This is a genomic window from Thalassospira sp. ER-Se-21-Dark (genome assembly GCF_017922435.1).
Classification (GTDB): domain Bacteria; phylum Pseudomonadota; class Alphaproteobacteria; order Rhodospirillales; family Thalassospiraceae; genus Thalassospira.
The window spans coordinates 518,194-748,879 of the sequence record NZ_VDEZ01000001.1 but is presented as its reverse complement, the minus strand read 5'-3'; the positions used below and the strand labels follow the sequence as shown (position 1 = coordinate 748,879).

Annotated in this window: 213 protein-coding genes, 3 tRNA genes and 1 riboswitch (2 of these 217 running past the window's edge); of the genes, 118 read left to right on the top strand and 98 right to left on the bottom strand. The window is 54.9% G+C overall.

Translation table 11 applies throughout. The annotated features are described in order from the left end of the window. The 3 genes in view from lysA to argH are tightly spaced (each overlapping or abutting the next) and all read right to left on the bottom strand, a layout consistent with a single transcriptional unit that may run on beyond the window. Positions 1–632: the 5' portion of a diaminopimelate decarboxylase gene (gene lysA, locus FHI25_RS03295; protein ID WP_008889158.1), read on the bottom strand. Its footprint begins 640 nt before the window's first position; the window shows 632 of its 1,272 coding nt (coding positions 1–632); it begins with the start codon at positions 630–632; its stop codon lies off the left edge, out of view. After that, entirely contained in the window at positions 629–775 is a 147-nt protein-coding gene (locus tag FHI25_RS03290; RefSeq protein ID WP_210515083.1) for a lipoprotein, read from the bottom strand. The genes lysA and FHI25_RS03290 overlap by 4 nt, the downstream gene beginning before the upstream one ends. Beyond that, positions 772–2,187 (bottom strand): argininosuccinate lyase, encoded by a 1,416-nt coding sequence (gene argH, locus FHI25_RS03285; RefSeq protein ID WP_210515080.1) that lies wholly within the window; start codon positions 2,185–2,187, stop codon positions 772–774. Before argH ends, FHI25_RS03290 begins: the two co-directional genes overlap by 4 nt. A 31-nt stretch (positions 2,188–2,218) precedes the next feature. Between argH and FHI25_RS03280 the strand changes: the two genes are divergently transcribed. After that, on the top strand, positions 2,219–2,779 hold the full coding sequence (locus FHI25_RS03280) for a TlpA disulfide reductase family protein (RefSeq protein ID WP_210515077.1): 561 nt from the start codon (positions 2,219–2,221) through the stop codon (positions 2,777–2,779). A 17-nt stretch (positions 2,780–2,796) separates the two neighbouring features. On the opposite strand, the gene rbsK is transcribed toward FHI25_RS03280, so the two are convergent. The 8 genes from rbsK to FHI25_RS03240 form a co-directional block, all read right to left on the bottom strand. After that, complete coding sequence (gene rbsK, locus FHI25_RS03275; RefSeq protein WP_210515074.1) at positions 2,797–3,720, bottom strand: ribokinase; 924 nt, start codon at positions 3,718–3,720, stop codon at positions 2,797–2,799. A 149-nt stretch (positions 3,721–3,869) separates the two neighbouring features. Beyond that, a complete protein-coding gene (xylB, locus tag FHI25_RS03270) occupies positions 3,870–5,336 on the bottom strand; it encodes a xylulokinase (protein ID WP_210515071.1) in 1,467 nt (488 codons plus the stop codon). 160 nt (positions 5,337–5,496) lie between these two features. Further along, positions 5,497–6,384, bottom strand: coding sequence for a 3-hydroxybutyryl-CoA dehydrogenase (locus FHI25_RS03265; protein WP_064779860.1), 888 nt, complete (start codon positions 6,382–6,384; stop codon positions 5,497–5,499). Between the two features lie 68 nt (positions 6,385–6,452). Then, complete coding sequence (locus tag FHI25_RS03260; protein WP_210515068.1) at positions 6,453–7,388, bottom strand: FAD-binding protein; 936 nt, start codon at positions 7,386–7,388, stop codon at positions 6,453–6,455. A gap of 15 nt (positions 7,389–7,403) precedes the next feature. Continuing rightward, the gene (locus FHI25_RS03255; protein WP_008889166.1) at positions 7,404–8,153 is read right to left on the bottom strand and encodes an electron transfer flavoprotein subunit beta/FixA family protein; all 750 of its coding nucleotides are present in this window, start codon (positions 8,151–8,153) and stop codon (positions 7,404–7,406) included. Positions 8,154–8,405: 252 nt separating this feature from the next. Beyond that, positions 8,406–8,978, bottom strand: a complete 573-nt coding sequence (locus FHI25_RS03250) for a cob(I)yrinic acid a,c-diamide adenosyltransferase (RefSeq protein WP_063088544.1) — start codon at positions 8,976–8,978, stop codon at positions 8,406–8,408. A 46-nt stretch (positions 8,979–9,024) separates the two neighbouring features. Beyond that, positions 9,025–9,219 (bottom strand): twin transmembrane helix small protein, encoded by a 195-nt coding sequence (locus FHI25_RS03245; RefSeq protein WP_008889168.1) that lies wholly within the window; start codon positions 9,217–9,219, stop codon positions 9,025–9,027. A 105-nt stretch (positions 9,220–9,324) separates the two neighbouring features. Then, on the bottom strand, positions 9,325–11,271 hold the full coding sequence (locus FHI25_RS03240) for a sigma 54-interacting transcriptional regulator (RefSeq protein WP_210515065.1): 1,947 nt from the start codon (positions 11,269–11,271) through the stop codon (positions 9,325–9,327). A 211-nt stretch (positions 11,272–11,482) separates the two neighbouring features. On the opposite strand from FHI25_RS03240, the gene FHI25_RS03235 reads away from it, so the two are divergent. The 7 genes from FHI25_RS03235 to FHI25_RS03205 all read left to right on the top strand — a co-directional run bounded on the left by FHI25_RS03235 (position 11,483) and on the right by FHI25_RS03205 (position 18,843). Continuing rightward, positions 11,483–12,949, top strand: coding sequence for a CmpA/NrtA family ABC transporter substrate-binding protein (locus FHI25_RS03235; RefSeq protein ID WP_210515062.1), 1,467 nt, complete (start codon positions 11,483–11,485; stop codon positions 12,947–12,949). Between the two features lies 1 nt (position 12,950). Then, positions 12,951–13,781, top strand: coding sequence for a nitrate ABC transporter permease (gene ntrB, locus FHI25_RS03230; protein WP_008889171.1), 831 nt, complete (start codon positions 12,951–12,953; stop codon positions 13,779–13,781). An 11-nt stretch (positions 13,782–13,792) separates the two neighbouring features. After that, positions 13,793–14,701 carry an ABC transporter ATP-binding protein gene (locus FHI25_RS03225; RefSeq protein WP_210515059.1) on the top strand — a complete coding sequence of 303 codons (909 nt, stop codon included), beginning with the start codon at positions 13,793–13,795 and terminating at the stop codon, positions 14,699–14,701. Between the two features lie 37 nt (positions 14,702–14,738). Further along, a complete protein-coding gene (gene cynS / locus FHI25_RS03220) occupies positions 14,739–15,179 on the top strand; it encodes a cyanase (RefSeq protein WP_008889173.1) in 441 nt (146 codons plus the stop codon). A gap of 214 nt (positions 15,180–15,393) precedes the next feature. After that, positions 15,394–16,098, top strand: a complete 705-nt coding sequence (locus FHI25_RS03215; RefSeq protein ID WP_210515056.1) for a glutathione S-transferase N-terminal domain-containing protein — start codon at positions 15,394–15,396, stop codon at positions 16,096–16,098. Positions 16,099–16,201: 103 nt separating this feature from the next. Beyond that, the gene (locus FHI25_RS03210) at positions 16,202–17,368 is read left to right on the top strand and encodes an adenosylhomocysteinase (protein WP_210515053.1); all 1,167 of its coding nucleotides are present in this window, start codon (positions 16,202–16,204) and stop codon (positions 17,366–17,368) included. A 137-nt stretch (positions 17,369–17,505) separates the two neighbouring features. Continuing rightward, the gene (locus FHI25_RS03205; RefSeq protein WP_210515050.1) at positions 17,506–18,843 is read left to right on the top strand and encodes a ferric reductase-like transmembrane domain-containing protein; all 1,338 of its coding nucleotides are present in this window, start codon (positions 17,506–17,508) and stop codon (positions 18,841–18,843) included. Between the two features lie 95 nt (positions 18,844–18,938). On the opposite strand, the gene FHI25_RS03200 is transcribed toward FHI25_RS03205, so the two are convergent. The 3 genes from FHI25_RS03200 to ccrA all read right to left on the bottom strand — a co-directional run bounded on the left by FHI25_RS03200 (position 18,939) and on the right by ccrA (position 24,376). Further along, positions 18,939–21,029: a methyl-accepting chemotaxis protein gene (locus tag FHI25_RS03200; protein WP_210515047.1), complete on the bottom strand. Its 2,091-nt coding sequence runs from the start codon at positions 21,027–21,029 to the stop codon at positions 18,939–18,941. A 237-nt stretch (positions 21,030–21,266) separates the two neighbouring features. Further along, positions 21,267–22,934: an acyl-CoA dehydrogenase family protein gene (locus tag FHI25_RS03195; protein WP_008889178.1), complete on the bottom strand. Its 1,668-nt coding sequence runs from the start codon at positions 22,932–22,934 to the stop codon at positions 21,267–21,269. Between the two features lie 161 nt (positions 22,935–23,095). Further along, the gene (ccrA, locus tag FHI25_RS03190; RefSeq protein WP_063088554.1) at positions 23,096–24,376 is read right to left on the bottom strand and encodes a crotonyl-CoA carboxylase/reductase; all 1,281 of its coding nucleotides are present in this window, start codon (positions 24,374–24,376) and stop codon (positions 23,096–23,098) included. Positions 24,377–24,667: 291 nt separating this feature from the next. Here ccrA and FHI25_RS03185 point away from each other — a divergent pair, with 291 nt between their 5' ends. Further along, positions 24,668–26,725 (top strand): protein meaA, encoded by a 2,058-nt coding sequence (locus FHI25_RS03185; protein WP_210515044.1) that lies wholly within the window; start codon positions 24,668–24,670, stop codon positions 26,723–26,725. 15 nt (positions 26,726–26,740) lie between these two features. Here FHI25_RS03185 and FHI25_RS03180 read toward each other — a convergent pair whose 3' ends face one another. Then, positions 26,741–27,361 (bottom strand): TetR/AcrR family transcriptional regulator, encoded by a 621-nt coding sequence (locus FHI25_RS03180; RefSeq protein ID WP_210515042.1) that lies wholly within the window; start codon positions 27,359–27,361, stop codon positions 26,741–26,743. A 105-nt stretch (positions 27,362–27,466) separates the two neighbouring features. Here FHI25_RS03180 and FHI25_RS03175 point away from each other — a divergent pair, with 105 nt between their 5' ends. Further along, complete coding sequence (locus FHI25_RS03175) at positions 27,467–28,207, top strand: SDR family oxidoreductase (protein WP_210515040.1); 741 nt, start codon at positions 27,467–27,469, stop codon at positions 28,205–28,207. Between the two features lie 85 nt (positions 28,208–28,292). Here FHI25_RS03175 and FHI25_RS03170 read toward each other — a convergent pair whose 3' ends face one another. From FHI25_RS03170 to ispH, 4 genes are all read right to left on the bottom strand, one after another. Next, positions 28,293–30,653 carry an EAL domain-containing protein gene (locus tag FHI25_RS03170; protein WP_008889181.1) on the bottom strand — a complete coding sequence of 787 codons (2,361 nt, stop codon included), beginning with the start codon at positions 30,651–30,653 and terminating at the stop codon, positions 28,293–28,295. A 268-nt stretch (positions 30,654–30,921) separates the two neighbouring features. Next, a complete protein-coding gene (gene rnhA, locus FHI25_RS03165; protein ID WP_008889182.1) occupies positions 30,922–31,371 on the bottom strand; it encodes a ribonuclease HI in 450 nt (149 codons plus the stop codon). Between the two features lie 25 nt (positions 31,372–31,396). Further along, entirely contained in the window at positions 31,397–32,365 is a 969-nt protein-coding gene (locus FHI25_RS03160; protein WP_008889183.1) for a homoserine kinase, read from the bottom strand. A 45-nt stretch (positions 32,366–32,410) separates the two neighbouring features. Continuing rightward, entirely contained in the window at positions 32,411–33,358 is a 948-nt protein-coding gene (ispH, locus tag FHI25_RS03155) for a 4-hydroxy-3-methylbut-2-enyl diphosphate reductase (protein WP_008889184.1), read from the bottom strand. Between the two features lie 256 nt (positions 33,359–33,614). On the opposite strand from ispH, the gene FHI25_RS03150 reads away from it, so the two are divergent. The 7 genes from FHI25_RS03150 (at position 33,615) to FHI25_RS03120 (ending at position 40,684) form a co-directional block, all read left to right on the top strand. Next, positions 33,615–34,172: a hypothetical protein gene (locus tag FHI25_RS03150; RefSeq protein ID WP_063088556.1), complete on the top strand. Its 558-nt coding sequence runs from the start codon at positions 33,615–33,617 to the stop codon at positions 34,170–34,172. Between the two features lie 103 nt (positions 34,173–34,275). Next, a riboswitch (glycine riboswitch) is annotated at positions 34,276–34,374 on the top strand. Positions 34,375–34,544: 170 nt separating this feature from the next. Further along, complete coding sequence (gene gcvT / locus FHI25_RS03145) at positions 34,545–35,657, top strand: glycine cleavage system aminomethyltransferase GcvT (RefSeq protein ID WP_210515037.1); 1,113 nt, start codon at positions 34,545–34,547, stop codon at positions 35,655–35,657. A gap of 74 nt (positions 35,658–35,731) precedes the next feature. Beyond that, positions 35,732–36,103 carry a glycine cleavage system protein GcvH gene (gene gcvH / locus FHI25_RS03140; RefSeq protein ID WP_008889187.1) on the top strand — a complete coding sequence of 124 codons (372 nt, stop codon included), beginning with the start codon at positions 35,732–35,734 and terminating at the stop codon, positions 36,101–36,103. Positions 36,104–36,106: 3 nt separating this feature from the next. Further along, positions 36,107–37,462: an aminomethyl-transferring glycine dehydrogenase subunit GcvPA gene (gene gcvPA, locus FHI25_RS03135; RefSeq protein ID WP_210515033.1), complete on the top strand. Its 1,356-nt coding sequence runs from the start codon at positions 36,107–36,109 to the stop codon at positions 37,460–37,462. Further along, positions 37,459–38,955 carry an aminomethyl-transferring glycine dehydrogenase subunit GcvPB gene (gcvPB, locus tag FHI25_RS03130; protein WP_008889189.1) on the top strand — a complete coding sequence of 499 codons (1,497 nt, stop codon included), beginning with the start codon at positions 37,459–37,461 and terminating at the stop codon, positions 38,953–38,955. Before gcvPA ends, gcvPB begins: the two co-directional genes overlap by 4 nt. 202 nt (positions 38,956–39,157) lie before the next feature. Continuing rightward, positions 39,158–40,069, top strand: coding sequence for a protein phosphatase CheZ (locus FHI25_RS03125; RefSeq protein ID WP_210515030.1), 912 nt, complete (start codon positions 39,158–39,160; stop codon positions 40,067–40,069). Between the two features lie 210 nt (positions 40,070–40,279). Continuing rightward, positions 40,280–40,684 (top strand): hypothetical protein, encoded by a 405-nt coding sequence (locus FHI25_RS03120; protein ID WP_040822685.1) that lies wholly within the window; start codon positions 40,280–40,282, stop codon positions 40,682–40,684. 89 nt (positions 40,685–40,773) lie between these two features. On the opposite strand, the gene FHI25_RS03115 is transcribed toward FHI25_RS03120, so the two are convergent. Further along, positions 40,774–41,253: a peroxiredoxin gene (locus tag FHI25_RS03115; protein WP_008889192.1), complete on the bottom strand. Its 480-nt coding sequence runs from the start codon at positions 41,251–41,253 to the stop codon at positions 40,774–40,776. 222 nt (positions 41,254–41,475) lie between these two features. Further along, positions 41,476–43,683, bottom strand: coding sequence for a protein-disulfide reductase DsbD domain-containing protein (locus FHI25_RS03110; protein ID WP_210515028.1), 2,208 nt, complete (start codon positions 43,681–43,683; stop codon positions 41,476–41,478). A gap of 320 nt (positions 43,684–44,003) precedes the next feature. Here FHI25_RS03110 and FHI25_RS03105 point away from each other — a divergent pair, with 320 nt between their 5' ends. After that, positions 44,004–44,582, top strand: a complete 579-nt coding sequence (locus FHI25_RS03105; RefSeq protein WP_008889194.1) for a YqgE/AlgH family protein — start codon at positions 44,004–44,006, stop codon at positions 44,580–44,582. 88 nt (positions 44,583–44,670) lie between these two features. On the opposite strand, the gene FHI25_RS03100 is transcribed toward FHI25_RS03105, so the two are convergent. Further along, positions 44,671–45,456, bottom strand: a complete 786-nt coding sequence (locus FHI25_RS03100; RefSeq protein ID WP_064779841.1) for a hypothetical protein — start codon at positions 45,454–45,456, stop codon at positions 44,671–44,673. 829 nt (positions 45,457–46,285) lie between these two features. Between FHI25_RS03100 and coxB the strand changes: the two genes are divergently transcribed. From coxB to FHI25_RS03030, 14 genes are all read left to right on the top strand, one after another. Continuing rightward, positions 46,286–47,137: a cytochrome c oxidase subunit II gene (gene coxB, locus FHI25_RS03095; RefSeq protein ID WP_197146036.1), complete on the top strand. Its 852-nt coding sequence runs from the start codon at positions 46,286–46,288 to the stop codon at positions 47,135–47,137. 11 nt (positions 47,138–47,148) lie between these two features. Then, a complete protein-coding gene (gene ctaD, locus FHI25_RS03090; protein WP_197146035.1) occupies positions 47,149–48,732 on the top strand; it encodes a cytochrome c oxidase subunit I in 1,584 nt (527 codons plus the stop codon). An 80-nt stretch (positions 48,733–48,812) separates the two neighbouring features. Next, a complete protein-coding gene (cyoE, locus tag FHI25_RS03085; protein ID WP_210515025.1) occupies positions 48,813–49,739 on the top strand; it encodes a heme o synthase in 927 nt (308 codons plus the stop codon). Next, positions 49,736–49,876, top strand: a complete 141-nt coding sequence (locus tag FHI25_RS03080) for a hypothetical protein (protein ID WP_157097699.1) — start codon at positions 49,736–49,738, stop codon at positions 49,874–49,876. The genes cyoE and FHI25_RS03080 overlap by 4 nt, the downstream gene beginning before the upstream one ends. Before the next feature lie 6 nt (positions 49,877–49,882). Then, positions 49,883–50,473, top strand: coding sequence for a cytochrome c oxidase assembly protein (locus FHI25_RS03075; protein WP_197146033.1), 591 nt, complete (start codon positions 49,883–49,885; stop codon positions 50,471–50,473). Between the two features lie 85 nt (positions 50,474–50,558). Beyond that, positions 50,559–51,359 carry a cytochrome c oxidase subunit 3 gene (locus FHI25_RS03070; protein ID WP_210515022.1) on the top strand — a complete coding sequence of 267 codons (801 nt, stop codon included), beginning with the start codon at positions 50,559–50,561 and terminating at the stop codon, positions 51,357–51,359. 104 nt (positions 51,360–51,463) lie between these two features. Then, entirely contained in the window at positions 51,464–51,751 is a 288-nt protein-coding gene (locus FHI25_RS03065; protein ID WP_349237958.1) for a DUF983 domain-containing protein, read from the top strand. A gap of 6 nt (positions 51,752–51,757) precedes the next feature. Next, positions 51,758–52,489 carry an SURF1 family protein gene (locus FHI25_RS03060; protein WP_210515016.1) on the top strand — a complete coding sequence of 244 codons (732 nt, stop codon included), beginning with the start codon at positions 51,758–51,760 and terminating at the stop codon, positions 52,487–52,489. A gap of 65 nt (positions 52,490–52,554) precedes the next feature. Then, a complete protein-coding gene (locus FHI25_RS03055) occupies positions 52,555–54,042 on the top strand; it encodes a carboxypeptidase M32 (RefSeq protein ID WP_210515013.1) in 1,488 nt (495 codons plus the stop codon). Between the two features lie 115 nt (positions 54,043–54,157). Continuing rightward, entirely contained in the window at positions 54,158–54,577 is a 420-nt protein-coding gene (locus FHI25_RS03050; RefSeq protein ID WP_063088567.1) for a cyclic nucleotide-binding domain-containing protein, read from the top strand. Between the two features lie 186 nt (positions 54,578–54,763). After that, positions 54,764–56,161, top strand: a complete 1,398-nt coding sequence (thrC, locus tag FHI25_RS03045; RefSeq protein ID WP_210515010.1) for a threonine synthase — start codon at positions 54,764–54,766, stop codon at positions 56,159–56,161. A 47-nt stretch (positions 56,162–56,208) separates the two neighbouring features. Continuing rightward, positions 56,209–57,468, top strand: coding sequence for a pitrilysin family protein (locus tag FHI25_RS03040; protein WP_008889206.1), 1,260 nt, complete (start codon positions 56,209–56,211; stop codon positions 57,466–57,468). A 119-nt stretch (positions 57,469–57,587) separates the two neighbouring features. Further along, a complete protein-coding gene (locus tag FHI25_RS03035; RefSeq protein WP_210515008.1) occupies positions 57,588–58,508 on the top strand; it encodes an ROK family protein in 921 nt (306 codons plus the stop codon). Positions 58,509–58,684: 176 nt separating this feature from the next. Further along, on the top strand, positions 58,685–59,656 hold the full coding sequence (locus FHI25_RS03030; protein WP_210515006.1) for a sensor domain-containing diguanylate cyclase: 972 nt from the start codon (positions 58,685–58,687) through the stop codon (positions 59,654–59,656). A 95-nt stretch (positions 59,657–59,751) separates the two neighbouring features. On the opposite strand, the gene FHI25_RS03025 is transcribed toward FHI25_RS03030, so the two are convergent. The 7 genes from FHI25_RS03025 to FHI25_RS02995 form a co-directional block, all read right to left on the bottom strand. After that, positions 59,752–59,826: transfer RNA gene (locus FHI25_RS03025), tRNA-Gln, on the bottom strand. 78 nt (positions 59,827–59,904) lie between these two features. Beyond that, complete coding sequence (locus FHI25_RS03020; protein WP_210515003.1) at positions 59,905–60,834, bottom strand: 4-(cytidine 5'-diphospho)-2-C-methyl-D-erythritol kinase; 930 nt, start codon at positions 60,832–60,834, stop codon at positions 59,905–59,907. Positions 60,835–60,855: 21 nt separating this feature from the next. Continuing rightward, positions 60,856–62,571, bottom strand: coding sequence for a tetratricopeptide repeat protein (locus FHI25_RS03015; RefSeq protein WP_210515000.1), 1,716 nt, complete (start codon positions 62,569–62,571; stop codon positions 60,856–60,858). 182 nt (positions 62,572–62,753) lie between these two features. Further along, positions 62,754–63,941, bottom strand: a complete 1,188-nt coding sequence (locus FHI25_RS03010) for a M20 aminoacylase family protein (RefSeq protein ID WP_210514997.1) — start codon at positions 63,939–63,941, stop codon at positions 62,754–62,756. A gap of 96 nt (positions 63,942–64,037) precedes the next feature. Beyond that, positions 64,038–64,526: a hypothetical protein gene (locus FHI25_RS03005; RefSeq protein WP_008889212.1), complete on the bottom strand. Its 489-nt coding sequence runs from the start codon at positions 64,524–64,526 to the stop codon at positions 64,038–64,040. Between the two features lie 2 nt (positions 64,527–64,528). Further along, the gene (locus FHI25_RS03000) at positions 64,529–65,359 is read right to left on the bottom strand and encodes a DUF3100 domain-containing protein (protein WP_008889213.1); all 831 of its coding nucleotides are present in this window, start codon (positions 65,357–65,359) and stop codon (positions 64,529–64,531) included. Positions 65,360–65,589: 230 nt separating this feature from the next. Beyond that, complete coding sequence (locus FHI25_RS02995) at positions 65,590–66,519, bottom strand: LysR family transcriptional regulator (protein ID WP_210514994.1); 930 nt, start codon at positions 66,517–66,519, stop codon at positions 65,590–65,592. Between the two features lie 220 nt (positions 66,520–66,739). Here FHI25_RS02995 and FHI25_RS02990 point away from each other — a divergent pair, with 220 nt between their 5' ends. Next, complete coding sequence (locus FHI25_RS02990; RefSeq protein WP_210514992.1) at positions 66,740–67,654, top strand: NAD(P)-dependent oxidoreductase; 915 nt, start codon at positions 66,740–66,742, stop codon at positions 67,652–67,654. A 2-nt stretch (positions 67,655–67,656) separates the two neighbouring features. After that, a complete protein-coding gene (locus tag FHI25_RS02985; protein WP_246878872.1) occupies positions 67,657–69,192 on the top strand; it encodes an aldehyde dehydrogenase family protein in 1,536 nt (511 codons plus the stop codon). 103 nt (positions 69,193–69,295) lie between these two features. On the opposite strand, the gene FHI25_RS02980 is transcribed toward FHI25_RS02985, so the two are convergent. Beyond that, entirely contained in the window at positions 69,296–70,933 is a 1,638-nt protein-coding gene (locus FHI25_RS02980) for an electron transfer flavoprotein-ubiquinone oxidoreductase (RefSeq protein ID WP_210514986.1), read from the bottom strand. A 273-nt stretch (positions 70,934–71,206) separates the two neighbouring features. Between FHI25_RS02980 and FHI25_RS02975 the strand changes: the two genes are divergently transcribed. From FHI25_RS02975 to FHI25_RS02965, 3 genes are all read left to right on the top strand, one after another. Beyond that, positions 71,207–72,097, top strand: a complete 891-nt coding sequence (locus FHI25_RS02975) for a uracil-DNA glycosylase (protein WP_210514984.1) — start codon at positions 71,207–71,209, stop codon at positions 72,095–72,097. Between the two features lie 232 nt (positions 72,098–72,329). Beyond that, positions 72,330–74,183, top strand: coding sequence for a lytic transglycosylase domain-containing protein (locus FHI25_RS02970; protein ID WP_210514981.1), 1,854 nt, complete (start codon positions 72,330–72,332; stop codon positions 74,181–74,183). A gap of 15 nt (positions 74,184–74,198) precedes the next feature. Further along, complete coding sequence (locus FHI25_RS02965) at positions 74,199–74,486, top strand: hypothetical protein (protein ID WP_210514978.1); 288 nt, start codon at positions 74,199–74,201, stop codon at positions 74,484–74,486. A 14-nt stretch (positions 74,487–74,500) separates the two neighbouring features. Here FHI25_RS02965 and FHI25_RS02960 read toward each other — a convergent pair whose 3' ends face one another. The 10 genes from FHI25_RS02960 to FHI25_RS02915 form a co-directional block, all read right to left on the bottom strand. Then, a complete protein-coding gene (locus tag FHI25_RS02960; RefSeq protein WP_210514975.1) occupies positions 74,501–75,217 on the bottom strand; it encodes a cytochrome C biogenesis protein CcmI in 717 nt (238 codons plus the stop codon). A 46-nt stretch (positions 75,218–75,263) separates the two neighbouring features. Further along, positions 75,264–75,764, bottom strand: a complete 501-nt coding sequence (locus tag FHI25_RS02955; protein WP_063088581.1) for a cytochrome c-type biogenesis protein — start codon at positions 75,762–75,764, stop codon at positions 75,264–75,266. Continuing rightward, the gene (locus tag FHI25_RS02950) at positions 75,761–76,297 is read right to left on the bottom strand and encodes a DsbE family thiol:disulfide interchange protein (RefSeq protein ID WP_210514973.1); all 537 of its coding nucleotides are present in this window, start codon (positions 76,295–76,297) and stop codon (positions 75,761–75,763) included. Before FHI25_RS02950 ends, FHI25_RS02955 begins: the two co-directional genes overlap by 4 nt. Then, on the bottom strand, positions 76,294–78,363 hold the full coding sequence (locus FHI25_RS02945) for a cytochrome c-type biogenesis CcmF C-terminal domain-containing protein (RefSeq protein ID WP_210514971.1): 2,070 nt from the start codon (positions 78,361–78,363) through the stop codon (positions 76,294–76,296). The genes FHI25_RS02950 and FHI25_RS02945 overlap by 4 nt, the downstream gene beginning before the upstream one ends. 132 nt (positions 78,364–78,495) lie before the next feature. Beyond that, a complete protein-coding gene (gene ccmE, locus FHI25_RS02940; RefSeq protein WP_008889225.1) occupies positions 78,496–78,984 on the bottom strand; it encodes a cytochrome c maturation protein CcmE in 489 nt (162 codons plus the stop codon). A gap of 13 nt (positions 78,985–78,997) precedes the next feature. Beyond that, on the bottom strand, positions 78,998–79,195 hold the full coding sequence (gene ccmD, locus FHI25_RS02935) for a heme exporter protein CcmD (protein WP_210514969.1): 198 nt from the start codon (positions 79,193–79,195) through the stop codon (positions 78,998–79,000). Next, on the bottom strand, positions 79,192–79,980 hold the full coding sequence (locus FHI25_RS02930; protein ID WP_210514967.1) for a heme ABC transporter permease: 789 nt from the start codon (positions 79,978–79,980) through the stop codon (positions 79,192–79,194). Before FHI25_RS02930 ends, ccmD begins: the two co-directional genes overlap by 4 nt. 60 nt (positions 79,981–80,040) lie before the next feature. Then, positions 80,041–80,706, bottom strand: a complete 666-nt coding sequence (ccmB, locus tag FHI25_RS02925) for a heme exporter protein CcmB (RefSeq protein WP_210514964.1) — start codon at positions 80,704–80,706, stop codon at positions 80,041–80,043. Further along, positions 80,703–81,416 (bottom strand): heme ABC exporter ATP-binding protein CcmA, encoded by a 714-nt coding sequence (ccmA, locus tag FHI25_RS02920; RefSeq protein WP_210514961.1) that lies wholly within the window; start codon positions 81,414–81,416, stop codon positions 80,703–80,705. The genes ccmB and ccmA overlap by 4 nt, the downstream gene beginning before the upstream one ends. Before the next feature lie 139 nt (positions 81,417–81,555). Next, the gene (locus tag FHI25_RS02915) at positions 81,556–82,308 is read right to left on the bottom strand and encodes a DUF1223 domain-containing protein (protein ID WP_246878871.1); all 753 of its coding nucleotides are present in this window, start codon (positions 82,306–82,308) and stop codon (positions 81,556–81,558) included. A 279-nt stretch (positions 82,309–82,587) separates the two neighbouring features. Here FHI25_RS02915 and FHI25_RS02910 point away from each other — a divergent pair, with 279 nt between their 5' ends. Next, a complete protein-coding gene (locus FHI25_RS02910) occupies positions 82,588–83,928 on the top strand; it encodes a sodium-dependent transporter (RefSeq protein ID WP_064780021.1) in 1,341 nt (446 codons plus the stop codon). An 80-nt stretch (positions 83,929–84,008) separates the two neighbouring features. Here FHI25_RS02910 and FHI25_RS02905 read toward each other — a convergent pair whose 3' ends face one another. Together FHI25_RS02905 and acnA are read right to left on the bottom strand one after the other, a co-directional pair. Continuing rightward, positions 84,009–86,555: an EAL domain-containing protein gene (locus FHI25_RS02905; protein WP_210514955.1), complete on the bottom strand. Its 2,547-nt coding sequence runs from the start codon at positions 86,553–86,555 to the stop codon at positions 84,009–84,011. Positions 86,556–86,771: 216 nt separating this feature from the next. Continuing rightward, positions 86,772–89,459 carry an aconitate hydratase AcnA gene (gene acnA, locus FHI25_RS02900; protein ID WP_063088588.1) on the bottom strand — a complete coding sequence of 896 codons (2,688 nt, stop codon included), beginning with the start codon at positions 89,457–89,459 and terminating at the stop codon, positions 86,772–86,774. An 820-nt stretch (positions 89,460–90,279) separates the two neighbouring features. Here acnA and FHI25_RS02895 point away from each other — a divergent pair. The 7 genes from FHI25_RS02895 (at position 90,280) to FHI25_RS02865 (ending at position 98,668) form a co-directional block, all read left to right on the top strand. After that, complete coding sequence (locus FHI25_RS02895) at positions 90,280–91,089, top strand: ABC transporter ATP-binding protein (protein ID WP_040822694.1); 810 nt, start codon at positions 90,280–90,282, stop codon at positions 91,087–91,089. A gap of 2 nt (positions 91,090–91,091) precedes the next feature. Then, positions 91,092–93,041 carry a long-chain fatty acid--CoA ligase gene (locus FHI25_RS02890; RefSeq protein WP_210514953.1) on the top strand — a complete coding sequence of 650 codons (1,950 nt, stop codon included), beginning with the start codon at positions 91,092–91,094 and terminating at the stop codon, positions 93,039–93,041. Positions 93,042–93,101: 60 nt separating this feature from the next. Then, the gene (locus FHI25_RS02885) at positions 93,102–93,995 is read left to right on the top strand and encodes a branched-chain amino acid ABC transporter permease (protein WP_210514950.1); all 894 of its coding nucleotides are present in this window, start codon (positions 93,102–93,104) and stop codon (positions 93,993–93,995) included. 19 nt (positions 93,996–94,014) lie between these two features. Continuing rightward, complete coding sequence (locus FHI25_RS02880; RefSeq protein WP_008889238.1) at positions 94,015–95,088, top strand: branched-chain amino acid ABC transporter permease; 1,074 nt, start codon at positions 94,015–94,017, stop codon at positions 95,086–95,088. Between the two features lie 106 nt (positions 95,089–95,194). Next, positions 95,195–96,439: an ABC transporter substrate-binding protein gene (locus FHI25_RS02875; protein ID WP_064779813.1), complete on the top strand. Its 1,245-nt coding sequence runs from the start codon at positions 95,195–95,197 to the stop codon at positions 96,437–96,439. Between the two features lie 152 nt (positions 96,440–96,591). Then, a complete protein-coding gene (locus FHI25_RS02870) occupies positions 96,592–97,374 on the top strand; it encodes an ABC transporter ATP-binding protein (RefSeq protein WP_008889240.1) in 783 nt (260 codons plus the stop codon). Positions 97,375–97,432: 58 nt separating this feature from the next. Further along, complete coding sequence (locus tag FHI25_RS02865; RefSeq protein WP_210514948.1) at positions 97,433–98,668, top strand: AMP-binding protein; 1,236 nt, start codon at positions 97,433–97,435, stop codon at positions 98,666–98,668. Positions 98,669–98,747: 79 nt separating this feature from the next. On the opposite strand, the gene FHI25_RS02860 is transcribed toward FHI25_RS02865, so the two are convergent. Next, positions 98,748–100,022 (bottom strand): permease, encoded by a 1,275-nt coding sequence (locus tag FHI25_RS02860; RefSeq protein WP_210514945.1) that lies wholly within the window; start codon positions 100,020–100,022, stop codon positions 98,748–98,750. Positions 100,023–100,154: 132 nt separating this feature from the next. Here FHI25_RS02860 and FHI25_RS02855 point away from each other — a divergent pair, with 132 nt between their 5' ends. The 8 genes from FHI25_RS02855 (at position 100,155) to FHI25_RS02820 (ending at position 108,252) form a co-directional block, all read left to right on the top strand. After that, entirely contained in the window at positions 100,155–101,360 is a 1,206-nt protein-coding gene (locus FHI25_RS02855) for an MFS transporter (protein ID WP_210514942.1), read from the top strand. A 180-nt stretch (positions 101,361–101,540) separates the two neighbouring features. Continuing rightward, the gene (locus FHI25_RS02850) at positions 101,541–104,414 is read left to right on the top strand and encodes a monovalent cation/H+ antiporter subunit A (RefSeq protein ID WP_210514939.1); all 2,874 of its coding nucleotides are present in this window, start codon (positions 101,541–101,543) and stop codon (positions 104,412–104,414) included. A gap of 1 nt (position 104,415) precedes the next feature. After that, positions 104,416–104,772, top strand: coding sequence for a Na+/H+ antiporter subunit C (locus FHI25_RS02845; protein WP_064779809.1), 357 nt, complete (start codon positions 104,416–104,418; stop codon positions 104,770–104,772). Next, a complete protein-coding gene (locus tag FHI25_RS02840; RefSeq protein ID WP_210514936.1) occupies positions 104,772–106,304 on the top strand; it encodes a monovalent cation/H+ antiporter subunit D in 1,533 nt (510 codons plus the stop codon). Before FHI25_RS02845 ends, FHI25_RS02840 begins: the two co-directional genes overlap by 1 nt. A 17-nt stretch (positions 106,305–106,321) precedes the next feature. Further along, complete coding sequence (locus tag FHI25_RS02835; RefSeq protein WP_210514933.1) at positions 106,322–106,813, top strand: Na+/H+ antiporter subunit E; 492 nt, start codon at positions 106,322–106,324, stop codon at positions 106,811–106,813. Continuing rightward, complete coding sequence (locus FHI25_RS02830; protein WP_063088598.1) at positions 106,810–107,079, top strand: K+/H+ antiporter subunit F; 270 nt, start codon at positions 106,810–106,812, stop codon at positions 107,077–107,079. The genes FHI25_RS02835 and FHI25_RS02830 overlap by 4 nt, the downstream gene beginning before the upstream one ends. A gap of 12 nt (positions 107,080–107,091) precedes the next feature. Further along, positions 107,092–107,496 carry a Na+/H+ antiporter subunit G gene (locus FHI25_RS02825; protein WP_064779806.1) on the top strand — a complete coding sequence of 135 codons (405 nt, stop codon included), beginning with the start codon at positions 107,092–107,094 and terminating at the stop codon, positions 107,494–107,496. Positions 107,497–107,628: 132 nt separating this feature from the next. Then, positions 107,629–108,252 (top strand): ribonuclease HII, encoded by a 624-nt coding sequence (locus FHI25_RS02820; RefSeq protein ID WP_210514930.1) that lies wholly within the window; start codon positions 107,629–107,631, stop codon positions 108,250–108,252. Positions 108,253–108,275: 23 nt separating this feature from the next. On the opposite strand, the gene FHI25_RS02815 is transcribed toward FHI25_RS02820, so the two are convergent. After that, positions 108,276–109,058, bottom strand: coding sequence for an acyl-ACP thioesterase domain-containing protein (locus FHI25_RS02815; protein WP_210514927.1), 783 nt, complete (start codon positions 109,056–109,058; stop codon positions 108,276–108,278). Positions 109,059–109,191: 133 nt separating this feature from the next. On the opposite strand from FHI25_RS02815, the gene FHI25_RS02810 reads away from it, so the two are divergent. Continuing rightward, positions 109,192–109,797 (top strand): TetR/AcrR family transcriptional regulator, encoded by a 606-nt coding sequence (locus FHI25_RS02810; RefSeq protein ID WP_210514925.1) that lies wholly within the window; start codon positions 109,192–109,194, stop codon positions 109,795–109,797. Between the two features lie 36 nt (positions 109,798–109,833). Here FHI25_RS02810 and arfB read toward each other — a convergent pair whose 3' ends face one another. After that, complete coding sequence (arfB, locus tag FHI25_RS02805) at positions 109,834–110,250, bottom strand: alternative ribosome rescue aminoacyl-tRNA hydrolase ArfB (protein ID WP_210514922.1); 417 nt, start codon at positions 110,248–110,250, stop codon at positions 109,834–109,836. A gap of 149 nt (positions 110,251–110,399) precedes the next feature. On the opposite strand from arfB, the gene FHI25_RS02800 reads away from it, so the two are divergent. After that, positions 110,400–110,804, top strand: a complete 405-nt coding sequence (locus tag FHI25_RS02800) for a YbaN family protein (RefSeq protein WP_210514919.1) — start codon at positions 110,400–110,402, stop codon at positions 110,802–110,804. Between the two features lie 21 nt (positions 110,805–110,825). On the opposite strand, the gene FHI25_RS02795 is transcribed toward FHI25_RS02800, so the two are convergent. The 5 genes from FHI25_RS02795 to FHI25_RS02775 all read right to left on the bottom strand — a co-directional run bounded on the left by FHI25_RS02795 (position 110,826) and on the right by FHI25_RS02775 (position 116,366). Continuing rightward, complete coding sequence (locus FHI25_RS02795) at positions 110,826–111,209, bottom strand: MerR family DNA-binding transcriptional regulator (RefSeq protein WP_064779803.1); 384 nt, start codon at positions 111,207–111,209, stop codon at positions 110,826–110,828. 38 nt (positions 111,210–111,247) lie between these two features. Beyond that, on the bottom strand, positions 111,248–112,867 hold the full coding sequence (locus tag FHI25_RS02790) for an ATP-binding protein (RefSeq protein WP_210514916.1): 1,620 nt from the start codon (positions 112,865–112,867) through the stop codon (positions 111,248–111,250). Positions 112,868–112,881: 14 nt separating this feature from the next. Then, positions 112,882–113,505 (bottom strand): chemotaxis protein CheC, encoded by a 624-nt coding sequence (locus FHI25_RS02785; protein WP_210514913.1) that lies wholly within the window; start codon positions 113,503–113,505, stop codon positions 112,882–112,884. Continuing rightward, the gene (locus FHI25_RS02780) at positions 113,502–113,876 is read right to left on the bottom strand and encodes a response regulator (protein ID WP_246878870.1); all 375 of its coding nucleotides are present in this window, start codon (positions 113,874–113,876) and stop codon (positions 113,502–113,504) included. The genes FHI25_RS02785 and FHI25_RS02780 overlap by 4 nt, the downstream gene beginning before the upstream one ends. Before the next feature lie 63 nt (positions 113,877–113,939). Beyond that, positions 113,940–116,366, bottom strand: coding sequence for an EAL domain-containing protein (locus FHI25_RS02775; RefSeq protein WP_246878869.1), 2,427 nt, complete (start codon positions 116,364–116,366; stop codon positions 113,940–113,942). A 646-nt stretch (positions 116,367–117,012) separates the two neighbouring features. Between FHI25_RS02775 and fdxA the strand changes: the two genes are divergently transcribed. The 3 genes from fdxA (at position 117,013) to FHI25_RS02760 (ending at position 119,054) form a co-directional block, all read left to right on the top strand. After that, positions 117,013–117,348 (top strand): ferredoxin FdxA, encoded by a 336-nt coding sequence (gene fdxA / locus FHI25_RS02770; protein ID WP_007090191.1) that lies wholly within the window; start codon positions 117,013–117,015, stop codon positions 117,346–117,348. Positions 117,349–117,657: 309 nt separating this feature from the next. Further along, positions 117,658–118,158 carry a CarD family transcriptional regulator gene (locus FHI25_RS02765; protein ID WP_008889261.1) on the top strand — a complete coding sequence of 167 codons (501 nt, stop codon included), beginning with the start codon at positions 117,658–117,660 and terminating at the stop codon, positions 118,156–118,158. A gap of 92 nt (positions 118,159–118,250) precedes the next feature. Continuing rightward, a complete protein-coding gene (locus FHI25_RS02760) occupies positions 118,251–119,054 on the top strand; it encodes a hypothetical protein (protein ID WP_210514906.1) in 804 nt (267 codons plus the stop codon). Between the two features lie 100 nt (positions 119,055–119,154). Here the strand turns inward: FHI25_RS02760 and FHI25_RS02755 are convergent, their stop codons facing one another. Next, positions 119,155–120,633, bottom strand: a complete 1,479-nt coding sequence (locus FHI25_RS02755) for a M48 family metalloprotease (RefSeq protein WP_210514905.1) — start codon at positions 120,631–120,633, stop codon at positions 119,155–119,157. A 181-nt stretch (positions 120,634–120,814) separates the two neighbouring features. Between FHI25_RS02755 and FHI25_RS02750 the strand changes: the two genes are divergently transcribed. The 4 genes from FHI25_RS02750 (at position 120,815) to FHI25_RS02735 (ending at position 123,551) form a co-directional block, all read left to right on the top strand. Further along, on the top strand, positions 120,815–121,636 hold the full coding sequence (locus tag FHI25_RS02750; RefSeq protein WP_210514902.1) for a hypothetical protein: 822 nt from the start codon (positions 120,815–120,817) through the stop codon (positions 121,634–121,636). Positions 121,637–121,745: 109 nt separating this feature from the next. After that, complete coding sequence (gene pip / locus FHI25_RS02745; RefSeq protein WP_210514899.1) at positions 121,746–122,702, top strand: prolyl aminopeptidase; 957 nt, start codon at positions 121,746–121,748, stop codon at positions 122,700–122,702. Positions 122,703–122,790: 88 nt separating this feature from the next. Then, entirely contained in the window at positions 122,791–123,315 is a 525-nt protein-coding gene (locus tag FHI25_RS02740) for an acyloxyacyl hydrolase (protein ID WP_064779796.1), read from the top strand. Between the two features lie 159 nt (positions 123,316–123,474). Further along, a tRNA-Arg gene (locus FHI25_RS02735) sits at positions 123,475–123,551 on the top strand. 213 nt (positions 123,552–123,764) lie between these two features. On the opposite strand, the gene FHI25_RS02730 is transcribed toward FHI25_RS02735, so the two are convergent. Next, a complete protein-coding gene (locus FHI25_RS02730) occupies positions 123,765–124,757 on the bottom strand; it encodes an MBL fold metallo-hydrolase (RefSeq protein WP_246878868.1) in 993 nt (330 codons plus the stop codon). 174 nt (positions 124,758–124,931) lie between these two features. Here FHI25_RS02730 and FHI25_RS02725 point away from each other — a divergent pair, with 174 nt between their 5' ends. Continuing rightward, complete coding sequence (locus tag FHI25_RS02725; protein ID WP_210514897.1) at positions 124,932–125,837, top strand: LysR family transcriptional regulator; 906 nt, start codon at positions 124,932–124,934, stop codon at positions 125,835–125,837. Here the strand turns inward: FHI25_RS02725 and FHI25_RS02720 are convergent. Next, the gene (locus tag FHI25_RS02720; protein ID WP_210514894.1) at positions 125,830–126,249 is read right to left on the bottom strand and encodes a cupin domain-containing protein; all 420 of its coding nucleotides are present in this window, start codon (positions 126,247–126,249) and stop codon (positions 125,830–125,832) included. The genes FHI25_RS02725 and FHI25_RS02720 overlap by 8 nt on opposite strands. Positions 126,250–126,702: 453 nt before the next feature. Between FHI25_RS02720 and FHI25_RS02715 the strand changes: the two genes are divergently transcribed. From FHI25_RS02715 to FHI25_RS02705, 3 genes are all read left to right on the top strand, one after another. Continuing rightward, on the top strand, positions 126,703–127,596 hold the full coding sequence (locus tag FHI25_RS02715; protein ID WP_349237956.1) for a homogentisate 1,2-dioxygenase: 894 nt from the start codon (positions 126,703–126,705) through the stop codon (positions 127,594–127,596). A 244-nt stretch (positions 127,597–127,840) separates the two neighbouring features. Continuing rightward, complete coding sequence (locus tag FHI25_RS02710) at positions 127,841–129,007, top strand: hypothetical protein (protein WP_246878867.1); 1,167 nt, start codon at positions 127,841–127,843, stop codon at positions 129,005–129,007. Then, positions 129,004–130,455: a hypothetical protein gene (locus FHI25_RS02705; protein ID WP_210514887.1), complete on the top strand. Its 1,452-nt coding sequence runs from the start codon at positions 129,004–129,006 to the stop codon at positions 130,453–130,455. Before FHI25_RS02710 ends, FHI25_RS02705 begins: the two co-directional genes overlap by 4 nt. Here FHI25_RS02705 and gcvA read toward each other — a convergent pair whose 3' ends face one another. Then, a complete protein-coding gene (gcvA, locus tag FHI25_RS02700) occupies positions 130,456–131,388 on the bottom strand; it encodes a transcriptional regulator GcvA (RefSeq protein WP_210514884.1) in 933 nt (310 codons plus the stop codon). A 199-nt stretch (positions 131,389–131,587) separates the two neighbouring features. Here gcvA and FHI25_RS02695 point away from each other — a divergent pair, with 199 nt between their 5' ends. From FHI25_RS02695 to FHI25_RS02665, 7 genes are all read left to right on the top strand, one after another. Beyond that, complete coding sequence (locus FHI25_RS02695; RefSeq protein ID WP_210514881.1) at positions 131,588–132,778, top strand: acyl-CoA dehydrogenase; 1,191 nt, start codon at positions 131,588–131,590, stop codon at positions 132,776–132,778. A gap of 90 nt (positions 132,779–132,868) precedes the next feature. Then, the gene (locus FHI25_RS02690) at positions 132,869–134,092 is read left to right on the top strand and encodes a CaiB/BaiF CoA-transferase family protein (protein WP_210514878.1); all 1,224 of its coding nucleotides are present in this window, start codon (positions 132,869–132,871) and stop codon (positions 134,090–134,092) included. Positions 134,093–134,342: 250 nt separating this feature from the next. After that, complete coding sequence (locus FHI25_RS02685) at positions 134,343–135,437, top strand: ABC transporter ATP-binding protein (RefSeq protein ID WP_210514875.1); 1,095 nt, start codon at positions 134,343–134,345, stop codon at positions 135,435–135,437. A 2-nt stretch (positions 135,438–135,439) separates the two neighbouring features. Further along, positions 135,440–136,330, top strand: a complete 891-nt coding sequence (locus FHI25_RS02680) for an ABC transporter permease (protein ID WP_210514872.1) — start codon at positions 135,440–135,442, stop codon at positions 136,328–136,330. Beyond that, positions 136,327–137,121, top strand: coding sequence for an ABC transporter permease (locus tag FHI25_RS02675; protein ID WP_063088623.1), 795 nt, complete (start codon positions 136,327–136,329; stop codon positions 137,119–137,121). The genes FHI25_RS02680 and FHI25_RS02675 overlap by 4 nt, the downstream gene beginning before the upstream one ends. A 92-nt stretch (positions 137,122–137,213) precedes the next feature. Beyond that, positions 137,214–138,254 carry an extracellular solute-binding protein gene (locus FHI25_RS02670; protein WP_064787450.1) on the top strand — a complete coding sequence of 347 codons (1,041 nt, stop codon included), beginning with the start codon at positions 137,214–137,216 and terminating at the stop codon, positions 138,252–138,254. Positions 138,255–138,354: 100 nt separating this feature from the next. Then, on the top strand, positions 138,355–139,287 hold the full coding sequence (locus FHI25_RS02665) for a nitrilase-related carbon-nitrogen hydrolase (RefSeq protein ID WP_210514867.1): 933 nt from the start codon (positions 138,355–138,357) through the stop codon (positions 139,285–139,287). A 69-nt stretch (positions 139,288–139,356) separates the two neighbouring features. Here the strand turns inward: FHI25_RS02665 and pncA are convergent, their stop codons facing one another. Continuing rightward, positions 139,357–139,992, bottom strand: a complete 636-nt coding sequence (gene pncA / locus FHI25_RS02660; protein WP_210516437.1) for a bifunctional nicotinamidase/pyrazinamidase — start codon at positions 139,990–139,992, stop codon at positions 139,357–139,359. Positions 139,993–140,316: 324 nt separating this feature from the next. Between pncA and FHI25_RS02655 the strand changes: the two genes are divergently transcribed. Beyond that, a complete protein-coding gene (locus FHI25_RS02655) occupies positions 140,317–141,210 on the top strand; it encodes a 2-dehydropantoate 2-reductase (protein ID WP_210514864.1) in 894 nt (297 codons plus the stop codon). 7 nt (positions 141,211–141,217) lie between these two features. Here FHI25_RS02655 and FHI25_RS02650 read toward each other — a convergent pair whose 3' ends face one another. Both FHI25_RS02650 and FHI25_RS02645 read right to left on the bottom strand, forming a co-directional pair. Further along, on the bottom strand, positions 141,218–142,159 hold the full coding sequence (locus FHI25_RS02650; RefSeq protein WP_210514861.1) for a DMT family transporter: 942 nt from the start codon (positions 142,157–142,159) through the stop codon (positions 141,218–141,220). A 136-nt stretch (positions 142,160–142,295) separates the two neighbouring features. Then, the gene (locus tag FHI25_RS02645; protein WP_210514858.1) at positions 142,296–143,333 is read right to left on the bottom strand and encodes an AraC family transcriptional regulator; all 1,038 of its coding nucleotides are present in this window, start codon (positions 143,331–143,333) and stop codon (positions 142,296–142,298) included. 420 nt (positions 143,334–143,753) lie between these two features. Between FHI25_RS02645 and FHI25_RS02640 the strand changes: the two genes are divergently transcribed. Together FHI25_RS02640 and FHI25_RS02635 are read left to right on the top strand one after the other, a co-directional pair. After that, positions 143,754–144,314, top strand: a complete 561-nt coding sequence (locus tag FHI25_RS02640) for a hypothetical protein (RefSeq protein WP_210514855.1) — start codon at positions 143,754–143,756, stop codon at positions 144,312–144,314. Positions 144,315–144,460: 146 nt separating this feature from the next. Further along, positions 144,461–145,279: a hypothetical protein gene (locus FHI25_RS02635; RefSeq protein WP_210514852.1), complete on the top strand. Its 819-nt coding sequence runs from the start codon at positions 144,461–144,463 to the stop codon at positions 145,277–145,279. Between the two features lie 11 nt (positions 145,280–145,290). Here the strand turns inward: FHI25_RS02635 and FHI25_RS02630 are convergent, their stop codons facing one another. Then, complete coding sequence (locus tag FHI25_RS02630) at positions 145,291–146,091, bottom strand: helix-turn-helix transcriptional regulator (protein WP_210514849.1); 801 nt, start codon at positions 146,089–146,091, stop codon at positions 145,291–145,293. Positions 146,092–146,246: 155 nt separating this feature from the next. Between FHI25_RS02630 and FHI25_RS02625 the strand changes: the two genes are divergently transcribed. Together FHI25_RS02625 and FHI25_RS02620 are read left to right on the top strand one after the other, a co-directional pair. Continuing rightward, the gene (locus tag FHI25_RS02625) at positions 146,247–147,527 is read left to right on the top strand and encodes an MFS transporter (RefSeq protein WP_210514846.1); all 1,281 of its coding nucleotides are present in this window, start codon (positions 146,247–146,249) and stop codon (positions 147,525–147,527) included. Between the two features lie 153 nt (positions 147,528–147,680). Next, positions 147,681–149,642: a bifunctional 2',3'-cyclic-nucleotide 2'-phosphodiesterase/3'-nucleotidase gene (locus FHI25_RS02620; RefSeq protein WP_210514843.1), complete on the top strand. Its 1,962-nt coding sequence runs from the start codon at positions 147,681–147,683 to the stop codon at positions 149,640–149,642. 98 nt (positions 149,643–149,740) lie between these two features. Here the strand turns inward: FHI25_RS02620 and FHI25_RS02615 are convergent, their stop codons facing one another. Further along, positions 149,741–150,181, bottom strand: a complete 441-nt coding sequence (locus tag FHI25_RS02615) for a GcrA family cell cycle regulator (RefSeq protein ID WP_063088632.1) — start codon at positions 150,179–150,181, stop codon at positions 149,741–149,743. 199 nt (positions 150,182–150,380) lie between these two features. On the opposite strand from FHI25_RS02615, the gene FHI25_RS02610 reads away from it, so the two are divergent. The 3 genes from FHI25_RS02610 (at position 150,381) to FHI25_RS02600 (ending at position 152,225) form a co-directional block, all read left to right on the top strand. Continuing rightward, positions 150,381–151,040 carry an NnrU family protein gene (locus tag FHI25_RS02610; protein WP_210514840.1) on the top strand — a complete coding sequence of 220 codons (660 nt, stop codon included), beginning with the start codon at positions 150,381–150,383 and terminating at the stop codon, positions 151,038–151,040. A 126-nt stretch (positions 151,041–151,166) separates the two neighbouring features. After that, positions 151,167–151,628, top strand: a complete 462-nt coding sequence (locus FHI25_RS02605) for a methylmalonyl-CoA mutase (RefSeq protein WP_210514837.1) — start codon at positions 151,167–151,169, stop codon at positions 151,626–151,628. Positions 151,629–151,742: 114 nt separating this feature from the next. Next, the gene (locus FHI25_RS02600; RefSeq protein WP_210514834.1) at positions 151,743–152,225 is read left to right on the top strand and encodes a hypothetical protein; all 483 of its coding nucleotides are present in this window, start codon (positions 151,743–151,745) and stop codon (positions 152,223–152,225) included. An 81-nt stretch (positions 152,226–152,306) separates the two neighbouring features. Here the strand turns inward: FHI25_RS02600 and FHI25_RS02595 are convergent, their stop codons facing one another. The 5 genes from FHI25_RS02595 to FHI25_RS02580 form a co-directional block, all read right to left on the bottom strand. Continuing rightward, positions 152,307–153,170 (bottom strand): DUF4743 domain-containing protein, encoded by an 864-nt coding sequence (locus FHI25_RS02595; protein WP_210514831.1) that lies wholly within the window; start codon positions 153,168–153,170, stop codon positions 152,307–152,309. 59 nt (positions 153,171–153,229) lie between these two features. Further along, positions 153,230–153,556: a hypothetical protein gene (locus FHI25_RS02590; RefSeq protein WP_210514828.1), complete on the bottom strand. Its 327-nt coding sequence runs from the start codon at positions 153,554–153,556 to the stop codon at positions 153,230–153,232. Positions 153,557–153,750: 194 nt separating this feature from the next. Continuing rightward, complete coding sequence (locus FHI25_RS20710) at positions 153,751–153,873, bottom strand: hypothetical protein (RefSeq protein ID WP_255356118.1); 123 nt, start codon at positions 153,871–153,873, stop codon at positions 153,751–153,753. 218 nt (positions 153,874–154,091) lie between these two features. Next, positions 154,092–156,527: an EAL domain-containing protein gene (locus FHI25_RS02585; RefSeq protein WP_210514825.1), complete on the bottom strand. Its 2,436-nt coding sequence runs from the start codon at positions 156,525–156,527 to the stop codon at positions 154,092–154,094. A gap of 127 nt (positions 156,528–156,654) precedes the next feature. After that, a complete protein-coding gene (locus FHI25_RS02580) occupies positions 156,655–157,683 on the bottom strand; it encodes a M23 family metallopeptidase (RefSeq protein WP_210514822.1) in 1,029 nt (342 codons plus the stop codon). A gap of 175 nt (positions 157,684–157,858) precedes the next feature. On the opposite strand from FHI25_RS02580, the gene FHI25_RS02575 reads away from it, so the two are divergent. Then, positions 157,859–158,650 carry a sterol desaturase family protein gene (locus FHI25_RS02575; RefSeq protein WP_210514819.1) on the top strand — a complete coding sequence of 264 codons (792 nt, stop codon included), beginning with the start codon at positions 157,859–157,861 and terminating at the stop codon, positions 158,648–158,650. Here the strand turns inward: FHI25_RS02575 and FHI25_RS02570 are convergent, their stop codons facing one another. Beyond that, complete coding sequence (locus FHI25_RS02570) at positions 158,651–159,442, bottom strand: class I SAM-dependent methyltransferase (RefSeq protein WP_063089007.1); 792 nt, start codon at positions 159,440–159,442, stop codon at positions 158,651–158,653. It abuts the gene before it with no gap. 506 nt (positions 159,443–159,948) lie between these two features. Between FHI25_RS02570 and FHI25_RS02565 the strand changes: the two genes are divergently transcribed. The 9 genes from FHI25_RS02565 to FHI25_RS02525 all read left to right on the top strand — a co-directional run bounded on the left by FHI25_RS02565 (position 159,949) and on the right by FHI25_RS02525 (position 171,127). Further along, positions 159,949–160,386 carry a MaoC family dehydratase gene (locus tag FHI25_RS02565; RefSeq protein WP_210514816.1) on the top strand — a complete coding sequence of 146 codons (438 nt, stop codon included), beginning with the start codon at positions 159,949–159,951 and terminating at the stop codon, positions 160,384–160,386. A gap of 130 nt (positions 160,387–160,516) precedes the next feature. Continuing rightward, entirely contained in the window at positions 160,517–161,473 is a 957-nt protein-coding gene (locus FHI25_RS02560; RefSeq protein ID WP_210514813.1) for a bifunctional riboflavin kinase/FAD synthetase, read from the top strand. Positions 161,474–161,582: 109 nt separating this feature from the next. Then, a complete protein-coding gene (gene ileS / locus FHI25_RS02555) occupies positions 161,583–164,420 on the top strand; it encodes an isoleucine--tRNA ligase (protein ID WP_210514810.1) in 2,838 nt (945 codons plus the stop codon). Positions 164,421–164,485: 65 nt separating this feature from the next. Continuing rightward, complete coding sequence (lspA, locus tag FHI25_RS02550) at positions 164,486–164,959, top strand: signal peptidase II (protein WP_063088642.1); 474 nt, start codon at positions 164,486–164,488, stop codon at positions 164,957–164,959. A gap of 50 nt (positions 164,960–165,009) precedes the next feature. Beyond that, positions 165,010–165,591, top strand: coding sequence for a DUF3035 domain-containing protein (locus FHI25_RS02545; protein WP_063088643.1), 582 nt, complete (start codon positions 165,010–165,012; stop codon positions 165,589–165,591). Between the two features lie 206 nt (positions 165,592–165,797). Beyond that, on the top strand, positions 165,798–167,192 hold the full coding sequence (locus tag FHI25_RS02540; RefSeq protein WP_246878865.1) for a pitrilysin family protein: 1,395 nt from the start codon (positions 165,798–165,800) through the stop codon (positions 167,190–167,192). A 1-nt stretch (position 167,193) separates the two neighbouring features. Next, positions 167,194–168,525: a pitrilysin family protein gene (locus FHI25_RS02535; RefSeq protein ID WP_210514804.1), complete on the top strand. Its 1,332-nt coding sequence runs from the start codon at positions 167,194–167,196 to the stop codon at positions 168,523–168,525. A 116-nt stretch (positions 168,526–168,641) separates the two neighbouring features. Continuing rightward, the gene (mutL, locus tag FHI25_RS02530; RefSeq protein ID WP_210514801.1) at positions 168,642–170,603 is read left to right on the top strand and encodes a DNA mismatch repair endonuclease MutL; all 1,962 of its coding nucleotides are present in this window, start codon (positions 168,642–168,644) and stop codon (positions 170,601–170,603) included. 8 nt (positions 170,604–170,611) lie between these two features. Further along, positions 170,612–171,127 (top strand): GNAT family N-acetyltransferase, encoded by a 516-nt coding sequence (locus FHI25_RS02525; RefSeq protein WP_210514799.1) that lies wholly within the window; start codon positions 170,612–170,614, stop codon positions 171,125–171,127. Here the strand turns inward: FHI25_RS02525 and FHI25_RS02520 are convergent. The 4 genes from FHI25_RS02520 to FHI25_RS02505 form a co-directional block, all read right to left on the bottom strand. Then, positions 171,124–172,500 (bottom strand): pentapeptide repeat-containing protein, encoded by a 1,377-nt coding sequence (locus FHI25_RS02520; protein WP_210514797.1) that lies wholly within the window; start codon positions 172,498–172,500, stop codon positions 171,124–171,126. The genes FHI25_RS02525 and FHI25_RS02520 overlap by 4 nt on opposite strands. A 61-nt stretch (positions 172,501–172,561) precedes the next feature. Next, entirely contained in the window at positions 172,562–173,497 is a 936-nt protein-coding gene (locus FHI25_RS02515) for an OmpA family protein (RefSeq protein WP_210514795.1), read from the bottom strand. A 44-nt stretch (positions 173,498–173,541) separates the two neighbouring features. Next, positions 173,542–174,312: a MotA/TolQ/ExbB proton channel family protein gene (locus tag FHI25_RS02510; RefSeq protein WP_210514792.1), complete on the bottom strand. Its 771-nt coding sequence runs from the start codon at positions 174,310–174,312 to the stop codon at positions 173,542–173,544. 495 nt (positions 174,313–174,807) lie between these two features. Continuing rightward, entirely contained in the window at positions 174,808–175,659 is an 852-nt protein-coding gene (locus tag FHI25_RS02505) for a GNAT family N-acetyltransferase (protein ID WP_246878864.1), read from the bottom strand. 187 nt (positions 175,660–175,846) lie between these two features. Here FHI25_RS02505 and FHI25_RS02500 point away from each other — a divergent pair, with 187 nt between their 5' ends. Then, complete coding sequence (locus FHI25_RS02500) at positions 175,847–176,914, top strand: siderophore-interacting protein (RefSeq protein WP_210514787.1); 1,068 nt, start codon at positions 175,847–175,849, stop codon at positions 176,912–176,914. Positions 176,915–176,967: 53 nt separating this feature from the next. Here FHI25_RS02500 and FHI25_RS02495 read toward each other — a convergent pair whose 3' ends face one another. The 4 genes from FHI25_RS02495 to FHI25_RS02480 are packed head-to-tail and all read right to left on the bottom strand — an operon-like array spanning position 176,968 to position 180,980. Beyond that, positions 176,968–177,918: a metal ABC transporter permease gene (locus tag FHI25_RS02495; protein ID WP_210514784.1), complete on the bottom strand. Its 951-nt coding sequence runs from the start codon at positions 177,916–177,918 to the stop codon at positions 176,968–176,970. Next, entirely contained in the window at positions 177,915–179,144 is a 1,230-nt protein-coding gene (locus tag FHI25_RS02490) for a metal ABC transporter permease (RefSeq protein WP_210514781.1), read from the bottom strand. The genes FHI25_RS02495 and FHI25_RS02490 overlap by 4 nt, the downstream gene beginning before the upstream one ends. Positions 179,145–179,149: 5 nt before the next feature. Further along, positions 179,150–179,950: a metal ABC transporter ATP-binding protein gene (locus FHI25_RS02485; RefSeq protein ID WP_246878863.1), complete on the bottom strand. Its 801-nt coding sequence runs from the start codon at positions 179,948–179,950 to the stop codon at positions 179,150–179,152. A gap of 55 nt (positions 179,951–180,005) precedes the next feature. Next, positions 180,006–180,980, bottom strand: a complete 975-nt coding sequence (locus FHI25_RS02480) for a zinc ABC transporter substrate-binding protein (RefSeq protein WP_210514778.1) — start codon at positions 180,978–180,980, stop codon at positions 180,006–180,008. A gap of 141 nt (positions 180,981–181,121) precedes the next feature. Here FHI25_RS02480 and mntR point away from each other — a divergent pair, with 141 nt between their 5' ends. Both mntR and FHI25_RS02470 read left to right on the top strand, forming a co-directional pair. Then, positions 181,122–181,562: a manganese-binding transcriptional regulator MntR gene (gene mntR / locus FHI25_RS02475; RefSeq protein ID WP_210514775.1), complete on the top strand. Its 441-nt coding sequence runs from the start codon at positions 181,122–181,124 to the stop codon at positions 181,560–181,562. A 469-nt stretch (positions 181,563–182,031) separates the two neighbouring features. After that, entirely contained in the window at positions 182,032–182,856 is an 825-nt protein-coding gene (locus FHI25_RS02470) for an NAD(P)-dependent oxidoreductase (protein WP_210514772.1), read from the top strand. 546 nt (positions 182,857–183,402) lie between these two features. Here the strand turns inward: FHI25_RS02470 and FHI25_RS02465 are convergent. Continuing rightward, positions 183,403–183,492: transfer RNA gene (locus FHI25_RS02465), tRNA-Ser, on the bottom strand. A 316-nt stretch (positions 183,493–183,808) separates the two neighbouring features. Between FHI25_RS02465 and rplU the strand changes: the two genes are divergently transcribed. The 4 genes from rplU to proB all read left to right on the top strand — a co-directional run bounded on the left by rplU (position 183,809) and on the right by proB (position 186,742). Beyond that, a complete protein-coding gene (gene rplU, locus FHI25_RS02460; protein ID WP_008889408.1) occupies positions 183,809–184,120 on the top strand; it encodes a 50S ribosomal protein L21 in 312 nt (103 codons plus the stop codon). 35 nt (positions 184,121–184,155) lie between these two features. Further along, positions 184,156–184,416, top strand: a complete 261-nt coding sequence (rpmA, locus tag FHI25_RS02455) for a 50S ribosomal protein L27 (RefSeq protein ID WP_008889409.1) — start codon at positions 184,156–184,158, stop codon at positions 184,414–184,416. Positions 184,417–184,583: 167 nt separating this feature from the next. Then, complete coding sequence (gene obgE / locus FHI25_RS02450) at positions 184,584–185,621, top strand: GTPase ObgE (protein WP_210514769.1); 1,038 nt, start codon at positions 184,584–184,586, stop codon at positions 185,619–185,621. Continuing rightward, positions 185,618–186,742 carry a glutamate 5-kinase gene (proB, locus tag FHI25_RS02445; protein ID WP_210514766.1) on the top strand — a complete coding sequence of 375 codons (1,125 nt, stop codon included), beginning with the start codon at positions 185,618–185,620 and terminating at the stop codon, positions 186,740–186,742. Before obgE ends, proB begins: the two co-directional genes overlap by 4 nt. A 234-nt stretch (positions 186,743–186,976) precedes the next feature. Here the strand turns inward: proB and FHI25_RS02440 are convergent, their stop codons facing one another. The 4 genes from FHI25_RS02440 to phaR form a co-directional block, all read right to left on the bottom strand. Beyond that, positions 186,977–187,687, bottom strand: a complete 711-nt coding sequence (locus FHI25_RS02440) for a YiiX/YebB-like N1pC/P60 family cysteine hydrolase (protein WP_210514764.1) — start codon at positions 187,685–187,687, stop codon at positions 186,977–186,979. Positions 187,688–187,860: 173 nt separating this feature from the next. After that, complete coding sequence (locus tag FHI25_RS02435; protein ID WP_062956477.1) at positions 187,861–188,256, bottom strand: helix-turn-helix transcriptional regulator; 396 nt, start codon at positions 188,254–188,256, stop codon at positions 187,861–187,863. A 168-nt stretch (positions 188,257–188,424) separates the two neighbouring features. Beyond that, complete coding sequence (locus tag FHI25_RS02430) at positions 188,425–188,781, bottom strand: hypothetical protein (protein WP_008889413.1); 357 nt, start codon at positions 188,779–188,781, stop codon at positions 188,425–188,427. Positions 188,782–189,063: 282 nt separating this feature from the next. Then, positions 189,064–189,681 (bottom strand): polyhydroxyalkanoate synthesis repressor PhaR, encoded by a 618-nt coding sequence (gene phaR / locus FHI25_RS02425; protein ID WP_210514762.1) that lies wholly within the window; start codon positions 189,679–189,681, stop codon positions 189,064–189,066. Positions 189,682–190,020: 339 nt separating this feature from the next. On the opposite strand from phaR, the gene FHI25_RS02420 reads away from it, so the two are divergent. Continuing rightward, entirely contained in the window at positions 190,021–190,833 is an 813-nt protein-coding gene (locus tag FHI25_RS02420) for a hypothetical protein (RefSeq protein ID WP_210514760.1), read from the top strand. Next, positions 190,730–191,917, top strand: coding sequence for an alpha/beta fold hydrolase (locus FHI25_RS02415; protein ID WP_081579273.1), 1,188 nt, complete (start codon positions 190,730–190,732; stop codon positions 191,915–191,917). Before FHI25_RS02420 ends, FHI25_RS02415 begins: the two co-directional genes overlap by 104 nt. Positions 191,918–191,932: 15 nt before the next feature. On the opposite strand, the gene FHI25_RS02410 is transcribed toward FHI25_RS02415, so the two are convergent. Then, positions 191,933–192,910, bottom strand: coding sequence for a nucleoside recognition domain-containing protein (locus FHI25_RS02410; protein ID WP_210514757.1), 978 nt, complete (start codon positions 192,908–192,910; stop codon positions 191,933–191,935). Between the two features lie 173 nt (positions 192,911–193,083). Here FHI25_RS02410 and FHI25_RS02405 point away from each other — a divergent pair, with 173 nt between their 5' ends. From FHI25_RS02405 to FHI25_RS02365, 9 genes are all read left to right on the top strand, one after another. Then, on the top strand, positions 193,084–193,545 hold the full coding sequence (locus FHI25_RS02405; RefSeq protein ID WP_064780005.1) for an Lrp/AsnC family transcriptional regulator: 462 nt from the start codon (positions 193,084–193,086) through the stop codon (positions 193,543–193,545). Positions 193,546–193,680: 135 nt separating this feature from the next. Then, the gene (locus FHI25_RS02400) at positions 193,681–193,962 is read left to right on the top strand and encodes a hypothetical protein (RefSeq protein ID WP_210514754.1); all 282 of its coding nucleotides are present in this window, start codon (positions 193,681–193,683) and stop codon (positions 193,960–193,962) included. Positions 193,963–194,093: 131 nt separating this feature from the next. Continuing rightward, on the top strand, positions 194,094–195,605 hold the full coding sequence (locus FHI25_RS02395; RefSeq protein WP_210514751.1) for a multicopper oxidase family protein: 1,512 nt from the start codon (positions 194,094–194,096) through the stop codon (positions 195,603–195,605). A 41-nt stretch (positions 195,606–195,646) separates the two neighbouring features. Then, positions 195,647–196,087 (top strand): DUF411 domain-containing protein, encoded by a 441-nt coding sequence (locus tag FHI25_RS02390; protein ID WP_210514747.1) that lies wholly within the window; start codon positions 195,647–195,649, stop codon positions 196,085–196,087. 312 nt (positions 196,088–196,399) lie between these two features. Next, the gene (locus FHI25_RS02385; RefSeq protein ID WP_120224322.1) at positions 196,400–197,572 is read left to right on the top strand and encodes an acetyl-CoA C-acetyltransferase; all 1,173 of its coding nucleotides are present in this window, start codon (positions 196,400–196,402) and stop codon (positions 197,570–197,572) included. Positions 197,573–197,819: 247 nt separating this feature from the next. Next, positions 197,820–198,542, top strand: coding sequence for an acetoacetyl-CoA reductase (gene phbB / locus FHI25_RS02380; RefSeq protein ID WP_210514744.1), 723 nt, complete (start codon positions 197,820–197,822; stop codon positions 198,540–198,542). Positions 198,543–198,818: 276 nt separating this feature from the next. After that, complete coding sequence (locus tag FHI25_RS02375) at positions 198,819–200,258, top strand: mannose-1-phosphate guanylyltransferase/mannose-6-phosphate isomerase (protein ID WP_246878862.1); 1,440 nt, start codon at positions 198,819–198,821, stop codon at positions 200,256–200,258. 6 nt (positions 200,259–200,264) lie between these two features. Then, positions 200,265–201,386, top strand: a complete 1,122-nt coding sequence (gene gmd / locus FHI25_RS02370; protein ID WP_210514741.1) for a GDP-mannose 4,6-dehydratase — start codon at positions 200,265–200,267, stop codon at positions 201,384–201,386. A gap of 3 nt (positions 201,387–201,389) precedes the next feature. Continuing rightward, positions 201,390–202,349 (top strand): GDP-L-fucose synthase, encoded by a 960-nt coding sequence (locus FHI25_RS02365; protein WP_210514738.1) that lies wholly within the window; start codon positions 201,390–201,392, stop codon positions 202,347–202,349. Between the two features lie 85 nt (positions 202,350–202,434). Here FHI25_RS02365 and FHI25_RS02360 read toward each other — a convergent pair whose 3' ends face one another. Further along, on the bottom strand, positions 202,435–203,028 hold the full coding sequence (locus FHI25_RS02360; RefSeq protein WP_210514735.1) for a cysteine hydrolase family protein: 594 nt from the start codon (positions 203,026–203,028) through the stop codon (positions 202,435–202,437). A gap of 115 nt (positions 203,029–203,143) precedes the next feature. Here FHI25_RS02360 and FHI25_RS02355 point away from each other — a divergent pair, with 115 nt between their 5' ends. Beyond that, the gene (locus FHI25_RS02355) at positions 203,144–204,028 is read left to right on the top strand and encodes a LysR family transcriptional regulator (protein WP_210514730.1); all 885 of its coding nucleotides are present in this window, start codon (positions 203,144–203,146) and stop codon (positions 204,026–204,028) included. On the opposite strand, the gene FHI25_RS02350 is transcribed toward FHI25_RS02355, so the two are convergent. The 4 genes from FHI25_RS02350 to FHI25_RS02335 all read right to left on the bottom strand — a co-directional run bounded on the left by FHI25_RS02350 (position 204,012) and on the right by FHI25_RS02335 (position 207,762). After that, on the bottom strand, positions 204,012–204,644 hold the full coding sequence (locus tag FHI25_RS02350; protein WP_210514726.1) for a nucleoside triphosphate hydrolase: 633 nt from the start codon (positions 204,642–204,644) through the stop codon (positions 204,012–204,014). The two genes, FHI25_RS02355 and FHI25_RS02350, sit on opposite strands and share 17 nt — an antisense overlap. A 34-nt stretch (positions 204,645–204,678) precedes the next feature. After that, a complete protein-coding gene (locus tag FHI25_RS02345; RefSeq protein ID WP_064787394.1) occupies positions 204,679–205,473 on the bottom strand; it encodes an ATP-binding cassette domain-containing protein in 795 nt (264 codons plus the stop codon). Then, entirely contained in the window at positions 205,470–206,552 is a 1,083-nt protein-coding gene (locus tag FHI25_RS02340; protein ID WP_210514720.1) for an ABC transporter permease, read from the bottom strand. The genes FHI25_RS02345 and FHI25_RS02340 overlap by 4 nt, the downstream gene beginning before the upstream one ends. A gap of 181 nt (positions 206,553–206,733) precedes the next feature. Further along, complete coding sequence (locus FHI25_RS02335) at positions 206,734–207,762, bottom strand: sugar ABC transporter substrate-binding protein (protein ID WP_210514716.1); 1,029 nt, start codon at positions 207,760–207,762, stop codon at positions 206,734–206,736. Between the two features lie 226 nt (positions 207,763–207,988). Between FHI25_RS02335 and FHI25_RS02330 the strand changes: the two genes are divergently transcribed. Then, complete coding sequence (locus FHI25_RS02330; RefSeq protein WP_210514710.1) at positions 207,989–209,236, top strand: ROK family transcriptional regulator; 1,248 nt, start codon at positions 207,989–207,991, stop codon at positions 209,234–209,236. Between the two features lie 12 nt (positions 209,237–209,248). Here the strand turns inward: FHI25_RS02330 and gloB are convergent, their stop codons facing one another. After that, on the bottom strand, positions 209,249–210,019 hold the full coding sequence (gloB, locus tag FHI25_RS02325) for a hydroxyacylglutathione hydrolase (RefSeq protein ID WP_210514703.1): 771 nt from the start codon (positions 210,017–210,019) through the stop codon (positions 209,249–209,251). 165 nt (positions 210,020–210,184) lie between these two features. Then, positions 210,185–211,105: a LysR substrate-binding domain-containing protein gene (locus FHI25_RS02320; RefSeq protein ID WP_210514697.1), complete on the bottom strand. Its 921-nt coding sequence runs from the start codon at positions 211,103–211,105 to the stop codon at positions 210,185–210,187. 130 nt (positions 211,106–211,235) lie between these two features. Here FHI25_RS02320 and FHI25_RS02315 point away from each other — a divergent pair, with 130 nt between their 5' ends. The 3 genes from FHI25_RS02315 to FHI25_RS02305 all read left to right on the top strand — a co-directional run bounded on the left by FHI25_RS02315 (position 211,236) and on the right by FHI25_RS02305 (position 213,836). Beyond that, positions 211,236–211,970 carry a glutathione S-transferase C-terminal domain-containing protein gene (locus FHI25_RS02315; protein WP_210514694.1) on the top strand — a complete coding sequence of 245 codons (735 nt, stop codon included), beginning with the start codon at positions 211,236–211,238 and terminating at the stop codon, positions 211,968–211,970. Positions 211,971–212,089: 119 nt separating this feature from the next. Next, complete coding sequence (locus FHI25_RS02310; protein ID WP_210514692.1) at positions 212,090–212,920, top strand: class I SAM-dependent methyltransferase; 831 nt, start codon at positions 212,090–212,092, stop codon at positions 212,918–212,920. A 76-nt stretch (positions 212,921–212,996) separates the two neighbouring features. Further along, positions 212,997–213,836 carry a transporter substrate-binding domain-containing protein gene (locus FHI25_RS02305; protein WP_210514689.1) on the top strand — a complete coding sequence of 280 codons (840 nt, stop codon included), beginning with the start codon at positions 212,997–212,999 and terminating at the stop codon, positions 213,834–213,836. 97 nt (positions 213,837–213,933) lie between these two features. Here the strand turns inward: FHI25_RS02305 and FHI25_RS02300 are convergent, their stop codons facing one another. The 5 genes from FHI25_RS02300 to petA form a co-directional block, all read right to left on the bottom strand. After that, complete coding sequence (locus FHI25_RS02300) at positions 213,934–214,728, bottom strand: hypothetical protein (RefSeq protein ID WP_210514687.1); 795 nt, start codon at positions 214,726–214,728, stop codon at positions 213,934–213,936. Next, entirely contained in the window at positions 214,721–216,091 is a 1,371-nt protein-coding gene (locus FHI25_RS02295; protein WP_210514684.1) for a DNA cytosine methyltransferase, read from the bottom strand. Before FHI25_RS02295 ends, FHI25_RS02300 begins: the two co-directional genes overlap by 8 nt. 227 nt (positions 216,092–216,318) lie before the next feature. After that, on the bottom strand, positions 216,319–217,095 hold the full coding sequence (locus tag FHI25_RS02290; protein ID WP_210514682.1) for a cytochrome c1: 777 nt from the start codon (positions 217,093–217,095) through the stop codon (positions 216,319–216,321). After that, complete coding sequence (locus FHI25_RS02285; protein ID WP_063088700.1) at positions 217,088–218,356, bottom strand: cytochrome b N-terminal domain-containing protein; 1,269 nt, start codon at positions 218,354–218,356, stop codon at positions 217,088–217,090. Before FHI25_RS02285 ends, FHI25_RS02290 begins: the two co-directional genes overlap by 8 nt. An 11-nt stretch (positions 218,357–218,367) precedes the next feature. Then, positions 218,368–218,919 (bottom strand): ubiquinol-cytochrome c reductase iron-sulfur subunit, encoded by a 552-nt coding sequence (gene petA, locus FHI25_RS02280; protein WP_210514680.1) that lies wholly within the window; start codon positions 218,917–218,919, stop codon positions 218,368–218,370. Positions 218,920–219,311: 392 nt separating this feature from the next. On the opposite strand from petA, the gene FHI25_RS02275 reads away from it, so the two are divergent. Both FHI25_RS02275 and hemF read left to right on the top strand, forming a co-directional pair. Then, complete coding sequence (locus FHI25_RS02275) at positions 219,312–219,791, top strand: tRNA (cytidine(34)-2'-O)-methyltransferase (RefSeq protein WP_210514677.1); 480 nt, start codon at positions 219,312–219,314, stop codon at positions 219,789–219,791. 50 nt (positions 219,792–219,841) lie between these two features. Next, complete coding sequence (hemF, locus tag FHI25_RS02270; RefSeq protein ID WP_246878861.1) at positions 219,842–220,720, top strand: oxygen-dependent coproporphyrinogen oxidase; 879 nt, start codon at positions 219,842–219,844, stop codon at positions 220,718–220,720. 64 nt (positions 220,721–220,784) lie between these two features. Here the strand turns inward: hemF and FHI25_RS02265 are convergent, their stop codons facing one another. From FHI25_RS02265 to FHI25_RS02250, 4 genes are all read right to left on the bottom strand, one after another. Beyond that, entirely contained in the window at positions 220,785–221,093 is a 309-nt protein-coding gene (locus tag FHI25_RS02265) for a type II toxin-antitoxin system RelE/ParE family toxin (RefSeq protein WP_210514671.1), read from the bottom strand. Next, on the bottom strand, positions 221,090–221,341 hold the full coding sequence (locus FHI25_RS02260; protein WP_210514668.1) for an antitoxin: 252 nt from the start codon (positions 221,339–221,341) through the stop codon (positions 221,090–221,092). Before FHI25_RS02260 ends, FHI25_RS02265 begins: the two co-directional genes overlap by 4 nt. Positions 221,342–221,449: 108 nt before the next feature. Beyond that, positions 221,450–222,403, bottom strand: coding sequence for an agmatinase (gene speB, locus FHI25_RS02255; protein WP_210514666.1), 954 nt, complete (start codon positions 222,401–222,403; stop codon positions 221,450–221,452). A 96-nt stretch (positions 222,404–222,499) separates the two neighbouring features. Continuing rightward, complete coding sequence (locus tag FHI25_RS02250) at positions 222,500–223,384, bottom strand: LysR substrate-binding domain-containing protein (RefSeq protein WP_210514663.1); 885 nt, start codon at positions 223,382–223,384, stop codon at positions 222,500–222,502. A 247-nt stretch (positions 223,385–223,631) separates the two neighbouring features. Between FHI25_RS02250 and betC the strand changes: the two genes are divergently transcribed. Together betC and FHI25_RS02240 are read left to right on the top strand one after the other, a co-directional pair. Beyond that, positions 223,632–225,146 (top strand): choline-sulfatase, encoded by a 1,515-nt coding sequence (gene betC, locus FHI25_RS02245; protein ID WP_210514660.1) that lies wholly within the window; start codon positions 223,632–223,634, stop codon positions 225,144–225,146. 488 nt (positions 225,147–225,634) lie between these two features. Then, on the top strand, positions 225,635–227,284 hold the full coding sequence (locus FHI25_RS02240) for a BCCT family transporter (RefSeq protein WP_210514657.1): 1,650 nt from the start codon (positions 225,635–225,637) through the stop codon (positions 227,282–227,284). Positions 227,285–227,384: 100 nt separating this feature from the next. On the opposite strand, the gene FHI25_RS02235 is transcribed toward FHI25_RS02240, so the two are convergent. The 3 genes from FHI25_RS02235 to FHI25_RS02225 all read right to left on the bottom strand — a co-directional run. Continuing rightward, positions 227,385–227,945 carry a type 1 glutamine amidotransferase domain-containing protein gene (locus FHI25_RS02235; protein WP_210514654.1) on the bottom strand — a complete coding sequence of 187 codons (561 nt, stop codon included), beginning with the start codon at positions 227,943–227,945 and terminating at the stop codon, positions 227,385–227,387. Positions 227,946–228,505: 560 nt separating this feature from the next. After that, a complete protein-coding gene (locus tag FHI25_RS02230) occupies positions 228,506–229,453 on the bottom strand; it encodes a hypothetical protein (protein WP_210514651.1) in 948 nt (315 codons plus the stop codon). Positions 229,454–229,648: 195 nt separating this feature from the next. Beyond that, positions 229,649–230,686, bottom strand: the 3' portion of a protein-coding gene (locus tag FHI25_RS02225; RefSeq protein ID WP_282597570.1) for an aminotransferase class III-fold pyridoxal phosphate-dependent enzyme. Its footprint extends 336 nt past the window's final position; 1,038 of the gene's 1,374 nt are visible here — the last part of the coding sequence; its start codon lies beyond the right edge, outside the window; it ends in the stop codon at positions 229,649–229,651.

Genomic DNA, 230,686 nt, shown 5'->3' with positions numbered 1-230,686 from the left:
CGGAAGGGGGCGAGGTCGGTCAGCTGGGAGCCGATATGCATGGCGATCCCGGTAACCTCGATGCCATCCATGGCAGCAGCTTCCCGGTAAACCTCGATCGCGCGGGTCCAGTCGATGCCGAATTTGTTTTCGGCCTTGCCGGTTGCGATCTTTTCGTGGGTTTTGGCATCGACATGCGGATTAACACGCAGCGCAATGCGCGCCTTTTTGCCCATGTCGATGGCAACACGGTTCAGCTCAACCAGTTCCGGGATGCTTTCGACATTGATCTGGGCAATGTCGGCGTCAAGGGCTTCGCGCATCTCGGCATCGGCCTTGCCAACACCGGAAAAGATGATCTTTGCCGGGGGCATGCCCGCCCGAAGCGCACGGCGCATTTCACCAACCGAAACAACGTCCGCACCCGCCCCAAGATTGGCGAGCGTTTTCAAGACGGCCTGATTGGAGTTTGCCTTAACGGCAAAGCACACGGTGGCATCAAGGCCGTCAAATGCGTCGGCATAGACTTTGTAATGGCGTTCCAGGGTCGCGGTCGAATAGCAAAAGAACGGGGTTCCGACCTTGTCAGCCATTTCCCGGATCGAGACGCCTTCGGCATAAAGTTCGCCGTTGATATATTCAAAATGGTTCATTGGGCCGGGTAATCCCTTGGATATTCATAACCTTTGTCGGTCGGCGGTTCGAGCGGGCCTTTTTTGCCACAGGCCGCAACGGAAAGCCCCAACATGACGGCCAGCGCAACAATGGTGCTGCGTTTCAACAGGTTGCTGTTCATTTGAGGAACCTTTCCTTTGCCGCGGCAACCGATTCCTTGACCCGGACCGGGGCGGTGCCACCAAAGCTTTGGCGGGCGGCAACCGATGCCTCGACTGTCAGCACATCATACACCGCATTGGTGATCTTGGGTTCGATGCCTTGCAGGTCTTCAAGCGACAGCTGATCAAGATCACAGCCTTTGGTTTCGGCAAGCTTCACGGTCGCGCCAACAACGTGATGGGCATCACGGAACGGCATACCAAGTTCGGCAACCAGCCAGTCGGCAAGGTCGGTGGCGGTTGTGTAACCCGCACCGGCAGCGGCGCGCATATTGTCGGCAAACACCTTCATGTCGGCAATCATGCCGGTCATGGCGGCAACGCACAGACCAAGATGGTCATGGGCCTGGAAGACCGGTTCCTTGTCTTCCTGCATGTCCTTGGAATAGGCCAGCGGCAGACCCTTCATCGACAGCATCAAGCCATTATAGCAGCCGACGATACGCCCGATTTTGGAGCGGATCAGTTCGGCCGCATCCGGGTTGCGTTTTTGCGGCATGATCGAAGAGCCGGTCGAAAACTTGTCGGACATGCCGATAAAGCGGAACTGGGCCGAGCACCAGATGACCATTTCTTCGGCCAGGCGCGACAGATGCATGGCGGCAATCGATGCGGCATTAAGATATTCAAGCGCAAAGTCACGATCCGATACCGCATCGAGCGAGTTCGCTGTCGGGCGATCAAAGCCCAGCGCACTTGCCGTCATGTGACGATCAATCGGGTAGGGTGTGCCAGCAAGGGCCGCAGAGCCCAGCGGGTTTTCGTTGATACGGGTGCGGCAATCGGCAACACGCCCGCGATCACGGCCAAACATTTCGACATAAGCCAGAAGATGATGACCAAAGGTGACCGGCTGGGCGGCCTGCAGGTGGGTGAAGCCCGGCATGATGGTTTCTGCGTGGGTTTCAGCCTGTGCAATCAGGGCTTCCTGAAGGCCTTTGAGGCCGACCTCAAGATCGCCGAGTGCAACGTCACGGACCCAGAGTTTGAAGTCGGTCGCGACCTGATCATTGCGTGAACGTGCGGTATGCAGGCGACCGGCAGCCGGGCCGATCAGTTCACGCAGGCGGCTTTCGACATTCATGTGGATGTCTTCAAGGGCAGCGGAGAATTTGAATTCGCCGCTCTCGATTTCTTGAAGAATCTGGTCTAGACCGTTGGTGATCTTTTCGCCATCTTCAGCAGGAATGATGTTCTGCTTGACCAGCATGGCGCAGTGGGCCTTGGAGCCCTGAATGTCCTGGGCGTAGAGGCGTTTGTCAAAGCCGATGGAAGCGTTGATTTCTTCCATGATGGCTGACGGGCCTGCTTCGAAGCGGCCGCCCCAAAGGGAGTTTGCGTTTTTCTGGTCAGTGGCGTTTTGATCGGTCATCGTGATCCGCAGTCTTGGAAAGGTGGGTGTTGTGAAAGCATTGCTTCGTTACGTAAAACTTGGCGTGATTGTCGCCATCTCGGGCATTTATGCAACCCCTGCCTTTGCTGATACGCAATTCCCGCAAGAACTTTCAAAGATGGTCATGCCATCGGATGGGGGTTCTTTGCCCGAAGATCTGGCGTTTGTCGATGAAAATGGCAATGAGGTCGCCTTTAACAGCCTGAAAGGACAGGTTGTTCTGGTCAATCTGTGGGCGACCTGGTGTGTGCCATGCGTCAAGGAAATGCCCGAACTTGATCGCCTGGCGGTCGAAATGGCCGATAAGCCGTTCCGTGTTCTCGCACTTAGTCAGGACCGTGGCGGGGCGGATGCGGTGCGCGAATTCTTTGAAACCAATGGAATCGAGAACCTAGATATCGTTCTTGATCCGCGTGGGGCGATTGCGCGTCAGATGGGGGCACGCGGCCTTCCGACCAGTTTTGTCTATGACGCCAACGGTGATTTGCGCGGCAAGCTTGAAGGCATTGCGCGCTGGGACGCGCCAGAGGTCATCACCTATTTCGATCAGTTGATTGATCAGACGTCCTGAGCGCAAGTGACACGGTCTTAGGCGTTGCCCTCGATCAGGGACAGAACATCGGCAAGGCGGGGTGCGGCCTCGGCAGCGCCATTGTTGGTGGTGGAAAGCGCGCCGGTGGCACAGGCAAAGCGCACGGCATCCTTGAGCGGCTGACCACCATGCAGGGCGACAGCCAGCCCGGCATTGAAGCAATCGCCTGCGCCCACCGTATCAACCGTGTTGACCTCAAAGCCCGGAACCATGCCGGTTTGCCCGCCCGATGAATAGAACGCACCATCTCCGCCCATTTTGATGATGACGGTTTCCGGGCCCATGTCATGCAGCTTGATGCTGGCGCTACTGGCGGTGGCTTCATCCACCGGATCAATACCGGTAAGGGCCAAGCATTCGCTTTGGTTCGGGGTGACGATATGGGTCAGGGCCAGCAAATCGCGCATGACGACCAGATCGGCGACCGGGGCCGGGTCAAGAATGACCTTTGCATTGCCTTCGCGGGCGTATTTGATCGCGCAGTCGATGGCCACCACCGGACATTCAAGCTGCAACAGAAGATAGTCGCAGTTGCGCAGCAGTTCCTGTTTTTCATGAAGGTCGTTTCGGGTCATGGTCATGTTGGCGCCACCCACAACCGTGATCATGTTTTCACCCGCCTCATCAATCGAGATCAGGGCAATGCCGGTTTGTGCTTCGTCGGCGACGATCAGGTTGGTGGTATCCAACCCCTCGGTGGCAAGGGTTTCGATCAGTTGTTTGCCCAGCATGTCATCGCCGACCTTGGAGATGAACACAGGCGAAACACCAAGTCGGGCGACGGCAAGTGCCTGATTGCATCCTTTGCCGCCCGGTCCGGTCTTGTACGCCCGGGAGGAAACCGTTTGTCCCCGAACAGGAAGCTTCGCCACACGGGCCGCAAAATCAAAGTTCGAGCTTCCAACAACTGCAATCGTCATAATCGTCCGCGTTTATAAATGAATTCCACTAAGTTAATGTTGTTCTCAGATCAGGGGTTTAAAGGGCGATGTCGCCAAAATCTATCGAGATCATCAAATTGTTATGGATCCGCATTGCAGCCGGTCTGTCTGATCAGGCGATCAGACGGTCAGTCAGGGGTGAATTCGTCTGACAAGGCAGCGTAAATGCGCTGGAATTTGGCAAAGCGCGGCTGGTAGGCATCATGGCGGGTTAGATCAGGTTCAATCACTTCTTCGATTGCGGGTTTGACGCAAACGTCTGCAACCGGTTCGCCGGTCAGGGCCAGACGGGCCAGACGGGCGGCACCAAAGGCCGGGCCCTTGGTCGCGCCCTCATAGCGGGCAAGTGGTTTGCCAAGGATGTCGGCAATCATCTTGATCCAGTAGCGACTGCGGGCACCGCCGCCGATCACGCCGGGCAGGTCGCACTTGGTTCCGGCCTTGTGCAGGCGGGACTTGGCATCGCGGAGGGCAAAGCCGACCCCTTCGAGCACGGACTGAACCAAGGTTTCGCGGTCTGTATCGCTGCCCAGACCAAAGAATACGCCCCGGGCATGCGGATTGTTGTGCGGGGTGCGCTCCCCGTTGAGGTAGGGCAGGAACAGGATATCAGACGGGGCGTCGTGTTGTGCCTCTACCCGGTTGAGCAATGCGGTAATGTCGGTCTCGCCCAGAAGGTCGGCCGCCCATTTCAGGCAACTTGCCCCGTTAAGCAGGACCGCCATCTGGAACCAGTGGTTCGGGATGGCATGGGCAAAGCTGTGCAGGAGTTCTTCGGGCTTGGGACGGTATTTGTCAGAGGCGACAAAGATCTGTGACGAGGTGCCCAGCGAAATGAAGCCATCGCCATGGGAAACTGCCCCGACCCCGATGCCACCGGTCGCCGCATCACCACCACCCCCGGCAATGATGACGTCGTCCCGCATGCCCCAACGGTCGGCCAGTGTTGCGCGCAGCGTACCGGTGATGTCCGATCCTTCGACCAGATGTGGCAGTTGATCGCGGGTTAAACCGCAAGCTTTGATCGCGCTTTGGTTCCAGCTTCGGCTTTGTTCATCAAGCCAGAGCGTGCCCGCGGCATCAGACATTTCGGTGGCCTTGTCGCCTGAGAGGCAAAAGCGGATGTAATCCTTGGGCAGCAGGATGGTTTTGATTTTGGCAAAGACATCCGGTTCGTGTTTTTGTAGCCAGATCAGTTTGGGTGCGGTCATGCCCGACATGGTGGCGACACCCGCGCGCTGGCCCAGGTCGGGCAGGGCGGCATCAAGTTCGGCGCATTCGCGGGTGGCGCGGCCATCATTCCACAGGATCGCCGGGCGGAGTGGCTTGTCATCCGCGCCCAGCAATGTCGCGCCATGCATCTGACCCGACAGGCCGATTGCACGGGTTGCGGCGATTGCCGACGGGGTTTGGCGGTGCAAGTCATCGATGGCGCGCAGGGTTGCGTCCCACCAGTCGGTGGGGTTTTGTTCGCTCCAGAACGGTTTGGGGCTGGATACGCGTAAAGGGACATCAGCCTCGGCAAGGGTGACCGAGTTTTCGTCAATCAGTAGTGCCTTGACTGCCGATGTGCCGACATCAATTCCGAGATACATGTTCGGACGGCCTCCAGAACCGTTTGATTTTTCCCGACATCATGATTGTGCGGGTTAGAGCAATCACCATTCCAGATGGTTGAAGCACGGAATGCAACAAAAAAAGCCGCTGCGGGGCAGCGGCTTTGATGTCGTAACGCCAGTCCTGGCGTGCAACCGCTTAGCGGGTCGGGGTCGGTTCGTCGCCGCTATAGTCATAGAAGCCACGGCCAGCCTTGCGGCCAAGCCATCCGGCTTCGACATATTTGACCAGAAGCGGGCACGGGCGATACTTGGTATCGGCTAGGCCATCATGCAGGACATGCATGATCGACAGGCAGGTATCGAGACCAATAAAGTCTGCCAGCTGCAGCGGGCCCATCGGATGGTTCGCACCCAGACGCATCGCGGTATCGATGGATTCGACATTCCCCACACCTTCGTAAAGGGTGTAGATCGCCTCGTTGATCATCGGAAGCAGGATGCGGTTGACGATAAAGGCCGGGAAGTCTTCGGCACTTGCCGTGTCCTTGCCGAGCTTTTTGGTCAGTTCATGAATGGTGCGATAGGTGGTTTCGTCCGTGGCAATACCACGGATCAGTTCGACCAGTTTCATCAGCGGCACCGGGTTCATGAAGTGCATGCCCATGAACTTTGCCGGGCGGTCGGTATAGGACGCCAGACGGGTGACCGAAATCGAAGAAGTGTTGGTCGCGATGATCGCTTCCGGGCCGAGCACCGGGCACAGAGCCTTGAAGATCTGTTTCTTGATCTCTTCGTTCTCGGTGGCCGCTTCGATGACCAGGTCACAGTCAGACAGGAAGGTATATTCCGTTCCGGTTGAGATCAGTTTCAGTGCCGCATCTTTTTGCGCTGCGGTAATGATCTCCTTTTTGACCTGACGGTCCATGTTCTTTTCCATCACGCCGATGGCCTTATCAAGGGCATCTTGCGAGATGTCGAGAATTCGGACGTCGTAACCGGCCAGTGCGATCACATGCGCAATACCATTGCCCATCTGACCGGCGCCGATTACGCCAATGGTTTTGATATCTTCCAACGAAGCCATTTGTTCCCCACTCGTCCCCAAGGGTCAAAACAAGAGTATGCGTTGCCTTGACCCTAAAGGGGATCAGATTATTTGTCGAGTTCGCTCGCCAGAGCGGGAAGGGCCTCGAACAGGTCACCGACAAGTCCGTAATCCGCTACCGAGAAGATCGGCGCCTCTTCGTCCTTGTTGATCGCGACAATGACCTTACTGTCCTTCATGCCGGCAAGGTGCTGAATAGCACCCGAAATGCCTACAGCAATGTATAGCTGCGGTGCAACAACTTTGCCGGTCTGGCCGACCTGCCAGTCGTTGGGGGCATAGCCCGCATCAACCGCAGCGCGAGAAGCGCCAATTGCAGCGCCGAGTTTGTCGGCAATCGGTTCGATCAGGTGGAAGTTTTCACCCGAACCCATGCCACGACCGCCAGAGATGACGATGCTTGCAGCGGTGAGTTCCGGACGTTCCGACTCGGTCAGTTCCTGACCAACGAAGGTCGATTTGCCGGCATCGGATGCAACAGCAACGTCTTCGATGGATGCAGAACCGCCTTCGGCGGCGACAGGATCAAAGCCGGTGGTACGGACAGTGATCAGTTTCAGGTTGTCGGTCGACTGCACGGTTGCCATGGCGTTACCGGCATAGATCGGACGCACAAAGGTATCGGCATCGACAACATCGGTGATGTCGGAAATCTGTGCGACGTCTTTTTTGGCAGCAACGCGCGGCATGAAGTTTTTGCCCGACGAAGAAGCCGAGGTGAGAATGTGGCTATAATCGCCCGCCAGTTCACCAACCAGACCCGCCATGTTTTCCGCAAGGAAATGGCCATAGGCTGCGTTGTCTGCGAGGAGAACCTTGGAGACACCTTCGACCTTGGCAGCGGCTTCGGCAACGGCCTTGCAGCCTTCGCCCGCGACCAGAACAGTGATGTCGCCACCGATTTTCTGAGCAGCAGCAACGGTGTTAAGCGTGCCACCCTTCAGTTCGGTATTGTCGTGTTCGGCAATAACAAGAATGCTCATTTGATGGGTCCCCGCTTAGATTACTTTTGCTTCGTTGCGGAGCTTGTCGACAAGCTCTGCGACGTCGGCAACTTTGACACCTGCCTGACGTGCTTCCGGTTCGGAAACTTTCAGGGTTTTCAGGCGCGGCGCGGTATCAACACCAAGGTCGGCCGGGCTCAGGGTGTCGAGCGGCTTTTTCTTGGCTTTCATGATGTTCGGCAGCGACGCATAACGCGGCTCGTTGAGGCGCAGGTCAGTGGTAACGATTGCCGGAAGATCAATCTTGATGGTTTCAAGACCACCGTCGATTTCACGCGTGACATCAAGCTTGCCGTCAGCAACGACAACCTTGGACGCGAAGGTGCCCTGCGGCCAATCCAGCAGCGCGGCCAGCATCTGACCGGTCTGGTTGGCATCATCGTCAATTGCCTGTTTGCCGAGAATCACGAGATCCGGGCTTTCCTTGGCAACGACTTCTTTCAGAAGCTTTGCAACAGCCAGCGGCTGGAGTTCGTCCTCGGTTTCAACCAGAATGCCGCGATCGGCACCCATGGCGAGGGCGGTGCGCAGGGTTTCCTGGCACTGTTTAACGCCGAGCGACACAGCAACCACTTCGGTGGCGGTGCCCGCTTCCTTGAGGCGGATGGCCTCTTCAACGGCGATTTCGTCAAACGGGTTCATGGACATCTTAACGTTGTTCAACTCAACGCCAGACTGGTCCTGTTTGACACGGATCTTGACGTTGTAATCCACAACGCGCTTAACGGCGACAAGAACCTTCATGACAGACCTGTTCGTTTTTGTTGTCGAAACTGCGGGTTTGCTCCCTGCCAAGGCAGTTTGCGTTGGCCCGCATGGTAATGTTTTCCCCGCGACGCACAATAGGTAGTGCTACGCAGGTTGTCAATTTACGTAAAGGTGTTGACGTTAACGACAACTACTTCACGAAAATCTTGATGCCCTTCGCCGTCTTGATACGGCAAAAATCCGCAAGGGAACAAGGATTTTGTCCGATAATCTTGTTATCACGTCAGTTTATCGGGTTAGCCCAGGCTTCCAGAGAACATCATCCTTGCCGCCATTGTTGGCGTGGCGGGCGAGAACAAACATGTGGTCAGACAGCCGGTTGATATAGCGCACGGCCTCGGGATTGATCGTCTCGATCCCGGCCAGTTCGACAATAAGGCGTTCGGCCCGGCGCGAAACCGTGCGCGCGACATGCAGTTGTGCCGAAAGCGCACTGCCACCGGGCAGAACGAATGATTTCAGCGGATCAAGGGCTTCGTTGATCTGATCGATCTCGGCCTCAAGGCGTTCGGTTTGCTTGGCGGTAATGCGAAGGGCGGGCCGTTCGGGGTTATCGTCGCTGCCATCGCCCGGCGTGCACAGATCAGCCCCAAGATCAAAAAGATCGTTCTGGATTCGGGCCAGCATCTCATCGACGTCGCCATCGGCATGCAGGCGGGCGACACCAATCACGGCATTGGTTTCATCAACGGTGCCATAGGCCTCTACGCGCACATCATTTTTGGCAACGCGCGTGCCATTGCCCAGGGCGGTTTTGCCCTTGTCACCGGATTTTGTATAGATACGAGTCAGTTGAACCATGTGCCGTCCGTAATCCTGGTTTGTGTGTTCAAGGCGTATGCCTGGCTTAGGAACCGACCGCCATCAGCGACAGAATGAAAAGCAGCAACAGGGCCAGGCCCTGCAAAAGGACGCGCATTTGCATCAGTTTGTTCTGTTTGCGTGCATCCTTGCCGCGTGCCATCGAAACGATGCCCATGATCAGGACCCCGGCGACAGCTGCCATCGCAAGCAAAACACCAATCTGTAAAAAACCAGCCATTCCTGTTTCTTCCCTGTTTCTGCCTGCTGACTTATACCGCGCCCGGCGGAGACATGCTGCGCCAAACGGACGCAACAGGCAACCAGACGATGGCAATTTTGGCAATTAGTCGATGGTTTCGTTTGCCGCAAAGCTGCGACGGTCGATTTTGAATTTCTTGATACGCGATGCCAGCGTGGTTGGTTTGATATCCAGAAGCGCCGCCGCACCATTTTCCCCAAACACCTTGCCCTTGGTCATGGTCAGTGCATGGATGATGTTTTCATATTCGGTCTGGCGCAGCTCACCCCGGGTCAGTACGGTTTTTTCCGGTTTGCTGTCGGGTTCTGTCGCAGGGGTTGCTAATTTGCGGCTGTCGCGCCCGCCCTGTTCGGGCAGATCGAAATGTAATTTGCCGTCGTGGGCGAGGATGGCTGCGCGTTCGATGACGTTTTCCAGTTCGCGCGCATTCCCCGGCCAGCCATAGTTTTGCAGGGCGCGGACTTGGCCCTTGGTGAGTGTTGGCTGCGCGATATTAAGACGCTGACAGATATTGCGCAGGAAGTGCGATGCCAGCGGTGGGATGTCGTCGGGCCGTTCGCGCAAGGGGCGGCATTCGATGGGGAAAACGTTGAGGCGGAAATACAGGTCTTCACGGAAGCGTCCCTGACGGACTTCTTCCTTAAGATCGCGGTTGGTCGCGGCAATCAGTCGGACATTGACCTCGCGCGTGCGCTCTTCGCCAATGCGCTCGAACTTCTGATCCTGTAAAACACGCAACAACTTGCCTTGAAGCTCCAGCGGGATTTCCCCGACCTCATCCAAAAACAGCGTGCCGCCATCGGCCAGTTCAAACCGTCCGACACGATCGCGCACAGCCCCGGTAAAGGCGCCGCGGACATGGCCGAAAAACTCGCTTTCAAACAGTTCGTGCGGGATTGCCGCACAGTTTACACGCACCAGAACGCGATCGGATCGCGCGCTGGCCTGATGAATGGCGCGTGCAATCAGTTCCTTGCCCGTGCCAGATTCACCGGTGATCAGAACGTTGGCGTCGGTCGGCGCAACAAGGTCGATCTGTTTGAGTGCACCCTGAATGGCATCGGACTGGCCGATGATTTCATGGTGGTTGTTGGTTGAAAGGATTTCTTCCTGCAGATAGGCGTTTTCAAGCTCCAACCGTTCACGCAGGCGATCAACCTCGGCCAAGGCGGCATGCAGCTTTTCCTCGGCGATTTTACGTTCGGTGATGTCACGGAAAACAATCACCGCCCCGATCACCAGCCCATGGTCACGGATCGGGGTGGAGGTATATTCCACCCGGATCGGTTTGCCGTCGCTGCGCCAGAAGACCTCGTCATCGACCCGCCTGACGATGCCTTCGCGAAAGGCGTTGTAAATCGGGCATTGTTCGGCGTGATACGGGTCGCCATTGACGTGCGAATGGTGGATGATCGAATGGATTTCGCGGCCAACCAACTCCTCGGCCGTCCAGCCCAGCATGCGCTCGGCCGCCGGATTGACGAATGTCGTGATCCCGTCGCTGTTAACCCCGTAAATGCCTTCGCCAGCCGCACCCAGGATCAGCTGGTTTTCGCGTTCCATTTCGCGGAAAAACCGTTCGGCACGGCGCCATTCGGCGATGCCTTCGCGCAGGTAATCATCGGCCTCCGAGTCCACATCGCGGCGATGGCGGGCATCAAGGTCCGAAATCGTCACGGTCAGATAGTCTTCGCCGTCCAGAATGAGCGACCGGGCTTCGTGTTCAAGTTTCAGTTCGGTGCCGTCGGGACGGGTCAGGTCCAGCCCGCGGGTCCAGGCAAATCCGTGATAAAAGGCGGCCTCGCTAAACACGACCAGACTGGGCACCTGGCCTTTGTGCAGCGCACTCATCGAGGTGGCCAGAAGCTCTTCGATGCTGCGCCCCAACAGGTTGGCAGCAGCCTGATTGGCAAAGACAATCCGGTCGGATTTGGGGTGAATCAGCAAGGTTGGATGGGTGTGGGCGAGCAATGCCTGCAAATGCAGGTTTTCAATCATCACCGGTAGGGGATTGATTTCACTGATCCTCATTACACACTCCTACGAAATATCGTAATATTTACTACGATATTTCGTGAATTACGATTTTTCGTATGTGGTTAGCGTCTCACTCAAAGGCGCAAGAGTCCAGCGTTTTCAACGAAAAATGACGCATCGCACAAAATGGCACGCCCGTTGCTGTAGAGACTGTGAACATCTGGTGCTGCCTTTCTGGCGGCGTAACAACACAGGGGGTGATCACATGTCAGTCAAAAGTCTGGGCAATCCATTTAGTGGCGATACCGATCTGCGTCACAGCAAATCATGCGGCTGTGATGTTTGTTCGTCAAAAGATGGGCATACACATGCATCACATAAAGACCATGACCATGGCGTAAAACACGATTTGGCCAGCATGCCGGCCCATAGTGATATGGGCGATATGGATGCCAAAACGCCGGAAAGCAGCGAAGAAATGCTTGATCGTGCCATCGACAGCGCAATTGTGCGTTCGGTGTTTGGTCATAACGACATTTCGCGTCGTTCGTTTGCCAAAATGGTCGGTGGCAGCACCATGATGGCAGCCCTTGCCTCGGTCCTGCCAATCGACAAGGTCAAGGCCGCCATTCTTGATGATCTGGGCACGCCGGAAAAATCCAAGCTTAATATCGGCTTTGTGCCGATCACCTGCGCAACGCCGATCATCATGGCCCAGCCGATGGGCTTTTATGAGAAATACGGCCTTGATGTTGATGTCATCAAGACCGCCGGTTGGGCAGTTGCGCGTGACAAGTCATTGAACAATGAATATGACGCGTCGCACATGCTGACCCCGATGCCGCTGGCGATTTCGATGGGGGCGGGTTCGACCGCAACGCCGTTCCTGATGCCGGCCGTTGAAAACATCAATGGTCAGGCGATTGTCCTGCATAACGATCACCTTGATAAACGTGATCCCAAGCAGTGGAAGGGCTTCAAGTTCGGTGTGCCGTTCGAATATTCGATGCACAACTTCCTGCTGCGCTATTACGTCGCCGAGCATGGCCTGGACCCGGATAAAGACATCCAGATCCGTGTCGTTCCGCCGCCCGAGATGGTCGCAAATCTGCGTGCCGGTAACCTTGATGGTTATCTGTCACCGGATCCGTTTAACCAGCGTGCGGTTTGGGAAAAGATCGGCTTCCTGCACACGCTGACCAAGGATATCTGGGAAGGCCATCCGTGCTGTGCATTCGCATGTTCCAAGGCGTTCTCCGAAGAACTTCCGAATACCTATGGCGCACTTCTTAAGTCCATCGTGGATGCGACCCAGTACGCCGCCAAGGCGGAAAACCGCAAGGAAATCTCGGCTGCCATCGCACCGGCGAACTATTTGAACCAGCCGGTTCCGGTGATTGAGCAGGTCCTGACCGGTCGTTATGCCGACGGTCTGGGCGAAGTGAAAAACGTGCCGGACCGCATCGATTTCGATCCGTTCCCATGGCACTCGATGGGGGTCTGGATACTGACCCAGATGAAACGCTGGGGCTATATCGAGGGCGATGTCGATTACAAGAAGATCGCCGAAGAAGTCTATGTCGCGAGCGATTGCGCCAAGATCATGAAAGAGCTTGGCTATGAAGCGCCGACCGAGACTTACAAAAGCTATACCATCATGGGCAAGACGTTCGATCCCGATCAGCCTGAAGCCTATGTCAACAGCTTTGCCATCGGCAAAGGGGTAAGCTGATATGCTGGCATCGCTCAATGCCAGGGCGTTGGTGTTGTCACTTGTACTTCTGGCGGTCTTCCTTGGTCTTTGGGAGGCCGCCAGCCCAAAACAACAACTCGCTGGCGAACTTACGGAATATGAACTTCTGATGGGCGGGGCAGAGCCAAAGGCCGCTGTGCCGCCCCCCTCGGACGTGATCGCCAAGGCATGGGAGGAGCTCAGCAACCCGTTCTATGACGCCGGTCCCAACGACAAGGGCATTGGTATCCAGATCGGCTATTCGCTTTATCGCGTGCTGAGCGGTTATTTCCTTGCGGCGGCAATTGCCATTCCGGTCGGGTTCCTGATCGGGATGTCGCCCCTGATGTACAAGGCGCTTGATCCGTTTATTCAGGTCCTTCGCCCGATTTCCCCACTGGCATGGATGCCGCTTGCGCTGTTTGTCATTCAGGACAGTCAGGCATCGGCGATCTTTGTGATCTTTATCTGTTCGATCTGGCCGATGTTGATCAACACAGCCTTTGGTGTGGCCGGGGTTCGCAAGGACTGGGTCAATGTGGCGCGCACCCATGAACTTGGACCATTGAAAACCGCCTGGATCGTCATCCTTCCGGCTGCGGCCCCGACCATCCTGACCGGCATGCGGATTTCGATTGGCATTGCATGGCTTGTGATTGTGGCTGCCGAGATGCTCGTCGGTGGGACGGGGATTGGCTACTACGTCTGGAACGAATGGAACAACCTTGATCTGACCAGCGTGGTGTTCTCGATCCTGATGATCGGTGTTGTCGGGATGTTGCTTGATACCGCCTTCGCCTATTGCGCACGTCTCGTGCAGTACCAGGAATAAGGAGACCTGATATGTCGACACCATTCCTGAGTTTGCAAAACCTGACCAAACGTTTTCAGGCGCCAAAGGGCGGTGAAGCCCTGACGGTGTTTGAAAACGTCAATCTGGGGATCGAGAAGGGGGAGTTTGTTTGCATCATCGGCCATTCCGGCTGTGGCAAATCGACAATCCTGAACATTCTGGCTGGTCTTGATGAACCGACCAAAGGGGCGGTCATCATGAATGGCAAGGAGGTCTCCGGTCCCAGCCTTGATCGCGGGATCGTGTTTCAGAACTATTCCCTGCTGCCATGGTTATCAGCGCTCAAGAACGTCACCTTTGCCGTTCAGGCGCGCTATAAATCCTGGAGCAAGAAACAGGTTCACGACCATTCGATGAAGTATCTGGAAATGGTCGGGCTGGCTGGCGGGGCGGAGCTTCGCAAGCCATCGCAATTGTCGGGCGGCATGCGTCAGCGTGTGTCAATCGCGCGCGCCTTTGCGATCCAGCCGGAATTGTTGCTTTTGGATGAGCCGTTCGGGGCCCTTGATGCCCTGACACGTGGTAGCATTCAGGATGAATTGATCCGCATCTGGTCAGGGTCGGACCAGACGGTCTTTATGATCACCCATGATGTGGATGAAGCCATCCTGTTGGCGGATCGTATTTTGCTGATGACCAACGGGCCTTATGCCCGTGTCGCAGAATCGGTTCAGGTCGATATCCCGCGCCCACGCGAACGCGCCAACATCATTCACCATTCCGACTATTACGACATCCGAAACCACCTGGTCGAATTCCTTGCCACCCGCTCCAAGGCACTTGCCGGCAAGCAGGAGGAAGGCACGCCAAGCGAGCCATCCATCGTGCGTTTTGGCGCACATGGGGTGGTTTCAGATCCCAAAGACAACCGCAAGCCGGCCACCAGCCCGGTGGAATAAATCACCTGCACGTTGATTACTTAGAAGGAGAAAAGCTGTGAAAAAAGCAGATGTCAAAGAAATGATCATCGAAGCCAAAAAGGCCAAAGGCCTTGGCTGGGAAGAGGTCGCCAGCAAGATCGGCATGTCGCCGGTATGGACGACTTCGGTTTGTTTTGGCATGAATTCCGCGCCAAAGGACAAGGCCGACATGCTGGTTGCCCTGTTTGACCTGCCGCCCGAAGCATCGGCTGTCATGCAGGAATGCCCGATGAAAATCTGGGATCAGGCGGTGCCGACCGATCCTGCAATCTATCGCCTATATGAAATCGTCGGTGTGTACGGCGAAACCATCAAGGAAATCATCCACGAGAAATTCGGCGATGGCATCATGAGCGCGATCGACTACGAAATGTATATCGAACGCAAGGAAGACCCGAAGGGCGACCGCGTTGTCATTACCCTTGATGGTAAATTCCTGAAATACCGCGCCTGGTAAATCAAGCCAATCGGTGGTTCGCAGTCACCTGGTACGAGCAGTCGCAGAAGACGAAACCGGCCTGTTTTAAGCAGGCCGGTTTTGTTTTTTGCAAGGTTCCAAAGCAGCGAGCACCGGACTGGAAACAATAAGTTGCCAGATTGCCGGTGGCGCATCTTCCATGATCGTCTAAATGTTATGGTCAACACTATAACGATTTCAAAAGGGCTTTATCATGGCTGATCTGTCGAGCTTCGAGATTACCAAACGCTGGCCTGCGCAAAATCCGGACATTATCCAGCTTTATTCCCTGCCGACGCCCAACGGGGTGAAGGTTTCGATCATGCTGGAAGAAACCGGGCTGGACTATGAGCCGCATCTAATCAATATCGGCGAAGATGAAACCTGGACGCTGGAATTTCTGTCGCTGAACCCGAATGGCAAAATCCCGGCAATCATTGATCCGCATGGACCGAATGGCAAACCGCTTGGTCTGTTTGAATCGGGTGCGATCATTCAGTATCTGGCGGAAAAGACCGGCAAGTTATTGCCTGTCGATCCGGCCAAGCGGATCGAGGCGATCCAGTGGGTTTATTTCCAGATGGGCGGGCTTGGCCCGATGTTTGGTCAGCTTGGCTTCTTCCACAAATTTGCCGGCAAGGAGATCGAAGACAAGCGTCCGCTGGATCGGTATCGCAAGGAATCAAAGCGGCTTCTGGGCGTGCTTGAAACCCGCCTTGATGGCCGTGACTGGATCATGGGCGATGAATACAGCATTGCCGACATTGCGTCGCTTGGCTGGGTGCGCAACCTGATCGGTTTCTATGACGCGGGTAGTCTTGTTGATTATCACGAGTTCAAAAACGTTCCGGCGTGGCTGGAGCGTGGCCTTGATCGCCCGGCCGTTCAGCGCGGACTGAACATCCCGGCCCGCGATTAATCGCCGTTGATTTTGACCGGACGGAGACAAATGCTTTTCATCCGGTCAGGCTGGCCTTAATTAGGGGATGATCCATTGTCCCACGAAGTTAAGAGACCAATTCATGACCAGCCGCATCAAGGACGCCGCCCTTGCCCAACAAATCACCGACGAAACTCTTGCCTGGCGCGAGGTGATTTGCCCGGTGACGGCGAAATACGGGAACTATGTCGCCAAGCGCGATCTGCGCGACAAAACCATCGTCAGTTTCCAGCACGTTCTTGAAGACACCATTCCCACCTTGCTGCCGTTTGTGAAGGCCGGGGCCAAGGTCAAGGTTGGCGCCTGTAATCCCGATAGTACTGACGATGCGGCCGCCGCCTACCTTGCCGCCCATGGGGTGGAGGTCCATGCCTTTTCGGGCATGACGCCTGATGAATATGCCCAAAGCATCGATATTCTGTCGTCCGAGCCCGCAGACATCATTGCCGATATGGGCGGGGAACTGATTGAGGCGTTCGTGAAGAAGGGCCACAAGGTCGATGGTGCGCTTGAAGCCACCACGACCGGCGTGCATCGCGTTGAGAAGCTCGATTATTCCTTCCCGGTGTTTAACTGGAACGATATCGCGATCAAGGATCGTCTGCATAACCGCCACCATGTGGCACAGGAAATGTGGCCGGTCTTTTCGAATGTGACGGGGCTGGCACTTTATGGGCGTACGGTTCTTGTGATCGGGTTTGGCCCGGTCGGGCGTGGTGTGGCTGAACGGGCGCGCAATCTTGGTGCGGTGGTGTCGGTCGCCGAACGCGACCCGGTCCGCGCCCTTGAGGCGCAGCATCATGGCTGCCGGGTTGTCAGCCTTGAAGATGGCCTGAAAGAAAACGCGATCATTGTGACCGCCACCGGCCTTTCGGGCATTCTGGGTGCTGCACAGATCAAGCAGTGCCGTCGCGGCGCGATCCTGGTCAATGTCGGGCATTCCAATACCGAGATTGACGTCAAATGGCTCGATACCCAGACGCGCACGAAAATGCGCCGTCATATCGAACGGTTCGAGCTTGATAACAGCCGCGAGGTGTATCTTCTCAATCGGGGGAGCTTGTTGAACCTTGCACCCGGTATGGGGGGATCGGGCAAGGATCTGTTTGATCCGTTCTCGGCCATTCTGATCCGCGGGATCGACTGGCTGGCATCGGGCGGGGCGACGTCGTTCAAGCCGGGCTTTTATGCCTATCCGGAAGATGTCGAACGCGAAATCGCCCAAGCGATCCTGCAATCGCACAGCTGATCTATTTCGCTGAACTGACGAATCGCAACGAACCAAAAGGTGCGGTCTGGTAACCTTAATGAATTGATGTCGGGGTGCGTGCAAACCTTTGCGCTCAATCGCCCACGGCATCACTCATTAGCGGATGGAGGCCGGTCATGAGAACGATTTCAAAGGTCTTTGTTGCCTTTATTCTGTTGATGACCGGTATCTGGCTGGCTTCAAACCCCGATCTTTTTGCGGCATCCAGTTTTATCAGCCTTCGCCATTTTATGGTTCAGTATTCGGGCTTCCTTGCGATCAGCATGATGAGCCTGATCTTGTTGTTGTCGGTTCGGCCTGTGTGGCTGACGCGACGCTTGGGCGGGCTTGATAAGGCATATCGGCTGCACAAGTGGCTTGGCATTGCTGTGCTTGTCGTAGCGACCCTGCACTGGGCCTGGCGGATGGCGCCGAAATGGGGTGTTGCGCTTGGCCTTCTGGAACGGGGGCTGCGTGGGTCAAGGCCGGATGGGACGGGCCTGCATTGGGCGCAATCGCTGTTTAATGAGCAGCGCGGGCTGGCGGAAACCGTTGGGGAGTGGGCGTTCTATATTGCCGTTGCCTTGATCCTGATCGCGTTGATCAAACGCATCCCGTATCGCTGGTTTGCCAAGACCCACACGGTTCTGGCAGTGGTCTATCTTGTGCTGGTTTATCACAGCATCGTTTTGCTTGATTTCGCCAATTGGGCGACACCGGTCGGCTATGTTCTGGCGGTGATGTTGATGGTCGGCGCGGTGTCATCCATCATTGTTCTGTTTGGCCAAATCGGGGCAGGGCGCCGATCCGCCGGCGAGGTGATCGAGGTTGATTATCTTCCGGAAATGAAATCGCTTCAGATCGCGATCAGATCGGATGGCGGGTGGAAAGGCCATCTTGCCGGGCAGTTCGCCTTTGTCCGGTTTGGCAATAGCAAGGAAGCGCATCCGTTTACCATTGCGTCTGCCTGGCGCGACGGGGTTCCGGGCCTGAGCATTATCGCCAAAAAACTGGGCGACTATACCAGCACGCTTTACGAAACATTGAAGCCGGGCGACCGGGTGGCGCTTGAGGGGCCTTATGGCACCTTTGTTCTGGATCGGGAAAAACGCCATCAGATCTGGATTTCCGGTGGGATCGGACTGACGCCGTTTGTTGCCTGGCTTGAAGATCTGGTGGCCAATCCGGCAAAGCTTGAGATCGATTTTTATCAGGCTGCGCCGCATTGCGATCCCGAACTGATGGCGCGGATCAACGACCTGGCCGGGCGTGCCGGTGTTCGGTTGCGTGAATGGCGTGATGCGCGCGACGGCTTTCTGACCGGCGAGAAAATCCGTTCTGATGTGCCCCATTGGCAAGAAGCCCAAGTCTGGTTCTGTGGACCGCGCCAATTTGGCGAAGATGTCAAAAACGATCTGGTGGCAGCCGGATTGCACAGCTACGCCTTCCATCAGGAGCTGTTTGATTTCAGATAGGGAAAACAGAGTTTGGCGTTGAATAGAGTGCGGGCGGTCCGTGATGGAACCGCCCGCTTTTCGCTTGCTCGTTATCCAGATTGGTTTGGCAGTGCCTAGGATTTGTAACCGATCCGAAGGTTGCCCCACTGTTCGCCATTGACCATGATCGGCACGTCGCATTCCTTCATGAAGACGACGGTGTTGCCCATGTCACGGAAATAGGTCTGCAGCAGGTGGGGCTTGGTGTTGCGCCCGGCCATCAGACCGGCACGGTCATCAAAGATGCGCCGGTTGCGGCAGTTGCCCATGTTCCAGGCGGGTTCGCCCGGTCGTTGCGGTTGGCTGTAGACCTTGTTGTGGGTCGGCAGATAGCCGTTGGTATCCACACCGGCGGCAAAGACGATATGTTCGTCCTTTGCAAGAATGGCTTCTTGCAGCGGGGTGAAGTTGCGGTCGGTAAAGGGCACATACGGCGTCATGAACTGCTTGGGATCGGTGCCGTCAATCGGCTCGTAGCGGGTGTTGAACAGATCATCGTGGGTGAATTCGTGACTGCGCAAACCGCCTTCAAGAACCTTGCCCAACTCGCCGGCCAGTTGCTTGCCGAGATCGGCAATCTTGGCGTCATGTTCGTGGGTTTTCTTAAGCAGTCCCAAAATGACCTTGGTTGCTTCGTCGTCGATTTCGGTGAACTGGATGTGGGTTCCGAGTGTTGAGTACGCTTTGACCGTCCCCTTGAGCCGGGTGCCATCGGTCATCGTAATCGTGATTGCTTTGTTGCGGTCATCTTCGCTGGCATCAATACGGGCAAGCAGGCCGGCAAGCGACATGTCCGCCGTCACACCTTGGCGCACATCACCATTGCCAAAGTCGACCTTGATATCAACCGCAATCGGAACCCGTTCTTCGTGACGGCGATTGGTGTTGTCCGCGCTGCGCAGAACCATGCGGAAGCGCGTTTCCATCTCGTTGATATCATTGCGGATATTCGAAGACAGAATGCGAAGGTTTTCCGCCGTCTGGCTGGCATTGTGCGACTTGTGGCTCGCCAGTTCGATGTCGCCGGAAATCCCCTGCATGTGGGTGGAGACTTCCTGCGCACTTGTCGAGATTTCGGCAATGGCTGCTGTTTGTTGTTCGACCGATGCCGAGATATCGCTTGAAAGCTGGCTGACTTCGTCAATCGCGCCGCCGATGCCCTCAATCGCGGTGACCGCCTCGGATGTGGCACCCTGAATCGCGGTAATCTGGGCGTTGATATCAAGGATGGCTTTTTCGGTCTGGGTGGCGAGGTTCTTGACCTCGTTGGCGACCACGGCAAAACCCTTGCCAGCGTCGCCGGCGCGTGCGGCCTCGATCGTGGCGTTGAGTGCCAGCATCTTGGTCTGATCAGAAATGCGTTTGACGATATCAACAACCTTGCCAATCTCGGTCGCGGTTTCCGACAGGCTGCCCATGGTGGTGGATGTTTCCTGGGCGCGGGTGACGGCCTGACTGGCAATGTCATTGGTTTTATGAATACGTTCGGCAATTTCGTGGCTGGATGCCTGCAACTCCTCGGTCGCGGATGCCACGGTGGCGACATTGCTGCTGGCGACTTCGGTGGTGGCAGTGATGCGTTCGACCAGTTGGGAAAGCTCGCTGGCATCACTTTCCATGGCCTGCGCCACGTCATTGGTGCGCCCGGCCTGGAAGCCGACCTCGGAAATGATGTTGTCGGTTTCACGTTCGATGATTTCCGACATCGACTGGATTTCAGAGGCCGAACGCTGGTTGGCCAAAACAGTCTGGCGCGCCGATATCAGGCTGCCCATATCCGCCATCAGCAGGCATCGCGCCGCATCAGCCGCCTCAGTGCCGCCCTTGGACCGCGCGGCAAGCGTTGCGCAAAGTGCTGAAACCTTGTGGTAGGCCAGTACAATATGATCAGGAGCCAGTCCTATGACCGCATTGGCCAGAACGTGCTCATTAAAGCATTGGTTGAATGCATCAGAGCTGTTTGCGTTGATCAGCGTTGCAAAATGTCGGGACAGTTCGGCAACATGATGTTGCGGATCACTAGGCCCAGCACTGCTTTGACCGATCCCCAAAAGTTCGGTGACCAGATTTTCTGCAAGCTGTTCTCCATGTTGCGCAAACAATTCCGTGGCGGCATTTATACGCGCATAGATTGTACTTTCTGGCATTGCAGAGCTGTGATTCATTTGCCATTCTCTCCCTTATTCCCGGCGGACCTTTTAGCCCGATTTTTTTCACAGACTTTCAGTGGTCTGCGTGTGCTTTTGGGGAGTGTATCACTACTGGTAAGTCCAAAATATATCATACTTTAGGTTGATATGGAAAAAGGCCCGCCAGTGTCGGCGGGCCAAGTTTGCCCTCGTTGTTCACGGGGGCCACGGTTCGAATGAGAATTTTATCAGTATTTCAGAATGTTATGTCGTTCACCGGGTCAGAATGCCGCGCGTGACCACCTGTGCCTGAATTTCGGCAGCCCCTTCGAAAATGTTCAGAATGCGCGCATCACACAGCACGCGGCTGATCTGATATTCAAGCGCATAGCCGTTGCCGCCGTGAATCTGCAGGGCGTTATCGGCATTCGACCATGCGACGCGCGCGCCCAGAAGCTTGGCCATGCCGGCCTCGATATCGCAGCGGATATCCTGATCCTTTTCAAAGGCCGAGAAATAGGTCAGCTGGCGCGCGATCATGGTTTCAACCACCATCCATGCGACTTTGCCGTATACGCGCGGGAAGGCGTAAAGCGGCTTGGAAAACTGGATGCGATCCTTGGCATAGCGCATGCCGATCTCAAGCGCGTTCTGGGCGACGCCGACAGCACGGGCTGCGGTCTGAATACGGGCCGACTCAAAGGTCGCCATCAATTGTTTGAAGCCCTGGCCTTCTTCGCCACCCAAAAGGTTCTCGGTCGGGACTTCGAACCCGTCAAAGGACAGTTCGTATTCCTTCATGCCGCGGTAGCCAAGAACCTCGATCTCGCCACCTGACATGCCGTCGGCCGGGAACGGGTTTTCATCGGTGCCACGCGGTTTTTCGGCCAGCAGCATCGACAAGCCACGATAACCGGACTCGTCGGGGTTGGTGCGGGTCAGAAGCGTCATCAGATCAGACCGTGCGGCATGGGTGATCCATGTCTTGTTGCCAGTGACCTTATAGGTATCGCCATCTTTCACCGCACGCGTGCGCAGGTGGGCCAGATCCGATCCATTGTTGGGTTCGGTAAAAACCGCAGTTGGCAGGATTTCACCCGATGCCAGTTTGGGCAAGTAGTGTTCCTTTTGCGCGTCGGTCCCGCCAAGGCGGATCAGTTCGGCGGCAATTTCAGAACGTGTCCCAAGTGACCCGACACCGATATAGCCACGCGACAGTTCCTCGGTGACAACGCACATCGCGGTTTTGCCCATGCCAAGGCCACCGAATTCTTCGGGGATGGTCAGGCCGAACACGCCGAGTTCAGACATTTCATTGACGATTTCAATCGGGATCAGCTCGTCACGTTCGTGCCAGCCATGAGCATGCGGCGATACCTTTTCCTCAACAAAGCGGCGGAATTGATCGCGCACCATATCAAGGGTTTCGTCTTCAAGACCGGTTTCGCCAAAGCGACCGGTATCAAGGCTGTCTTCGATTTCAGCGGCAATCGCCCGGCGCGCGGCATCGGAATTGCCACCACGTGCAAGGGTCGCAACCGATGGGTTGGCAGCAAGGGATGCAATCAGGTCATCAGAAACGCCAAGGGTCGAAAGACGGATGATTTCACCCTGTGACATCGGAATGCCACCGATGATCTGGGCCAGATATTCCCCAAACGCCGATTGCAGGATCAGTTGTTCGAGATTGCCGAACTTGCCCTGATCCTTAAGGCGGTTTGCCCATGCCTTCATCTGCCCAAGGGCGGTGACATAGGTGGTGAACCAGGCAAAGCCGTGTGCGGCAAACTGGTTGTCATCAAAGGCATCGGCATTGACCCGGCCATCGACCGTTACAGCAGTCCGCAGCGCATATTCGGCCGCATCATAAACCGGGCTGAGTGCCGCAAGGGCGTCATCGCACAAACGTTCGAGGTCAGGCAAAAGGGCGTTGTTCGTCATTCTTCGGGTCCTCGGATCAGGTCCTCGTCGTGCAATCCTGTGGGGCGATTGCGCGGATCAGTTATGAATGCATCAAAGCATAAAGGGTGGTGGCACCCCATGCGCAGATCGGGCGAGAATGCGCGCGGGGTGCCAGCTATCAGTCGAAGATTAATGTGGGACTAGCCTTCGACTGCTTCTTCAAGGGTGCGCATTCCCGGGCGCTTTGCCTGCACCAGAACGGCCATGTTGCCGGGTTTGTGTTCGTTGCGCATCATCTTCATGTGGGCGCGCGGGATATCTTCCCAACTGAACACTTCAGACATGCTCGGATCCAGACGGCGTTCGATCACGAGCTTGTTGGCTTGTGCCGCCTGTTTCAGGTTGGCAAAGTGGCTGCCCTGAATACGCTTCTGGCGCATCCAGACAAAGCGCGCATCAAAGGTCAGGTTAAAGCCGGTGGTGCCGGCACAGAACACAACCATGCCGCCGCGTTTTACAACGTTGCACGATACCGGGAAGGTCTGTTCGCCGGGATGTTCAAAGACGATGTCGACGTCATTGCCCTTGCCGGTGATGTCCCAGATCGCCTTGCCGAATTTGCGGACTTCTTTCATATAGTCGCCAAATTCCGGACCGTTGACGGTGGGAAGCTGTCCCCAGCAATTGAAATCCTTGCGGTTGATCACGGCCTTGGCACCCAGTCCCAGAACAAAGTCGCGCTTTGTTTCATCGGAAATGACGCCAATTGCGTTGGCCCCGGCCGTTGTAATCAGCTGGATCGCCATCGAGCCCAAACCACCCGACGCGCCCCAGACCAGCACATTGTGCCCCGGACGCAGGATGTGCGGGCGATGGCCAAACAGCATGCGATAGGCGGTGGCAAGGGTCAGCGTGTAGCACGCACTTTCTTCCCAGGTCAGATGTTTGGGACGCGGCATGAGCTGCTGTGCCTGAACACAGGTGAACTGGGCGAAGGATCCGTCTGGCGTTTCATAGCCCCAGATACGCTGGGTCGGGGACAGCATCGGATCGCCGCCATTACATTCTTCGTCGTCGCCGTCATCCTGATTGCAGTGAATGACCACTTCGTCGCCGACTTTCCAGCGGGTGACTTTCGATCCAACCGCCCAGACGATGCCCGATGCATCCGATCCGGCAATGTGGAACGGGCAATCATGGACATTAAAGACCGAGATCGGTTTGCCAAGGGATGCCCAGACACCATTATAGTTCACCCCGGCCGCCATCACGAGAACAAGCACTTCATGGCTGTCGGGTTGGGTCACCGGCAAAACTTCGCACTGCATGGCCGTATCGGGTTCGCCATGGCGTTCTTCGCGAATCGCCCATGCATACATATTCTTTGGCACATGGCCCAATGGCGGGATTTCGCCAATTTCATAAAGATCTTTTTCTTCCTGACCGCCACGGAAAGGCAGCACTTCAGCAGACGTATTCATGGCCTTCACTCCTTGTTCGGGGTCGATCCGGTTTGCAGGGTAATTAAATTACCGATGCTGCGTTGCGGTCGACGGATCCTCCAAGCCACGGAATTTATTTTATTTTCCCCGGGCATCTCCCGGTTTCCTGCGGAATTTCAGCAAGGATAACCTGGGTGATATTTGTTTTCGCTTTTATCGCGTTGCACAAATTGTTATATAATTACCCTAGTGATGTCTAGTAGATAATTTAATAACGTTCAGGCGTAATTATCGTAAAGACATTGAGTAATAAAAATACAAGAGGTCGCGATGTCGATGGAAAACAAGCGCAACGCAGCAAAGCCGGAACGCGATCGCCCGTGGCTGATCCGGACCTATGCCGGGCACAGCTCCGCACAGGCATCAAATGCGCTGTATCGTCAGAACCTGGCAAAGGGGCAGACCGGGCTTTCGGTGGCCTTCGATCTGCCCACCCAGACGGGGTATGATTCTGACCATGTTCTGGCGCGTGGCGAAGTCGGCAAGGTTGGCGTTCCGGTTTCCCATCTGGGTGACATGATGACGTTGTTTGACGGCATCCCGCTTGATCAGATGAACACGTCGATGACGATCAACGCGCCAGCCGCCTGGCTTTTGTCACTTTATATTGCGGTGGCCGAAAAGCAGGGTACCGCGCGCGCCAGCCTGCAGGGCACGACCCAGAACGACATCATCAAGGAATACCTGTCGCGCGGGACCTATATCTTCCCGCCGGCACCCAGCCTTAAGCTGATTACCGATGTCGCGGCCTTTACCTATCGCGAGGTTCCGAAATGGAACCCGATGAATGTGTGCTCTTATCATTTGCAGGAAGCCGGGGCGACGGCCGAACAGGAACTGGCCTATGCGCTGGCAACGGCGATTGCGGTTCTGGATGCGGTGCGCGATTCGGGGCAGGTGCCCGAAGAAGACTTTGCCAAGGTGGTCGGGCGCATTTCATTCTTTGTGAATGCGGGGATTCGCTTTGTTACCGAGATTTGCAAGATGCGGGCATTTTGCGAACTTTGGGATGAAATCACGCGCGACCGTTACGGCATCGAAGACGCCAAATATCGCCGGTTCCGCTATGGCGTTCAGGTCAACTCGTTGGGCCTGACCGAACAGCAGCCGGAAAATAACGTCTATCGTATTCTGATCGAGATGCTGGCGGTGGTTCTGTCAAAGAATGCCCGGGCGCGCGCCGTGCAGTTGCCCGCCTGGAACGAGGCCCTTGGTCTGCCGCGTCCGTGGGACCAGCAATGGTCGCTGCGCCTGCAACAGATCATGGCTTATGAAACTGATCTTCTGGAATATGAAGACCTGTTTGACGGCAACCCGGCGATTGAACGCAAGGTCGGCGCGCTTAAGGAAGGCGCGCGGGCAGAACTTGCAAAGATCGATGAGATGGGCGGGGCGATTGCCGCAGTTGATCGCGGCTATATGAAACAGGAACTGGTGCGATCAAACGCGCTGCGTCTGGCCGATATCGAAAGCGGCCTGACAAAGGTGATCGGTGTGAATGCCTTTACTGAAACCGAACCATCGCCGCTGACATCGGGGGAGAAATCGATCCTGACCGTCGATGACATGGCCGAACAGGACCAGATCGAAAAACTTAAAGCCTGGCGGTCGGAGCGCAATCAGGCCGAAGTCGATGCCACGCTGACCGATTTGAAGTCAGCCGCCAGCGAAGGCCGCAACATCATGGAAAGTTCCATCGCCTGTGCCCATGCCGGGGTCACCACCGGCGAGTGGTCGGAAACCCTGCGCGACGTATTTGGCGAATACCGTGCGCCGACCGGGATTACATCGATGATCGTGACCGGGGATGCCGAAAACCTTCAGGATTTGCGCAAACGCGTTGATGAGGTTTCTGACAAGCTTGGCGAACGCATGAAGATGCTGGTCGGTAAGCCGGGTCTGGATGGTCATTCCAACGGGGCCGAACAGATTGCGGTCAAGGCGGGCGAAGCCGGGATCGAGGTTTTGTATGAAGGCATTCGCTGGACGCCAGAGGAACTGGTACGCAATGCCATCGAAGACGGCGCGCATGTCATCGGTCTTTCGATCCTGTCCGGGTCGCATGTGCCGCTGGTGCGTGAAGTGGTCAACGGGCTGCGTGCCCAAGGGGCCGGTCATATCCCGGTCGTTGTCGGCGGGATTATCCCGGAATCTGACATGCTGGTGCTGCGTCAGATGGGCGTTTCGGCGGTCTATACGCCCAAGGATTATCAGTTGGCCAAGGTGATTTCCGAGATTGTTGATCTTGTGGATCGTACATCGGTAGATCACCCACATACCGGTTCAGCCAGAGGCAAATCGGATGTGGCGGGAACCACCATTTATTAACCAGATGAGCTTGCTTTAGCGTCGTGCAAGCGAGGTGCTGGTCAGGTTTGGCCATGTCGTCATTGCGGCATCGGCAACAGCGATCAGCTCCTCGCGGGTCGCGCCATCGCGGGCTTGTATCGACATGCCAATCTGAACGGTCGCGTAATAGGTAGCCATGGTATCGATATTGGCGTTCCTTGGAATGTGGCCGCGTCGTTGACCCTCGGCATAGAGGTTGCGCAAGGTTTTCGTGACCGAGCGGCGATGACTGCAAAGGGTCTGATTGACCGTTGCATGATTTGAGTTTTCCTGCGGTGCGGCCAGTACAACCAGACAGCCATGCGGTGTGTCTTCACGCGTATAGGCATTTGCAGACGCGACCAGAACATGACGTGTTGCGTCTTTTGGATGTTTGAAACGGTCCAGATCAGCCCAGATCAAGGTGCCGTGATGTTTGTTGTAATGGGCGATCACTTCATCAAACAACGCTTCTTTCCCGCCAAAGGCAGCATAGATGCTGGGCGGGTTCAGCTTCATGGCCGCGCTCAGTTCGGCCATGGACGTATTGTCATATCCCCTTTCCCAGAACAGGCCCAGGGCCTTGTCCAGTGCATTGTCCCGGTCAAATGCGGGGGGTCTACCGCGTGTTGCCATGCTCTGTATTCCTGATTTTATAGTGATCATTACATAAATCACTTGACGCAGAAAAACAAGGTTGTCATCAATTATGTAATGATCGTTACATAAAAGGAATTCATGATGCAGAACCTTACAGGAAAAGTTGCTTTCGTCACTGGCGGCGGACGCGGAATTGGAGCGGCCATTTCCAAACGGCTGGCACAGGAAGGCGCCAAAGTTGTGCTTACGTATGTCAGTGCCCCGGACCGGGCTCGTGATGTGGTCAGGGAAATTGAGGCATCGGGCGGCACGGCCGTGGCGATAAAGGCCGACAACCGAAATGCCGATGAGATTGAAGCGGCAATCAATCAGGCGGCCGCCCAATTTGGGCAGATTGATATTCTGGTCAATAATGCAGGGATTATTGAATTCGCACCGATTGACGAATTTAGCATTGAGCAGTTTGACCGCACGGTTGATGTCAATGTCCGCGCGGTTTTCGTGGCGACCAAGGCAGCACTGGCTCATATGCCCGATGGTGGTCGGATCATTACGACCGGCAGTAACCTTGCGCACCGGGTGCCATGGCCGGGACTAAGCCTTTATGCCCTGTCAAAATCGGCGCTTATCGGCTTTACCCGTGGGGTCGCCCGTGATTTGGGGCCGCGCAAGATCACGGTCAATGTCGTTCATCCGGGGCCGACCGAAACCGACATGAACCCGGCAGAAGGCGACATCGCCGATGCTGCGCGCCGTATCATGGCCATCCCCGATTACAGCGATGCCAATGATACAGCCGGGCTTGTCGCATGGCTTGCCGGGCCTGAGGCCAAAGTGGTCACCGGTTCAGAATTCACTGTCGATAGCGGCATGAACGCCTGATCAAACAGTTCTGAATGTATGATATGGGGCGGGCCTTCCTTTCGGAGGCCCGTCTTTTCGCCAATCAAACGATCAGTGGGACACGTCAGGACTTGGCTGAGACAGTTTCCTGTTCGGTGCCATGCCGCTCGTTGACCCAGCTTTCGAAGGTCGAGGCGGGCAATGGTTTGGAGAACAGGAAGCCCTGGATAAAGTCGCAGCCCTTTTCCTGCAGATAGACAAGCTGTTCGACTTCTTCCACGCCCTCGGCAACGACTTCGAGATTGAGGCTGTGGCCCAGGCCGATGACCGCATCGACGATGGCCTTGTCATCGACATCGACATGAATGTCGTTCACGAAGGACCGGTCGATCTTGATCGAGGTGACCGGGAAACGTTTGAGATAGTTCAGCGACGAATAGCCGGTGCCGAAATCATCAATCGCGATCAGAACGCCAAGCTCCTTGAGCTCCTTGAGCGTCGAGACCGCCTTTTCCGGGTTGTTCATCAGAATGGATTCGGTGATTTCAAGTTCCAGCGTGCCATGCGGCAGGGCGGTTTCCTTGACGATCTTGGTCACACTATCAACCAGTTCGGCATCCTGGAACTGTGCCGGGGACAGGTTGACGGCAATCCGAAGATCGGAAAGTGATGAGTCGCGCCAGATGCGTGTCTGACGGCAGGCCTTTTCAAGAACCCATGCCCCCAGTCGATTGATCAGGCCGCATTCCTCGGCAACGGAAATGAATTCGCCCGGCAGGATCAGGCCACGTTCCGGGTGATGCCAGCGTACAAGCGCCTCGGCACCGACGACGCGTTCGGTGCGGCAATCGATTTTCGGCTGATAGTAAAGTTCGAGTTGATCGTGTTCGAGCGCGTTGCGCAGATCTTCCTCGATGGTTTTGCGTTCCTTGACCCGTTCGTGCATCGACGGCAGGAAGAAGCGGTAATTGTTGCGCCCTTCGGCCTTGGCGGCATACATCGCCATGTCGGCGTTCTTGACCAGTTGTTCGGGGTTTTCGCCGTCTTCCGGGAACAGGGTAATGCCGACACTGGCGGTCGAATGCAGGCGGATGCCGCGGCAATCAAATGGCTGGCACAGCTCGTCAATGATGCGCTGGGCAAGGGCGATGGTGTCTTCGATGTTCTGGACGTCGGTCTGGATGATTGCGAATTCATCGCCCCCCAAACGGGCGGCGGTATCGGAATCCCGGATGATGCGCGACAGACGCTGTCCCATTTCCTGGATCATCAGATCGCCGACATCGTGACCGAAGTGGTCGTTGATGTCCTTGAACCGGTCAAGGTCAACAAACAGAACCGTCACGCCGCGCTGGAAACGACGCGCCGATAGCAGCGCCTGACGCAGGCGGTCAAGGAACAGGGTGCGGTTCGGCAGGCTGGTCAGAACGTCATGGACAGCCAAGTGACGCATGCGCGCTTCGGTCTGTTTACGTTCGGTAATATCGGTATAGGTCGCAACGTAACCGCCGCCCGGCATCGGGTTGTGATCAACCTGAATGACGCGGCCATTCGGGCGGGTACGTTCCATGCGATAGGGTTCACGGCGACGGGCAATCGCAACGCGGTCGGAAATCAGGGCCTGAATGCTGACATCGCCATATTCGCCGCGTTCGCCGTTATAGCGCAGGATATCAGAAAGCGGTGTGCCTTCCTTGACCAGATCACGCGGCAGGTTGAGCAATTCGATATAGCGTTCGTTCCAGACCATCAGGTTCAGGTCCTGATCGAACAGACAGATGCCCTGACCGATATTGTGAAGGGTGGCTTCCAGCAGGGCCTGTTTGCGCTGGGCTTCTTCCTGTGCCTGACCTTGAAGGGCGACCATTTCATTGTATTCGCGGATCAGAAGACCGAGTTCGTCCGAGCTGTTCCACTCCACCGGACGGCGCAGTCGGCCGTGCTTGGTCATTCGGATGGAATGCAGCAGTCGGTTGAGAGGTTCCTTGATCGAGCGTTTGTTGGCGATCAGAAGGCTTGCGGCCACGACCGAGATCAGAAGCCCGAACAGGATCATGTCGATCGCAATACGGCGGAACAGCAAATCCTGAACGCGTGCGTCTGTGAAGTAGATGACCAGTTCGCCAACATCATGGCGCACGTTGTTGCGTTCGAAATAGACACGGCGCGAAAGGCGAAGCGTGTCGGTCAGTTCGGATTGCGATACGCCGGTATGGGCAAATTCGGTGCCGTCTGCGCCCAGTGCCTGCACGGCAACGATGTCGCGATCGCGCGCCATGGCATTGAGTGCAGATTCAATATTGTCGACGTCGAGATACCAGAAAGGTGTGGCCAGAACGCGGGCGTTAATGTCGGCGGTCTGTTCGACTTTGCCATTCAGGTCGTCGCGCAGCACCTTGTAGCTGACATAGCCAAAGACGATGAAAAGCGCGAGCGAGAACAGCGAAACAAGCGGCAATGCGATAAACAGCAGCCGACTGCTCAAGGACTTTCGTTGTAAAAACCCGTACGATCCGCGTGACAAGCGTTCTCTCCCTGACACCCACTTTAGGCTAGTCGAATATAATGTACTCGACCTTTGTATGAGTGCCAACACCCCCTTGAATTAGTCTCAAGTCAAACCGCAACTTGATGAAAACGCAAGTTTGATTTCGTTAAACATTCAATTATCTGACACAAGCCAGCAAAGCTATTTATCTTGTAGCGAAGTCCCTCAGCTTCAAGCAATTTTCCCGATAACCGCGAAAAATTCGTTATCGGGGCACGGCTTGGCGGGCCAATTCGTCGCATCTTTCGTTTTCCGGGTGACCGGCGTGACCCTTGACCCAGTGCCACTCGACCTTATGTGGTTCAAGGGCTTGTAGCAAACGTTGCCATAATTCCACATTCTTGACCGGCTTTTTATCGGCGGTTTTCCAGCCACGTTTCTGCCAGCCGAAAATCCATTTGGTAATACCGTCGCGGACATAGCTGCTGTCGGTGTAGATATCGATGACGCAGGGACGTTTCAAGGCTTCCAGCGCGCTAATCGCGGCCATCATTTCCATACGATTGTTGGTGGTTTCCGGATCGCCGCCCGACATTTCCTTTTCGACACCCTTGAAGCGCAAAATAGCGCCCCAGCCACCGGGGCCGGGATTGCCGCTGCACGCGCCGTCTGTGTAAATCTCGACGCGGTTATCGTCACCGTTACTTGAAGTCATATTGTCGTGTTCCCCGCCTTTGTGCCTAATCCAGGCCATAGGCTGTTGCGTTTTCCACACGTTGGTGGAACCGCAATTTGTTGATGTATTCGCGCGGGTTCTTCGGGGTGACAAGTGCATCCTTGGGCGTATTCACCCAGTCATAGAGCCGTGTCAGAAGGAACCGAAGACTTGCGCCGCGCGCCAGAATGGGCAGGGCGGCCTTTTCGACGTCCGAAAGCGGACGGACCTTGCTGTAATGCGACAGAAGGTTTTTGGCCTTGGTTACATTGAAGCTGTTATCGGGCTCAAAGCACCAAGCATTCATGCAAATGGCAACGTCATAGCAAAACAGGTCATTGCACGCGAAATAGAAGTCAATCAGCCCGGAAACGGCTTCCTTGTTTGGAAAGAAGAAGACGTTGTCGGGGAACAGATCCGCATGAATGACCCCCTTGGGCAGGGCGTGCGGCCAGTTTTCCTCTAGAAATGCGAGCTCTTCGCCAATCATCTTACCAAGGCCGGGTTCGACATCGTCGGCATGTTCAGCGCAGCTGTCGAAAAGCGAACGCCATCCCTTGATGCTCAGCGCATTGGGCAGGTGCATTTCGAAGTCCTGACCGGCTGAGTGCAACTCGGCCAGTGCGGCGCCGACCCCCGCACAGTGATGGGGTTGAATGCGCCTGGGCGACATGCCCTGCAGGAAAGACGTGATGGCGGCCGGGCGACCACAAAGGCGTCGCAGGGCAACACCGTCCTTGCCGTGGATCGGGGTCGGGCAATTCAGTCCCTTGGCCGACAAGTGATCCATCAGGCCAAGATAGAAGGGTAGATCATCGGGATTTACCCGCTTCTCATACAGGGTCAGGATATAAGGCGCCTTGGTCGTCTGAAGCAGGAAATTGGTGTTTTCGACGCCTTCTGCGATCCCCTTGAACGACACCACGTCACCGATATCGTATTCGGCCACAAAGCGGGAAATATCTTCGTCTGAAACGTCGGTATAGACGGCCATGAGTTCTATCGTCGTCCTGATCTGAAAATAAGCATGTCCGCAGACCTAGCTGGCAAGCTGACGCGGAAGTTTGAAAGTGACATTTTCGTTGGTCAGCGTGATGGTTTCGACCGTCACGTCAAAGCGTTCCCGACAGGCATCAATGACTTCCTCGACCAGGATTTCGGGCGCGGACGCACCGGCCGTGATGCCAAGGCTTGAAATACCGTCAAGCTTCGACCAGTCGATATCCTTTGCCCGTTCGACCAGAACAGACCGTGTGCAGCCTTCGCGTTTGGCGACTTCGACCAAGCGGTTGGAGTTTGAAGAATTTGGCGCGCCAAGGACCAGAATGGCATCGGCCTTTTCCGCGATCAGTTTGACCGCATGCTGGCGGTTGGTCGTGGCGTAGCAGATGTCTTCCTTTTTCGGCACCGCGATTGACGGGAAACGCCGTTGCAGGATTTCAATGATCTTGGCGGTGTCATCAAGTGACAAGGTCGTCTGGGTCACAAAGGCCAGATTTTCCGGATCGCTGATTTCGATGGTCTCGGCGTCTTCCTCGGTCTCGACCAGGGTCATGCTGCCGGGGGGTAACTGGCCCATCGTGCCGATGACTTCGGGATGACCAGCATGACCAATCAGAAGAATATGTTTGCCATCGGCGTGATGACGTTCGGCCCCGCGATGGACTTTGGAGACCAGCGGGCAGGTCGCATCAAGATATTCAAGTTTGCGGGTTTCGGCCGCCTCGGGCACGGATTTCGGCACCCCATGGGCCGAAAAGATCACCGGCACGCCATCGGGAACGGCATCAAGTTCGTCAACGAAAACGGCACCCATATCGCGCAGGCGATTGACCACGAATTTGTTATGCACGATTTCGTGGCGGACATAGACCGGTGCGCCATATTTTTCGAGTGCCTTTTCGACGATCTCGATGGCGCGATCAACCCCCGCGCAGAAACCGCGCGGATTGGCAAGAACGATCCGAAGGCTGGCTTTGTCAGACATGATACAGGTCCGGCTTTCCCAATTGCGTGCGGGCGTTGCCGACGCATTTTTCAAACATTCACGTTACATAACCTGCCTGATCATGCGGTGCAATGACTCTGGGGTAAATGGTCGGTGCGGGTTGGCCGAATTTTTGACGTTTTACACCGCCCAAGGCCGTTCAAGCGGGTTGTGCCGACATCCGCGACAGAATAGACTGCGCGCGGGCCGGTCGTCGCGATGCGGCCCGAAAACATTTGGTTTGATAGAGGCTTGGATGACAATCGGTAACGGACTTCGGCGCGTTTATGCATTGGGTATGGTCTCGCTTGGTGGATTGCTAAGCGCATGCGGCGGTGGCAACCCGTTCGAAGAACAGCCGGTCCCGGTTTGTCCGGCGGCCTATCTGCCAAAGGATACGGCAAAGCTTGTCCAGTTCAGCGGTGCTGGCCGTGATCTGACCGATGTGATCGTCGAAGCCGAATTTACCGGATACCTTGGTGATTGCGGCTACGACCTTGATGACAAGGAACTTGATGTCATCATCAGCCCGATCATTACCGCCGAGCTTGGACCGGCAGCCCAAAACCGTAACGTTCAATTTAAATATTTCGTCGCCCTGCGTGACCCGAACGGCACCTTCATTCAGAAGTCGGTGTTTGACGTTAATATGGCGTTTGCCGACAATCTGAACATGGCCCGTATCCGTGACGAGCAGGTGACCCTGTCGGTGCCGCTGGACGATGTCTGGACCGGTCCGGATTACGAAATCTATCTTGGTTTCCAGCTGAGCGCGGACCAACTTGAGTATAATCGCCGGTTCGGAACCGATTGATTTTATTCGGGTTTGTTTGTTCGAGACGTGGCAGACCGATCATGCCCGAAAAATAGGGGCTGGTCGGTTTGCGCGGAAACCCGTATAACAGAAACATACCCAAATGATGCACGTGGGAGAGGCCGCAGTCCTTATCGGATGAGCGGACGCCGAAGGAGCAACCACCCCGGAAACTCTCAGGCAACAGGACCGCGTGGAGATGGGACTCTGGAAAGCAGGTGACCTGAATTTCTGATCAGGAACACCTCGCCGAAGATGTAAGCAGACCGGCTTCCTACCCCGGATGTGATTCTTTCAGGCTCCAAAGACAGAGGGGGAATGTGGTTGGCCACTGGTCGGCTATATTTCGCAACGATTGTCTTGGAGAACCTGATGGCGGATCACGAATCCGAACTTCTAAAAACTGCCCTTTATGATTTGCATGTGGAACTCGGTGCCAAAATGGTACCGTTCGCTGGCTATGCCATGCCTGTGCAATATCCGCTTGGTGTGAAGGGCGAACATCTTCATACCCGTGCGAAGGCAGGCCTGTTTGATGTGTCCCATATGGGGCAGGTGCGTTTGACCGGTGAGAACCGAGTGGCGGAGCTTGAAAAGCTTGTGCCCGGTGACATTGCCATCCTCAAACCCGGTCGCACCCGCTATTCCGCATTTACCCAGGACGACGGCACGATCCTTGACGATCTGATGATTACCAATGCGGGCGACAGCCTGTTTCTGGTGATCAATGCAGCCTGCAAGGATGATGATATCGTTCACATGCGTGCCAATCTTGGCGATGGTGTATCGCTTGAAGAAATCGATGACCGGGCGCTTCTGGCATTGCAGGGCCCGGATGCGGCCAAGGTTCTGGCACGTTTTGCACCATCGGTTGCCGATCTGAAATTCATGAGCTTTGCCGAAATCGACATCGCTGGCAGTCCGTGCTTTGTGACCCGTTCGGGTTACACCGGCGAAGATGGCTTTGAGATTTCCGTACCCAACGCCGATGCCGAGGCGCTTGCGCGCAAGCTGCTGGCCGAGGACGAGGTCGAGGCGATTGGCCTTGGCGCACGTGACTCACTGCGCCTCGAAGCGGGCCTTTGCCTGTATGGCAACGACATTGATACCACTACGACCCCGGTTGAAGGGGATCTGAACTGGATCATCAATAAACGTCGCCGGGCCGAGGGTGGCTTCAAGGGCGCGGATGTGATCCTTGATCAACTTGAACACGGTGCGGATCGTAAACGTGTCGGCATCAAGCCCGAAGGCAAGGCACCGGCACGTGAACACACCCAGATTCTGAACGCAGATGGCGAAGACATCGGCGAGATCAAATCGGGCGGGTTTGGCCCGACCGTCGATGGCCCGATTGCCATGGGGTATGTCGCGATTGAATTTGCCGAACCGGGTACCAAGGTCGATCTTATGGTGCGTGGCAAGGCGCGCCCGGCCGAGGTGGTCGAACTTCCGTTCGCGCCGCATCGTTATTTCCGCGGTTGAGAACCAGAATTTATCATAGAGAGAGCGGCGCTACGCTGCATTGGCACTGAATTGATCAACAGGGACAATGGAAGATGACTAAGAAATTTTCGCAGGAACATGAATGGATCGAGCTTGAAGACGGTGTGGCAACCGTTGGCATTACCGATTACGCGCAGCAGTCGCTGGGCGATATCGTGTATGTCGAGCTGCCGGAAGTAGGCAAGAAACTGACCAAGGATGGCGACGCCGCGGTTGTTGAATCGGTCAAGGCCGCCAGCGACGTTTACGCTCCGCTCGATGGTGAAATTGTCGAGGTCAACGAAGAGCTTGATGACAATCCTGCACTGGTCAATGAAGCCCCGGAATCCGATGGCTGGTTCTTTAGAATGACACTGACCGATGAATCCCAGCTTGATGAGCTGATGGATGAAGCAGCCTACAAAGACTTCGTCGAAGGCCTTTAAAACATGCGTTATCTCCCACTGACACGCGCTGATCGTGCTGCGATGCTTGATACCATCGGGGCATCATCGGTTGATGAACTTTACTGTGATGTGCCGGACGGCGCGTTGCTTGACGCACCTGTTGATTTGCCATCCCACCTTGGCGAAATGCAGGTCGAACGCGATATGATGGCCTTGGCCGCCAAAAACATGGGCGCATCGAGCGTGCCCAGTTTCCTGGGTGCGGGTGCCTATCGCCACCATGTGCCGGCGACGGTTGATTACGTGATCCAGCGCGGTGAATTCCTGACCGCCTATACCCCGTATCAACCGGAAATCGCGCAAGGGACACTGCAATACCTGTTTGAATTCCAGACCCAGGTTGCCTCGATCACCGGGATGGATGTTGCCAACGCGTCGATGTGGGATGGTGCGACATCCTGTGCCGAAGCGGTTCTGATGGCCTGCCGCGCGACCCGTCGCAAGAAGGCAGTTCTTTCGGGTGGTCTGCACCCGCATTACCGCGAAGTGACCGAAACTTATTGCCAGTATAGCGACACCGAAGTTGCCGGGCGCGATGGGCATCCGGAACATCAGGCAACTGCCGAAGAACTCAACGATCTGATTGATGATCAGACAGCGTGTGTTGTTGTGCAGTACCCGGACGTGTTTGGCCGCATTCAGGATCACACCCAACTGGCTGATCTTTGCCATGCCAAGGGTGCGCTTCTGGTGGTGGTCTTTACCGAGGCGGTGGCGTTTGGTGCGGTGAAATCACCGGGCAGCTTTGGCGCAGACATCGTTTGCGGCGAAGGCCAGTCGATCGGTAATGCGCTGAACTATGGTGGGCCGTATGTCGGGCTGTTTGCCACCACGCAAAAGCTCGTGCGTCAGATGCCGGGCCGCCTGTGTGGTGAAACGGTCGATCAAGACGGCAAGCGTGGTTTTGTTCTGACGCTGTCGACCCGCGAACAGCATATCCGCCGTGAAAAGGCGACCTCGAACATCTGCACCAACTCGGGCCTGTGTTCACTGGCCTTTACGGTGCATATGAGCCTGCTGGGTGAAGACGGTTATCGCCGTCTGGCGACCTTGAACCATGAAAATGCCTGCAAGGCAGCCGATGCTATTGACGCCGTTGAAGGCGCATCTGTGGTCAATGACAGCTTCTTTAACGAATTCACCGTGAAGCTTTCCAAACCGGCCGCCGAAGTGGTTGAAGCACTGGTTGCCAAGGGCGTCCTTGCCGGTGTGCCGCTGTCGCGCCTGTATCCGAACCGTTCGGATCTGGATAACTACCTGTTGGTTGCGGTTACCGAAACCAACACGGACGAGGATATCGCGGCGCTTGCGTCCGCATTGAAGGAGGCGCTGGCATGACCTTTACAACCCATACCGGCAACCGTGGACTTGTTCTTGAAGAACAGCTGATTTTCGAGCAGGGCCAGCCCGGCCGAACCGGCGTTGATTTGCCGGAACCCAAGGGCACCAAATCGCGCCTTGGCGGCCTTGACCGTGACAGCGACGTTGGTCTTCCGGGCCTGTCCGAGCCGCAAGTCGTGCGTCACTTCACGCGCCTGTCGCAGAAGAACTATGGCATTGATGCCGGTTTCTTCCCGCTTGGTTCGTGCACGATGAAGCATAACCCGCGCCTGAACGAGAAAGTCGCGCGTTTGCCCGGTCTTGCCGATTTGCATCCGATGCAGCCTGAAAGCACCGTACAGGGTGCGCTGGAACTGATTGATCAATGTGCGCATTGGCTTTTGGTCCTGACCGGCATGCCGGCGGTTTCCATGTCCCCGGCAGCGGGTGCACAGGGTGAGCTTTGTGGCATGATGGCCATTCGCGCGGCCCTTGATGCGCGCGGTGAAAACCGTCGTCGCGTTCTGGTGCCGGAATCCGCCCACGGGACCAACCCGGCAACCGCAGCCGCCTGTGGCTTTACGGTTGATTCGATCCCCGCGACCGAAGACGGCCGTGTTGATCTGGCAGCGTTTGAAGCCAAGCTTGGCGACGATGTGGCTGGTATCATGCTGACCAACCCGAATACCTGCGGTCTGTTTGAACGTGACGTGCGCAAGATCGCCGATCTGGTGCATGAAGCGGGCGGGTACTTCTATTGCGATGGTGCGAACTTCAACGCCATTGTCGGTCGGGTGCGCCCGGCAGACCTTGGCATTGATGCGATGCATATCAACCTGCACAAGACGTTCTCGACCCCGCATGGCGGCGGTGGACCGGGTTCAGGACCTGTTGTCTTTTCCGAAGCCCTGGCACCGTTTGCCCCGATCCCTTATGTCGTGAAAAAGGGTGATGGTTTCCATCTGGTCGAAACCGCAGACGAAGAAGACGGCATGAAGCCGTTTGGCCGTCTGAAGGGCTTCCATGGTCAGATGGGCATGTTTATTCGTGCGCTGACCTATATGAAAAGCCATGGTGCAGATGGCCTGCGTCAGGCATCGGGTGATGCGGTTCTGAATGCCAACTATCTGTTGGCGCGTCTTAAGGACAAGCTCAGTGTGGCCTTCCCGGGCTATTGCATGCATGAAGCCCTGTTTGACGACGGCTTCCTGAAAGATACCGGTGTTTCGACACTGGATCTGGCCAAGGCAATCATCGACGAAGGGTTCCACCCGATGACGATGTATTTCCCGCTGGTGGTTCATGGGGCGTTGCTGATCGAACCGACCGAGACCGAAACCAAGGAATCGATTGATCAGTTCTGTGATGCGATTCTGTCGCTTGTGGCCAAGGCCGAGTCGGGCGATGCAGAATTCTTCAAGAATGCACCGTACCTGACCCCGCGCAGACGCCTTGATGAAACGGCGGCTGCACGTAAGCCGGTTTTGCGCTGGAAGCCTGAAACAGCTTGATAACCAACGCAACCTGACCTTTTGGAGCACCCCGGTCTTTTGGCCGGGGTGTTCTTTTTCAAAGACTTGGACTTGAAACCCATTGGACTTGTCGCAATCTGCACCCTTATACTTGCCGTAATAGTAATGAACGCCGTCAAAAAGGTGCGTTTGGGGATTTAGTGATCGGACACATGTCCGTTCCGGAGGGTTAAAGTCAGTTATGTCTCGTCGCGTGCAAAAAGTATTCACTGCCGAACGTCGTCTTAAAGAACGCACCGGTGGTGTGGTTGAGGATTGGTCTGACTCCTTTTTTGACCCGACGCTGGAAAGCGGCATGGGGGCAGGGGAACCGATGCAGGCATCCTTGCCGGCAGCGACAAGTGCCCCGGAAACATCCGGTATTACCCAGGCTGTTCTTGATGAAATCAGAGCTCTGCGTGGTGAAGTTTCGCAACTGCGTCAGGCGGTGGCATCCGGTGGTGTTCCGGCAAGTGATGTCACCACCCCGTTTGCATCAAATGATGCGCCGATGGATGAATTGCCAGAGCCGGTTTCAAGTAACCCAACCCACTCCAATCGCCCGGGGGCGGCAGAGCCCGATCGTGACGATCTGGAACTGATCCGTACCCAGATCGCGGAAATGAACGAGCACATCCACAGGGCAAAGGTTCAGATTGCGTCGCTGCGCCATCCAAAAGCGCAGGATGACCGATTGGTAAGTGCGACCTCGGAACTTGATGCCATCGTCAAGGATACCGAAATGGCGACCCATACCATTCTGGAATCCGCCGAGCAGATTGACGATCTGACCATGACGCTTAAAAACTCGGCGCCGAGCGATTTTGTCGCCGATCATGTCGAACAGATTGCCTTCATCGTGACCAAGATCTTTGAAGCCTGTAACTTCCAGGACATTACCGGCCAGCGCATCAACAAGGTGGTCAGCACGCTTGAGTTCGTTGAAGAGCGCGTCCACAACATGATCTCGATCTGGGGTGAAGATGCGTTTGCCGAATTGCCGGTTCCTGAGGTCGAGGAAGAATCACGGCCCGAGGATGCAGACCTTCTGAATGGTCCGCAGCTCGAAGGGGAAGGCATCAGCCAGGACGATATCGACAAGTTGTTCGAATAATTCGAAAAATGCTTGGTTTTGTGCTGTGATTTAAGGTAGTAGCGTGAGCTATATCTTCTTGGCAAAGAGCGCTTCGGGCGTTTTCGCCCAGTCATTTGTCAATCAAAAGTTTACATATGTAAGGTAAGTTCTTACCTATAAGAATAAGAAGCTATGTTGGGATGCGTGTGACATACGGTTGCACGCGTTTTGGCGTGCTTGGAGGTTAATATGGGATTTTGGTCTCTCGGTGCTATTCGCCAGCCAAAGGCACAAGACATAAAATGGCGAAAAAGCCCACGTGGGGAGTACTACCGCCTGTTCATGATCGACGATATTTCAGAGCTTAGCCTGGATGGGGTCGGTGGCGTTTACTTGCTGTGGCATGGTGGCCTGAAGCCGTCTTGGCTGGTGGCCGGTGCAACAGAAGATCTTGGACACAGTTTTTCTGAACTGATGCGAGATCCGGATATTCGCGAATATGACACCCGTGGCGGGGTCTATATGAGCTGGTCACCGATCAAGGACAGTTTCCGCGAAGGTGTTGTGCATTTCATTGCCAAGCACACCAACCCGACCTTTGAATGCGATTATGACAGCAAGGAAGACCCGATACCGGTTCTGCTTCCGCGCTGATCAGGCACTATTGTTCCCTACATTCAAAGCAAAAAGCTCCGCAAATGATTGCGGAGCTTTAAGCGCTTGTTGCGGGAAACTTTCCGGTTTTAAAGCTTTTTCAGAACAGCTTCGGCACTTGAAACTTCAAACGCGCCCGGTTCTTCGACGGCAATGTCGGTGACTTTGCCGTCTTCGACAATCATGGCGAAACGGTTGGCGCGCTTGCCAAGGCCGCGGCCGGTCAGATCAAGTCCAAGCCCGGTTGCGTCGACAAACGCCAGATCCCCGTCCGAAAGCATGGTGACGTCGTTGGCCTTTTCCGCATCGGCCCATGCCTGAAGGACAAAGGCATCGTTTGATGCAAGGCAGGCAATCTCATCGACACCTTTGGCTTTGATCTCATCGGCTTTGGCGACAAAGCCCGGAAGGTGTTTGGCCGAGCAGGTCGGGGTAAAGGCGCCCGGTACGGCAAACAGGACAACTTTGCGACCTGCGAAGAATTCCTTGGAATTGACGGCTTCCGGACCGTCGCTGGTTGCGCGGAAAAGGGTAACTTCCGGGAGTTCGGAACCGACTGAAATGGTCATGGGTGTCTCCGTTTTTTGGCGCAATCCCGTTGACTGCGCGATGGATCGCATGCCGGAATCAAACACCAAATCTGCTTGGCATTCAATGCTTTCACGCAGAGTTTTTAACAGGTTTCATCTGACTGACTTGAATTGGCAGCAAATTCTCGCCTGTGTGTGCCTTAACGCCTGCACTCTCGCAGGAGCGGAAACAAAACAATACGCGTTCCCAATCAGATGTGATCACTTTGCGGAACTGGCAAGGCTTGCCGAACCGTTTGCATCTTCAAGCGCGCCAAGAACCTCGTCCACACCGAGCAACTCTGAAAGCAGAATGCCATCCGGTGCCCCCGGACCAAATACTGCATTGAACGGAATGCCAAACCGGCCATAAGAGGCAAGGTAATCGGCAATCTTTTGATCCGGACGGGTCCAGTCGGCCTGCATCAGAACAACATCATCCTGCATCAATGCATTTCGGACGTCGGGCTTTTCGAGAACCAGCTTCTTGTTGACCTGACAGGTCACACACCATTCCGCCGTAACATCGATCACGACCGTCTTTCCATCGGCAACCAAACCATCAATGGTTTCAGGTGCAAACGCCTGCCAGACAAGTGTGCCATTGTCCGATGATGCGCTCGGCGACGACGGCGGCTGTGAAAAGCCGGGGGCAAACAGTGCAACAAGGAAACCCAATACGGCCAGCGACGTAAAGGCAAAGCGCGGACGCAGGTTTGATGTGCGTTTGCGGGCCCAGATAAAGGCGCAGCCCGCAATCAGGCCAAGCCCGACAGCAATCGCACCACCCATGCCAATCTGGACCGACAGAATACCCAGAAGCCAGATCGCCGTGCCGATCAGGGCAAGACCCAGAACAACTTTGACACCATTCATCCAGCGACCGGGTTTGGGCAGGATATGGGCCACACGCGGCTGGATGGCGATGGCAAAATACGGTAGCGCCAGTCCGATCCCCAGCAAGGTGAAGATCCAGAAGATATCAAAAACACTGCCCGCCAGCGCAAAACCAACCGCCGTGCCAAGGAACGGGGCAGAGCATGGGGTTGCCAGCAAAGTGGCAAACATGCCGGTCAGGAAGTTGCTGCTGATATGGTGGCCGTGGCTTTCGCTGCGTGTGATGACGTCATTTGCCGCGTTGCCAAGCTGATCCGGGCCGGAAATTTCAAACAGCCCCCACATATTCAGCGCAAACAGGGCGAGAATAATCGTCATAACGGTCAGGAACAGCGGTTGCTGGAACTGAATGCCCCAGCCAATGGTGCCCCCGGCCAGTTTAATGCCGACCAGAACAGCGGCAATCACCCAGAAGGATGTAATGATCCCGGCGGCACTGGCAAGGAAACCGATGCGCACCCGATTGATGTCCTGTTCGCGTGCTTTAAGAGCGGACATGACCTTGATCGACAGGACCGGCAAGACACAGGGCATGACATTCAGGATCAGGCCGCCAAGCAGGGCGAACAATCCAATCATCGCGAAACTCATGCCCGCCGTCGTGCCCGCACTGGATGCTGTGCTTATGGCGGCTTTGCCATCACCGACAACAAGCTTTTGCTCGACCGAAAGCGGACCGGCAATGACGGTGACGGTGACCGGCTGATCTTTCAGTGTCTGGTCTTCGGCCAAGCCCATGACGGTCAGATCGAAATACCGAACATCCTCGTTGCTGCCCGTCGCGGTCGTTTGCGGTTCGGGCAGACCGAAGCCCGCACGCAGGTCGCTTTCAATCAGGATGTCGTCAATGTCGACCCCGGCATCATCAAGACCACGAACACCCAGACGCAGGCTGCGTGCATCGCCCTGATTGATGCTGGAAATACTGGTGACTTCGATGGGAAGGCCAGTGCCACGCAGCGGTACCTTGGAAACAAATTTTTCGATCTGGTGGGCGTGATTGCTGGCGATCGAGGTGCCTGCACCAGCGGCGGCACTTGCCGGGATATCAAGATCAAAGCTGGCAGTTGCCGGAATGCAGATGTCGCTGCACACCAGATAATCGACATCAAGGCGGATCGCGACCGGCTGGGCCGGATCGGGGATCGCAACATCAATCGGCAGAATGATGTGATCCTTGTAGCCGAATGTTTCGAGGCCAAAGATCGAAAAGCGGTGAGGGGCCGGCCAAAGGATGTTTGCGTCGCCGACATTTTCAGACCCGGTCCAGTCAAGTTGCGGCGGGAAACCGGCATCGCCTGCGCTGCGCCAGTAAATCTTCCAGTCGGGTTGCAGTTCGTATTCAAGACCAAGACGGAGTGTCTGTTTGCCGCCGGTTTCGGTTTGCGCACTGATCAGACGGACAGACGTGAAGTCCTCATCGACCCAGTCGGTTGCCATATCCGATGCCGCCAGTGCAACAGAACGTGCACCGATAGATGACAGGCAGATGGCAGTCAAAAGAGCCAAGCGGGTGATAAGGTGGCGGAGCACGTGTTGTTCCTTAAGCACGAAAAACCGATTTGCGCAGTGTTGGCCAAACTTGTGGCACAGAAGAGGCGTAATTCCAGTCCCCGTTCAAATCAAGCCACGACTGTGTGAACGCCCTATCACTAGCACATGCCGGCAGGGGCTTGTCCTGATCCAACGCAAAACGAGACGGATCCATTGCCATGGCAGTGCGTTCCTACCTACATGAGGTATATGGGAATCCGGAATGTCAAACGACAAAAAACACGGTTTTCCGGGTTCTTGATGGAAATGGACAGGTATTCGCGCTAGGCTCTGTGAAACAGGATAAAGAGAGTTGCGACATGGCAGAAGGTATAGGCACGGGTGATTATCTCGGCGGCAAGCTGTTGGTAGCGATGCCGGGCATGCGTGATCCGCGCTTTTCGCAAAGTGTGGTCTATATCTGTGCGCATAATAAAGACGGTGCGATGGGGCTGGTGATCAACCGCCTGATCGACAGCATCACTTTCCCGGAATTGCTTGAACAGCTTGGCATTGCGCGCCCGGCACCGACCATCGAAGACATTCAGGTCCATTTCGGTGGCCCGGTTGAAAGCAGTCGTGGCTTTGTTCTGCACTCGACCGATTTCTCGAACGAGGCGACCCTTCATGTCGATCGTGGCGTGTCAGTGACAGCGACGGTTGATATTCTTGAACAGATTGCCGTCGGCGAAGGTCCGCAAAGCCGCATTCTTGCCCTTGGTTATGCCGGGTGGCGCAGCGGGCAGCTTGAAAGTGAAATCCTTGCCAATGGCTGGCTTCATGTCGATGCCGATGCGGATCTGCTGTTTGATACCGATTGTGAAGACAAGTGGGAACAGGCTTTCTCGCGGCTTGGCTTTGCGCCGGAACTGCTGTCGGGTGAAGCCGGACACGCTTAAAGGCGTTCTATCCCGAGACCTTCAGAACCGGCCAAAAGAAAAGCCTGCCAATCTGGCAGGCTTTTGCATTTCGTGCCGTCGTGATCGATCAATCAAACAGGGCGTCGATTTCTTCCTGTGAGAAGATCTGGTCGACTTCATCCTGGGACACGCGATTGGCATTCTGCGGTGCCTTGGTGACGGTTTTGTCCAGGTTGTCGAGGCCTTTGGGATCTGGCGGCAGATCAAAGTCGCCAAAGTCATCCTCACCCCAGATTTCGATCACGCGGTTCACGCGTTCCTCGATATACTTCATGGTATTGACGACTTTGGTAATCCGCTGTCCGGTCAGATCCTGGAAGTTACAGGATTCAAAGACCTTCACCACCAGTTCGACAATGTCATCGGCCAGCCCTTGTGTGTAGTCATCCGGGGCGGCGGAACGGATATTGTGGGCAACAGCGTCAATCTTTTCGACGGTTTCAAGGATGTTGGCAGTCGCATCCTCGGTGGCGGCAACGACGGAATCAAGTTCACCCTTTACGATATTAAGACGCGTGCCGCTGTCATCTTCGGGCGCAGTATAAAGGGCTGCGATTTCGCGTTTTGTTTCCTGAATGGAATTGGCAAGGGCGCGAACTTCGTTTTTGACCAGGCGCAGCTCGTTGCGGGCGTCGGCCTGTTCGTCATCTTCCGGGTCGATTGCCTTGTTCGCCTTTTTCTGCTCCTCGATCATCACGCGGATGTCGGTAAGCAGTTCAAGCTTGAGATCTTCAATCGCGGTATGCAGGCTCGAAATGTCGGCACCACCGACAGAGCCATTCGCATCAGTCGGCATGTCGGTCGGCAAGGCGACCATGTCGCTCATGGTTTCGAGTTTATTGAGCAACCGCATTTCCGCGGTAAATAGTCTTTTACTTCCTGAGCGTGCCATAGACGAACCTCTGTCTTTGAACCGTCTGCATCGGGCAGCAACCTGACTGGTTGCGGTGCACGGAACATCGGGAATGCATACGTTTTGGTAGAATAGTCCGCAAAGCTGATATATCCAACCGAATTTCTATCCGTGATATTGGGGAAAAGTCCGCTCAATTAAAGGGTTCGGACAGTATTTTTGCATTTGGTTTTTTACCGCCTGCGTTACGCCAGTATCCGAATCGTTGGCAAAATAGATCCTGGATCGGTCTGTTGCGAAAAATTAGCCCGGATCAGGACGCTGTCAGGATGACGTAACGTCATGTTGATCCGGCAATGTGCGGATTGCGTAGGAATTGAAAAGAAATGGCTTTAGCCATTGGTTGAAGTGATTCTAACGAGTTTTGCGCATATATTGCAAAGCAGCATTCGTTGGAAAGGTGAAAATCGGCCATGCGGAATGGCGGTTTTTCTATCCAAGGGTGGGTGTTTAGAACGATTTCAGCCAAAACCACCGCGCTAATTTGATGGATTATCAAATACATTTTTTGTGCAACGCAGCGAGGTTTTTTCTGGAACAGGTGTCGAAGATACGCTATTTGCCTGCGTTACCAATGTACTTTCATGTGCAGGCTATTTAAGAATAAGATATGTCAGAGGAAATGCTCCGGCCCGTTGATTTTTAATCTTTGGTTGAAGCGGTGAAATGTCCCCCGCAGGGCACATGACGCCGGGTCAACAAAAGCAGACGGGGGTGGGGAAGAGTGAGGCATATCGCCTTGAGATGTAATGCGAGGGGGCAGATTCGCATGTCGATCAAGAAGCTATTTCCCATTCTGTTGTTGGGATTGGCGGTACTTACCGGGTTAGACAGTGCAGCGATTGCTGCCGTTGGTCAGCCCGAGCCGTGGCAGCTTGGGCTGCAGGACCCGGTTTCACCGGTGGCTGTTGAAGGCCAGAAATTCTTTAATCTACTGATCTGGTTGATGACGATCATTACCGTGATCGTTTTGTTTTTGCTGCTGTATGTGCTTTTCCGCTTCAGTGCGAAACGCAATCCTGTGCCGTCGAAAACGACCCACCATACCCTTCTTGAAGTGGTCTGGACGGTTGTTCCGGTACTGATCCTCCTTGTTATTGCGATCCCGTCTTTCCGCCTTCTGTATTTTGCAGACCGCGTTGAGGATGCCGATCTTACGCTCAAGATCATTGGCAAGCAGTGGTACTGGACCTACGAATATCCCGACAACGGAAACTTCACCTTTGATTCTTTGATGATCGATGAAGAAACCGCCGTTGCCGAGGGCATGAACCGCCTTCTGGATGTGGATAATCCGGTCGTCTTGCCGGTGGATCAGAATATCCGCCTGATCATGACTTCTGACGACGTGATCCATAACTGGGCCATGCCATCGCTGTTCATCAAGCTTGATGCCGTTCCTGGCCGACTGAACGAAACCTGGACCCGCATTCCAGGCGAGTATGCCGGTACGACATTCTATGGTCAGTGTTCCGAGCTTTGCGGCGTGAACCACGCCTATATGCCGATCGCTGTCAAAGCTGTTACGATGGAAGAATACGAGGCTTGGGTAGCCAAGGCCCAAGAACAGTTCGCATCTGCTGATTTGCCGTCTGCGGTATCAGTGGCATCGGCAGAGTGAGGGAGAGATTGATGGCTCACGCTGACACACATGATCACGATCATACCCCCGGCTTCTTTGCCCGTTGGTTCCTGTCGACCAACCACAAGGATATCGGGACGCTTTATCTTATCTTCTCTGTGATCGCCGGCCTGATCGGTGGCGCGTTCTCGGTCTGGTTCCGTATGGAACTGGCTCAGCCGGGAACGCAGATCATTGAAGATCACCATTTCTTTAACGTGCTCGTGACCGCACACGGCATGATCATGGTGTTCTTTGTTGTCATGCCGGCCATGATTGGCGGTTTTGGCAACTGGTTCGTTCCGATCATGATTGGCGCGCCGGATATGGCGTTCCCGCGTTTGAACAACATTTCGTTCTGGCTGATTGTTCCGGCCTTTATCCTGCTGATGCTTTCTGCCGTGGTTGGCAGTGGTGCCGGGACCGGCTGGACGGTTTACCCGCCGCTTTCGGGCGTGCTGGGGCATCCGGATGCGTCGGTTGACCTAGCGATCTTTGCGCTGCACCTTGCCGGTGCCAGCTCGATCCTTGGTGCGGTGAACTTCATCACCACCATTTTCAACATGCGTGCGCCGGGCATGACCCTGCACAAGATGCCGCTGTTTGCATGGTCGATGCTGGTGACAGCCTTCCTGCTTCTGCTGGCGGTGCCGGTTCTTGGTGGCGCGATCACCATGCTTCTGACCGACCGTAACTTTGGCACGGACTTCTTCAATCCGGCCGGCGGTGGTGACCCGATCCTGTATCAGCACCTGTTCTGGTTCTTCGGTCACCCGGAAGTTTACATCATGATCCTGCCGGGCTTTGGCATCATCAGTCACATCATCTCGACCTTCTCGCGCAAGCCGGTCTTCGGCTATCTCGGGATGGCCTATGCGATGGTGGCAATTGGTGTTGTCGGCTTTATCGTGTGGGCGCACCACATGTACACCGTCGGCATGGATGTTGACACCCGTGCATACTTCACCGCGGCAACGATGGTGATTGCGGTGCCGACCGGGGTTAAGATCTTTTCGTGGATTGCGACCATGTGGGGCGGCTCGATCTCGCTTCGCGCTCCGATGCTTTGGGCGATCGGCTTCATCTTCCTGTTCACTGTGGGCGGTGTGACAGGTGTGATGCTGGCGAACTCGGGCATGGATCTGCCGCTGCATGACACTTACTTTGTTGTGGCGCACTTCCACTACGTGCTGTCGCTTGGTGCGGTCTTCTCGATCTTTGCGGGCTTCTATTACTGGTTCAGCAAAATGTCGGGCTACGAGATTTCCGATCTCGGTGCGAAGATCCACTTCTGGCTGTTCTTCATCGGCGTTAACCTGACCTTCTTCCCGCAGCACTTCCTGGGTCTTGCTGGCATGCCCCGTCGTTATGCCGACTACCCGGATGCGTTTGCAGGCTGGAACATGGTTTCGTCCTATGGCGCTTACATCTCGTTTGCTGCGACCATCTTCTTCCTCGGTGTGGTGGCGCATGCCTTCATCCGTGGCAAGAAGGCCGAAGCAAATCCGTATGGTGAAGGTGCCGATACGCTGGAATGGACTGTGAGCTCTCCGCCGCCGTTCCATACCTTTGACGAACTGCCGCGTATCAAGTAAGTGATCCTGGTTTAAGTCCCCCGCAGACCCCGGTTTGCGGGGGACATCCTACCGCCCCGAAAGAGAAGACCAGAGTTCAAATGACCAAGCAGGCTGCCAACCAGACCATCGCACTCGAAAACGCAGTATCGCTGCCGGTTTCCGATGTGCGCGACTATATCGCATTGCTTAAGCCGGGCGTGATGACCCTTGTGGTTTTCACCGGTGCCGTTGGTCTGTTGATTGCCCCGGGCTCCATTCATCCGTTCCTTGGACTCGTCGCAATCGCCTGTATTGCAGTTGCCAGTGGCGCGGCTGCATCGATTAACATGTGGTACGATCGCGATATCGATATCCACATGAAACGTACCCAGAACCGACCGATCCCGGCCGGGCGGGTGCCCGCAGACGAGGCCTTGTCACTTGGCATTGCCCTGTCGATCGTTTCGGTAACCGTCATGGCGGTTGCTATCAATTTCGCGGCAGCGGCTTTGCTTGCGGCGTCGATTGCGTTTTACGTGTTCGTTTACACCATGTGGCTTAAGCGCAGCACACCACAGAATATCGTCATTGGCGGTGCCGCCGGGGCTTTCCCCCCGATGATCGGCTGGGCGTCGGTGACCGGCGGGATTGATATCAATTCAATCGCGCTGTTCATGATTATCTTTATGTGGACACCGCCGCATTTCTGGGCGCTGGCACTGTTCCGTTGTGGCGATTACGCCAAGGTCGGCGTGCCGATGATGCCGGTGGTCGCCGGTGAAGCCGCGACCAAAAAGCAGATGCTGGTTTATACCATCCTGCTGTTGCCGGTGACGCTTGTGCCGGTTGCGACCGGATTGCTTGGTGTCTTTTACGCCGTGACCGCTGGCCTGACCGGGCTTTGGTTCCTGCGTCATGCGGTTCGTGTTCTGCGCAATGCCGAGGAACGCGCCCCGCACAAGATGTTTGGCTATTCGATCCTGTATCTGTTTGTCCTGTTCGGGGCGATGGTTGCAGACGTCTGGCTTGGCGGGTTGATCGCATGAGTGAGGAACCCAAAATGAACAAGGCGGAACTCGACGCGTTCTATGCCAAGCGCAAAAAGAAGAACTGGGCCTTTCTGGTTATCCTGACCAGCCTGATCGTCCTGTTCTTTGCGATCACGATTTTGAAGATGAGCTAGGAAACCATGGCTGATCAGAAACACACAGATAGTATCAAGGCACGCAACAAGCGGGTTTTGCTGAGCTGTGTTGTCGTCGTTGGCGGCATGATTGGTCTGTCCTATGCATCTGTACCGCTTTATGAACTGTTCTGTCAGGTTACCGGCTTTGGCGGGACGCCGCAGGTGGGCAAAGACACCGGCGTTGAAGTCTCGGAAAAGACCATCAAGGTCCGGTTCAACGCCGATGTGAATTCCGGCTTGCCGTGGCAGTTCAAACCCGAACAGCGTGAAATCACGGTGCGTCTGGGGGAAGATAATCTGGCCCATTACGTGGCCGAAAACATGTCGGTCAAGCCGATCACCGGTCAGGCTGTCTATAATGTGACGCCGCTCAAAGCCGGGCAGTATTTCAGCAAGATCGCATGTTTCTGTTTTGACGAGCAAACCCTTCAACCGGGCGAGCGCGTTGACATGCCGGTCAGTTTCTATGTCGATCCGGCGATTGCCGACGACATCAATACCCAGGACGTGAAGACGATTACCCTGTCATACACTTTCTTCAAATCCGAGGCATCGGTGGAAGCAAATGACGGGAACGAAGATCAGGGAGGCTGACAGAACACGGTTTCGTGGACTGGACGGTCTTTGGTTAACAAAGCGAACTTAGAGTTTCTTTTGTAAGGATTGAGGGGGGCAAGGAATGAGTGATCATGCACAAAAGCATCCGTTCCACCTGGTAGACCCGAGCCCGTGGCCGCTGGTGGCTGCGGCGTCCGCCGGTCTTTTCACCGGTGGTATGGTCATGTTCATGCATTCGGACCGTGCGCCGGCCGACTTCTGGCTGGCGGCGATCGGCATTGCAGGCATTCTGTTTGTGATGTTCCGTTGGTGGAGCAACGTGATCAGCGAATCACACATCTATCATAACAAGGTCGTTCAAATCGGCCTGCGTTACGGGATGTCGCTGTTCATCGCATCCGAGGTGATGTTCTTTGTCGCCTTCTTCTGGGCATTCTTCCACAACGCGTTTGTGATCTTCAGCCCCGGCGTGACCGAATGGCCGCCCGCAGGCGTTGAAGTGCTTGATCCGTGGGATCTGCCGTTCCTGAACACCCTGATCCTGCTGCTGTCAGGTTGCACCCTGACCTGGGCGCATCATGGCATCCTGGAAGGTAAGAAAAAGGACCTTGTTCAGGGTCTGGCACTGACCGTTGGTCTTGGCGTCATCTTCCTGTTCCTGCAGGCATATGAATATAGCCACGCGGCATTTGGCTTCTCTGACAACATCTATTCCTCGACCTTCTACATGGCGACCGGTTTCCATGGTTTCCACGTGTTTGTCGGAACGGTGTTCCTGGCGGTTTGCCTCGTGCGCGCAATCAAGGACGGCTTCAAGCCAGACCATCATTTTGGTCTCGAAGCAGCAGCCTGGTACTGGCACTTCGTTGACGTTGTCTGGCTGTTCCTGTTCTTTGCCGTTTACATCTGGGGTGGCGAATAAGCCCTCGTCAGGTGACACAAAAGATCATGGATGATTATTATCCAAACCTTTCCCCCATTCGTACCGGGTTGGCATGCAAATGCCCCCGCTGCGGTGGGGGAAAGTTGTTTTCGGGCTATTTGACCGTACGTGAAACCTGCGAGATTTGCGGACTGGATTTGCGCGGCCATGATTCCGGTGATGGTCCGGCTGTTTTCATCATCTTTATTCTCGGATTTCTGGTGGTGCCGATGGCGCTATGGGTCGAAATGACCTATATGCCTCCACTCTGGCTGCACGCGGTTGTGTGGGGACCGGTGATCATTGGTTTGACGCTGGTCTTGCTAAGGCCGCTTAAAGGCATCATGGTGGCGCTGCAATACCGCCACCGATCGACATCCGAACAGGACTGACCCTTCATGCCACTTCTTAAAACGCGTCCCAGTCTGGCGATGAAAATTTCCGCCGGACTGTCTCTGATCATTCTTTTGGGGCTTGGTTCCTGGCAGGTTGACAGACTGTTCTGGAAAAAAGACCTGATCGAAATGCGCCAGGCGCAGGCACAAATGCCACCAATTGCCGTGCCGACCGATACCATCCTTGACCCCGATATGGCATTTCGCGCGGCCTATGCCGAAGGTCGTTACCTGAACGATCAGGAAAAATACCTGATGGCGCGCACCCGGCGCGGCAATGTCGGCTTTCAGTTGATCACACCGCTTGAACAGGAAGATGGCCGCATCATTTTGGTCAATCGCGGCTGGGTGCCCCAGGATTACCGCGAACCTGAAACCCGCCCCGACAGCCTGATCGAGGGCCCTGTGCGTGTATCGGGTGTTTTGCGTCTGCCAAGCGAAAAGCACTGGGCACAGCCGGAAAATGACGCGATCCGGAATCAGTGGTTCTATGTTGATGTCAATCACATGGCCGAAGATACCGGTGCTGACCTTGCCAGTCCATATTATCTCGAACTCGATGATACGCCTGTCCCCGGCGGATTGCCGATTGGTGGGCAGGCCAAGGTGGAGTTGCCCAACAACCATCTGGAATATGCCATCACCTGGTATAGCCTGGCACTTACCCTGATCGTGATGTTTGTCCTTTATCACCGCCGCCCGAGCAGCGATGACGAAAAAGACGCGCAAGCCTGATCTTGTCGCCACCAGTTGACTGATATTTTGCGGACAGCAGTCGGACTGCCCGCGCAGGAGTTCCCATGACCGAAGCGTATAAAAAGCTCGAAGCCCGTTTTCACCGCATGAGTGTCCTGTCCGGTATTGGCGGGATGTTGCACTGGGATATGGCTGTGATCATGCCGGACGGCGGTGCAGATGCCCGTTCTGAACAGTTGGCAACGCTGAGTGTTCTGGAGAACGAACTGATCAATGCGCTGGATCTGGGTGATTTGATCAGCAGTGCGGAAAGCGAGCGCCTTGATGATTGGCAACAGGCCAACCTGGCGGAGATGAAGCGCGCATGGGTTCACGGCACGGCGGTGCCCGTCGATCTGGTGGAGAAAATGTCACGTGCGGAAACCCGCTGTGAAGTGGCTTGGCGCAAGGCGCGCGCCGACAACGATTTCAAAGGGCTCCTTCCGCACTTGCAGGAAGTGCTTGATCTGTCGATTGAGGCGGGCAAAGCCAAGGCAGAGGCATTGGGCACCTCGGTATATGATGCGCTGCTGGATCAGTATGATCCGATGATGCGCTCTGATCGGATTGATAGCCTGTTTGCCGAGCTTGAAAGCTTCCTGCCCGATTTTACCGCCGATGTGATCGAACGCCAGAAATCCGAAGACAAGCCGGTTAAACCAACCGGCCCGTTCCCGATTGAAACCCAAAACCGGATTGGCCTTGATCTGATGAAGGCGGTTGGTTTCGATTTTGATCATGGGCGGCTGGATATTTCCCATCATCCGTTCTGTGGCGGCATTCCGGAAGATGTGCGTTTGACCACGCGCTATGACGAGAATGATTTTACCTCCGCCATCATGGGGGTCCTGCACGAAACCGGCCATGCCATGTATGAGCGCGGATTGCCCAACGATTGGCAAAACCAGCCTGTGGGCAAGGCGCGTGGCATGACGATGCATGAAAGCCAGTCGCTTCTGGTGGAAATGCAGGCCTGCCGGTCGGAAGAATTCCTGGCCTATGCCGGACCGGTATTCAAGGAAGCCTTTGGCGGTGACAACGCCGCGTGGGGGGCCGCAAACCTGCATCGCCTTTATACCCGCGTTGAGCCGGGCCTGATCCGTGTTGATGCCGATGAGGTGACCTATCCGGCGCATGTGATCTTCCGCTATCGGTTGGAACGCGCGCTGATCGAAGGCGACATGAAGCTTGCTGATCTGCCTGGCGCCTGGAACGAATTGATGCAAAAACTTCTGGGCATTGTTCCCGAAGATGACCGCAATGGCTGCATGCAGGATATCCACTGGCCATCGGGTGCATGGGGATATTTCCCGACCTATACGTTAGGGGCGATGGCGGCAGCGCAAATCTTTGCCGCGGCCAAGGAATCCAACCCTGAAATACCCAACGCATTGTCGCGTGGTGATTTCGCCCCGTTGATGGGCTGGCTTCGCGCAAACATTCACAGTCAGGCCTCAAGAAAATCCACCGATGCCATCCTTGAGGACGCGACCGGAAAGCCACTTGGCGTGGATGCTTTCAGGACCCATCTTGAGAATAGGTACGGCCAGTAAATTCAATTGAATGGGCCCGGCAATCTGCTAGCATTGATTTATTGATCGGTGATACACGCGGCCATCGATCTTCGGGACAAGAAGTTCCCAAACCTTTCATGGGCTCTGCAAACACATGGGCATAACCGACGGCAACAAGAAGGTGATGGACCGGCAGGTCTTTGCCATCGATCAGGTTATTTTCCGGGAAGGAAAGCCTGGAAACGCTGCCTATGTCGTGCAGGAAGGCAAAGTCGAAATCTTCAAGACGCTGGGCGAAGGCAAAGAGGTTATTCTCGGCTCGATCGAGGCCGGTGGTCTTTTTGGTGAACTCGCGCTTGTCGACAACCAGCCGCGCATGGCCTCTGCCCGGGCGAAAGAACGTACTGTTCTGATCGCGATCAGCCGCCAGACATTTGAAAAGAAAATGTCGGGGTCGGACCGGTTTATCAAAGCCGTTTTGCGAATCCTCCTGGGCAACTACCGCACGGTTGTGCGCCGGGCGGCATTGGCTGAGTCGAAGCTCAAGGAACATGGCATCCCGCTTGACGGTTAGGGTGGGCTGAATGCGGGGTGGGGCCGTGGCTTGCGCGATAATGCGTAAAGCACGGCAGGCTTGCTGGATTGTCCCTTGACTATATCTGCTCAAACCCTCACTAAATCAGGCTTTGGCGTGTTGTTTGGGGGCGATTTGTGCCCAAATGCACGCAACCGATATTCGCCTTATGCAGGAGCAGGTCTAGTGCGCTATGTCAGCACGCGGGGAAGCGCCCCCGTTTTGCCGTTCGATGAAGTTCTTCTTGCCGGTCTGGCCCGTGACGGTGGGCTTTATGTTCCCGAAACCTGGCCGACCTTTTCCAAGGATGACATTCGTGCGCTGCGAACTCTGACTTATGCCGAAGTGGCCTTCAAAGTCATCCAGCCGTTTGTTGCCGGCACTGTTGATGACGACGCCCTTAAGACCATTCTCGAAGACACTTATAGCGGCTTTGATCACGAAGCGGTCGCACCGCTTAAGCAGCTTGGCCCGAATGACTGGGTGATGGAGCTGTTCCATGGCCCGACGCTGGCGTTCAAGGACTATGCGCTTCAGGTGGTTGGTCGCCTGTTTGATCATGTTCTGGCCAAACGCGGCGAGCGGATCACGATTGTGGGGGCGACGTCGGGTGATACCGGGTCGGCCGCGATTGAGGCCTGCCGTGATCGTGAAAATATCGACATCTTCATCCTGCATCCCAAAGGCCGCGTTTCGGAAGTGCAGCGTCGTCAGATGACGACCATCCTGTCGGACAATGTGCACAACGTTGCGGTCGAAGGATCGTTTGATGACTGCCAGGATCTGGTCAAGGCGCTGTTTAATGATCATGGCTTCCGCGATGAAGTTGGCCTGTCGGCGGTGAATTCGATCAACTGGGCGCGCATCATGTGCCAGATCGCCTATTACTTCTGGGCGGGTGTGCAGCTTGGCTCGCCGGAACGCGAAATTTCCTTCTCGGTGCCGTCGGGCAACTTTGGCAATGTTTATGCCGGTTATGCCGCCATGCAGATGGGCCTTCCGATCAAGCAGTTCGTGGTTGGTGCCAATCGCAATGACATCCTTGCCCGCTTCTTTGAAACCGGGACCATGAAGATGGAAGGCGTTGAGCCGTCGCTTAGCCCGTCGATGGATATTCAGGTCAGCTCGAATTTTGAGCGTCTGATGTTTGATCTTTATGATCGTGATGGACTTGCGATTGCCGAGATGCTGACCAAGTTCCGTGAAACCGGTGTTATGGAAATGTCGCAGGGCCAGTTTGGCCGCGCGCGTGAACATTTCGATGGCTATCGACTGGATGACGAAGAAACCAAGGCGGCAATCAAGGATGTGTTGGCAACCAGTGGCGAACTGGTGGACCCGCATTCGGTGATCGGCATCGTGTCAGGCCGCCAGTGCAATCGGGACAAATCGGTGCCGATGGTGGCACTGGCAACTGCACATCCGGCGAAATTCCCGGATGCGGTCAAGCAGGCGTCGGGCATCTACCCGGACTTGCCGCCGCGTCTTTCTGATCTATATGACCGGCCTGAAAAGGTCGAACCAATGTCCAACGATGTGGCGGCCTTGATGGCGCATGTCCGCAAGAACCGGCGTGCAGCCTGAAGACCAGCCATGGTTGGGAAAAGAATGCGAAACAGGAGTAATGCTATATGACAGTCGAGCTCACCCAGCTTGACAATGGAATGATTGTCGCGACTGACCGCCTTGATCATGTGCAGTCGGTTGCTTTGGGCACGTGGGTTGATGTCGGGGCGCGTAACGAGACGCCCGACATTAACGGCATTTCTCATATGCTTGAACATATGGCGTTCAAGGGCACGCGTCGTCGTTCAGCGCTTCAGATTTCCGAAGAAATCGAAGCAGTCGGCGGGCAGATGAATGCCTATACCTCGCGCGAGAACACGGCCTATTATTGCAAGGTCCTGCATGAAGATCAGGAACTGGCGATTGATGTGATTGCCGACATCCTTCAGCATTCCACATTGGATGCAAAGGAACTTGAACGCGAACGTCAGGTCATCCTGCAGGAAATCGGTCAGGCCAATGACACGCCTGATGACATCATTTTCGATTATTTCCAGGAAACCGCCCTGCCAAATCAGGCGCTGGGGCGTTCGATCCTTGGCAGTCCGGAAAATGTATCGTCGCTCAGCCGCGACCATTTGTTTGATTTCATGTCACGCCGGTACAGCCCGAAACGCATGGTGTTTTCGGCATCGGGCAAGGTCGAGCATAACCGCGTTGTCGATATGGTGGCCAAAAAGTTCGACAGCCTTCCGGCCCATGAAGATCACGAGATGGAGCCGCTTAAATACGAAGGCGGCAGCCGGATCGAAAACCGCAAGCTTGAACAGGTGCATGTGATCTTTGGTCTGCCGACCGTGTCCTACACCGATGACAGCTTCTATGATCTGCAGGTGTTCAACACTCTTCTGGGTGGTGGCATGTCATCGCGCCTGTTCCAGGAAATCCGCGAAAAGCGCGGGCTGGTCTATTCGGTCTACAGCTTCTCGTCGCACTATGTCGATGGTGGCTTGTTCTCGATCTATGCCGGAACTGGTGCCAATGACGTTGGCGAATTGATGCCGGTCATGTGTGATGAACTGGTCCGCGCGACCGAGGATCTGACCGAGGAAGAAGTCGCACGTGCACGTGCACAGCTTAAGGCATCTGTGGTCATGGCGATGGAAAGCAATTCCGGTCGCTGTGAAACACTGGCCCGTCAGATCCAGATTTTCGGCCGCCCGCAAAGCATGGAAGAAATCGTTGAAAAGATCGACGGTGTTGATCTTGAGAGCGTGCGTCGTTCGGGCAAGGCATTGCTGGATGGCACACCGACTGTGACGGCCCTTGGTCCGGTCGATCAAATGCCGTCCTACGATGATCTGGCGGCACGCCTGCGTAGCTAGGCTCACGCGATCTTTGACACATTAACGGCATCTGCCTGACCCGGCTGGTGCCGTTTCTTTTTGCGACGTACTCTAGGCTGGTGTATCCCGATAGCAGGACAGTTCGTGGAAAGTTAAGCATGCAATATGCCTTTGACATAGGGGGCTCGAATATCGAGTTCGGTGTTTTTGATGCGGGTGGGGCGATGGTGCTTCATCGCAAGGCATCGACACCGCGTGATGACCGCGATGCCTTTGTCAAAACTCTGGCGGGTTATGTGCATGAGGCCGATGAGCAATATGGTAGATGCCCGGTCGGCATCAGTCTTGCCGGTGGGATGGATCCGCAAACCGGGTCGGTTATTTCTGCCAATATTCCGGCCATCAAGGATTGGCCGCTGGCGGCCGAGCTTTCAGCCATTCTGGACCGTCCTGTTCTGGTCGAAAATGACGCCGATTGTTTTGCCTTGGCCGAGGCAACAACAGGTGCCGCCCAAAACGCACGCACCGTCTTTGCCATAATCCTTGGCACCGGGGTTGGTGGCGGCATTATGTTCGATGGTCAGTTCGTTGGCGGCAACAGCGGTATCCGAGGTGAATGGGGGCATGGCAATGATGTCACCGGTAGCCTCATCAAACATGGCCTGTCGGCGGTTGCCTGCGGCTGTGGGCGCACAGGATGCCTTGATAGCTGGGGCGGGGCGCGCGGGCTTGAACGGATTTACGCGCAACTCCATGATCAGGCACCTGCAAGCCACGACATCACAACTGCATGGCTGGCCAGGGATGACAAGGCAGCACGGGTTATCGACATCTATTGTGATCTGGTTGCCCAAGAATTGGCACTGATGGTCAATGTTCTCGATCCGGATTGTGTCCCGGTGGGCGGCGGATTGGCATCCGAGACGGCCCTGATCGCAGAGATCGACACCCGGGTGCGAAAACGTGCCTTGGGGCGGTATAACGCGCCGCTGGTGGTGCCCGGCGCCCATGCCCGCGATGGCGGCTTGAGGGGAGCAGCCCTGTTGCACCAGATGACAGCACGACTGAAATCCGCATAACCGAGCCGGTCATATCAGAAAAATATTATCCAATCAGAAGAATGGCCTATGCCTTGGTATGCTTACGGTTTAGAATTTGCCGTATGCGATTATCGAACTTAATTGTCGCACTATAACAAGGCTTTATGACTGGCGTTTTCGTGCACGTCGGTGCCAGTCAAAAAATGGGAAATAACATGACCACCGAGTTTGAGACCGATCATCAGGGCGAAATGGCCAAAATGTTCGAACAGCGTGTTGAGGCGATCCTGAAGCTCGGTATTGAGCAGTTCGGTCTGCCAGTCGGCATCTTTAGTGCGATTGGCGAACAGACCTATGAAATTCGACAGGTGTTTCATCCGGAAAATGCCCTGACCCCGGGCATGGAATTCGATCTTGATGAGACATTCTGCAGTCAGGTTATTTCGGCCAGCAAAGTCTTTGCCTTTCATGATGTCAGTGAAAGTGAACTGGGATCGCATCCGGCGGGCGAGAAATTCGGGTTTGCCGCCTATCTTGGCGCACCGATCGTTGTCGAAGGCGAATGCATCGGGACCCTTGCATTTGGCAGCCCGGTACCGGTGAAGGCCTTTACCAAGCATGATATCGATCTGGTGCAGCTTTTTGCCGACTCAATCGGGCAGGCGTTTGCCCACATCCATGATCGCAAGGCACTTGATCAGGCGCGCAAGGATATCAAGCTTTCGGCCAATACCGACCCGCTGACGGGGCTTTACAATCGCCATTACATGGAAGGTATCTTGCGCACGGAGCTTGAACGTTCAAACCGTTATGGCAATGCGGTTGTGATCGGGATGGTCTATTTCGACAATCTCAAGAACCTGAATGAGAAGTTTGGCTATGATGCCGGTGATGCCGCGCTAAAACTGTTTGCCAAGGTGGCATCGGGCATGAAGCGCGAAACCGATGTCATCGCGCGCTGGAGCGACAAGGAATTCATTATCCTGATGCCTGAAACCGGGGCGGCAGGCGCATTGAACTATCTGCAGCGCCTGACAGAGCGCGTTGGTGCCGAGGATTTCGAGGCCGGAAGCGCACACCCGAAACTTACGCTCAGCATCGGACTTGGCATTGCGGAGGCGGGCGATACGCTTGATAAACTGGTGTCGCGCGCCAGCATCGCAATGCACCAGTCAAAGCAGTCCTGAACAGATAATGTGTGGCGGCACGTTCGCGTGCGGCCATGTTCCATTGATCAGGCAAAAGAAAACCGCTTTGAGGAAAACCTCAAAGCGGTTTGTCTTGGCTGGGGCGGTAGGATTCGAACCTACGGTACACGATACCAAAAACCGATGCCTTACCACTTGGCCACGCCCCATCAGCGTGCGTGGCGCGGAAAATAGCGCCCTCATGACAAGAGTGCAACCCTCTATTTGAAGGTTTTTTTATCTCGCGCTCAGTCGGGGAAGGCCGCGCCCATATCTGCCTGCTCGCGGCTCTTTTCCGTCAGGATATGGGTGGGCGAAATCCACCAGTCCGGGTTCTGTGCCGCAATGGCATTTGCCGCACGTTCTGCCTGATCGTTTGTGTCGTAAATTCCGAAACACGTCGCCCCGCTGCCTGACATTCTGGCCAGCAAGCATCCCTCTTCGCGGGCAAGGGCATTTAGCACATCACAAATTTCCGGAAGGATGCCGGTGGCTGGCAGCGTCAGGTCATTGCCGCATTCCGACAATGCATCGGCAAGGGCCGCACCACTTTGAAAGGTCTGCTGGGTATCCCATGCGCCGGTCGGGCTAAACCCCTCGTCCGTCCGGGCCTTGAAGATTTCGGGTGTTGAAACCGCCTTGCCGGGATTGATCAGGACCATCGGGACGGACGGCAGGTCGGGCAGTGCGGTGATTTCTTCGCCAATGCCCGACATCAGACAGGTTCTACCATGCAGGCAAACCGGAACATCTGCCCCGAGTGTTAGCGCCATGCGTGATAAGGTGTCTGCGTCGAGATCAAGTTTCCACATTTCGCACAGCAACCGGATCGCCGCCGCGGCATCAGCCGACCCGCCACCGATGCCCGATGCAATCGGCAACCGCTTATCAAGGATCAGGTCGGCCCCCTGTGTCGTGCCACTTTCAGCCTGGATCATCCGGGCGGCACGCATGACAAGATTGTCGCTGGTGTCTTCAAGGGCAAGGTTGGCAGCCATGGGGCCTGTGATCGAAAGGGTGATGGCGCCATCATCGCGCACCTCACCACTCACCACGTCACCGGATGCGGTAAAGCAGACGAGGCTTTCAAGCAGGTGATAGCCGTCATCGCGTTTGCCGGTGACGTGCAAAAACAGGTTAACCTTGGCAGGTGCCTGCTGGCGATAGGTCGCAGACATGAACGTTTCTTCCCAAATGCGTCAGTTTACGACGGTCGGGGCCACGCTTGGTACCTGACCATTGATCTTGGCTTCAACGGTACTGCGCAGTTCTTCGGTCGGATTGAAGGACAGGGCACGGTGCCACTGGAAACGGGCTTCGTGATAGCGCCCGATCTGCCAATAGGCATCACCCAGATGATCATTGATGGTCGGGTCATCGGGTTTCAGTTCGACCGCCTTTTCAAGCTGTTCGACCGCATCTTCGAACCGGCCAAGCTTGTAGTAAACCCACCCCAGACTGTCGACGATATAGCCATCATCAGGCTGCAATTCGACAGCGCGTTTAAGCATGTCTTCGGCCTGATCGAAATTCATGCCCATATCAACCCAACTATAACCAAGATAGTTGAGCACATAGGGCTGTTCCGGTTCGACTTCGAGGGCCTGAAGGAAATCTGCCTCGGCCTTGGCCCAGTCACCGGCACGTTCGTGGGCAATGCCGCGACGATACAGCAAACGCCAGCCAACCTGTGTCTGGCCGCCAAGCCGTTCAATCGCCTTGTCATAGGCGTCTGCGGCCGGGCCATATTGTTGCTGAATGCGCAGGATGTCGCCAAGCTGGATCAGCGCATCTGGCCGATCACGGCGTTCGTTGACCATGTCCTTGAGGATATCAATCGCCTCGTCCGCGCGACCGATCTGCTCAAGGCTTGAGGCGGTGCGAAGCCGCGCATTCCAGCTGTGCGGGGATGAGCGGGGGATCCCTTTGTAAACCTCAATTGCCGTTTCAAAGCGGTTCTGAATTTCCATCACTTCGCCGACCAGAAGACGGGTAATGTCATCATCGGGACGCAGCGACAGCGAATAGCGCGCCATAAGCAAGGATGGATCAACCGCGTTTTCCTGACTAAGCAGGGTGGCGATATCGAGATAGGCCTCTGCAAGACCCTCTGCCGGGGTCAGCATGGTGGCGATCGGTGGTTCTTTGCGGTCAAGCCGCGCGAGATGGAACGGCATGGCAAGCGATTGCGGATGCCGATCCATATAGCTTTCATACAGAAGGGATGCCTTTTGCACCTGACCTTTACGCTCATAAACAGCGCCAAGGGCCTCGGCAGCGCGAAGCGGCGCGTCGGCCGGATCGCCATAGGCACTGGCAAGCGCGCGTTCGGCGGCATCAAAATCACCAAAATGCGCCAGGATCAGACCGCGATGATACTCCGAAAGCGGGTTAAGCGCGCCATTGCCCTGCATGCCATCAAGGGCGGTCATTGCCGCGTCTTTTTGATCAAGGCCGGTGTAAAGCCAGGCCTTTGCCAGCGGTGCAATCAGGGCATTGATGCCACGTTCCGGAAGGCTTGAGACGATATAAAGCGCATCCTGATAGCGATCTTCGCGAATGGCGGCATCCATCACGGTCAGGGCCGCAAACAGGTCCTGATCGTTTTCGGATTGCAAACTGGTGGCAATATCGACGGCATCGCTGATGCGCCCGTCACTGATCAATGCCAGGAAAGCACGGCGGCGCAGCTCGGCATTGTCGGGGTCAAGTTGATGGGCGCGCAATAGATACTGCGCAGCGTAGTCAGACCGGCTTTCCATCTGGGCGGCCTTGCCAGCCAGGAAATTGCCCGAAAACCCGTTGGATTGCGGATACTCGAAAACGGCATCGTCGCTGTTCTGTGGCATGGTGCCACAGGCCGAAAGCGCAATAGCCGTCATCGGGATGAGGAGATGTAACAATTTACGTTTCAAAGGCTTTTCCTGCGTCCGCAATTCGGGTTCGGCGATGCCAGATCTGGCGCATCGCCATAGTGAATTTCGGGATTAGCCTACTCAGTCGGCAATTATAAGGCAAAGCATTTGCAACAACAGCAAACCGCTATCTTTGAATGCCATCAATGACACGGGAACACGCAGCGCAGGATAATATGTCTTCAGTCCTGCGACAGGGCTTCTTTGACCAGTGCAATCCAATAGCTGACACCGTACGTGATGGCGTCATCATTGAAGTCATATGCGGCGTTATGAAGCAACCGGTCGCCATCCGTCGGGCCGTTGCCGAGCCAGATATAGCAACCCGGTTTGACATTCAGCATGAAGGCAAAATCTTCGCTGGCCATGGACGGTTCAGGATTGGTGTCCACCTGATCTGCGCCGACAATCTTCGATGCCACCGAAAGGGCGATTTCGGATTCTGCCGGGCTGTTGATTGTCGCCGGATAGCGGCGTTGATAATTCACCCGGGCATCGCAGCCCAAGGCCTGTGCGGTGTGTTTGGCTGTTTCGACCAGACGCGCTTCGATAACATCCTGAATATCAGGATCAAATGTGCGCACAGTGCCGCGAATGGTCGCGGTATTGGGGATTACGTTCCAGGTGTCACCACCGAAAATCTGCGTGGGTGAAATCACAGCGCTTTTCAAAGGATTGATTTCGCGTGCAACGATGGTTTGCAGTGCCAGCAGAACCTGACCTGCTGTTGTAATCGGATCATGTCCGAGATGGGGCATGGCCGCGTGGCACCCTTTGCCCTCAATCACGATTTCAAACACGTCGTAGCTTGCCATCATCGGGCCAGCCTTGACAGCCATGGTGCCGATATCGCGGCCCGGCCAGTTATGCATGCCATAAACCGTATCGACCGGATGACTGTCAAACAGGCCTTCGTTGACCATTTCCCGTCCGCCGCCTTCGTTTTCTTCGGCAGGCTGGAAAATGAAATCAACCGTTCCGGCAAAATCCGGGTTTTCAGCAAGTATTTTGGCGGCACCAAGCAGCATGGTCATATGGCCATCATGACCACAGGCATGCATTTTTCCCGGATGTTTTGACGCATAAGGCAAATTGGTTGTTTCATGGATATCAAGCGCATCCATGTCGGCGCGAAGCCCGATCCGCTTTCCCGGCCCTTTGTTGCCATGCAGGGTTGCGACAACGCCTGTCTTGGCGATCCCGGTCTTGACCTCCAAGCCAAAGGATTTCAGCTTTTCTGCAACAAAGGCACTGGTCAGGTTTTCTTCAAATGCGGTTTCAGGGTGAGCATGCAGATGGTGACGCCAACTGATGAATTCATCGACAAGTTCGGTGGCGCGAGGATGAAGGGAGCAAGAAGGGACAGTCATCTGCATACTCGATTTTGGATGATATGTGCGGGCGTGAACCCGGTAACTTAACACCGGGACCACCATGTTTCAGATGGTCCCGGTTACGCGATGTGATCAGATACCCTGAAGTTTCAGGATCGCTTCGGCAACAAGAACCGAACCGGCATAGGTGCCAAGGAATACAAGGCAGGCAACCAGTGCCAGTTTCCAGCCGGAATGTTTGGCAACTTCGATTTCCTTTTTGGCAATCGCAAAGCCGGCATAGGCAAGCGCCGGGGTTGCAAGGGCCAGGAAGTTAACCGACTTGGCCTGTGCGACGATCCATTCCGAACCCGGGGTCCAGGGAAGGGTCGCGACAATGCCGACCAACGAAATCCATGCAACGCTTGGCAGATAGAACGGCGCAAAGCGGGTCAGGATAAGGCCAACCATCGAGATCAAATAGATCACGATCATGCCCATAAATCCGTCCATCAACGGTATCGCCGGTCCGACTGTGTTCATCACCAGTCCGACAAGGCAGACAATGATCAGGACGACGGCATGATCGACAAGGTCAATTTTCGGGCGGGTGGTTTCTTTTGCAACAACGCTATCAGACATGATCAAGCCCCCTTGTTGTCAGCAGCGGCAAGGTCACGCTTACCAGCCGTCGCGTTATAGAGTTTTTCAACGATCGGAAGAGCAATAAACAGTCCGGCATAAAGACCCGTTGCATAGGTCAAAAGGTTGCTCGCCCCGGCAAGTGCAAGGATTTCGTCCTTCATGGAAGGGACAACTTCCGTCAGCGCACCAGTGCAGGCCGCCATCATTGAACCGCTGCCGATCCCGCATGCCATTGCAAGCGCGCGCGGATCAAAAACATCAATGCTGGCAAACAGTGACGCCAGAATGGCGAAAATGAAGGTGCCGAAAAGTGTGCCGATCACATAGACGCCCATGACACCCGCACCTTCCGGGCTTTTAAGCGTGTAACGGTCGGCAATGATGGCAAGGTTCGGTTCACGTGCGATCGAGAAGGTCGCACCAATGGCCTCGCGGCCCATTTTCAGGCCCCAAACCGCAAGCGGGAATGCCAGAACAATCGTGCCGAGGTTCCCGAGTTCCTGCAGCAACAGCGCAGGACCCGCTTCGATGATGGTTTCGATTGCCGGGCCGATGGTGGTTCCGAATTTGGCGATGAACGGCATGATAGCAATGACGATCAGCGGTGAGGCCGCCTTGACTTCTTTTTCACCGATGAACTTGCCAAATTTCGGCATGACATTCGGATTCATAAGGGCTGCCATGATAAAGGCATAAAGCAGCGGCAACAGAAGGATTGCTCCAATTCCCAAAGGAATTTTGCGGATGCCGATCAGCTCGGCGATAGCCCCAATGATGATAACGGCTAAATGGAGCTTCCATAGCCCCATTTGTCCCCGAAGCGCATTCATTTCCCAGTCTCCTTGACAGACAGTGGCGTTTACGACGCAAGGACACCTTTCCCATTATTGCGGGAAACCAAACGCGCCTTGTCATCCCTGTAAAATCCGGCGACGCAAAATTCATCGTTTTGCCATTTTTAGATCCGGAATTTCCGACCGAGAATGGGAACATGCCGATTCATGGGCAAGTGCCATTTTGGGATGCTTCTGTTGCCGAAATGGCAACAGGTCACGCAAGGTTATTCGTGTTCTTCGGGATACCAGGCGGAGCCAAATGCCTCCATCTGATCGCGGATCATGCCTGTAACCGCCCGCACCGCGGCGGTTTTGGGGCGCTCCTTGCGCACCAGCAAGTGTGAAGGAACACGCGCCAGGAAGGGATCGGTCATCGGGATGGCAACGACTTCGCCTCTGCGTAGTTGTCGTGATACCGCAAACGCAGGCAGATAGGTAATACCGCCCCCCGACAGGACAAAGTGAATGGCTACATTGATCGAATCGGCGGTCAGAAAAGCATCCCGCGCCACGCGATTTCCCGGATCGGCATTTGCCAAAAGTTTGGACACCCCGAAATTCTGATCCAGCAAGGCGGCCGGATAATTCAGCGTTTCATTCAGTTTGCAGCTTTGCTTGGAGGCAAGGGCAAATTCCGGCGGGACCAGCACGCAAAGCGGGCTGTGGTTTTCGGCAAGTAATTCAAGCTCTGGCGTGCGCGGCGGGTTGAAAACCAGCCCCAGATCATAGTCATCGCGCAGAATGCCATGGGTGATCTTTTCGGTTCCGGCAACATCGACTTCAAGCCGAATATCGGGGAACTCGTCGCGCAGCGGGCGGATCACGTGATTAACAAGATCGACAACAAAGCCCTCCCCGGTCGCGATGCGCACCGTCCCGGCAATGGCGCCACGGGCGGCGGCCAGATCAACCGCAAATGCTTCGTCGATTTCAATACGCTTGCGTGCATGCGCCGCAACCATATGCCCCGTTTCGGTAAAGATGATCCCGCGTTTGGTGCGTTCCATCAAAAGCGTATTGAGATGCGCCTCAAGGCTTGAGATCTGTCGACTGATCGCCGAGGGGGCAATACGTAAGTTCTCGGCAGCAGTCCGGATCGAGCCGGCTTCGAAAACAGCCAAAAAATAACGGAGAGGTTTGTCATCGATCTTCATATCGGGGCTTCGAATTGTGGGGCGATGTCGTAATCAGAGCATATCTGTTGCTGTTTCGGCAACAACATGTTCCGGCAATTGATCTTGAAACAGCGGTGCTTCCGCCGGAAGTTGATCAGGAAATCAAAACAGAAAAGGGCGGAAAAGGGCGTTCAAAGGCGAAGATTGTCACCTTTGATACAGCGCGTAACGACCCCAAAGCAGCAAAGAGGCAGCAATCGTGACACAAACACACATCAATGACACCGGAACCGTCGGGGTCATTGGGCTTGGAAATATGGGACTTGGTATGGCGCGCACACTTTTGCGCGAGGGCCACGCGGTAACCGGGTTTGACCTTTCCGTCGAACGCCAGGCGGATGCTGCGCGCGATGGTGTGACCATCGTTGCCACCCAGCAGGAACTTTTTAGCGCCTGTGAGACCATCATCCTTTCCTTGCCGACAGCACGCCACGTGCAAACCGTTCTGACCGGGGATAGTGGCCTTGCATCTTGTGGTCTTGCGCCGCGCCTGATCATTGATACGACAACGTCTGAACCCGATGTGACCCGTGAACTTGACGCGGCTTTGCGTGTGATCGGTCATGTGCTGATTGATGCGCCGGTCAGTGGTGGCCCGGCTGGGGCCAATAGTGGGCAATTGACCATGATGGTTGGCGGCGATGATGCCGGTTTTGCCAAGGCGATGCCGATCCTTTCAGTTCTGGGTGGCAAGATTACCCATGTTGGCCCGGTAGGTGCCGGCCACGCAGTCAAAATTATCAACAACATGCTTGTTGCGACCCATCTTTTGACCATGCGCGAAGCAGTCGCACTGGGCAAGGCGGCCGGGGTGGATACCAACTACCTGATCTCCGCACTTAACGCCGGTTCGGGGCGCAGTGCTGTTAGCGAAGTCAATTATCCGAAATGGGTTCTTTCCGGGCAGTTTGATAGTGGTTTTACCATGGGGTTGATGCGCAAGGACATGCGCCTTGCCATGGCCTTGGCATCGCAAAAGGACGTGGCGCTTCCGGTCAGTCAACTGGCGGGACAGATTTGGCAGGACAGTGCGGCGGCGCTCTCCGATGACATGGATTTCAATCGCATCACCGAATTGACTGCAAACACCGAGACCGCCAAGGCAGGAGAATGAAAATGAGCAGCGCAGATACCCTCATGGCCCGTAACTATACCAAGGCCATGGCACCGTTCTTTGCGGATGGTGTTGTTGGCAGTTGGGTCAATGGTGCGATCATGCCGGGCAACGGCGATGATATTGAATTGATCGATCCTGCAACCGGCAAGGCGTTTTTGACCTTTAAGGATGCCGGTGGCGAGGTCGTGGATGCCGCTATGAAGGCGGCGGTTGCCGGACAGCGTGTCTGGTGGGCGATGACGGCAGCCGAACGTGGCCGTATTCTCTGGAAAATCGGTGCCCAGGTCCGCGATCATCTTGAACAACTGGCACTTCTGGAATGCGTTTCTGCCGGTAAGCCGATCCGCGATACGCGGGTCGAGGTGCTTAAAGTCGCCGAGATGTTTGAATATTATGCCGGTTGGGCGGACAAGCTTCATGGCGATGTTATCCCGGTCCCGACCAGCCATCTGAACTATACCCGTCCTGAGCCATATGGCGTTGTTACGCAAATAACGCCCTGGAACGCGCCGATCTTTACGGCAGGTTGGCAGTTGGCCCCGGCCTTGTGTGCGGGCAATGCAGCGGTTCTTAAACCGTCGGAAATGACGCCGCTGACCTCTGTTGCGCTTGGCGTTTTGTCGCAAAAGGCGGGCTTGCCTGATGGGGTGATTTCCGTACTGGCAGGATTGGGCCATATCACGGGTGTTGCGGCGACAACCCACGATGCCACCCGCAAGGTCGTCTTCGTCGGATCGCCCAAAACCGGTTCTGTTATCGCGGCCCAAGCCGCCCAGAATATCGTGCCTTGTGTTCTTGAGCTTGGCGGCAAGTCGGCAAATATCGTGTTCGAAGATGCCGATCTTAAGCGTGCCGTGACTGGCGCGCAGGCCGCGATCTTTAGCGGAGCCGGGCAAAGCTGTGTTGCCGGTTCGCGCCTGTTGGTCCAGCGTTCCGTGCTGGATCAGTTCCAGGAAATGCTGGTTACGGGTGCCAATCATATTCCTGTGGGCGATCCGCTTGATAGCGCAACCCAGATTGGCCCGATCAACAATGATGCCCAGTACCAGACGGTAAATCGCCTGATCGCGGCGGGGCGTGCCGAAGGGGCCGATATTCTTGCAGGTGGTGTCCGCCCGGATGGGGGCGCTTTTGCCGATGGGTATTTCTTGCGTCCGACGGTTCTTGGCAATGTCCGCAACGATATGTCGATTGCGCGTGACGAAATCTTTGGACCGGTCGTTTCGGTCATTCCGTTTGAGGACGAGGCCGAAGCCATTGCCATCGCCAACGACAGCAAATTTGGCCTGGCCGGTGCGGTGTGGACTGGCGCGGTGGATCGCGCGCACCGGGTGGCCGCCAATGTGCGGGCCGGGACGTTCTGGATTAACAGCTATAAGACCATCAATGTCATGTCGCCATTTGGCGGGTTTGGACAGAGTGGCTATGGCCGATCCAGCGGCAAGGAAGGCTTGATGGAATATATGCAGCCCAAAAGTATCTGGACCGAAACCGCAGCAAACCCGCCGGTTGCCTTTGGCTATGCGCCAGAATGATTAAATGATTAAATGATCAAATGACCAAGTGATCAAATCATCAGACTAAATAATAAGGGCCGCAAGAAGCGGCCCTTATTTGTATGAGGAAAGCCAAAAAGGCTTACATGTTCGGGTAGTTAGGTCCGCCGCCACCTTCGGGCACGACCCAGACGATGTTCTGGGTCGGGTCCTTTATGTCGCAGGTTTTGCAATGCACGCAATTCTGCGCGTTGATCTGCAGACGCTTGCCGCCATTGTCTTCGTCTTCGACGAATTCATAGACACCGGCCGGGCAGAAACGTGCCTCTGGCCCGTCATAGACGGCAAGGTTGGTGTTTACCGGAACACTTGCATCTTTCAGCGTCAGGTGGATCGGCTGATCTTCGCTGTGGTTGGTGTTTGACAGGAAGACCGATGACAGCTTGTCGAAGCTGATTTTGCCATCCGGTTTCGGATAGTCGATCTTTGGCATTTCGCTTGCCGGTTTCAGGCAGGCGTGATCCGCATGGTTTTTAAAGGTCCATGGTGCCTTGCCGCCGAACAGATAGGTGTCGACCGCGCTATAGGCCATGCCGCCCCAGAAGCCCCACTTGGCGAAGCTCGGACGGATGTTACGCACCTTGTGCAGTTCCGGATAGACCCAGCTGTCTTTCAGACGCTGCGGGTAGCTGTCCATCTGTGCAGGCGTTTCGTCGGCCGTCAGGGCCTCAAACGCGGCCTCGGCGGCCAGCATGCCGGTCTTCATCGCGGTGTGCGAACCCTTGATTTTCGGCACGTTCATAAAGCCCGCCGAACAGCCGATCAGGCAACCGCCCGGGAAGACAAGATCGGGGATCGACTGGAAACCGCCTTCGTTCAGCGCACGCGCGCCATAGGAAATGCGGCGGCCATTTTCGAAAATCTTGCGGATTTCCGGGTGCGTCTTGAAACGCTGGAATTCATCAAACGGGCTGAGATGCGGGTTTTCGTAATCCAGGCCGATGACAAAACCGACAACCACCTGATTGTTATCAAGGTGATAGAGGAACGACCCGCCGTAGGTGTCCTTATCAAGTGGCCAGCCAACGGTGTGCTGGATCAGGCCTTCCTTGTGGACTTCGGGATCAACTTCCCAAAGTTCCTTGATGCCGATGCCATAGGTTTGCGGATCGGAATTTTTGCGCAGATCAAATTTCTTGATCAGCTGTTCGGACAGCGATCCACGGCACCCTTCGGCAAAGAAGGTGTATTTGGCATGCAGTTCCATACCCGGTTCGTGGTTCGGGCCCGGCGTGCCATCGCGTTGCAGGCCCATATCACCGGTGGCGATACCCTTGACCGATCCGTCTTCGTTAAACAGAACTTCGGCGGCGGCAAAGCCCGGATAAACTTCAACACCAAGGGCCTCTGCCTGTTCGCCAAGCCAGCGGCAGACATTGCCAAGGCTTACGATATAGTTGCCCTTGTTGTGCATTTGCGGCGGGGTCGGCAGCTTTTTAGCGCCAGTTTCGCTGAGCATCATGAACTGGTCTTCGCCAGCCGGCACGTTCAGCGGTGCGCCGCGTTCTTTCCAGTCCGGGAAAAGTTCATTGATCGAGCGCGGCTCCATCACGGCCCCAGAAAGGGTGTGTGCGCCGACCTCGGAACCTTTTTCAACCACACAGACGGTGATTTCTTTTTCCTGTTCCTGGGCGAGTTGCATCAGCTTGATGGCCGCTGACAGACCGGATACACCGGCGCCAACAACGACCACGTCAAATTCCATGGATTCCCGTTCCATTTGGCCTCTCTCCTTTGGCTGGCGACCGTATCGAACTGTTTCCGTTCGTTGGCCGTGAGCCGGTATTCACCGTTCAGAGTCTCGCCCAAGCCCTGAATTCTCTCATAATTCTCTATGAATACAGCTATACCGATCATGGGATCAGTTGACAATCCATAGTCACGAACGGTGTCGCGTTTGTACTCTGGCACAAAGGACCCAAAATCGTATAAGGTCGTCCCAAGCAGCAGCCGCGATCCCGTTCGCGGTGCAACATACATCGCCTTAGTGTAGATGAGCAAACCAATTACAGACTTTGATGTAAATAATCTCGACCCGTTCGAGGCCCTTGTCTGGCAATTTGAAATGGGCGCGGACGAGGCCATTGCCGACGAGCCGCTTGACCGTTTCAAGGCGTCCGAAAGCCTGCGTCAGAACGCGGCCAACCGGCCGGGCTTTGGCGCAAATGCTGGCACCAACCCGCAACGTCCGGCAGGGGCGTCGGCCCGTCCGGCACAGGCTTCTGGCAACGGCCCGGCACCAATCCCTGCTGGCGCGGATGGTGGGTTTTTACTGTCTGACACGCCGCATGAAGCACGCCAGTCCGCACGGGATGCGGCGGCCGCGGCAAACAGTCTTGAGGAACTCAAGGCAGCGATTGAAAAGTTTGAAGGCTGTGCCCTTAAGAAGTCCGCAAGCAATACCGTTTTTGGCACCGGTAATGTCGAGGCCAAGCTGGTGTTGGTCGGAGAAGCGCCCGGTGCCGAAGAGGACCGTCAGGGACTGCCGTTCGTCGGGCCAAGTGGCAAGTTGCTTGATGCCATGTTGCGATCCATCGGCCTGGCGCGTGAAGAAGTTTACATCACCAATATCCTGCCATGGCGGCCACCGGGAAACCGCCAGCCGACCACAGCCGAAGTCGCAGTCTGTGAACCGTTTGTGCGCCGACATCTCGAGCTGATCGGGCCCAAGGTTGTGGTGTGTCTTGGCGGCAGTTCGGCCAAGACCCTGATGGAAGAAGATCGCGGGATCACGCGTTTGCGCGGCACGTGGAAGGAAGTTTCCTTTGCCGATGGCAAAAAGGCCGACCTGACCGCGATGTTCCATCCGGCTTATCTTCTGCGCACGCCGGAACAAAAACGCCTTGCCTGGCGTGATTTGCGCGCGATCGCACAAAAGCTTTAAGGAATTGGCGATAAACTGACTGTATGCATGGGAGATATGCATGCGTTCGGGGTGCGTAATCTGGTGTGGGCCAAGTGCTTGATTCCAGATAAATGATTTCGCGGTTTGGCTGTTTGCTGCTATAAGGGACGCCGTTGCACGAGGGGGAACACCGCAGGCAACGGGTTGCGAGACCAAACTGCTTCGGGATAAACACGCGGCTTGAAAACAAGTCTCGTTGGGGAAACTAATTTTGATCGAAGCAATAAGAACACGCCTGCCGGGTGTCAAAAGCACCTTAAGGCAGGGCCTATTCTTCGCGTTTCTTGGCACCATGACCATCATGGGGGCCACGTCACCTGCTGTTTCCAGCACGCAGGAACAGGCGGCCCTTGGCAGCCCGGTTCTGGATGACGCGCTTTCGACCGTAATCCCCAAGCCACTTTCCGAACGTGACGCCGAACTTTACGAACAGATTTTTGCCGTTCAGGAACAGGGCCGTTGGCAAGATGCCGACCGCCTGATTTCGCGCCTGTCTGATGATGTCCTGATGGGGCACGTGATGGCGCAGCGTTATCTGCATCCGACGGCCTACCGTTCGCGTTACAAGGAACTAAAAGACTGGCTTGCCAGCTATGCCGATCATCCGCAGGCGCCGCGCATCTACAAACTTGCGCTGACACGTCGCGGATCGGCCAATTATCCGAAGAAGCCTGTGGGCAGCTATGTTTCGGGTGCCGGTTATGATTACGAGAACATCACGCCCTATTATCACAAGTCGTCCAAGAAGCTGTCGTCCAAGCAACGTTCACGCATCGCGACCCTGAAAAGTCGTATTCGCCATCGCATCGGCAGTGGCTGGCCGACCGGCGCGCTGGAAGTTCTTGAAAGTGACGAAGCGCAGCGTCTTTTTGATGCCTATGAGCAGGACCACGCCAAGGCGGCAATTGCATCTGGTTACTATTACTTTGGCAAACCGGATCTTGCGTTGAAATATGCCGGTGAAGCGGCAAAGCGTTCGGGCAAGTACCTGCCGCAGGCGCATTGGACGGCGGGCTTGACCGCCTGGCGTCTGGGCAAGATGGATGAATCGCACGCCCATTTCGCAGCGCTGAGCACCAATAAATATGCATCAAGCTGGACCCGGACCGCCGGTGCGTTCTGGGCAGGGCGTATTGATCTGGCCGCAGGCCGGTTCGAAGAGGCCGATGCCATGTTGAACCGTGCGGCGGAGTATCCGCGCTCGTTCTATGGTCAGTTGGCGATGCGCGCCCTTGGCCGTGATGATGTCTTTGACTGGGACAGCCTTGAGCTTGATGAAAACCGTGCCAACAAGCTGAAGCTTGATCCGCATGGGCGTCGTGCACTTTCGCTGTTGCAGATCGGGCAGCGCGATGAAGCCGAACGCGAATTGCGCAAGGCTGCGGCAAAAGATGATGATTCTCTGCGCCGTGCAGTTCTTGCGCTGACCGATACCGCCAACTTTGCATCGCTGACCATGCGCCTTGGCAGCTATATCGCCCAGAAGACAGGTGATGTGTTTGTAAACGCGCTTTATCCGGTCCCGCCGTGGGAGCCGGAAGGTGGTTACGAAGTTGACCGGGCGGTGATTTATGCCTTTATGCGTCAGGAATCAGGTTTCAATACCGACGCCCGCAGTCATGCCGGTGCGCGTGGTTTGATGCAACTGATGCCGGCAACGGCAAGCTATATCGGCAATACCCGTTACCGGGGTGAAAAGCGTGCCGAGCTGTATCAGCCGGAAATCAACCTGTCGCTGGGGCAGAAATACGTTGATCACCTTCTTGAACAGAATGGCGTTGATAACGGCTTCTTGCAATTGATGGCAGCCTATAATGGTGGCATTGGCAATCTTGGTCGCTGGCAGAAGGCGCTTAAGGACAATGTCGATCCGCTGTATTTCATCGAAAGCATTCCGTCGCGTGAAACCCGACTGTTCATCGAACGCGTAATGGCAAACCTTTGGATGTATCGTTCGCGGTTCGGTCAGGAAACGCCGTCGCTTGATCTTCTAGCCGCCGGTGAATGGCCAACCTATCAGCCGCAGGATCAGGAAAATGATCGCGGCCTGACGGCCCAGCGTTAAGCACAATCATCTGCGATGACAGCCAGTAACGGCGACACCCCGCAAAAGCACCCATCAAATGACAAGGACCGTCGCCCCGATCAGGGGACGGTCCTTGATCGTATCAAGATGCCGCCCATGAGTGGCGAAGAAGCGTTGCGACGGTTTAACGAGGGGCAATCATCGGCAAATGGCGCCAAGAATGCGCCGCAGCGGGGCGAACTTGATAATCTTCATCCGATCATCAAGCTGATGGCGCTTGGCGGGACATTGGTTCTGATCGTCGCAGTGTTGCTTGGGGTGCTTTACCTGTTTGCGGCTTAATGCCGTTATCCAGACTAGTCGGCGCTGATTACGGCATCGGCACTGGATTGCAGGGCCTTGATTTCGCTTTCGGTGGCATTGCCAAGCGGGTCGTCCTTGGGTAGGTCGCGGTAAAGGTCGCTAAGCACGCGAAGCGCCTGATCGGATTTACCATTTTGTTTCAGCATCATGCCATAATAGTAGCGTGCCAACAGATGGTTGGGCATTTGCCCCAGGGCATGAAGCACAAGATCGCGTGAAGTACTGTCGATCTGGCCATCCTGGGCGGTAATGCGGGTATCGGCATATTCAATGGCAAGCAACGGATTGTGACCCGAAAGGGCGTAGGCCTGCGCAAAGGCGGCAACGGCGCGCTCAATATTGCCAAGGCGCAGCGATCCACGCGCCAAGGCGACCCAGCCTTGAAGATTGCGCGGGTTTACCTCAAGCGAGACGACAATCTGATTAAGCAAACGCCTGATCTGTTGATCGGTTTTAAAATCCGGGTCGGTGGCGTTGTCGGCAACGGCCGCGGCCGCGGCCAGGTTGCGTTCACCTGCACGGTCTGCATAGGGCCGCGATGGCAGGGTTGGGCTGCCAATGATCGCATAAAGACCCAGTGCCGCGATGACCGGCAGTGAGGCAAACGTCACACGGCGCGCACGCGATCCGTGCCCGTCGGATTTCGGCAGGCTTGCATAGAGTGCAGAACCCGCCAGAACTGCCAGAACCGTCAAGCCAACCCAGATCACGCGAAACCTCCGACCGGTTGACGATATGTCAGGCGATCACGTTTCATCAGGACTTGCCGTCATCATTTGAAGTGCCAAGAAGTTCGTCCAGACGGTCCTGTTCATCTTTTGACAGGGATGCGGATGCAGGGGAACCTTCGCGCTGCTTGCGGCGATAGAATGCAAAGACCGCCAGCAAAGCCAGCACCACCAGAACAGCCGGGCTTGCCCACAGAATATAGGTTTCCGGCTTTAGCGGCGGGTTCAAAAGGACGTAGTCGCCATAACGCGCAACGATATAGTCAATGACCTCTTCGTTGTCGTCGCCGGCAACAAGGCGTTCACGCACCAGCACGCGCAGATCACGCGCCAGTTCGGCATCAGAATCATCAATCGACTGGTTTTGACAGACAAGGCAGCGCAGTTCCTTGCTGATTTCGCGCGCGCGTTCTTCAAGAACCGGGTTGGACAGCATTTCATCGGGGTTGACCGCAAATGCCGGGTTCGATGCAATGACCGGAACCAGAATGGCAAGTGCGCCAAAAACAAGTTTGAAGCGGCTTATCATCCCTTTAACTCCGCGATTTTCGGCAGCAGGACCTTTTCAAGGACTTCGACCGTAACCGGCCCGACATGCTTGTATCTGATTTGGCCGGTGCCATCGATGATGAAGGTTTCCGGAACGCCATAGACACCAAAATCAATGCCGGTCCGGCCCGACAGATCCATGCCGACAGCGGCATAGGGATCGCCAAGTTCGGCCAGCCATTTCACGCCGTCCTCGGGATCCTTTTCCTTGTAATTCAGACCATAGACCGGAACGGCGGCTTCGCGTGACAGGCGTTTGATCAGCGGATGTTCTGCGCGGCACGGGACGCACCAGCTTGCAAAGACGTTCAGAACCGATACCTCGCCCTTGGTCAGATCCGCACGCGACAGGCCCTTGTCCCGGCCCGGCAGCGGCGGCAGCGAGAATTCCGGTGCCGGTTTATCGATCAGGACCGATGGCACAACCGATGCATCCTTGTCGATGTTTAACAAGAACACCCCGGCCAGTGCGGCAAACAAAACCAGCGGAATGACAGCGATCGAAAATCTCATGAAGCGGGAACTCCAGTCTTCTTGAAGCGCAGGATTACGCGCGTGAGGATGCTGAAACATCCACCGATCAACATCAATAACATGCCACCCCAGACCCAGGGCATCATGGGCAAATAATGAACTGTTACCACCCGGCCACCGTCATCATCACGGTCACCGATCGAGACATGCAGATCGCCATCGCGACCATGCCAGATATCGGCTTCACGGGTTTCAACGCCACGGATCGGGTAATAGCGAATTTCAGGGAACAGTTCGGTGACAGGCAGGGAGTGCCGATACAGGATAAAGGTCGCCTGACGGGTGGCATAGTTTTCACCGGCCAGAAGCGAGACACCTTCATATTGCAGGTTATAGGGGCCTGCCTGAATACTTTGTCCGGCACGGGCAGAGACAACAACCTGTTCTTCCCAGATGCTGCTGGCCGATCCACCGGCAATCAGGATTGCAAGGCCGATATGGGAAAGGGTCATGCTGATATAGCGTGGCCCCAGAAGTTGCAGATTGCGATATTTGCTTTCGCCATATTCAGGGTGGCGCCAAAGCCGCGCCCACAGATCACTTAGCGACGCGGTCAGAACCCAACCGGCAAGACCGATACCGATCAGCGGTGCGGGTGACAGATCGATAAAGCGGATGGAAACGAACAGCACCGTGATGAGCGACAGGATGGCTGCAAGCTTCATGCGCCGCCCGATCATCCAGACTTCATCTTGTCGCCAGCGCAGTGCCGGGGCAAAGGCCATCAAAAACAGCAAGGGCAGAACAATCGGGATCAGAGCTTTGACATAGAACGGCGCACCGACCGTGATCGGATCGCCCGTAATCCATTGCAAAACCAGTGGATAAATCGTTCCGATCAGAACGACAGCAGCAACCAGCGATAACATCACGCTGTTGAGGAACATCGCACTTTCGCGCGAAATGACATCAAAACCGCGACCATCGCCCATCTGATCGACAGAGCGCCAAAACAGGTAATAGGCGACCGCAAACACCAGACAAAACGCAACCAGAAGTCCGGTGCTGTCAATTGGCAGAAGCTGTGTTTCGGGCAGGGGCGCAAACAGATCCGATCGGGTCAGGTAAACCCCGAACCATCCCACCGCAAGCGTCGTGATGCCCAGAAAGGCTGTCCAGGCGCGCAGCGTTTCGGTTTTTTCCAGAACGGCCCGGCAATGCAAAAGGGCGGTTGCCAGCAACCATGGCAAAAGAAGGCTGTTTTCCGCCGTGTCCCAGTACCACCAGCCGCCCCATGCCTGCTCGCTGTAGGAGCGATAGGCATTGATCGCAATTGCGGTGCCAAGGCAGACCCACGAAATGATGGTCCAGGATCGCGTGGTTTCGGCAAACCGGCGGTCAATCTTGCGGTCAAGCAACCCGGCCAGTGTCATGGCAAAGATACTGGCAAGCCCCGCCAGACCAAGATAAAGGAACGGTTCGCGCAGGACTTTAAGAAGGTCTTGGCTTTGCGGGTTCATGCCCCGACCATCAAGCGGCGCAACAGTGACACGCAGGAACGGGTCGGCATCAATCAGTGTCACGACACCAAGAATTGCGATCAATGCGCCAAGAACGGAAAGCGCATTACGCGCAAAGCGATCCGTACAGATGGCAGCAGAACTGCGCAGCTGGATGGCAATCAGAAGATTGACCAGTGAAAGGGTCAGAAGCCAGAGCAGCATGGCCCCGCCATCGGGGGTAAAGGCCGCCCCGATGCGATAAAGCAATGGGGTCGATGAGTGACTGACATTCGAGACGATGGGCAGGGTGAAGTCACTGACGATAAAGGCATTGATCAACGCCCCCTCGGCCAGAAGGCCAAGTACCAGAATGACCGCAGGCAAAAGAAACAGACTGGCCGGTTTTACCGCGGCCTGCCCGAAGGTACCGTCATTATCATCGTCATCGGAAAAGGTGGGGCTGCCTGCCGGTGTGGCAGAAGCCCTGTGTGGGGTGAGCATGCGCAACGATGCACGTAGCCAAAGCGGGCTGAACAGAACCGCTTGTCCAATTCCCGTGACCACCATCAGCAGCAGGGCAAAATGTCCTAACTCTGCAAACATGTGCGTCTATGACTTCCCCAATAGTTCCCCTGCGCCCTATTGCCCGATCGGTCGGGTACAGATCAAGGGGCAATGGTCGCGGCTATGTTTTTCTTGCGCGTATGGTCGGGCTTTATGGCGGCAGAATGTGGCTTAATTGCGCATTTGTTCGGCGTTCTTGGCTTCGATTTCTTCCCAATAGCCGCTTTTCTTAAGCGATTCGGCGACTTCGGGGGGCATGTAGTTTTCATCATGCTTGGCCAGAACTTCGGATGCGACAAAAGTGCCATCGCTGTTCATGTGGCCTTCGGCGACGACGCCCTGACCTTCGCGAAACAGATCGGGCAAAATCCCGCGATAGGAAACCGGCACACTTTCGGCCATATCAGTGACGACGAAGGCAATGGTTTGTCCATCATCCTGTTTTGCAACCGACCCTTCAACCACAAGGCCGCCAATCCGCAAACGCTGATCTGGGTCAATCGGTGATTTTTCGGCGATTTCGGTTGGGCTGAAGAAGAACACCACAGAATCTTCAAATGCCGTTAGCATCAGGGCCGCAGCACTGCCAACCGCGAGCAAGATGGCCCCGATGACATACATGCGTTGGCGTTTACGGATTTTTGCGCGGGAAAGTGACACAGTCGTTCTCCGTTCAGGATGCCTGTTGGTTCTTTTTGGTGCGGCGAGGGCGCCGTGATTGCAAAACCGCTTCAAGCTGTTCGCGCTCGATCCGGCTGCTGCGTAAACCGCGTAGCGTTGCTATCAGCAAAACGATCATGGCAAGGGCGGTAACGCCGTAACTTGCCCAGATATAGCCGCCATAGCCGCCCATTGAGAAGAATTCACTCATTGCTTGGCCTCCGCATTGTGACCCGCTTCATAGGCTTGTTCTTTTGCCGATGTCGGGGTTTCGGGATCTTCAAACATGCCTGACAGATGCAGGGCACGAATGCGTCGTTCATTCAGTTCCAGTCGAACCCGCAGGATCAGAACAACGAAGTAATAGCAGGTGAAACCAAGGATCATCAGGGCAAGCGGCAATTGCATGCTCGGATCGACGGCCGGGCCATCCATGCGCACGATCGATGCCGGTTGATGCAGTGTATTCCACCAGTCGACCGAAAATTTGACAATCGGCACATTGACCGCACCGACAAGAGCCAGAGCCGATCCGGCCTTTGATCCGCGTTCCGGATCGTCAAAGGCATTCACCAGCGCCATGTAACCGAGATACAGGAACAACAGGATCAGCATCGATGTCAGACGGGCATCCCAAACCCACCAGGTGCCCCACATCGGTTCGCCCCACAGCGATCCGGTAATCAGGCAAAGGGCGGTAAAGGTCGCGCCAACCGGTGCGGTGGCGCGCGCGCAGATATCCGCCAACGGGTGTTTCCAGATCAGGCTCATCGCGCCACAAATCGCCATGCCGACATAACAAAACAGCCCCATCCATGCGGCCGGGACATGGATATACATGATCCGCACGGTGTGGCCTTGCTGGTAATCAACCGGCGATCCGATCAGGGAAAAATAGAGCCCGGCCGCGATCAGGATCACGGTCAGAGCCGACAGCCACGGCAGGATCGGGGCTGTAAATTTCAAAAACACACTTGGTTTAGCAAAGCGATGCATTTTTCTTATCCTTGGTGCGGAAATCCGCAAAGGGTCATCCCGTCTCGTCGTCTTGTTGTTCTATTCCATGGCCTGGCGTACGGCATGGGCGGTGGCAAAGGGTGCGGCTGCCAATGTCAAAAGCAGGATGGCGGCCATGATCTGTAATTGTGCAGTCGCCGAAATTCCAAGCAGGGCCGCCTCAACTGCACCGGCCCCGAATATCAGTACCGGAATATATAGTGGTAAAACTAGAAGTGATACAAGAACTCCGCCACGTCGCGCGCCAAGTATGAGTGCTGCGCCAATTGCCCCGATAAGGCTCAGTGCCGGTGTGCCAAGCAACATGGCGATCATCAAAGTGACAAAACCGTCCTGATCCATGTTGAGCATCACCGCCATCAGGGGGGCTGCAATAATCAACGGAAGCCCGGTTGTCAGCCAATGCGCAAGCACCTTGCCCAGGATCAGAAGTTCGAGTGACACCGGCGATAGTGTCAGAAGTTCAAGCGTTCCGTCTTCGTAATCGGCCTGAAACACGCGTTCGAGTGACAGCATGGCTGCCAGCAGGGCAGAGACCCAGATCACCCCCGATGCGATACGTGCCAGAATATTGACTTCCGGCCCGACACCGAACGGGAACAGCGTGGTGGTAACGATAAAGAACGCCACGACCATCACGGAATCCGCACCCTGCCGCAGGGCAAGGCGGAGATCGCGTTGCAGGATGGCCACAAAACCGTTCATTGCGCGGCCTCCTGCGATGATGCTGCGCGCTTTGTCGGCGCCATGTCTTCTAGTTCGTCCTGCTCGGCCAGCCATTCGACCATCGGGATGGCAAAATCATCAAGATCGAGAATGGTCGGGTTTTCGACATCAAGGTCGATATGGGTTGAATAGACCACAATGCCACCGCGGCTACGAAATTCGGTGATCAGTTGGGCCAGTTCAGCACAGCTTTCGCGATCCAGCCCGACGGTGGGTTCATCCAGCAACCAAAGATCGCTTTGCCCGATCAGAACGCGGGCAAGGGCGGTGCGTCGTTTCTGGCCACTTGAAAGATACCGACCGGTAACCCGCGCAAGATGATGGATTTGAAGGGCTGTTAACGCCCGGTCAATTGCAGGTTCCAGATCACGAACACCGCGCAATTGACCCCACAAACGCAAATTATCACGCACCGTCAGAACCGGTTTGATCGCATCCTGATGACCCAGATAATGGGTGCGCGCATGATGGGCTGTACGATCCTCTGCGATGTTTTCACCGTTCCAGCGAAGATCGCCAGAACGCGGTGCCACAAGGCCTGCCATCAGGCGTAAAAGGCTTGATTTCCCGGCACCGTTTCGACCACGAAGCATCACGGCATCACCGGACTTGGCCGAAAAGGACAGGCCGCCAAATACCAGTCTTTCGCCGCGGAGGCAGGTCAGATCAGAACCGCTAAAATCAGCCATATAACCCGTTAGATTGTCTGAAATTCATTCTGTAACACGTCATGATATAACGCGTTACAGCGTATTATTCATGCAATAACCGACAATCGGCTGGTTGGCATTGTTTCAAATCAATCCAAACTCACGATCAAACAGGGAATCAGTCGTCGAAACGGACCATGGACGCACCGATGATCGGGCCGCCACGCCCGTTCTGGATCAAGACGGCGATCCCCCCGTCATAGGCGGCTTTCATGGTAAACGGGATTTTTTGCTGACTGGTGCCATCCCATTGGCCAAGGCTGATCATGTCGCGCACGACATTGGCATTCACCAGTCGCTTGCCAGCGTTTTCGCCCGAAAGCACATCGCGCTGATGTTCGCGATCAAAGCCGATCAACCAGATCTGCGAAATCTGTCCCGGGTTTGGTTTGCCAACACCGTGCAAGGAAACAGTGCCCTTTGCCGGAAGCGTGTGATCAATGGTGCTTAGATGGATATCCGCAAGATCGCGTAACGGGGCAACCGTGGTACTGGTGGTTTCGATCTGCTGTCTGGCGGTGGCACGTACCACGTGATCACCATTGATGATGACCTGCGGGGTATAGACATAACGTTCGCGCATGCGATTGGCATAGTCGCGTTGACGTTCGCTGTATCGGGCGTCGGAGAACGGATCTTCCCAACCAAGGTAGTTCCAGTAATCAACATGGTAGGACAGCAACAAAAGATCATCATGCTGATCTGCCATATCGTGCAGGACCTGATCGGCGGGCGGGCACGAGTTGCATCCTTGGGATGTGTAAAGTTCGACGACCGCGCGCGGCAAAACACTTTCAGCAGCCCTTGCGGGTGAAGATACGGTCATGAGCAACAGTGCAAGCGCACTTAAAAGGGGGCGAGGGTTTTTCATGACATTGATCATGCCTGAAAACCACCATCACCGACCAATCACAAGGCCTTGAAATCAGCAGTAGGTGTAAAGTGGAAGATATTTGCGCGTTTGCTTGGATCTTTGAAAGGAGATTTCCAAAGATTGATGCTATGAGCTGCGGACCAATAGGAACCAGTTCTAGGGAGCTGTCCATTGCAAAGGAACAAACGACCTTTGCGTTAAATGAAAAATGCGGAACTGATCTGCTGGTGGGAGCTTAATCTGGCAAGATCGGTCCAATACGAGGTTTGCAAGCGAATGATGAAACGCGAACACTGGGGCTCACGCCTTGGATTTATTCTGGCGGCCGCCGGGTCGGCTGTCGGACTGGGGAACATCTGGAAGTTCCCGTATATGGCTGGTGAGAATGGCGGTGGCGCATTCTTGGTGATCTATCTTGCGCTGGTCTTTACCATCGGTATTTCGGTCATGCTGGCCGAATTCGTGATCGGTCGCATGTCGGAAAAGAACGCGATTGGCGCGTTTGCCAAACTCAAGGGTGGGCTTTGGCCGATCGTTGGTTTGTTTGGTGTTGCTGCCGCCTTCATGATTTTGTCGTTTTATTCGGTGGTTGCCGGCTGGACGCTGTCCTACATGATCAAGGCCGTCACCGGGGCGCTTTCGATCGAAGATCCGGCAGCCCTTGGCGATATCTTTGGCAGCTTCATCAGTGATACGACCTCGCCGTTGATTTTCCATGCGATCTTCATGGCGCTGACCATTTTCGTTGTGCTTTCCGGTGTTGGTGCCGGTATCGAGCGCGCGTCGAAAATCCTGATGCCAGCACTGTTTGCGCTTTTGATCGTTCTGATCGTACGGTCGGTTACGCTTCCGGGCGGCATGGAAGGTGTGGCCTTCCTGCTGTCGCCGGACTTTTCGAAAGTGACCTGGGCAACGGTTTCGGATGCACTATCGCAGGCCTTCTTCTCGTTGTCGCTGGGGATGGGGGCAATGATCACTTATGGCTCCTACCTTGCGAAGAAAGAAAACCTTCCGGGTTCTGCCGGTTGGGTCACCCTGCTGGACTCGGCTGTTGCTGTTCTGGCCGGTCTTCTGGTTCTTCCGGCGGTGTTTGCCTTCGGCTTTGATCCGAGTGCCGGTCCGGGCCTGACCTTTATCACGCTGCCAGCTGTGTTCGCACAGATGCCGTTTGGTTCGTTCTTTGCCTTCCTGTTCTTCCTGCTGTTGGCGATTGCGGCTTTGACCTCTGCGGTTTCGATTCTTGAAGTGGTTGTTGCCTATTTCGTCGATGATCGTGGGATCAATCGCAAAACCGCGGCTGTGGTTCTTGGTTTCGTGATCTTTCTGCTTGGTATTCCGTCGTCGCTTTCGATGGGGGTCATGGCGGATGTCGAAATCCTGTGGGGCAAGAACTTCTTTGACCTGATGGACTTTGTCAGCTCAAGCCTGCTGTTGCCGATTGGCGGTTTGTTGATCTCGTTGTTTGTGGGCTGGATCGTTTGGGGCAAGGCCCAGGAAGAAATCTCAGCACATAACGGAATTGTGCCGGTATGGATCGGTGCGTGGGGCTTGATCGTCAAGTTCGTCGCACCGCTGGCGATTGCCTTTATCCTGCTGAAGGGGCTTGGCGTTTTCTAAGTCAGACTTGCCGATAGGCATATGCGAAAGGGCGGGGGATTTCCCCGCCCTTTTTTTGTCGTTTGCCGTTCGTTTTGGTTCTACAAGGTGGTTTCCTTGGCAAGCTTGGAAACAGATTCTGCGCTCATCGGTTGACCCAGCAGATATCCCTGGATCAAGTCACATCCGGCCTTGCGCAGGACGTCAAGCTGATGCTGGTTTTCGACGCCTTCGGCAACGCAGGTTTTGCCAAGGTTGCGCGCCATGTTGATGATCGTAATTGGCAAGGTTTCACCATCCGGGCCGTCTTCGATGTCCCAGACAAAACTGCGATCAAGCTTGATCACATCAAAGGGCAATGTGCGCAGATAACTCAGGCTTGAAAAGCCGGTCCCGAAATCATCAAGTGCGATGCGCACGCCAAGATCACGCAGGCGCTGTAATTTGGTCCGCATATCGTCGATATTGCGCATGAACAGGCTTTCGGTGACTTCGATTTCCAACCGGTCGGCGGCGACGCCCTTGTCAACGATGATGGCCCGAAGCTGTTCGGCAAAATCCATCGATCCATAGAACTGCTGAACCGAGACATTCACCGCAAGGCGCAGGTTATGTAAGCCTTCCTGACGCCAGGCGACCAATTGCTTGCAGGCGGTGCGAATAACCCAGCGGCCCAACTCGCCGATTACACCCATTTCCTCGGCAATCGGGATGAAGGTCGAGGGCGGAATGGTTTTGCCATCGGCCGTTGTCCAGCGCAGCAAGGCTTCGACACCAGCGATTTCGCCGGTTTTTGCATCAAATTGCGGCTGATAGACAAGATGGAGTTCCTCGTTGTCGATCGCGCGGCGCAAGGCAGTTTCAAGGGCAAGGTCCGCGCCCTTTTGACTGTGCAGATTGACGCTGTAAAGTCCGACCCGGTTACGTCCCTGTTCCTTGGCCTGAACCATTGCCAGTTCGGCACAACGAATGATGTTGCTGGTGTCATTGGCATCTTCGGGGAAGGACGCAATGCCAATACTTGCCGAAAGATAGACGTCTTCGCCCTTGCGGGTCAGATGGGCTTCCCCAAGACGCATCAGAAGACTTTCTGCGATCCCGACGGCTTCCTGTTCGGTGTTCACATTTGGAAGGATCGCGGCGAATTCGTCGGCACCGATGCGGGCGATAACAGCATCCTGACCAAGTTCACGGCTGATGCGGCGTGATACTTCGACCAGCACATCGTCCCCGATGTTATGGCCAAGGGCATTGTTGACGCGCTGGAAGTTGTCGATATCGAGCATCGCAACCGTCAGCGGGCGTCCGACCCGGCGGGCGCGTCCGATATGGAGCGACAAAAGTTCCGAAAACCGGCGGCGGTTTGGCATGCCGGTCAGTTCATCGGTAAAGGCAATCCGCAGGATATCTTCGCGGTTTTTTTCACGTCCACTGATGTCGGTGAAGATCGAAGCGTAGTGTGTGATTGTGCCTTCACCATCCCGAACCGCCATGATCGAAAGCCATTCGGCGTAAATCTCGCCAGACTTGCGCCGGTTCCAGATTTCGCCTTCCCATTTCCCGGTGCGCGCCAAATCCGACCAGAGCTTGGCATAGAAAGCCTTGTTCTGGCGTCCGGACTTCAAAATCGCCGGTGTCTTGCCGATTACTTCTTCGGCCTGATAACCGGTGACGCGCGTGAAGGCCGGATTGACGGCCTCGATCTCGGACTGCGCATTGCAGATCATCACACAGTCCGGGGAATTTTCGATCAGCTTGTTGGCAAGGGCTAGGGACTGGCGCGCCTTGGTAATTTCGCTGCCACCATCTTCCGCCAGATTGCTGAGATGGATCAGATAATCCTGCTCGATAAACTCCAGCAGGTCGGCAAAAGACAAAACCCCGATGGTTTCGCCATGGTGGTTGTGAACGACAAGATGACGGAAATTGTCGCGCATCATCATGGTGCGCGCGTCATCAAGGTTCATATCCTGACGTATGAACGTTACCGGGCGGGTGGCAATGTCGCCTGCGGTCAGGTTTTCATTTTCGTCGGCAAGATGGCGCAAAATGTCGCGTTCGGTAATGATGCCGGTTTGCAGTTCTGTGGGTTGATCATCGGGAAAGCCGGAAATGATCGCGCTGTCACATTTTTCGGAATGCATGCGTTGACGCAATTCCCAGACGCAGACGTCCTTGTGCGCAAATACGGTGGATTGGCGGACAGCATCGGCAACATCGTTGGCGATGAAAGGCTTTCTGTCGCCGACGTGACGGATCAGATCGGTCTGGCTGATGATCCCGACAAGGCAGCCATCCGCATCAATGGTGACAAGATGGCGCACGCCACGATCGCGCATGCGCACGATTGCCGATTGCGGCGTGGCATGGACCGAAATGGTATGCACCGGTTGGGACATACGCGTTGAAACCGGTTCAGAAAGGGCGGCCATGGTTGACGGTGGCAACGATAGCAAATCGTGCTCGGTCAGAATTCCCACAGGCTTGTTGTCCACCACAATAATGACGGAGCTGCTGTTGGCCTTGCGCATTTTGGCCGTGGCGTCGCCGAGGGACGTTTGCGGTGTACAGCTTAAAACTGTTCCGGGGGAAAGTGTGCCGACCGTCAGACCAAACGGGCGTCCATCGGAGGATGTGGGGCGTATCATGCGCGTTTGCTCTGTTCGACTGATCTTTTTCGGTTTTATTCTTAAGGGTGAGACGAAGGCGACATTCCTAGCAGGTTCAGCGTACTTGAGAATTGTTCTGGATCAAGTCAGGGGCGTTCAATTGAACGTCGCCCAGTAAAATTCGGTACAAACAAGAACACCCCACCGGAAAACCGGTGGGGTGTCAATGTGTCAGCCAAAGATTTCAGATTGAAATCAGGCAGCTTTCATCATGTTACGCAGAACGAACTGCAGGATGCCGCCGTTCTGGTAGTAGAGAACTTCGTTCTCTGTATCGATACGGCAGGTAACAACGATTTCCTCGGTGCTGCCATCTTTGCGCGTGATGCGAACCGTGACGTCCTGAAGCGGGTTGATGCCATCACCGATGCCCAGCACGTCAAAGGTTTCCGAACCGTCCAGCTTGTAGGTCGCACGACCTTCGCCGTTCTTGAACTGCAACGGCAGAACGCCCATGCAGACCAGGTTGGTACGGTGGATACGCTCGAAGCTTTCCGCGATCACAGCTTTGACACCAAGCAGGTTGGTGCCTTTTGCTGCCCAGTCACGCGAAGAACCGGTGCCGTATTCCTTACCAGCGATGACAACAAGCGGGGTGCCTTCGGCCTGATAACGCATTGCGACGTCATAGACCCAGCCCTGTTCGCCCGACGGATAATGAACCGAAACACCACCTTCGGTGCCCGGTGCCATTTCGTTACGGATACGAATGTTGGCAAAGGTACCGCGCATCATGACTTCGTGGTTACCACGACGTGCGCCATAGGAGTTGAAGTCACGAACAGCAACGCCGTGCGCCTTGAGGTATTCACCTGCCGGGCTTTCTTCCTTGATCGAACCGGCCGGGGAAATGTGGTCGGTGGTGACAGAGTCACCCAGGATCAGGAGCGGACGTGCGCCATGAACTTCAGAGAAGTCACCCGGCTCTTTCGCCATGTCGACGAAGTAAGGCGGGTTCTGAACGTAGGTGGATTTGCCATCCCACGCGAAGGTCTCGCCTTCGGTGACTTCGATCTCCTGCCACGGTTTCGGACCGGCAAAGATGTTGTCGTAACGATCTTTGTACATGGACGCCGAGATCGAGGACGCGATGGTGTCAGCGATCTCTTTGTTGGTCGGCCAGATGTCTTTCATGAAGACGTCTTTACCGTTCTTGTCCTTACCGAGCGGATCTTTGTTCAGATCGATCTTCAGGTTACCGGCAAGCGCATAGGCAACAACCAGCGGCGGGGAGGCAAGGTAGTTTGCCTTGACCTGCGGGCTGATACGGCCTTCGAAGTTACGGTTACCCGAAAGAACGGCGGTGACGAGCATGTCGTTACCGTCGATCGCGTCGATGATCGGTGCTGCCAGCGGACCGGAGTTGCCGATACACGTGGTGCAACCGAAACCGGCCACGTTAAAGCCAAGCTGATCCAGGTAATCCTGAAGGCCTGCTTTTTCGAGATAGTCGGCAACAACCAGCGAACCCGGTGCGAGCGAGGTTTTCACCCACGGCTTGCTCTGAAGGCCGAGTTCGACAGCTTTTTTCGCCAGAAGACCTGCTGCGATCAAAACGCTCGGGTTCGAGGTGTTGGTGCAAGAGGTGATCGCGGCGATGACGACGTTACCGTCTTTCATTTCGAAGTTTTCATTCGAAACCGGAACAGAACGATCCGCATCAACACCCGGTGCCATGTCGGCAAAGGTCTTGGTGAAGCTCGAAACGGCATCTTTCAGCAGAACACGGTCCTGCGGACGCTTCGGACCCGAAAGGGCCGGCTCGACGGTCGAGATGTCAAGTTCAAGCGTTGCGGTGTATTCGGCTTCGTGTGCCGGATCACGCCACATGCCCTGTTCTTTGGCATATGCTTCGACCAGTGCAATCTGGTCTTCGTCACGGCCAGTCGAACGCATGTAGTTGAGCGTTTCGTCATCGATCGGGAAGAAGCCACAGGTCGCACCATATTCCGGTGCCATGTTACCAATGGTCGCACGATCCGGAAGGCTCATGTGGTCAAGCGCATCGCCATAGAATTCGACGAATTTGCCAACAACGCCTTTTTCACGCAGCATCTGAACGACGCGCAGAACAAGGTCAGTTGCGGTGATGCCTTCTTTCATGGAACCGGTCAGCTTGAAGCCGACAACTTCCGGGATCAGCATCGAGATCGGCTGACCAAGCATTGCTGCTTCGGCTTCCAGACCGCCAACACCCCAACCGAGAACAGCAAGGCCGTTCACCATGGTGGTGTGAGAGTCGGTACCAACCAGCGTATCCGGATAGGCAACGGTTTTGCCGTCTTCGTCCTTGCCGGTCCAGACGACCTTTGCAAGATGTTCGACGTTGACCTGGTGGCAGATACCAGCCCCCGGCGGAACAATGCGGAAGTTGTTGAAGGCGTTCTGGCCCCAACGCAGGAACTCGTAACGTTCGCCGTTACGTTCGAACTCGACTTCCATGTTCTTGTCGAGTGCGTCGTCGGTGCCGAAGAAGTCGATCATGACCGAGTGGTCAATGACGAGGTCAACCGGTGAAAGCGGGTTCACCTTCTGGGCGTCGCCGCCCATCTTCACAACAGCATCGCGCATCGCGGCAAGGTCAACAACGGCAGGAACGCCGGTGAAGTCCTGCATCAGAACGCGGGCCGGACGATAGTTGATTTCGTGGCTGCTCTTGCGCTCTTTGAGCCAGTCAACAACAGCTTTGACATCGTCGGTTTTAACGGTGAAATCGTCTTCGTAACGCAGAAGGTTCTCAAGAACGACTTTCAGCGTGAAGGGAAGTTTTGAAACGTCGCCGAATTTCTCGGAAGCAACTTTGAGGCTGTAATAGTCGACGGACTTGTCCCCGACTTTCAGCGTGCGGCGCGTTTTCAGGTTGTCTTTGCCACAAATGGACATCAGACCCTCCTCAAGGTGGTTAAAAGGGCTTGTCGTGACAAGACACCCCGACCGTCGGAGCGCCGAGCGGTGGGCTATCTGTGTTGCGTGACGCGGGTCACGGCTACATATCTATGTGCAACGGGGTTACACCACAATTCCCTTTGAAAGTCCAGACCCCGAAAAGGGGTATTGGTGAAAACCCGTTGATCACAGCATGTTGGCAAAGCCCAACAAGCAGTCAAACGGCTTTAGACGATATGTGCCGTGGCTTTTGGCCTTTCAATAGGACGGGCAAAGCACGGAGTCTGTTTTTCCTGACATGGTTATGAAAGCCGCCGGCGTTCGCGGGAGTGAATGTCGGTTTGGGGCGCAGGGTCCGGCCGCCTGTAACGACGACTCCGCACCGGAGTCGGGGCGGCGGGTTCGAATTTGACTGCAAAGCGACAGGTTCGCAATGCGTGCGAATTGTGCGGTGCATGATTGCGAAAGATTTTTGCATTGCGGTGTTTTCGTGCGCCGTCTTCGACCTGCAACCTGAGATAACGTTACGTAATCAAGGGTAGAGCGGTCAGTGTATTCTGTTGTCAAATAATTGTGCGATGCGAATTTGTAGAAAAGTCCCAACACCTTGAGAATCATTGCATTGACGCAATATGCTGAAATTGGTACTTAAATGCCTATTAAATGTGTCAAGCCCGGTTTCCGTAAGGTCAGGGTCATAAAATAAACCGACACATCATCAGGGAAACTGAACAGCGGTTTGCAAATTTTCACGCGAAAGAACCCGAAATGCGGTTCTGCGGCATTTGCGGCCCAAGTCAGGGAGGAATGCGACGGCATGACGTCACAGAGTCCTATTTTAGAGATTAGCGACGTGTCGCTTGTTTTCGGCGGCGTGCGCGCGCTGAGTGATGTCAGCTTCTCCGTTCAGCCGGGCGAGCTTTTTTCGATTATCGGCCCGAACGGTGCCGGTAAGACATCTATGCTGAACTGCGTTTCGGGGCGCTATACGCCAACGACCGGTTCGGTATCTTTCAAGGGCAAGGATGTTACCGGGCTCAAGCCGAATGATCGTGCCGAACTTGGTATCGGGCGTACGTTCCAGAATCTGGCGCTTTTCGGGCACATGAATGTGCTTGATAACATCATGGTCGGCCGTCACCACCTGCTTAAGAACAACTTTCTGAACGGGCCGCTTTACTGGTTTGGCGGGGCGCAGAAAGAAGAGCTCGATCATCGTCGCTTCTGCGAAGACGTCATCGACTTCCTTGAAATTTCCCATATCCGCAAGGCGACCGCCGGCACGCTTTCCTATGGTTTGCGCAAACGGGTTGAGCTTGCGCGTGCTGTTGCTTTGCGTCCGGACCTGATCCTGCTCGATGAGCCGATGGCGGGCATGAACCTCGAAGAAAAAGAGGACATGGCGCGCTTTATCATCGACCTCAATGAAGAGTGGGGCATGACCGTTGTCATGATCGAACACGACATGGGTGTGGTCATGGATATCTCCAACCGGGTGATGGTCCTTGATTTCGGTCGCAAGATTGCCGAAGGCCTGCCGGAAGAGGTCATGGCCAACAAGCATGTCAAGAAAGCCTATCTCGGCGAAGAAGACGACGACACGGACGAAGACGAGCAGGTGGCCTGATCATGAGCAGCAATATCCCGGAATATGCCGACGTTCAGTCGCTTGATAGCTTCCCGAAAGTGCTGGCCTATAACGCGCGCAACTGGCCCAAAGAAGTCGCCATGCGCGAAAAGGAATTCGGCATCTGGCAGGAATTCACCTGGCAGGATTATAACGACCGCGTCAAATGGATGGCGCTTGGCATGCGCGCCCTTGGCCTTGGGCAGGGCGATGTTGTTGGTATCATTGGTGAAAACCGTCCGGAATGGGTTTGGGCCGAAATCGCGGCGCATGCGCTGCGCGGTATGTCGGTTGGTCTTTATCAGGACAGCTTGCACGAAGAAGTCGCCTATCTGATTACCTATTCAGGCGCGCGCATCCTGATCGCCGAAGACGAGGAACAGTGCGACAAGCTGCTCGAGCTTGGCGAAGACATCCCGACTGTCGACCATATTGTTTATTGCGACCCGCGCGGGTTGCGCAAATACGACGATCCGCGGTTGCTGGATGTCGAAAAGCTTTATGAACTGGGGCGCGAGCTGGAGGCAAAAAATCCGGGCATTTATGACCAGATGGTTGCTGACACCCGTGGCGATGAATGCGCCATTCTGTGCACCACGTCGGGCACGACGTCCAAGCCGAAGATGGCGATGCTCAATTCCGGTGATTTCCTTGATCACTGTGCGGCTTACCTTCGTGCTGACCCGAAATATCCGGGTGACAATTATGTCTCGGTCCTGCCGTTGCCGTGGATTATGGAGCAGGTCTATGTGGTTGGTCAGTCGCTGATCAGCCGCCAGATCGTCAATTTCGTCGAAGAGCAGGAAACCATGATGGCCGACCTGCGCGAAATTGGTCCGAACTTCGTCCTGCTGGCGCCGCGCGTTTGGGAAACCATTGCCGCCGACGTTCGCGCACGGATGATGGATTCCACGCCGTTCAAGCAAAAGATGTTTGATTTCGGTATGGCATTGGCGCGCACCGCGATGGATGCCGGTGGTCATTCGAAGATGGCCGATATGATCCTGATGAATGCGCTCAAAGACCGTCTTGGATTTTCCAATTTGCGTTCTGCAGCGACGGGTGGTGCCGCAATTGGCCCGGAAACCTTCAGGTTCTTCCATGCGATGGGCGTGCCGTTGCGTCAGCTTTATGGTCAGACCGAGCTGTGCGGCGCCTACACCATCCATCAGCCGGGCGATATTGATTTTGATACGGTTGGCGTTGCCTTTGATAATTCCGAGATCAAGGTGATCAACACCGATGAAAACGGGGTTGGCGAAATCGTTGCGCGCACGTCGGGCATGTTTACCGGATACTTCAAAAATCAGGCCGCCTATGACGAAGATGTCCGGGATGGCTGGATGCATACGGGGGATGCCGGTTACTTCAAGGACGAGAACAAGCACCTTGTGGTGATTGACCGTATGAAGGATCTGGCAGAAACCTCGACCGGGGTGCGCTATTCACCGCAGTTTATTGAAAACAAACTGAAATTCTCGCCCTTCATTGCCGAGGCCGTGATTCTTGGCAAGGGCCTGCCGTTCCTGTCGACCATGATCTGTATTCGTTATTCGATCATGGCGAAATGGGCCGAGCAGCGCGGGATTGCCTTTACCAACTACACCAACCTGTCAGCCCAGCCGCAGGTCTATGACATGATCACCGAGGAAATCCGCGAAGTGAACAAGACACTTCCGGAAGCCCAGCGGATCAAGCGGTTCCTTCTGCTTTACAAGGAACTGGATGCCGATGACGGCGAACTGACCCGTACACGCAAAGTGCGCCGTGGTGTGGTTGCCGAGAAATATGCCGACATCATCGATGCGGTTTATGCCGGCAATGACAAGGTTGATATCGACACCATGATCACCTTCCAGGACGGGTCCAAAACCCGCATCCAGACGAGTGTGAAGGTCGTTGATCTTGATAATGACAAGGCCGCACAGACGGCCCCGAAAGCCGCCGAATAAGGCAGCAGCATAACTGTGGCCCCGGCCAAAGGCTTGGGTCGCCATTACAGGGATGGCAACATGAATTTCGAACTTCTGTTCCAGCTTCTGCTGAACGGTTTGATTGTTGGGACACTCTATGGCGTTGTCGCCATGTGCTTTGTCCTGATCTACAAATCGACCCAGATTGTTAACTTTGCCCAGGGTGAGTTCCTGCTGATCGGGGCATGGGTATGCTATGCATTCCTAGTCGAAATGAGCATGCCCTTCTGGCTGGGTTTCCTGTTTACTTTGCTGTTTATGATGGCGTTTGGCGTCGTCCTGCAGATGGTTGTCTTGCGACCGATGATTGGCGAACCGATCATTTCGGTCATCATGGTGACCATCGGGCTTTCGATCTTCTTCCAGGCAGCAACCAAGTGGATATTCGGGGCAACCACGGCGACCTATCCGCAGGTGTTTGAAACCCGATCAGTCAACCTTTTGGGGATGCAGATCGAGACGGCCTATATCATGAGCTTCGTGATCTCGTTGTTCATCATGGCCGGGTTCTATTGGTTCTTTAAATATTCCAAGCTTGGCCTTGCCATGCGCGCAACCGCCTTTGATCAGCAGGTCGCGCAAAGCCTTGGTATTTCCGTCAAAACCGTATTCGCGATGTCCTGGGCAATCTCGGCCCTTGTATCGGGTGTCGCCGGGATCGTGATCGGCATGGTCAATGGCGTGTCGTCCGCCCTTTCGGTGATCGGCATCAAGGTGTTCCCGGCGGTGATCCTTGGCGGGCTTGATTCAATCATCGGTGCCATTGTCGGCGGCGTGATCATTGGGCTGCTTGAAAACACCGCAGAGTTTGTTGACGGCCAGTATCTGCACTGGGGCAACCTGTTCTCGATCGCACCGTTCTACGTGCTGATCATTATCCTGTGCATCAAGCCATACGGCCTGTTTGGCACCAAAGACATCGAACGTATCTAGAGGACGGGGAAGATATACTATGGCTGGATTTTCTATACGTCCTTGCGGTGACTTCCGGACCACCTATCGTCAGGATACCCGCATCTTTGATACGACCTATATCCGTAACGCCGCGATCCTTGGCATCTTTGCCGTCGCCATGATCCCGTTTGTTCTGGATGGCTATTACGTCAACCTGTTCATTCAGATCTCATACTTCGCGATTGCCGCATTGGGCTTGAATATTCTGGTCGGCTTTACCGGGCAGATTTCATTGGGCCACGCTGCCTTCTTTGGCTTTGGTGCCTTTGCATCGGCCTGGATCAACAACACAACCGGCATTCCTGTCCTGTTGTCGATCCCGCTGGCCGGTCTGATGACCGCAGCGGTTGGCATGCTGTTTGGGTTGCCAGCGGCCCGCATCAAGGGGCTTTATCTGGCGATTGCGACACTGGCAGCCCAGTTCATCCTCGAAGATTTCTTTGCCCGGGCCGAATGGTTTACCGGTGGGTCTTATGGCGCGGCTGCCAATCCGGTCAATGTGTTTGGCTATGAAGTTCTGGATGATTTTAGCTTCTTCTATGTCTGCCTGTTCTTCCTGGTGGTGATGTATCTGCTGGGCACCAACCTGATGCGGACCCGTGATGGTCGTGCCTTTGTCGCGGTACGTGACCATTATCTTTCGGCTGAAATCATGGGGATCAACCTCACGAAATATCGCCTGATGAGCTTTGCCATTTCGTCTTTCTATGCCGGTGTCGGTGGGGCGATGTATGGCCACTATCTGGGCTTTGTCTCGGCCGAGGGCTTTACCATTCTGCTGTCGATCCAGTTCCTGGGCATGATCATCATCGGTGGTCTTGGTTCCGTCAAAGGGACCTTGATGGGCACGGTGTTCATGGTTTTGTTGCCCGAAGTCATGGAAACCGGTGTCAGCGCACTGAGCGTTTTTGAATGGGCCAATTCGACGGCTGTGACCGACGGGCTGGCCTATATCAAGGAGATGGCAATTGGTCTGGCCATCATCCTGTTCCTGATCTTTGAGCCGGATGGGCTTGCCCATCGCTGGCAACAGATCAGGGCGTACTGGAAGCTTTATCCCTTCTCGTACTGACTAAAACCCCGAACCCGGCCCGCTTACAAAAAAACAAAAGGGCCGGGACAAAAACGGGGCGACCGGGAGGCTTACTTTAGTGAAAACGTCCAAGGGAGACGTCGTTATGAAAAGATTGATTGCTGCGACCGCGATGGTCGCAACGGGGCTGTCGTTCTCGGCAGCACAAGCAGATGACGATATGGTATTTGTCGGCCATCTGATGGACATTACCGGTGCCACCGGCTTTATCGGCAAGTTCTATGCCGATGGTGTGCGCGATGCGCTGTCTTACATCAACACCCATGGCGGTATTGATGGCACGGTTCTGGATTCTGAATCTGTTGACTATGCCTACAAGGTTCCGCAGGCGATTGCGAACTACAAGAAATGGCGTTCGCGCAACGACATGGTTGCGATGCAGGGCTGGGGCACAGGCGATACCGAAGCCCTGATCAGCTTCGTTGCCAAGGATGAAGTACCGGTCTATTCCGCATCTTATTCCGGTCACCTGACCGACCCGACGGGCAAAAACCCGAAAACCGCCAAACCGGCACCTTATAACTTCTTCTATGGTGCGTCCTATTCCGATGCCTGCCGTGCGCTGGTTCAGTGGGCCGCAGAAGACTGGAAACAGTCCGGTGGTTCGGGCAAGCCGGTCTTCTCGCATATTGGCGATAACCACCCTTATCCGAACGCCCCGAAGGAAGCCTGTGCGGAATACGCAACCGAGCTTGGCTTTGAAGTAACCGCACCGGTGGTTGTTTCGATGAAGCCGGGTGACTTCAAGGCGCAGTGCCTGACCCTTAAGGAAGCCGGGACCAACTATGGCTACCTTGGTAACCTTGGCCCCTCGGTTGTGTCGCTGGTGAAATCCTGTGACACGGTTGGTGCCACCCCGAAATGGCTCGCCAACATCTGGGCTGGTGACTACGAGACCCTTAAAACCATTGGCGATGTCGAAAACTACATCTTCCCGGCGATGACCAGCTTCTGGACTGATGAAGGTGTTCCGGGCATGGATCTGGTGCGCGAAATCTCCAAGATGTCGGATCGCTCTGGCGAAGAGTTCCGCACCCATCACTATATCCGTGGCATTTGTTCTGCCTATTACATGAAAGAAGCCATGGAATGGGCCAAGAACAATGGCGGCATCACCGGCGCGAACATCAAGGCAGGCATGTATGCCCGCCAGAACTGGGTGCCGGCCGGTCTTGAAGGCGTTTGCATGGAAGCAACCTGGACCGCCGAAGACCATCGCGGCATCAACACCGTCAATATCTATAACGGTAGCGCCAAGGGCGGCGAAGCAACGGTCGAAAAAGTAACGACTGTAACGCTGCCGCGTCGTGACGACTGGCTTGGTTACTAAGACCATCCAGTAAGACGAATGTCTCCCAGACTGTTCGGAGGCAGGGCATAAGACGCAAGATGCCCTGTCTCCGACAGCTGGAGATCACAAGAAGATCATTCGAAAGGGACACCATGGCAGAGCCCGCCCGCAAAATCGAAACCGCCGAACCGATGCTGTCGGTCAACAATATTGAAGTCGTCTATGACGAGGTGATTCTGGTCCTGCGTGGCGTCTCGCTTGAGGTTCCGCAAGGCAAGATCGTTACCCTTCTTGGCCCGAACGGGGCTGGTAAATCCACGACGCTCAAGGCGATTTCGGGTTTGCTGAAAACCGAGGACGGCGAAGTTACCCGTGGTGACATCAGCTTCATGGGCAACCAGATTGCCAATGGCAATCCCGAGGATATCGTGCGCTCCGGCCTGTTTCAGGTTATGGAAGGCCGCCGTATCATCGAGGATATGACCTGCATCGAAAACCTGCGTCTGGGCGCCTATACGCGCAAGGACAACAAGGTCAAAGACGATATTGAAATGGTCTTTGAATATTTCCCGCGCCTTAAGGAACGTACCGGACTTGCCGGTTACCTTTCAGGTGGGGAGCAACAGATGCTGGCGATTGGCCGTGCGCTTATGGCGCGGCCCAAAATGATCTTGCTTGATGAGCCGTCAATGGGCTTGTCGCCGCTTCTGGTCAAGGAAGTGTTCGGGATTATTGAAAAGATCAACCGCGAACAGGGCATCACCATGCTCATTGTTGAACAGAACGCCAACTTTGCGCTTAAGGTTGCCGACTATGGTTACATCATGGAAAGCGGTAAGGTTGTTCTGGATGGCACCCGTGACGAGCTTCTGAATAACGAGGACGTTAAGGAGTTCTATCTTGGCGGCGGGTCTGAAGAACGCAAAAGTTTCAAGAACATCAAGTCCTACAAGCGCCGCAAACGTTGGCTCTAGGATTAAAACACCGATCCCGTGTATCGGTGTGGTGGACGCCTTTGAATGAAAGTCGGGTATGATGCTTAAAACTTATTATGACGAGCGCGAAACGCGAACTCCCGGAAGCCGCGAGGCCGGCTTGATGGCAGCGCTGCCGCGCATTCTGCATCATGCTAAGTCACAATCGAAGGCTTATGGTCGACTGTTGGCCGATATCGAGCCGCAAAAAATCACCACCCGCGAGGCGCTGGCGAAACTGCCGCTGACCCGCAAGTCGGATCTGATTGATGCACAGGCCAAAGAACCGCCGCTTGCGGGTCTGAATGCAACGCCAATCCCGGCGATGGCGCGCCTGTTCCAAAGCCCGGGGCCGATTTATGACCCACAGGGCAAGGGCGATGACTGGTGGCGGATGGGCCGTGCGTTCTTTGCCGCTGGGTTCCGCCCCGGCGATATTGTTCATAATTGCCTGTCCTACCACCTGACACCGGGTGGCTTTATCTTTGACAGTGGCGCACGTGCCTGCGGGTGTGTTGTCGTTCCGGCCGGAGTTGGGCAAAGCGAAGCACAGGTCAAGGCAATCAGCGACCTTAAACCAACCGGATATAGCGGTACACCATCCTTCCTGAAGATCCTGATCGAAAAGGCTGAGGAACTCGGTGCGGATATTTCATCGATCAAGCGCGCACTTGTCTCGGGCGAAGCATTGCCAGAAAGTCTGCGGTCGTGGTTTGCCGAACGCGATATCGCCATGCTGCAATGCTATGCCAGTGCCGACCTTGGCCTGATTGCCTATGAAAGCGATGCCAAGGACGGCATGATTGTTGCCGAAGACATCATTCTTGAAATCGTCCGTCCGGGCACGGGTGAGCCGGTGGCAGAGGGCGAGGTTGGCGAAGTCGTCGTCACCACGCTTAATATGGACTATCCGCTGATCCGGTTTGCAACCGGCGACTTGTCGGCAATTGCCGAGGGTGAAAGCGCCTGTGGTCGCACAAACCATCGTATCAAGGGCTGGATGGGGCGTGCCGATCAGACCACCAAGATCAAGGGCATGTTTGTTCATCCGCAACAGATCGGTGAAATCGTCAAACGTCATGGCGACATTGCCAAGGCGCGGCTTGTCGTTACCCGCGAAAACGATAACGACGTCATGACCCTGACCTGCGAGGGTATTGATGACGGCCAGATTGATGCGATTGCCGAAACGCTTGCCAGTGTTTGCAAGCTGCGCGGGACGGTTTTGGCCGCAGATGTTGGCAGTCTGCCCAATGACGGCAAAGTGATTGATGATCAGCGTGATCTGACCTGATTAAGTTAACTGACTTAGTATTTCATTCCCGCTCGGGAAACCTGTGCCGCTCGGCTTTGCCGGCGGCACTTTTTTTCTTTTAGATCAAACTGGTTGCCTTAAGTACTAGGCCACCTGCAAGCAGCGTAAGTGCGGTCCCGACAATCACGTTTTTGAGGGAAAGCAAAGACCCGTCGCCATGGTCGTGATCATGATCGTGATCATGACCGTGGTTGTGGTCGTGGCCACCATGATCATGCTCGTGGTCATGCTGTGCTGCCTTTTGGCCTTCGCGGCGGAGCCACAGCAAGATGCCGATCAGCCCAAAGGCCGCGATATTCAGGAACAGCGTATAATTGACGCCAAAGGCACTGACCTCGGCGATGTCGCGGCTGCTTTCGGGCAGTGCGCCAAGTGCGACAAAGGCATAGTGCAGCACAAGGGCAGTGGCGACGATACTGGCATACATGACCCCCGCGATATAAAGCGCAGTTTTCCAGCCATAATACCGGGCATTGACCTTGACCAGTGGCGGGACCATCAGGTCCGAATAGATAAAGCCCATAATCCCGGCAAAGCTGACACCCCCGGCACTAAGAACTGTCGCCAATGGAATGTTACCCATCGAGCCGATAAAGGTCGCGGCCGCGACAAATGGTGCCACAAGGGCGTTTTCAAGAACGGTCAGGAACGGCAAATCTGCCGCCTTACCGGTGCCGTCCCCGGCAAGGAACAAGGTCTGCCAGAATTCGGCCGGGACAAAGACCGCAATAAAGCCGGCAATCGTGAAGCCGATCAGGATTTCACGCCAGACCATCTGCCATTCCATGACAAAGCGGTTACCAACCTGCTGCCAGCCTTGCTTGGACTTGATGCGTTTCTTCCAGTCGAAGTCGTCTTCTTCGCTGCCGGTTTCCGCGTCGGCATGTTGCTTGGCGGCTTCAATCATCTCCTTGGGATATGTCACACGGATCAGAACAGCAGAAATCGCAATCATCAGGATACCCCCAATGATTTCGGCGGCCAGAAACTGCCACCCCAGAAACAGGAAGATCAGAACGCCAAGTTCAATGACCAAGTTGGTCGATGCGAACATGAAGGCGACAGTGGCAATGAAATGTGCACCTTTCTGGAACAAGGATCGTGCCGCCGAAAGGGCCGCAAACGAGCATGAACTTGATATCGCGCCAAACAGACCGGCAAGCGAAACACTACCGATCCCGGCATCGCCCATATGTGCAGTCAGGCGGTTCTTGGGGACGAAAACCTGAATCGCGGCACTGATGGCGTAACCAAGCACAAACGCCCACAGTGCGTTCCAGAAGAAACCAAGTGCGGTCATGACGCCGTTTGAATATTGATCAAGCAAATCCATTGTGACCTTCCTGCCATTTCAGGTGTCGGGGTACTGTTGAAACGGCTGGAAAGGTGAACTGTTCCAAGATAGGCATTCGACAACATCTGTGTATGATGGCCGAAATGCTAAAAATGCTGCGGGGGAAGCACGGTGCGTACGGGCAAGACTTTTGCCGTTTCCATGATCACGATCTGCCAGTTGATGGCGCTTGCGCTGTGGTTTTCGGCCACAGCGGTGCTGCCGCAATTGCGCAGTGAGTTTGGTATTGGGGCGCTGCAATCTTCATTATTTACCAGTGTAGTTTTGCTGGGTTTTGTTCTGGGAACTGTAACCAGTGCGATCCTGGGTCTGGCGGATCGTATCGAGCCCCGGCGGTTTTGGGCGGCATCGGCGATGATTGCCGCGACTGCCAATATCCTGATCCTCGTTGTTCCGGTTGACGGTATTGTCGTGATCCTACTGCGGTTGATCACGGGCGTTTGCATGGCCGGGATTTATCCGATTGGCATGAAGATGGTGGCAACCTGGTCACGCGGGGATACCGGTTTCTTGGTCGGGCTTTTGGTCGGGGCGCTGACCATGGGGTCTGCGATGCCGCACCTGTTTGCTGTTGCGGTGCCCTTGGACTGGCGATACGTGATCATGACTGCCAGTGTGACCGCCTATATCGCGGCGATTGCCATCCTTTTTGTGCATCTGGGCGGGACACCGGGACGTTCCCCACGGTTTGATCCCAAAATGGTTGGCAAGATCTGGGCAAACAAGCCGCTGCGCCATGCCTGCTATGGCTATTTTGGGCATATGTGGGAACTGTATGCCATGTGGGGCTGGATCGGATTGTTCCTGTATGGCGCGTTTTCGGATCGTGTGATGGATAATCCCGGTGTCTGGTCCGCACTTTCGACCTTTGCCATTGTTGGCATCGGTGCGTTCGGATCCTTGGCCGGGGGATATTATGCTGACCGGATTGGTAGGACGACAGTGACGATTGCCGCCATGATCGTTAGTGGTGCCTGTGCGTTGGTTGCCGGTGGGTTATCCGATGCCCCGATTATACTTCTTATTGTGGTCTGCATCGTTTGGGGGATCTCCGTGATCGCGGATTCCGCGCAATTCTCGTCCTGCGTCATTGAACTGGCTGACCCGCATCAAGTCGGCACGGCATTAACCCTGCAAAATGCCATCGGGTTCCTGATTGCACTTGTTTCCATCCATCTTGTACCGGTTGTCGCCGATCAGACAGGTTGGTGGGGGGCGTTTGCCATGTTGGCTGTCGGGCCTGTTTTGGGAACGATTGCCATGGTCAGACTGCGCATGATGCCAGAGGCGATACAGCTCGCAGGCGGTAAAAAGTAAGGTTTGCCCGCTATAATTGCAATCTTTGGTGATCGGCTTCACTTGACAGCAGGGTGTTAAAAAGCTGCGCTGTTTGGGTTTTCTTGACCATTATCAGTACTAATATTAACTTCTGGCGGAATTTTCTTGCTGTCTCGCGTTCGGGGCGATGCGGCGAATATCCAAAAATAAGGGTCTTTCATGAGTCTCACCCTCATTGTTTTGCTTCCCTTCATTGGGGCGGTCTTACCCGCCATAATGATCAGGGCCGGGCGCAATGCTTGTGCCACAGCGACCGGTTCTGTCACGCTGCTTGCCCTGATCTTGCTGATGGCAAAGGCCCCGGCGGTCATTGCCGGCGAGGTATTTCAGGTCAGTTACAGTTGGCTTCCGGAACTGGGTCTGAATGTGACCTTCTTCCTGGACGGGCTCGGGTTGCTATTTGCGACCCTGATCCTGGGTATCGGTCTTCTGATTATCATCTATGCGCGGTTCTATCTTTCCAAGGACGACCCGATGGGCAGGTTCTATGTGTTCCTGCTGTTGTTCCAGGGGGCCATGGTCGGCATCGTTCTTTCCGATAATATCCTGCTGCTGTTGATTTTCTGGGAACTGACGTCGCTGTCTTCGTTCCTGCTGATCGGGTACTGGAAACATTTGCCTGAAGGCCGTCAGGGCGCGCGCATGGCGCTTGCCGTGACCGGTGCTGGTGGTTTGGCAATGATTGCCGGGATGCTTATCCTTGGCGATATTGTCGGGTCTTATGATCTGACCGTGATCTTGCAGAACGCCGATCTGATCCAGGCATCGCCGATGTATTTGCCAGCCTTGATCCTGATTTTGCTGGGTTGCTTTACCAAATCGGCACAATTCCCGTTCCATTTCTGGCTGCCGCATGCGATGGCGGCACCGACGCCGGTTTCGGCCTATCTGCACTCGGCCACAATGGTGAAGGCGGGCATCTTCCTGATGGCGCGTATGTGGCCGGTTCTGTCGGGCACGCCGGAATGGTTCTATATCGTTGCGACCGCTGGTCTGGTGACCATGGTGCTGGGCGCATGGATTGCGATCTTCAAGCACGACCTTAAGGGGCTTCTGGCATATTCGACCGTCAGCCACCTTGGCCTTGTCACCATGTTGCTTGGTTTCGGGACGCCGATGGCGGCCGTTGCCGGGGTGTTTCACATCATCAACCACGCGACCTTCAAGGCGGCCCTGTTTATGACGGCCGGTATCATCGATCATGAAACCGGAACCCGCGATATCCGTCGTTTTGGCGGGTTGCTGAACCTGATGCCGATTGCAGGCACCATCGGGATTATCACCGCTGCCTCGATGGCCGGTATCATTCCGCTCAATGGTTTCATTTCCAAGGAGATGATGCTGGAAGAAGCATGGCACACCATGTGGCTGGATCAGAACTGGGTGGTTCCGCTTCTGGCGACCGTTGGTGCCCTGTTCTCGGTGGCCTATTCCTTCAGGTTTATTTTCCACGTCTGGCTGGGCAAGCCGCGTGATGAAAACTTGCCGCATCATCCGCATGACCCGCCCTTTGGTATGTGGGCACCGCCCGCATTGCTGACGGTTCTGGTGGTTCTGATCGGCCTGTTCCCGTCAGCCATCGCCGGGCCACTGGTCGCTGCGACCGCAGGGGCCGTTATCGGTGGTGAATTGCCGGAATATCACCTGTCAGTCTGGCATGGTCTGACACCGGCCCTTGGCATGAGTGTGATTGCCCTGATTGGTGGATCGCTTTTGCTGATGCGCCACGGTGGCCTGATGTCGGCAACCGCCAACCTGTCGCGGCCCGATGCCAAGGCAATGTTTGATTGCGGTATGGCCAAGGCCGTCGCGCTCAGCCGACTGGTTTCGGACAATCTGCATAACGGGTCATTGCAGCGTTATCTTGCAATCACGATCATCGGTTCCATCGGGATCGGGCTTTCGGGCTTCTTCGCGCAGCCGGACTTCCAGTCGGGCACGCGTGAGCTTCTTGAAGTCTCGCCGCCTGCTGCCATTGGCTGGTTGTTGCTGGTTGTGACATGTATTGCATCGGTCTTTATGCATCACAACCGTTTGCTGACCTTGCTTCTGGTTGGTGTGGTTGGCCTGATTGTATCGCTTGGCTTTATCTATCTTTCCGCACCGGATCTTGCACTGACGCAGATTTCGGTCGAGGTGGTGACAGTCATTCTGATGTTGCTCGCGCTTAACATCCTGCCCAAGGAAACGCCGAAGGAAAGCCTGCCGGGCCGCAAGATGCGTGACGGTATTGTTTCGATTGCGGCGGGTCTTGGGGTTGGTGGTGCGATTTGGGCGATTATGACCCGCGATCTGCCAAACACAATCTCGTCCTATCATCTGGCGAACTCGAAAACCGAAGGTGGTGGCACCAACGTTGTGAACGTCATCCTCGTTGACTTCCGTGGGTTTGATACCTTTGGCGAGATTATCGTTCTGGGGATTGCGGCACTTTCGATCTTTGCACTGATTGAAACCGTGACCCAGGGTGAGGCGGCCAAACGTCTGGCCAACTGGGTTGTCAGCAACCGTCGCTCGGCGGATCGTCACCCGATGATGATGGTGGTGGCAACGCGTGTGATGTTGCCGCTGTCTCTGATGGTGGGTGTTTACATCTTCCTGCGCGGTCACAATGAACCGGGCGGTGGCTTTATCGCTGGTCTGGTCGTGTCGGTTGCGCTGGTCATGCAGTATATGGCGTCGGGCTTTGGCTGGACCCAGAACCGCATGAAGGTCAATTACCATGGCATGATCGGTCTTGGCGTGATTGCCGCGGCGATTACCGGTGTCTCAGCCTGGGTTGCCGGGCTACCGTTCCTGACCAGCGGGTTTGTTCATGTTCACCTGCCGATCGTTGGCGAGTTTGAACTGGCATCGGCCATGGGCTTTGACCTTGGCGTCTTCCTGACCGTGGTCGGGGCGGTGATGCTCGCCCTTGCCAAACTTTCGCAGGTCGAACGTATGGCCGAACATGTCGAAATAAATACCGAGCCGATGGACCACGATCCGTCGTCGTCGGCAGCACCGGCGGCAACGCCGGGCAAGGAGGCCTGATATGGAATTTCTTGTCGCAAGCAGTATTGGGCTTCTGACCACGTGCGGGACTTATTTGTTGCTGCGCGGGCGAACCTTCCCGGTGGTTGTTGGCTTGGCCCTGCTGTCCTATGCGGTGAACGTCTTCCTGTTCGCCATGGGACGTCTGACCATCAACATGCCGCCGATCCTGCGTGAGGGTGTCACCGAATATACCGATCCGCTGCCACAGGCACTTGTCCTGACGGCAATTGTGATTTCGTTCGGTATGACGGCACTGATCGTTGTTTTGTCGATCCGGACTTTCCTTGAAATCGGTAATGACCATGTTGACGGTCGTCCGGTTGGCGCGCCATCCGAAGCAGGAGATAAAAACTGATGGGTGACTGGATTGTTGTTCCCATAGTGCTGCCCGCCGTGATGGCCGCCCTGATTGTTCTGGCGGTGCGTCACGACATCATTTTGCAGCGCGTGTTTTCCATCACGGCAACGGTCGCCCTTGTGGCCGTCACACTTTCGCTTCTGGTTTATGCCAGTGGTAACGGCCCGGAAATGTATGCGCTGTCGGATTGGCCGGCACCGTTTGGCATTGTTCTGGTTCTGGATCGTCTTTCGGCGATGATGGTGTTCCTGACATCGCTTCTGGGTCTTGGCGTTGTTCTTTTTGCATCAAGCGAATGGGACCAGCGCGGCAAGCATTTCCATGCCCTGTTCCAGTTCCAGTTGATGGGGGTCAATGGTGCGTTCCTGACCGGTGACATCTTTAACCTGTTCGTGTTCTTCGAAGTTCTGCTGATTGCGTCCTATGGCTTGATGCTGCATGGCGCGGGGGCAGAACGTCTTAAGGCCGGGATGCAATATGTCGTCATCAACCTGACAGGGTCTTCCTTGTTCCTGATTGGTGTCGGCATGATCTATTCCGTCACCGGGACGCTGAACATGGCCGACCTTGCCATTCAGGTGACCAATGTCGCGTCGGGTGATGCGGCCTTGCTTCGTGCCGGGGCGTTGATCCTGCTTTTGGTGTTCTGTGTAAAGGCCGCACTTGTTCCGGTTCACTTCTGGTTACCGGGCACCTATGCCAATGCACCGGCACCGGTGGCCGCCCTGTTTGCCATCATGACCAAGGTCGGGGCCTATTGCGTTCTGCGTGTCTATTCGCTGGCCTTTGGCGATACGGCCGGTGACATGGCATGGCTGGCTGCGCCGTATGTCCTGCCGGCCGCACTGGTGACCCTGGTGCTGGGCATGACCGGGGTTCTGGCGGCAAAACGTCTTAACAGTCTGATCGCCTTTTCGGTGATCGGATCGATGGGGACCTTGTTGATTGCCATCGGGCTGTTTACGCCCGAAGCCATTTCGGCCGGTCTTTATTATATGCTGCATTCGACCTTCTCGGCTGCGGCCCTGTTCCTGATTGCCGATCTTGTGGTGTCACGCCGCGGGCAGTTCGGGGACAGTTTGCATACCGCGCCGCGCTTCCATCAGACCGGTTTTTTGGCTGTTCTGTTCTTTATCGGTGCGATCGGTATGGCCGGGATGCCGCCACTCAGTGGTTTTATCGGTAAACTTCAGATCCTTGATGCGGCACGCGACAGCGATGCCATGGTCTGGATCTGGTCGATTATTCTGGTGACGTCACTGATGTGTATCGTCGGCTTTGGTCGGGCGGGCAGTGTACTGTTCTGGAAAAGTGCCTCCGTCGACGGCGAAATAACGGTCGAAGGTGCGAAATGGCCGGTTCTGCCGATCATTGCCAGTTGCGGTATGGTCGGTGGCCTGATTGCGCTGACCATCTTTGCCGGACCGATCACCGAGTATCTGAACGGCGTTGCGGCACAGTTGTTTGATACGTCGCATTACATCGAAGCGGTGCTGGGCGCAAACGCCCTGTCACTGGTCGGTCAATAAGGGGAGAGGATAGAAAGATGATAAAACGTTATCTGCCCCATCCGCTTTTGACGCTTGTGCTGCTTGTTGTCTGGGTCTTCCTGGTCAATGAAGTCTCGGCCGGTGCTGTGATCTTTGGGCTTGTTCTTGCGATCATCATTCCGCTGATCACGGCCAGTTTCTGGCAGGATCGACCGCGCTTGCGCAACGTTTATGGGATCTGTGAGTACGGACTGATTGTGCTGTGGGACATTCTGGTGGCGAATGTGATCGTGGCGGGGTTGATCCTGTTTCGCAAAACCGAAAGCCTGGAATCAAAGTCGGTTGTTGTGCCGCTTGATCTGACTTCGCCAGAGGCGATCACAACACTTGCCGGTACGATCACCATGACGCCGGGAACCGTGACGATTGATCTGAGTGCCGATGCCAAAAGCCTGCTTGTGCATTGCTTGCACGCACCCGATCCGCAGAGCGTGGTGGACGATATCAAGAACCGCTACGAACGCCGTCTGAAGGAGATTTTCGAATGATCGATTATGCACTGAATTTCGGCTTTATCTGCGTTGCGCTGGCTCTTCTGATGAACCTGTATCGTTTGACCGTCGGGCCGACCACGGCAGACCGGGTGCTGGCCGTTGATACCATGGCGATCAATGCCATTGCCCTTCTGGTGCTGTACGGGATTGGCAAGGCAACCGCGATGTATTTCGAAGGGGCATTGCTGTTTGCGATGTTCGGGTTTGTTTCAACCGTGGCCTATTGCAAGTTCGTCTTGCGCGGCGACATCATCGAATAAGGGAGCGTAACGATGCCGTTTGTTGTTGAACTCATCATTTCGCTTCTGATCGTGATCGGCGGGCTGTTCTTGCTGGTTGGGTCGTTCGGGATGATCAAATTGCGTGATCTTCTGCCGCGCCTGCATGCACCGACCAAGGCCAGTACGGTGGGGCTTGGTGGTGTCTTGATTGCGTCGATGCTGTTCTTCTGGATCGAACGCGGTAAATTCACCATTCACGAATTGCTGATTACGCTGTTTATCTTCCTGACAGCGCCGATCACCGCAAACTTGATCGCCAAGGCGTACATGTTGCTGAATGTTGATCCGAACAAGGAACTGCCGCCCAGCAAACAGAATGAAGGTTGGGCAACCTTTGATCCGATCGGACCAGAGGGGTATGACCCCAGCGAAGAATATCAGGAAAAGGAAACCTGAAAGGGTCAGGACCTTTGATGAATTCAAGCGGCACCGGGAAACCGGTGCCGTTTTTGTTTTTTTAGGGTGTGTTGCCTGCGTGCATCCCAGTTGCTAAGACGAAGGACAGAGAGGGACGGGACAGAGATCGCCATGCCGGATTTTTCCATCGAAGATCAGTATCAGGGCCGTATTGCCGGGATCGACGAGGTCGGTCGCGGGCCGCTGGCTGGTCCGGTCGTAGCGGCGGCGGTTATCCTGCCACGCGATGAACGCCTTCCGGTGGAACTGCTGTCTGAGCTTAATGATTCCAAGAAACTCTCGGTCAAGAAACGTGATCACCTTTACGGCGTCATCATGAACTGTGCCGAAGTCGGCATTGGCGCGGCATCCGTGCGCGAGATTGACCAGATCAATATCCTGCAGGCGACCTATGTTGCCATGCGCCGTGCTGTCAGTCGCCTTGGGGCTTTGCCCGATCAGGCACTGGTTGATGGCAATCGCGACCCCGGTTTGCCCTGTGCGGTGGAGACGGTGGTGAAAGGCGATAGCAAGTCGCTTTCTGTTGCCGCGGCATCAATCGTTGCCAAGGTCGTGCGTGACCGCGCCATGGCCCGCTTGGCCGCGCGATACCCGTTCTTTGGCTGGGAAGGTAATGCCGGGTATGGCGTCAAAAAACATATGGCGGGACTGGGTGAGGTGGGCCCAACCGCCCATCACCGCAAAAGCTTCAAGCCGATTGCCGATTTGTTTGATGCGATGATGGATGGCCGCTAGGTCCGCTTCCACGGCATTTGGGCCTAGGCCACGGCGGTCTGGTTAAACGGCACGATATGGGCACGCACCAGATCGGTGCCATCTTCTTCGCGGGTGATGGCGGCAAAGCCATCCGCATGACGAATGGCGACACGTTCCTGCACACGGCATTCACTGCGAAACTGAATATCCAGACTTTCCGGGTGAAAATCCGGTTGACTGTCCGGACCCGCAACCCCCATGACCCATTGCATCAGGCGCACATTGTTGACGTGTCCATACAGATCAAGATCGGACGGCCGTGCCTTGATATTATCAATGGTCGGCAAAGGATCGGTGGTAAAGGCCGGTCGCAAAGGGGGCTCGATCAATTTGGGGCCGGGCGGATCGGGCAGGCGTTCGGCCACCCAATCGGGCCACTGGGCCGCACGACGGGTGCCAAGGTCAAACATCACCCAGAAACTTTGCGCGACACCGATGATGTCGCCCTTGCTATTGGTCAGGCGAAAGTCACGGGTGGCGACCCGGCGTGATACCCCCGACGGCCATGTTTCAATCAGGATATCCTCGCCATTTCCCGGATAGTCGCGCATATGAATGACCATGCGCGCCAGAACCCATGCAATGCCCTGATCGACCGTATCATCATAGGCCAGTTTCAGGATACGCGCGCCCCAGCCGGCAGCATCCTGCATATAGTCGGCCAAAGCAGACATCATGACCTTGCCATTGTGGCCGATCTCGAAATAACGAACGCGATAGGTTCCCTTCCACCCGCAATTGGCGGGCAATTCGGCGATTAATATCCGCTTCCAGTCGATGATCATGATGGGGCCTTTTTGTGGGGCAGGATGATCGGTGTGTTACTGTAATTTAAACAATCAATAGTGTTTACTTAAATTGGCTGTGATAGAATTGCGTGCACGGGTATTCTGTGGCGGTGTCGGCAGGAAACGGCAAATGCAAGGGGAAACAGTGGCAAGAGCCTATACCAAGACCAAGCGTGCAAGCAAGGAACGGGAAACGCACACGCGGATCATAAGCGCGGCATTGGCGCTTTATGAATCAGCTGGGCCGTCCGCCACAACAATCAGTGCGGTGGCAGAAACGGCATCCGTGCAACGTTTGACGGTCTATCGGCATTTCCCGCAGGAAACCGATCTTCTGACAAAGTCACTTGCCGTTTGGTTCGAACAAAATCCCATGCCGGACCCGGTTGACTGGCGCGACGATGTTTCGCCTGAAAACTGGCCGATTGCCATCCTGAGCATGCTTTACAGTTACTACACCGACACAGCCCGGTTCTGGTCATCTGTTCTTGCGGATCGCATCAGGCTGCCGGAACTCGATAATGTTCTGATGGCATATGATACCCGACTGCGCGAAATGCAGTCAGACATCCTGATGCATTTGCCGGAACAAAGACGGCAGAGCATGCTGTGCCGGTCTGTTGTTCTTCACGCGGTCCAGTTCTCGACATGGCAAAGCCTTGCGGCAAATGATCTTGATACTGTCGAGCTTGCGGCATTGATGGAAGACTGGATACAACGCTGCCCGGTTGGATAACGCGCATCCTTTAATTTGATATACATAAATGTATATTCAATATCCGGGTTTTTGTCGCATCTTCTTGGTGTCGCCGCGCTTCTTTTTGGAATCGACGCGTTTGCGTTTGGCAGAAAGACTGGGGCGGGTTTTGACCCGGTATTTTTTGCGTTCGGCGGCCTTGCGTAAAAGTGCCAGAAAACGGTCGATCGCATCCTGCTTGTTGCGTTCCTGGGTACGGTGGCGCTGCGCGTCAAAAATGATTTCGCCGTCATTGGTCAATTTGCTGCCGGCAAGTTCCCGCAGGCGATTGCGCACATGCATTGGCAATTCGGTCAGGTCATCAATGCGCACACGCATCTGAACAGCACTTGAAACCTTATTGACGTTCTGCCCGCCTGGGCCGGAGGCACGGACAAACTGAAAACTCAGATGGCGTTCATCCAGATAGAGGCCATTTTCAATTTCAAGCATGGGAAACCGTGCAGATTGTCGAACTGTTTCAAGGTGATCAATTAACTGAGTGTAATGGTCGGCGATTGATTGAATTTGCTGATTTCTATGCCTACATTAAGCTCTGCTTTAACCTGTCAGGGGTCGGGCTGACTGTAAACAGGAAATCAATGCTGCGCGTCTCGCATATCTATCTGGCCCTTGGGTGGCTTTCTGTTGGTCTTGGTGTGATCGGTATTTTCCTGCCGCTTTTGCCAACGACACCCTTCATGCTGTTGGCCGCTTGGCTGTTTGCCAAGGGATCGCCGCGCCTGCATGACTGGATATGCAATCATCCGCGTTTCGGAACCTCGATCCGTCAATGGAACGAGTATGGCGTGATCAATCGCCGTGCCAAAACCCTTGCCATGGTGGCGTTTCTGGTGGTGATTACGGCGTCGTTGGTGCTGATCGAGAACCGCTGGGTGGCGTTTATTCAGCTTCTGGTCGCCATTCCTGTTAGCTGTTTTATCCTGTCCCGCCCTTCGGAAGCCCAGTTGGTCAAGGTGCAGAACCCAACAGGTAGCAGTCAATAACGCTGGCAAAGGGCAGGGCTCTTAGCCCGCCTTCTTGCGCGACAGTTCTTCCTGACAAGTTTCTTCAAGCTTGTCGAGTTCATCAAGCGTTGCGTCAATGTCTTCGCGCTGCTTGCGCAGTGTCGCGCGGCGTTCATTGACCTTGTCGACCAGTGTGGTCAGCTGGGTGATCTCGCTGCGATCGCCGTCATAAAGATCCAGCAAATCGCGAATTTCCTTTAGTGAAAATCCAAGCCGCTTGCCACGCATGATCAGGCGCAGGCGCACACGGTCACGCTGGCTATAGATCCGGGTCTGACCTTGCCGTTCGGGCGAAATCAGTTCCTGATCCTCGTAAAAGCGGATGGTTCGGGTGGTGACTTCGAATTCGCGGGCAAGATCGGTGATGGTGTAGCTGTCGCTCATGGGGGCTCAATCATCTTTACGCTTACGTAAACTGAAAGCTACATGCTTTCGGATGCGGCGACAATCGACAATTCTTTTGGCAGCTCGACACAAAAGGTGCTGCCCTGGCCGGGCTTGCTTGTGACATCGATACCGCCACCATGTCGGTCGACGATCTTTTTACAGATCGCAAGGCCAATTCCCGTCCCGGCATAATCCCCATAGCCATGCAGGCGCTTGAAGATTTCAAAGATGGTTTCGTGATATTGCGGGTCGATGCCGATCCCGTTATCGGCGACAAAGATCCGATAGCTGTCTGGTGTTTCCGATGCGAAAATCCGGACCTGACCGTTTTTCGGATCACTGTATTTAAGTCCATTTGACACCAGGTTCTGGAACAACAAAAGCAACTGGCTTGCGTCCCCCATGACGGTCGGCAGGTGGCCTTCGCGGATGATGTTGCCTTCGGGGGTGGAACCGGCACGCCTGAAATTGGTGACAATGGCATCAAACAGATTGTCGAGCGGGACGGGATTGAACGGTTTGCCGTGGCGCCCAACCCGCGACAGGGTTAGGAGGTCATCAATCATCCGCTGCATGCGTTGCGTGCCATCAACCGCGTAATGAATGAATTCATCGGCTGTTTCGTCGAGTTGTCCCTCATACCGCCGGGCAAGCAACTGCGTGTAGCTTGAAACCATGCGCAACGGTTCCTGCAAGTCATGCGAAGCGGCATAGGCGAACTGTTCGAGTTCCGCGTTCGAGCGTTCAAGTTCCTGCATCGTGCGCTGGATTTCTTTTTCGTGACGTTTGCGCTGGGAAATATCACGCAGCGTAATGATGTAGTGATAACGCTGATCGGCGGAAAAATGGCTGATCGCGACTTCAAGCGGCACATTGCGACCACTGAGCGTGGATGCCAGCACTTCGATCACGCCGGTGCCAAGATCGGTCAAAAGCCGGTTTGGCGGCGGCGGGTTCAGCGGGGTATGTTCGCTATCAGGCAGCAAAAACCGGATGATGTTGCGCAGTTCCGGATCACCCGTTGGGCCGCAAAGCTCCTGCGCGCGGGAATTAAGCGGTTCGATGCTGCCATCGTCAGAAGCGACAAGAATGGCATCGATGGTGTTTTGCAAAATCGCACGTGTGCGGTCTTCGCTGCGTTTGGTTTGTGTCACAAGGTCGGCGAGCTCGGCGGCCTGCTGGCGCAAAAGACGGTCGCGCTGAACAGCCAGTGTAACGTCGCGAATGATCAATGAACAAAGCGTGCCATTCCGCTTGGTCTGGATCGGATGAACACGAATGGATTGCTCCATACGATCAAAACTGGCGGCAAATTGCGGTAGGGGACGAAGCGGCAAGGCACCCTGATTGAGTGAGGGCGAAATGACAGCCGGCATGCCGAATTTCAGGCAATCTTCAATCGCAAGGCTGACACGGCCCAGTTTCGTGTCGGGGAACACATCGTGCAACGCCTTGCCCATCACCTGATCGGCATCCTTGCCCGACCGGCTTTGCATCCATTGGTTCCAATGGCAAATCGTCCCGTCCGTGGCAAGCGCAATCAGCCCTGTATCTGCCGTATCAAGCAGTGCTGCGAAAAGATCAGCAGCATCGCTGTCACGGTTCAGATCAAATGACGGGGGTTGGTCCCCCTTAGCGGATTGCGACTTTGTCATTCACCTCTCACCGGTTATCCAAGGGAGTTGGCCAGAAAACGCCGCACCAGTTCACGCAACATCTGGATGGACTCCAAGTCCATCACAAACAGCACATAGCCATTGATATCGTTCTGACGCAGCATGAACTGTACATGCAGAATCATCAAAACGGGATTCGTTGCAGCGCTGCCCCCTGCAGTGTCATCGTCAAGCAATGCACGCGTTTCGCGTTTGCGAAACGTCGGCATGGAGCAATTGATTGGTTCACCCAGAACGTTCGAAATACTGCCAAGGCAAGCATTGAGGATAATGTTGCCGACCTCCATCAGGGCTTCCTGTTCAAGATCGGTCAGCGTATCAAGTGGTACGTCAACTTTAAGCAAGCTACGCACAAGTTCCAGGCTGCGAACTTCCGGGAAGACAAGCATGGCTTCACCGGTAAACGGTCCATGAAAACTTTGACTGACGGCAGAAACAACTTCGGTCGGGGCGTTGGCCAATTCGCTGTCGGAAAACCGTTCGACAAACGAGATGGCGGGCACGGTCAGTTCAACGGGCTGATCAACCATTTCAGAAAGGGACGACGCGGCACGCCCGACACCAATATTGATCAGTTCACTGATGGTATCATGTTCAAGTTCGGTCAGTTCGATCATCGGGTTGCTTCCCGCGACATGATGTAGTCGCGAATTTTGTTCTCAGTCGGGGGCTTTGCGATGAAATCAAGGCCAAGGTTCTCGGCCTTGTTCTGGATCTCCTGTTGAATATTGGCAGTCAGCAGCGCAATTACAGCCCCGGGGAACCGGCTGCGCAGCTTTTCGCCCAGTTCAAGCCCATCCATGCCCGGCATGTTGAAGTCAACCAGCATGTAGTCATAGGTTTTGGCATCAACCATCTCAAGCGCCTTGGCGCCATCCTCGGCCTCGTCGATTTCCCAATTGGCAAAATTGCTGGAAATGAATGCCTTGACCAGAAGGCGGGCAAACTTGCTGTCATCAACGAGCAATACGGATTTGGTGTTTGGCATTTTCATCTCGATTTTGCGGGGCAGTGGTGGCGAAGCATCGATCAATTGGGTATGTCTGGCGGGCTAGATTTCACTCGACATGTCGATCGATGGTCGTCGAATGTATTGGACAATTTCTTCGGGCGGCAGCGGGGTTGCGATCAGGAAGCCCTGGACTTCATCACAATTGCATTCCCGCAAGAAATTCATTTGTTCCTGGGTCTCTACCCCTTCGGCGACAACCTTGAGGCCAAGGTTATGCCCCATCGCAATAATGGTGCGCGTGATCGCGGCGTCGTCTGTGTCGATGGTGACATCCCGTACGAACGAACGGTCGATCTTGATGGAATTGATCGGCAACCGTTTGAGATAGGCGAGTGACGAATACCCGGTACCAAAATCATCAACCGCGATCTTTAAACCAAGATGGCGCAGCTCATCAAGGATGGTGGCCGCCTTCTTGATTTCCTGCATCATCGCCGTTTCCGTGACTTCAAGTACAATACGGGCGGCTGGTGTTGCCGTCTCGGCAAGGATGCGTGAAATCGTCTCGGTGATGTGGCCCTCGATCAATTGTCTTGGTGACAGATTGACCGCAATCGGCATCGGCGGAAGTGATTGAGCATCCCACTCGGAAATCTGGCGACAGACTTCACGGAAAACCCATTCGCCAATCCTGCTGATCAGGCCGGTTTCCTCGGCAACCGGAATAAACTGCATTGGCGAAATATAGCCTCGGCCCGGCTGTTTCCAGCGAATCAGCGCTTCAAGGCCGCAGACCTGGTTTGTCCGCAGATCGACCTTCGGCTGGTAATGCAGTTCAAACTCGTCCTTTACCAAAGCTTCTCGCAGATCATTTTCGATCACAAGGCGCGCCATGGCACTTTCGTTCATGGTCTTGGTAAAGAAGTGATAGGTTCCTCCGCCACTGGATTTCGCACTGTACATTGCGGTGTCGGCATTGCGCATCAGGGCCGGGAAATCTTCGCCATCAGATGGATAAAGGGCAATCCCGATAGACGGTGTGACAAACAGAACGCGTCCGTTGATGTCAAAGGCCGGTGCCAAGGCATCAAGTACAGCCTGCGACAGGATGACGGCATCCTGCGTTTCCTTAAGGTCAGGAATAATGATCAGGAATTCGTCGCCGCCCAATCGGCCGACAATTTCCTGTCGCCCGATCACACGTTGCAACCGGAGTGCGACGGCCTTGAGCATCAGGTCACCGACGTCATGACCAAGGCTGTCATTGATCACCTTGAAACGATCAAGGTCAATGAATAGGATTGCGGTGGCGCCACTGCGCTCGGACGCATTGTTTTTATGGGTGTTTAAGGCTTCTGACAGGCTGCGTTCAAGCATGCTGCGGTTGGGCAGGTTGGTCAGTGTGTCATGATTGGCCATATAGACCAGTTGTTCTTCGTAACGCTTTCGCACGGTGATGTCGTTCAGAACAGCCGTCATCAATGGTGTTGCGCTATCGGGGATCAGGCGCAATGCAATGGAGACATCGATTTCCTTCTGATCGGCGCGCACGATCGGCAGGGTAAAGCGTTTCTCGACGGCTTCGGCACCGGGGGCGTGTGCGGCGAGTTCTTCCAAACTGTGTTCGAGAAGCGGCACGGCACGCGGCAGCAGGAATTCATGTAATGTTCGGCCCTTTGGCGTCTCATCACGCATCAGGCCGAGGATCTCTTTGGTTGCGGCATTGCATTCGACAATGCGGCCCGTCGGCGTGATGGTCAGAATGCCGTCCGCGACATTTTGAACGATGGCGCTCAGGCGGCTTTCACGGTCGCGGACCTTTTGCTGGCTTTCAAGCAATCTGTCGAGTGTTGATGAAACCCGTTCGACCAGCCCACGTGTTGTCTGCAGGATCATGCCAAGTTCATTGCGGGCATGATGGGGGGGTATGTTGATGGCAGCAGAGTCGGGCTTTTCTGGATCGATTTGGCGTAATTGTGCGGCAATGCCCAGAAGCGGTTTGGTCAGTGTGATATAGAAAAAAGCAACCAGAACCAGGCCAAGCAGAAGGTTGCGTACGATACCCGACAACAGAATGCGCGATGCACGGTTGATGAACCCCTCTGCGATCATGTCGGTATCGATCTTGACACTGAGATGGCCGACCAGACCGTTTGGTCCGTCTGTATTCAGCGGGATTTCGTATTCCTGATTTTCCCCAAACATAATCTGGGTCAGGAATGTGCGATTGGAATTGATTGGCTGCTCGGTCTTGCGTGCCAGAACATTTTTGAAGTTATCGCGAAGCTCGGCCTCGTAGACTGGCTCATATTCGAACAGGCCGGAAATGACGCGGGCTGCGAGTGTTTCATCCAGTCCATATGCAGCCTGGGTCGCAGACTCGCGCAGGGTCGCAAGAACCTGGTTTACGGTGCGGTCAATCAGGTTCTGTTCTTCACGAAGATCCCAGACAATCTGAATGCCACTGAATAACAGGCCGATCAGCAAAGTAAGGCCGACCGCAATCCTTGCCTGTTTGACAGACAAGCGATCGCGCCATCTAAGCCGTTGTTGATCAAGGCCTTTTTCCGGCAATCCGATCCCCACAGTTTCTTCTGTTATACCCCTTGCGAAGCAGACTATGGCTTTGCGGGGGTAAAAGCAATTCTCCGCGGGATTTAGGGGCCAAACTCATTCACATGACCGCCCCGGCAACTGATATGAGAGAAAGAGCAAGGAAAGGCCCGCAGAGCGGGGCCGTTGCCCCGGTCAAGGGTTTTGACGCAGAGGCTTTCTCTCATATCAGTTGTCCTTTGGATCCCCCGGATTTGCACGGGCTATTTTGTCGTAAAATCTTGAAAGATATAAATCTTCCTGTGATTTCACTCCGCATATCCGCGCAAATCCGGAGGAACGGGACGATTATGTGAATGAGTTGGGCCCCTTAGATCTGGAAAAGTGACCGGAAATCTGTATGGTCTGCGCTGCACTGCACTGCAGCGGGGCCGCGGCAATCTGTAATGGGCTTTGTGCACCGTTGCGGTGCGATGCAAACAGAATACTACGCAAAAAATTAGGGTTTTATTGGAGTTGCACACAACTGCGGTGCGTGATAACCCAATTCCCGAGAGAGAAAACGGCCAAAAGCGGGTGCAGCCGCAATCTGGCCCCGCAACCTGTACGGAGTTACACCATGACCTATGTGGTGACGGAAAACTGCATCAAGTGTAAGTATCAGGACTGCGTCGAGGTTTGTCCCGTCGATTGCTTCTATGAAGGTGAAAACTTTTTGGTGATTCACCCTGATGAATGCATCGATTGTGGTGTTTGCGAACCGGAATGCCCCGCTGAAGCGATTATTCCCGATACCGAACCGAATCTGGATAACTGGTTGGAAATCAACCGTAAATTTGCAGAGGTTTGGCCAAATATTACCCGCAAGGGCGATGCGCCTGCCGATGCGGATGAATGGAACGGCAAATCCGGCAAGACCGAATTGCTCTCCGAAGCCCCCGGAACGGGTGACTGATTTTTGGGCTAACCCCCGATATTACATGCGATTTTTGACCCACTGGTTTGCGCCAGTGGGTTTTGCGCATGGCTGCATTGAACGGGTTGCCGGGAAAATTCCTGTAAACTGATGGCTTGTTGTGTTATGGTTCACAATTCGCGCTAAGGGCTCGACAGGCTCGTTCCGAAATGTCGGATTTCCGTATTTGAATTTCCTGTCTGAACCGCGACTTTGCCAAAAAGCTTGGTCGCGTGCAGCTCTTTGCGTCGCTGGTTCTGTAGTGTTGCAGTTGAATGACCAGGCCTGATTGGGCCGGAAGGATGCTTGATGTCGGATAAGTTGCCGTTTGCTGTTGGCGATTACGTTGTTTACCCCGCACATGGTGTTGGCTGTGTTGATGGCCTGGAAACCCAGGAAATTGCGGGGCAGGAATTGCGCCTTTATGTAATTACCTTTGAATCTAGCCGCATGACCCTGCGCGTGCCGGTGAACAAAGTTGGCAACTCCGGTCTGCGCAAGCTGTCCTCGAAAAAACAGATGGATTCCGCGCTGATTACCCTTAAGGGCCGCGCGCGTGTGAAACGCACCATGTGGTCCCGCCGTGCCCAGGAATATGAAGCAAAGATCAATTCGGGTGACCCGGTTTCGATCGCCGAAGTCGTGCGCGACCTTCATCGCAGCGCGACTCAGCCGGAACAGTCCTTCTCCGAACGTCAGATCTACGAAGCAGCTTTCGAGCGCCTCGTTGATGAACTTGCCGCGATTGAAAAAATCGACAAGGATAAGGCATCTGGCAAACTCGAAAAGCTTTTGCAGAAGGCTGCCTGATTGCGAAGGTCCCTTCAGACAACTATTTATAAAAACCGGCCCGCGATATACGCTTGGGCCGGTTTTATTTTTGTTTTGGGCAGGTTACAGCGATGAGTACAGTTCTGGCGCCGATCAAGCCGGCTGAGCGAATCTGGGTCGTCGGCGCAATCAATGGTGATCATGGCGCATTATGCGCCGTTCACCAGAAACTTGCGCAACATATGAAACCGGGCGACAGGCTTGTCTATCTTGGCAATTACTGGGGTGATGGAACGGCCGAAAATGTCGTCGCAACCATCAACGAGCTGTTGCTGTTTCGCCGTTTCTTCATTGCCAAGGATGGTGTTGATATCAGTGATATCGCCTTCCTGCGCGGTGCAGCCGAAGAAATGCTGTCCAAGTTGCAGCAGATCCAGTTTGCCCCAAACCCGGGCGAGGTTTTTGACTGGATGCTGACCCGTGGCATCGCAGGACCGGTACGCGCCTATGGCTTTGACCCGGTCAATGTCCAAAGGACTATGCATCAGGGCGCACATGCGATCTCGCAGTGGACCTCGGGCTTTGCGGATGCCGTGCGCCGCCATAGTGGCCATAACGCATTGATGTCTGATCTCAAGCACGCGGCCTATTCGACAGATGGGCGCCTGATCTTTGTTCATACGGGTCTGGATGGTTCGCGGCCACTGACAGGCCAGACGGATACCTTCTGGTGGGGTGGATCAATGTTTGAAGCCATCACTGAACGGTATTACGACTGTGCCCGTATTGTACGCGGTGCATCCCAAGGTCAGATGGGCTTGCAGGAACGTGAATTTACCCTGTCGCTGGACGGTGGTGCAGGCCGCGGTGGTCATTTGATCGCGGTCGCCCTTGATGGTCAGGGGGCCGTCATCGAACAGATTACAAGCAGCTAGACTTTCCGTTATCCCCTCGGGAAAGTGAGCAATCGGAAAAGAAAAAGGCAGCATCAATATGCTGCCTTTTGTCGTGTTTGGGTTTGGATAGTTTGGCGTTTTAGTGCCGAACCACCTTGACCAGCGACCCGACAGCCGGGGCCTGCCCATCGCCAAGGCCATTGATCGTGGCAAAGACATCAGCCGGTGCCTTGTCGACTTCCATGTCGTCGATAAAGGTCTGCAGGTCATACTCCGGGTTTACCGCACGTACCTTGATGCGAAGCGGGGTATAGATCTTCTTTTCCCGCTCGGTGAGCGGGCGGAAGCTATAGGTCGTGCGGCGCAGCGGCAGGTTATAGTTATCAGCCTGATCAAGTGGTGTGACAAATAGGAATTGATAGGCCGAGCTGCCATGACGGATCACAACCACGCGTAGGCGCGCAGGCCCCGAACGCAATGAGATATCAGCGCTACCGGTGGCGGCTTCCTGGCCTTCGATGTCGAGCATTTCAATATTTCGAATGGCGATCTGCTTCGAGAACCCGTTTTCAAGATAGCTATCAAGGCGCATGTCCTTTGCGCCAGACGCGCCCTCGAAGATGATCTGGGCACCTTTGCCATCGCGGGCGATAACGGCATTTGGCTGGTTGGTCATTGTGAAGCCATCGGGGACTTCAAACCGGAAATTCAATGGCACATGGACAAATTCTTGCCCCCGGACATAACCCTGATCCGGGCCGTCGCCATACAGAATACCGTCAATTGCCGTCATATAGCGCACAGCACCACTTTCCGGATTGGCAACCGCGGTGACATTGGCACTTTGATGGGCCTGTTCAATGCGATCAAGCGTGCGCGGGTGGGTTGCCATGAAATCATACTGATCGACATCGTCAGGGGATCGACCGGCAAGTTTGGCCTGAAGTCGTGAATGGGCACGAAGCTTTTCAAGGAAAGTCGCCATGGCATCCGGGTCATAACCCGCACGCGTGATATAGCGAATGCCAAGCATGTCGGCTTCGAATTCATGTTCGCGCGAGAAGGACTTGAGATATGCGTTTGCCCCGGTGCCAATCAACTCGCCAGCACCGTTTCCGACAGCAACAGCCAGACCACCAGCCAGAATTTGCGTCAGCACACCGCGGCTATAACGTTGTGCGGAATGACGGGCAACGACGTGGCCGATCTCATGGGCAAGGACGCCTGCCAGTTCTGCTTCATTGGTCGCAAGGGCCGCCAGGCCACGCGTGATATATACATATCCGCCGGGCAGGGCAAAGGCGTTGACAACCGGGGAATCGAGGACCGTGAAGGTGAATTTCTCGTTCGGGGTTTCCGAAACCGCAACCAGCTTTTCACCGACTTCTGTCACGTACGTCTGCAGGTCCTTTTCGGTGTATTGACCACCGAATTCCTTGACCATTTTCGGATGTTCCTGCGAGCCGATCTGTTTTTCCTGCTCGGGCGACATGAAGGCCGTAAAGCTGTCTTCGCCGGTCGCCCGGTTGGTTGAACATCCGGCAACGGCAGTACTCAGCGCAATCGCTGCAAGTACACCTGCAATATGTTTATGTGAACGAAAGTTCAGCCAGCCCATTGATATCTTTCCTCGTGTCCTTTGGCCGTGTAAGCTGTGGCGCAATATATTTGCGAAACCAACCGGGAATTGGTAGCGCGTGTTCCTTGATCATTCAATCTTTTCGCAATCCCGAATCAAGCATCAAAAATGGGGAAATTTTTGGGCTGGATCGACATTGGTGTGGCGTAAAGGCACATTAATGCTGCTTGTTGTCGCCGTTTGTGGGGCCAATCTACCCGTGATGGCCGCCGATTGGCGCTGCGGTGCTGACATCATCGCGGGTGATGGTCAAACGCTGCTCTCAACGGATCCGCGGCCGGTTTGGCGTGATGTGCAGCTCAATATTGAAGCGGTTGATGCATTCACCGTCGCCGAGCTGTCGGGAAAATCATTTCGGCTGGCAGATATTGCGTTTGTACCGGGATATGATGACGCGGCACGGGCATGGCTGGAACAGGCGAGTGCAAACAAGGTTTCGGTCACGCCGCTGGCCGAACAGCCAGATTTTCTCGGACGAATACCGGTTCGCATTCAAGGTGAAGGTGTCGGCGATTGGCATGCAGAACTTTTGGCTGCCGGTCTCGCGATGCTTGTTCCTGAAAGCGGGCAGGATGTGCCGAAGCTGATCGGGATCGAGGATGCTGCGATCAAAAATCAGTCTGGCATATGGTCCGACCCTAGCCCAGAGACAGCCTATTATGTGCGGGCCCATGATGCGGGGGCAGAGAATATCCCGACCGCCCACGATGCGATTGGCAGATTTGCATTGATTGATGGCACGATCAGAAGCATCGAACATCAGGAATGGCGCAGTTACCTTAACTTCGGATCGAATTGGCGCGAAGATTTCACCATCGCATTGGACGCTACCTTGCGCGATGCATTCGCCAACGGCGAAGACTTTCAAGACATCCTGCAGGATTGGGTCGGGCAGGAAGTTCGGGTACGTGGCGTGATTGAAAATCGCGGTGGGCCTTACATCACACTTGAAAACCCGTTCTGGCTCTGCCTCGCCCGTTAGTCGCGGGCGCAATAGAGCTTGTTCTTATACCGTTGTTTATGCGACTTCTTGTACGCGCCACCACCGGCGAAAAGACAGCGTCCCATTTAATAAAGAAAAGGTCCTTCGCGTGCTCTATCCCGAAATTTCGCCCCATCAGTCGGGTTGGTTACCTCGTGAAGACGGTCACGAGATTTACTGGGAAGAAGTTGGTAACCCCGATGGGCTGCCGGTCATCTTCCTGCATGGCGGTCCGGGTGGGGGCATCTCGCTCAACAGCCGCCGCTTCTTTGATCCGGAAAAGTACCGTGTGATTTTATTTGATCAGCGCGGGGCCGGAAAATCACGCCCGTTCGGCAGCCTTGAAAATAACACGACCGAACATCTGATTGGCGATATCGAAGCCCTGCGCAAGGAGCGCGGCATTGATCGTTGGCTGGTGTTTGGGGGCTCGTGGGGGTCGACTTTGGCGTTGGCCTACGGTCAGGCTTGCCCGGAACGCGTTACAGGCTTTGTCCTGCGCGGTATCTTTCTTGGCACGACATCCGAAATCAAATGGTTCATGGAAGGCATGGGGCGGTTCTTTCCCGAGGCAGAGCGCCGCTTCCTTGATGCTGCTGGTTTCAAAGATAATCCCGGTTATCAGCCCTTGCTTGACCGTTATGCCGATATCTTCTCTGGCAAGGATGGTGAAGAGGCGGCCATTGATGCCGCACGAGTCTGGTCAGCCTATGAGGCGACATGCTGTACGCTTCTGCCTGATGATGGTCTGGTCGAGGTCTTTGAGAGTGACCAGATCGCGCTGGCGCTGGCCAAGCTTGAACATCATTATTTTGTACATCGCTGCTTCTTTGAAGAAGACCAGTTGATCAAGAACATTGGTCGTATTTCCCATGCACCGCTCGTCATTGTGCAGGGGCGCTATGACGTTGTGTGCCCGCCAGTTTCGGCCTTGGCACTTCACAAGGCGTGGGATGGCTCTGAACTGGTCATCGTTGATGATGCCGGGCATGCGGCCAGCGAACCCGGGATTATCCGGGAACTGGTCCTGGCGACCAACCGGTTTGATGGCAAGAAGTTTGTGTAAAATTAACAGACAAGCAGCATTGTGTTGTTGAGTTTGAAGCACGGTTGGGTAGTATATCGAACCGATTGATCTAGTGGGGACTTGGTTAATGAAGTTGGTTTTGGGGAAACTGCTTGCAGTTTGCGTACTGTTTGGTTTTTTGAACACCGCACAAGCACAGCAAATTCTTGGAAATGATAACGATTCCGGACTGCTTGAATTTTCGACCGGTATGGTCGATATCACGCAGGACGAAGAAGCTGCCGAATTTCGTCTGAACTATCGTGCGCAGCACGCGATGTTTGATGTCACCCGCCCGATCGGCGGTGTGATGGTCACTTCCGAAGGTGCCGTTCACGGTTATGGCGGTCTGGCTGTTGATGTTCTGTGGGGCGATCATTTTGTTTCCAGCGTCTACACCTCGGTTGGCGCATACCATCAGGGCAATGGTGAAGATCTTGGTCACTGGATCGAATTCCGTTCGGGTCTTGAGCTCGGCTTCCGCTTTGACAGCCACGAACGTCTGAGCCTTGGTATCTCGCACATCTCGAACGCCAGCATCGGTGACGAGAACCCGGGTACAGAAATCCTGTCGCTGACCTATTCCTTCCCGATCGAGCGCCTGTTCGACTAAGGCGATCATCGATAAGGGTTTTAATCAGCCGAGGGTGAGCGCATCCTCGGCTGATTCGTTTTTCGGGCAATGTTTTGACCACCAAGGTGGCAATATCCGTGCCCTCGCGGATTGATCGCCATCGGATTTGCTGCTAATGGAATGCTGCCTTTTGGCAGTGCGCCCGTAGCTCAGCAGGATAGAGCACCAGATTCCTAATCTGGGGGCCACAGGTTCGAATCCTGTCGGGCGCACCATTAAACCAAAGGCCCGGACGGATATCCCTCCGGGCATTTGGTTTTTTCTGAGCATCAGATAGGCTGCATATTCGTCAAAGACTGACATGATCCAAGATCGATGTGATTCGCTTTGTGGATGCAAGCTTCAACCAGCCCAATTCGGGACGCGCTGGTAAGTCATCGGGCCATCCCAATTTGCTCTGACGGGCGGCACTTTATTATACCAGAGTTTCAAAACGCCCAGTTGGCAGGGACCCATGCGTAGGCTTCATCTGTCTTGAGCATGTGACCAAGTCCGGGAAACGGGAAGTGGAAGCCAAGCACCGGAATGCGGTCTGCAGCGGCCCTGTCAAAAATACGACGGCGGGAGTTGAGTGCTGTCTCCTTGTCACGGTCTGGGCCGGGAATCCAAGGTCTATCGACATTGATGACCGGGTGATAAGCAAGGTCTGCTGTCAGCAGGAGCTGTTCTTTGCCTGAATGAACAAGGAAGGTCGCCATGCCCGGTGTGTGGCCAGCAGCGACAATCGTTGTCAGGCCCGGTACGATCTCGTCACCTGCTTCGTAAAGCTCGATATCGCGTGTGACCGGTTCAAGGCTGCTCTTGATGTTTGCGGCGAAGCGCGTGCGGAAATCCTGCGGGACCGGCATATAGGAAAGGTCCGGATCGTTGGCGACGAAGAAATCCCAGTCCGCCTTCGGGACAAAGACCCTGGCATTAGGAAACGCTTTGCCGCCATCCGCAGTACGAAGATTGCCGACATGATCTGGATGGGTGTGCGAGATGACGACCGCATCAATGTCAGCAGGACCAAGTCCGATTGCAGCAAGGTTATCAAATATGCGACCGCCGCCCGGCCCCATCGTCTTGCCTGCGCCGGCTTCGATAAGAATCCGCTTTCCACCGGTTTCTATCAGCAGTGTATTCATGTAGAGCGTCATGTGATCGGTCGGAAGGAATGCTTGGCGCAGCACTTCTTCCAGTTCAGCCTCAGGAGCGTTGCTCGCATAGATGCGCGGTGGCCCGCCAATGATGCCATCGCTCAGTACCGTTGCGGTGATTTCGCCAACGCGGAAGCGGTAGTGACCGGTATTGCTGCCTGCTGAAGCTGCGGTTTGGGCATTTGCATCGCCAAAAAAGCCCAAGCTTGGGATGAACATGCTGGATGCGCCTGCAACGGCGGACAGCATGATGGCGCGTCTGTTCAGGGTTAGGGTACTCATCTGTCTTCCCTTATTCGGTGGGCACTTCTTTGCTTCATTCAGTGGTGTGGGCCTGCAATGATTGGCAAAAGGAAGCAATTGGAGCGCAACGTTATCCATCAGACGAGCATGACAGAGGAAAATTGATCTGATAATATATGTAAAGTTAACCAGATTGATTAGATATACTTCGCAATGAGTGCAATGCGTCTAGACAGCTTTGATGTGTTTGTCGCCATCGTTCGGTGCGGCGGGTTCCGTGCGGCCGCACTCGAGCGCGGCGTATCTTCTTCGGCATTGAGCCAGACAATGAACGCTTTGGAAGAGGCATTGGGGATCCGGTTGCTTAATCGGACAACAAGAAGTGTTTCCCCGACAGAAGCAGGGCAGCGTCTTCTTGAACGATTGATGCCAGCGCTAAGCGATATCAGGCTTGCGATTGCCGAAGTCGATGAATTGAGAGACAGCCCGTCCGGGACGTTACGTATAAATGCGCCTGCACCGGCAATTGATCATTTTCTGTGCCCGCTTGCTTTCGACTTCATGGATGCTTACCCGCAAGTGAAGATTGAACTGATCAGTGATGCGGCGGTCATCGACATTGTCGAACAAGGGTTTGATGCAGGCGTAAGGTTTGGCAAGCAGCTCGCACAGGACATGATCGCACTTCCGCTTGGTCCGGCGCTTCGTTATGCGATTGTTGCTTCGCCTGAATATCTTAAGAAGCACGGCCAGCCTAGGTCGCCAGATGACCTTATAAATCATGACTGTATCAAACGCCGGTTTTCCAATGGTAGGCTTGTTAACTGGAAATTTGTCGAGGGGGATGAAGAGTTCGAAATCTCGCCCACCGGCCGCTTGACGGTCAGTACGGCGCATAACGAATTGCAGGCCGCCCTGGCAAGCATGGGGCTGGCACATGTTTTCGAGGACTACGCCAAGCCCTATATACTGACTGGTCAGCTGGTGGAGGTGCTCTCTGAGTGGAGCCAGACCTTGCCGCATTGGTTCTTGTATTATCCGGATCGTCGTCTTCCTAGTGCTGCCATGCGTGCATTCCTTGACTATATGCGACGCTATGACTGGCAGGCCATCAGGTGACATTCTGCGGTGGGTTGTCTTTGAACCATTCAACGATTTTGGGCATGTTTTCTTCAAACGCGCCGGGTGCGAAGATATTCAGCACACCTGCCTTTTCCGAACTGCGGTTCCCAAAGTCGTGCTGCACACCAGCCGGAACATAGATAAAACTGCCTTTTTCTGCTTCCTGCCAGTTCTCACCGATCAGAAAGCTCATTGTGCCTTCCAGCACATAGAAAATCTCGTTCCCCTCATCGTGAGAATGCGCGCCGATACCTTTGGTGTTTGGCTCCATCCACCATTCAGAAATGGAATACTGATTGGCTGTTTCCTGACCATCAGCCTTAAAATTGGCCTTGATTCGGCCCATGTCGTAGCTGCGGCCTTTGCCTTGGTTCAGAAAAATGGCCTGCTGGGTATTGCGATCTGACATCGTTTTCGGTCCCTGATCTATGCACCGCCTTTCGAGAATTACGATGATATCACAGGTTGATTTTTTTGGCGCAGTAAGGCGCTCAATGATTTTGTGTTTCCAATTCGTAACGCTTGAAAAACAACCACTTCTTTCTCATATCGGTAGAAAGGGGGCATGGTTGCGATCCACTCCGTTTGGCTCCCGATAAAACCGATCTGGGAGGATCACATGACGAACTGGATCAGGCTTCCAAACAGCGAAGGTCAATGTGTCGCGCGCTCTGATGGGCAAGGCGACCAAAAAACATATCAGCGCGAAGTCGGACGTGCCGGCTTCGCGGGGCCGTCCGCGCAAATTTATCATCGTCACCCGCCGGCCGGCTGGGCGACATTTGAAGGACCTTTGCGACCACGGGCGTTTTCCCTTGGCAAGCTTTCACCAGGCCCGGCCTGCCCATTGCAGGCCCGTCGAGTGCTTCACAATGATCATATGGAAGTACGTTACTGGAAAACCGAAAACAAGATGCATGCGCTTGCCCGTAATGCGGATGGCGATACGCTGATCTTTGTTCACAACGGGTCCGGGGCACTGTTTTGCGATTACGGTCATCTACCCTATTGCGACGGGGACTATATCCTTTTACCGCGCGGCACCGCCTGGCGGATTGAGCCATCTGAACTTTCAGAATTTATGATGATCGAGGCAACGGCATCGGCCTTCAAGCTGCCGGACGCAGCACAGGGCGGGCCAAGCGCGATTAACCCGATGCTGTTTACCTTGCCCAGAATTGATGACGCCTTCATTGCCCAGCAAGACGATGCCTTCTGGGAAATTCACATCAAGCGCCGTGGGCAGGTTTCGACCCTGACCTATCCGTTCAACCCTCTGGACGCGATTGGTTGGGAAGGCGATCTTTGTGTGGTGAAGCTGAATTGGCGCGACCTTGCAAAACATCGCTCCGACGGTCAGAGAACGCCGCCCGCAGCGTCGTGCACCTTTGTCACAGAGACCTTTTCAATCAGCACCTTCATCCCCAAGGTAGGAGAGGGCGAGTCCGGTATCATGCGTGTGCCGTTCTATCATTCGAACGAAGATGCAGATGAGTTCATTTTTTATCACCGAGGCGAGTTCTTCAGTCGCGGCGAAATAAAGGCCGGAATGGCAACATTCCATCCAAGCGGTTTCCCGCACGGACCACATCCAAGCGCCTATCAGACAAAGATGGTCAAGGCACCGGTGGAAACCGAAGAAGTGGCCATCATGATCGACAGTCGGGCATTCCTGACGGTTGATGAATCCATTCCGGATGGTGCGGAATGGAAGGCGTATGTGAAAACGTGGGAAAAAGCACAAGAGACACTATAAGGACTTGCTGACATTCGGTGAAAAATGGCAATTTGGCGCCGCCAGTTGATGGTGGTAATTTCGGGGAAGGTTGTTAATGTAATTACCACCTTGTCGGGATAGTCTGAGTTGTCCCGAGAATTTCTGGCCAAAATGACAAAATGTTCATTACGTACTGCTTTCTTACGCCGGGAATCCTGCCCTTAAAGGGGCGTCAGGGTGACCATCAGACATTAGCGCCGATACCGCTTAGCCAAAGCCAAGAATGAATAAACAGAAGATCGTAAATTCCGTCAGCCACAAGTCTCCTGAACCGCATGAGGTGCCGGACGATCCTTTGGCGTGCTTGCCGCAAACATTTGCTTCGCGCGGTGTCAGGACTCCGTTTACGACCAAGACCCTGCGTTACGCGCGCGTTTCCATTGGCAAGGCCGGACGGAAAATGATCATGTTGCCCGGTCTGTCTGGCGGACTTGGCACCTATGAATTACCGCTCGATACATTGCGCGAAGTGTTCGATCTTTCGGTTCATGACCGCATGCTTTACGACCGCCTTATCGAGTTGGAGGATGTCCGTCCGCAAACGGTTCTGGAGCATAGTCGCGACGTTGGCAGTACCGGCGTTGGCGGGGTGCAACTGGCGCGCACCTGCACGCGGCGCAACTGGACGGAAAAAGCATCACGCGAACTCGGTCAGATGGCGGTTCTCCATCAGGCCTTGCGCCAACTTGGTGGTGATGCTGTCAAGGACATGAAGCGCGAAGAATTGATGACCACCGAAGGTCAGATTCGCGCTCGCCGGGCGCTGAACCGCTTTGCATCCGAGCACAAGGTCGCAAACGATACCATCATTGATAGCCTTGGCGAATGGAGCAAGATGATCGCCCCGGTCGGTCTGGACCTTGAGGGATGTCAGGGGCAGCTTCGTGTTCTGGCCAACGGGCTCAAAAAGTTTGCCCAGGATATCGAGGAATGGTCAAATTCCGAACAGTCCGACTTCCGCTTTATGGCCGGACGTATCGTTAGTGCGACCCGTTCGACAAGTAATCATGCCTTGAAGCGCATCGAGGAAGTTGATAGCTGGAACAGCGAACTTGGCAAGGTTCTGACGGATTGGGAAACTGCCAAAAAGGCCATCGGTGAGACGATTGAGTATCTCTGGTGGCTGCTTGATGGTTGGCAGGAACTGATTGATGTATGGGATAGGCGATCTCTGACGGATCGCGCAAAACAGCGCGAAACCGTCGAGGAAGTAGCAAGTTTTGCACCGGTCTTGCCGCTTTCAGAGATTGAGCAGTCCGAACAGCAGTTCTGGGCTGATGTACGGGTTAATCAGATGCTTTGGGCTGGTGAATTGCGTAAGCTGGGCAGTGGTGAAATTGACGCCGATATGATGGATCGTCTCGAACGCTTCAGGAGACAGTCGGCATGAAGATTGAAGACGCCGGAAAGCTTGGCGTTTCGCAACTTGGCAAACTGTTTGAATCGCTCAGCAGTAACGAAATTGCCCGCTTCACGCGCGCGATCGAAAGTGATCGTGCCGATCCCAAATTGCCATTGCCCCATGAAGCCATTCTTCAGATCCTGCGCCCGCGTCTGGCATCGCTCAAACCGGAACGCTATCCGACACCGATGCGTCAGTTCTGCGATCCGTTTGAAGACCTGCTGACCTCTGGCGAGCCGAATGACAAAAGCATCCGGATCAGCCGGTCATCGCTGATGCCAATCTGGAATGTTGTGGTGGAATCCGGTGGTCCCGAATTCCAGCAGGTGATGAAAGACATCGACAAGGCTGCTGCGACCCGCGACACTGCAAAACTCGCCATCGCAGAGCGTAAGCTTTGGCAAATCGGGGCGCAGACGATTGAGGATCAACTTGAAAATTCTCATACCGGGGTGAAGCAGGAGCGCGCATTGGCAACCCGGCTTGGCTCGCGCATTCACCTTACGGCCTTTGCCGAAGTCGGCAAGATCTTGCGGGTTGGCGACGAAATTGCGCAGTTGCGTGAACGCTTCCCGTCCGCACCGATCAGGGTGCTCGATGCAAGCGATGTGAAATGGTTGCGTGACCTGTTCATGTCGATCTCAAAGGATAAGCCTGGGCTTGAGCCGATGTTCCTGCTCGCGGTTTTGGCGCGCCTTTTGCGGCCGAGCGAGTTGTTCAAGCTGATCCGTGTGCTGTCGACCAAGTCTGATGACCGCACAATCGAGAAAACCAACCTTGCTGAAACCGGTGATCTGATCATTGACCTGTTGGCAGAGACGGTAACCGAGATTGAACAAGGTGTCGGCACCGGTAAGGACGAAGCCCACATCCTGTCACTGGCCCGCTGGTATGCTTCGGAATTTGTCCGCATCACCCGCGAATTTAAAATCCGCAAGGATGGCCGTTGGGGTGAAAAGCTGCTTGAAACCCGTCGTCGGGTATCGCGCGCGCTTGCCGATACGATGTTTGGCGCAACGCCGGAACGCGTGATCGATGCCTTGCCAAAGCTTGAAGCGGCTCAAGGTCCGGGATCGGGTCGTGGTGCACTTGCCCGTCCGATTTTCTCGCAGGAATTCGATGACGAGAAAGTCCTGGCCGCGGAAAAATCGGCCGAGGCAATTGCCGAAACCGCCCGCATTTCCGATGTGCTCGCAGCCCAGAGTTCAGCCGCCAAAGCGGTGGTGGAGCTCAAGAAAAAGCTCAATCAGATCGGCCGTGCAGGTGTGGACAGCATGCGTCGACTAACACCCGAAGAAGTTCCGAACGCACAGCGCAATTTGATGGCCACGGTACGCTTGCTTGAGATTGTCGATGGTCCGGAAGATGCCGACGTGCTGCGCCGCCGCGGGATGAACGCATTGCGTGCGCTATCAGCCGATCAGAAGGCAAGCTGATCAGGCCAGTTTGGCCTGAGTGGCAATTTCACGGGCAAGGTTCTTTACCGTATCAAGTTGATCAAGCCAGTTCATAAAGGCCCGGATCTTGGGAAGCCGAGCGCGGCTTTTCGGGCAGCAGGCGTAATAGTGAAACGGACTGGCCTTGGGTTGGCCGAACGGGGCAATGATCCGGCCGGTTGCCAGCTCATCGGTAATTGCAAAGGTCGGCAACAACGCCACACCAAGTCCGGCAACGGCGGCCTGCATCGCCATGGTGAAATGCTCAAACTTCGGTCCGTTTTCACCGTCAATATCACTAAGCCCGCTTGCCGCAAGCCAATCGGCCCAACCGCTCGGCCGGGTCGCGATATGTAGCAACGGAAAGTTTCGCAAGTCTTCTGGCTGTGGCGCGCGTCCCAGATTGGCAACCAGTTGCGAGCTGCAGATCGGGACCATTTCCTCGCCATGCAGGATGTGGGCGTCAAGTTCCGACCACTTTCCTTCGCCGAACAGAACCGCGATATCAATCTGTTCACGATCAAAATCGGGCATGCCGATCCGCGAAATGAAATTGATCGCAATGTCGGGATATCTGGCCCGAAAGTCAGGCAATAATGGAATAAGGCAGCGCGATCCGAATGTCGGCGGTGCGGCAACCGTCAAAACCCCGCTTTCCGATCCGCCCGACAAAAGGGTCAAGGTCGCACTTTCAAGCTGATCAAGGGCAGGTCGAATGGATTGCAGATAGCTTTCGCCTTCTGGCGTTAAGACCAATCGCTGCTTTTCGCGGGCAAACAGTTTGCATCCAAGCCAGGTTTCAAGGCCTTGTATTTGGCGACTGACAGCACTTTGTGTCAGATAAAGCTCCTCTGCTGCGCGCGATGCGCTGCCAAAACGGGCAGTCTGTTCAAAGCAACTGAGTGCCTTCAGGCTGGGAATGCGACGGGCCAAGACGATATCCTGATGTGATCAATTCAGGATAGTTTATGAGTTTTTTGCATAAACCGCATCACTTTTATCATTTGCAAGTTGGCTGGCGAGTTCCTAGCTTTAACCCATAAGCAACTAAGCTTTTCAGGGGTAGCGTCATCTCGCCCTTCTATGGCGCTGCCCCTGCTTTCTGTAGAAAAATTCATAAAGGACCATGTGAATGGCAAGCCGCGCACCGTTTCATTGGGAAGATCCGCTCCTGCTTGAAGAGCAGTTGAGCGAAGACGAACGCATGATCCGCGATGCGGCCCGTGCATATTGTCAGGAAAACCTCCAGACCCGCGTTCTGGAAGCCAACCGTCATGAGATTTTCCATCGCGAAATCATGACCGAGATGGGTGAGCTTGGCCTGCTTGGCCCAACCATCCCCGAGGAATATGGCGGACCGGGTGTCAACCACGTGGCCTATGGTCTTGTGGCCCGCGAAGTGGAACGCGTTGATTCAGGTTATCGCTCGGCAATGTCGGTTCAGAGCTCGCTCGTGATGCATCCGATCTATGCTTATGGCAGCGAAGAACAGCGCAAGAAGTATCTGCCGAAACTGGCAACCGGTGAATGGGTTGGTTGCTTTGGCCTGACGGAGCCGGATCACGGTTCCGATCCTGGCGGCATGAAAACCCGTGCACGCAAAACCGATGGTGGTTTCACCCTTTCGGGTGCCAAAATGTGGATCACCAACAGCCCGATCGCAGATGTTTTTGTTGTTTGGGGCAAAGATGACGATGGTGTTATTCGCGGTTTCATCCTTGAAAAAGGCATGAAGGGGCTGTCGGCACCGAAAATCGAAGGCAAGTTTTCTCTGCGTGCGTCGATCACCGGCGAAATCGTCATGGACAATGTCTTTGTGCCAGAAGAAAACATGCTGCCGAACGTCAAGGGCCTTGGTGGCCCGTTCGGTTGCCTGAACAAGGCGCGTTATGGCATTGCATGGGGTGCTATGGGGGCTGCAGAATTCTGCTGGCATGCTGCACGTCAGTACACCATGGATCGTAAACAGTTCGGCCGTCCGCTTGCGGCGAACCAGCTGATTCAGCTGAAACTGGCCAACATGCAGACCGAAATCACCCTTGGCCTGCAGGGCGCGCTTCAGGTTGGTCGCCTGCTTGACGAAGGCAAGGGCGCACCGGAAGCCATTTCACTGATGAAGCGCAACAACTGCGGCAAGGCACTTGAAATTGCCCGTGTAGCCCGTGACATGCATGGCGGTAACGGCATCGCCGATGAATTCCATGTCATCCGCCACATGATGAACCTTGAGGCGGTCAATACCTACGAAGGTACCCACGATGTTCACGCCCTTATCCTCGGGCGTGCACAGACCGGAATTCAGGCCTTCACCGCCGAAGGCTGATCCAAATACCCTGATCGGGCGACAGCAGAAATGTTGTCGCCCGATTTGTTTCTACCAGCTTTTTCCAAGTCGATATTTCGGGATATTCAGATGACTGGCGCACTTTCCGGGCTTCGTGTTCTTGACCTTTCGCGCGTACTGGCGGGCCCGTGGGCCAGCCAGACCCTTGCTGATATGGGTGCCGAGGTCATCAAGATCGAACGTCCCGGCGCTGGCGACGATACCCGCGGTTGGGGCCCGCCCTTTGCCAAGGATGAAAAGGGTGAAGACACGACCGAAGCGGCCTATTACCTCACCGCCAATCGCGGCAAGAAATCACTGACAATTGATATTACCAAACCCGAAGGTCAGGAGATTGTGCGCAATCTTGCAGCCGAAAGTGATGTGGTGCTGGAAAACTTCAAGGTCGGCGGACTTGCCAAATACGGCCTTGATTATGCAACCCTTTCCAAGGTGAACCCGAAACTCGTCTATTGCTCGATCACGGGCTTTGGTCAGGATGGCCCCTATAAGGATCGCCCGGGCTATGACTTTATGATCCAGGGCATGGGCGGGTTGATGAGCATCACCGGTGCGCCCGATAGTGCCCCGGGTGGGCAGCCGATGAAGGTTGGCGTTGCGGTTGCCGATATCTTTACCGGGCTTTACGCAACGATTGGCATTCTGGCTGCCTTGCGTCACCGCGATGTAACCGGCGAGGGGCAGTATATTGATCTCGCCCTTCTCGATGTGCAGACCGCCGTTCTTGCCAATCAGGCGATGAACTATCTTGCGACCGGTAATGCACCGGGCCGCCTTGGTAATGCGCATCCCAATATCGTGCCTTACGAAGCCTTTCCGACGGCGGATGGCTATCTGATCCTGGCGGTTGGCAATGACAGCCAGTTCAAAAGCTTCTGCGCGGTCGCGGGGCTGGATGCCTTGCCGCTTGATGAACGCTATGCCACCAACCGCAACAGGGTGGCCAATCGCACTGAACTGGTACCGCTAATCCGTCAGGCAATGGTGGCCAAAACCACCGACGAATGGATTGATGCGCTTGAAAAGGCCAATGTACCCTGCGGTCCGATCAATACCCTTGATCGTGTGTTTGATAACCCGCAGGTAAAGCATCGCGGCATGGTCAAGCAGCTTGATCATCCGACGGCCGGAACGGTCCCGACAGTTGCCAACCCGATCAAGTTTTCCAAGACACCGATCACGGACGAAAAAGCCCCGCCGATGCTGGGGCAACACAGTGATGAAATCTTGCGCAAGGTGGCTGACCTTAGCGACGACCAGATTGCCAAGCTGCGTGACGCCGGCATTGTCTGATTTGACAGCGATTTCCGCGCGTTTGGCGCTCTCTGATTGCCTTTCTGCCTCAGAAGTCCTCGTTTTGCGGGAATAGTGCGCTGCACATTATTTTGTAAAGTGTCTATATGACGCAATCAGAACCAGTTTGGATGCCATTTTAAGGCGGATATTGCGGAACTTCTGTAAATATCGACGCTTTCTCGACCACTGGATTGCAAGTCTCTGTAGATTTTATATCATTTTACAAAATACAAATTCGGGGAAGTGCATGTCAGAAGTAGTCATTTCGGCAAAGTCTGTTGGAAAAACATTTGGGTCGGGTGCCGATAAAGTCACGGCATTGGACGACGTATCTGTCGATATCTTTCAGAATGAATTTTTCACCATGTTGGGTCCTTCGGGCTGTGGCAAAACGACTTTGCTGCGTCTGATCGGCGGGTTTGAACAGGCGACTTCGGGGCAAATTTTGCTCGAAGGAAAGGCGCTGAATGACCTTCCGCCTTACAAGCGGCCAATCAACACGGTGTTTCAATCCTATGCACTTTTCCCGCATCTGACGGTCCGGCAGAACATCACGTTCGGTCTTGAAATGCAGGGTGTAGCGTGCAAACAGGCCGATGATCGCGCCGAAGAGATGCTTGAACTTGTGCGGCTCGCCCAATATGGCGACCGCGTGCCAAGCCAGCTTTCGGGTGGTCAGCAGCAACGTATTGCACTGGCCCGTGCATTGGCCCCAGCGCCAAAGGTTTTGCTGCTTGATGAACCGCTATCGGCACTTGATCTGAAATTGCGCAAGGAAATGCAGGTCGAACTCAAACGCCTGCAGACAGAAACCGGGATTACGTTTGTTTTTGTCACCCATGATCAGGAAGAAGCACTGGCGATGTCAGACCGCATTGCGGTTATGAAATCGGGCGAAATTCTTCAGATCGGGGCGCCCCGTGAAATCTATGAAGCCCCGACCCACCGCTTTGTTGCCGACTTTATCGGCGACAGTAATTTCCTTGTTGGCAATCTTGTCGATAATGGTGCTGGCAAACGTGCCGTAAAGCTTGGCGGTGGTCAGGTGATTGAACTGACACAGGATGTGTCCAGTCAACGCAGTGGCGAGGTGACGGTTTCGGTTCGTCCGGAACGTCTTGGACTGGTTGCGGAAAGCCAGGCCGGGGCCAATCAGCTTGTCGGGACCGTTTCGACCGTCATCTATTTCGGCACGGATACGACCTATCAGATTGATCTCGGCAATGACGCCCTTTTGACAGTCCGGATGCAAAACGGATCGGGTGCGAAGGCCGATTTCGCCCGAGGCGAGCGTGTCGGCATCACCATGTCCCCTGACTCCATTCGGGTGCTGGCGGATTGATCATGGGTAATATCATACGATCCAAACGATTTTGGCTGGTCGCACCTGCGGTGGTCTATATCGGCTTCTTCATGGCCGTGCCTCTGTTGCAGATGGCCTATGTTTCGATGTTGGAACGCGGCGATTATGGTGGGGTGAACTGGGGCGTATTCTCGATGGATGCGTATATCAGTTTCATCTTTGAACGCGATCTGATGGATAATCTGGTGGTCAATACCGACTACCTTCAGATCTTTGCCCGTTCCTTTGGCCTTTCGGCAATGACCACGGTCTTTGCCCTTTTGCTGGGTTTCCCGACAGCGTTTTACATTTCAACCCAACCCCAAAGCCGTCGCAACTTCCTGATCTTTCTGGTGACCATTCCGTTCTGGACCAACATTCTGGTGCGGAACTATGCGTGGATGCTGTTGCTGCGCAATGGCGGCCTGATTGATGGGGCGCTGAACTGGATGGGGATTGAAACCGGCGGGCTTGATGTCCTTTACACGCCGTACGCAGTTTCCATCGGTCTGACTTATACCTACCTTCCCTTCATGGTTTTGCCGATCTATGCCAGCCTTGAAAAACTTGACCATCGACTGGTCGAGGCGGCCTTTGATCTGGGCGCGGACAAGCGCCGCGCGATGAGCCGGGTGATCTTGCCGCTTTCGGCACCGGGCATTGCCGCGGGCTGCATTCTGGTCTTCATTCCGTGTCTTGGAGCCTATGTAACGCCGGAACTTCTCGGCGGTGGCAAGTTCATGATGATTGCCAACCTGATCGGCAGCCAGTTTGGTGCGGCACGGAACTGGCCGCTTGGCGCGGGGCTTGGCTTTGTGCTTCTGGCGCTCGTTCTGATCTCGATGATGGTCTATTCGTTCAAGTTCAAATCATTGCCGGAGGAAAGCCGATGAAAGTCGATGCTTCCAACCCGCTGTGGCGTTTTCGCGGGATCACCTCGACGGCAATGTTTTTCTTTGCCTATCTGTATTTGCCGATTGTCGTTCTGATCGCGCTGTCGTTTAACGAAAACCGTCTGGCGACGATCTGGACCGGCTTTACCATGGATTGGTATGTCACAGCCCTTTCCAATGATGACATGCTGCGTGCGGCCCAGAATTCCATCGTAATTGCGGTTTCGGCAACCGTGCTGGCCACCATTGCCGCCACCCTTGCTGCGATGGGTATGTCACGTGGCCGGTTCAAGGGCGAGGCAGGTGTTTCAGCCATGTTGGTTCTGCCGTTGCTCGTACCCGAAATCGTGACCGCGATTGCGACCCTTCTGTTCTTCGTCGCATTGGGTATCAAGCTTGGGCTTCTGACCGTGATCATTGCCCATACAGTCTTTTGCATTCCGTTTGCCTATCTGCCGATCCGCGCACGGTTGGAGGGCATGGACCCGGCACTGGTGGAGGCGGCAAATGATTTGTATGCCAATGAATGGAAAGCCTTCCGACGCGTGACCCTGCCGTTGCTGTGGCCGGGGATTTTGTCGGGCGCGATGTTGTCCTTCATCATCTCGCTCGATGACTTTGTCATTTCCTATTTTGTTGGCGGTGCAGGGGCGACGACCTTGCCGATCTATATTTTCGGGATGATCCGGATCGGGATCACGCCCGAGGTCAATGCTGTTTCCGCGATGATGCTGATTGTCTCAATCTTGTTTGTCAGCATCTCGTTCCTGATTGATCGTATTCGATACTGATCTCTGAAATTCAAAACGGGATTGCCGGTTCCCGGACGGGCCGGCCATCCGAATAACAAAACAACTCACCGTCCTTATTTGGGAGTCTCACGATGAAACTACGTTCTGTGCTTCTGGGAGCATCTGCGATCGCCTTGTTGTCGGTCGGTTCGGCAAAGGCGGATGGCGAACTGTTTTTCTATAACTGGTCGAACTATTTTCCGCCGGAACTGATGGAAAAGTTCGAAGCGGAAACCGGCATCAAGGTGACCCTTGATGTGTATGATTCCAACGAAACCATGCTGGCAAAGCTTCAGGCCGGTGCGTCGGGCTATGACATTGCTGTCGCGTCCGACTACATGGTTGACGTGATGATCAAGGAAGGTCTGGCAACAAAATTCGATGCCAAAAGCCTTGAGAATTTCAGCAATGTTGCCAAGCCGCACGACACCATGAAATACGATCCGGAGCGCGAATACTCCGTGACCTATCTCTGGGGAACCACCGGCTTTACCTATGATGCGGCCGCGGTTGACGGCGAACTTGAAAACAGCTGGAAAGAATTCTTCGAACCGCGCGAAGAATTCCGTGGCAAGATTGGCGCGCTGAACGACGAAGTCGAAATGTTTAATGCCGCGTCCTACTATGCCGGTGTTGAAAAATGCACCGAGGACCCGGCAGAGGCCCAGAAGGTTCTTGATGTTCTCACAAAACAGAAGCCCTACATTGCTGTTTACAGCTCTGAGGGCACCATCGACCGCATGTCGGCCCGCGAAGTTCAGATGCACATGCAGTGGAACGGTGCCGCCCACCGGACCAAGGAAAGCATCCCCGAGGCTGTATTTGTCTATCCAAAGGAAGGCCTGACCTATTGGGCCGATCACTTCGTCATTCCGGCGGGTGCGCCGAACCTTGAAAATGCCAAGACCTTCATCAACTGGATGATGCAGCCGGAAAATGCGGCCGAGGCATCGAACTATGCCGGTTACATGAACTCGATCAAGGGGACTGGCGAATTCATGGATCCGGCGTTGAATTCCGATCCGGCCGTGAACATGCCAGAAGAGTACGCAGACCTTTTGATCGCGTCGCAGAACTGCTCGGTCAAGGCGCGCGATCTTCGTAACCGTGTCTGGACCAAACTTAAAAACTAAGTCTGGTTCCATTCCCGATCTCTCTGGTCCGGCTGTCATTTGATGGCCGGATCATGCCGATTTTAGCTAAACGCCCCTCTGAATATCAGGAACGCTGATCATGACGTCTCCGGCATCCTTCCCCGAATATGTAACCCTGGCCCTTTGGGCGACGAACCTTGGCCGACCCGTTAAAGACATGGCGGGGTGGGCCAATCACGTTGATGTCCAGATGGCCGAGGCGGCAAAGCAGGGGGCAAAGATCTTTGTCTTGCCGGAATATGCCAGCGAACAATGGTTGGCCTTTAAGCCCGATGGTCTGCAAACCGGTCAGGAAATCGCCTGGATGGCCGACCGTGCGCCCGAGGCCCGCAAATATGGTGCCGAGCTTGCCAAAAAGCACGATATGCTTCTAGTTGCAGGCAGCATGCCCTGGCACATTGATCCTTCAAATCCAGATGCCGGGCAAACCAACAGCGCGATGATTTTCACCCCCGAAGGCGATGCCATCATTCAGGACAAGCTTTCCCTGACCCCGGGCGAACAGGAACCGGAAAACTGGAACCTGACACCGGGCAAGGCTTTTAATGTCATCAAATGGCGTGGGCTGAATGTTGCCGTGCTGATCTGTCTCGATATTGAAATGCCGGCCTTGTCCTGCCTGCTGGCACCGCTTGATATTGATTTGTTGCTGGTCCCGTCCATGACGCTGACACCATCTGGCTATCACCGGGTGTTTGGCTGTGCAAAGGCGCGTGCGGTTGAACTGATGACCGTGGTTGCTGCCTGCGGCACGACGGGTGCTGCGGTCAACACCACCAACAACCCGACCAACTATTCCGGTTGTTCGGTCTATACCCCGTGCGAACCGCAACTGGGGCATACCGGCCGCTTTGCCGAGACCGAACCGACCTTTGATGATGGTGCAGATGGCGACGTTCTGGTTGCCAAGGATGTGCCGATTGGACTGGTTCGCACGCTTCGCAATGGCGAAGCCGAAGTCTGGCCGGGTGGTTGGGCTGCGGGCCATGTGTCGGTGGTGAAGAACAACTGATCCAGTTTTGGACGACAAGAATAAAGCCCTCCGGATGATACAGATCCGGAGGGCTTTTTGCATGTCTGCTTAGGATGACAGAATGTCGGATGACTGCATGCGTGATACGCCTGCGGCCTCCATGGCACTCCATGCCGCTTCAAGCGACCCGTTCAGGTCAATCGCACGACAGGCATCCTCGATTACCGACACTCTCAGTCCGGATTTGCGCGCATCCTGTGCCGACCAGCTGACGCAGAAATCGGTGGCCAGACCGCACACATAAACGTTCTTAAGCCCGCGTTCCTGCATATAGCCGGTCAGGCCTGTTTTGGTTTCGCCATCGGCCTCGACAAAGGTGGAATAGCTGTCGACTTCGCTGTGATAACCCTTGCGAATGATCAGTTGTGCATGCGGGATGTCAAGGCCGGCGGCAAGTTTGGCATCGTCTGATCCTTGAACGCAGTGATCGGGCCACAGGACCTGTGTGCCGTAATCAAGTTCGATGGTCTCAAATGGGGCCTTGCCTTCGTGACTGGATGCAAAGGACGCATGACCCGGCGTGTGCCAGTCTTGGGTGAAAATGACATTTTCGAACTGCTGACCAAGCTTGTTGATCAAAGGAATGATCTGATCACCGTCACTGACGGGCAAGGTTCCGCCGGGCAGGAAGCAGTTCTGGACATCAATGACCAGAAGGACATCTTCCTTGTTCTTGCCGATCATGCCCGATGCCAGTGCCGTTCGAACAGATCCAAATAGGGATGCAGATGCAAGTGATCCTGCACCGATGACGCCAAGTCCGGTTAGGAAACGACGACGATTTAGGGAATAAGAGGAATTGTTCAAGATCGCCTACCTGATATTGGTGGCCAGCGCGTCGCTTATGATCGTCTGTTATGGTTCTTTTGCGCGGCCCCTTGTTATAAGGGCTTGAACGTTCCTCTGATTTGATCAGGATTGGACGAGAACGCAGGAAAGTCAAGCGGCACCAACGGGTGCCTGTTTGACACATAGGACACAAAGACAGGATCAGGAGCAAGAGGGAAGATGAAAATCGCGGTTATGGGTGCCGGGGCAGTTGGGTGTTACTATGGTGCGATGCTGGCCCGTGCTGGTCATGACGTCACCCTGATCGGGCGTCCCAACCATGTCGAGGCCATGAATCGCGATGGCTTGCTGCTCGATTTCGGGTCTTCGCAGGAATATGTCACCGTGGCGGGGAATACTGATGCCGCCGGTGTTGCCGGTGCGGATATGATCCTGTTTTGCGTCAAATCCACTGACACCATTGAAGCCGGCGAACAGATCAAGCCTTTCATCTCTGCCAACGTGATTGTGCTGAGCCTACAAAACGGTGTGGATAACGCCCGACGACTTGGCGGTGTTCTTGGGCAACCCGTCATCCCGGTGGTGGTCTATGTGGCGACCAGTATGGGCGGACCGGGCCATGTCAAACATCACGGACGGGGCGAACTTGTCATCGGCCCATCTGCGCAAAGTCAGGCGGTCGTCGATACACTGGTGCCTGCCAAAATTCCGGTTGAGGTCTCCGACAATGCCGAAGGCGCCCTGTGGGCCAAGATGATTTTGAACTGTGCCTATAACGCGCTTTCTGCGATCACACAGCTCCCTTACGGTGAGGTCGTACAAGGTGTCGGTGTCTGGGATGTAATGCGTAATGCGGTGGATGAATGTCTGGCTGTTGCCAAGGGATGCGGTGTGACGGTGCCGGGTGATGTTTGGGGCGCGATTGAAAAGATCGCAGAAACCATGCCCGGTCAGTTTTCCTCAACCGCACAGGATCTGGCACGCGGCAAGGCAAGCGAGATTGATTTCCTGAACGGGTATATCGTTCGCAAGGGGGCGGAGCTTGGTATCGCAACGCCGACCAATCTTGCGCTGCATGCCCTGACCAAGCTTCAGGAAACCAAATTGGCGTAATAGCGGGTTATTCGGCCGGTGAGTTCGCCGGTTCGGTTGATGCCTCGGTCGTTCTTGTGAATTTGCGGGCAACGGCGGCAACGATTTGGTCGTTAAACATCACCAGGGCCGCGGCCATCACGATGAAGACACCGCCCATCAGGCTGATCGGAGCCGGCAAGACGCCAAACACGACCAGATCGAGAATGATCGCCCAGATCATGGCGGTATATTCAAAGGCCGACAGGGTCGATGCCGGGGCACGCGCCAGGGCCTCGGTCATGGCGATATGGGCAAGCCCGCCGGTCAGCCCGGCGCCAATCAGAAAGACAATGTTGCTTGTTGAGAGCGGTGCCCAGCCAAACGGGATGGTCAGCAGACCCCCGATGGAACAGATCACGGCAAAGTAAAAGGCAATCGTGCCGGATGGCTCCGTGGTCGTGAGCGCCTTGATCTGTACTTTGGCAAAGGCGGTGGTGACAGCAAAGGCGACACCGGCCCCGATCCCGATCAGGGTATTGTGATCCAGCCCCGGGGTCGAAAGCATCGGCCACAGCATCAGGAACACCCCGGCAAAGCCGCCGATGGTTGCGCTGATTACAAGCCATCCCGGATTTTCACGAAGCGTGATGATCGCAACCGGGATCAGAATAAGCGGGGCAAGGAAGCCAAGTGCGGTGGCCAGTGCCAGTGGCAGGTAAGCCAGCGACACAAAGGCCAGAAACATCGAAACGCAGCCATAAGTGCTGCGTTTCAGATGTCCTAACGGGCGTTTGGTCTTAAGCGCCCTGGGAAACTGATTGCGCCACATCAGGTAAGCCACAATCGGGATCAGGGCGACACTGCTCCGCCAGAAAACGATCTGACCGGTCGGGGCCTCAAAGGATGCCAACCGGACAAACAGGTTCATCACCCCGAACAATCCGGTCGCGGCAAGGCGTAACCCAATTCCAGACCAGAAACTGTTCATTGCGATCTTCCTGAATGGTGGCGGGTGCTTGGCACCTGTTTTCAGGAATATCGTAAGTTGGTGGCGGGCAATACTGATAAAATTTCATGTCAGAGATGCGGGAAATCTGACACGGCTTGGCGGTAAAAGGGGCTCTTTAAAGGGTGTGCAGCCACTTTTCATAGCGTGTATCACGTTCACTGCCATCCGCGTCCTGCTCGTTATTCAATGTATTTTGCTGGCTGCGTCTGAAATCACCCGGCGTCATGTCAAATTTCTCGCGAAAAGCCCGGATGAAGGACGTGTCACTGGAAAACCCGCACTCAAGCGCGACGTCGTAAAGGGAACGGGGACGCTTCGTTGTGGTGCTAAGCAATTGCTTGGCACGGCGCAGACGCAGATCACGTGTATAGCGATAAACGCCACCATGCTCTTCAAGCAACTGATACAGCTTGGACCGTGAAATGCCTAACTCTCTTGCCGCACGGTCCGGGGTGAGATCGGGGCGTGAAAAATTCTCACGGAAATAACGCCGGATCAACGTCATGACTTCAAGGTTCTGGCGTTTGTTGGTCGTCTCGCTGGTTTCGCCATATGCGGAATTGAGGCAGGCGGCAAGCATATCGGCAAAGCTGCTTTCAAGCACATGGGCGTGCTCAGTCCTGAGCGCCGAAGCATTGGCCTTCAGCGAGCGCATCAGATTTGCAACAACCCGGACCATCGGGTCACGCGGGCTGAGAAACCGCATGTTGTGATCTTCGGGCAGGGTAAGCCGGTCTTCAAGAAGGGGACGAGGAATGACGAAGGCAAGGTTATCAAAATCGCTTGTTGTCGCCCGTGCTACTTGCGACAGGTCCTGAAAGAGCAAGCCGTCAGCTTCTATTTCCTGGCCGTCCTTGCCGTCATCTGTCGACATGCCGCCGTTATAGTAAAGCTGGACCATATAATGATCCATGCCGTCGGCAGCGATTGTCTTGGAACTGCGTTCCCAGAACTGATGTGTGCTGTTGGTGCGGGCGATCATCATCGATCCCAACAAATCCGCATCCAATGTTGCATGGAAGTTGTTCTTGCGGATGTCGGGAAGGGTTTCGACGCTGAAAATGCAGTCAATACTACTTTGCCAAACGTCATAACGTTTGGACATAGGTAGGTCATTGACCGTGAAAAAAGTATGGGTTGCTGACTGTGTCATGCCTGACTCCCGGTTTTGCTTCATTGCAAACAACGCTACTTGCGCGGGTTGATCTGGATTAGTATTCAATATCTCTAATACCAGATTTTTTTCATATTAAGCGAAAACCGGGCGTTTCGTCAAAACCACAAAGGTATAGGTTTAGGTGAAAATGAACGCAAAGGTGTTATGATTGCGTAGGGAGATCTGGATTATACCTTTGGTTCTAAGGTTTTATGGCTATACGGGATGTTAGGGATTATTTTTGCGAAATCCCTTTATTAGGTGTTTTGGATGGTTCGCACATTTTTTTGGACGCTTCGTGCATTGTCTCCCCGCTGCACATGGTAAAAATCCAAAAAACAGAGATGCCGCCTATGACGAAAAACAGAAAACGCTGGCGGCCCTTATCAGTGTGTGCACCGAACCTTGGGGGATTAGATGCATTCGACAGAACCACATCCGGCACGCCGGACGGGGGAGAAAAACTATGCCGGCCCCGGCCGTGACTGGGGAAAGAACTGCCACGTGTTACCCGGACGTCGTCAAGGCGAGAAAAATCATCATTTCTGGCAGAGCCGGGAAGATCAGGAACCGGTTTTCCTATCCTTTGATGATGAACTATCAGCAGCGTCACGCTTTGGCGATCCTGAGATGGCGCAAGGTGCTGAACCGTCTTCTGTGAACCAGTCTCTTGCGGCGACCTTCGATATGATGAAGTCGCTTTCTGAACTGGTCCGCGTATTGGAAGCCATCCGTTCTGTGTCTAATGAAAATGATATCTTCAGCGCAGACGAGCGACTTCTGGACCAAACGAAAGACACGTCGTCAACAGGTGGCGAAGGTAATGACACCCGCCCATGGGTGCTGGCCGTGATTGACCAGCTGGCCGTATTGGGTGCGTCGGAACGCATTCCGTCGCTCAACCATGGTGCGAAGGCGATGGCCTATGGCGACCGCATTCAAGCGGCGAATGATGTCGTATCACGGGTCTCGCACTAAAAATAAACTCAAGGTCGACCATAAAGGACTGAAAGTATCACTACCCGAGGTGAGGCTGACTTGCGATCACCCGGTGTGTATTGCAGTGTGTATTTCTATTTCCTGATCCAGGCATAAATGCGGGTCAGACCGGATAGTGTATCTGGGTGCTGTTGGCTGCTGTGTGCTTTTTGAAAGCCTTGTCAAAAGTCGAAAAGCTGGGTTTTGATACGTTTTTTGGACAATTTGCATATTCATATGGATGGAATGTGCAATTCCAGCAAATAACCTATGGTATTTGTGGATTAAATAATAAGACACATGTCCGTTCACAGAGTGGGAATATCTGCGTTCAAGTAAGGGCATGGATATCAGAGAAGCGCACATATTACGCTCTGGGGAAAGAGATGATGTCGTACGAACCACATCCGGCACGCCGGAAGGGTGAGGTTAATTGTACCGGTCATGGACGTGACTGGGGACAAAACAGCCATATTCTTCCAGGGCGTCGCGTCAATGAGCCCAACCATCAGGCCTGGAAAAGCCGCATGGCAGCGGGCATACACACATACGAGCCGTCCGATGCAGACGGTGATGGATTATTTGCCGACTACATAGAAGAAGCTTCGGTCGCCGTGACCCGAACCTTTGAAAACAGCGTCGGGATGCTTAAATCCGTGATGGAAATGATGGCGTTTCTTGAAGGCATCCGCGTCATGCATCATGACGGTGCTGTTGCGCCGAAAACGGATAAGCGCCTTGATCGTCTGAGCAATGGCAGGTTTACCAATCGGGCGTCGGAAAACGCGACGCATGAACGAAACGGTTTGTCCTCGGAATTCATGGTTCAGCTTCACAACATGTGTGCCAATGGTCAGAACCCTTGTCGGGACCATGTGAAGGTGACGAAGCGGTACGGCACATATCTTGAGCCCGAGCACGAGATCATTCCGCCGAAACCCCGTGTAACCCGTTACGACCACTGATTATCCCGGGCCTAGCGGAAATAGCTGCCCGGTGTGCGGCCTGTGGCCTTGCGAAACATTGCGATAAAGGCCGATGGGGTCTCATAGCCAAGATCAAGTGCGATTTCGGTCACCGGACGGTCATTGGCGAGCTTTTCAAGCGCATGGAGCAGACGAAGCTTTTGCCGCCATTCGCGGAATGGCATGCCGGTTTCGCGCTGAAAAAGCCGGGCAAGCGTCCGGCTTGAGGCACCGCATACCTTTGCCCAGTCCTCAAGCGTGCGGTTATCTGCCGGGTCACTTTGCAAGTGATCGCAAATGCGGGCCAGCCGTGTATCCTTGGGCGCAGGCAGGTAAAGCTTGTCGTGATCGGGGGCCTTGATCTGATCAAGCAATACGCGGATCAGGCGACCTTCTTCTCCATCTTCATCATATTCGACCGGAATTTCGGTTGCGGCCCGGATCAGTTCGCGCAAAAGCGGACTGACTTCCAGAACCATGCAGCGATCGGGCAGGTTGGCGGCAACGTCCCGACCGATATAAAGGTGGCGCGCCCGGGTAAAGCCAGTGCAGGTCACCGCATGCTGCGTGTGGGGTGGGACCCATACCGCGCGCTGGGGCGGCACGATCCACATCCCGGCCTCTGTCACCACGGTCATCGTGCCCTCAATCGCATATAAAAGCTGGTTCCAGTCATGGCTGTGTGCCGCAACGTGATAGCCAGCCGGCATATCACTGACCCGGACATATACCGCGCGTGGCAGTTCGCGCGGGCGGGGGATCTTGTTGTGATGTTCCGGACGTCCGTCAAAGGTGTTGAGGATATGAACCATGATACGGCAACATTCAAATCTGTCTTGGTTGCGATATATGATGGCAGATTACCGCAAGACAGACGGATCGGACAGGTTTAACTTGGTCGCATTCAAAAACTCATACTTTTTGACAGGGTTGATGCCACCACAACGATCCTGTCCTCGGAGGTACAATGTCCAAGGAAATCATACCGGAAGCCAGCAATCACGCGGCCCCACTTGGTGATGCGCCCGACGCCCCCAATGATGTGAGTGCAGCACCGGTCCATAAGGGTTGGCGCAATCCGGAAGTTCTGCTGATCGTCATGGCGGCCGCCATGCCGCTGTCCTTTTCGACCTGGATGGCGCTGCTAAACAACTTTTCGGTCGAGATGGCCGATTTCACCGGCCGCGAGATCGGCATCTTGCAGTCCTTGCGTGAAATCCCCGGTTTCCTTGCCTTCACCGCGATTTTTGTGCTGCTGGTTCTGCGTGAACAAACCTTTGCAGTTCTGTCACTGCTGGTGCTTGGAATTGGCGTTGCCATATCGGGTTATTTCCCGACCGTGATCGGCCTTTATTGCACGACGGTTCTAATGTCGATCGGCTTCCATTATTTCGAAACCATGCAGCAGGCCTTGTCATTGCAATGGGTGCGTAAGGATCGCACCGCCATGGTCATGGGGCGGCAACTGTCGGCAAAATCAATCTCGTCGTTGATCATGTTTGGCATGGTCTGGGTGATGCTCGAAGTCTTTGCCGTCGAGTATCGCTATGTCTATCTGTTCGGCGGTGCGTTGACTATCCTGGCCGCCTTGTTTGTCTGGGGGGCGTTTCCGAAATTTGCCGATGCCCATCCGCAGAACAAGAAGCTGATCTTGCGCAAACGCTATTGGCTTTACTATGCGCTGACTTTCATGAGTGGTGCACGCCGTCAGATCTTTACCGTGTTTGCCGGCTTCCTGATGGTCGAAAAGTTCGGCTATGACGCAGCAACCATCACCTTGTTGTATTTGCTTAACCACGTGATCAACATGTTCCTCGCCCCCAAGATCGGCAAGATGATCGGCAAATGGGGCGAACGCCGTGCGCTGGTCTTCGAATATGCCGGCCTGTTCATTGTTTTCGTCTCCTACGCCTTTGTCGAAAACCACATTCTGGCCGGTGGTCTTTATGTGATTGACCATCTGTTCTTTGCGCTGGCGATTGCCATCAAGACCTATTTCCAGAAGATCGCCGATCCGGCTGATATCTCCTCAACCGCTGGGGTCAGCTTTACGATCAACCATATCGCCGCCGTTTTCATCCCGGCCGCCTTCGGTTTGCTTTGGCTGATATCGCCGGGTGCGGTGTTCCTTGCCGGGGCGGCCATGGCCTTTGTCTCACTGGTTCTGGCCCTGAACGTCCCACACGATCCGGAGCCCGGAAACGAGGTCATTCGTGGATACAAATCAACCGTGATGCAGCCAGCCTGATCGCCAAATATGTCTCAGACCAGAAACGTCTGCCGATCGTGGCAGGCGTTTCTGTTTGTGTTTGCCCTGCCTTTTTCGCAAAATCTTCAAAACCCCGCCATTTAAACGGGATTACAGTTTCGCGGTTTAACGCATAAGCAGGGACACGGCTCGATGGTATTTATTCACAAAAAAGCTGCCCGGATTACCGGGATTTCGATGGCACTCGCACTGGTAAGCAGCACGGCATTGGCCGACAGCAAGGTGTCTTTGCGCATCCTCGAAACCACCGACATCCACACCCATCTGGTTAATTATGACTATTACCGTGATGGCGAGTCAGACACGGTTGGTCTTGCAAAGGTGGCGACCCTGCTTAAAACCGCACGTGGCGAGGCAGAGAACGTTGTCTTTATCGATAATGGTGACCTGATCCAGGGCAACCCGCTTGGCGATTATATAGCCAAGGAACGCGGCCTTAAGGATGGTGATGTCCATCCGGTCTATAAGGCGATGAACCTCCTTGGCTATGACGCGGCCAATATCGGGAACCATGAATTTAACTATGGCCTCGATTTTCTGGGTAAATCGTTGGCCGGTGCCAATTTCCCCTATGTCAGTGCCAACGTCTTTGTCGATGATGGCGATGACAATCCCGACAACGACAAGCCGTATTTCGAACCCTATGTGCTGCTGGATCGGGAGTTTACCGATAATGACGGCAAGGTGCACAAGGCCAAAGTCGGTGTGATCGGTTTTGTCCCACCCCAGATCATGCAGTGGGACAAGGCCAATCTGGAAGGCAATGTGATCGCAAAAGACATTGTCGAGATGGCAAAAAAATATGTCCCGGAAATGCGTGAAAAGGGGGCGGATATCGTTATTGCCGTTCCGCATTCCGGCCTTTCGACCATGGCGCGTAATGGCATGGAAGAAAATGCCACCTATTACCTTTCCGAAGTCGATGGCATTGATGCGATCCTGTTTGGCCATGCCCACACCGTGTTCCCGTCAGAGACCTTTTCCGATCTCGAAGGTGTCGATATCGCCAAAGGCACGATCAACGGCGTTGCGGCTGTGATGCCGGGCTTCTGGGGCAGCCATCTTGGCGTGATCGATCTGACCTTGAATGTATCCGATGACGGCGAATGGAGTGTCACCGACAGTCTGTCGGATGCACGTCCGATCTATCAGCGCGAAGGCCGGACCGTGACCCCGCTGGTGGAAGCCGATCCGGAAATCATTGCCGCGGTCAAGGAAGAGCACGAAGCCACCATCGCCTATATGCGCGAAGGTGTGGGCACCACATCGGCACCGATCAACAGCTTCTTTGCGCTTGTGGCCGATGATCCTTCGATCCAGATCGTGACCAATGCCCAGAAATGGTATCTCGAAAAGATCCTGAACGGATCGGAATATGATGGCATCCCGATCCTGTCGGCCGGGGCGCCGTTCAAGGCCGGTGGTCGCGGTGGTCCGGACTATTTCACCGACATTCCTGAAGGCAAGATTGCGCTTAAAAACGTCGCGGACCTTTATATCTACCCAAACACCGTGCGCGCAGTATTGCTTGATGGTGATCAGGTGCGTGAATGGCTTGAAATGTCGGCAGGCCAGTTCAATCAGATTGATCCAAACAGCAGCGAAGAACAGGCTCTGATCAACCCGGATTTCCCGACCTATAATTACGATGTGATTGACGGCGTGACCTACCAGATCGATGTCACTAAACCGGCCCGCTATAACAAGGCGGGTGAAGTGATCAATCCCGATAGTCACCGCATCGTCAATCTGAGCTTCGAAGGCAAACCGGTGACAGCCGATCAGAAGTTTGTCGTTGCGACCAACAACTATCGCGCCGGGGGTGGTGGCAATTTCCCGGGCCTTGATGGATCGACGATCATTGTCGAGGCACCCGATGAAAACCGTACGGTGCTTGCCAACTATATCCTGACCGAAAAGGAAATTGATCCGAAGGCGGATGGCAACTGGACCTTTGCCCCAATCGGTGAGGCGTCCGATGTAACGTTTGTTACCAGCCCCAAGGCATCCTCGGCTGTTAACGCACCCGACAATATCAGTTTCGTTGGTGAGGATCAGGAAGGCTTTGCCAAATACGTGCTGCAAACAAGGTAACCAACAGAACCTTGATATCGCCCAAAAAAAGCCGCCCGGATCAGGCGGCTTTTTTGTATCTCGGTGTCTATGCGGGCAATTGCCTGGCGCAGACCAGATTACTTCCGGTTTGCAGCCTGCGGGCCTTTGCCGCCGGGGCCACCCTGCTGTGCAGGGGGATTGTCTTCGCGCGGGTTCTTGCCGTTAAGGTAGGCCTGTGCGCAATGTTCGTCGCAATAAGGCTTGCTCGGCACGATTTTCTTGCCGCAGAAATGGAAGTCGTCATCGCCCGGATCGCCAAACGGCCAACGGCACATGCCCGGACCAAGATCAAAGATCGAAATGCCTTTGGTCTGCTGTTTGGGGGCCGGTGCTTTTTTCTGTTCTGCTTCCTCGGCGCGGCGCTGGATCGGGGACGGGCGCTTGGGCAGTCCAAGGCGGTGTGCCTTGCCAACGACGGCATTCTTGCCAACGCCCAGTTCTTCACCGATGCGTGCCGTGGTCCAACCCTGATTCCAGAGCGAGGTCAGCAATTCAATCTTTTCCGGCGTCCAGCTCATTTCGAGTATATTCCGTATTTCTTGGTCTGCCGGTCAGAATATCCGGCGGCAGGTGCTTGTTGTTCGATGTCAAACAGGGATACAGAGGTATCCGCTAATATCGTGTAACGCAAGGGTCTTGGAGATTCGCACCCCGGCCCGTCTGCGCGAACAGGGCAATTTGCATGTTGAAGCCACAATGTAAAGAGGGGATCGCGTTTTGGCAGGGTTTTTCATTGCAGTAACCGTTTTCCTTGCAGGCCATATTATTCCGGGCTTGCTGCGCGAAAGGCTTGTAAGACGTATCGGGTATCGTCCCTATATTATTGCATTCTCGATCCTGTCAGTTCTGCTGTTTGGCTGGGTCATTAACGAGGTTTTGGTCGCGGAGTCGTTTTTGCTCTGGGACTATCAAACCTGGCAGGCCAAGCTCCTTGTGGTTGTCATGTTACCTGCCTGTATTTTGTGGGCCTGTGCCATTCTTCAACCCTGTCCGCTGTCGATTGGTCGAAAAACCGGCTTTGATCCGGCAAAGCCCGGCATCAATCGGTTTTGCCGTCATCCACTGCTATTGGGCATGATCCTTTGGGGGGCCGGACACACGATCGCCAATGGTGATGTCGTCGCCGTCCTGTTCTTTGGCGGCAGCAGCATTTTTGCCCTGATCGGGTTCTGGCGGATGGAGAAAATTCGGCTGCGCGGAATGACGGATGGCGAACAGGCGCTCCTTCTGGCGGCAACCCGACGTTTTTCGCTGTCAGGCCTAAAGGCTGCCTTTCGGGGGCGGGATATCCTTGCCGGGATTGTTCTTTATCTCCTGATCCTGGGTGGGCATGGTCATGTGATTGGTGTCGATCCGCTTGCAATGGCAGGCTGGTAATAATGTTTTGATCGCAAGGCTTGTCAGCCAAGGTTTTGACAAGGATACTGGGGGTGCGGTGCAGGACATCTGCACTGGCCCGCTTTGCCGTATCGTATGGCAAAGGGCAGTTTCAAGCGAGGTAACATGACGTCTCCTCAACTTGCGAGCAGTCTGGCCAAATTCGCCGAAATGGAGGGACGCCACCCGCGTCTTCTTCTGGCGACGGCATCCTCCGTCGAAGAAAAACACCACAAACATGTCGCAACCCTGTTTGCCGATGGTGGGTTTGACGTCGATGTGGCGCCCCGCCATTCCGATGCACAATCCATTGCCTTACAGGTGATTGATTGCGACGCCGATATCCTGCTTCTGATCCGAACGTCCATGACGGCAGAAGATCGGGTTAGTGTTGCCGATCTGATTTCCGCACTCGATGCACTGGACGCGGAATATGTCAAAGTCGGCATTGTCGGTCGTGCCGATGATCCGGCAGCGGGGAATGTCGATTTTGTTTGTGATCTTGAACATCTGCAAACAAGCGACTGCGAGGCACTGATCGACTACATTCTGGCAGTTGAAGAAACCCGCGTCGCACAACATATTTAGAACGTTGCAAAATTTCGCCGTCTTTCGGTGCAATGTTTTCGAAACTCTTTGGGCGCATACTGATTGCACATCAGTTGCACGCGAGGGCGGGATGTTTAATCAAGGGATGATTTGATGGGATTGCTCAAGGAAACGCTGATGCGCGTCTTTGTCGGCAAAAAAGGCCGGGATGCGATTCAGGCTTATAATGACGCGCAATCCCTGCATATGCGTGACAGCGCCACTGCGGAAAAAACAGCCGCTCAGGCGCGTCAGGCACGTCGCATCGAAGACCGTGCCCTTGCTCATCAGGACGAAGGTATGTCGGTTGAGGAAGCCCGTGCGCTTGCCCTTGCCGAAACCCTGACCGAACAGGCCGACGCCCCGCATACCGAAATCATGAAGGCGCTGAATGCCGCCGATGCCAAGCTTGGCAAAAAGAAAAGCAAGATCGCAACCCCTGAGGACGAACGTCGTCAGGAACTGATCAATGAAGCGGTCAAGGCGCTGCGCAGCAAACAAAGTGACCTTGATCAGCTGGATCCTGATCTGCGCGCCAAGCTGACGGTAATGGCCGTTGGCGCATTGATGGGCGGGCCAAACACGCCGCGTCAGTAAAATTCTATAAGCCTGCAAGAAGATGGCACCACCCGGATCGGGTTGGTGCCATTCTTGTTTACAGTATCGGTAAAGGCCGCATCAGGGCTCAAGGCTGCGGTGAAGGCCGGTGACAAGTTCGCAATAGGAAGGCTCGTTATCTGCCGTGAGATATCCGTGGCGGATCAGAAAGTCGATCACGACCAGGGCGCAATTGAATTTGAAATCAAATCCGGCGCGGACGATTTCGGCCACTTCGGCAATTGGCACAAGATCAAATTGCGCGACCTCGCCATCGGCGCAATGCGGTACAAAATCCTCTGGCAATTCCAGATCGAAATTGACCATCACATCGGGTTTCAAGCCTTCTTCGGTTTCATAAAGGTATGAAACGGTACCGATCGCAACGACATTTTCAGCAAGGTTTGCTGGAATGCCGGCCTCTTCGGCGCATTCCTTGATCATGTTTTCGCGGAAACCAAGGCCGGTCGGTTGGCCGCCCGCGACCATGTTATCAAGCATGCCGGGGTAGGTCGGCTTGTCCAGCGCGCGTTTGGCGATCCACATGTGAATGCCATCGGCCTTGCGAACAAAGCCGTTCATATGCACGCCCCACGACCGGCATCCGAAATAGGGCATGGCAAACCGATCCAGCTGGCATAACGGATCGTCGGAAAGCCGATTGCGGATATCAAACTTTTCGCCATGCAGGTGCTTGATCACGCCTTGTTCGCACAGGGCTTCGGTCGCCTCGATCAGGGTCTGGTTGCGCGCATCAATGGTTTTGATGTGCGGGCCAAAACCATATTCGCCGTTCTCATCACGGATGAAGCTATTCCCAAGCGCGGTAAGGGCGCTGGCAAATTCTGACCGGATGGCACCGACCGGAAGGTCGCCAATGCGAAACCGGGCATAGCGCGACAGATTGGCGTTGTTGCACGCATGGATATGATCAAGATAGGCCAATTCAGAACTCCAGTCGGGCGGAAGCACTGCCAGTTTTGCAGTGCCGCAACCAAGACAGCCTACGCGCTAAGCGCTGAGTTTGAATAGCCTTTTTCCGATGTCAGAACCGTATTCACGTGAATGATCTCACGCAGGCATCGCGCGATGTGTTCGGCAACTTTGGTTTCAAGTTGCTGGACCTGGATGTCGATCTGAAGTTCCTCGTAACCGCGCAGCCCATTGGCAACGGTCGAATGCCAGCTGGCAGGAACCAGATTACGTTTGGCAAACAGTTCAAGAACGCGCGGCATCACGTCCGGTTCGGCGGCGGCGTGAACGGAAAAACAGTAAACGGATTTGGGGGTATGTGCGTCCATTGCGGACGCAGCAAATGCATGATCAGTCATGACAATGCTCACAGATATTCAGTGCATCAAAAAGGCGAACAGATACGTCCCGGTGTCCTTAGACAACCGGGCTGATAATTCGCGCAATGATGACCGAAAAGACGCTGTGATGTGTCATGGAGCTATTTAAAAGAAGGTCTCTTCAAAACCAGTTGGTTTGAATGGGGACGCTAATGATGAAAACGAAGCGTAGGTCAGATGACCAGAAGCGATGCGATGACGGCCAGAATGGTACCGGCGAACAGGATTTCCATCGAACGGGCGATCTGCTGTTCACGGGCAATGGCGATTGCAACTGCTTTGCGCTTATTCATCATGTTTACTCCGTCTTATGACAGGTAGTGTCAATGTGCCGGGCTCGGCACACGTCAAATATAGGCAGGCAGATGGCCGAGTTACAAGAGTTGTTGCTCAAAAAACGTCAAAAAACTTTCAACCTCATGGAAAAGGTTACGTTTTTGCTGCCTGTTTTGTCACAAATTGCAATGGCCCTGCCTGTTTGAAACGCAATATGCCTTTCCGGGTTCCATAACAATCAAACGGTTTCGATGCCGCTGTCCCGATTCGCAGTGGTTTCGGGGGATTCCGTCGGATTTACGACATGCGCGTAGTCGCTTATCGGCTTGGGATATCCGTATTTGTACCCCTGCACAGAGCGGCAATCATGATCGTTCAGGAAGCTTGCCTGTTCGTCGGTTTCGACCCCCTCTGCAATCACCTCGAGGTTGAGGTCGCGGCTCAGATTGATCACCGCACGGACGATGGCAATCGCCTGATCGTTGCTGACCAGTTTCTTGATAAAGGACTGGTCGATCTTGATGCGATCCACCGGGAAGTTCTGCAAGGTCGCAAGCGACGAATAACCGGTGCCGAAATCATCCATGGCAATCCGCACGCCCAGCTTCTTGATATCAGACAGGATCTTCATTGAGCGCGCCGGATTGTGAATTAGCGCTGTCTCGGTGACTTCCAGTTCAAGGCGTTTTGGATCAAGACCGGTTTCGTTCAGGATCTCGGCAACCAGTTCCGGCAATTCATGTTTTTGCAATTGAACCGCTGACAGATTGACCCCGATGCCAAGCGGATTTTTCCAGCGTGCGGCCTCTTTGCAGGCGGTTCTAAGCACCCATTCGCCCAGCGGCACAATCAGGCCGGTTTCCTCGGCAATAGGAATAAACCGTCCGGGCGGGATAGATCCCAGTTCCGGATCCGTCCAGCGCAGCAAGGCTTCAAACGAGTGGATCACCTGATCATTACCATCGGTCTCGCATTGCGGCTGGTAATGAAGTTCAAGCTGGCCGTTCTCCATCGCATGACGCAGGTTCGAAGAAAGCTGGCGCTTGAAACGGTATTCCTCGTCCATTTCCGACGAATAGAACACAATGTCGTTGCCGCCGGATTGTTTGACCCGATACATCGCAAGGTCGGCATGAAACAGGATGCTTTCGGCGTCATTGCCATCGGTCGGATAATGCGCAATCCCGATACTTGCAGAAAGCTTCGCACGGTGTTCGGCATTGATGAATACCGGGAGCGCGACACAATCAAGGATTTGCTGGGCCGTTTCGCGCGACCGGGCAATAACGTTATCCATATCTGATTGTTCAGGGTGCGAAAGCAGGGCGACAAACTCATCACCGCCAACACGCGCGATCACCACATCATCACTAAAAAGCTCGGCCAGGCGTTCACCCAATTCCCGAAGCGCATGGTCGCCGGCAATATGGCCAAAGCTGTCATTGAGTTCCTTGAAGTGGTCGAAATCAATGCACATCACCGTCAACGGTATGGATGTTTCATCTGATTTCGTCAGTGCCTCGGCCAGTCGGTCATTGAATGTCGACCTGTTCAAAAGCTTGGTCAGGGCGTCACGTTCTGCCAGAAAACGGATATGGTTTTCTGCGGCATACCGTTCGCGCAGATCACGCAGACCAAATATCACGGTGGCATCCGATATTTCATCGGCGGGAATTTCGCGTCGCACGACCTCGACCGGTATGGCGGTATTGTTGCTCCAGGACAGGGTCGTCTCTGCATAACCGACTTTTCCTGATTTGAATTCCGCCGGTGTATCGGAAAGCCACTCTGTCAGGAAATCCTGATCAAGAATCTCTGCACGGGTGACACCACCCAGTTTCAGGAAGCTGTCATTGGCGTCAATCACCCGCCCATTCTGGGTCAGGACAAGCGCCTCGATGGCGGAATCGCCCAGAATGCGCATGCGGTTGCTGAGATGATCGCGAAGTTGCCGGTCAACAAGGGCGGTGACAAAACCAATCGCAATCAGTCCGATCGCAACGACGGCCACGCCGACCGCAAGATATTCCTGCGAAATAAGCTGTGCCGGAACCGGGACAGTCGGATCGGGTGTAATTACCAATGCACCCATCGCGCCGAAATGCATGGTTGCCACCGCGATGGTCAGATTTGCCTTGCCCAGAAGTTTCTGTTGGTCGGTTTGTGCGGTCTTGGCCAGATACAGCGACGCCATGCCGAACAAGGCCCCCATCAGGATGGCGGCAATCACGATATCCATGTGCCAGCTGATAATGCCGGGAACACGGATGGCAGACATGCCGGTGAAATGCATGGCCGAAATGCCAAGCCCGACAACTAGGCCGCCGACAAGACGCGACAATACAAGGTTCGGCCCACTGATCGAGGCAATCGCAAACCCGATGGTGGTTGTCACAATTGCAATCGCCAGCGAGACAGCCGTCAGAACGGGCTCATAGCCAACCGGCACAACCGGGTCATAGGACAGCATTGCAATGAAATGGGTCGCCCAGATGCCCCCGCCGGTCACAACCCCGGTCAGGAACAGCCATGCGATTTTCTGACGAAGGCGACCGATGCAGGCGCGTGCGTACAGCTTGAATGCGGTATGAATGCCCGCCAGTCCAATAAGAAGGGCTACGAGGACCAGAACGATATCGTGCTGGTGTGCCAGACAGTCATAAATTCTGTACATTCACGCGCCAAATCTAAAATTAATGCAATAGTTTCAATAACTAATACATTTTACTGGTGTAATTTTAAGTCGTCTGGTGTACGTGAAGCAACCCAAATCGGATCTTTCCGGGGCAAAGTTGGGATCCCTAGCGGATCACAACTTTGCCCTCGCCGATGATGCGCGGGGAATTGTCACCACGGGTAAAGGTGATCTCGCCTTCATAGGTGCCAGCCGGCCATTGGCTTCCGGGGCGGTCCATATTGATAAAGAACCACTTTGCGCGCGGGCCTGCATCGTCGGGCAGATCAATAACAAAGTCGCGATGGCCACCCTTGCCATCAGGTGTTTGCAGGCTCATGCGGATGACATCACCATCATTGGCGCCAATCAGATAGGCCCAGAAATAAAGTGCCGGGCTTGTGCGGGGCAGTTCCTGATCCTTGCCGTATCCGCGTTTAAGGTCGGATGCGTTCGGGCGCGCCATCGAAAATCCATGGCCATAAAGCGTGATCTCGTTATAGCTAAGCTTTGCGCGTGCAGACGGTGACCAAAGGGCCGCATTTTCCACATTACAATCAGCGGCGCTGCTGGTGCCCATGGCGGTGCCACTGAACGGATCAACAAGTTCGCCATCCTTGCGCAGGTTGAAATGCAGGTGCGGGAAGGTGGCCTGACCGGAAATGCCGATCCGCCCGATCACCTGACCACGGCTGACGCGGTCGCCCTGTTTGACCGCAACCCACCCCCGGCGAAGATGACAGTACTGGCTTTGCCAGCCATCATCATGATTGATCAGAATACCGTTACCGCATTCGATGCCTTCAAGGCTGCTGGTGGCGATACGACCTGAATCAATGTCTTCAACCCCGTCGCGCAGGGCAACGACCGTGCCATCCGCGATCGACAGGACCGGAACACCATCAAGCATGGTGGCTTCATCCGGTATGGCGAAATCAGTACCGCGGTGGCCGTCATATGTTGTCGTGCCACAGGCATAGTCGCGAATGTTCGGTCCGGTATCATGATCGACATAGTGAACAATGTCACAGCTGTTGCCGGCACAAACGACAGGCAAATCAAACGGCGGGCCATCTGCAAGGGCGATGCTGCCAAAAGACAGGGTCGCGAACACGGAAAGAAAGAGTGTCCGAATGGATCCTGATCGTTCTGGCATATAGTCCCCCGTTATCGGTTATTGTCGCCAAGCATTGGCATTTCAGTATGAATCACCTTTCTCTAACATAAAGGTGATGAGATATCGAACTGCAAGATGTTGTTTATACATTGCGATATCCGATATCAGTTCAAGGTGACGCACACGCGCTCCTTATCACACAAGGCAGGATGAAATGGATCAGAGCGGACTATTTCGGCTGGGTATCTTTGCCGCCATCTTGGTGGTCATGGCCTTGTGGGAGGCGGTGGCCCCTTATCGACCCAAGGAAGCCGTGCGTCGCCCCATGCGTTGGCTGACCAATTTTGGTCTGCTGTTGCTGAGTGCCGCCCTTTCACGTTTCACCATTGGGGCTGCGATGATTGCCGCCGCCATCTGGGCGCAGGCCAATGGTTGGGGGATAAATAACCTTGTCGGTATGCCTGCATTATTGTCCGGGCTGGTCACCATCATTGTTCTTGATTGTGTGATCTATTGGCAGCACCGCCTGACCCACATCGTGCCGGTGTTCTGGCGGTTTCACCGGGTGCATCACTGCGATACAGAATTTGATGTCTCGACCGCGGTGCGGTTCCATCCGGTCGAGATCGTCGCATCCGCGCTCTACAAATCGACCTTTGTCGTTTTGATCGGGGCCGATCCATGGGCAGTGGTGATTTATGAAAGCATGCTAAGCGGCTTTGCCCTGTTTAATCATGGCAATGTGCATCTGCCCAAACGCCTTGATCGCGCCTTGCGACGGGTGGTCGTGACACCTGATATGCACCGGGTGCACCATTCAAGCCTGATGAAAGAAACCAACAGCAACTATGGCAATATCCTATCCATCTGGGATCGGCTGTTTGTCAGCTATATTGACCATACCAAGGTCAATGATCACGATATGCAGATTGGCCTTAAGGAATTCCGGGACATGGACAGCCAAAGTTTGCTGGGCGTTCTCTGGATGCCGTTTCGGCGTCGCTGATTACGCTGGCACCACGCCGCGCACCGCCATGGCCGATGCCACAAGCGACCGTCGCCCGTCTGTCTTGCCACCAAGATACGCCAAACGTGTGGCCTGCTGAATTTCATAGGCCGTGTCGGCATATTGCCGGTTAAAGAAATTGCGGATCAGGCTGTGTGCTCCCATCAGCGACTGCCAGTAGTCATCGAAATCGATGAAATCCATGCGCACGGCCAAGGTTGCGGTTTCAATATCGCCCAATCCCGCATCAGACCAAAGATCATAAAGGTCATCTTCATCCTGATAGGGGACGTCGAAAACCTCTTCGCGCAATTTTTCGCCTTCGACCCCGGCCAAAATGGCCGCGGCATCGAGAAACAGACGGATAAACGTCAACCCACCGGCGCGGTCCCAGACAGACGCTGCTATTTTCCCGTTCGGTTTGGTAACGCGGACCATCTCGGCAACCGCCTTTTCCGGATCTTCCAGATCATTGATCAACAGCTGCGAGAAGGCAGTATCAAAACTGTTGTTCTCAAACGGCAGCGACAACGCATCCCCGGTTTTAAGTTCGATATTTGAAGCTTCTTCGCGCAAGGCGTCTGTCAGGTAGTCGGGGATCAGGTCAATACCGACAACCCGCGCATCCGGATAACGGTTGGCCGCAGCCAGGGTCAGGCTGCCCGTGCCACATCCAACATCAACCAACGCCCCACAAGATGGTGCGGCAACAAAATCAAGGAAGCTGCGCGACAGGCGGCGGCTCCATCGACCCATGGCAATTTCATAGGTGTCTGCAATTGTGTTGTTCATCGGGGGCGTTTCCCAAAGGTTTGTTTTTATAGGGCTTAGGGTCCAAACTCATTCACATAATCGTCCCGGTCCCCCGGATTTGTGCGGATATGCGGAGCAAGGCCGCAGGAAGATCTATATCTTTCAAGGTTTTGCGACAAAATAGCCCGTGCAAATCCGGGAGATCCGAAGGACAACCGATATGAGAGAAAGCCCCTGTGTCAAATCCCTTGACCGGGGATCACCCCGCTCTGCGAGCTTTTCCTGGATTTTTCTCTCATATCGGTTGCCGGGGCGGTCATGTGAATGAGTTTGGACCCTAGATCATTGATATCACAGGTGGGCATGCGCTGATATGTCCCCGTTTCAGACAATTTCAAGCGCCAGTCGCAACGGCATTCGACGAAATAGGCATTGCTCATTTCGAAAAATGCGCAATAAAATTACAAATATTGCATTGCAAAATAATTATAAGCGCGACATCTGCAATGTAAGCGACCGCGCAACAGGCATAGGGTTTCTAGGAAATGAATGAACGCGACGGACTTCATGGGCTGTATTTCGAAGATCTCGAGATCGGGCTGTCGGGCAGTTATGGAAAAACGGTAACCGAAACCGACATCGTGATGTTTGCCGGCATTACCGGTGATACCAACCCGGTGCACCTTAATCAGGATTACGCCGCAACCACGATGTTCGAAGGCCGCATTGCCCATGGCATGCTGTCGGCCGGTTTCATTTCGACGGTCCTTGGCACGCGCCTGCCGGGGCCTGGCACGATTTATCTTTCCCAGAACCTGCAATTCAAGGCACCGGTTCGGATCGGCGATACCGTGACAGCACGTGTGACCGTGCGTGAACTGATCCCGGCCAAGAAACGCGCCATTATGGAAACCAACTGCTATGTCGGGGATCGTTGCGTGATCTCGGGCGAAGCAACCGTGATGGTGCCTTCGCGCGCCTGATGCCGGAAAGCCTGCGCTTTTTTGTCGGAAAAGTCTTTACGCTTCGGGCCTGCGCCCTATATAGCTGCCTGCTGGATTTGCCGACAAAAGGTCGGCAGGCATGGAACGCAGCAAAGAGAGACCGGCGCGAATGCGCGTTTTTCGATCTTTTGAGAACCTGACCGATGATGCGCGCGGCGCCGTTGTGGCGATCGGCAATTTCGATGGACTGCATCTGGGGCATCAGACGCTTCTGGATCAGGCCCGTGCGATTGCCCGCGATCTTGGTGCGCCGCTTGCGATCCTGACGTTCGAGCCCCATCCGCGCATGCTGTTTCGCGCCGATGATCCGCCGTTCCGTCTGACCTCGGCCGAGGATCGCGAAACCGCGGCTGGCAGCATCGATATCGACCTGTTCTATGAAGTCGAGTTTAACCGCGACTTTGCCGCTATGACCGCCGAGGAATTCATCGAACGTGTTCTGGTCACGGGTCTTGGCGCCAAACATGTCGTGGTTGGCTGGGATTTCTGTTTCGGCAAGGGCCGGGCAGGGGATGTCGATTTGCTGCGCGCGATTGGTGAGAAATCCGGTTTTGGCGTTACGGCGGTAACCGCTGTTACTCATGATAACGGGATTGTCTATTCCTCGACCGCGATCCGTCAGGCGCTCCGTGATGGCCGCCCCGAAGACGCCAAGCATCTTTTGGGGCGCCCGTGGGAGATTGGCGGCGTTGTCGCCCATGGCGATGCGCGCGGACGCACCATCGGCTTCCCAACGGCCAATGTTCCGCTTGGCAATCACCTGCGCCCGAAATTCGGTGTTTACGCTGTCGAACTTGGACTGGTTTCTAAAACCGATGGCAAAACCGTCGAACGCTGGATCCCCGGAGTCGCCAATATTGGCGTCCGGCCAAGCTTTGGCGGCGATGATGATGCCGGGCTAGAAGCACACCTTTTTGACTTTGATGAGGACATCTATGACCGGCGGGTACGCGTGCGTCTGCACGGCTTTATCCGCGGGGAAAAGAAGTTCGATGGGCTTGATGCCCTGAAAGCCCAGATCGCAGCAGATGTGATCGCTGCCAAGGATATTCTCGGCAAGATTTGAATTTGTTGACGAACCCGCTATGATCCGCGCGCTTTTCGCAAGATCAGCTTTTCGCGAGATCTCCGGGGGTTCGCCCTTTTAATTTGTTCAAGACGACAGGACCGTCACGATGAGTGTCGAATACAAGAAAACCGTTATCCTGCCCAAGACCGATTTCCCGATGCGGGCGGGTTTGCCAAAGATGGAGCCCACCCTGCTCGAGCAGTGGAAGAAAGAGGACCTCTACGGCAAAATTCGCGGTATTTCGGCCGATCGTGAAATGTTTGTCCTCCATGATGGCCCGCCCTATGCCAACGGTCACCTGCATATTGGTCATGCACTGAACAAAATCCTTAAAGACGTCATCACCCGTTCCCAGCAGATGCTGGGCAAGAACGCTGTTTACGTTCCGGGTTGGGATTGCCACGGCCTTCCGATTGAATGGAAGATCGAAGAACAATACCGTGCCAAGGGCAAGAACAAGGACGATGTTCCGATTGCCGAATTCCGCAAGGAATGCCGCGAGTTCGCCCAGAAATGGCTAGATATTCAGCGCGAAGAGTTCAAACGCCTTGGCGTGATGGGCGACTGGGACAATCCCTATGTCACCATGGACTACAAGGCAGAGGCATCTATTGCCCGTGAACTTGGCAAGTTCCTGATGAACGGTTCGCTCTATATGGGCTCCAAACCGGTCATGTGGTCGGTGGTTGAAAAGACCGCCCTTGCCGAGGCGGAAGTCGAATATCACGACCATACGTCCAAAACGATCTATGTTCGCTTCCCGGTCACCGAGACCAAGGTTGATCTGCTTAAAGACGCGACCATCGTCATCTGGACCACGACCCCTTGGACCATTCCGGGCAACCGCGCGATTTCGTATGGCGAAGACATCGAATATTCCGTCATCGAAGTCACCGAAACCGCCGAGGAAGCCTGGGCCACCGTCGGCGAGAAGATGGCCGTCTGTACCGACCTTCTCGAAGACCTGTGCAAAAACGGTCGTGTTACCGGTCACAAGGTTGTCGGTACCTTTAAGGGCGCCGAGCTTGAAGGCACGCTTTCGGCCCATCCGTTCCGCGGGCAGGGCTATGACTTTGATGTGCCGCTTCTGGCGGCTGATTATGTCACGACCGACACCGGTACCGGCTTTGTCCATACCGCACCGACCCACGGCCCGGACGATTACCAGACCGGCCTGAAATACGGTCTGGAAGTTCCGGAAATGGTCGATGGTGACGGTGCCTATTATCAGACCGTGCCGCTGTTTGCCGGCGAACGTATCTATGATGAAAACGGCAAGGAAGCAGGTGCGAACGAAGCGGTCATCGCCAAGCTGATCGAAGTTGGCGCGCTGCTGTCGCGTGGCCGTCTTAAGCACTCCTATCCGTGCTCGTGGCGTTCCAAGGCACCGGTGATCTATCGCACCACACCGCAATGGTTCATTTCCATGCAGGATAATGACCTGCGTGAAAAGGCGCTCAAGGCGATTGATGAAACCCGCTTTGTGCCGGAAGCCGGTCGTAACCGTCTGCATTCCATGATCGCCAACCGCCCGGACTGGTGCGTATCGCGCCAGCGCGCATGGGGCGTGCCGATCACTGTGTTCATTGAAAAAAGCACCCGCCAGCCGCTGCGTGATCAGGAAGTTCTGGATCGCGTGTACGAAGCCTTCTGCGAAGAAGGTGCTGATGCATGGTTCACCCGCGATGCACAGTATTTCCTTGGCGACAAATACAATGCCGATGATTTCGAACAGGTCACCGACGTGCTTGACGTCTGGTTTGATTCCGGTTCGACCCATGCCTTCGTGCTCGAAGAACGTCAGGACCTGAAATGGCCGGCGGATCTGTACCTCGAAGGATCGGATCAGCATCGCGGCTGGTTCCACAGCTCGCTGCTGGAATCCTGTGGTACCCGTGGTCGCGCACCGTACGAGGCCGTTCTGACCCATGGCTTTGTTCTTGATGGCGAAGGCCGCAAGATGTCGAAATCGCTCGGCAACGTCATTGCGCCGAACGATGTCATCGACAAACTGGGGGCCGACATCCTGCGTCTGTGGGTGGTAAGCTCCGATTATCATGATGATCTGCGCATCAGCCATGAAATCATTCAGCGCCATTCAGACATCTATCGTCGTCTGCGCAATACCCTGCGCTTCCTGCTGGGCAACCTTGACGGCTTTGACCAGTCTGAAAAGGTTGCAGATAACGAGCTGCCGGAACTCGAACGCTGGGTTCTGCATCGTCTGAGCCACCTTGATGACATGGTGCGCAAGACGACTGCGGACTACGATTTCCACTCGATGTTTATCGAGCTGCATAACTTCTGCGCGCTTGATATGTCGGCGTTCTATCTTGATATCCGCAAGGACGCGCTTTATTGCGACGCACCAAGCAGCCTGCGCCGCCGTGCGGCTCGCACGGTCATGGATCGCGTGTTTGATTGCCTTGTTCGCTGGTTGGCACCGGTTCTGTGCTTTACCGCCGATGAAGCATGGCGTGCGCGCTATGGTGCGGAAAGCTCGGTTCACTCGGAAACCTTCAACGCGGTTTCCGATGGCTGGAAAGACGACGCGCTGGCCGCCAAATGGGCCAAAATCCGCAAGCTTCGCCGGGTTGTCACCGGTGCGCTTGAACTTGAACGTGCAGAAAAACGCATTGGTGCCAGCCTTGATGCCGCACCAAAGGTTTATGCGACCGCAGATTATGTCGAAGCCCTGGCTGGCCTTAATCTTGCCGAAATCGCCATTACATCTGACATCGAACTGATCACGGGTGATGCACCGGATGGTGCCTATACCCTTGATGATGTTGCCGGTGTTGGTGTTGTGCCGGCATTGGCGGATGGCGAGAAATGCGAACGTTGCTGGCAGACCCTGCCGGAAGTTGGCAGCCACGCTGAACATAAAACCGTTTGCAACCGCTGTGCGGATGCCGTTGATGAAATGGGAATTGCTGCCGAGTAACGGTGGCGTTCGGGAACGCCCTGCCTGCTGGCAGGGCACATCCCGGCAAGTCAGAAAGAGTGTTGATGAAACATCGTGCCTTTGTGTTTGGTCTGATCGTCATTGCAATCGTCTTTGGTGTCGACCAGTGGACCAAGGCGCTTGCCATTGATGGTCTGTCGAACCCGCTTCGCGTGATCGAAGTGACGCCGTTCATGAACTTTGTTCTGGCCTGGAACCCGGGTGTTTCGTTTGGCCTGTTTCAGGGGCAGGCACCTTGGGTGATGATTGCGGTGACCGCTGCCATCACCATTGGCTTTGGCATCTGGATGTGGCGCACGCGCGATTCCATGTTGCGCTTTGCCCTGGCAATGATCATTGGCGGCGCAGTTGGCAACCTCGTGGATCGTCTGCGCCACGGGGCTGTGACTGACTTCATTGATCTGCATGTTGCGGGTTATCACTGGCCGGTATTCAATATTGCCGATAGTGCAATCACGGTTGGTGCGGCGCTACTGTTGATCGATTCCCTTTTTGGCGGTAAAAAATCTACCAGATGAATTTTGGCCGGGCGGACATGGTCCGGTTTTGAAGTGGTAATGAGGCACAAATGGCCCGGAAACTGACGACCAATATTTTCAAAATTGCATTGCTGGGCGGACTTGCGCTTGGCGTTTCCGGTTGTGAATCAACACGTGAAACCTTTGGCCTGAACAAACAGTCGCCCGACGAGTTTGCGGTTGTTTCGCGCGCCCCGCTCAGCCTGCCGCCTGATTTTACATTGCGTGTTCCTGATCCGGGCGCACCGCGCCCGCAAACCGGATCGACCACCGATCAGGCGCGCCGTATTCTGGTCGGCGAAGATCCCAACGTTGTAAAACGTGACATTACCGAGGGTACGCGCAGCAAGGGTCAGGTTGCCCTTCTTTCGGCATCCGGTGCGCAATATGCCGATCCGGAAATCCGCAACACGGTGGATCGTGAAACCTCGATCTTCATTTCCGAAAGCGAAGGCGTCGTCGACGATCTGCTGTTCTGGCAGGAAAAGCCGGAATTCGGCACTGTCGTCGATCCGGCGGCCGAAGCCAAGCGTATCCGCGATCAGCAGGCATTGGGTGACAATGTTGCCGGTGGTGCCGATACCCCTGTGATCGAACGCAAACAGAAAGGCTGGCTGGAAGACATCTTCTAAGCTTCGCCGAACACACGACAAGTTGATGCATTCAGACAAGGGCGCGATGGTTTCGCGCCCTTGTTCTGTCATATTCGGTTCTTAAGAAATGCCTGTTGAATGCAAGTGCCGCGTTCTGCCGTACCTGCATTGAAACACACCGTTTGCATAACCATCCTGAATTGGAATGGGACGCCACAATGAGAATTTCTGGAACAATCCGATCAATGACGCGCAGTTCTGTGGCTGTGCTCGCCCTCGTCGCTCTGACCCTTGCCCTTGTGCCCGGTTTGTCACGGGCGGCTGTTTTCAGCCCCCAAACTGCCACCCTTGATAACGGCATGCAGGTCGTGCTGGTGGAAAATCACCGCGCACCCGTCGTTACCCATATGGTCTGGTACAAGGTCGGCTCGGCCGACGAACCACAAGGTGTATCGGGCATTGCCCATTTCCTTGAACATCTGATGTTCAAGGGTACTGATAATATGGCGCCGGGCGACTTTTCAAAGATCGTTGCGCGCAATGGCGGCAATGACAACGCCTTCACCAGTTGGGACTATACCGGATATTTCCAGAACATCGCCCGAGACCGGCTTGATCTGGTTATGGAAATGGAAGCCGACCGCATGACCAATCTGAGACTTTCAGATGATGTGGTTCTGCCCGAACGCGATGTGATCATCGAAGAACGCCGGTCGCGCATTGATACCAGCCCGGGCGCACTTTTGGGTGAACAGATGCGCGCATCGCTTTATATGGCGCATCCCTATGGTCGGTCGATCATTGGCTGGCGCCATGAGATGGAAAAACTTTCCACCGAAGACGCGCTTGAATTTTATCAAAACTGGTATGCGCCCAATAACGCCATTCTGGTTGTTGCCGGCGACATCACGATGGATGAATTGCTGCCGATGGCGGAAAAATATTATGGCGTCATCCCGCGTGGTAAGGACATGACCCGCAACCGTGTTCAGGAACCGGTTCAGCATGCCCCGCGCAAGGTCACCATGCGTGACCCGCAGGTCGGTCAGGCATCCTGGTCGCGCTATTACCTGGCACCGTCCTATAATACCGATGCGGCTGATGCCGCACCGCTTGATGTGCTGAGCGAAATCATCGGATCGGGCACTACCAGCCGCTTCTTTAAGGCGCTTGTGGTTGATCAGGAAATCGCATCAAGCGTTGGCACCTTCTATGACCCGGTCGCCGTCGATCTGGCAAGCTTCGGTGTCTATGCCGTTCCGCGCGGCGATGTTGATCTGGCCGACCTTGAAAAGGCGGTCGAGGCCGAAATTGCCAAGGTCGTTGCCGACGGTGTCACCCAGGATGAACTCGATCGCGCCAAGCAGAAGCTGCTTGATAGTGCCGTCTTCGCCCGTGATTCGCTTTCGGCCGGTGCGCGTGTGCTCGGCCAGTCGCTTGCGGTCGGTTTGACCGTGGATCAGGTCGAAAGCTGGCCGGATCGGATTTCGGCCGTGACGGTGGATCAGGTTAATGATGCTGCCAAACGCGTCTTTGATGCCAACAAATCTGTCACCGGCTGGCTGATGCCGCCCGAAGGTGGCCCGGTCACTGGGGCTGGTGCCGCCCTTCCGATTACCTCCGGCGAAGGAGTGCACTGATATGAACAAGCTGTTTAAACAGATTGCCGGTGTTGCCTTTGCAACCACACTGGGCCTTGGCTTCGCGCAACAGGCCAAGGCGGTTGAAGTTCAGGAAGTGATTTCAGACGGCGGCATTCGCGCCTGGCTGATCGAAGATCACATGAACCCGCTGATGACCATGGATATCGCTTTTACCGGTGCGGGGGCGGCAACTGATCCGGATGGCAAGCTTGGCTTGGCCAATATGGTATCGGGCCTGATTGACGAAGGTGCAGGTGCCATGGACAGCCAAACCTTCCGGGGCGAAATGGAAAACCGGTCCATCGGTCTTTCCTTTGATGCCGGGCGCGATGATTTTGCCGGATCGCTCACCACGCTAACGCGTGAACGCGATACCGCGATTGATCTGCTGCGTCTGGCCCTGTCCGAGCCGCGCTTTGACGACGAGGCGGTTGAGCGTATCCGTGCACAGGTTGTATCCGGCCTCAAACGGGCCGAAACCGATCCGCGCGATATCGCCAGCCGCACGTTCTTTGCCTCGATCTTTGGTGATCATCCCTATGGCCGACCGGTCTCGGGCACGCTTGAAACCGTGGCCGGTTTGAACGCCAATGATTTTCGTGGCTTCGTGCGCCGCGCCTTTGCCAAGGATAACCTGATTGTCGGGGTTGCCGGTGACATCACCGCCGAAGAACTTGGTCCTTTGCTCGACGAGGCCTTTGGCGCGTTGCCCGCGAAAAGCGACCTGCCCAAGATCGCCGATGTCACACCGACCTATGGCGATATCGACGTAATCGAACAGGACATTCCGCAAAGTCAGGCAATCTGGGGGCAGAAGGGCATCGAACGCCAGGATCCGGATTTCTATGCCGCCTATGTGATGAATTACATTCTTGGCGGTGGTGGTTTCTCATCGCGCCTGACCGAGGAAGTCCGTGAAAAGCGCGGGCTTGCTTATGGTGTCTATAGCTACCTTGCCAATCTGGACCATGCCGACATGATGATGGGCGGGGTCGCCACGCGCAATGACGCGATTGGCCAAAGCCTGTCGCTGATCAGCACCGAATGGATCAAGATGAAGCGCGATGGCATCGATCAGGAAGAACTTGATAATGCCAAGGCCTACCTCACCGGGGCCTTCCCGCTGCGCTTCACAAGCCTTGGCAACCTGTCGGGCATGCTGGTCGGCATGCAAAAGGAAGACCTTGGTATGGACTTCCTTGATCGCCGCAATGACATGGTCAATGCCGTCAGTCTTGATGACGTCAACCGCGTGGCAGCAAGTCTGATGGACCCGGCCAATGTCACCGTGACCGTGGTTGGCAAGCCGGAAGGTGATCTGGCCTTCTGATCGGAGACTGGCCATTGAGCCTTAAAAGTTGCAAAGCGCGGTGAAAGGGATTTCGCCGCGCTTTGCGCTTTGATAGGTTCATCCCAACCAAGATAAACATCACGAGCACCGCCTTCATGACCCTGCGCGTCCTGCCACAGAACCTGATCAACCAGATTGCCGCCGGTGAGGTGGTCGAACGTCCTGCGGCCGCGCTTAAGGAACTGGTGGAAAACGCGTTGGATGCCGGGGCGACCAAGGTGGATGTCAATCTGCGCGATGGCGGTCGGACGTTGCTGTCCGTCACTGATGACGGCAAGGGCATGACGCCGGACGAACTGGCACTCGCAGTCGAACGCCATGCGACCTCGAAACTGCCCGATGATGATCTGTTTAATATCGGTTTCATGGGCTTTCGCGGCGAAGCCTTGCCATCGATTGGGTCGGTGTCGCGCATGCGCCTGACCAGCCGGGTGCGCGGCTCCGAAAATGCCTGGACGCTGGCGGTCGAAGGCGGGGCCAAGGGCGCACCGGAACCAGCCGCCCATCCCTATGGCACGCGGGTCGAAGTGCGTGATCTGTTCTATGCCACGCCAGCACGTCTCAAGTTCCTGAAGACCGCGCGGACAGAGCAGATGTATGCGCGCGAAATCATGGATCGTCTGGCCATGGCGCGGCCTGATGTCGGTTTTACACTCAGTGGCGATAACAACAAGACGATCCTGAATTACCCGGCCTGCGAAGGCGACCTGTTTGATGCCCGCCTGAAGCGGTTGGGGGCGGTCATGGGCCGCGAGTTTCAGGACAACGCCCTTCAGATTGAGGCGGAGCGTGAAGGCATCCGCCTGACCGGTTATGCCGGGGTGCCGACATTGAACCGTGGCAATGCCCAGATGCAGTTCATGTTTGTTAATGGCCGCCCGGTCAAGGATCGGCTGCTGCAAGGGGCGGTGCGCGGCGCCTATCAGGATTTTCTGGCGCGGGATCGCCATCCGTTACTGGCGCTGTTCTTTGAACTGACACCGCGTGATGTTGACGTCAACGTCCATCCCGGCAAGACCGAGGTCCGGTTCCGCGATCCGGGGCTGGTACGCGGGCTTATTGTCGGCGCACTTAAACATGCGCTGGCCGGGGCGGGGCATCGTGCCTCAACCACGGTGGCCGACATGGCCTTGGGGGCGGTGCGCCGCGAAGGTGAGGGACCCTCACTTCCGTATGGTGGGGGCGCGCGAAGCGGCGGTGGCAGCGGATTTAACATCGGACATTATCAGCCAAACGTGCCGGGCCATGCCGCGATTGAGCGCAATTACGCCGCCCAGGCACCGATGGAAAATCAAGGAAACTATGGTGGCCTGTTTGATCGCGGGCGTGAGTTTGGCGGATCGGCTGGTAGCGCTAACATCGCGGGTGGCGAGGGTGGCTTTGCGGCGGCCGCGGCAACCGCCCTTTCGGGCGGCTATGACGCCGCCGCACCGTCTGCGCGCATTGATAACATCACCGATGAAGGCAAGTTTGTGGATCATCCGCTGGGGGCGGCCCGCGGGCAGGTGCATGCCAATTACATCATCGCCCAGACCCGCGACGGTTTGGTGATTGTCGATCAGCATGCTGCCCATGAACGCATTGTCTATGAACGCATGAAGGCCGACCTGGCCGAAAGTGGCGTGAAGCGACAAGGGCTGTTGCTGCCCGAAGTCGTCGAACTCGATGAAGCGTCCGCTGATCGTATTGCCGAACGCGCCGATGAATTTGCCGAACTGGGTCTGGTGATCGAGCCGTTTGGTCCCGGCGCGATTGTTGTCCGCGAAGTGCCGGCCATGCTGGGCAAGGTTGATGTCAGCGCGCTGGTGCGCGACATGGCCGATGAAATTGCCGAGCTGGGGCAGGGCATGGCGCTGAAGGACCGGCTGATGTATGTCTGTGCGACCATGGCGTGCCACGGGTCGGTGCGTTCGGGGCGCAAGCTTAATGCCGATGAAATGAACGCGCTTTTGCGCCAGATGGAAGCCACCCCGCATTCAGGCCAGTGCAACCATGGCCGCCCGACCTATGTTGAGCTCAAGCTTAACGACATCGAAAAGATGTTTGGCCGGAGGTAGGAAAGCAAATGGCGGCGATCACGCTTCATATCGCGACCCTTGAGGATGCCCCGGCCATCCGTGCCTTGTTTGCGCGGTCCTATGCGACGTTTCTGGTCCATGACTATGCGCCGGAAATGCTTGAACGCGCCATGCCGTTTTTAACCTTTGCAAAGCCCGAGTTATTAAGTTCGGGCACCTATTACATCGCCAGGACAGAGGCCGGTGACGTTGTCGGCGCAGGTGGCTGGACAGCGGTTCGGCCCGGAAGCCAGGAAGGTGATGTCCAACCGGGGCTGGCCCACGTCCGGCATTTCGCCGTCGATCCCGATCACGCGCGAAAGGGCATTGCCAGCATGCTGTTTGATCGCTGCGTAAGCGACGCCAAGGCATCTGAAAATGTCACGCGCTTTGAATGCTATTCCACGCTGACGGCCAGACGGTTTTATGAGTCACTTGGCTTTCGGGTGATCGGTGATTTCGAAGCGCCTTTTGCCCCGGACTTCCGTTTTCCCAGCCTGCATATGGTCTGTGATCTCGACTAATCGCGCAGCTTCAGGTCGTGGGGCAGGCGGGTATTGGCATTGACGCGCGCCCGCTGGATTTGCTCGGCAAACAGGCCACGCGTGCCACTCAGATCCGCATCGCGGAAATCCGTTCCGGCCAGATTGGTGCCGCTCAGATCACAATTGACCATCTTGAGACCCCGGAAATTGGCATTGGATAGGTCCGATCCCAAAAACACCGTGTTGCGCATCATCGCCTTGTTAAACCGTGCGCCTGAAAGTCGGCTTGCCGCCAGGTTGGCATTATTCAGATTGCTTTCACCAAAATCCGCTGCAACCAGGTTGCAGCGGCGCAATACCGCATCCTTGCAATTGGCACGATGGAAACTGGCAAACGGCAATCCACACCGGCTGAGATCAATGCCTTCCAGCTCGGCCTCGCGCAGATCGGCATGTTCGATGGACATCACAGCCCCTTCGCGCCCACCTGTATCCACCCAAAGCTTGTGACTGATCAACGCCGCGTGCAGGTCAATCTCGACGAGTTCCTCGTCTTCTGCCGTGGTGTCATCCTCGGCCTCAATCGGTTCATCGGCGGCATCGGACGGCTTGGTTTCATCACTGGCAACGGCGGCAGGCAGGACCTCTTTGGCAGATTGAAGGGCCTCTAGGTTCTGTGCGCTTGTGCGTTTGTCATGCGTACTCGGAACACCAACAAGCTCGCCATCACCAAATGTCTGACCGGCACCGTTCAGGCGTGGTCGGCTATCGGCGATGTCCAGATTTGTGGGCATGCCGATGCCAGGCGACGGTTTGGCGGGCTTTGTTTGCGTTTTCGGTCCGGCACCGTCGTTTTCCGGTGTTTCGGAAGTCTCGGTGCTTTCGGGGACCGTTGCCGTCGGATTTTTTGGCTTTGCGCTCGCGCTGGTGGCATTCGAAGCCACCATTTTCGCAAGATCCTGTGGCCGTGCGGGGCCGAAATAGTTTTCCTCCAGCACGAAGCGGCGTGGTTTTTTCAGGACCGTCTCAATGATCTTGGTCAGGCGTTCTGGATCAATCGGTTGGCGAAAAACGCCCTCAATCCCGGCGTCGACCGCATCGCGCATGCCCCGGCGATCCAGTTTCGGCGCGCCGAGCAGGATCGGGACGATACCGCCATGGGGATTTCCACTCGTGGCGGCATCACGAATGGCGCGAATTGTCGAAATACCGCGGATGCCATCAAGATAAAGACCGATCAGAACCAGATCCGGTTTAAGCTCGGCAATCAGTTCGATCGTGCGTTCGCGGTCGTCACACTCAACGAAGTTGCCAAAGCCAAAATGTTCAACGGCTGCGCGTGCGGCACTGATGTTCCGTTCGCTGTAATCCGCATACAGGATTGTCTTTTTCTTGTTGGCATGGCTCGCCATGATGGGCGGTATTCCCTTTGCTCACGCGTTTTTTGGATCGGATCCCGTTGGCAGACTTCTGTCAGGGGCTGTCTGACGGTATGCTGAAAGTACGCCGTGCTTCAGAGTGTGGACTTCTGGTGGCATCACCGGTTCCCGGATTTGCACCCTCATCAAAGTCTTCTCCACCGCTTGACGGGGCTCTGAATTCGCTGCCTTCTGATGCGCCGTTAGCGTCGAAATTGGTCTCGACCATTTCAATGGTTATCTCGACCCGACGATTGGTTGCCCGCCCCTCGGGTGTATCGTTGGTCGCCAGTGGCCGACTGTCGCCATATCCTTGAATGACCATGCGGCTTGGATCCGTACCATTCTGGTCGATCAGAAAGTGCAGAACCGACGTCGCACGTGCCGCCGACAGGTCCCAGTTCGATATATAGGGAGACGACGCCGAAACAGGAACGTTATCGGTGTGACCGGCGACAAAAATTTCGCCGGCAGTCTGGTTAATCACCGGTGCGACGCGGTTCAGGATGGCGGCAAATTCATCTGTCATGCCCGACGAGCCGGACGGAAAGGCCAATTCGTTGGGAAAGCGCATGACAACCTCGCCGTCAATACGCTCCAGCCCGACCTGATCCTGAAGACCCATATTATCAAGAACCTTGCCAAGCGTTTCTTCAAGCGCCTCGGCCTTTTCTTCCTTGCTGTCGGTTTCGTCGCTTTCAACCTCGGGGGTCTCGGCCTGCGGGATTTCCGACACCACACGCGGGGTATCGGGTGTTGGTGCCTTAAGCGATTTGCCAACGATGGAGCCATCAAGCTCGATCACCCCGGCAAGTTGATCCTGTTGGGAAAAACCAAAGGCCGCCTTGACCGAACCGGCAATCTGTTTGTAGCGGATGACATCCATCTCGGCAAAAGTCAGCAACAGCACAAACAGGACAAGCAGCAACGACATCAGATCGGCGAATGTCGCCATCCAAGCCGGTGCGCCTGCTGCTGGTTTCTTTGCCATCGCCTATGCCCAGTCTGCTGCCTGAATGCGCGCTGCCATCACGATCATGCTCCGCCGTCTTCAGGATCGGCCGGAACGCCCCCCGGAAGATAGGGACCGAGGATTTCCTTCATCACCATCGGGCTCTGGCTGGCCTGGATCTGCACCACCGATTCAATGATCAGCTGTTTGGTGTTTTTCAAACGATCAACCTTAAGGGCCAGTTTGTCGGCAACCGGAAGCGCGATCAGGTTGGCCAGAACAGCGCCATAGAAGGTGGTCAGCATGGCAATTGCCATTGCCGGGCCGATGGCATCCGGGTCTGACAGGTTGGCCAGCATCTGCACCAGACCAACCAGTGTCCCGATCATGCCAAATGCCGGGGCTGTATCACCGATGCCACGGAACATCAGTTCGCCAAGCTCGTCATTCTGGATGGATTTTTCCACCTCGCTTGAAATCGAACTGCGGATCACCTCGCCGCTGTGACCATCCACGCACATGCGGATGCCGCGCGCCATGATTTCATTTTCGACTTCAACGCTTTCAAGTCCCAAAAGGCCGTTCTTGCGCACGATGCCGGCAAGTTCGATCGCCTTTTCATAGATCGAAAGCGGGTCTTCCTTGGGGTTCTTGAACGCAATGCCAATGCCGATCTTGAGCGACTTGATAACATCACGCATCGGGAATTTGATCAAGGTGGCGGCTGCTGTTCCGCCAAACACCACCATGACGGACGGAAGGTCGACAAAGGAATCAAGGCTGCCACCCATCAAGATGGCGCCAAAAATAACGCCCATCCCGGCGATAATTCCAATAAGTGTCGCTATATCCATGTCGGTTTTAAAATCCGGCCTTAAAACAAGTTCGTCAAACGCATCGTTACCAAACGGGGGGGCAGGCGACACGTGGCGGGTCGTACACTAATCAGTGGTCTGACAGACACACAGATGAAAATCGTCTGCTTGAAAGGCTGCCAGATGGAAATGAAACGCGGACTACACTCCTGAAATTGGGACTGTGTTACTGGTTTTCCATATGCTTGCAGCAACTTCTTGCCGACAATGACCAAATGCCGCCGATAATCATCGCCGTTCGGTGATGAAGTTACTGCCTTGGTTTGGAAAGGCATATACGTATGGCGTTAAATGTTTGTTGCCAGACTTTCGAACAGCACTCAACCCCGCCCTAAGAATAAGAAAATTCTATTCCTGTGGCGGGGCTCTTTGGTTTTACACCAAGGAAACAGTCCCAAACAGGACCGGAATTCTGACATTTTCTGATGTTTGCAAGGACTTACCGGTAAAACTTGCCGAAAAATCTGGCTCAAACTAGCCCAGTTCGAACGACGAAATCCCGAAAGTCATATCAAGATCAAGCTTCGGTGCCGGCCCCTTATACATGCGGGCTGTCTCGAACTCCGGCACCATGCCATGGGCCGAGGCCAGATCAATTGCTGCCTGATTGGGCTCAGGCACATCGAGATAGACCTTGCCGCTCTGATCATCCCGGCTTTGCAAAAGGGCGCCAAACAGGGTTTTTGCATCTGTGGCATCGGGGGCAAACAGTGGTCCGATCTTGTGTCCTTCAAGGCATGGGCGGATCACACCATATGCGCGAACACCCATCAAACCCTTCAGGGCAAGGGCTTTGTGTTTGTCGTTGCCAATCCAGCCACGCAGGAACTCAATCCGGCTTTCCGCGAACAGGTTACAGGTCTGCTCAAACGCATCGACAATGGCAATGTCATCGACCGCAAGTGTGAACAGATCATCTGGCGTTTCGCCACTGGCCGTGACCACGCCGCCAAAACGAATGTTGCGATGGGCAAACTCAAAACCCGATTTGCGATAATTGTCCTGTTGATCGACAACGCCATCAAGACCGATGGTTTTGGGAACGCTACCCTCAAGCACGGCCTGCCACAGGCGATAGCCAAGACCCGACCCGCGACGATCCGGGCGGCAGATGTAAAACCCGACAAAGCCAAAGTCCGAGCTGTACTGGACTGCTGAAATGACCGCCGCCAGTCCCTGTTTGTCAAACGCGCCCCAGAACCCTTCCGAGTCGGTGTTGAAAAACACCTCTGCATCGGCAAGGCCGGGGTTCCAGCCCTCTTTGGTGGCCCATTCAACGGCAAGGGGAAACTCGAATGATTTCAGACGGCGGATTTTGTCAGGCATCGCTTTGTTCAGACTTCCAATAAACAGATCAAGGTAGCACTTGCCGCCGCTGACAGGGCAAACGCATGTGCCAAACATCTATCACGCACCGCCAAAATCAATGATAATTTTTATTGAGAATGCCTATCATTGTTATTATTACAGGCAAACACATCTTGTCCGCGCACCTTTTTTCCGAGAGCCCACCATGTCCACATCGCTTCTGACGGCCAAAACGCGCATCGCACTTCCAGACAGTGCCGCCCTGATCAAACAGGCCGCCGCGTTCTATCGTGAACATGATTGCGATGTCACAGGGGATGAGGATCAAACGCGGATATCGGTTTCCATCGGCCATATTCAGCTCAGCAGCACAGAAACCGTTCTTGAGGTCGAAGTCGGTGCAAAGACCGAGGTCGATGTCATCCAGATGAAGTCGGCGATTATTTCGATCCTGCAGGGGGCGGCACCTGGGGCTGATCTTGATTGCCGCTGGACGGGGGCGGGCAAAAGCAACGGCAAACTGCCTAATTTCTGCGAACTGACAGTGGGCGAGATCACCGACCTTTCACCGCATATGCGGCGCTTGCGCCTTCATAGCCGTGATCTTGAGGCTTATAACAGCAAAGCCATCCATGTCCGGCTTCTGATCCCGCCGCGTGGGCAGCAAAATCCGCAATGGCCGACCCTTGCCGATAACGGCATGCCCGTCTGGCCCAGTGGTGAAAACACCATCGAACAACGCGTCTATACGATCCGCGCAATCGATGCCAAGGCCGGCTGGATTGACGTCGACTTTGTCATGCATGGCGATAATGGCCCGGGCTCGGCCTTTGCCATGCATGCAAGCCCCGGGGATGTTGTGGCGATGACCGGCCCCTTGGGAACCGCACTGCCTGAGGCCGACTGGGTTCTGTTGGCCGGTGATGAAACCGCCTTGCCAGCCATTGGCCGTTATCTGGCCGAAATGCCGGGCCATGTAACCGGCCACGCGATTATTGAAGTCGCAAACAGATCAGACGTTATCGCGGTGCCCACCGACAGTCAGATACAGGTTCAATGGCTGTTTCGCGATGATCAATACCTTGTCGCGCGCAGCCTGATCCAGGACGCCATTCGATCTGTGGAAATTCCCGATGCGCATGATCGCGTCTATTGCTGGGCCGGGGTGGAGCAGGCAGATTACAAACCGATCCACACTTATTGGCGCAAGGATTGTGGCCTTGATCGTGATCGCTGTGTCGCGATGACATTCTGGCGCAAGGCCGGGCGTTAAATCCCGGCGTCACCGCGAATATCTTTTGAAGGCAACTGCGCACTCCGAAACCGTCAGGCTTCGGCCTGCTGGCCAACGCGTTTGCGTTGCGGGCCAAACAGGCAGGTCAGAATAAGGATCACACCTGACACCGTCGCGATCATGCCTGCGGCACTGACCGCATAGGGTGATCCGAACCAACCCGGACCATACCCCGCCAAGACATAGCCCAGAATGGCCGAGATGGTGGCAAACGCGACCGACCAGCCGACTTGGCGGGCCAACTGATTGGTCATCAGTCGCGCGCTGGCTGGCGGGCAGACAAACATTGCAATCACGATAATCGACCCGACCGCATCAAAGGCTGCAACGGCGGCAACGGCTGTTGCCACCACGAGCGCAAAGCCAAGCGCGCGGGTACGAATACCAATCGCCCCGGCAAAGGCGGCATCAAAGGTCGAGATTTTCAATTCTTTCCAGAACAGGAAAATAAACAGCCCGATGCCGACCAGAACAACCGCCAGACGCGGCAATTGCGGTGGCAGTGTCGCAAGGGCCGCCGGATCCAAAAGCGATCCCCAACCTTCGGCATCAAACCAGATCAGGCTTTCCAGATTGCCCAGCAACGCATGCTGCACATCGATATGCACAGAACTGGTATCGGTAATTTCAAGGAATAAAACACCGGCGGCAAACAGGGTTGTGAAAACCAACCCCATCGCCGCCCCCGGCTCAACCCGCCCGAGGCGTTTGACGATTTCGATCATCACCACGGCAATGATCGCAGCCGCCCCTGCGCCCAGCATCATCGGAACGGCGGTGATGGTGCCGGTCACCAGAAAGGCCGCAACAATACCGGGCAGCACAACGTGACTGATGGCATCACCAATCAGGGCCTGGCGACGGAGTAACAGGAAATTACCCGGAAGCGCACAGGCAATGGCGGCCAGCGTGCCAATCACAATCGGCGTCAGGCTCAGTTGCACAAACTCCGCGCCAAGGGCTGTGATCAGATCATCGATCATGCCTTTGCTCCCTGGGTGGTTTGCGCGTTCTGGATCATGCGATCAATCTCGGCGATTTGGTCGGGCGTCATCATCCGTTCAATCGGGGTCAACCCGTCATAGCGTTCAATCGCTGAGTCATCGGGCAGCATCCGGCGCGCCATCGCCCAGCGGGCTTCGTCATGGGCGGCTTTCTCTGCGGCAATCCGGCCGCGCGCGGTGGCAACCCCGTCTGCGCGGATCATCCCGGCACGGCGCAGGATGCGAATGGTCAGCCCGTCATAGATCGGTTCACGGCGCGCAAGTGACAGCAAGCCTTGCCGGCGATGCACGCGGCGCTGGAACCGCTGATGCCGCAACGCCGATGCCAGCCCGCCACGCAACGGCGAAAACAGGGCCGAGATCATAAAGAATCCGAAGGCCACCAGAACAATGATCGGTCCGGTCGGAAGTGCCGCGTGCGCGGCCGATAACACCGCCCCGACATAACCCGAAAGACCGCCAATGACGGCGGCAATCCCGATCATCTTGCCGACCTGATTGGTCCAGAAGCGCGCCGCCACCGGCGGAATGATCAAAAGGGCGACAATCAGGATAAGGCCAACGATCTTAAGCCCGATCACCGTGACAATCAGGGCAAGCCCCATCATGGCCAGGTCGATATTGCGCACATTAACCCCGGTGGTCGCGGCATATTCCGGATCAAACGCCACAAGCGTCATCGGACGCCGAAGCAGGAAAACAAAGCCTGCTGCCAAGGCCCCGGCAACGGCGATGGTGGTGGCTTCGGAAATCAGCATGCCGGCGGTCGAACCCAGCAGGAAGTTTTCAAGCCCGGCCTGACGGCCTGATGACATGGTCTGGATCACCGTCAAAAGAACGATGCCAAAGCCGAAAAATACCGACAGCACGGCACCGATCGCGGCGTCCTCGGTCAGGCGGGTTTTGCGCGTGATCCATTCGACCATCAAAAGCCCGATGGCCGATGAAATCGCCGATCCCAGAATAAGCCCCGGCAACCAGCGCCCGTCACTGCCAAACGCCACCATGATAATGAATGCAAGCCCGACACCGGGCAGGGTGGCATGACTGATCGCATCGGAAACAAGGGCGCGTTTACGCAGGAAAATAAACGCCCCGGCACTGCCCGCCGACAGGCCAAGCAAGCCCGCACCGATTGCAACAAGCGCGCTGTTATAGCCAGCCTGCAGGAAAAGGGCGCTTATGAAATAATCACCAAATCCCATGTGCGTTACGCCAGATGCAGTTCATCGATATGGGTGGCGGCAAGTCGCCCGCCATAGGTTTCCTGAAGGTTTTCGGCGGTGAAGGTCGTCTCGACCGGGCCTTCGGCAATGCGCCGCACATTGATCAGAAGAACCCGATCAAAATACTCGGCCACGGTCGAAAGATCATGATGCACGCAGACGACTGTGCGGCCTTCGGCTTTAAGTTCCTTCAGCACCGAAACAATCGCGCGTTCGGTCGCGGCATCGACGCCGGCAAACGGCTCATCGAGCAAATAGAACTCCGCATTCTGCGCCAAGGCACGCGCCAGAAACACACGTTGCTGCTGGCCGCCGGAAAGCTGGCCGATCTGGCGGTCGGCGAAATCGGCCATGCCAACCCGTTTCAGGCACTCCATCGCCTGTTCACGATGGCGCGCGCGCCACAGGCGAAACAGCCCGACCGATCCATAAAGCCCCATCAGGACGACATCAATCACACGCGCCGGAAAATCCCAATCAACACTGGCACGTTGTGGCACATAGGCGACGCGATCGCGGGCATCTTCAAACAGCTTGCCAAAAATGCGCACTTCGCCCGAAAGGCGCGGCACCACACCAAGTGCACCTTTGAGGAAAGTCGACTTGCCGGCACCATTCGGGCCAATAATCGCGGTCATGGAGCCCGCCGGGATCGAGGCATCAACGGAAAAAACAGCAGGCTTATTGCCATAAGATACCGTCAGCCCGCGCACGGTCAGCGGCGCGTCCTTGGATGCGACGTCCAGTATCTTGCCTGATTCTGCAACCAGTTTGGCGCTGCTCATGGTGTGTATCCTGCTTCGTTTTGCGTCATGCCATCTGGATTAATATGTGAAGCGGTTATGATCCGGCCGCAAGCTTACCCTGAAAGCCGCCTTCAGGAGCATCGCCGCCAAGGGCGCGGGTGATCAATGTCGCATTGTGATCGATCATGCCGATATAGGTGCCTTCATAGGTGCCCGGCTCGCCCATCGCATCGGAATAAAGCGTACCACCAATCGTAACGTCCTGGCCACGGGCAGAAGCCCCTTCGATTAGGGCACGCACATTGCGTTCCGGGACGGAGCTTTCGACAAAGACGGCTGAGATCTTGCGCTCAACAATGGTGTCGACCAGTTCCTCGACCCGCCGCAGGCCCGCCTCAGACTCTGTTGAAATGCCCTGAATGCCCAGCACGTCGAAATCATAGCCACGCCCGAAATAGCTAAACGCATCATGGGCGGTCAACAGCACGCGGCTTTGCTTTGGCACGGTGGCGGTGACGGATGTCATATAGTCGACCAGTTTTTCGATCTCGGCCACATGGGCATCGGCATTGGTATTATAGGTTGCCTCGCCATCAGGATCGGTTTTGATCAGGGCATCGCGCACGGCATAAACCACGGTTTCCCAGAGTTTCGGGTCCATCCAGACATGCGGATCAAACCGGCCTTCATAGTCGGCATGGCTCAGAAGCTTCTCGCGCGCCACGGCTTCGCCGACAGCAACCACGTTGCGCCGCTTGCCAAGATCAAGGAAAAACTCTTCAAGCTGCGCCTCAAGATAAAGGCCATGCCATAAAACAAGATCGGCACGCGCCAAGGCGGCGATATCGCTTCGCGTCTGGCGATAGGAATGCGGATCCACACCCGGCCCCATGAGCGCCGTGACCTCGGCCCGATCACCGGCGACCTGACGCGCGGCATCGGCAATCATCGATGTGGTCGCAACCACATTCAACGGTTTCGCATGGGCAACACCCGCACCAACAAACAGCGCAACGGCAAGTGCAACAAGATAACGAGCGACGGGTCGGGCAGTGGGGAAAAACGGCATCAGGGCATCCGAAAGCTAATTGGAATTACTCTGGTAAATGTCCCCTATTTATGTGCGGACTTTTAAAGTTAGTCAAGGCTAAATTGCTATTTGCCAACTTACTTGTTATGAAGGTTTCAGGAGTCTGGATTGGAGAATTCAATGGGCGAAGACACCCAGCTTAACCCGCGTCACAACAAGGCCGAAGTTTTTGCGCGCCTGCGCGACGCGCATGCCCGCGAAGTGACCGAAGACTACGTGGAAATGATCGGCGATCTGATCGCCGAAGAAGGCGAAGCGCGCTCAGTCGCCCTGGCCGAGCGCTTTGGCGTAACGGCGGCGACGGTGAATAACACCATCAAGCGCCTGGAACGCGACGGCTACGTCACCTCACGCCCCTACCGCTCGATCTTCCTGACAGAAAAAGGCGAAACCCTCGCCAAAAAATGTCGCGAACGCCACCAGATCGTCTATAACTTCCTCGTCTCTATTGGCGTCGACCCCGAGGTCGCGGAGTTCGATGCCGAGGGGATTGAACATCATGTGAGTGAGGAGACGTTGAGGGTTTTTAGGAGCGGTTTCTTTAAATGTTCCTGCCGTTGACTGCGGGGACAGGAAAAGTCGAACAACTTAGAATTTTATTGTCAGAGACTGAGTGTGCCTTTGAAAAATAGCAAGCGGGATACGGCGTTTGAGAGTCGTTTTTAGCCGGCCAAGACTTGTTTATTATCGGAAAAATTATCGTTAATGTTGAAAGAAGATTTCACCGTCAATTTGATGATGAATAACTTGATTTAACCAGTGTTAGCTGTGGTTATCGGGTTGCAAGTTGAATTTGTTAGGCTTCTTAGAGCATTCGGAAAATACCCTTTGCGGAAAGCATTAAGATGTTGTCACTAGACCGTGCTCTTAAACACTATTGAAAGATGCACCTCGAAGAGGTTGTGAACTTGATCTTAGACGCTAATTGCAACGCAGAAGCTAATGTCATTGGAGCTAACGTCTCTTAAATATAAACAAAATGCTACTAAATTTATCGATTTGACTTTGATTGGGAGTTGGGTTCGTTTTCATGATTTCAAATCAAATTATGGTGATTGGCGGAGATGGCTATGTTGGAAGGCCATTCTGCAAATTTTTAGCTTCTCGAGGCTACCGTGTGACGACGTTTGATCTGAAATTAGACCCTGCAATGGATGCGCGTAACTTCAAGTTTGATTTTTCAGAATTTGATTACGTTTACATTCTTGCTTGGGATGTTGGAGGTTCAAAATATTTGTACCAACGAGATGCACAATTTCGACAGCTGGATTGGAACGTGAAGCTCTTGTCAAATTTATTGCCTCAGCTTTCTGAGGGCGGTGTTCCTTTTTTATTCGTTTCTAGTCAACTAGCTGAAGAGATTGACACAGTCTATGGTGTTACAAAGCGTTTGGGCGAAGTGTGGACAGGTCTCATTGGGGGGGGGAATGTTAGATTATGGAACGTTTACGGTGGCTTGGAGCAGGTCTCTCAGCGATCTCACGTTATTTGCGATTTTGTTTGGCAAGCACTTACTTCCGGAGAAATACGCATGATCACGACAGGGGAGGAGATGCGTCAGTTCGTTTATATGGAGGACGCACACGAAGCGCTGGAACGAGCAATTTCTCTGAGGTTAAGTCAGGGTCCCTACGATGTAACTAGTTTCGAATGGGTATCAATCTTAGACGTAGCGAATGCTATTGCTTCTGAAACGGATGCCAAAGTGATTCCAGGTGAGATTCAGGGCCGTACTCCAATAACTCCTATCCGGGGAAAAGTGCCAGGCTGGAGTCCTAAAACCAGCCTTGAGAAGGGGATTAGGCAAGTTGTTGAGCTCACTCGGCGATCCATAGATGCGCAGGCGACGTGTTGAGTGGGCCGTCAGTTAGCGTCTTCTGTTTCCTGTTATATAATGAAGGTAGACTTGGCTTGCGGGCTTCCGGTGCACATTTCCGAACTCGATTAAAGACATAGTAACGAGTCCTGTTGAGCTTGCTGGTGTATCAATGAGCAAGTGCATCAAGGTTTCATTTAACGGAATGTCAGGCAATGTGGGAAGTTTATAGAGAATTGAAGTATCAGTTTGGAAGAGTATTGTTTCGGTATTACGCGAGGGGCATTTTTATCATCCGAGCACTTCTCTCTTTCCAGGATTTTCCAAGCAAGGTCCAGCGCAATTTACAGTGATCGTGATCAAACGGGGGGGCTTTTTATGGAGAGTATTTATAAGATTTTGGTCAACATCTCATAAGCGTAGCATTTGTAACTTTAGCTCGTACACGATTAGCAAGTTTTGTTTGGATTGGTGTCTGGGTCAAATTTGGTAGCGAAGTTGATTGATGGCCACCATTCTTCAAGTTCCGCATCTCACAGAAGCACCCGAGCTTTACAATTTAGCGAGCTTTGTTCATCTGGAAAATGGCGGAGAGGGTGGGATTCGAACCCACGGTACTATTGCTAGTACAACGGTTTTCGAGACCGCCCCGTTCGACCACTCCGGCACCTCTCCGCATGTGTGGTCTTGGCGTTCGAGGCGGTGTTTACCGGGATGAGCGCCAGATTGCAAGAGGGAAATCTCAAATTTCACCGAACTCTTTTGCCTGGGCTTTTGGGGCGCGATGTTTGAACCGGTTTGCAAGTCTGGCAAGCTCGCGCAAATCTGCGGCTTTGGCCTGCCGTCCCGGGCGGCGTAAAAGGTCACTCTGTGGTTGACTCTTCGAGGCAAAAGCGGTAATTCACCCGTTCTTCGCAGCGGTTCGGTATCTGTTAGCAGCGGCACCGAGCTGCGCGTTTGTGTTTCCAGAATGTTTTTCAGGAACTTTTAGATGTACGCAATCATCAAAACTGGCGGCAAACAGTATAAAGTTGCTGCCAACGACGTTATCAAAGTCGAAAAGATCGCTGCCCAGGCCGGTGACACCGTGAAACTTGAAGAAGTTCTCATGGTTGCTGGCGACGGTGCGCCGAAGGTTGGTGCTCCGTTGGTCAAAGGTGCTTCTGTTACCGCAGAAGTTCTCGAGCAGGCCAAGGGCGACAAGGTGATCGTTTTCAAGAAAAAGCGCCGGCATAACTACCGTCGTAAAAATGGTCATCGCCAGAACCTGACTGTTCTGCGCATCAAGGACATCAAAGCCTGATTTATCAGGTTGAGATGCAGTTTTAGGAGAGTTTCATGGCTCATAAGAAAGCTGGTGGTAGTTCGCGCAACGGTCGTGACTCCGAAGGTCGCCGTCTCGGCGTTAAAAAATTCGGTGGTCAGGCAGTTGTTGCAGGCAACATTCTCGTTCGTCAGCGTGGCACCAAGTTCCATGCCGGTGACAATGTTGGCCTCGCCAAAGACCACACCCTGTTTGCGACTGTGAACGGTTCTGTCCAGTTCAAGTCGGGCTTCAAGGGTCGTACCTACGTAACCGTCGTTCCGGCCGAGGCGTAAGCCTCCCGTCGGCTGCGCGATACGTAGCAAGATTTTCGAGGGAGGAATGAGCAATCATTCCTCCCTTGTTTTATGTGATATAGAATTTCGGACCCCGTCGCTGCGCGTTCCTCGCGCACCGGGGAGCCAATATAAAGTGATAAACGGGTGCGCCCGAAGGACCGGTTATGAAGTTTCTCGATGAAGCCAAGATTTATGTGCGCAGTGGCCGCGGCGGTGCCGGTTCGGTCAGCTTCCGCCGTGAAAAATATATCGAGTATGGCGGGCCGGACGGCGGCGATGGCGGCCGGGGTGGCGACATCATCCTCGAGGCGGTCGAGAACCTCAACACCCTGATCGATTTCCGTTATCAGCAGCACTTCAAGGCCGAAGTCGGTATGCATGGCATGGGCCGGCAGCGTACTGGCCGTTCCGGTAAATCCATCACGATTAAAGTCCCGGTCGGAACGCAGGTCCTTGCCGAAGATCGCGAAACCCTGATTGTCGATATGATCGAACCGGGCCAGACCTATCTGCTGTGCCGGGGTGGTGATGGCGGCCGTGGCAACACGCATTTCAAATCCTCGACCAACCAGGCACCGCGTCGTGCCGAAGAAGGCTGGCCGGCAGAAGAAATGTGGGTGTGGCTGCGCCTGAAGCTGATCGCCGATGCTGGTCTTGTCGGTCTGCCGAATGCCGGCAAGTCGACCTTCCTTGCCGCATCCTCGCATGCACGTCCGAAAATCGCCGATTATCCCTTCACCACCCTGCATCCGCAGCTGGGCGTGGTGAATGTCGATGATCATGAATTTGTTCTGGCCGATATTCCCGGCCTGATCGAGGGCGCATCCGAAGGCAAGGGCATCGGCACCCGTTTCCTTGGTCATATCGAACGCTGTGAAGTTCTGGTCCATCTGATCGATTGCGCCGAAGAAGATCCGGTCGCAACCTATAAGACGGTGCGTGAAGAGCTTGAAGGCTACGCCGAAGAACTGGTCGAGAAGCCCGAAATCGTCGTCCTGTCCAAGGCAGATCAGCTCCTGCCCGAAATGGTCGAGGAGCAGCGCCAGATCCTTGAAAAGGGCATCGGCAAAAAGGTTTATATCGTGTCCGGCGTGACCCAGCAGGGTTTGAAGGAAATCCATCGCGAAATCCGCGCCTATATTGATGGGGAGCGTGAGCGCCGTGCGATGGAAGGCCGCGAAGAAGAGGGCTTCCAGCCGTGACAAGCAATGCCCTGGCGGATGCAAAGCGCCTGATCATCAAGGTGGGCTCGGCCCTGCTGGTTGATGAAAATACCGGCAAGCTGCGTCGTGCCTGGCTTGAAGCATTGGCTGATGATATCGCCCTTCTGCGTGAACGCGGGGTCGAGGTGATTGTGGTCTCCAGTGGTGCGATTGCGCTTGGTCGTCGGTTGCTCGGCCTTGATCACCGCACGATCAGTCTGGCCGATAAACAGGCCGCCGCCGCCACCGGACAAATCAGCCTGTCACAGGTCTGGCAGGAGGCGCTTGGTCGCAATGGCCTGACCATGGCACAGGTGCTGGTCACGCTTGAGGACATGGAAGGCCGTCGTCGCTACCTCAATGCCCGTGGGACGCTCAATGCATTGCTTGGCCGTGGCGCCATTCCGCTGATCAACGAAAATGATACCGTCGCGACCGAGGAAATCCGCTTTGGCGATAATGATCGTCTGGGCGCCAAGGTCGCGCACATGATTTCGGCCGATACGCTGGTTCTGCTGTCTGACATCGATGGTCTTTATACCGCCGATCCGCGCAAGAACCCGGATGCCGAACTGATCCCCGAAGTCCGCGAACTGACGCCAGAGATTTTCAATATGGCCGGTGTCGCGCCGACCATGTACAGCTCTGGCGGGATGGTCACCAAACTTCAGGCTGCCGAAATCGCCATGAAGGCCGGGTGTCGCATGATCATCGCGCGCGGCACCATCTATCATCCGTTGAAAGCCCAGCTTGAAGGCGCCCCCAATACCGTCTTCCTGCCGAGCGAAAGCCCGCTTGCCGCACGTCGTCACTGGATTGCGACCTCGCTCAAGGCGTCAGGAGCCATCATTGTCGATGCCGGGGCGGCCAAGGCCCTGGCGGCGGGCAAGAACCTTCTGGCGGCCGGAATAACCGGCGTCGATGGCCGGTTCAAACATGGCGATGCTGTGCGGGTGCTGGGGCCTGATGGGGCGCAGATCGCGCGCGGCATCACATCCTATGGCGCGGAAGAAACCCGGCTTCTGATGGGCCATGCATCGGCCGACATCGAAGTCACCCTTGGCTTTACGAGAGGCAATGCGATAATTCATTCCGATGATTTGGTCATCGCCGGGGACTAACCGAAAGCTGTTACCTCGTGGATTGTGAAAGACCGGTGCCATGATGCCGGTCTTTTTGTTTTCAGTGCTTTTGTGGGGGCAGTTCTGGTCGCAAAGCCAATGCGTGCCAAGGGTAAACCGCTGCGGGAAAGTTGTCTTGTGAGTCGTACTGTGAATGACTTCTACCCTCAGTTCGAGTGCTCTGGTTTCGCGTGAAGCCGTGTTGATCGCTCAGGCCGCCTTTGGGAATTATCGTCAGTTGGCATATGTCGTCATGAAGGGGCGAAGCTTTGGATCGTTTGCCAAGCTGTCGGGAATGACGATTTTCTGCAAGCCGATACGCTGTAGGCACATTTGTTCATCAAGGAGGTTACCTTTGCAAACAGGGTGGTTCTGCCAGTCGGGAAACAGGGTACTCAGGCTGGCGGCTTGATTCCGATTAAGCAGTGCCAGGCTGGTCTTCTCGCCGATCGGGTGGCCGACTTTTTTGAAGAGTTCAAAGATCAGTTCTGCGCTGTAAAACGCATCGGTGCCTGGCATGAGATATCTGTCGTAGGGCAGGTGATAGAAGTCATAGGCGGCTTCTGATGCCGGATGGTTCAAATGGCCATATCCACGGATATCCTTGGCGTCGACATAGATCGCAAAATCTTGATTGGTACCGGCATTGATAAACTCATCCATTGGTACCTCTTCTACCCCGTCAGTTTCAGAAGAGGATTGCATCACGTAAGGTCCACCACCAGTAACCCGGATGATACCAACGTGGGTGAAAAAACTGCCGGTTACTTTCCTAAGTGCAACTGCCTCAAATGATTGGCGCTGCTGAAAAATCAGTGCGCCATGCGGTGGATCTGTATCAAAGAAATACTTGTCAACCATGCTTGGTAGATCTTGGGCTGATGCAATGGCCGGGTTTGCAAAGGCAAATATAAGGCAGGAGAAGAATGTGTACAGCAAGTTCATGTTAGGGCTTCTCCGGATGGGGCTGTCCGTGACGGGCGACGCGGAAAGTATCGGTGCGTTTTTTTAGTATCGCAGGGGCGGGCTAAGGTGCGGTTAATAAATAAAAAAAGGCTGCCTTCGCAATGCAGAAGGCAGCCTTTTTTGTGGTGGCACTATGGTCCGGATATGCGGACTTAAGCAGCCTGATCGGCAAGAGCGCGAGCCATCTGGCTCAGTGCTTCCTGATGCTTCTCGTGCTTGATGCTTGCGAAGTTGCGCGCAAGTTCCAGGCACATACGCTGACGCGCATTGAGCTCGGTTTCCTGATTGCCTTCCAGGCCTTCATAGAAATAGCTTACCGGAACGCCAAGTACCTGGGAGATCTCATAAAGGCGACCAGCAGAGATGCGGTTAATGCCGCGCTCGTATTTGTGAGCCTGCTGATAGGTAACGCCAATCAGATCCGCCATCTGCTGCTGGGAAAGACCCAGCATGATGCGACGTTCGCGGATGCGCTGACCAACATAACGGTCAGTGTCTGTGGCGCGGTTTGCGCGTTTCGGTTCTTCGTTTTGAGCATTCTCAGTCATTTTATAATCCGTTATCAACCGCCAGTTATTATTCCCCACTTCGGATGCTGTCGGGTTCGTTGTTTTTCCCGATATGTCACACCCATCGCGGCACCTTTCAGGCACTGCGATTTTGATGACCTGTACCTGAACATTGGTCAGATAATCATTACAGCTTTCCGCCAGAAGCTAGCTATATAGGTCAATCGAGCTGTCTTTGTCTAGTGCAGAAGGCGAAAAAAAGACGTTCGTTTCTACGCTGTCTGGTTTGTGATGAAGCGCATAGCTGGCATGCGCGGACTGAATGACCGGCGGTTGCAAAAGGTTTTCCTGAGGTAGGATCTGACCCAGAAGCTGGGTCCAGAATGCTGCACTGCCCACAAGATCATGGGGTTGCAGCCACGCGCCACCACCCTGCGCAATTTTTTCCACAGGTGAAAATTGCGTCAGTTGTTCGATCCCGATCCCGGCAGGACCATCGGTTCCACTGCTCGCAGTTTCGGTCCTGCGGGCCGGGAGCATGGAAATCGGTGTGATCGCGGTCATGTGTTTTTCGGTTTATTGGGTCATTGTTGCCTGTGTATTTCGGGACTCCGTGGGTTTTGGTGCGTGGTCATGGCATTCACCCGGCAAAAATTGCCGCCTTTCGGCGGTGCCGGGCGTTCTGAAAGTGTTAACGAAAAATTTATGCAGGATTGGTGCCGGACGGCTTGGGCATGCTGCGGGCATTGTTTGCCGCCCGATCTCATGCGGGCATGAAAAAAGGCGAAGTGCGCTATGGCAGCTTCGCCTTTTTGATCTCAGAGCCCGGGATGCGGGCCGGGGGCCTTATTTGCCGGATTTGCCACCGGCAAGATTGTTAAGCTGCGCCTGCATGGCTTCAAGCTGGCTTTTCAGCTCATCAAGCGACGCATCGGATTTCGCAGCACCGGGTGCTGTCGGCTTTTTCGGGCCGTCGCCGGTCGGCTCACCGTTTTCATCCTGCATGAAGGGCGAGAACATCTTCATCGTCTGTTCAAACAGCGCGATGTTCTGTTTGTTCATTTCCTCGAACTGGCCAAACGGGAACATGCCCTGCATGGTGCCCTGCATATATTCGCGCATCTGTTCCTGATTATGGCCAAAGGCGCGCATTGCCTGTTCAAGGTAGCTCGGCACCAGCCCCTGAAGGCTGTCGCCATAAAAACCGATCAATTGGCGCAGGAAGCTGATCGGCAGGAGGTTCTGCCCCTTGTTTTCTTCCTCGACAATAATCTGGGTAAGGACCGGACGGGTGATGTCTTCACCCGATTTCGCGTCATAGACAACAAAGTCGGTATTGTCTTTGACCATCTGCGAAAGGTGATCAAGCGTCACATAGGAACTGGTCGCTGTGTTATAGAGGCGGCGGTTCGCATATTTCTTGATAACGATGCGGTCCTGATCATCTGATTTCTTGTTGGTCATGGCGTCTTTCCTGCTTCCCTGTTTCCCGGACGTATGTCTGGCGAACCTTCTGGTGGTGTCGTTCCACCTGCTTTGCGCCCCGGCAATTCACATTGTTGCGTTTACGATGTTGCGCAGCATTTTCGATTTTGCATTCGCTCAGAAGACTGTGAGAGTGCCGCGAATTTTCCAATGTGTCCAGTATTCAACGCGAAGTGCAGTGCGAAAAACAACTTTGGATACCGTTTGTTGCGCCACAGCACGGGAATTCGTTTTCCCGCGACCCTCAACCTCTTATAGTGGTCGCCAACAGATACGCGTCGCATCTGAACAATACTGGGAACAATAAGGGTATCGCCGATGGCCAAGGCTACGAACGACCCCGACCAATCACAAACCACAGGGGCTTCGTCATCAGACGCCGATGACGAACGGCTTGACCAACTTGCCCGGCAGTTTCTTGAACTCTGGCGCCAACAGGTCGCTGCAACCGCTGACGGTGCCCATGCCGCCAGTGCCATCGGGCGCCTTTATGCATCCCTTGGTGCCGATACCACCCGCATGGGTGAAGGCTTTGAAGCCTGGGGCAAGCTGATCGGTCAAATGGCGATGGGCCAGCATCCCGCATCCGGTGTTGGAAATCCAATCGGCAACCCGATGGGCGATGCCATGGCGGCGGCCAATCCTTTGCAGGCGATGCTCGATCAGATGGCCAAGGCCGCACGCGAACTGCCGGCATCCCCGTTCGCGGGCATGCCGTTTGCGCCCGATATGTCTGCCATGGCTGGTATGGCCGGGATGACGCCAAAACCAGACACTGCAAAAGCTGAACCGGATGTCGCGGATGCTGCCGGTAACACTGGCGGGCAGACATCCGATAAAGACAGCGCACAAACATCCGCCGCCGATGAAGCCAACAAGACTTCCAAAACCAAACGTGCCGCAAAAAACGCTGCAAAGGGGCAGGGGAAGAATGATCAGTCCGCCAAAACAAAAACCGCTTCCGCCAAAACGCGAAAATCAGAGGCGGGCGGGGCCAAGACCGCTTCCGATGCATCTGGCAGTCGAGATGACGAGCTGGCTCAGCTCGCGCGCCGCATTGCCGATCTTTCTGAAACAATTGCTGCCCTGGAAGCCGGAACTGAAGGATCAGGCGGAAAGTCTTCTGGCTGAGCTTGAGGCCTATCACCCTGATGACGTTGCACAGGCACTTGATCGTGTCGCCTTTGATCGCCATGCCGGGTTCCATGACGGGGTGCGGGCCTATCAACGCCATCCCTATCGCCGCCCGCGTGATCAGGACCGCAAGGATATCCCGACCGTCTGGGAGGAAGGCTCGACACGGGTGTATGACTATGGCGCGACGTCTGACAACAAGGCGGCGAAAACCGGCGAAGTTGTCCTGCTTGTGCCGTCGCTGGTCAATCGCGGTTATATCCTTGATCTCAATGAAAAGCGAAGCTTTGCGCGCTATCTGGCCAAATGCGGCTATCGCCCGCTTCTGGTCGAATGGGGCTATCCCGGCATGGACGAAGCCAACTTTGGCCTTGATGATTATGTTGCTGGCCGTCTGGTCACCATTCTTCAGGACGTCGCCGATATCAATGGCGGGCCGGTGCCGGTGGTGGGCTATTGCATGGGCGGGGTTGTTGCCCTTGCGGCGACACTTCTCGATCCGGCACAGGTGTCAAAGCTTGTTCTGCTGGCAACCCCTTGGGACTTCATGGCTGCTGGTCCGACCCAGTCACGCATTGCTGCGGCCTTTGCGCCCTCGCTGCCGCAAATGCTGGCAATCCATGACACTTTGCCCGTGGACGTGCTGCAAAGCCTGTTTGCCAGCCTTGATCCCTTCATGATGGGCGAAAAATTCCGGCGTTTTCAGGCCATGGCAATGGATTCAACCAAGGCACAGGATTTTGTCGCCCTCGAAGATTGGCTGAATGATGGTGTGCCCTTGCCGCGACGGGTCGCGGTCGATTGCCTGATTGGCTGGTATGTCGAAAACCGCCCGGCCAAGGGCCAGTGGCAGATTGACGGCATTGATATTAACCCGGCGGATTTGTCCTGCCCGGTGCTGGCCGTGATCCCGGAAAATGACCGCATCGTCCCACCCGAAAGCGCGCAGGCGCTTTTTGATGCCTGCCCCGAAGATCTCCGCACCGAACTTCATCCCTCCGCCGGGCATATCGGCATGATGGTCGGATCACGGGCGGAAAAATCCACTTGGAAACCGGTGGTCGATTGGCTTGCGGGCTAACCCGAAAGCCCACTTTTAATCGGCACTTTCGGTGGCAAGTTGTTGGGCGCGCTCCGGTGCCCAGCGCAGGGTCAGGCGCGCCAGAAGGGCGATGATGATCAGCGTCAGGATCACGCGTCCGACAAGGACAACCCAGATATCCGCACCAAGGGCCAGCATGATCGCCGTATCCTCGATCAGGGAATGTGACAGCGACAACCAACTGAGCGACAGGAAAAGGGTGCGTTTGGGGTAATTGTTCTTGCGCGCCTCATCAATGATCAGCGCCCCGCCATAGGTAATGCCGAGTAACACACCGATGGTGGTCACTGGTGCCACATCACGCGAAATGCCCGAAATGCGCAGGACCGGCATCATCGCCTGTGTGATGCGCGCCGTGATTCCGGTTTTCTCCAGGATATCCAGCAGGATCAACAAGCCGACAATCACGCCAAAGGTTACCACAAGCGATTTGATCACCTGAATGGACCAATCCATCCACGCGGCCAGCCCGCTGGTAGCGGCGGTCGCAGCTTCACTGCCGACCATCCAGGAAAAATCAACCGGCTCGGACAGCCAGCCTGTCACGTCGCTAACCCAGGTGACCAATGCGGCATAGCCAATTGCCGCCCCGACGCGAAGGGCGGTGGTCGCCCAGAAACTGGCCCCGGCCCGTTTGACAATCGCCTGTTCGACCGGCAGGCCATGGGCAAACAGCATCATGGCACACAGCGCACTCAGCTGTGCCGCAGTCATATCAAGATGCGCTGCCAGCCCGACAAACGCACCGACCGCGCCATACATGCTGACCAAAACGCAGGTCGCCCAGATCAGCCCGGCCTCTGGCGGCAGGCCGATCAGCGCCATCACCGGTGCCAGCCAATTGGATACCAGTTCAACCGCCCCGAATTCCTCGGCAATGCGGACAATCACCATCACGGGCAACATCACCTTGATCAGGGTGATGAACAGTTTCTGGCTGCGGTTGATCAGGTCAAAGGCATAGCGATGCATGGGGCGGCAATCCGGTTAGGTATTGAGGGTTTCAATGGTCGTGGTAGGCGCATGTAAGGTCGTTCAAGGCCGCGATCATGCCACGGGTTTCTGATTTTTGTGCAGCGTATTTGCGCATGTTCGTGCAATATGGAAGCGTTATTAAGCTGATTGGCGCGGTGGAGTTGCGTGATATGCCCGAACTGGATCAGATCGATACCAAAATCCTGCGCCAGTTGCAGGAAAACGCCGATATCCCCAATGCCGAACTGGCCGACCGGATCGGCTTGTCGCCGTCGGCCTGTTTGCGACGCGTGGCCAAGCTGCGCCAATCAGGTGTGATCCGCAAAACCGTCGCGGTGATTGATCCGGCCCAGGTCGGACGTCCGCTGGGGGCGGTGATCAATCTTGAATTCCATCGCCACGGTAATCAGTTCCGGCAGGATTTTATTCGCAAGGTCCGCAAACTTGATGCTGTACGTCAATGCCATGTCGTCACCGGCGAAGTCACCGGGGTGATGATTTTACAGATGCGCGACATGGCGGAATATACCGCCCTTTGCGAAACGCTGTTTGATGCCGACGACAACATCGTCTGGTACCGCACCTACATCATCACCGAAACGCTGAAGGATGAATTCGGACCGGCGATCTAGCCCCAACGTGAATGTCAGCGGTCGATATGATCAAGATCATGGACGCGCCCACCGGATCGCGATAGTTTTTGGCTTATGAACAAGCTGCTCCATATTTTCATGACACTGTGTTTGCTCGGCGCCTCGGTCGCGGGCATGACACATATATCTGCCTCGGCCTCGGCAATGCCGATGGCAGGGGCCGGCATGTCGCATGGAACCATGGAACAGATGATGGCTGATTGCGATGATTGCGCGACCTCGCCACAGGTGGCTGATGCCTGCGATATCATCTGTGCTGTTCCGGCCGTGATTGCGCGTAAGGAACCGCTGGCAATCCTCCTTTCGGTCAAGCAGCTTCATATCCTGCCCGTGGCCCATCGCGCTGCGGGCATTACGCAACGCCCGGAAATCGCCCCGCCCCGCCTTCTTTCCTGACCCGACCCGGTCTGTATCGGCATTGCCCCACAGACCGGCCAAGTGCGCGCGCTCTGACAACGGTGCTGCGCGCCAACCATTCCGGCATCTGCAATGCCGCGAAACTGTCATCTGTCAGGAAAGTCATCCTCATGAAGAACCTTTCCACTTTGCGCCCGTCACGGCGCCGTTTCTTGCAAACGCTGGGTGCCGGTGGCGTCACCGCCGCGGCCCTGTCCACTACTTTACCCGGGATGATCCCGGGCTTTGGGCGCGGCATGGCCAACGCCGCCGAGACCGTGGGCGTCCAGCAAGTAACCGCCGCCCCCGCCACTGCCCGCATTATCCCCGGGGGTGCCATGCCAACACCGGTATGGGCATTTAACGGCACGGTGCCGGGCTCACTTCTACGCGTCAAACAGGGCGAAGACGTCCATGTCCGCTTTGAAAATCAGCTTGCAGAGCCCAGCAGCATCCACTGGCACGGGGTGCGTGTTCCCAATGCCATGGATGGGGTGCCCGGCCTGACCCAAAAGCCGGTCGCGCCGGGCGACACATTCGATTACCGCTTTAACGCCCGGGATGCCGGAACCTATTGGTATCATCCGCATATCAATTCACCGACCCAGCTTGCCCGTGGCCTTTACGGTGCCTTGATCGTCGAGGAGGCCGAACCGCTCAGCGTCGATCGGGAATTTGTCTGGCTGATCGATGACTGGCGTCTTGGGGAAAATGGTGAAATCGATCCGGTGTTTAATGCCGGGCACGATGTCGGTCATGCCGGGCGTCTGGGCGGGCTTGTCACCATCAATGGTGTGGCAAATCCCGATATTTCGGTCCGCCCCGGCGAACGGATCAGGGTGCGCATGATCAACACCGCCAATGCGCGCGTCTTTGCCATCGATTTTGCGGGTTTGGCACCGCATCTGATTGCCCTTGATGGTCATCCGGTCACCCCGCATGTGCCAGACCTGCCGGTCTTTTTGTTCGCACCGGGCATGCGGGCTGATTTTATTGTTGATGTCCCGCCTGATGCCAGTGGCCAGTTTTCCCTGATCGACCGTTTCTATGACGGGCTTGAAAACCCGTTGGCAAACCTCCGGGTCGCGGGGGATCCGGTGCGTAGCGACGTTGCGCAAACCAGCATGACCTTGCCCGATAACCCGTTACCGGAACCTGATCTGCAAAATGCCCGGCGCGAACAGCTGCTTTATACCGGCGGCATGATGGGCGGTGGTGTGCTGCGCCATCTTGTCGAAACCGGCAAGATTGATGCCGGCTTCCTTGGTGAGGTGCGCGGCATGGCGCAATCGATGATGGGCATGATGACCGGCGGTGGCATCTGGATGGTCAATGGCCGCGATCCCGAACGCGATGAGCTCGGCCCGCTGTTTTCACTCGGCCGCGGGGAAAGCTGTGTCGTGACCGTGACCAACGCGACGGCCTGGTATCATCCGATCCACTTGCATGGTCATGCCTTCCGGGTGCTTTCACGCAACGGGCAACCGACCCGCTATCAGGAATGGCAGGATACCGTCCTTCTTGCCCCGGCAGAACAGGCCGAAATCGCCTTTGTTGCCGACAATCCCGGCGACTGGATGCTTCATTGCCACATTCTCGAACACAAATTCGGCGGCATGTCCGGCTTCATCCGGACCGCCTGACCGCCCCAAAGCTGCAATCGAAAAACGACAGGATCAAAACCATGAAACGTTTCTTTGCATTTATACTTACCCTTGGCCTCACAACGATGAGTTTGTCCGGCCACAGTCACGCCAATCCCCTGCAGGCAAAAGTCTACAAGGATCCCAATTGCGGCTGCTGTGCGATCTATGCCGATTATCTTGTCGCGCGGGACTATGAGGTCGAAGTGATCGAAAGCGATCAGGTTGTTCAGATGTCACGCATGATGGGAATTCCCGAAGAAATGCAGGGCTGCCATCTGACCATGATCGAAGGCTATGCCATTTCCGGTCATGTCCCGTTTGAAACCATCGACCGCATTTTGGCAGAACGCCCGGATGCCAAGGCATATACCCTGCCGGGCATGCCGATGGGCTCGCCCGGTATGGGCGGGGTCAAGAATGCCCCGTTCGAAGTCTATCAGATCAAGGACAACACCGCCGAGATCTACGACGTCCGCTAACCGCCTGTAAGGCCCGGCCCCGACGATGGGGCCGGGCCTTCTAAGGCGAAATTATGCGTGACATTGCCCTTAAAGTTGCGCACAGGGCTTGCGATCTCGCCGCTATAGGCACACACTCTATGTATCGCCTGCTGGGAGTGCCTTGATGCTCCTCGCTTGCAAGTTGTACATATTCGACTGACCCGAAAGTGGTAGGTATCAGCGCTTGGAAATTTGCTGCGGCGCGGTAAGATTGAGGCAGGATCTGAGCAAGGCTCGTAACGACCTTCGCCCGATCTTTGGAAACGTAATCAGGATTAATCGGAGGATCTCATGACCGACGTCGTAATTGTGGGTGCCGCACGGACACCAATCGGCGCATTCAGTGGCACGCTGGCCAATACACCGGCGCACGATCTGGGTGCTATTGCCATCAAGGCTGCACTCGAACGCGCAGGTGTCGAAGGCGATGCTGTTGACGAAGTGATCCTTGGTCAGGTCCTGACAGGTGGTCAGGGTCAGAACCCGGCACGCCAGGCCGCCATCGGTGCGGGCATCTCTGATCGTACAACCGCGTTTCTGATCAACCAGGTTTGCGGTTCGGGCCTGCGCACCGTCGCCCTTGCGGCACAGCAGATCATGACGGGGGACGCCAACATCGTCGTTGCCGGTGGTCAGGAAAACATGTCGCTTTCAACCCATGTCGCGCATCTGCGCGCCGGGCACAAAATGGGCGATGTCAAATTCATCGACAGCATGATCAAGGACGGCCTGTGGTGTGCGTTCAACGGCTATCACATGGGCAACACGGCAGAAAACATTGCCAAGAAATGGGGCATCTCCCGCGAAGAGCAGGATGAATTCGCCGCCGCCTCCCAGAACAAGGCCGAGGCCGCCCAGAAAGCCGGTCGCTTCAATGATGAAATTGCGCCTGTCACCATCGCGCATCGCAAGGGTGAAACCATCTTTGATGCTGACGAATATCCGCGTCACGGTGCCACCGTCGACGGCATGGCCAAACTGCGCCCGGCTTTCGATAAGGAAGGCACGGTGACCGCTGGTAACGCATCGGGCATCAATGATGGGGCGGCCGCCCTTGTTGTTATGTCGGCGGCTGAGGCCTCCAAGCGTGGCCTGACCCCGCTTGCGACGATCAAAAGCTGGGCGACGGCCGGTGTTGATCCGGCGATCATGGGTTCCGGCCCGATCCCGGCGTCGAAGAAGGCGCTTGAAAAGGCCGGCTGGTCGGCAGCCGACCTTGACCTGATCGAAGCCAACGAAGCCTTCGCCGCCCAGGCGATTGCGGTTAACCGCGACATGGGCTGGGATACCGACAAGGTGAACGTCAATGGTGGTGCGATTGCGCTTGGCCATCCGATCGGTGCATCCGGCGCCCGTGTGTTCACCACATTGCTGCACGAAATGCAGAAACGCGATGCCAAAAAAGGTCTGGCGACGCTCTGCATTGGTGGCGGTATGGGGGTTGCGCTTTGCGTTGAACGCTAAGCGACCTTTTGCCGGCAAATAACATATGCGGGGCGTCCTCTTGATGGGGATGCCCCGTTTGCGTTGATGCAGAATTTGCTGCAGTGCGACGAAAGACTAAGCGCTTTTGTAGAATTCGAGGATGGAGAAGTAATAAAGTTACGTATATAACGCAATTTATGGATTAAAGTTACGCAAGTCGTAGAAGGGCAAGCTACGGAAATCGCGATGATGACACGTTTGATGAACGAAGTTTAGGGAGGCGACCATGACAAAAACAGCACTGGTAACCGGTGGAACACGCGGGATCGGCAAGGCAATCAGTCTGTCACTCAAGGACGCGGGCTACACCGTTGTGGCGAACTATGCTGGCAATGACGAGGCCGCCAAGGCCTTCACCGACGAAACCGGCATTGCGACCTATAAATGGAGTGTGGCCGACGCCGATGCGTGTGCCGCTGGCATCGCCAAGGTCGAAGCCGAAGTCGGCCCGATTGATATTCTGATCAACAATGCCGGCATCACCCGCGACGGTTTCATGCACAAGATGGAGACCGAGCAATGGAACGCAGTGATCGACACCAACCTGAGCTCGCTCTTTTACATGACCAAACCGGTCCTTGAAGGCATGCGTGCACGCGGCTTTGGCCGTGTCGTCAATATTTCCTCGATCAACGGGCAGGCCGGTCAGTTGGGCCAGACCAACTATTCCGCTGCCAAGGCAGGCGTGCACGGCTTTACCAAGGCACTGGCCCAGGAAGTCGCGCGTAAAGGCATTACGGTCAACACCATCGCACCGGGCTATATCAATACCGACATGGTGGCAGCCGTTCCGGAAAATGTGCTTGAAGGCATCATTTCCAAAATCCCGGTCGGACGACTGGGCGAGGCCGATGAAATCGCCCAGGCGATCCTCTATCTCTGCGGCCCGAATTCCGGCTTCATCACCGGCTCCTGCCTGTCGATCAATGGCGGTCAGCATATGTTCTGATGCTTTGGCTCATTGGGCGAAGCATCACCGATAAAGCAAAGCGCCCTGCAGGAATGCGGGGCGTTTTTTGTTGGTGTTAACTTAATTAGTACCTTGAACTTATATGGGTAAAACTCCCAACGCCCCTTGAAGCAATCGTTGATCAATCAGGTCGCATGACTATTTTCTCGGATTTGTTTGTCCGATAGTCGATAGAGGTGTTGGAAGGAAAACAAAAACTGGTCTATAAGCGGGATCGGTTATCAAAGATGCATCACCGGAAAGCGCAACGTAGATATGCGAGAAGACAAGATCATCAAACCTGTCATTATGTGTGGCGGATCTGGGACGAGGCTCTGGCCGCTCTCGCGCAAGGCGTCGCCCAAACAATTCATCCCTCTTTACAAGGGAAAGTCCTTATTTGACCTCACGCTTGACAGAGTTGCACCGCTTGGTGAAGTGCTGGCTGTGAGCGGGGACGACTACCGGTTTTTCGTTCAAGAGATTACAGAGAAAGCCGGGCATGACCTTACGCAGATTCTTGAACCTTGTGGTCGCGATACTGCGCCTGCAATGGGCTTGGCTGCGGCTTTTAACGGACGCCCCGATGATTTGCTGCTGTTTTGTCCAGCAGACCACTTCATTCCAGGTGCTGACGAATTTCGTGCAATGGTCTCTGGTGCTACGGACCTTGCAAACCAAGGATGGATTGTCACCTTCGGGGTTAAGCCAAGCGGCCCAAGTACTGCCTACGGTTATATTGAAACTGGCGAGGAAATCCGTGCTGACGCTGCAAAGTCAGTGCGTTTCCATGAAAAGCCGGATGTCAAAACTGCACTGGATTTCCTCTCTTCCGGCAATTTCCTGTGGAACTCTGGCATTTTTCTTATCAAGCGTTCTGTCCTTCTCGATGCCCTGCAGGCATATGAGCCACAGATCTACGAGAAATGCATCGCCTCCATGGCAAGTGCCGAACAGGACGGGACATTTTGGCGACCCGGTTCAGATTTCATCGACGCACCAAAAAAGAGTATCGACTACGCGGTTATGGAGCGCGCGACAAATATCGCTGTCGTTCCATTCAGGGGCGTTTGGAGTGATGTTGGCAGTTGGGATGCGATGTTCGCGCTAAGCGATGTCGACAAAGAAAATTGTGGCAAGCTTGGTGTTATCGAAAACATTCACTCGATTGATTCGAGGAACACCCTTGTACACGCGTCGGACCGTCGTTTTGTCGTTACTATCGGTACGCAAGATCTGGCGATTATTGATACACCGGATGCGCTTATGGTCAGTGCGCTTGATCAAGTAGAAAAAATCAAGACTGTGGTATCTGATCTTGACGCTGCAGGTCGCGCGGAAGTGGTCGAACACCGCCGTGTAGCACGCCCGTGGGGTGCATATGACAGCATAGATCACAGTGATCGCTTCCAGGTAAAACGCATCACCGTCAAGCCTGGCGCAAGACTCTCCCTGCAACGACATAATCATCGCGCTGAGCACTGGATTGTTGTTAAGGGAACAGCACTTGTGACCCGGGATGAGGAAACCTTCCTACTTAAGGAAAACGAATCAACCTATATTCCCTTGGGCGCAGTTCACCGCATGGAAAACCCGGGAAAAATTCCGCTCGAGTTGATTGAAGTACAATCTGGTACTTACCTCGGCGAAGATGATATTGAGCGTTTTGACGACGAGTACGGACGCAAGACACAAGCAAAGAAAGAACTGGGATAAATTCGGATGACTAAACGGGCGCTCATTACCGGGATCACCGGACAGGATGGTAGCTATCTGGCAGAATTTTTGCTGGAAAAGGGATATGAAGTCCACGGGATTAAACGGCGTAGCAGTTCTCTGAATACGGATCGTATTGACCACCTCTATCAGGACCCGCACGAACAGAACCGCAAACTTGTGCTCCATTACGGTGATCTGGCCGATAGCAGCAACCTGACCCGTATCATCAACGACGTGAAGCCCGATGAGGTCTATAACCTCGGTGCGCAGAGCCACGTTGCCGTTAGTTTTGAGGCCGCCGAATACACCGCTGATATTGATGCGCTCGGGACGCTTCGGCTCCTCGAAGCCATTCGCTTTCTTGGTTTAGAAAAGAAGACCCGCTTTTATCAGGCCTCGACCAGTGAGCTTTATGGTTTGGTTCAGGAAATTCCGCAAAAGGAAACCACACCATTCCATCCGCGTAGCCCTTATGCCGTTGCAAAGCTCTATGCCTATTGGATCGCGGTGAACTATCGCGAAGCTTATGGCATGTATGCCTGTAACGGCATTTTGTTTAACCACGAAAGCCCGCGCCGTGGTGAAACATTCGTGACCCGCAAAATTACCCGTGCATTGGCCAACATCTCGCAAGGTCTTGAGCCATGTTTATATCTCGGCAATATGGATGCGCTACGTGATTGGGGGCATGCAAAGGACTATGTCCGTATGCAGTGGATGATGCTTCAGCAGGAAGAAGCCCGCGACTACGTCATCGCGACGGGGCGTCAGGTAACGGTTCGTACTTTCGTTGAGCTTTCTGCCAAGGAACTTGGCATCACCCTCCGTTTCGAAGGCGAGGGCGTTAACGAAAAGGGTATTGTTGCTTCTGTCGACAAGTCGATTTCGCCCGATGTTGCCGTGGGTGATGAAATTGTGCGCGTTGACGAGCGTTATTTCCGACCTGCCGAAGTTGAAACACTTCTCGGCGACCCGTCAAAGGCCAAAAATGAACTTGGTTGGGAACCGGAAATAACCATGGAAGAAATGATTTCTGAAATGGTGACTCATGACCTCAAGAAAGCGCGCCAACATCGTTTGCTTCGGGATAACGGGTTTGAAGTCGCAATTAACGCATCGCAGTAAGCCATGACCAGAAAAGTTTTCGTCGCAGGGCATAGAGGTATGGTTGGTAGTGCAATTGTGCGTCAACTCAGTTCTTGCTCAGACGTCGAACTTATTCTGGCGTCTCGAGATGAACTGGATTTCGAGAATCAAAGTGCGGTAAATACTTTCTTCGCAAGTAAACAGATCGATGAAGTGTATCTTGCCGCAGCCAAGGTTGGTGGCATTCATGCCAACAACACTTATCCGGCAGACTTCATTTATCGTAACCTGTTGATCGAAACAAACATCATTGGTGCGGCCCATAACTCAGGGGTTCAAAAACTTCTCTTCCTTGGATCAAGCTGCATCTATCCGCGTGCAGTAGCACAGCCAATGCGTGAAGACGCGCTTTTGACCGGTGTGCTCGAAAGCACCAATGAACCATACGCGATTGCCAAGATCGCTGGTATCAAGCTATGCGAGTCCTTCAATCGTCAGTACGGTCGGGATTATCGAAGTGTGATGCCAACAAACCTCTATGGTCCGGGCGATAACTACCATCCCGAAAACAGTCACGTTATCCCTGCTCTCTTGCGCCGCTTTCACGAGGCAAAGGTTTCAGGTGCCAGCGAAGTTATGGTGTGGGGAAGTGGTAAGCCTTATCGCGAGTTCCTGTTTGTCGATGATATGGCCGGAGCCAGCATTCACGTCATGAGCCTTGATGATGCGACCTACAAGGAAAATACCAATGAAATGTGCAGCCACATCAATGTTGGATATGGCTCGGATGTGACCATCCGCGAACTGGCGACAGAGATCGCCAAAACCGTCGGCTTCACCGGCGAGATCGCCTTCGATGCTTCCAAGCCGGACGGCACTATGCGCAAATTGATGGATAGCGAACGTCTGTTTGCAACCGGTTGGCGGCCGTCAGTCGACCTGCAAACAGGTCTCGCGATTGCTTATGACGATTTCCTCAATGGCGAGACCCGTGAAGCTTAGCTAAACTGATAATACTAGACACACAAGAAAGCGTCCCTCGACTATCGCGGGACGCTTTCTTGTTTTAGTGATCGGCCAGCGCTAGTTATGCCGCAAGGATCTCTTTCGTCGTGACAATCTTGGCAAAGGCATCGGCCAGCATTGCCAGTTCGTTGTTATGCAGGTCCGCTGCCAGAATGGTTTTACCGGTGATGGCGTCAGGCAGATCGCGGGTTGCCGTGGCATCTGACACGACGGTGACCTGATAGTCCTTTTCGTTGGCGACACGTGCGGTGGTCGATACGCATAGATGTGTCATGAAACCCGTCAGCACGACATGGTCAAATCCACCCTTCTTCAGCAACGCTTCAAGGTCAGTGCCACCAAAAGAGCTCGGTACGGATTTGGTCAGGACCGCTTCACTATCGCGCGGGGCGACTTCGGGCATGATCGCGGCATAGGGGCCGCTTGGATCAAACAGGCCTTCTGCATGGTGCTGGACATGGATCACGGTGCCACCCTGATCGCGCCAATGGGCAAGCAGCGTCTGGATATTGGCAAGGGCCGGCGAAAGCCCTGACAGCTTCAATTTGCCATCGCGGTATTCTTCCTGCGCATCAATCACAATCAATGCGGCGTCCTTGGGTGTTCCGGTCGGCTGAACAGCACCGGCGATATCAAAGATGGTTTGTGCGCTCATATTAGGGTCCTTTGGATTGTCATTTTGATGCCCCATTATTGATCTGCGAATTTGCATTATCCATCGGCGTTATTTCGGCTAATATCTGCAAATATGCAGAAAGCTGGAGCGTCAAATGCCCCTTGATTGGGAAGGATTGCGGACTTTTGCCCTGGTCTGTCAGGCCGGGAATATGAGTGCCGCCGCCCGTGAGCTTGGTATCAACCAAACCACCGTGGCGCGCCGTATTGCCCGTCTTGAAGAATGGGTGGGGTACAGTGTGCTCCATCGCGATGGCCGAGCCGTTGCGCCAACCACGCGCGCGCAATCCTTGCTAAAAACCGCATTACAGATGCAGGAAACGGTGTCTGGCCTTTTGGTCGGGGATCCGCAGACCGATCAGGATACCAATCAAATTAGCGGCATCGTCCGGCTGACCGGGGTGGATGCTATTTTACAAGATTGTGTCGCCCCGCACATGGCGTCCTTGCATCGGCAATATCCGGGCATTGCGCTGGAATTGATCGGGGCCAACCGCAATCTCAGTTTGCCACAACGCGAAACCGATATCGCCATCCGACTTGCCCGTCCCGAAACCGGCGCGTTTCATATCCGCCGCCTTGGCTGTCTCGAATATGGCGTCTTTTGCAATCCCAATGGGCTGCCTCTGGAGGCACTTGATCCCGCCGAACTACCGTGGATTGATCTTGATGAATTCTTTGCTGATAAGCCCGAACAGAAATGGCTGTCGGATCATTTCCCGGATCGCAAGACCATCGGATACGCCAATCGTGGGTCGATCATGGCATCAATGATGGCGGGCCATGCGTGTTGTGCGCTCCTGCCGATGTGCGTGGGCGCGCGGATTGATGGCCTTACCTTGCTTGATGGCTATCATCCGGTTGGTCGCGAAGTCTGGCTTCTGACCCATCAGGACAAACGCCACTTGCCAACGGTCCGTGCGGTTGCGGACTGGCTTGTGGATGTTCTCCTCAATGGGGAGTTTATAAGCCGGCCGTAACCACGATGTCGGCCAGTTTGCTGAGGCGTGCAACGGTTATGGCATTGGGCAGGTCGTTTCTTTCCGCCTTGGCGCGGGCACCATCATCATCAAAGCCAAACGACCGCCACCGATCCATCAAGCGCGCACGCAGTTTTTCCTCGGTCACATCCAGATAGATCGACAGATCAAACAGGCCGTGGAGTTGGTTCCAGGGTGTTTGATCAAGCAAAAGGTAATTGCCCTCGACCAGAATGATTTCGTGGCTTGGTGTAATCACCCGCGCCGAACCCCGCGATATTTCAAGTGTCCGATCAAACAATGGCACGTAAACGTCATCGTTTGGCGTGTCACGCAGGGCCATCAAAGTGCGCTTGAGCCCGCCGACATCAAAGGTTTCCGGCGCACCCTTGCGCTCCAGAAGGCCGCGGTCTTCCAGAATGCCATTGTCAAAATGATACCCGTCCATCGGCACCACAGCAGCCCCGGCTTTATCACCCCCCAGATGGTGATAAAGCCGGTCGGACAAGGTTGACTTGCCCGAGGCTGGTGCACCGACAATGGCCACAAGAATGCGGCCCTTGTCGGCGTGCTTGGCGCGAATGGCGTCTGCCAACGCGTCGAGATCAGGTGTCATGAAATTATGGTTCTCATATCCGGGGTACGATGTTTTATGCGGCGTCTTCTGCCGGTGGCTCCTTGGCCCCCGTCATGAAGGCAACCGCGTCTGACATGCTGTAATCATCGGGTTTGATGGTGCAAAGACGTTTGCCCAAGCGATGCACATGAATGCGATCGGCGACCTCGAACACATGCGGCATGTTATGTGAAATCAGCACAATCGGCATGCCGCGCGCCTTCACATCGGCAATCAGATCGAGCACGCGACGGCTTTCCTTAACGCCCAGGGCGGCGGTCGGTTCATCCATGATCACCACACGCGATCCGAATGCGGCTGCGCGGGCAACCGCAACACCCTGGCGCTGCCCACCCGAAAGGGTTTCAACCGCCTGATTGATGTTCTGAATGGTCATCAGACCAAGATCAGTCAGCTTTTCACGTGCCAGACGCTGCATTTCCTTATGATCCAGCGCCCCGAAATACTTGCCCATAATGCCCTTCTTGCGAAGCTCGCGGCCCATGAACATGTTGTCAGCAATCGAAAGTGCCGGCGAAAGTGCAAGGTTCTGATACACCGTTTCAATCCCGGCTTCGCGGGCTTCCATCGGTGATGTGAACTGGATCGGCTTGCCATCAAGCTCGATACTGCCTTCATCAATCGTCACAGCGCCTGAAAGTGCCTTGATCAGTGATGATTTCCCCGCCCCGTTATCGCCAATCACGGCAAGGACTTCACCGGGATAAAGATCAAAATCGGCATAGTTAAGGGCGGTGACACGACCATATCGTTTGACGATGCCGCGTGCTTTCAGAACAGGTTGCACAGATTGGGAAGTGTTGCTCATGACGACACCTTTCTGATCCACTGGTCAATGGCGACAGCAATAATGGTCAGCCAGCCGATGGCAAAGACCTGCCAAAGAACATCCACCCCCGCAAGGCGAAGGCCGGAATTAAACACGCCGACAATCAACGCCCCGATCAACGGGCCAATGATTGATCCGCGCCCGCCAAACAGGGAGATCCCCCCGATCACAACAGCCGTAATCGATTGCAGATTGGCTTCCTGAAAACTCTGTGGCGAAACCGATCCAACACGTCCTATCGATGCCCATGCGCCAATCGCGCAAACAAGCCCGGCCAGGCAATAAACCGTAATCAGGGTGCGGTTGGTACGAATGCCCGAAAGTTCGGCCGCTTCCTTGTCATCGCCAATGGCATAGACATGCCGTCCCCAACTGGTGTGGTTAAGGATGTACCAAAGCACCCCGAAAATCACCAGCATCAGGATCGACCCATAGGTGATCCGTGCCCCGCCAAGCGCAATGCTTTCGCCAAAGAATTTCAAAAGCGGCGCAATTTCATCAAGTGTCTGGCTTCGGATCGACTGCGCGCCCGAAAGCCAAAGGTTGAGCGCAAAGAATATATTCCAGGTGCCGAGTGTCACGATAAACGGCGGCAATTTGATCCGGGTCACCAGGAACCCGTTCAGCCCCCCGGCACAGATCCCGCCGATACAGCCAATGATAATGGCAATCGGTGCCGGAATACCGATGGTGACGGCAAGCTGGCCCATAATGACCGACATCAGAACCATGATCGCACCGACCGAAAGATCGATACCGGCGGTCAGGATCACAAGGCTTTGCGCCGCGGCCAGAATGCCGATGATCGACACCTGCTGCATGATCAGCGACAGGTTAAAGGGCGAAAAGAATTTACTGCCGGCGACAAAGCCGAAAATGATGATCGAAAATATCAGAACAATCACCGGCACCATGGTCGGGTTGCCATGCAAAAAATGCTGCACGTTGCCGAAAAAACTGCGGTGTTTATGTTCGAATTGCGCGACGTTGCGGTCGCTGGACTCAAGCGCGTGCTCGAATTCCTGTTTCTGGCGCGACGATTTGGGTGTCTCGCTCATCGTTTCCTCCGGACCTGGTTGAAAACAGGATCAGTCATTGCTGCTCTGTTTACAGACACGCTCCCGGCTCTTATGGCCGGTTGGTTCATTTGGGTGCCATACCAAGTGTAAAGCAAATTGGGAGAAGGAGGGCAGGGGATAATACTGCCCTCCTTCGACGCAGGTCAGAATAAGCGCGGGCTTAACCCCAGCAGCGATTCATACCTTCTTCGACGCTGATGGATGGAACGCCATCAACCGGCTCGTCGGTCACAAGGTTCACACCCGTGTCATAGAAGTTAAGACCTTCGGTCGTTTTCGGTTTTTCACCAGTTTCGGCCCATTTCTTGATGGCTTCAATGCCCTTGTAGGCCATATCAAGCGGGTATTGCTGCGACGTTGCGCCAATAACACCGTCTTTGACGTTCAGAACACCCGGGCAACCACCATCGACCGACACGATCAGAACGCCGTCTTCCATGCCAAACGACTTCAATGCCTCATAGGCACCGGCAGCTGCCGGTTCGTTGATCGTGTAAACCACATTGATGTCGGAATCGCGCTGCATCAGGTTTTCCATCGCAGTACGGCCACCTTCTTCGTTACCGTTGGTCACGTCATGGCCAACGATCCGGTCGTCATCCTCGTCCCCGATCTTGTTGGGGTCCTTGATGTCGATCCCGAAGCCTTTCAGGAAGCCCTGATCGCGCAGCACATCAACCGACGGCGCACTCGGCGTCAGGTCAAGCAGGGCGATCTTGGCGTCTGCCGCCTTGTCACCAAGCTTGGCCGCGGCCCACTGACCAATCAGTTCACCGGCCTTAAAGTTATCGGTGGCAAAGGTCGCATCGGCCGCATCAATCGGTTCAAGCGGCGTATCGAGTGCAATCACGATCAGGCCGGCATCGCGGGCCTTTTTGACAACCGGCACAATCGCCTTGGTGTCCGATGCAGTCAGAAGGATGCCCTTGGCACCCGATGCGATACAAGACTCGATGGCCTGAACCTGTGTTTCATGGTCTCCATCAATCTTGCCGGCATAGGTCGACAAATCAATGCCATTGGCAACAGACGCAGCGGTTGCCCCTTCCTTCATTTTCACGAAGAACGGGTTGATGTCGGTTTTGGTGATCAGGCAGGCGCCGATCTCGTCGGCTTTGGCGGCGTTCGGGGCCGCAGTCATACCCAGTGCAAGCGCACCAAGGGCGGCGCCAAGAAGTGCTTTCTTCATTTGTTTCCTCCCAGGACTGAACCTGAATATTTGGCCATTTGGGCCTGATTTTGCTGTTTTCCAACAGATCGTGACGCACATTTTTTGTCGCGGGTCTTCAATCTGTATGGCCTTACGACACACCAAACCAGCGATCCTGTCAATTAATAAATCCGATTGATTTATTAATTATTCCTGTCACCATGACCCCTAATCGGGCATTAAGGATCCCGAGTGGGAGGAACCAATGACTGACAGCATCTCTGCGAACCCGGACAAATTCGGGGCGGATGATCGCAACGCGCGTCCCTTGCATCCGGGCGGCGGCGCAAACCAGTTGCGTGTGCGCGCTTACAACGAACGGCTTGTTTTGTCGCTCGTGCGCCGTAATGCCGGCCTTTCAAAGGCCGAAATTGCAAGGCTTTCCGGTCTTTCGGCCCAAACCGTTTCCGTCATCATGCGCGCGCTTGAAAAGGATGGGCTTTTGATGCGCGGCACACCGGTGCGCGGCAATGTCGGAAAGCCAAAGGTGCCGATGGCGCTTAATCCCGACGGGGTTTATTCCTTTGGGCTCAAGATCGGGCGGCGCAGCACGGAACTGATCCTGATGGATTTCGTCGGATCGGTGCGGGCAACCAAACGCGAAGCGTATAAATATCCCACCCCCGATGGTATTCGCCGGTTCGTTCGCGGCGCGATTGATGACATCCTGACCGGTCTTGATCGCAACCAGATTGATCGCATTGCCGGGGTCGGCATCGCTGCCCCGTTTGAATTGTGGAACTGGGTCGATGAGGTCGGCGCACCGGTCGAAGACATGAATGCCTGGCGCGAGGTCGATCTGGTCGACGCCATTGCCGCCATCGTGCCGTTCCCGGTTTTTCAGCAAAATGACGCGACTGCCGCCTGCGGGGCGGAGCTCGTCTTTGGCCTTGGCCCGAACTATTCCGATTTCGCCTACTTCTTTATCGGGTCGTTTATTGGCGGCGGGGTGGTGCTTAATCAGGCGCTTTATGCCGGGCGGACAGGCAATGCCGGCGCCTTTGGCTCCATGCCGGTCTCCTCACGCAGCGGCCATCCCAGCCAGTTGATCGATCAGGCCTCGATCTTTGTGCTTGAACAGATGCTGACCCGCGAAGGCGGTGATCCGGCGATGCTGTGGCGCGATCCCGATTACTGGCATGGCCTTGGCAAGACGCTTGATATCTGGATCGAACACACCGCGCGCAGTCTGGCAATTGCCATCACCTCGGTCTGCTCGGTGATTGATTTTGAAGCTGTGATTGTCGATGGCGGATTCCCGGCCGATGTCTGTGACCGGGTGGTTGCCGCAACCCGCGCCGCGATTTCCGAGCTCGATCTGCAAGGCATCGAACGCCCCCGCATCGAACAGGGGCGGGTGGGCAGTGCCGCACGCGCCATCGGTGCAGCAAGTCTGCCCTTGTTCTCACGCTATCTGCTTGATCAGAGCGTTTTGTTCAAACAGATGGCCTGATCCAACATCAGCTTAGAAATTGTCTTTGCGTTTGCGAATCTCGGTAAAGATCGCAACCGGGCTTTCACCGCTCATGCCTAGTGCCGCGGCAACCGACGGCTCATCAGCGCGCAGGAACGGGTTGGTGGCAAGCTCCACGTCCAGTCGGGATGGAATGGTCGGCAGGTTGCGCGCACGCAGCCCGTCAATATCCTGACAGCGTGCGGTCAGGATCGGATTGTTGGGCTCAATCGTTTTGGCGAATTTCGCATTGGACTGGGTATATTCATGGCCGCAATAGACCTGCGTGCTGGCCGGCAGATTGCGAAACTTCTGCAAGGAATGCCACATCTGTTCGGGTGTGCCTTCAAACAAACGCCCGCAGCCCAGCGCAAACAGGCTGTCGCCGGAAAACAGCGCGGTGATCGCCGGGAAATAAAACGCGATATGCCCGCTGGTGTGGCCCGGCACATCAAATACCCGTCCTTCCAGATCCCCGATCAGGACCTGATCGCCCTCGGCACAGGTTTCATCCATGTTGGGGATGCGCGCCTTTTCCGCCGTCGGGCCCAGCAATTTGGCACCGTATTTCTCGATCAATTCGGCATTGCCGCCGATATGGTCATGGTGGTGATGGGTATTGATCACCAGATCAAGGTTCCAGTCACGCTCCTCAAGGGCGGCAATCACCGGGCCTGCTTCGCCCGGATCGATGATGGCGGTGACTTCGCTGCGGTGGCAGCGCACAAGATAGGTGTAATTGTCTGAAAGACACGGAATGACGATGACTTCTCCCGCAGCCATGGCGTACCTCAAAAATATGAACTCCGATTTGAACCAAGACTAGCAGCAACCACTGTCTTGAAACAATCATCGAACGATCAGAAACGCGCAATTGCTTAGTGTTGTGGGGACAAGGCATGAACTCGCATTGCGAGGGTGATACTCAATGCGCCAAAGAAGCAGACATCAGAAAGGCAATGGCGAAGTTGGTCGAAGTGACATCAAGTTAACCTGATCGGCGAGCATATTGCACACGGCACGCACAGAGGGTAGTTGGCCCCGACGATGAGGGATCAGTAAGGTTGTAAGTACTTTTCCTGCGTTCCACTCGGGGAGTATTCGTATCAATTCGCCTCGATCCAGCTCTTTTTGGCAGATTTTTTGCGGCAAACAGGTGATGCCCAATCCGGCACTGGCGGTTCGCAACAGCACAGTTGATTCATCAGCAACAAAGTTTCTTATTGGTTGGACTTCGACGACGTCCCCTTTTTCGTTTGTCAGCATCCATTTTTCGGCCGCACGAGATATCAGCAAACCCTTATGATCAGAGATGTCTTCTGGATTTGCAGGAACACCATACTCTTCCAGGTAGCTTGGTGACGCGACCAGATAAACGGGGTCGGACCCAATCGTTCTCTGTACCAAATCAGAGTCTGGTAGCGGCCGGAAGTGATCACGCACCGCGATATCAAATCCTTCCTGTACGATATCGACGAGCCGGTCAGTGGTGTGTAATTCCAGCTGAACCTTCGGATAAGTTTGAGCCACCGTCGGAAGAAGGTTTGCCAGCGAAATTTGTGCTGTCGGCACTGAACACGTAATGCGTACCAAGCCGCTGGGTTCGGCAAGGCGACCCTTGACCAAATTCTCGGCTGTTTCAGCTTCAATAAGCATAGCGGCGGCATGTCGGTAAAAATCTCGCCCGATTTCGGTAGGCACAAAGGTTCTCGAAGTACGGTGAATTAAACGGACACCCAAGGTCCTTTCAAGTTCCGCCACCCGCTTGCTGAGCGTCGACTTGGGTAGGTCAATCTGACGCGCGGCAGCGGCAAATCCTCCATGGTTCACAACATGTACAAAAACATACAGATCATTGAGGTTCAGCATTTCAATTTTATAGTCTCCATTTGTGGACGATACGTCTACATATCTCAGTCTACCAATCTATCGTCCATAAAATATACTTCATTTCTCGCAGTCGACGCGAATTTTGATAAACACAACCGAGGAATGGATTATGGAACTCGTGCTTTTTTACGGCGTGCCAGCGGGGTGCTCATTTGGATCAATCGTGGCGTTAGAGTGGTTGGGGAAACCCTATCGCCTTTCTCGCGTGGAAATGATGGAGCATCCGTGGAACCCGCTCTATGCCAAAATAAACCCACAATTTCAGACGCCTGCGCTGTTGCTCGAATCAGGAGACACTCTGACAGAGAGTATGGCTATTCTGAAACATCTCGCGGCCCGTAACGCGTCAGCTAACTTGGGGGCAGCGGGCGGCAGTATGCAGGATGATCGCCTCAACGAAATGTTGGCCTATTTGAATACCGACTTTTTCTCGGCATTCAACCCGTTGTGGGTGGCCTACGAAATGGAAGATCTGGATGATGCACAAAAAGCATTGTTGAGAACCATCGGGCAAAAAGCTGTCGTCAAGGGCTGTACCTATTTGAATGAACTGCTTGCCGACCGGGAATGGTTGTTGGGTGGGGGACAACGCAGTATCGCGGATGCCTATCTCTCTGGTATTGGGCGTTGGATGCAATACCATCAATTGTTTGATCTGGAGCAGGAGTATCCGCATCTTGCCCGTTATCTACAAAAACTGGCCAATGATCCGGCGGCTATTTTCGCAACGGCCATAGAGAAAGGCGAAGAACCGGTGGGCAGTGGCGCCTTCAAGGGGCATATAACTCTGGACGCACTTCGTTCCCGTTTGGACCCTGGCGATGACAACAAAAAAGTCAATTGATGTAGGACCAATTTCATTTACTTTCGACATCACGCAACGCGCAAACTTTCTGACCTTCTCTGAAGGCCTGCGTTTCAAAGCTGTTTCCGCCGGGGGCGATAGGGTGCTAAAGTCCAGCCATGCGTCAGGATGTCGTTGATCTTCACCGTTTTTATGCCAGCAGTATCGGACAAGCCGCACGGCGTCTGATCCGCAGGCGTTTGCGCGTCATGTGGTCGGATGTCCGCGGCATGCGGGTGCTGGGCTTTGGCTATGCAACGCCATACTTGCGCCCGTTTATTGGCGAGGCGGAGCGTGTCATGGCCTTCATGCCAGCCCAGCAGGGCTGCGTTCATTGGCCAGCAGGCGAAGACAACCGTGTGGCGCTAACCGAAGAAACCATGTTGCCGCTACCTGACAGTTCGGTGGATCGCATTTTGGTCGTGCATCTGGTTGAACATACGGACTCGATGCGTCGCCTGATGCGCGAATGCTGGCGCGTGCTCACCCCCAATGGCCGGATTGTCGTGGTGACACCGAACCGAAGCTCGCTCTGGTCATGGTCGGAAAAAACGCCCTTTGGCTATGGCCATCCCCATAGCGTCTCACAGCTGCAAAACCTGCTGCGCGAAAACATGTTCCTGCCGATCCAGCACAGCCGCGCACTTTTCATGCCGCCGACCAATATCCGGCTTTTGCTGCGCTGGTCGCAAATGTTTGAAAATATCGGCTCGCGCCTGTTCAAGGCCTTTGCCGGTGTCTCGATTGTCGAAGCCGGTAAGCAGCTTTACGCCAGCTCCGGCACGCCACAACGCAAACGCCGTCTGGTCCATATCCCGGTGACGGTCCCGCCACTGCGTCCGGCCGATGGCAATCAACAGCACCGTGTGTCGCACGACCAGACCGATGAGCGTCAAAACAACCCATCGGACGAAGACAAACCTGCTCAGGCCTCAACTTCAGACCAGTAAGTCTTCAAAATCACAGCATGTTTTGTTACATGATGATAATTGACAGGCACGCCATGGTTGTCTGCATAATAACATCATGTCATTGAAATCTGTTTTGCGAAACACAGTCAGGTTTACCGGACGCGCGCTGTTTGGCGGCGCGCTGTTTCTGCCATTGCACGCCGTCGCAGAGCCGGTGCAAAACAGCAATATGCCCCGCACCATCACGCTTTACGCCGAAGACAGCAACGCACCCTATGCGTTTCTCGATGGGGCCACGCCCGAAGGCATTTATGTCCGCATCCTGCAGGCTGCGTTTGATCGCCTGCCGGGTTATCAGCTTGATATTGTCAATGTGCCGTTTCGCCGCGGGATGGAGCTGCTCAAGGATGGCAAGATCATGGGGTTCTTTCCGCCTTACGCGCGCGGGGATCGCGACTGGATCGATCGCTATTCCATCCCGATATTGCGCGAAACCGTCGTGGCAATCTGCAGCAAGGATTACGTGCAAAGCAATGATCTGAAGCGCTTCCCGGATGATTTCAAAGGCGCGCGTTTTGCCAATAATGCCGGATATCGTCTGGCCGGACCGGCATTCTTTGACATGGTCGAGGCGGGCGAGATTAGCCTTGAAGAAGCCAACACCACCGCCAGCAACCTGCGTTTCCTGATGGCCGGTCGTGTCGATTGTTATGTCAATGAACGCATGGCCATTCTGGCCGGGATGCGCGAACTTGCCGTCGACAAGGCAATCGCCCGCCTGTTTGACGAAGCCGCGATCATCGGGCACGAATTTGGCTATGTTGCCTATGGCCCGGACCCGGAGGGCAAGTGGCCCTATCGCGACCAGTTTGCCGGCGCCCTTGATCGAGTGCTCAGTGACATGCTCGCAAGCGGCGAGATCGAGCGGCTGGTCGTGTCCTATTTCGCATATTAAGTGCAACTTGCTTGAGCCGCATCGCGCACGGTGATCGCTGTAAGGCTTTCACCTTTTCCACAGTAAACTTGTCAAGCTGTTGGTGTGCTTAGAATACTCAATCTTGATACTGAATTATGGCTGAGCGATCCATTTCGCTTGAGGGTACGAGCTTGTAATGGCGTTCTTGAGCGATCCGAATTTCGTCATTTTGTACTTTTAGTTCAAAAAGAGCAATTACGCCTCCAGCCATAAATTGGGCCGAAACTGCACGACATCTCATTCCGGGGAATTTCTGAGTTGCGAAAATGATGTCTTGTTGCGTCTGGACGATGCCGATTTGATCTTTTCCCGCCTTCGCCTGAACAGGGATCACGTAGTGACAACCTGTTTTGTCCATCCCAATATACAACTCGTCAATTTCGATCTGCCCAATGTCTTTTACGGTTGTTCGTAAATGGTTTTGCAGGCTGTAAGTGGTAAGGCCCAAGAAGATATCAATAAGCCTGTTGTATCTTACGATAGCCAACAATGCCTGTTCATCATCCAGAGCATAAGAGCGAATGATTTCAGGGGTTGCATCGGGGATCCCGATTTGGACAAGATCGTCACGAGGGATAACGCGCGTCGCCTTTACTAGTTTGAAGCGATATTTAGCTCGTCCTGCACCGATGATAACCCATTCCAAGCCTTTGGGTTGTGTTGCAAGGATGTTCTCCGGCAATGCCTTTCGATACCGAAAGGAGTATGGCACATCACCGATATTTTTTACGGACTTAAAGCCTAAAGCAGGGGCTGCTGTTTCAAGCTCTTCTCGGTTAAACTCGAATTCGTCAACTTTGTCGGTCCAGTGATCAAAAAATATTTTCTCGATAAGCGCTTCGTATCTGTTGGTGCTTTTGTAATTAACCATTCACAGCCAACCCTAAAATACGTTCTTCTTCAATATCTATCTGTTTGCGTTTTTTCGCACCACTTTTACGATCTCTGCGGTTATTGGGGGCTTCTACACCGAATAACTCAGCTGCTTTCGACATTTCTAACTTCAGCAAGCTTTCATCGCCCAATTTAAGTGTCTTCTCAGGCCTAGACGGAGTGATATTCAAAGCTCTCAACACAGAGCTTGCTATTGCACGGGCCATGGGCGGTGGAACAGAATTACCAATCTGGCGGGCGCCGTGCCATTTTGTAGCATGCAACCTGAACCAATCAGGAAAACCATGTAGCCTTGCCATTTCTCTTACAGTTATGCATCTCGGATACTTATAGTGAATTGGTCGTGGGCTCGTGAAAGCCCCTCGAGATCCATCCGTACCGGCGCGCAACGTGTTCGATACCCCTTGCGGGGCAAGTCGGAAAAAGCGACTGATTGGTTCAACGCTCCCTGGAGCTGTCTCTGAGAACCGTCTTTTTGAAATATCAGTATGGGAAGTACGTGCACTGGATGTCAGTATTCGAGGATTCCAGTTACGAGCATAGCCGAAATGCCAAGCGTCGTTTGTAAGGCAGCGTAATTCTGATGCATATACGGATGGTTCGTCAAGGAGTGCACCAATCACCGCGTCGTTGTCGATCAGGGTTGGGAACAGGTCTGCGTTTGGAAGGTCGCCAAGAGCTTCAGCGCAAGTTGGTCCATCAGGCAAATAGGGGATTTTTTGTTTTGCTGATGGATTATTTGAAATCTCAGACGGATATTCGGGCAAGGGAACATTCTTTTTTGCTCCCAACAAGATCAGGCGTTCCCTGCTTTGAGGGACTCCATAATTAGCAGCATTTAAAACTTTCCACTTTAGGCGGACTTCATAACCGACTGTTTTAAATTCTTCCACCAGCTCGGAAAGAAACTTTTTATGTTTGCCGACAGTAAGGCCTTTTACGTTCTCGAAAACGAAGGTCTTTGCATCCAGTTCAGAAACGATCCGAACAAATTCTTTGACCAAACTATTTCTTGGATCATCAATTGTGCGCTGCCCAATCATAGAGAAGCCCTGACATGGGGGGCCTCCAAAAACACAATCGATTTCACGATTTCCTATTCCCGCAACTTCACGAATTTCTGTTCCAGTAAGTCCGGTAACTGACTTTGGGATTATTGCCGTTTGCGGGAAGTTAAATTTGTGAATTGCGCAATGAACAGGATCAATCTCAACTGCAGCGGCAATGTCAAATCCGGCCTGCTCAAACCCTAGGCTCAGTCCACCTGCACCCGCGAATAAATCTATCCCAATCGGTCGCACTGCTGTTTTCCTTCGTGTTTCGCCAATGGATTTGTTCATACGTCATATGGCCCGAATGTTCCATAGTGCCGTTTTACGTTACTATACAGCAATATGAACAAATCATGAACATAAAATCAAAGGCCTCTACTCCAAGCAGGGCGTGTTTTTTAATTCAACAGTAAATATCTCAGGTAGGTAACAGACGGGGCTTTAGGCGGTGATACAAAAAAAACAGGCCACCGAATGTCGGTGGCCTGTTTCAATATCGGGCAGATCAGGACGTCTTAGTGTTCGACGTCGCGCCAGATCTTGCGTTTGACCGCATACAGCATTGCCGTCAGAACCAGCAGGAACAGGATCACTTTCATGCCAAGCGCCTTGCGGGCTTCAAGCTCCGGCTGTGCCGTCCAGTTCAGGAAGGCGGTCACATCACGTGCATGCTGTTCCAGGGTCATCGGGGTGCCATCCGTGTACTCGACCGCTTCATCATAAAGCGGCGGTGCCATGGAGATCTGATGGCCCGGGAAGTAGTGGTTGTAATACTTTCCATCCGCAAGGTCGAAGCCCTCTGGTGCTTCTTCCTCATAGCCGGTCAGAAGGCCGAACACATAGTCCGGGCCACCCACACGGGCTTTGGTCATCAACGAAAGATCCGGCGGAATCGCGCCGCCATTGGCAGCCGCAGCCGCCTTTTCGTTGGGGAACGGAGACGGGAAGTAATCCGAAGCAAGACCCGGACGGGTGAACATGTCACCATCGTCATTCGGACCGTCTTCGATGTCATACTCGGCCGCAATCGCCTTGATCTGGTCTTCGTTGAACCCAATGCCTTCAAGGTTACGGAAGGCAATGAAGCGCAGGCTGTGACAGCCGGCACAGATGTTCTTGTAGACCTGGAAGCCACGCTGCAACTGGGCACGGTCATAAGTGCCAAACAGACCCTGCCAGCTCCAGTCCTGTGCCTCGGGCACCGGCTGATCGCCGGCAGCCTTGGCTGCACCACCAGTGAATGCGGTTACCGCGAAGGCGGCAGCAATTGCGGTCAGTGCGAACTTACGCATTTGCACCCTCCTTCAAAACAGATTCGCTGATGCTTGCAGGAAGCGGCTTGGTTCGTTCCATTTTTCCAACCAACGGCATGACCACAAGGAAGTGTGCGAAGTAATACAGCGTCGAAAGCTGACCCATCACGATGACTTTCAGACCCGGAATACCCAGGAAGTAGTCATCCGGTGCCTTCGCCCCGCAATAGCCGAGGATGAAGGTGTCGATCACAAACAGCCAGAAGAACCATTTGTAAACCGGACGGAATTTCGAGCTGCGCACCTTGGAGGTATCAAGCCACGGAATAACGAACAGGATCACGATCGAGGCAAACATCGCCAGCACGCCAAGCAGTTTTGCCGGGATGCCAAAGATGGTGAAGTCGATCGACCGCAGAATCGCATAGAACGGCAGGAAGTACCATTCCGGCACGATGTGCGGCGGTGTGACCAGCGGGTTCGCCGGGATGTAGTTATCCGGGTGGCCCAGGAAGTCAGGTGCAAAGAACACAAACACCGAGAAGAAGATCAGGAACACGCCCATGCCGTACAGATCCTTGATCGTGTAGTACGGATGGAACGGAATGGCATCAGCCGGGGTCTTGATCTCAACACCGGTCGGGTTGTTCGAGCGCACGGTATGCAGTGCCCAGACATGCAGGACAACAAGGCCCAGAATGACGAACGGCATCAGATAGTGCAGCGAGAAGAACCGGTTCAGCGTCGGGTTATCAACCGAGAAACCACCCCAAAGCCAGGTCACCAGCGGATCACCGATGATCGGGAAGGCAGAGAACAGGTTGGTAATAACCGTTGCACCCCAGAAGGACATCTGGCCCCACGGCAGGACATAGCCCATGAACGCGGTTGCCATCATCGCAAGCAGGATCAGGATACCGATCCACCACAGCATCTCGCGCGGTGCTTTGTATGACCCGTAATACAGGCCACGGAAAATGTGAATGAACACAACGATGAAGAACATCGAAGCGCCGTTCATATGGATATAGCGGATCAGCCAGCCATAGTTCACATCACGCATGATGCGCTCGACCGACTCAAAGGCCATATCGGTATGGGGGGTGTAGTTCATCACCAGGAAAATACCGGTGAGGATCATCGTCACCAGAACAAAACCGGCCAGGGAACCAAAGTTCCACATATAGGACAGGTTTTTCGGGGTCGGATATTCGTATGCAGAGTGGTGCAACATGGAGATGACCGGAAGACGGTCGTCAACCCACTTGACCACTTTGTTGTTCCACTGAGGTGCGCTCATAAACCTGCTCCTTACCCGATCCGGACCGACGTGTCGGTCAGGAATTCATATTCCGGAACGACAAGGTTCAACGGCGCGGGGCCGCGGCGGATACGGCCCGACGTATCATAGTGCGAGCCATGGCATGGGCAGTACCAGCCATCATAATCACCACGGGTTTCGCCTGTGGCAGTGCCCATCGGAATGCAGCCCAGATGGGTGCAGACGCCGACGACAATCAGCCACTCTTTCTTTTCGACACGCGCATCGTCGGTCTGCGGATCGACGAGTTCGTTCAATGCGACGTCTTCGGCCTCATTGATTTCGCGTTCGGTACGATGGCGGATGAAGACAGGTTTGCCTCGCCACATGACCTTAATTGCCTGACCAACCGGGATGTTGGCCAGATTAACCTCAACCGAGGCAAGTGCGAGAACGTCCTTGGACGGGTTCATGCTGTCCACGAACGGCAACAACGCGCAACCAACGCCAACGGCGCCAACTGCTGTGGTCGCCAAGGTCAGGAAATCCCTGCGGTTCTCGTCCGGCTGGTGTTCGCCGGAGGAATGCACCGTTTGCGACATAATTAATCCCTCTTTCTGCCCCCAAAACAGGCATGCGGAATGCCAAACCAAGACTTAGGGCATTCATGTTTACATTCCATTGATGAAAATCAAACAATCTTGCCGCTCAAAGCCCTTAGGCCTGTTTGACGGTCCGTATACTAACAAAAATTCGGTTTGTTAAGGAGAACTTGGAGTTGCAAATTGTTTGCATTCAACAAGATCATTGGGTTTTGCGCTGCACAATTCGGTAAAACATAGCGTAATTGCGGGTATCCCGCCCTTTGTGCGCCAAGGGTTTGTGGCTTTAGTTCTTCATATTCCAAAAAAGTCTAATAGCGACGTTAACGGGTAATTATATGTCGCTGATGAACTGATTCGACATTTGTTCACCAACGATTCTAAAAGAAGCCATGAGAATTTGTTTATTCGAACCCGACATCCCGCAAAACACCGGCACCATTCTGCGCATGGCGGCCTGTTTTGGCCTGCCGGTCGATATCATCGAACCGTGCGGATTTCTTCTGACGTCCGGTGCGCTCAAGCGCGCCGGGATGGATTATCTCGAAAAGGCCGATTATATACGCCATGCCGACTGGCGCGCCTTTGTCGAAGCCCGCCAGGATAGAACGGTGCCTGGGCGTCTGGTGTTGCTGACGACCAAGGGGGCCGAACCCTATTGCGATTTTGAATTTCGCGCTGATGATATCCTGATGCTGGGTTCCGAAAGCAAAGGGGTACCTGACAGCGTCCATGACTATGTCGATGCCCGCGTCGTCATTCCCATGAAGCCGCAAATGCGCTCGCTCAATGTCGCCATGGCAACCGCAATGACATTGGGCGAGGCGCTCCGACAGACCGATGGCTTTCCTGCAAGCCGACCGAGTGAATGAACCAGGTGAGTAACGCAATGACGGACGCAAAAATTGCTGCAAAACAGGCAATGAAAACGAGCACCGACCATAAGGTCGACGATGCCGTAATTGCCAAACGCAAACAGATCGCCCAGGACTGGTTCCGCCAATTGCGTGATGACATTTGCGCCAGTTACGAGGCGCTTGAAGACAGCTACGAAGGACCGCTTTCCGACCGTGCACCGGGGCGGTTCGAGCGCACCACTTGGGAACGCGGCGAAAATGAAGGCGGCGGCGAAATGTCGGTCATGAAGGGCCGGGTGTTTGAAAAGGTCGGGGTCAATATCTCGGTCGTGCACGGCGAATTTTCCGAAAAATTCCGCAAGGAAATCCCCGGTGCCGATGAAAACCCCAACTTCTGGGCGGCGGGCATTTCACTGGTCGCCCATCCATGCTCGCCTCATGTGCCGGCCGTGCACATGAACACGCGCCACATCGTGACCACCAAGGCATGGTTTGGCGGTGGTGCCGATCTGACCCCGGTCTTCCCGCAGGAAAAAGACACCGCCGATTTCCATGGTGCGCTTAAATCTGCCTGCGATGCCCATGGTAATGACTATTACGACCGATTCAAAAAGTGGTGCGATGAATATTTCTGGCTGCCCCACCGTAACGAGCCACGCGGGGTTGGCGGGATTTTCTATGATTATCTCGATGCCAACTGGGATGCCGATTTCGCCTTCACCCAGGATGTCGGGCGGGCTTTCCGCGATATCTATCCCGAACTGGTCAAACGCCACTACAACAAAACCTGGACCGATGACGAACGCCGCGCCCAACTGATCAAGCGCGGCCGCTATGTCGAGTTCAACCTGCTCCATGACCGTGGCACGCGCTTTGGTCTGATGACCGGCGGCAACACCGAAGCCATCCTGATGTCCCTCCCGCCCGAAGCCAACTGGCCGTAAAGATGTATGGTTCTTAATGGATGCACGCGAAAGCGGGAACCTCGTACTGCTTTCCCGGTTCGCGCTATCGAATTCTGTCAGCCAATCGCGTCATAAGGTCCATGCGCTCATGGAAAATCGCCACGACCAGTGCGGGCGCATTTTCGCGTGGTAGACAAAAGACGTAATGTTGCGCGCAGCGCACCATCCGAAGATCTGGAAAAAGTTCGCTCATGTCATGGAATGAACCACGCCCGGCGACAAGATCATCAATGCCCTTTTCCAGCGTGGCGACATAGCGCCGCACTTGTGCTGGGCCCCACTCCTTGTTGGTATATCGAATGATCCCGCGCAGATCGGCTTCTGCCTCTGCGCTAAGGACATACCCCGTCACGCAGGCTTCTCGCTCAGTTCTTCCTCAAGAATTTCAGAGATACTTTTGGACGAAACGTTCCCCGCAACCCCATCTTCGATGCGGTTTTCGAGTAAGGTTTTCAGCTCCATCCATGCCTTGTCGGCATTGGCATCGTCCGGGAATAACCGTTCGAGCGCGTATTGCTTGATGGTCTTGCCCTGCAAGGCGGCCGTCGCCTTCAGGCTTTTGTGCTGCTGGTCTGTTATGTCGATTGTCAGGCGGCTCATGGGGCGATCTCCAACCAAATGTACAAACCCACATTACCACATATGTGGGTTTGTTGCTATGGCCTGACCCTGTTCATCAAGCGGACGTTTTTCCATCGGTGTCTGCCATTATTTGCTACGCGCGGCAAAAATCCGCCCGATGGTATTGAGCAAAATCTGCGCGGCCAGAATGCTGGTCGATCCGGTCTGATCATAATCAGGGGCCACTTCGACCAGATCAATGCCAACGATATCGCCCCGCTTGGCAAGGCCAGCGATGATTTCCAGTACGTCATAATACAGGAACCCGCCATGGCTGGGCGTGCCCGTACCCGGCGCAATCGACGGATCAAAGCCGTCAATATCAATCGTCAGGTAATACCGCTTTCCGGCCGGAATACGTTCCAGAACAGCCTCGACACCAAGCTTGCGGACTTGGCGCACGGACAGGATGTCTGATCCCTGCGCGCGGGCATAGTCATAGCCCTCCTTGGCGGTGGAGGACACATTGCGAATGCCAAGTTGGGTCATGCCTGACACCCATGGCTTTTCAATGGCCCGGCGCATCGGGTTGCCATGGCCATTGCGCACCCCGTGGCGTTCATCAACGAAATCGAGATGGGCGTCAAACTGCACCACATGCACCGGTTCCTGATCGGAAAAGGCATTGATGCAAGGAATGTTGATCGAATGATCGCCGCCCAGAACCACGGGCAGGGCCCCGGTGGCCAAAATCTTGCGCACGCCAAACTCGATGTTGGCGTGGCTGTTGATCGTGTCAGTATGAATGATATCGGCATCGCCAATATCGACCATCCGGACCCCTTCAAGATAGGTCACGTCATCTTCATGGTCATAGGCCCCGGCATGACCAAAGGCGAACAATGTCGATGCCTCGCGAATGCCGCGCGGCCCAAACCGTGCACCGGACCGCCACTGGGTGCCGAAATCAAACGGCGCGCCAAGGATCGCCACATCGGCATCAATCGCATCCCAGTTTTCGACATAGGGGCTTTTGGAAAAAGTTGAAATTCCCACAAAGGGCAGGTTCAACCGCCCGCTGTTATAGCCATGCTCAGGCATGAAAACCCCCCTGTCGAAAGTGGTGTTGCGCAAACCGCCACTCTAGGGGACATGCGGCCCCTGTTACAGTAAAACAATTCAGGGGCTTGGCGGCAATCAGGTCTCGTTGATCAACCAATCAAGCAGCGTGGTGGTGGTATTACTGACCGAGGTGCCGGGCACCACCCAGTATCCGCGATCGGCACGCGCCACTTCGCGGCCAACCGCAACAAGGCTTCCCTGTTCAAGGTGATGATCAACCAGTCCGCGCCAGCCAAGTGCCACCCCCTGTTCGGCAAGAGCCGCCTGAATGACAAAGCCATAGGTATTCAGCCCAAGATCGCCCTGGGCCGGTTTGCGGGTAATCCCGTGATCGGCAAGCCAGCTTTCCCACGTCAGCCAGCGTGACTTGCCAGCGACTTCGAGATGCAAAAGCGGGGCGCGGGCAAACTTGGCCGGATCGTCAAACGGACCATAGCGTTCAAGAAAGCCCGGTGTACAAACCGGCACCACCCGTTCCGGGATCAGAAGCTGTGCGCTATCGGGGAAATCGTCTGCCGCCCCGAACAGCATGGCGGCATCGGTTTCGCGTGCCATCGCATCATCAAGGCCCTGGGATGCGATGATATGGACTTCGGCCTCGGGATGCAGGCGGCGGAAATCGGTTACGCGTGGCATCAACCAAAAGGCGGCAAAGCCGAAATCGGTAAAGATCCGCACCGCATGATCCTGCGTGGTGCGTCGCGTATCACGTGCCGCTTTGTCGATGCTCTCGACACTGGTTTTCACCGCCTCAAACAGGATTTCACCCGCATCGGTCAATCGACTGCCACCTTGGGATCGATGCAGCAGCGACACACCCAGCTGATCCTCGACCCGCTTGATCTGATAGGTCACCGCCGGCTGGCTCAAGCCCAGCTCATTGGCGGCCCGCGTCAGGCTGCCAAGCCGCCCGACCGCCTCAAAAATTCTCAGCCAGCCAATGTCGAGGGGTCTTTGCATTATAAAAATTCTTTATGGAAGTGATTAAAAAACACCGGGTTTCTTTGAATGTTGATTTATGGATTTAATGTTCTTAACGAAGTTGGCGTCAAGCGGAATAACAAGAACACCCGATCAAACGCACCCGAAAAGGGGCAGGGTCTACGGCTTGCGCGGGCTCGAAACAAACGACCCAGGGGTGCTTTTGTCGTCAATGCTGCCGTCCCGGTGATCGGCGCATTGCACCCTGTGAAGGAGTGCATAATAAATGACGTCCCCGAATATTTTGATCCTGATGGCCGACCAGCTAAACGGGACCCTGTTCCCCGATGGGCCTGCGGATTTCCTCCATACGCCGCATTTGCGCAAGCTCGCTGAACGTTCGGCGCGTTTCCGCAATTGCTATACAGGCTCCCCGCTTTGTGCGCCGGGACGTGCATCCTTCATGGCCGGGCAATTGCCCAATCGCACCCGGGTCTATGACAACGCGGCTGAGTTTTCATCAGACATTCCGACCTATGCCCATCATCTGCGTCGGGCCGGGTATTACACCTGCCTGTCGGGCAAGATGCATTTCGTCGGCCCCGATCAGTTGCACGGGTTTGAGGAACGCCTGACCACCGATATCTATCCGGCTGATTTCGGCTGGACCCCGGATTATCGCAAACCGGGCGAACGCATTGACTGGTGGTATCATAACCTGGGCTCCGTCACCGGTGCCGGTGTCGCCGAGATCTCCAACCAGATGGAATATGATGACGAGGTCGCCTATAACGCGACGCACAAGATCTATGATCTGTCGCGCGGGCATGATGAACGCCCGTGGTGCCTGACGGTCAGCTTCACCCATCCGCATGACCCCTATGTCGCGCGCAAGAAATTCTGGGATCTGTATGAAGATTGCCCGGAACTTGAACCCGAAGTCGCACCGTTTGATTTCGAGGGTCAGGACCCGCATTCCCAGCGTCTGATGCAGGCCAGTGACTACACCGCCTTTGACATCAAAAAGGAAGATGTCAGACGGTCCCGTCAGGCCTATTTCGCCAACATCTCCTATATCGATGACAAGGTCGGGCAGATCATGGAGGTGCTTGAAACCACTCGTCAGCTCGACAACACCATCATCATCTTTGTCTCTGACCATGGCGATATGCTGGGCGAACGCGGCCTGTGGTTCAAAATGAGCTTCTTTGAAGGCTCGGCGCGTGTGCCGCTGATGATGGCCGGGCCAAACATCACGCCGGGCCTTTATACCGATCCGGTTTCAAGCCTTGATGTCACCCCGACCGTGGCCGATCTTGCTGGCATTTCGATGGATGAAGTTGCGCCTTGGACCGATGGCATGTCGCTGTGTGGCATGCTGGCTGGCAAGGCTCGCACCGAGCCTGTTCTGATGGAATATGCCGCCGAAGGGTCCTATGCCCCGCTGGTCTGTATCCGCGAAGGCAAATGGAAATATACCTATTGCACGCTTGATCCCGAACAGCTGTTTGACCTTGAAGCCGATCCTAGGGAACTCACCAACCTTGCAACCGATCCGGCCTGTGCCGACCAGCTTGAGGCCTTCCGTGCCCAGCGTGCCGCACGATGGAATCTGGAGGCATTTGATTCTGCGGTCCGCGAAAGTCAGGCACGTCGCTGGATCGTCTATGAGGCGCTGCGCAACGGCTCCTACTTCCCGTGGGATTATCAGCCGCTGCAAAAGGCGTCCGAACGCTACATGCGCAATCACATGGATCTGAACGAACTCGAAGATAAACAGCGCTTCCCGCGAGGGGAGTAAGAAGCAGCGTCGGCCAGCCATGTGGGACGGCGGGCCGGCGCTGCCTCAACTCTTGTCTAGCAGGAGCTGAAGAAAGGAAGACCTGAAGTGCCTAATCAAAGCCGCCTTGCTGTCCGGCTCGGGTACGGACAGCATATCTGATCATTAGGGTCAGGACCTACTAATCTGGTTTGAATGGCAGACGTTATATTTGTGAAATCCAAGGAAAAGCCCGCCGGTCGGGCTGGTATCCCGGCCAAGGGTTTTGACGCCGGAGTTTGCAAATATAACGTCTGTCCTTCGGATTAACCGGATTTGCACGGGCTACTTTGTCGCAAAGCCTTGAAAGATAAATATCTTCCTGTGGTTTTGCTTCGCGTATCCGCACAAATCCGGTGAACCAGTCAGACCAGATTAGTAGGTCCTGACCCTATCGTCCGGGAGACCCCCGGCGCTGATCGGGGGGCATAAACAACGAAAAGTTGGGTACCCGAAACAGTGAGGTAATCATGGACGACAAAATGAAGGTGGGGCCACTCGGGCCCTTCCCGCGGGTCAGCAAGCCGGTCTTTTCCGTCTCGGCAATCCTGATCGTCGGGTTCATCATATTCGGGGCGGTGTTTACGGAAACCGCAGGCGCGCTGTTTGCCGCCGCACAAGCCGCCATTGCAAACTATTTTGGCTGGTTCCTGATCATCGTTGCCAATCTGGCCGTGGTGGTCAGTCTTTATCTTGCCATCGGTCCTTATGGGCGAGTGCGTTTGGGACGTCAGACTGACAAGCCAGAATATGGTTTGTTTTCATGGACGGCGATGCTGTTTAGTGCCGGTATCGGCATCGGCTTGCTCTATTGGGGCGTGGCCGAACCGCTATATCATTATTTCGCACCCCCCACGGCCGAACCCGAAACCATCGAGGCCGCCGAACAGGCGATGATGATTTCGTTCCTGCATTGGGGCATCCATGGCTGGGCGCTTTATTGCATCGTTGGCCTGTCGCTGGCCTATTTCCATTACCGCAAGGGCCTGCCGCTTTCGATCCGCTCCGCCCTGTATCCGATCATCGGTGAACGGATTTATGGTACCTGGGGCCATGTCGTCGATATTCTGGCCGTGTTTGGCACCATGTTTGGCATTGTCACGACCCTTGGTCTTGGCGTCATGCAAATCAGTTCCGGTCTGAATACCCTGTTTGGTATTCCCGATACGCTGCCGGTTCAAATCGTATTGATTGCCATCATCACCGTGTTTGCGACCATTTCGGTCATGGCGGGTCTTGATGGCGGCATCAAACGGATCAGTAACCTCAACATTCAGCTCAGCTTTGTGTTGCTCGGTTTTGTTCTGATCTTCGGCCCGACGCTTTTCGTCCTCGACAGCTTTGTTGAAAATGTTGGCAACTATATCAGCAATCTGGTCGTCATCAGTTTCTGGAGCGAAGCCTACACTGACAGCAACTGGCAGGCAGGCTGGACGATCTTCTATTGGGCCTGGTGGGTGTCGTGGTCGCCGTTTGTCGGCATCTTTATTGCCCGCATTTCGCGGGGGCGCACGGTACGTGAATTCACCCTCGGTGTATTGTTCATCCCGGTCTTCATTCTGTTCTTCTGGTTCACCGCCTTTGGCGGGGCTGCGATCCATATGGAAATGATTGGCGATCCCGGTTTGATCGAGGCCACCAAGGCCAGTTACGGCAGTGCGATCTTCAAGCTGCTGGAATTCATGCCGCTGACCAAATTTGTTACCACCGTTGTCATCGTCATGATCGTCATCTGGTTTGTGACCTCGTCTGACAGTGGCTCGTTTGTCATCGACATGCTGACGGCCGGTGGTGATGCCGATCCGCCCCGTATTCAGCGCCTGTTCTGGGCAACGACCGAAGGCGTGATTGCCGCCGTCCTGCTGGTGGCAGGCGGGCTATCGGCCTTGCAGGCCGCAGCTGTGGTGGCGGGCTTCCCGTTTGCCGCAGTCATTCTGGTCATGATGTATGGACTGTTGCGTGGTCTTGGCCGCGACTCACTCGTGCTCTATCGCTACAAGCAGTGGTACGAGACCGAGCACGAGGCAGAACACAACCTGCCAAATGCCTATGTCGACGAAACCGAACTCCCCGATGTTCACCCGGGGCCGTCAATCACCCCACCACGGCATGCTGAGTAGCGACGCCAAGTTGGTACGGTAAGACACAAACACAAAACGGACGGATGGCACATGCCATCCGTCCGTTGCTTTGAGGGTGCTTAGACCATCCTGGTCGGTCTTATGCCGCACGCTGGTGGTGCGTGCCTTCGCTGACTTCCTCGACGATTTTGCTGACAAAGGCATCAAGGTCCTGCGGCGAACGCGACGTTACAATGCCGTCTTCGCAGACCACAGCCTCGTCGCGCCACAGCGCACCGGCATTGAGCATATCGGTCTTGATTGATGCAAATGACGTTGCATGACGATCACGCAGCGCGCCGGCCTCGATCAGAAGCCACGGGCCGTGGCAAATCGCGGCAACCGGTTTGCCCGATGCGACGAACTCGCGCACCAGACTGACAGACGCCTCGTCATTGCGCAGCAGGTCCGGGTTGATCTGCCCGCCGGGGATGACCAGCGCGTCATAGTCTTTGATATCGACATTTTTGACTTCAACATCGACATCGACCGTGTCGCCCCAATCGCTTTTATCCCAACTTTTGATCGGATCAGATTTGGGCGATGCGATTTTGACGTCGGCCCCGTGGTTTGACAATTTTTCAAGCGGAACACGCAGTTCAGACCGTTCATAGCCATCGGTGGCAAGAATCAGAATCTTTGCGGTATCAATCGCAGGCATAATGTCGCTCCTTTCATTGGTCTAGAGCACGCCGCGTTTAATCTGCACCATTTTGCCGGAGACAGTCTTCTGTCGCACAAGGAAAGATCCGCAGAGCGTAGCGGGGCTACGGTCAAGGGTCCTGACGCAGTGGGGCGGAAGACTGTCCCGGCCCGAAGGGTTTGATTTTGGCGACGTTTCGCGGCGTTACACCGCTTGACCGATGCGCCGCATCGCTCTGCACGCTGTGCCTTGCCAAACCGCTCGCCAAAAACAAACAAAATGATACAGATTTAACGCGACGTGCTCTTGGCATTACACCTTTCCAACGGCTGCGACCTGCTCTCGTTCCGGATTTCAATGTGATCATTTTGTGGCACGGGCGCAAAAGTACTGTGAAACACTGGCTTGCCTGTGACGTGCTTTTAAATTGTATGAGGATTTATATTCCGCCTTGTCAGTGGTCCGTCGGGCGGGCGGGGCAAAGGGTGGCAATCCCGCGTATCCGTCTCAAAAACGGGCGACTTGTAATCCTCATACTTTAAGGAATAGGGCGTGTTTACTGCCGGGCGGGGGCCAGCTTAGTTTGACGGGACGGTTTTTTGGTGCGCGACCTGGTCTTCTGTCGGGTTCAGGATGCGCCAGTCGCGGACCTGTTCATTGATGATCCCGCTATTGACCAGACATTGGTGGATGAAGCCGCTGGCATGAAGGGCGTCAATGCCGGAATTCAGTGCTTTGACGATCTTCTCCACATTCGGCAATGCGCGCGAAATCATGAAATGCTGGCTGGCCGGCAGGACCACCTTAACGCCGGGCATCGGGTATAACCGTATCCCGTCACTGCTGCGCACCATCTCGGGCGCGCTGGAAAATTCAAGCAATGTGAAATCGGCGCGACCGGCATCGATCAATGAATAAATTTGCTGCTTGGTCGCCGCACTGCTCAGGCTGGCGGGCTCAAGCCTTTCAAGAACTTCCCAGTCCAGACGCCATGTGCGAAGGGACACCGCGCTCAGATGATGGATATTGGAAATCGGTGTGTTTCTGGCCAGTGTCAATTTGTCTGGGCGAACATAGATGCCTTTTTCAAATTCGCCCCGGCGCACGATCGGGCGGGATTTCAGCACTTTCGGATCCGCATCAATATTGAAATCCCAGTCCGATTTGATATCGGCAAAACCTTCGCTGACCATCATGCGGCTGCGTTCGGAATTGGGCGATGGCACAACCTGTACCCTGGCGGCAAGCCCTCCGGCATTCAGCGCTTCCTGCAAGATGGAATACATCACCAGCGACGCACTGTCGGGGCGATCGGCAAGGCAGGACCGGCAGTCCGGATTGTTGTCATTCTGGCAGGAAAAAACCGTATCAAACTCGCTTTCACGCACCGGAAAGCGGATGTCGATGGTTTCTGTGGCGTTTGCCGGGCTGTTGCCAATAGCTGCCAGTGTAGACACAACAAGGCTCACAGCAATAAAGATGCTGGTTCTGACAATCTTGCTCACTGCGCCCGTGCGAGGAGTCATGTGGTCGTCCGGTAAAGGTGGCGTTATATGTGATCGTGGTGGACAGGATATGTGACCACAGAATCAGGATGTCATCCACCACCGAATGAAAAATTTCGCCATGTGACAAAATTCAACAAAACACTGCAATGCAGAAAGGGCCGCCCTTATGCTGGGGCAGCCCTTCTGTTTTTCAATTAAGTTTGGCAAAACCGATTAACTGCCAAACACTCGGCCAAGCGCACCGTCAATCGCATCGGTAATCTGATCGATATCACCAGGTGCCGCAATCAGTGCAGGCGACAGACAAAGCGTATTGTTAAAGCCCGGCAAGGATCGGTTCGTCATACCGATCACCACACCATGGGCGTTACAATCGGCAACGACTGCCTGAACTCTTTTTTCATCCATCGGTTCTTTGGTGGCGCGGTCTTTGACCAATTCCGCCCCACAGAACAGTCCCTTGCCACGGACATCGCCAATAACGCTGTGTCTTTCCATCAATTGATGCAGGTTATTCATCAATCTCTCACCCATGGCCAAGGTGTTCTCAAGCAGGTTTTCGTCCTCGATAATCCGCATGTTTTCAAGCGCTGCCACAGGCCCTGCGGTGCAGCCGCCAAAGGTCGAAATATCGCGGAAGTAATTGAGCGGATCGTCAACGTCGTCCTTGAACATGTCAAAGACCTTTTCGTTGGTGACCATGCAGGCAATGGCGGCATATCCCGACGCAAGCCCCTTGGCCATGGTGACAAAATCCGGCTCGATGCCGTAATGCTGGTATCCGAACCATTTCCCGGTGCGACCAAGGCCGCAAACAACCTCATCGATATGCAAAAGCACATCGTACTTCCGGCAAATTTCCTGAACCCGTTGCCAATATCCCTCTGGCGGGGTCAAAACACCGCCACCGGCTGTTACCGGCTCAAGGCAGATCGCCCCGACGGTATCAGGGCCCTCGCGTAGGATAACTTCTTCAATGGCGTCCGCGGCACGTTCGCCGTAGTTTTCGACATCCCATTGTGCGCGATATTCGCAGCAATGCGGGACTTCAACAAAACCGGGGGTGAATGGACCATATTGCGCGTTGCGTTCGGGCTGGCCACCGGCGGATACCGCCGTAATGGATGACCCGTGATAATCCCGCTCCCGGAACAGGATTTTGTGTTTTTTGCCGCCATACCGTTTGTGGGCAATCTGGCGGACAATCTTGAACACCTTCTCGTTGGCTTCGGTGCCTGAATTCACGTAATA

Excerpts from the sequence above, each read along its gene's own strand:
- FHI25_RS03290 (WP_210515083.1), bottom strand. The coding sequence starts at position 775 with ATGAACAGCAACCTGTTGAAACGCAGCACCATTGTTGCGCTGGCCGTC.
- argH (WP_210515080.1), bottom strand. The coding sequence starts at position 2,187 with ATGACCGATCAAAACGCCACTGACCAGAAAAACGCAAACTCCCTTTGG.
- rbsK (WP_210515074.1), bottom strand. The coding sequence starts at position 3,720 with ATGACGATTGCAGTTGTTGGAAGCTCGAACTTTGATTTTGCGGCCCGT.
- xylB (WP_210515071.1), bottom strand. The coding sequence starts at position 5,336 with ATGTATCTCGGAATTGATGTCGGCACATCGGCAGTCAAGGCACTACTG.
- FHI25_RS03265 (WP_064779860.1), bottom strand. The coding sequence starts at position 6,384 with ATGGCTTCGTTGGAAGATATCAAAACCATTGGCGTAATCGGCGCCGGT.
- FHI25_RS03260 (WP_210515068.1), bottom strand. The coding sequence starts at position 7,388 with ATGAGCATTCTTGTTATTGCCGAACACGACAATACCGAACTGAAGGGT.
- FHI25_RS03255 (WP_008889166.1), bottom strand. The coding sequence starts at position 8,153 with ATGAAGGTTCTTGTCGCCGTTAAGCGCGTTGTGGATTACAACGTCAAG.
- FHI25_RS03250 (WP_063088544.1), bottom strand. The coding sequence starts at position 8,978 with ATGGTTCAACTGACTCGTATCTATACAAAATCCGGTGACAAGGGCAAA.
- FHI25_RS03245 (WP_008889168.1), bottom strand. The coding sequence starts at position 9,219 with ATGGCTGGTTTTTTACAGATTGGTGTTTTGCTTGCGATGGCAGCTGTC.
- FHI25_RS03240 (WP_210515065.1), bottom strand. The coding sequence starts at position 11,271 with ATGAGGATCAGTGAAATCAATCCCCTACCGGTGATGATTGAAAACCTG.
- FHI25_RS03235 (WP_210515062.1), top strand. The coding sequence starts at position 11,483 with ATGTCAGTCAAAAGTCTGGGCAATCCATTTAGTGGCGATACCGATCTG.
- ntrB (WP_008889171.1), top strand. The coding sequence starts at position 12,951 with ATGCTGGCATCGCTCAATGCCAGGGCGTTGGTGTTGTCACTTGTACTT.
- FHI25_RS03225 (WP_210515059.1), top strand. The coding sequence starts at position 13,793 with ATGTCGACACCATTCCTGAGTTTGCAAAACCTGACCAAACGTTTTCAG.
- FHI25_RS03215 (WP_210515056.1), top strand. The coding sequence starts at position 15,394 with ATGGCTGATCTGTCGAGCTTCGAGATTACCAAACGCTGGCCTGCGCAA.
- FHI25_RS03210 (WP_210515053.1), top strand. The coding sequence starts at position 16,202 with ATGACCAGCCGCATCAAGGACGCCGCCCTTGCCCAACAAATCACCGAC.
- FHI25_RS03205 (WP_210515050.1), top strand. The coding sequence starts at position 17,506 with ATGAGAACGATTTCAAAGGTCTTTGTTGCCTTTATTCTGTTGATGACC.
- FHI25_RS03200 (WP_210515047.1), bottom strand. The coding sequence starts at position 21,029 with ATGAATCACAGCTCTGCAATGCCAGAAAGTACAATCTATGCGCGTATA.
- FHI25_RS03195 (WP_008889178.1), bottom strand. The coding sequence starts at position 22,934 with ATGACGAACAACGCCCTTTTGCCTGACCTCGAACGTTTGTGCGATGAC.
- ccrA (WP_063088554.1), bottom strand. The coding sequence starts at position 24,376 with ATGAATACGTCTGCTGAAGTGCTGCCTTTCCGTGGCGGTCAGGAAGAA.
- FHI25_RS03185 (WP_210515044.1), top strand. The coding sequence starts at position 24,668 with ATGTCGATGGAAAACAAGCGCAACGCAGCAAAGCCGGAACGCGATCGC.
- FHI25_RS03180 (WP_210515042.1), bottom strand. The coding sequence starts at position 27,361 with ATGGCAACACGCGGTAGACCCCCCGCATTTGACCGGGACAATGCACTG.
- FHI25_RS03175 (WP_210515040.1), top strand. The coding sequence starts at position 27,467 with ATGCAGAACCTTACAGGAAAAGTTGCTTTCGTCACTGGCGGCGGACGC.
- rnhA (WP_008889182.1), bottom strand. The coding sequence starts at position 31,371 with ATGACTTCAAGTAACGGTGACGATAACCGCGTCGAGATTTACACAGAC.
- FHI25_RS03160 (WP_008889183.1), bottom strand. The coding sequence starts at position 32,365 with ATGGCCGTCTATACCGACGTTTCAGACGAAGATATTTCCCGCTTTGTG.
- ispH (WP_008889184.1), bottom strand. The coding sequence starts at position 33,358 with ATGTCTGACAAAGCCAGCCTTCGGATCGTTCTTGCCAATCCGCGCGGT.
- FHI25_RS03150 (WP_063088556.1), top strand. The coding sequence starts at position 33,615 with ATGACAATCGGTAACGGACTTCGGCGCGTTTATGCATTGGGTATGGTC.
- gcvT (WP_210515037.1), top strand. The coding sequence starts at position 34,545 with ATGGCGGATCACGAATCCGAACTTCTAAAAACTGCCCTTTATGATTTG.
- gcvH (WP_008889187.1), top strand. The coding sequence starts at position 35,732 with ATGACTAAGAAATTTTCGCAGGAACATGAATGGATCGAGCTTGAAGAC.
- gcvPA (WP_210515033.1), top strand. The coding sequence starts at position 36,107 with ATGCGTTATCTCCCACTGACACGCGCTGATCGTGCTGCGATGCTTGAT.
- gcvPB (WP_008889189.1), top strand. The coding sequence starts at position 37,459 with ATGACCTTTACAACCCATACCGGCAACCGTGGACTTGTTCTTGAAGAA.
- FHI25_RS03125 (WP_210515030.1), top strand. The coding sequence starts at position 39,158 with ATGTCTCGTCGCGTGCAAAAAGTATTCACTGCCGAACGTCGTCTTAAA.
- FHI25_RS03120 (WP_040822685.1), top strand. The coding sequence starts at position 40,280 with ATGGGATTTTGGTCTCTCGGTGCTATTCGCCAGCCAAAGGCACAAGAC.
- FHI25_RS03115 (WP_008889192.1), bottom strand. The coding sequence starts at position 41,253 with ATGACCATTTCAGTCGGTTCCGAACTCCCGGAAGTTACCCTTTTCCGC.
- FHI25_RS03105 (WP_008889194.1), top strand. The coding sequence starts at position 44,004 with ATGGCAGAAGGTATAGGCACGGGTGATTATCTCGGCGGCAAGCTGTTG.
- FHI25_RS03100 (WP_064779841.1), bottom strand. The coding sequence starts at position 45,456 with ATGCGGTTGCTCAATAAACTCGAAACCATGAGCGACATGGTCGCCTTG.
- coxB (WP_197146036.1), top strand. The coding sequence starts at position 46,286 with ATGTCGATCAAGAAGCTATTTCCCATTCTGTTGTTGGGATTGGCGGTA.
- ctaD (WP_197146035.1), top strand. The coding sequence starts at position 47,149 with ATGGCTCACGCTGACACACATGATCACGATCATACCCCCGGCTTCTTT.
- cyoE (WP_210515025.1), top strand. The coding sequence starts at position 48,813 with ATGACCAAGCAGGCTGCCAACCAGACCATCGCACTCGAAAACGCAGTA.
- FHI25_RS03080 (WP_157097699.1), top strand. The coding sequence starts at position 49,736 with ATGAGTGAGGAACCCAAAATGAACAAGGCGGAACTCGACGCGTTCTAT.
- FHI25_RS03075 (WP_197146033.1), top strand. The coding sequence starts at position 49,883 with ATGGCTGATCAGAAACACACAGATAGTATCAAGGCACGCAACAAGCGG.
- FHI25_RS03070 (WP_210515022.1), top strand. The coding sequence starts at position 50,559 with ATGAGTGATCATGCACAAAAGCATCCGTTCCACCTGGTAGACCCGAGC.
- FHI25_RS03060 (WP_210515016.1), top strand. The coding sequence starts at position 51,758 with ATGCCACTTCTTAAAACGCGTCCCAGTCTGGCGATGAAAATTTCCGCC.
- FHI25_RS03055 (WP_210515013.1), top strand. The coding sequence starts at position 52,555 with ATGACCGAAGCGTATAAAAAGCTCGAAGCCCGTTTTCACCGCATGAGT.
- FHI25_RS03050 (WP_063088567.1), top strand. The coding sequence starts at position 54,158 with ATGGGCATAACCGACGGCAACAAGAAGGTGATGGACCGGCAGGTCTTT.
- FHI25_RS03040 (WP_008889206.1), top strand. The coding sequence starts at position 56,209 with ATGACAGTCGAGCTCACCCAGCTTGACAATGGAATGATTGTCGCGACT.
- FHI25_RS03035 (WP_210515008.1), top strand. The coding sequence starts at position 57,588 with ATGCAATATGCCTTTGACATAGGGGGCTCGAATATCGAGTTCGGTGTT.
- FHI25_RS03030 (WP_210515006.1), top strand. The coding sequence starts at position 58,685 with ATGACCACCGAGTTTGAGACCGATCATCAGGGCGAAATGGCCAAAATG.
- FHI25_RS03020 (WP_210515003.1), bottom strand. The coding sequence starts at position 60,834 with ATGTCTGCGACCTATCGCCAGCAGGCACCTGCCAAGGTTAACCTGTTT.
- FHI25_RS03010 (WP_210514997.1), bottom strand. The coding sequence starts at position 63,941 with ATGACTGTCCCTTCTTGCTCCCTTCATCCTCGCGCCACCGAACTTGTC.
- FHI25_RS03005 (WP_008889212.1), bottom strand. The coding sequence starts at position 64,526 with ATGTCTGATAGCGTTGTTGCAAAAGAAACCACCCGCCCGAAAATTGAC.
- FHI25_RS03000 (WP_008889213.1), bottom strand. The coding sequence starts at position 65,359 with ATGAATGCGCTTCGGGGACAAATGGGGCTATGGAAGCTCCATTTAGCC.
- FHI25_RS02995 (WP_210514994.1), bottom strand. The coding sequence starts at position 66,519 with ATGAAGATCGATGACAAACCTCTCCGTTATTTTTTGGCTGTTTTCGAA.
- FHI25_RS02985 (WP_246878872.1), top strand. The coding sequence starts at position 67,657 with ATGAGCAGCGCAGATACCCTCATGGCCCGTAACTATACCAAGGCCATG.
- FHI25_RS02980 (WP_210514986.1), bottom strand. The coding sequence starts at position 70,933 with ATGGAACGGGAATCCATGGAATTTGACGTGGTCGTTGTTGGCGCCGGT.
- FHI25_RS02975 (WP_210514984.1), top strand. The coding sequence starts at position 71,207 with ATGAGCAAACCAATTACAGACTTTGATGTAAATAATCTCGACCCGTTC.
- FHI25_RS02965 (WP_210514978.1), top strand. The coding sequence starts at position 74,199 with ATGACAGCCAGTAACGGCGACACCCCGCAAAAGCACCCATCAAATGAC.
- FHI25_RS02955 (WP_063088581.1), bottom strand. The coding sequence starts at position 75,764 with ATGATAAGCCGCTTCAAACTTGTTTTTGGCGCACTTGCCATTCTGGTT.
- FHI25_RS02950 (WP_210514973.1), bottom strand. The coding sequence starts at position 76,297 with ATGAGATTTTCGATCGCTGTCATTCCGCTGGTTTTGTTTGCCGCACTG.
- FHI25_RS02945 (WP_210514971.1), bottom strand. The coding sequence starts at position 78,363 with ATGTTTGCAGAGTTAGGACATTTTGCCCTGCTGCTGATGGTGGTCACG.
- ccmD (WP_210514969.1), bottom strand. The coding sequence starts at position 79,195 with ATGAGTGAATTCTTCTCAATGGGCGGCTATGGCGGCTATATCTGGGCA.
- FHI25_RS02930 (WP_210514967.1), bottom strand. The coding sequence starts at position 79,980 with ATGCATCGCTTTGCTAAACCAAGTGTGTTTTTGAAATTTACAGCCCCG.
- ccmB (WP_210514964.1), bottom strand. The coding sequence starts at position 80,706 with ATGAACGGTTTTGTGGCCATCCTGCAACGCGATCTCCGCCTTGCCCTG.
- ccmA (WP_210514961.1), bottom strand. The coding sequence starts at position 81,416 with ATGGCTGATTTTAGCGGTTCTGATCTGACCTGCCTCCGCGGCGAAAGA.
- FHI25_RS02915 (WP_246878871.1), bottom strand. The coding sequence starts at position 82,308 with ATGAAAAACCCTCGCCCCCTTTTAAGTGCGCTTGCACTGTTGCTCATG.
- FHI25_RS02910 (WP_064780021.1), top strand. The coding sequence starts at position 82,588 with ATGATGAAACGCGAACACTGGGGCTCACGCCTTGGATTTATTCTGGCG.
- FHI25_RS02905 (WP_210514955.1), bottom strand. The coding sequence starts at position 86,555 with ATGATACGCCCCACATCCTCCGATGGACGCCCGTTTGGTCTGACGGTC.
- acnA (WP_063088588.1), bottom strand. The coding sequence starts at position 89,459 with ATGTCCATTTGTGGCAAAGACAACCTGAAAACGCGCCGCACGCTGAAA.
- FHI25_RS02895 (WP_040822694.1), top strand. The coding sequence starts at position 90,280 with ATGACGTCACAGAGTCCTATTTTAGAGATTAGCGACGTGTCGCTTGTT.
- FHI25_RS02890 (WP_210514953.1), top strand. The coding sequence starts at position 91,092 with ATGAGCAGCAATATCCCGGAATATGCCGACGTTCAGTCGCTTGATAGC.
- FHI25_RS02885 (WP_210514950.1), top strand. The coding sequence starts at position 93,102 with ATGAATTTCGAACTTCTGTTCCAGCTTCTGCTGAACGGTTTGATTGTT.
- FHI25_RS02880 (WP_008889238.1), top strand. The coding sequence starts at position 94,015 with ATGGCTGGATTTTCTATACGTCCTTGCGGTGACTTCCGGACCACCTAT.
- FHI25_RS02875 (WP_064779813.1), top strand. The coding sequence starts at position 95,195 with ATGAAAAGATTGATTGCTGCGACCGCGATGGTCGCAACGGGGCTGTCG.
- FHI25_RS02870 (WP_008889240.1), top strand. The coding sequence starts at position 96,592 with ATGCTGTCGGTCAACAATATTGAAGTCGTCTATGACGAGGTGATTCTG.
- FHI25_RS02865 (WP_210514948.1), top strand. The coding sequence starts at position 97,433 with ATGATGCTTAAAACTTATTATGACGAGCGCGAAACGCGAACTCCCGGA.
- FHI25_RS02860 (WP_210514945.1), bottom strand. The coding sequence starts at position 100,022 with ATGGATTTGCTTGATCAATATTCAAACGGCGTCATGACCGCACTTGGT.
- FHI25_RS02850 (WP_210514939.1), top strand. The coding sequence starts at position 101,541 with ATGAGTCTCACCCTCATTGTTTTGCTTCCCTTCATTGGGGCGGTCTTA.
- FHI25_RS02845 (WP_064779809.1), top strand. The coding sequence starts at position 104,416 with ATGGAATTTCTTGTCGCAAGCAGTATTGGGCTTCTGACCACGTGCGGG.
- FHI25_RS02840 (WP_210514936.1), top strand. The coding sequence starts at position 104,772 with ATGGGTGACTGGATTGTTGTTCCCATAGTGCTGCCCGCCGTGATGGCC.
- FHI25_RS02835 (WP_210514933.1), top strand. The coding sequence starts at position 106,322 with ATGATAAAACGTTATCTGCCCCATCCGCTTTTGACGCTTGTGCTGCTT.
- FHI25_RS02830 (WP_063088598.1), top strand. The coding sequence starts at position 106,810 with ATGATCGATTATGCACTGAATTTCGGCTTTATCTGCGTTGCGCTGGCT.
- FHI25_RS02825 (WP_064779806.1), top strand. The coding sequence starts at position 107,092 with ATGCCGTTTGTTGTTGAACTCATCATTTCGCTTCTGATCGTGATCGGC.
- FHI25_RS02820 (WP_210514930.1), top strand. The coding sequence starts at position 107,629 with ATGCCGGATTTTTCCATCGAAGATCAGTATCAGGGCCGTATTGCCGGG.
- FHI25_RS02815 (WP_210514927.1), bottom strand. The coding sequence starts at position 109,058 with ATGATCATCGACTGGAAGCGGATATTAATCGCCGAATTGCCCGCCAAT.
- FHI25_RS02810 (WP_210514925.1), top strand. The coding sequence starts at position 109,192 with ATGCAAGGGGAAACAGTGGCAAGAGCCTATACCAAGACCAAGCGTGCA.
- arfB (WP_210514922.1), bottom strand. The coding sequence starts at position 110,250 with ATGCTTGAAATTGAAAATGGCCTCTATCTGGATGAACGCCATCTGAGT.
- FHI25_RS02800 (WP_210514919.1), top strand. The coding sequence starts at position 110,400 with ATGCTGCGCGTCTCGCATATCTATCTGGCCCTTGGGTGGCTTTCTGTT.
- FHI25_RS02795 (WP_064779803.1), bottom strand. The coding sequence starts at position 111,209 with ATGAGCGACAGCTACACCATCACCGATCTTGCCCGCGAATTCGAAGTC.
- FHI25_RS02790 (WP_210514916.1), bottom strand. The coding sequence starts at position 112,867 with ATGACAAAGTCGCAATCCGCTAAGGGGGACCAACCCCCGTCATTTGAT.
- FHI25_RS02785 (WP_210514913.1), bottom strand. The coding sequence starts at position 113,505 with ATGATCGAACTGACCGAACTTGAACATGATACCATCAGTGAACTGATC.
- FHI25_RS02780 (WP_246878870.1), bottom strand. The coding sequence starts at position 113,876 with ATGCCAAACACCAAATCCGTATTGCTCGTTGATGACAGCAAGTTTGCC.
- fdxA (WP_007090191.1), top strand. The coding sequence starts at position 117,013 with ATGACCTATGTGGTGACGGAAAACTGCATCAAGTGTAAGTATCAGGAC.
- FHI25_RS02765 (WP_008889261.1), top strand. The coding sequence starts at position 117,658 with ATGTCGGATAAGTTGCCGTTTGCTGTTGGCGATTACGTTGTTTACCCC.
- FHI25_RS02760 (WP_210514906.1), top strand. The coding sequence starts at position 118,251 with ATGAGTACAGTTCTGGCGCCGATCAAGCCGGCTGAGCGAATCTGGGTC.
- FHI25_RS02755 (WP_210514905.1), bottom strand. The coding sequence starts at position 120,633 with ATGGGCTGGCTGAACTTTCGTTCACATAAACATATTGCAGGTGTACTT.
- FHI25_RS02750 (WP_210514902.1), top strand. The coding sequence starts at position 120,815 with ATGCTGCTTGTTGTCGCCGTTTGTGGGGCCAATCTACCCGTGATGGCC.
- FHI25_RS02740 (WP_064779796.1), top strand. The coding sequence starts at position 122,791 with ATGAAGTTGGTTTTGGGGAAACTGCTTGCAGTTTGCGTACTGTTTGGT.
- FHI25_RS02730 (WP_246878868.1), bottom strand. The coding sequence starts at position 124,757 with ATGAGTACCCTAACCCTGAACAGACGCGCCATCATGCTGTCCGCCGTT.
- FHI25_RS02725 (WP_210514897.1), top strand. The coding sequence starts at position 124,932 with ATGAGTGCAATGCGTCTAGACAGCTTTGATGTGTTTGTCGCCATCGTT.
- FHI25_RS02720 (WP_210514894.1), bottom strand. The coding sequence starts at position 126,249 with ATGTCAGATCGCAATACCCAGCAGGCCATTTTTCTGAACCAAGGCAAA.
- FHI25_RS02710 (WP_246878867.1), top strand. The coding sequence starts at position 127,841 with ATGAATAAACAGAAGATCGTAAATTCCGTCAGCCACAAGTCTCCTGAA.
- FHI25_RS02705 (WP_210514887.1), top strand. The coding sequence starts at position 129,004 with ATGAAGATTGAAGACGCCGGAAAGCTTGGCGTTTCGCAACTTGGCAAA.
- FHI25_RS02695 (WP_210514881.1), top strand. The coding sequence starts at position 131,588 with ATGGCAAGCCGCGCACCGTTTCATTGGGAAGATCCGCTCCTGCTTGAA.
- FHI25_RS02690 (WP_210514878.1), top strand. The coding sequence starts at position 132,869 with ATGACTGGCGCACTTTCCGGGCTTCGTGTTCTTGACCTTTCGCGCGTA.
- FHI25_RS02685 (WP_210514875.1), top strand. The coding sequence starts at position 134,343 with ATGTCAGAAGTAGTCATTTCGGCAAAGTCTGTTGGAAAAACATTTGGG.
- FHI25_RS02680 (WP_210514872.1), top strand. The coding sequence starts at position 135,440 with ATGGGTAATATCATACGATCCAAACGATTTTGGCTGGTCGCACCTGCG.
- FHI25_RS02675 (WP_063088623.1), top strand. The coding sequence starts at position 136,327 with ATGAAAGTCGATGCTTCCAACCCGCTGTGGCGTTTTCGCGGGATCACC.
- FHI25_RS02670 (WP_064787450.1), top strand. The coding sequence starts at position 137,214 with ATGAAACTACGTTCTGTGCTTCTGGGAGCATCTGCGATCGCCTTGTTG.
- FHI25_RS02665 (WP_210514867.1), top strand. The coding sequence starts at position 138,355 with ATGACGTCTCCGGCATCCTTCCCCGAATATGTAACCCTGGCCCTTTGG.
- pncA (WP_210516437.1), bottom strand. The coding sequence starts at position 139,992 with ATGATCGGCAAGAACAAGGAAGATGTCCTTCTGGTCATTGATGTCCAG.
- FHI25_RS02655 (WP_210514864.1), top strand. The coding sequence starts at position 140,317 with ATGAAAATCGCGGTTATGGGTGCCGGGGCAGTTGGGTGTTACTATGGT.
- FHI25_RS02650 (WP_210514861.1), bottom strand. The coding sequence starts at position 142,159 with ATGAACAGTTTCTGGTCTGGAATTGGGTTACGCCTTGCCGCGACCGGA.
- FHI25_RS02645 (WP_210514858.1), bottom strand. The coding sequence starts at position 143,333 with ATGACACAGTCAGCAACCCATACTTTTTTCACGGTCAATGACCTACCT.
- FHI25_RS02640 (WP_210514855.1), top strand. The coding sequence starts at position 143,754 with ATGCATTCGACAGAACCACATCCGGCACGCCGGACGGGGGAGAAAAAC.
- FHI25_RS02630 (WP_210514849.1), bottom strand. The coding sequence starts at position 146,091 with ATGGTTCATATCCTCAACACCTTTGACGGACGTCCGGAACATCACAAC.
- FHI25_RS02625 (WP_210514846.1), top strand. The coding sequence starts at position 146,247 with ATGTCCAAGGAAATCATACCGGAAGCCAGCAATCACGCGGCCCCACTT.
- FHI25_RS02620 (WP_210514843.1), top strand. The coding sequence starts at position 147,681 with ATGGTATTTATTCACAAAAAAGCTGCCCGGATTACCGGGATTTCGATG.
- FHI25_RS02615 (WP_063088632.1), bottom strand. The coding sequence starts at position 150,181 with ATGAGCTGGACGCCGGAAAAGATTGAATTGCTGACCTCGCTCTGGAAT.
- FHI25_RS02605 (WP_210514837.1), top strand. The coding sequence starts at position 151,167 with ATGACGTCTCCTCAACTTGCGAGCAGTCTGGCCAAATTCGCCGAAATG.
- FHI25_RS02600 (WP_210514834.1), top strand. The coding sequence starts at position 151,743 with ATGGGATTGCTCAAGGAAACGCTGATGCGCGTCTTTGTCGGCAAAAAA.
- FHI25_RS02590 (WP_210514828.1), bottom strand. The coding sequence starts at position 153,556 with ATGACTGATCATGCATTTGCTGCGTCCGCAATGGACGCACATACCCCC.
- FHI25_RS20710 (WP_255356118.1), bottom strand. The coding sequence starts at position 153,873 with ATGATGAATAAGCGCAAAGCAGTTGCAATCGCCATTGCCCGTGAACAG.
- FHI25_RS02585 (WP_210514825.1), bottom strand. The coding sequence starts at position 156,527 with ATGTACAGAATTTATGACTGTCTGGCACACCAGCACGATATCGTTCTG.
- FHI25_RS02580 (WP_210514822.1), bottom strand. The coding sequence starts at position 157,683 with ATGCCAGAACGATCAGGATCCATTCGGACACTCTTTCTTTCCGTGTTC.
- FHI25_RS02575 (WP_210514819.1), top strand. The coding sequence starts at position 157,859 with ATGGATCAGAGCGGACTATTTCGGCTGGGTATCTTTGCCGCCATCTTG.
- FHI25_RS02570 (WP_063089007.1), bottom strand. The coding sequence starts at position 159,442 with ATGAACAACACAATTGCAGACACCTATGAAATTGCCATGGGTCGATGG.
- FHI25_RS02565 (WP_210514816.1), top strand. The coding sequence starts at position 159,949 with ATGAATGAACGCGACGGACTTCATGGGCTGTATTTCGAAGATCTCGAG.
- FHI25_RS02560 (WP_210514813.1), top strand. The coding sequence starts at position 160,517 with ATGCGCGTTTTTCGATCTTTTGAGAACCTGACCGATGATGCGCGCGGC.
- ileS (WP_210514810.1), top strand. The coding sequence starts at position 161,583 with ATGAGTGTCGAATACAAGAAAACCGTTATCCTGCCCAAGACCGATTTC.
- lspA (WP_063088642.1), top strand. The coding sequence starts at position 164,486 with ATGAAACATCGTGCCTTTGTGTTTGGTCTGATCGTCATTGCAATCGTC.
- FHI25_RS02545 (WP_063088643.1), top strand. The coding sequence starts at position 165,010 with ATGGCCCGGAAACTGACGACCAATATTTTCAAAATTGCATTGCTGGGC.
- FHI25_RS02540 (WP_246878865.1), top strand. The coding sequence starts at position 165,798 with ATGACGCGCAGTTCTGTGGCTGTGCTCGCCCTCGTCGCTCTGACCCTT.
- FHI25_RS02535 (WP_210514804.1), top strand. The coding sequence starts at position 167,194 with ATGAACAAGCTGTTTAAACAGATTGCCGGTGTTGCCTTTGCAACCACA.
- mutL (WP_210514801.1), top strand. The coding sequence starts at position 168,642 with ATGACCCTGCGCGTCCTGCCACAGAACCTGATCAACCAGATTGCCGCC.
- FHI25_RS02525 (WP_210514799.1), top strand. The coding sequence starts at position 170,612 with ATGGCGGCGATCACGCTTCATATCGCGACCCTTGAGGATGCCCCGGCC.
- FHI25_RS02520 (WP_210514797.1), bottom strand. The coding sequence starts at position 172,500 with ATGGCGAGCCATGCCAACAAGAAAAAGACAATCCTGTATGCGGATTAC.
- FHI25_RS02515 (WP_210514795.1), bottom strand. The coding sequence starts at position 173,497 with ATGGCAAAGAAACCAGCAGCAGGCGCACCGGCTTGGATGGCGACATTC.
- FHI25_RS02510 (WP_210514792.1), bottom strand. The coding sequence starts at position 174,312 with ATGGATATAGCGACACTTATTGGAATTATCGCCGGGATGGGCGTTATT.
- FHI25_RS02505 (WP_246878864.1), bottom strand. The coding sequence starts at position 175,659 with ATGCCTGACAAAATCCGCCGTCTGAAATCATTCGAGTTTCCCCTTGCC.
- FHI25_RS02500 (WP_210514787.1), top strand. The coding sequence starts at position 175,847 with ATGTCCACATCGCTTCTGACGGCCAAAACGCGCATCGCACTTCCAGAC.
- FHI25_RS02495 (WP_210514784.1), bottom strand. The coding sequence starts at position 177,918 with ATGATCGATGATCTGATCACAGCCCTTGGCGCGGAGTTTGTGCAACTG.
- FHI25_RS02490 (WP_210514781.1), bottom strand. The coding sequence starts at position 179,144 with ATGGGATTTGGTGATTATTTCATAAGCGCCCTTTTCCTGCAGGCTGGC.
- FHI25_RS02485 (WP_246878863.1), bottom strand. The coding sequence starts at position 179,950 with ATGAGCAGCGCCAAACTGGTTGCAGAATCAGGCAAGATACTGGACGTC.
- FHI25_RS02480 (WP_210514778.1), bottom strand. The coding sequence starts at position 180,980 with ATGCCGTTTTTCCCCACTGCCCGACCCGTCGCTCGTTATCTTGTTGCA.
- mntR (WP_210514775.1), top strand. The coding sequence starts at position 181,122 with ATGGGCGAAGACACCCAGCTTAACCCGCGTCACAACAAGGCCGAAGTT.
- FHI25_RS02470 (WP_210514772.1), top strand. The coding sequence starts at position 182,032 with ATGATTTCAAATCAAATTATGGTGATTGGCGGAGATGGCTATGTTGGA.
- rplU (WP_008889408.1), top strand. The coding sequence starts at position 183,809 with ATGTACGCAATCATCAAAACTGGCGGCAAACAGTATAAAGTTGCTGCC.
- rpmA (WP_008889409.1), top strand. The coding sequence starts at position 184,156 with ATGGCTCATAAGAAAGCTGGTGGTAGTTCGCGCAACGGTCGTGACTCC.
- obgE (WP_210514769.1), top strand. The coding sequence starts at position 184,584 with ATGAAGTTTCTCGATGAAGCCAAGATTTATGTGCGCAGTGGCCGCGGC.
- FHI25_RS02440 (WP_210514764.1), bottom strand. The coding sequence starts at position 187,687 with ATGAACTTGCTGTACACATTCTTCTCCTGCCTTATATTTGCCTTTGCA.
- FHI25_RS02435 (WP_062956477.1), bottom strand. The coding sequence starts at position 188,256 with ATGACTGAGAATGCTCAAAACGAAGAACCGAAACGCGCAAACCGCGCC.
- FHI25_RS02430 (WP_008889413.1), bottom strand. The coding sequence starts at position 188,781 with ATGACCGCGATCACACCGATTTCCATGCTCCCGGCCCGCAGGACCGAA.
- phaR (WP_210514762.1), bottom strand. The coding sequence starts at position 189,681 with ATGACCAACAAGAAATCAGATGATCAGGACCGCATCGTTATCAAGAAA.
- FHI25_RS02420 (WP_210514760.1), top strand. The coding sequence starts at position 190,021 with ATGGCCAAGGCTACGAACGACCCCGACCAATCACAAACCACAGGGGCT.
- FHI25_RS02415 (WP_081579273.1), top strand. The coding sequence starts at position 190,730 with ATGACGAGCTGGCTCAGCTCGCGCGCCGCATTGCCGATCTTTCTGAAA.
- FHI25_RS02410 (WP_210514757.1), bottom strand. The coding sequence starts at position 192,910 with ATGCATCGCTATGCCTTTGACCTGATCAACCGCAGCCAGAAACTGTTC.
- FHI25_RS02405 (WP_064780005.1), top strand. The coding sequence starts at position 193,084 with ATGCCCGAACTGGATCAGATCGATACCAAAATCCTGCGCCAGTTGCAG.
- FHI25_RS02400 (WP_210514754.1), top strand. The coding sequence starts at position 193,681 with ATGACACATATATCTGCCTCGGCCTCGGCAATGCCGATGGCAGGGGCC.
- FHI25_RS02395 (WP_210514751.1), top strand. The coding sequence starts at position 194,094 with ATGAAGAACCTTTCCACTTTGCGCCCGTCACGGCGCCGTTTCTTGCAA.
- FHI25_RS02390 (WP_210514747.1), top strand. The coding sequence starts at position 195,647 with ATGAAACGTTTCTTTGCATTTATACTTACCCTTGGCCTCACAACGATG.
- FHI25_RS02385 (WP_120224322.1), top strand. The coding sequence starts at position 196,400 with ATGACCGACGTCGTAATTGTGGGTGCCGCACGGACACCAATCGGCGCA.
- phbB (WP_210514744.1), top strand. The coding sequence starts at position 197,820 with ATGACAAAAACAGCACTGGTAACCGGTGGAACACGCGGGATCGGCAAG.
- FHI25_RS02375 (WP_246878862.1), top strand. The coding sequence starts at position 198,819 with ATGCGAGAAGACAAGATCATCAAACCTGTCATTATGTGTGGCGGATCT.
- gmd (WP_210514741.1), top strand. The coding sequence starts at position 200,265 with ATGACTAAACGGGCGCTCATTACCGGGATCACCGGACAGGATGGTAGC.
- FHI25_RS02365 (WP_210514738.1), top strand. The coding sequence starts at position 201,390 with ATGACCAGAAAAGTTTTCGTCGCAGGGCATAGAGGTATGGTTGGTAGT.
- FHI25_RS02360 (WP_210514735.1), bottom strand. The coding sequence starts at position 203,028 with ATGAGCGCACAAACCATCTTTGATATCGCCGGTGCTGTTCAGCCGACC.
- FHI25_RS02355 (WP_210514730.1), top strand. The coding sequence starts at position 203,144 with ATGCCCCTTGATTGGGAAGGATTGCGGACTTTTGCCCTGGTCTGTCAG.
- FHI25_RS02350 (WP_210514726.1), bottom strand. The coding sequence starts at position 204,644 with ATGACACCTGATCTCGACGCGTTGGCAGACGCCATTCGCGCCAAGCAC.
- FHI25_RS02345 (WP_064787394.1), bottom strand. The coding sequence starts at position 205,473 with ATGAGCAACACTTCCCAATCTGTGCAACCTGTTCTGAAAGCACGCGGC.
- FHI25_RS02340 (WP_210514720.1), bottom strand. The coding sequence starts at position 206,552 with ATGAGCGAGACACCCAAATCGTCGCGCCAGAAACAGGAATTCGAGCAC.
- FHI25_RS02335 (WP_210514716.1), bottom strand. The coding sequence starts at position 207,762 with ATGAAGAAAGCACTTCTTGGCGCCGCCCTTGGTGCGCTTGCACTGGGT.
- FHI25_RS02330 (WP_210514710.1), top strand. The coding sequence starts at position 207,989 with ATGACTGACAGCATCTCTGCGAACCCGGACAAATTCGGGGCGGATGAT.
- gloB (WP_210514703.1), bottom strand. The coding sequence starts at position 210,019 with ATGGCTGCGGGAGAAGTCATCGTCATTCCGTGTCTTTCAGACAATTAC.
- FHI25_RS02320 (WP_210514697.1), bottom strand. The coding sequence starts at position 211,105 with ATGCTGAACCTCAATGATCTGTATGTTTTTGTACATGTTGTGAACCAT.
- FHI25_RS02315 (WP_210514694.1), top strand. The coding sequence starts at position 211,236 with ATGGAACTCGTGCTTTTTTACGGCGTGCCAGCGGGGTGCTCATTTGGA.
- FHI25_RS02310 (WP_210514692.1), top strand. The coding sequence starts at position 212,090 with ATGCGTCAGGATGTCGTTGATCTTCACCGTTTTTATGCCAGCAGTATC.
- FHI25_RS02305 (WP_210514689.1), top strand. The coding sequence starts at position 212,997 with ATGTCATTGAAATCTGTTTTGCGAAACACAGTCAGGTTTACCGGACGC.
- FHI25_RS02300 (WP_210514687.1), bottom strand. The coding sequence starts at position 214,728 with ATGGTTAATTACAAAAGCACCAACAGATACGAAGCGCTTATCGAGAAA.
- FHI25_RS02295 (WP_210514684.1), bottom strand. The coding sequence starts at position 216,091 with ATGAACAAATCCATTGGCGAAACACGAAGGAAAACAGCAGTGCGACCG.
- FHI25_RS02290 (WP_210514682.1), bottom strand. The coding sequence starts at position 217,095 with ATGCGTAAGTTCGCACTGACCGCAATTGCTGCCGCCTTCGCGGTAACC.
- FHI25_RS02285 (WP_063088700.1), bottom strand. The coding sequence starts at position 218,356 with ATGAGCGCACCTCAGTGGAACAACAAAGTGGTCAAGTGGGTTGACGAC.
- petA (WP_210514680.1), bottom strand. The coding sequence starts at position 218,919 with ATGTCGCAAACGGTGCATTCCTCCGGCGAACACCAGCCGGACGAGAAC.
- FHI25_RS02275 (WP_210514677.1), top strand. The coding sequence starts at position 219,312 with ATGAGAATTTGTTTATTCGAACCCGACATCCCGCAAAACACCGGCACC.
- hemF (WP_246878861.1), top strand. The coding sequence starts at position 219,842 with ATGAAAACGAGCACCGACCATAAGGTCGACGATGCCGTAATTGCCAAA.
- FHI25_RS02260 (WP_210514668.1), bottom strand. The coding sequence starts at position 221,341 with ATGAGCCGCCTGACAATCGACATAACAGACCAGCAGCACAAAAGCCTG.
- speB (WP_210514666.1), bottom strand. The coding sequence starts at position 222,403 with ATGCCTGAGCATGGCTATAACAGCGGGCGGTTGAACCTGCCCTTTGTG.
- FHI25_RS02250 (WP_210514663.1), bottom strand. The coding sequence starts at position 223,384 with ATGCAAAGACCCCTCGACATTGGCTGGCTGAGAATTTTTGAGGCGGTC.
- betC (WP_210514660.1), top strand. The coding sequence starts at position 223,632 with ATGACGTCCCCGAATATTTTGATCCTGATGGCCGACCAGCTAAACGGG.
- FHI25_RS02240 (WP_210514657.1), top strand. The coding sequence starts at position 225,635 with ATGGACGACAAAATGAAGGTGGGGCCACTCGGGCCCTTCCCGCGGGTC.
- FHI25_RS02235 (WP_210514654.1), bottom strand. The coding sequence starts at position 227,945 with ATGCCTGCGATTGATACCGCAAAGATTCTGATTCTTGCCACCGATGGC.
- FHI25_RS02230 (WP_210514651.1), bottom strand. The coding sequence starts at position 229,453 with ATGACTCCTCGCACGGGCGCAGTGAGCAAGATTGTCAGAACCAGCATC.